Origin of the sequence: Paenibacillus lautus NBRC 15380 (assembly GCF_004000945.1) — a bacterium.
Taxonomy (GTDB): domain Bacteria; phylum Bacillota; class Bacilli; order Paenibacillales; family Paenibacillaceae; genus Paenibacillus_AQ; species Paenibacillus_AQ lautus.
On the sequence record NZ_BIMF01000006.1, the window covers coordinates 115,344 to 346,029 of the forward strand.

The window sequence follows — 230,686 nt, forward strand, 5'->3', positions numbered from 1 at the left end:
CATCTTCCTCCAAATCCGCCAGATAATCGTCTTCCACAATATAGACATCGTACTGCCGGGCAAGCTCCGCGATACGCATCTTCTGCTCCAGCGAATACGAGGTGCCTAGCGGGTTGAGGAACCTCGGCACCGTATAGAAGAATTTGATCTGTCCACTGCAAAAATGAGACTCCAACACCTCCATGTCGATACCATGCTCATCGCGCCGGATTCCGATCACCGGACAGCCTGCAACGCGCGCCGCCGCCAAGAAACCGAAATACGTCGGCTGTTCTACCAGCACCGCCTGCCTCTTACCCGGAAAAGGCAAACGCGTCAGGATCGAGAAGGCCTGCTGCGCTCCAGTGACCACAACGATTTGATCGGGTTTCGCAAAGATCTGCTGCCCATAGAAGTACCTACTCAGCTCGTTCCTTAAAGAGAAGATCCCCTGTGGATCGGTGTAACCAAACAGCTCCTCCTTGTACACGGAAATCGCCTTACGCAGGCAATGCTCCATCTCCTGGAACGGCAAAAAATCGCCCCGGGGTGTCGTTGAGGCGAAATCAATCGGCTCGCTTTCCGTTCGCGTCGAGGTGCGGTTCTTCCCTTCTACAAGGTAGTATCCGCTCTTGGCTACCGGGTAGATGACATCGTCACGCTCCAAGGTCTGATATGCACGTACGACCGTGTTGGGACTGCAGGAGAACATTTTGGCCACCGCCCGGACCGAAGGCAGTTTATGACCTGACCGGATATGCCCCCCTTCCACTTCCCGGATCATATACGCAACAATTTGCTCGTGCTTCGTGTCCATCCGCTCATCCCCCTGTATTGATACAGTTGATATAAATTGTCCTGTTCATTTCCTGCCCCATGATTAGAATTAGCTTATTCCATGACATAGCGGAAGTAAAGACACAGGAAAGGAGCTGACGGCGCAGCGATGAAAAAAGACCGGGGTTATGCGTGGATCATACTACTGTTTCTATGGACACTTGGTTTTGCAGCGGCAATCAGCCGGTTTGTCATGTCTTATTACCAGCACGAAATGGCACGGGATTTGGGCGTGGACCTGACCTTTATCAGCTTCACATGGTCCTTCAACATTGCGGTTGCCGCTATCTGTTCTCCCCTCGGCGGATGGTTAACCGATAAATACGGCCCCAAAAAAATGATGCTCCTGAACGCTCTGTTTGGCGTACTGTCCATGCTGACCGTGCTTACGCTTCATCATCCAGCGGGATTTTTCATAGGGCTCGGACTGCTCTCCGGCCTCTCCGGCATGGCCGCAAGTACCGGATATGTCGTAGTTACAAGCTGGTTCAGCCGGCATAAAGCGAAGGCACTCATGATCATGACCAGTGCAAGCTCCCTCGGACTGGCCATACTGACGCCTCTATTTGTTAGCAACCGGGATTGGCTCGACTGGACAACGGCATTCACCATCACCTTATGGATTACGCTCATATCCATACCGCTCACTTTTCTTATCATGAAAGAACACCAATCAGGTCAGCACAAAGAGAAATCCTCTGTTTCGGATTCGCCCCCAACAACTGGACGGCTGCCGTTCCTCTCGATCGCCAGGGAGATGGTAAGCAACCGTACGGTACTCTTGGTGATCTTCGCCTTGTTCACTTGCGGCTTCAGCATGGGAACGGTTGAAATGCATCTGATGGCCATCCACCGGCATGATCATGTCGGCTCGGTGATGTTCACATCCTCACTGAGCATTCTCGGCCTGCTTGAGTTGGCAGGCGGGCTGCTGTTTGCCTTGCTCCTGGACCGGATGTCGAGAAGTTTGGCACTGTCCTTCCTGTACTTATTCCGAATTCTGGCTTTTACGATGCTGTTTCTGCACTTCAGTGTCTCTCCGATCGTCTTCTCGATCATCTTCGGAGCCAGCTATTTAGGGGCCATCCCCGGTGGCATGTTGGTAGCTAGCGAAGCTATGGGCAATCGCTCCGTTGGATTGCAGACAGGAACGCTGCTTATTTTCCATCAGGCGGGAGCCGTTCTCGGTTCCTTCGCCGGCGGATTCCTGTTTGACCTCACGAACAGCTACCAATGGTTGATCGGCCTCAACCTGATGTTCAGCGCTTTGTCGGCTATGGGCTACTATCAAATTCATCGTTCGTCGAATCGAAGACGTTCCGTCCCGAGTCCGTCGGCGGCCGAGGCTTAATAAAATCCCTATTGGCAGGTGCTCTTAATGAAAATGGCTTTTATTTTGTTCCATGGGATGACATCCCTGGACCTTATCGGCTTCACCGAAGTGATGACCAGGCTTTCCCGCATCCGTCCCGACTCGGAAATCTCCTGGGATTACTGCGCGATGAGCCCGCAAATTACGGATGATCGCGGACTGGAGTATGTCATATCCAAGGTGAGACCCAATCTGTCGGAATATGACCTGGTCTTCGTGCCTGGTGGCTTTACTACGAGGGAATTGAGATTCGACCCCAATGTACTGGCTTGGCTGCGGACAGCCCGGGAAGCAAAATATCTCGCATCCGTGTGCACCGGATCACTGCTTCTTGGGGCGGCCGGGTTGCTGGAGGGTAAACGGGCTACCTCCAATGGTTCAGCTTACGAGCTTTTGGCACCCTACTGCAAGGAAGTCGTTCATGCACGCATTGTACAGGATGGCCACCTCTTTACGGGCAGCGGGGTTTCCTCGTCCATCGATCTGGGCCTGTACGTACTGGAGAGGTTAACCGATGCAGCCGCTGCGGAACGGGTGCAGTCGGATATGAGCTACCCGTATTACCAGACGGGAACTTCATCCTCGGTCTATCATGCCAAGACGGGCGTGTAGATTCCGGAATTTAGGGACCGCTCCATTGCCCCCATTATCGAAGAAGCCAATAAGTTCTTAGACAGTGATAATCTCCATTAAGCATATACACGCAGCCGATCATCGATTAGACCCAGCAGCCATGCTCTTTCTCCAGGGACATCCTCTCTCAGCCTGGCTGCCGCTACCGGCAGCATCCAGCGGTCGATCTCCTCCATCTTTGCATGAGATAATCGACGATATTCATTCAGGTATATTTTATTCCACAGGATTCGGGCCATCCGAAGCGGAATCACCATAAGGCTCGACTGTTCGAGCGGATGAAAAGGAGATTGAAACATCAGGGATGTCCTGGCGACGTCGCATAGAGGGTCACCAATCGTGGCGTTATTCCAATCGATCGCCCGGTATCCGCTCTCCGCCACGATCACATTGTCCGGGTGGAAGTCGCCATGACAGATGGAATCCCCCTCAGGAAAAGAGTCCAGTACCTTGCATATGGCCTGCGCCTTTCCCTGCAGGATGCCGCTTGCATCAAGAATTGCATGCTCCAGCCTTTCTTTTTGCGGCGGCAGCAAGGTTGTCGTGCAGCCATGCATCGCATGTTGGAGCCGTGCCATCTCACGGGCGCACTTCGTAAGCTTGCGCGGTGACGATTGAACCTGATGCAGCATCGACGGTCCTGTCACCCGTTCATACACCAGTCCCGTTCGTCCCTCGATATCCACCATGTCAAAGACGGCAGGGGTAGGCACGCCCGCTTCCGCAACGATGCGGCCCATCTCCGCCTCATAAGTCACCCATTCCGGGGGGTGCCCTTCATAATACAGCTTTAAAGCCTGAGACTCTCCCCATTCATACACCTCTGCGCTCCTGCCTCTTCCAATCTGTATACCCTTCTTCAAAGCATTTCCTCCGCTTCCTACGTCAGCTGGATTTTGATTTCGAACGCATCATCAACCGCTGAATCCAGCCTGGCCTCTGAATCCGGCAGTTGTGAAATGCCGATATTTTCCATTCTCCGCTCTGTTTAATAAGCACGTTGGTATTCATCGAGAACCGACTGGTGGGCGGCTTCTTATGAAATCTTAGCTGAACTGCTCCTGTAGCGTGGGCTATCGCAAGCTCCGGGGTGAGGAAACGCAGTTCCGTTGGGGCGGGTCCCGCTACCAGCTGTGAATCGCGCAGCACCCCATTCCATAGCTCCTGGTGAACCTCATCTATCTCCTTACGGCCTTTCAAATGCTGTCCGCTAAATGTCACGTAATCCGCATCTTCCGTAAAGCATTCCGCATAAGCCCGACCGTTCCCTTCTCCCCATGCCTTGGACAGCGAAGCCAACAATGTTAGGATCGCTTGGCGATCCTCGTGCGTACCGTTCATCATCCTTATCTCCTTTCTCGCTCTTAAGCGGGATCACTGAACCTTCTTTAAACACATTGTACGATAATCCGGCCGAATTGAATTCCCGCCACGGGATGAAAACCGACTCGGTCTTGGGACCGAGTTGTTCCTTCAGATACGGCGCGTCAAGTTCTTTACGTAAGCAGGAGCGCAAGATATGATATCGTTATCCACGCAGACCGAATCGTAAAGGAGGTTGCAATCGGCATGATGAAGATCAGCGCTTTTGCCAAGGTCAGCGGCATTTCCATCAAAACATTGCGATATTATGATGAGCTGGGCCTATTGAAGCCAGCCCATGTTGATGAACAAAGCGGATACCGTTACTATTCCGAAGAGCAGCTTCTGACCGTTAAGCGGATTGCCGCTTATAAGGAACAGGGGTTTACCTTGGAACAGCTCAAACCTTTTTTTGAAGAGGATATAGGAACCGATGTCGTCAAGAACAAACTTGCGGATAAAATGACGGAGCTTCAGCATGCGATGCGGAGCCTCCAGCTGCAGTTGGATGAAGTGAACAGCAGGATGACGCGCTTGGAACGATCCGAAGCAGGGAATCCGGGTGGCCCCATTATCCGGGAAGTCCCATCCCAGCGCGCCGCTTCGATTCGCGACCAAGTCCCTCGCAGCCAACTATGTCTCTTGCTTGATGAGATTACGAAATACACGACCTCCTACGGAGAAGAGGAAGCTAGGCAGCTAACCATCCTTTGGCATGACCACGGCAGCGAGAATGCCGACATCGCGGACATCGAAGTCGCAGTCCCCATAACCAGGGACATACCTGCTAATGGCCGCGTCCGTGTGGACTTCCTGCCGGAGCTGAAATCTGCCGCATCTCTTGTACATCGTTGTGATCCATGCGTCTATAGCTGCCCCGTTATACCCGAGCTCAAGGCATGGATTTCGTCCCAAGGCCTCGTTCAGTCGGAATTGGAGCCGATCCGCGAGATCTATCTCACCTCGGATAAAGATATCTACGGCAAGAAGCGCCCTGCGGAATTGCTTATCCCCTTGCAAGGTAACGCGGAGTAACTCTTCCTTGCCGTGATAGGCTACCGAAACGAACCTCGACCCAGTCTTCATCCGTACTTGCAGAGGCAGTAATCCGAGATCTTTTTTTGTTATTGAAAAACTCTTCCCGCCCTCTTGACTCTCCCCTTAACAGGAGAGTGTACAGTAGCGTTAAATCGAACAAGAGGAGTGGGATTTCATGAAACGATTGGAAGACAAAATCGCATTGGTTACAGGCGGAAGCCGAGGAATCGGCAAAGGAATCGCGCTTCGGTTAGCGGAAGAAGGGGCTCTGGTCGTTGTGCATTACGGAACCCGCCGGGATGCTGCGGATCAGGTTGTCCAGATCATACAAGATCAGGGTGGGCGAGCTATCGCGCTAGGCGCCAAACTGGAATCGGTAGACGGTGCAAAAGGGCTGATTCATTCGCTGAAGGAGGAACTTCTTCGCGTAACGGGGGACAACCGTTTCGATATTCTGGTGAATAACGCAGGCATCGGAACCTCCAACACCTTTGAAGAGACGACCGAGGAAAGCTTCGATGAGCTGCTTGCCGTCAATGTAAAAGCACCGTTCTTCCTGGTCCAACAGGCGCTGCCGCTCCTTCGTGACGGCGGACGCATCGTCAACATCTCCTCCGGTGTTACGCGTATCGCCTATCCGCATATTATGGCTTACAACATAACCAAGGGTGCCATCAATACGTTCACGTTGCATCTCGCCAAGCTGCTTGGTCCACGCGGGATTACGGTGAATGCGGTTCTTCCAGGCATCGTGGATACGGATGTGAATGCTTCATGGCTGCATACGCCGGAAGGGCAGCAGCATGCCGCGGAGATGTCCGCGCTTGGCCGAATCGGTCAGCCGTCGGATATTGCGGATGTCGTAGCGTTTCTGGCATCAAGCGACGGGCGCTGGGTGACGGGACAAATGGTTGACGCAACCGGCGGCTCTCATCTGTAACTATAAGAACAACGTCAATCGACGTACTCTCAAAGAAGACAGACCGCGTTTAGCGGTAGTTTTCTTGCGATATCAGGCAGCAGATCCTCCGAAGTTTATACTTTCTGATATCTTAAAAAGAGGCGATCCTTGCCTGGCATCAACGCCAAGCAAGGATCGCCCTTTTTCTTGTTTCAGTTGTTTAATCGGTTTCGGCCATCCGCACAACCGACTTCCGCTCCGGGTTCCAGCGCCATGACGGCGCCTTACCCCGCACATCCAGGCCACCCACCCATTTATCGATGGTTCCGGTGTAGGCATAGTCGGCCTTCCCGGCTAGCACCTCCCGCCCCAGACTCGTCACTTGCAGCACCCGATCTTGGAAATGGGGTACAGCCAGCTTAAAGTCGGGAAACGGTGCTGTACCATCGATAACCAGCAAGGAATCCGGCCCCTCCGTCATCTTCGCCAGGTAATACCAGAACTCCAGATCTCCCATTCCGAGTGTATGGAGCTTATCACCTACCTTTCGGAATAACTCATAAGGCTTATGGATTCCGCCCGCTACAGCCTCTAACGTCGTCTGCTCGATGATCCCGAGTCCATGGCTCACAGAGGGCAGCCGTGCCAGATGAGCCTCGAATGCATCGCTTGCAAAAGGCAGTGCCGAGGAATCAACCTCCAGCATGCGCTGATGTTTCTCCGGCTGATCCGAGGTATAGGCTTCCCACACCATGCTGCCCAGCATAAGCTCTTCTTCTCCAATCGTGTGCCATGTGCCCGATAACGTCTCGAGCTGCTCCGTGCTAAGCTGCCCCAGCCCGCGAAAAAGCTCGATGCCTGGGTATGCGCCAATGCACAGCAGGCTAAGCCTCGTATTTCCGAGTGGCCGATCCTTAAACCAATGCAGCAAATAAGACAGCATCGTCTGGTCAAACAGATCATGCTCAAACCAGAGCACGACTTCATCATATTTTTTAAAATCCTGAAGCTTCCTCTCCTGCGACTCGCAGGTCTTTACATATTCCTTCTGCGGAATTCCCAGCGTTTGCTCCAGATACTGAGCTCTTGTGCTCCGATGATCCGGCTCGTCCATCTTCGTGAAGACCGGACCAAACGAATAAAGCTCCCTCCACACCAGGATATCTCCTTGAACGTTCCCTTGCTTCAGCTTATCCCCTACTGAATCCCCGTTAACGATATGCAGCATACGCCTGCCTCCCTCATACAGATCGGTGAACACCGATACAAAGTCGGCTACATGAAGCGTGTTCTTCAGCTTCCGCCGGGCATCAAAGAGTCTCTTCTTCAAAGCCGGCAAGGATATATCCAAATATTGCGAGATCTCCCGCAGGCGGTAGCCTTGAAAATAATAGAGCTGGACCGCAATCCGCATGCCGGGTGGCAAATCCGCGATCGTGGCATGCAGCTGACCGATCATCTCTCTCTTTTCCACGATCGACTCTAAGCTTCGCTGATCTCCAGCCGGCAGCTCAACCTCATGCAGCGGTAACGTCTGAAATTGCTTGCGGCGCAAGTCCCTGTAACACTGCCGCTCAACGATCACTTTGAGCCATCCGGGAAAACGCTGGGGATCCTGCAGCTTATGCAGATTCGCAAAAGCCTCCGTAAATGCCTCCTGCACGGCATCTTCCGCTAAATGGGGATCACGCAATTTATCGTAGGCCACAGCCAGCGCCATGCCGGTAAAATGCCGGACCAAGCTTTCCTGGGCCTCCGCACTGCCCCGCCGGGCTTCCTCAATCCACTGGAACACGTTCACTTAAACCTCCCTTCCCGGTGTCTCTAACACTTAAGTGCCGATTCGTATAAAAAAGGTTACCTCTCTTCAGGAAATGACCGTCTGCACCGGATGGATAATATATCGGAAATTCTCCATTGCCTTCGCCGGCGCTTCCGAAACACGGTTCCAATGATGATAAAAAACTGGCACCGTTCCCGGCTGCAAATACTTGCCGATCATCCCCCGGTTCTCCGCTGCCACAGCCTCTTCGACCTCCCCGGACAAATGGTTTTCTTTTATAAAAAAATAATCCGCGATCGCTGCCGCTCCGTAATGGGCTTGCCAAATATCCCCTGTTTGCCGTCTACTCTGCGACAGTATGGATAATCCGTCAACGAGAGTCGCCGTATTCTTATCTCTCATCATGAATCCTCCCCACACCCTCTTGACATTCACTTAACACCTATGTAATGATACTCTTCAACTCATCTTGTTCTCTCTTCAGATTCGAAAAGAGCTGCGCAGATGAATTTAAGAACAACATACCACACGGCGATGAGAAGAAATAGTAGCTTATCTCTCGGGGTCCAAGCGAACCGGCGAATGGTGCGAGGCCCGGTACCCCGGAATAAAGTGAATGGCTCTTCTCGCTTCAACCCGAACCTCCGGCTGTCCCGGGGCAGTAGGCCTTGACGGCGCTCCACCGTTATTTTGGGAGATATGGCAGGAATCATGGTGCATTTTCCCCATTTCCACGTCATGCTAAAGAGCGACCGTACAGTCGAATTCGGGTGGTACCGCGGAGTTACACTTCGTCCCATAGAGGGATGAGGTGTTTTTGTGTTGTTCACAAACAATCAGGAGGTGTGTTATGCAGCGATTATTGTCAGGTATCAAGCCGAGCGGAGATTTGAATATCGGCGGTTATGGTGGTGCTCTCCGTCAGTATGTGAACATGCAGCATGAGTACGAGTCCTATTTCTTCGTTCCGGATCTGCATGCGGTAACGGTCTATCAGGATCCAAAGGAGCTGCACCAGCGCACGCGGGACATTGCCGCTCTGTACATCGCGTCGGGCATCGACCCCGATAAAGCGACGATCTTTCTGCAATCCCAGGTTCCCGCACATGTAGAGCTCGGATGGTTGCTGGAGACGCAAGCGCATTTCGGGGAATTGAAGCGTATGACCCAATTCAAGGAGAAATCGGACGGAAAAGATACCGTGAGCTCCGCGTTGTTCACGTATCCGGTCCTGATGGCTGCCGATGTGCTGCTCTATCAGGCAACGCATGTGCCTGTCGGGGACGACCAGAAGCAGCATTTGGAACTGACTCGTGATGTGGCCGAGCGCTTCAATAACCGGTATGGCCGCACATTCACGCTTCCCGAGCCGATCATTCAGGATATTGGCTCCCGCGTCATGGGGCTTGACGATCCATCCAAGAAGATGAGCAAAAGCAACCCGAACAAAAACAGCTGCGTCCACATGATGGATACGCCGGAGGATATCCGCAAGAAGTTCTCCAAGGCCGTTACCGACTCCGATGGCCAGGTCCGACACGACTGGGAGCAGAAGCCGGCAGTCAGCAATCTGATCGAGATTTATTCCGTATTCTCCGAGGAAGCCATCTCCGTCATAGAGAAACGGTATGAGGGGCAAGGATACGGCACGTTCAAGAAGGAATTAGCCGAGGTGGTGATCCAGAAACTTCAACCGATCCAAGAGAAGTTCCATCAAATCGTGAATTCCTCCGAGCTTGATCGCATCTTGATGGACGGGGCAAAGCGGGCTGCCGAAACCGCCAGCACAACGCTTCTTGCCGCCAAGAAAGCGATGGGATTCGTCACGTTCTGAAAGAACCGCAGGGCGTCCCCTTGATATCTTCATCCTGCTTAGGAATCAGATCAAGGGGCGCCCTGCTTATTTTTTATACATAACTCTGAGTATCCCGATTCCGCCCAAACTTGTAGGTAGCAACCAGCGATAAGGCCAAGGCAAAAGCCAGCAGAATCGCCACATTTAGCATAATGTCGCTTAGCTCGCCTCCTTGCTGAAGCTTGCCGAACGTATCGAGCAGCCAATACTGCGGCAGGAAATCGGCGATTCGCTGAACCGCTTCGGGCATCACGGAGATCGGGAATAAACACCCTGCCAGCAGCGAAGTTGGCATAATCACCATCGTCTGGATTCCGTTCGCCATCATGGTGCTGTCCGAGAATGCAACAATGACCTGCGATAAACTGACCGCGACCAGAGCGAACAGCGACAGAATCAGAAACATCTGCCATAACGGAATGCCTGGCTCGATATGAAAGAACCGGGTCAAAACAAACAAGGTGGCCGCAATCTGAATCATCATCAGAACGATGTTCACGATGGCATTCGAGAAGACGTAGCTGCGGGCCGTAATAGGTGACGATAATAGCCTATAGTACGTACGATTCTCGCGATCCCGGATCGTCAATGCCGATAGATTCACGGCGGAGAATAACATGAACACAACCAAGTAACCGATCGTCCGGTTGGTGACATCATGATTGGCCGATTGATCCGCAACCTTAGCCGTAGACAAATGAAACGTTGAATTCTGGTAACCGCTGTATAGGTCGTTAAACGCGGCGGCATCGCCACCCGCTATCCTCCCCATGGATGAAATATTCTGGACGTATGCGTTCAGATATGACTTTACATACCCCGTAACCTGAGCTCCCTTAATCGATTCGATCCGAACCGGCTTGGGTGTCCCTAGCATTGCGCCTCGCGTAAACCCCTCCGGGAAGACCAGCACCGCGTCGAGCTCACCCGACAGAATCAAGTCATCCGCTTCCGATTCCCTAATGATCGAAGTCTCGGTATGTTCTAATTGAGCCATAAAATCGATCGTATCTTGCGTGACCTTCTGTTCGACATCGTGATTCACGATGCCAATGGTGACAGAAATCTCTCCGGAACCCTTGTAGATTAAAGTGGATAGCAGAATGCCGACAATAGGAAGCGCGATCACAAGCAGCAGATTTTTATAATCCTTCGACGAGGTCAATATCGTCTTACGAATGAGCCAGAGCATATCCTTCATCATTACAGCCCCTCCCTTCTTCGCATTGAAATCATGGCTACAGCTAATAGCAGGATGGAAAAACCGACGTTTAGCATCATCGCATTCATGGCTGCCGACCCGTTACCCGAATAAATCAGCTGCAGCAGAGCTTCATTGGACCAATGCAGGGGAGAATACGTTGCGGCCTCCCTCATGAACCCCGTTGTGCTCGCAACCGGCGTATACCCTCCGCCAAAGAACGCAGCCAGTTGAATAATGACCATGATGACAGCCCCGGCGGCATTTCCCTTCAGCACGTAACTGATCCCGAGCCCGAGACTGAGCGCAAACAGAATCTCGGTCAACAATACCAGGAATACCATGACCGGGTTCTCACCCCAATACGCATTGAACATATACTTGCTGATCAGCACAACGATGATGACAAATACGGCATTGATCAAGAGCGTGCCCAATATTTTTCCGGCAAAAATCTCGGCTTTCGTTACCGGTGAGGCCAATAGGCGATGCGCGGTATTTCGCTTTCGCTCACTATCGATTAATCCGCCTGCCGTCAAGGCGCTATACAGAATGATCATCGTAGTCACCGCAATCGCAAAATAATCAAGTGAACCCGGCTGCCTCGCTCCCTGAATGGAAGACTCAACCACATAGCTCTCTCCATCATTAACAAGCAGCTTGTTCTCATATTCCGGATCCATCTTTGCGGCTTCGGCTGACAGCCGATACCGATCGGTGAATGCAGACAGCATCCCCTGCACAATCCCGTTCTCAATGCTGCTCCGGCTGTTTCCCTCGTAGCTAATACCGTTAGCGCCAATCTCCACGTAACCGGTATACCGGTTGTTTCTTACTTCCTGCCCTCCGTCCATGCCTTCCTTGGCCTGCTCAAACATCATGCCTGATGAACGCTCCGACTCCTGCATGAATGTCTCCCATTGCTCCATAAGCGCGGGCTCTGCTCCGCTGTTATGGTATAACACTCGAATGTCTCCAATCGCAGTACTCCCGTTAAAAGCATTCGAAAGCGCCGTTCCCAGGATCAGAATGAGCAGCACCGGCGTTGCCAGCATGAATACCAGCATCCGTACTTCCCGGACGATCTTCATCTCCTTCAGCGCGATTCTCAGTACATTCATATCCTTCCACCTCCCTCTTCCCTGGTCTGTTAATCCCGGAGGCTCCGGCCGGTCAACGTCAGGAATACCGTTTCCAAATTCGGCTCGGAGGCTTGAACGGAACGAATTTCAATGCCTTGCGCCGTGAATTGTTGAATGATTTTATTCAGGTTATTCACCTCTGCATCGGAGCTGATGTGCACGATACTTTCCTTCACTTCAACCGCTTTGACGCCTGCAATCTCCTCCAACTTGCTCACTTCGAGATGGGCGGCCGATTGCACTTCAATTCCGATATCCTTCTGGTCCGTGATGATAGCCTTCAGCTGTGCCTTCGTGCCCTCCGCTATGATCTTGCCGTGATCGATAATGGCAATCCGGGTGCAGAGCTCCTCCACTTCCTCCATATAATGGCTCGTGTACAGGATCGTGCTGCCCATCTCGTTCAGCTTCCTGACCGAGTTCAGAATATAGTTCCTTGATTGAGGATCAATGCCTACGGTCGGCTCATCCATGATGATCAGCTTCGGTCTGTGGGCAATTGCGCAGGCGATGTTCAGTCTTCTCTTCATGCCCCCGGAGAAACTCTTCGGGTACATCTTATGTTTGTCACTAAGTCCGACGAACGCGAGCGCTTCTTCTGCCCTGCTCCTAAGCTCCGATCCTCTCAATCCATACAATCCGGCAAAAAAATGAACATTCTCATAGGCGGTCAGATCCTCATAAATCGCGACCTCTTGCGGAACCATGCCGATCTGCTGCTTCGCGAACTTTCGATGCTTCACCAGATTCTTGCCCAGGATATGAACCTCTCCCTTGGTCATGGGCATGAGCGACGATATGATATTGATGGTTGTGCTCTTGCCAGCTCCGTTCGCGCCCAGGAAGCCGAAGATCTCGCCTTCCCGTATGTTTAGCGACAACTGATCTACCGCAATGAAATCCCCAAACTTCTTCGTGAGCCCTTTGATCTCCAGCACGTTCATACGCGTTTCGCCTCCATATTCCATCCACGCATCAACCGGTGGACTTGATCTGCATTTATCGTACGAAAAAAGGATGCCCTTGCGATAGTGCACAAGTTCATCCTTACCCATGAGAATCTTCATGTTATTGAGGGCTCAAATCTTCACCCTTTGGGGGAAAGGAAGTCCCCTCGACCCGATGCCCCTCTTCCGCCAAATCAGGCTTACCAGTTGTTAGCTGTAAGGAATCAAAGTGGTCACTGAGAAGCCGTTGGAGCCATCCACGATCACGGTTCCATTCACGACCGCGGCGCGCTCCTCCATGCCTACGATCCCAAGACCCTTGATGACCTTCTGCATGCCCTTGCCATTGTCGCTGACCTTGGCCTTGATCATGGTGCCCAGAACCTCAATATGTAACGAGACTGCCGTTGCATGAGCATATTTCATCGTGTTGGTTAACGCTTCCTGGGTGTTATCCTGAATGATTTTCCACTGCAGTGGCGAGATTCGATCGACATTACCCTCATGCGTCAATACGGTCTTGATCGAATGCTGAGCGGAGAACTCCTCCAGAAATAAACGCATCCGGTTGATGCCGAGCTGTTCCGTAGGCGGCTTCACATTCTTCAGAACCAGCCTGATGCTCTCAATGCCTTCTTTGGAGATCGAGATGGCATTCTGCAGCAGCTCGGCGGACTTGTCCGGATTCGCTGCCATCAAGCGCTTGGCCGCTTCCATCTGAATCAATGCACCCGTCATGGAATGCCCGATTTTATCATGAATCTCCTGAGACAGCCGGTTTCGCTCTTCCAGCTTGAACATATATTCAAACTGCCGGATGTACTCATTATTTTCGCTTAGCCGCTCGGTCAGCCGATCCAGTTCAAGATGCATGTGCTCATTCTGCTCCTGATAGGATGCGACTCGGCTTACAAAAGTTCTTAGCATCGTGAGATAGATATAGGATAGAACGGATATAAAGACATAGGTAATGACAAGTTCGTGAGGCACCATAAGCGCTGGAACCAACAGGGGAACCAGGATCATCCAGCTCCTGCGAAGGTATAAAGACAGCAGCTCATACAGGTTCGCGGGAAGCAGCATGAACAACAGCGGATGGATGTAGAATGAGGAAGCCGCGACAACAAGAACAGCCAGTACCATGAAGAACGGCTGTGCATTCCGGCTCTTGAAAATATAGACGGATACATTCACGGACAGGTAGAGAAGCATGACCAGTATATACCATGGCGTAATCTCAAGATCAGAGGCATACGACTGGCTGATCACATACAGGAACAGAATCGTTTTAAAGCCGATGATCCACGATTCGGCATAATTTCGGCGTTCGCTCACTTATTCACTTCCCCCGTCAGATAAAAAATCGCAATCTGGGTTCGATGCTCAAGACCTGTCTTGCTGAGAATCGAAGTGATGTGATTGGCAATGGTGCCTTCGGAAATAAACAGCTTCTTCGAGATTTCCTTGTTGGCCAGCCCTTTGGCGATAAGCGCCATAATATCCAGTTCCCGTTCGGTGAACAGACTCCGGTCGAACTTGGTACCGCTGTCTTCCTTGTCCGGCTTCAGCCCGGATTTGATTTTATCCAGCACGACGTCCTGCAGCACATGATGGCCGTGGTACACGGTTTTGATCGCATCGCGAATCCGTTCCGGATCGTTATTCTTCAGCAGATAACCCTTGGCGCCGTTCAGGATCGCGTCGGTAATGTATTCATCGTCGTCGAAGGTCGTCAAGATCAGCGTTTTGGTCTTGGTATGCTCCGTGAGCTGTTTCGTGGCCTCAACGCCGTTTAGATTCGGCATCCGGACATCCATCAGCGCCACATCCACTTCATGCGCTTCGCAATAGGTGACCGCTTCCTGGCCGTCTTCAACCGTTGCTACCACGTCGAACTCATCAAACGTGGCCAGAATGATTTTCATGCCTTCCCTGATAAACGAATTATCGTCCGCTATGATCACTTTAATCTTCAACTTACGCTCACACTCCCTTATTCAGGATTATACAGGCTGTCATCTTGAAGAACGATAGTATTTTATTCACTTAAATAAAAGGGGGACCGTCACGATGCTAACCTTTGCCATGTCATGTTCCCGGCTAACATGTACCAACCTGCTTGAGCAAAGCAAAAAAGCAGTGCGGGTACATACCCCACACTGCCCATCACCAGCCTATTTTATTAAGAAGCGGTCATCGACTTTCTTTTATCGGAAAAGCTCCCCTTCTTCAGCACCGAGGCAAGCAGCAGAACAAGGAAACCTCCGGCAATAGACCATAGTACAGCAGCATTCGCGGAAGATGCGGAAACTCCATCAAAATACATCACATCTCTTAGTGCCGAAGCAGCAAAGCGGAGCGGCGTCCACGAGTACAGCCAATCCTGCGTTGCCTGCGGCAGAAACTCCGGCGCCATATTGAGAAGCGGCATCGAGAAGAACATCAGGAGCACCAGAATCCCCATTGCCGGGATTCCCATCCAGTTGAGCAAGGTCGACTGAAGGAGGAAAAAAGCGGAACCGGCCAGCCACAGCATCAACCATACACCGCCCCCGTCCGCGAGCTCCATGCCATACCAGGAGGATGCCATCCACACCAGAAAACCGGAAGCCAGACCGGCCAGCAGCAAACCTGCAGCGCCCTGCAACACGATCGTGGTTCCCCTGCTGCTGCCATCGGCCACTGCCTTCTGCAGCGCCTGGAACAAGAATACGCTAATGATCAGACACCCGATCCACAAAATCTGTACCAGCATGCCCGGCGCATTGCCGCTTGCATGGTTAACCCCGACAGGGTGAACAACCTCCTCATGCACCTCAAACGGGGTAAGGAGAGCCTGTGCTGTTGTTACCGGCAGCATATCCGTCTGCACGCTGATCATGGTCAGTGCCTGCTCGGAGAGCTGCGCTCCTGCCATCTTCATCGCTTGCCCGACCATCTGTTTCACCGCCGCGGATGCCTGCGTGCTCATCCCCTCGTTCACCAGCACTTGAACCACAGCGTGCTTCGGAGAAGGCGACTGCAGCGACAAGATGCCCGCGCTTAAGTCCTCAGGCAGCACGAGGGCTCCATAGTACTTCTGGCTGTCGAGCCCTTCCCGTGCCTCCGCTTCCGAATTCACGATCTCCCACTGAATGGGCATCTGCGAGTTTCCCTGCAGCATCCCCTTTATCATGTCGCCAACAGCAAGGGGTTCGCCGTTCGGTAACTCCGCCGGTTGATCCAAGACGACCAGTGCAACGGGCAGGGACTTCGGCTTCGCTCCCGCGATCGATCCCATCATGGCTACGCCGAAGATCGACAGCACCAGAATGACAACCAATGCGCCGATCCACAGCATGTTTTGTCTTAAGAAACCCATATCTACCACTCCTCGTTGTTAATGAACAAACTGTTGATTAATGATCACAGCGTTAATTATAATGAAGAGAGAAATATGTTCAATCATCAGCTTTCAGCGGAGTGTTCATTACTCATCAGTGTACGAGCATTCTGTTGATTAAGTGTTCAAATTGTACTGGAGGGGAATTCCTTGGCCAAAAAGACGGATCGCCGGCAAATCCGGACGAATCAGCTGTTGCGGCAAACTCTGTTTGAGCTCATGGACGAAAAATGCATTAGCGCGATTACCGTCACCGATATCGCCAATCGTGCAAATATCAACCGCGGTACCTTCTATCTGCATTATCGGGATGTGCCGGATATGCTGGATAAGCTCAAAGAAGAGGTGCTTCAGAAGATTAAGAACATCGTGGTCCATATCGATCCCAGGGATTCCAGGGACTATGCGGACAAGGGAGAGCCTTATCCGGCGTCAGAACAAATATTCGAGGAGCTCATGCGTCATGCCGACTTCATCAAGGCCATTGTCGGACCTAATGGGGACATGTCCTTCGTTCGACAATTCAGGGAGTTCATGAAGGAGCATATGTTTGCTAAGCATGCGTTCAGAATTCCCTCGGACGAGAATCAGATCATTCCGAGCGATTACCTGATTGCATATATGACCTCCGCCAATATTGGCTTAGTTATACACTGGATCGAGTCCGGCATGAATAAATCCGCAAGGGAAATGGCGATCATGATGACGCAACTGATCAACTACGGCCCGTTGATTACCTCAGGGATTATAAAAAAACAATAAGAACGCAAAAAAGAGAAGCGGGGATTCCCTTGCTTCTCTTCTATAGTTAAATAGCATATACACGCATGCACGCGTACGCTAATTGATCAATTGCTTCACTAATTCGCGATTGCGCTCCTTGAACATCTCGTTATGCGAAGAGACCATCGCGTATTTTTTGGCATCCGGTTCGATGAACTGCTTCGCGCTGTTCACCGCGTTCGCGGCATCCTGGAAGGCGCCTGCAATCAGGTGCAGCTTCCCGTCAAAATGCAGGATATCGCCAGCAGCATACAGTCCCGGTATGGAAGAATTGCAGCTTGCGTTGCCCGCGATATAGTAGTCATCCACGCGGTGAATATCAAGCTCGCTGTTCTCCAGCAGCGACATATCCCGTTCATAGCCATGGTTAATAATGACTTCGTCAACCGCCAGATAGGAAATTTCCCCTGTCGCATTATTGGTCAATTCTACCCGCTCAATTACCTCATGATTATCCGAAGCAATGAGCTTCGTAATCGATGTATTAAGTTGGCACGTAGCCGTGCTGTTCATCAGCTGCTCGACTTGGGCTTCATGGCCTGACAATTCGTCCTTGCGGTAGGCCAAGTACACCTTCTTCGCTACAGGCTCCAGCTCATTCGCCCAATCCACGGCTGAATTCCCTCCACCGGACACAATGACGGTTTTGCCTTTAAAATGCTGCAGGGACTTCACCGTATAGTTCAGGTTCGAAACCTCAAACCGCTCGGCTCCTTCAATCTCCAGCTTCTGCGGATTCAGGATGCCTCCTCCAACCGCCACGATAACCGTTTTAGACAAATGCACGCCGGAGTTCGCCGTATGTAATTCGAACAGCCCTTCCTCATTGCGGGCGATCGATTCAACCTTCTCGTTCAACAGCACTTCGGGATTAAACGTCAGACCTTGCTGAACCATCTGTTCGATCAGCTTCGCGCCCGGAACGGGCGTCAGTCCGCCGACATCCCATATCATTTTCTCCGGATAGACGTGAACCTTCCCGCCAAGCATGGGTTGATATTCTATAATCTTGGTCTTCATGCCGCGCAGTCCACTATAAAAAGCAGAATATAATCCTGCTGGTCCTCCACCAATAACCGTTACATCAAATATCTCTTTCCCACTCATGCATTTCACTCCCGGTCTATAGATTAAAAGGCTGCTTGTGATCACCTTGTAACGTAAATGATTATCATTATCAATTAGTATACGTTGCCTTCAACCTTTTTACAATCAAACATTTAGAAAAAATTCATATTGTCACAATTTCGCCTATATATAGGCATGTAACACCCAGCCAATCTATATATGGATATAATTCGGTTGAAACATGAATATTATTTAAAATTTCCATTAAGATATTTATTGACAATGACGCGGCCCCCCATTATATTTATGGATGAAATTGAGAATCATTATCGTTTGATAGCTAACTACTCTGGAGGTGAAATGATGATTCGCCTAAGTACAGATCGAATAAGCGTCGGTTACGGCGAGAATCTGATATTGAATCGTCTTAACGTAGATATTCCCGATAAAAGAATCACAACCATTATTGGGCCTAACGGCTGCGGCAAATCCACTCTTTTGAAGGCTGTTACCCGCATTATTCCTTACCAGTCCGGCGCTGCCATTCTGGATGGAGAAGAAATCGCCAAGATGAATACCAAGCTGCTGGCGAAAAAGCTGGCCATTCTGCCCCAGACTCCGGAAGGACCGGGCGGATTGACGGTTGGCGAGCTTGTCTCCTATGGCCGATATCCTCATCAACGCGGTTTTGGCCGCTTGACCAAGCAGGATATGGAAGTAATTGACTGGGCGCTGGAGGTTACCGGGACCCAGGATTACAAATATCGCTCGGTGGATGCTCTGTCCGGCGGACAGAGACAGCGGGTATGGATTGCGATGGCACTGGCTCAGGAGACTGAAATGATCTTCCTTGACGAACCGACCACGTATCTGGACATGGCGCATCAGCTTGAGATCCTGGAACTGCTGGAGAGGCTTAACATCGAGCAGGAGCGTACCATTGTTATGGTTCTGCATGATTTAAACCAAGCCGCGAGATTCGCTGATTACATTATCGCGATGAAGGATGGAGATATCATCCAGGCCGGAGATCCGGAAGCCGTCATCTCACATGACGTATTAAAGAAAGTATTCCATATCGATGCCGAGATCGGCCGCGATCCACGCACGGCAAAACCGATCTGTATAACATACAATCTTTTAAAAGGGGAAAAAGAGGATGTACTCAAAACACAGCAAAACGACACCTACGAAGAAACTACTCATCCCGTTTATAGCGCTGCTGCTCATTCTTAGTGCTTGCAGCAGCAAGCCTGCGGAAACGAGCAGCAGCAATACAGGAACCACCGAAACACCTAAAACGGAACAAAGCGAAACCCCATCCGGGACCATTACATACGAGTCCGAGAACGGACCCGTTGAGGTGCCTGCCAATCCGCAGCGCGTCATTGTGTTGTCCTCCTACGTAGGCGACCTGCTTGCACTCGGCGTCAACATGGTGGGCGTTGATTCCTGGTCCAAGGCCAATCCCGCATTTGCGGACAAAATCAAGGATGCCGAAGAAGTGACGGATGAAAGCCTGGAAAAAATCATCGAACTGGATCCCGACCTCATCATCGGCCTGTCCAATATCAAGAACGTGGATAAGCTGAAAGAGATTGCCCCAACCGTTACCTTCACCTACGGAAAAGTCGATTATCTGACGCAGCATCTTGAAATCGGCAAGCTGGTGAACAAAGAAAAAGAAGCCCAGGCCTGGATCGACGATTTCAAACAGCGGGCGCAAAAAGCCGGCGATGAAATTCGCGCGAAGATCGGGGAAGACGCCACCGTGTCCGTGATCGAGAGCTTTGATAAGCAGCTTTATGTATACGGCGATAACTGGGGCCGCGGTACGGAAATCCTGTATCAGGAAATGAAGCTGAACATGCCGGAAAAAGTGAAAGAAATGGCATTGAAGGACGGCTATTATGCCCTTTCTGCTGAAGTGCTGCCGGAGTATGCCGGCGACTATGTCATACTCAGCAAATTTGCGGATGCCGATACGTCTTTCCAGCAAACCGAGACGTATAAGCAAATCCCGGCGGTGAAGAATGGCCGCGTGTTCGAAGCAGACGGAAACCGGATTTATTTTAATGATGCAACCACGCTGGAGTACCAGCTCGAGTTCATTACGGAACACTTTTTGGGCAGCTAGGACATAGGCTGCTGCCATTGCTCCGATTTATTTAGTTTGAATACTCCAACTTTAAGATGAAAAGATGATTCCATGACAATGCCTACGAAACGGTCCATTCCTTTTTCCGTCAAATTGATTGCGGGCATCATCGTATTTATGAGCATGTTTGTCGTTGCGATGGTGTTCGGCGCAGCTGAAACCAGCATCCAGGATGTATGGCTTGCCCTTACCACCTCGATGGAGGGCGAGAAATTATCCGTCCTTCGCGAAATTCGCCTGCCCCGCGAGGTTGCCGCCATTTTGGTCGGAGCCGCGCTCGCGGTCTCCGGTGCTATCATGCAGGGTATTACCCGCAATCCGCTAGCGGATCCCGGCCTGCTCGGACTTACCAGCGGGGCGAATGCAGCGCTTGCCTTCACGCTGGCTTTCCTGCCGGCTGCCAATTATTTTGGCATTATGGTGGCCTGCTTCATCGGAGCAGCGGTCGGTGCCGTGATGGTCTTCGGCATCGGAGCCATGCGAAAAGGCGGCTTCTCTCCCTTGCAGATGGTGCTGGCTGGCTCAGCCGTATCCGCATTCCTGTATGCCATCGCCGAAGGAATCGGCATCTATTTTAAAATATCCAAGGATGTGTCCATGTGGACAGCAGGCGGTGTGATCGGCACATCATGGGGACAGCTGCAGACGATATTTCCGTTTATTCTTATTGGAATTATGATTGCCATTGTGTTATCAAGACAGCTGACCATCCTTAGCCTGAGTGAAGAAGTCGCCGTCGGTTTGGGACAGAACATTGCTGCTATCAAGGGCATCCTGTTTGTCGTGATTGTCCTCCTGGCAGGAACTTCTGTGGCCTTGGTGGGGAATTTGGCCTTCCTCGGCCTGATGATTCCCCATATCGTCCGTGGTATCGTCGGAACCGACTACCGCCATGTCATTCCGATGTCCGCTCTGGTGGGCGCCATCTTCATGCTGTTTGCCGACACGGTCGGACGAACGCTGCATGCTCCTTACGAAACGCCCGTAGCCGCTCTGATCGCCATCATGGGATTGCCCTTCTTCCTGTTTATCGTACGCAAAGGAGGGCGGGGACTGTCATGATTCATCCGTCGTTATTAAGAAAACAACGCATTACGTTTCTGGTCTTGTTGATCCTTACAGTGGTTACGGTCCTCGTTGGTCTGGGTCTCGGTTATTCGTCCGTTAGCTATGACCGGATTATTCCAACCCTGCTGGGCCAAGGCAGCTTCAAAGAGAAATTCATTATCTTCGATGTGCGCCTGCCGCGCATGCTCATTACTTTGCTGGCCGGAATGGCACTCGCCTTATCAGGTGCCATTCTGCAGAGCATTACCCGAAATGATCTCGCGGATCCCGGTATTATCGGAATAAACTCGGGAGCCGGGGTCGGCGTGGCCGTATTTTTCCTGTTCTTCCCGATCGAAGCAGGCTCCTTTATCTACATGCTGCCCTTGGCGGCATTTATCGGGGCTGTGCTGACGGCCGTGGGCATCTACCTGTTCTCTTTCCGGAAAGGCGAAGGCCTGCAGCCCGTTAAATTGGTGCTGACCGGTGTCGGGTTCTCCATGGCACTCTCGGGCGTCATGATTGTGCTCACATCATCTGCCGAGCGGACCAAGGTCGATTTTATCGCCAAGTGGCTGGCGGGCGGGATATGGGGCACCGATTGGCCCTTCATTGTGGCGCTGCTGCCCTGGCTGATCATCCTGATTCCGTTCACCCTGTACAAAGCGCAGCGCATGAATCTGCTGGGGTTAAGCGATCCTGTAGGGATCGGTGTCGGCGTCTCGATTGAGAAGGAACGCATTGTGCTGCTTCTGGCCGCCGTCGCGCTTGCAGCATCCGCGGTGTCGGTTACGGGCGGCATTACGTTCATCGGGCTCATGGGCCCACACATTGCCAAAGCGCTGGTTGGTCCGCGGAATCAGATGTACATTCCGATTGCCATATTAATCGGGGGCTGGCTGCTGCTGCTCGCAGATACGATCGGACGCAACATTGTGGATCCCGACGGTATCGCAGCAGGCATTATGGTTGCTATCATCGGCGCGCCATATTTTATGTATTTGCTGCTTAAGAAAAAATAATGGTTATTCTCTTTTCAACTGAACGCTTAAAGCCCCTATTGCACTCTTTCAGGTGCAATAAGGGCTTTTTTATATACAGTGAATCACTTCATCTCATACATAGAGTTCATAAATAAGGTAATATAAGGATAATTAACTCGGTAAGCAAAAGGGAGGTATTATGGCAAAATTAAAGGAAGTGATCGATTCAGCTGCAAAGCGATGGATGTTAACATTTCCTCTATGGATCATCGTGACGATCAGTTTACTATGCATATTCTGGATATTCGGCCTCTTGATCGACCTCGGGCTGCCTCGACAGACTGCAGGCTGGATCAACTTCGCCATCGTAGGAACGTACCTCACAGGTTACCTTGCCGGCGAGCTGTATGTCGATCTGGATCGAACATATGTAGATGGAGAGCAATCCTACACCCCGGGTGACAACATAAAGTCCGGATCCTTAAAGAAACGAATCCTCCTTCAGTTCCCCATATATCTCTTTGTGATCCTGAACATCCTATGTTTCCATTGGATACACGGATTATTTAAATCCCTTGGGCTATGCTCATGGTATGCCTATTACCTGCACATGTCCTTCTTGTGCTTGTACTGGTTTGGCTATGGTTGCCGTCTTTTCCGAGCCTATCTCCTTAAAAAATAAAAGGGCACCGCATGGATGCCCTCTATGTCACGCAGGTAATAAAAAACCTCGTTCCGCCTCGCGCTTATCTTCACTTCCTGCCCCGGTTGGCCGCTTCCTCCAGACGGCGGAACCGCTTCAGATCAGCCTTCCGAATCGGAATCGGCTCCCGGCTCAGCAGCCTCACTACCGCAACAATCATCAACAGCAGCAGTACCGTGAACGGGAAGGCCGCAATCAACGAAGCTGTCTGCAACGCTTCCAGTCCGCCCGCATACAGCAGGACGCCGGCAATGGCTGCCATGAGCGTGCCCCACACGATTTTTGCCATTTGAGGAGGGTTCAGGCTGCCGTAGGTGGTCATACTGGCCAATATATAGGTTGCTGAGTCGGCCGATGTCACCAGGAACGTCAGAATGAGTATAATCGCCAGCACGTTCATGATTGAAGAAAACGGCAATTGGTTGAACAATTGGAACAGTGCCGACGTGACATCTGCATTAACGGCTGCCGCAATCCCGGTGTTCTCATGAAGATCAAACCAGATGGCGGTCCCGCCAAACACAGCGATCCACAGACAAGCAATGACCGGCGGCACGACCATCACGCCCACAATGAATTCGCGAACCGTTCTTCCCTTGGATACCCGCGCCACGAAAGCTCCTACATACGGCGACCAAGCAATCGCCCAGGCCCAATAAAAGATCGTCCATTCCCGTACCCATGTGCCTTCGGCGTAGGGTTGGAGCCGCAGGCTGTACGATACGAAGTTTGTAATGTAATCGCCCAGTGCCAGTGTAAAAGTCTCCAGAATAAAAACGGAGGGGCCGCTAACAAACACAAACAATAAAAAAATGAGCGCCATAGCGAGGTTCAGGTTGCTTAAGTATTTAATCCCTTTATCCAGCCCCGTTGTCGACGAAATCATATAAGCCACAAAAATAATCCCCAGCATCAATAACTGCAACCCAACGCCATTGTTAACTCCCATGATGGTATTCAACCCACCGCTCATCTGCAGAACGCCAAGTCCAATAGAAGTAGCGATACCCATGACCGTTGCAATTACCGCGAGGATATCAATCGTATTCTTCACGCCGCGCTTCGAGCCGGTGACAGGCTCAAGCGCTGTAGACACCAGCCCATCCTTCTGCTTACGGAACTGAAGAAACGCGATCACAAGTCCGACAAGGGCAAACACGGACCACTGACTAATGCCCCAATGAAAAAAAGAATAGCCCATAGCCACACGTGCAGCGTCTACACCTTGTGCTTCGATGCCGCCGAAGGGTGTCTTAAAAAAATGGCTCATGGGTTCAGCCACACCCCAAAACACCAGCCCTACACCAAACCCCGCAGAGAACAGCATTCCGATCCAGGTGAAGAACGGATACTCTGGCTTCTCCTTATCTCCGCCAAGACGAATCGTGCCGTATTTACTGGCTGCCACCCAGATCAGAAAGATAATAATCACAAAGATCGAGAGCAGATAGAACCAGCCGAACGTATTCGTCGTGAACCTATACAAGTATCCTGCCACTTCACCGAAAGCTCCGGGCATAGCAGCCCCTAGAATAGCAAGAATGGTAATGATGACGGCCGAAACCGTAAACACGATGTTCTTGAATAAACTCCCTTTCATATGCTCCACCTCAGGCTATTAAGTCATCCATTCCTATACAGTATTTGTATTTAAACCAGAATTGATGTACTTAATCGCTAAATGTGTGCAGCATGGGGTTATTCTTCTGATCGAGGCTAACATGAAGTACTATTCGTTAGGAATCTGCTGAGAATCGATATACAGTTCGCCCAGAATGACCATTTGCTCAAGCACTGCTTTAAAAAGGGTACCGAACTCCGTTATGGAGTATTCCACCTTGGGAGGTACCTCTTGATACACCGTCCGTTTCACGATGCCGCTCTCCTCTAACTCCCGCAATTGCACGGTAAGCACATGCCTTGATACTTCAGGTATTCTCCGATGCAGCTCACCAAAACGCAGGGTTTCCCGAAACAGCTCATACAGTACTCGGGGCTTCCACTTCCCACTAATCATGTGCAAGCCCACTTCAGCCGGGCACCCATACCTCTCATCCTGATATGGCATATGTATTGCTCAACCCCCTTGGTTTGGTGATTGGTCATAAATAGATGACTATGTCATAAAATTGTGCGTACTTATCACAGCTTTCATTTTCAGATAGGCTATTGCTATCATCATACAGAAAGAGGAGATTCAATGAAACCATCCATTCCCGCAATCCGAGTCTGGAAGCCCGAGAATATGAATGCTGCATTTGCTGACGCGTATAACTCAGGGGACATCGATCAGGTGCTGGCGTTGTATGAACCGAACAGTATTCATGTCCACAGCAATGGAAGCTTGGAGATCGGAATTCATTCCTTCCGTCATACTTTAGAGGAACTGCTGCTGCTCAAAGGTACGATGATCTCCACCAATTTATACTGTATCCCGTTTGAAAATATCGCTATGATGCGTGCTCGGTTCACCCTGCAGACGACAGACCCGCATGGCCAACCGCTGGTGCTTCAAGGACATACCTCCGAGATCGTGAGACAGCAGCCTGACGGAAGCTGGCTGTACATCGTGGATCATCCGTTTGGTTCGGATGAAGTGGAATGAATAGTAAAGTCCATTATTTCGGCGATACAAAAAAAGCAATCCGCCCTTGTCGTAAACAAGCGGATTGCTTCTTGATATTCATTACTTTATTCCTTCACGAATTCCTTCGTGCTGCGAACGGTATCGATCGGACGAACCATACGCTCGATCTGCTCGCGCTTTGGCTCCAGGAACGGAGGCAGGGACAACTTCTCGCCCAGCGTTTCATATGGCTCGTCACCCATGAAGCCCGGACCGTCGGTTGCGAACTCAAACAGAATTTGCGGTGCAACTCGCGCATACAGGGACTGGAAGAAATAGCGGTCTACAAAGCCTGACGTATGGAACTGGAAGTCGTCCAGACGCTTGATCCAATGTTCCAGCACCGAGCGGTCCTCGACCCGGAAGGCCGCGTGATGTACGGTGCCGAAGCCCTGCTGAGCTCTGGGAAGCACGGCGTTGTACTCGACAACCACCTGTGCGCCATTGCCCCCTTCACCCACCTCAAACAGATGAAGCGAACCTTCCTTGCCGATTTCAGTAAATTGGAGTACTTTCTCCATCATTTCCTTGAAATTATCGAAGTTGGACACCCGTACAAACACCGGGCCGAGTCCTGTAATCGCATGTTCCAGCGGAATCGGTCCTTTCTGCCAAGGAGTTCCTGAAGCCACACCCTCGTTGTTCTCATCGGAGATGAGCTGATACTGCTGATCGTCAAAATCAACAAAGGCGAGTGTCTTTTTGCCAAACAACTCTTGAATGCCTTGATGCTTCACATCCATCCGGTCAAATCGCTTGACCCAATATTCGAGTGCTGCATCGTTAGGGACACGGAACGAGGTTTTGTAAATCTCGTCTGTACCATGTCTGCCCTGCGGGATCCCCGGAAAATCGAAGAAGGTCATATCTGTGCCGGCACTGCCCTTGTCATCTGCAAAGAACAGGTGGTATGTCTGAATATCGTCCTGATTAACCGTCTTCTTCACGAGCCGCATGCCAAGCACATAGGTGAAAAACTCGTAGTTCTTCTCGGCACTGCTCGTAATGGCTGTTACGTGGTGAATTCCTTTTAATCCGTTCATAATTAAATTCCTCCGTCTCTTCTATTTAGAAAGTGTTTGCCCAACCTTCATGAATTATTATTTCGATTTAAAACATCTTTAATTTAAGATAATAATATCACGACAATTCTGTTCCGTCAACCTTCTAAATTTATTACCCCAGTATAGCCGTGCATGATATACAAAAACGGCCGGACATAAAAACATCCGGCCGTTCTATTTTTTCTCATAAGAGACTCTTCATATCTGTCCGTTATGCCCCTGTATTGGATAACCCAATGATAGGAAACAGCTCGATGCGTTGATGCGTCTCCTCATGATACAACCACCCATCCCGTACATGGTCCACAAACAATATGCCGTTCAGGTGATCAATCTCATGCTGCATACATCTGGCCAGATAATCTTCGCCTTCTAGAATCACCGTCTCGCCTTGACGATTCAATGTCTTTACCTTAACCTTATTGGCTCTCTTCACATATCCATAATACCCTGGATAAGAGAGACAAGCTTCGGGGCCTATCTGTTCCCCGTCCATCTCTACGATTTCTGGATTAATCAGCTCGATCAATCCTTCTCCGCAGTCCATGACAATAAGTCTTCGTAATATACCGACTTGTGGTGCGGCAAGACCAGCACGCCCTTCGCTGTCATACAGCGTCTCAGCCATATCATCCAGAATCTTCAATGCTCTGGCATTTACGGTATCGACTGGCCGGGCGATCTTTCGCAAGATCGGATCACCGAATGGCACAATAGCTTTTACCGTCATTTCCTTAAGCCCCCTTAGTTCTAGAAGGAGGTGTATGCACCCATAAGTCACCTGGAGTACACTCTAAGGTTGTGCAAAGGGCATCTAACGTCTCTGCCTTCATCTGCCTGGGCTGGTTCGTCAGCAAGGCACTAATGGAAGCAGCTGACAGGCTGTAATTCGCCTTCTTTTTCATCAGCCGCGCCAAAGCCGCTCCCGACCATATCCCTCTCTCCGCCATCACATTACGTAGCATCCATTCGAGCAAAGGGTCCCCCTCCCGTTCCATTCAAATATTAGCTCACACCTTATTTTATTAGGTACTCCCTAATATCTCAAGCCTATTTTTTAGGGGTCTAACGAAAGTAGTTCTCTACAAATCTTGATGACCCTTCGGGACACTTAAGCAGGTTTGGATTCGTTCCGTTCGAGCGATTTCCGCCTAGCGCTCTTGGATCTCCCTGCAAGGCTTGTTCCGATCACGCCGATAATGACGAGCGCTGCCCCGATGACATGATAATAAGCCAGCTCTTCATTCAAGAAGGCGACACCTCCAAAGATCGTGACCACGGTGGCCAGATTGTTAAAGATGCCCATCCGGGATGCCTCCATCTGGGATAATGCGTAATTGGACAGTAGCGATGTTCCAAGGGAGGACAACACGCCAAGATACAGAACGGCCCATACGAAGGACGGATGCAAAAACGGGTCAAAATAATGTACGAGCGTCCCCTGCGCAGCATGTTGAGCAGCCGACATCAGGTTAAACAGCACGAATCCGATCAGTGACATGATGAACGTAATATCCAGTACCGACTGCTTCTGCGTCAACTTGCGGGCCATCACGCTGTATATCGCGTTGGAAAGCGCCGACAGCAGAATTAATACAATTCCGAGCGTACTTGATGTCTCGAAGGAAACGCCCTTCAGCACGAATATAGAGATGATCCCTGTCACTGACAACACGGTAAACAGCTTTTGTGCCCAACTGGAGCGTTCCTTCAAAAACAGTGACGCCAAGAGCAACGTAAAGATCGGTACGGTAGCGTGTATGATCCCGGCCTCGGCCGAAGAGGTGTAAACCAAACCGAAGGTTTGCAGCGTAAAGAACAGGAACGGATAGAATATGGCCAGCGGCACGATGGTCAGCAGCCGTTTCAGATCCAGCTTGACCTTTCTACGGGCCATGAGGAGCGCAATCGATGCAACAATGAACGAAATGGTGAACCGGTGTGCCAGCGTATCCAGCGGGTTAGCAACGATCAGAGCCAACTTCACAAACATAAACGAAAAACCAATGATGGCCGTATATCCTATCGCAGCGGCATAGGCACGGCTTGTATGCGATGTATTCATGATATGTGATCTCCTTCATCTTCTCTTTTGCATGACAACCAAAAGGTTGATGCATTTGCTACTTATCTTACGGCAGGAAGAACTCCGTTACGATTTGAAATAACACCAACTGTACCGGTACAGTTAAATGCGATGAAGGAAGTAATGACAAAAAGGCTGTTTCCATCATCCCAAGATGATAGGAAACAGCCCCCTACTTTAACTTGTATACGTGTCGTATCAGGCATACCTAGGCATGCCCGTTACCAATAACCATAATCATTAATCACGTTGAACCGAAATCCAGCCGTCGCCCTCCAGATGAAGCGTTGCACCGAGCGCTTCTGCCATAAACCGGAGCGGAACGTAGGTAGATCCATTGCTATGAACGAATGGAGCTTCCTGCAGCGTCACATTTTTACCGCCGACGCTGGCTGTTTTGGAGCCTACGGTCAATACGATTTCTTCCCCTGTCAGATCATTGATGACTGTAATTTTCTTCGAGCCTTTGGCCCACTTCACTTCGGCATCCAACTGATCTGCCAGGTAACGAAGCGGAACGAAGCTCTGATTGTTCTTCTTGATGACACCATATCCATAATCATCGCTCGAGGGGCTGAGGAACATCATTTTTTGCGTAATCTTCAGATCATCCTTCAACACATTATAGATGAGGGAATCCTTCTCAAAGTTCCGTAGCACTTGACCCGGCGTCACCGATTCATTCAGGACGTCCAGCACGCCTTTGGACGTGTCTACCTGATTGGCTTTTACCGCACCGCCGATGTTCCATGCTTCACTCTCGGAATAAACCTTGAAGGACTTCAATGGCAGTTCCTCGGAAGCCGGAAGTGCGATGTTCAGCTCCAGCGCACTCTTGCGTGTGTTCAGCTGGTCATCGAAGAAATAGTCCAGCTTGAGGATCGTACCCTTGCCGAAGACCGTTTCGGATCCCGGAAGCTCCTCCAATAGCTGTTCCTTCTGTTCATCATAGTTCTCCGTGAATTCGGTCAGTCCGCCATGCACGATATCGTAGAGCGACGCAACGACCTCTTCCTTGGATTCCTGCGGCAGGAGTTCTACGTCTTCGCCGTAGGCCTCGCCGATGCTGGTGATCATCGGATAAATGGCATCATAAGCATCGCCGATCACCTGCTTCAAGCCGGCTTCGTCTTTAAGCAGACTTTCGGCGAAAGGCTTAACCATGTTCAAGATCTCTTCGCCCGTCAGCTCCATATGGAGATGCGTCAGGTTCAAGCTTTCCCCGTTCACCTTCTCCTGAGCGGACTTCACCGTGATTGTCGATGGATTCGGGAAATGCTTCAGCACAAGCCCTGCCGCCTTCTTCACGACATCTTGAATCGCCTGCTCATACTGACTGGTATCAGGCAGCCCGGGAACGGTCGTATCCATCGATAGATAGAACGGCTGCTTGGCGCCTTCCAATTGAATCGCCATTCCTTTGGAATCCATGGATATATGAAGTGGAATCTTCTTGTCCGAATATTGGACACTGCCCTGAATGGACACCGTTTTGCTATCCTGTACGATGGCATGATCCATATTCAGGGATAACGAATTAATGAGATCAATCGCTTCTTTATCTTCAGTCGATAGGGCCTTGTCTGATGGCACCACCTCGAATCGAATACTTGCCTTGGATTCACTGGATTTAACATCAAGACTTGTAAGCAACGCCTTGTTGATATCCAGTCCCCCGACTGCCTGACATCCTGTCATGACAACCAGCACAGCTGCAACGAGTACAGTCAACCATTTGAACTTCTTATACATAACGATATTTGTCCCCTCCCAGGTCATAGGCTCATTTCTATTATGGGAAGGGAGGAAATGTTTGTAAATAGGTATTTAAGCCTCGTCCTATGCGCACTCGCGGAAGGGTGCCCACTGATAGCACATATCGACATTTTGCTATACACTGGGAATGAAATGCTGATCGTAAAGTGCAAGTTCAACAGTCAACTTTTCAGCCGGGAAGGTTTGCAAAGGGGCTTTGAACAACCTGAACAACCTTATAAAGCGTGGTGAATCTCTTGTTTAAAATTATGTTAATCGAAGACGACGTGACCCTATTCCATGAAGTGCAGGAGCGCCTGTCGCAATGGTCGTATAACGTTTATGGCGTCCGGGATTTCAGCGCCGTACTTCAGGAATTTACAGCGGTTCAGCCCGATCTGGTCATTATCGACATCCAGCTGCCGAAGTTTGACGGGTTCCATTGGTGCCGAATGATTCGTTCCCACTCGAACGTGCCGATTATCTTCTTGTCTTCCCGGGATCATCCCACTGATATGGTGATGTCCATGCAGCTTGGCGCGGACGATTTCATTCAGAAGCCGTTTCACTTCGAGGTCCTGATAGCCAAAATCCAGGCCACCCTGCGCCGAGTATACAATTACAACACCGAGCGGACCGAGCTCAGAACATGGCGCGGAGCCACCGTTGAATTCGGCAAAAATACGATTAGCAGCCCCCAGGGCACCGCTGAACTGACTAAGAATGAAATGTTCATTCTGAAAATCCTCATGGAGCGAAAGAATCAAATCGTCAGCCGGGAGGATCTGATCAAGAGCTTATGGGACAACGAGCATTTTGTCAGCGATAATACCTTAACGGTCAACATCAATCGGCTGCGCAAGAAGCTGGAGCCCCTCGGTCTTGATCCTTACATCGAAACCAAGGTGGGACAAGGTTATATCGCCACGGAAGAGGCCCATGCATGATGATGGCCTACATCCGGGAACGACTAAGCTGGATTCTGTTCTTCCTGTTTCTGCAGCTGCTGTTCCTGTTTATAGCCGCAGTGGATTCCCAGATCCCGTTTCTGTCCATCCTCTATATCGTTTTTTTGTCGACATTGTTCTTCATCATATTTCTGGTCGTAAGATACAACCGGGAAACCAAATTTTACAAAAGCCTGCAGGCGTGGGATGACACCTACGATTTAGCCGCCATCAGCGAGCCGGAGCACCCCTTTGAGGCGGTTGCCATGGATATTCTCTCCCTTCAGACCGAGCGTTTCAAGAAGGAATCCTCCATGCGTCTGACGGAGATACAAGGGGAGAAGGACGAGCTGTTATCCTGGATTCACGAAGTGAAAACGCCGCTCACCACCATGCAGCTGATGATCGAGCGCATGGAAGATGAGACGTTAAAAGCGCAGCTCCAGTATGAGTGGCTCCGCATCCACCTGCTGCTTGACCAGCAGCTGCACCAGAAGCGCATCCCCTTTATCCGGAATGATCTGTTGATCGAGGTAGCCGCCCTTGAGCCGATCATCTTCCAGGAAATACGTGCGCTCAAGTCCTGGTGCATGCAGAAAGGCATCGGATTTGACGTTTCCCTTGAGGTAACGGAAGTGCTCAGCGATGCCAAGTGGCTGGGCTTTATAGTCCGCCAGCTGTTGACCAACGCGGTCAAATACAGCAACGCTTCGGACATCATCATCGAGAGCGATCTCAAGGATGATCATGTCAGGCTTACCATCCAGGATTCCGGACGCGGCATTGATCCGAAGGACATGCCCCGGATTTTCGACAAAGGCTTCACGTCAACCACCTCGCATCAGGACCATGCCGCAACCGGCATGGGGCTCTATCTGGCGCAAAAAGTAGCCGATGCCCTGCTGATTCGCATTCAGGTGGAATCGAAGCCGGGGATCGGCACCACCTTCACCTTGATCTTTCCGAAACGGAATGATGTCGTAAGCATTACCGGCATGTGACAACAATGTCACATGCTTTTGCGCTTTGTTCGGCGAATCGAAGGAAAAGGCCCCTCGACTCCTTTATGATAAGGACAGATAACAAAGGAGTGAGTGAAATTGGCAATTCTTGAAGCAAACCAAATTCATAAAAGCTACGGCAACAAATTCAATAAACAGGAAGTGCTGAAGGGCATCGATATCCGCGTGGATAAAGGCGAGTTCGTCAGCATCATGGGCGCATCGGGCTCAGGGAAAACCACGCTTCTGAACGTGCTCTCCTCGATCGATAAAGTAAGCCTCGGCAGTATCAAAATTGAGGGCAAAGAGTTTACGGGCCTCAAGGAGAAGGAGCTGGCGGAGTTCCGGAAGCACCATCTGGGATTTATTTTTCAGGAGTACAACCTGCTGGATACACTAACCGTCAAGGAAAATGTACTGCTGCCGCTCTCCATTAAGAAGGTATCCAAAAAGGAAGCCGATCAGAAGTTCCAAAGAATCGCGACCGAGCTTGGCATCTATGAGCTCAAGGATAAATATCCGAACCAGATCTCCGGGGGACAGAAGCAGCGGACCTCCGCGGCCCGTGCATTCATCCATGATCCGAGCATTATTTTTGCGGATGAGCCGACGGGAGCGCTGGACTCGAAGTCCGCATCCGATCTGTTGAATAAGCTTAGCGAATTAAATCAGAAGATCGACTCCACGATCATCATGGTTACCCATGATCCCGTGGCCGCCAGCTATTGCACTAGGGTGGTCTTCATTAAGGATGGACAGATCTATACCCAGCTGAACAAGGGCGACCAGTCCCGTCAGGCCTTCTTCAATGACATCATCAAGACTCAAGGCGTGCTAGGCGGTGTTCAGAATGAACATTAATTATCTGATCTACCGGAATTTGAAGAAAAATATCAAGAATTATTATCTGTATGTATTTGCGCTCATCTTCAGCGTGGGTCTGTACTTCGCGTTTGTCACGCTGCAATATGATCCGGCGATGGATGAAGCGAAGGGTTCTGTGAAGGGAGCGGCAGCGCTTGGCGCCGCCTCCGTGCTGCTCGTGGCAATCGTAGCGATATTCCTGCTGTATGCCAACACGATTTTCATTAAACGGCGCAGCAAAGAGATCGGGCTATTTCAGCTCATCGGACTGACCAAGGGCAAGATATTCCGGATCCTCAGCGCAGAGAACCTGATTCTGTATTTCGGCTCGATGGTCATCGGCATCTTTGCCGGGTTCGCGGGTTCGCGCTTGATCTTGATGATTCTGTTCAAGGTCACCGGCGTTGATACCAAGGCGGCTCTAACCTTCTCCACCGAAGCGATGATCCAGACCGTGATTGTGTTTGCCGTCATCTATGTGCTGATTATGATCATGAATTATACATTCATCAAAAGACAGAGCATTCTGTCCCTCTTCCGCGCGGTATCGACAACCGAGAACCAAATTAAGAAAATGTCCTTCGCCGAAATGTTGTTCGGATTGCTCGGCATCGGACTCATACTTCTCGGTTATTATGTGTCGACCAAGCTGTTCAGCGGTGATTTCACCACCATGAACGAGCTGTTCATGGCTATGATCCTGATCTTGGGATCGGTTATCATCGGGACTTATCTGTTCTATAAAGGGTCGGTCAGCTTTCTATTCAACGCAATTCGAAAGAGCAAGGGCGGTTACTTGTCCCTGAACGATGTGCTGTCCCTCTCCTCCATCATGTTCCGCATGAAATCGAATGCGCTGCTGCTGACCATCATTACGACCGTATCCGCACTCGCGATCGGACTACTGTCGCTCAGCTATATTTCTTACTATTCTGCGGAGAAATCGGCCGAGCAAAGCGTGCCCAACCATTTTGCGGTAGCGGACCAGAAGGATTTTGCCGCCTTTATCCAGGCACTTACGGATGAAGATATCGAATTTAAGAAGACCGAACGGGACGTAATCCAGGTAAATGCGGACCTATCCGACATTATCGGGGCCAGCCTGGAGATATCTGGGCAAGTGGATTCCAGTTCCATGATCATCCCGGTAATCAGTGATGCCAGCGTGAAGGGCAAGGATGTTTCCCCCGGAGAGACGCTGTTCACGGGATACAGTGACGCGATCCAGCAATTTATGGCGATCCAGACCACAGGAGAAATTGAACTCATAAGCCCTAAACAAAGCTTTAAGCAGAAGCTTATCGGCTTGGACAAGGAAGCCTACGTATCCTATTATTATGCAAGCGGCGGGCTGCCGACAGCGATTGTGGATCAGACCGTATTTGATAAGCTGGCTCAGGATTTGGATCCGAAGATCCAGAAGAAGACCAATGTCTATCTCGGCATTGATATTGTGGATCCAAACGCTGTAGATCAGGCCAATCAGATCTTTAAGAGCCTCGGCATTAGCGAGGAAACAGGGAACCTCTCTCAGACGGAAATGGCCTTCAACCAGAAGAGCAATATGGGCTTGATGATGTTCATCGTGGGATTCCTGGGACTTACCTTCCTGATTACTTCAGGATGCATCCTGTACTTTAAGCAGATGGATGAAGGTGAAGAGGAGAAGCCGAATTATACCATTCTCCGGAAACTGGGCTTTACTCAAGGAAACCTGCTGAAGGGGATTCAGATCAAGCAGCTGTTCAATTTCGGCATTCCGCTGGTCGTCGGGTTGTCCCACAGTTACTTTGCCGTTAAATCCGGCTGGTTCTTCTTCGGAACCGAGCTGTGGCTGCCCATGGTCATGGTTATGCTGCTGTATACGGCGCTGTATTCCATATTCGGGTTGTTATCGGTCATGTTCTATAAACGGGTAATTAAAGAAGCGTTGTAAGCGAGGTGCATGGTTGGGCCCAGGGATGATTCGGGTTCCATCCATGCATTTTTTTTCGTGTGCAGGCGTGAAAAACTGCGGATTACCATTCCAACTCTCTGCAGCTCTTCTGCAGCTTCCGGATATATACAATCTGACCGATATGATAGGCATTGTGCATGGCGGCATTGCTTATGATCTCCCACCACTTGGCCGGCTCCGGAAATCCGTTCACTACCTGCTCCAGCTTGCTCTCTGTCAGCAGCTCCTGCCACTGTAATAAGACCGCTATCAACCGGTCTCTCAACTCTGTAAAGGTTGCGTTATCCGGAATGATAAAGCTTTGATGATTGTCTCCAATCGAGGGCACGGCATCGATCCGCGATTTGCGGTACCGGGCCTGCCACGTTTCATTCCAATACAGCAGATGCTGTATGATCTCGACAATGCTGTGACTATCGTTGGCAGGTGTCCAGAACGCTTCATCCTCGGTCAGATGTTCCACGGATTGCTGGAATGGGATATGCCAGCTGGGATCATTCGCATTCGCTAACAGTTGATTCAATAGAACATCATTTGCATGCGCCATGGGTCATTCACTCCTTCATAGCCTCGTAATAAGCAGCATCACAAATCATGACTAATTTTACTATAGGATGAAGCCCTGTGATTCGCAGAAAATGATTAAAATCATTCTTTCTGGACCAGTCATGTCAGCAGAAGGAGTCTACCTTACATGGAACAAGTCCAAATAATACTGCGCCGTTGGCGTATCATTCTTGAAACGCAGCTCGATCTTCTCCCCGCTTCCCTTGCATAGGCCCACCGTAATCTCAAAATAGCTAGCCCCGTGCATCGCATCAACAGGACTTGCATGATGGTCATCCTCGGTCACCGTTGTCCGCTCGTTGATGGATAGAATCCGTTCGCAGCCAAAAGAAGGATAGGTCTCGTGCAATATATCCTGAAGTGATGATCGGATAACCGGGTATAACTGCTGCAGCATGGCCTTCTCGAGCTGCTCCTCTCTAGGCTTTCCTTCTGGTCGTGCATGCGCTGGGCTTTCCGAGGCTGAGATGAGGAGGACGCATAGAAGGAGCAAACAGAAGATTAATCTTGGATTCACGTGCATTCACCTTTTTCGTTTTCCACTTAGGATTTCCTTCCTCATCTTATTTAGCCCACCTTGCCTATTTGTTCATGACTATACAAAAAAAGACTGCCTTTGGGGCAGTCTTTCCTCCGTTTATATGGTGGATGATTGCACGACAGCATGCCCATCGTTCCCGTCTTTTTCTTTTTTTCCAACTAAGAAGTGATACAGTACAATACCCGCAGCGAGTAGGATCGCCATCGCGATGTACATGCCCCGGAAACCGACAAGCGGCGTCAGGAAGCCGAGAATAAAGGGACCGAACCCGATGCCCACATCTACGAAAATATAAAAGGTCGACGTCGCAAGTCCGATCCGGTGAGCCGGTGAACGCTTGATGGCCAGGGCCTGAGCGCTGGACTGCGTCGTACCGTAGCCCAGACCGACGAATACGGCCGAGAGCAGCAAGGTCGGACCATGATGGGCTTGACTAAGCAGCACCATGCCAATCGCAAAGGAAAGAATCGCGGGGTACATCACCACGTTGGCCCCTCTCTGGTCAAACCACCGGCCCGTAAACGGTCTCGACAGAATAACCACAATAGCGTAGACGATAAAGAAATAACTGGCTACTTGAGCCAAACTGATCTGCCCGGCAAAGATCATGAGGTACGTTAAAATGCTGGAATATCCGAAACCCATGACGAAGCTGACCAGCGAAATCGGTAGTGCTTTCGGTTCAATAAAGTTGGATAGCTTCAAGCCTTGCAGATCCTTCTTTTGTTCAGCGGTCAGCATCAGTTTCGGTACATTCATAAAGAATGCGGACAGCAAAGAAAGAACACCCAGTACCGCGCACAGCGTGAAGTTAGCCGTCATCGAAGCATGTTCGTTAATCATCAGGCCAATAAAAGGGCCTATGGCCGATGCGATAATGATACTCACCCCATAATAACCCGTACCTTCCCCCCTTCTGGAGTTCGGAATCAAGCTGGCGGCAATCGTGCCTGTAGCCGTTGAAGCGAGTGCAAAGGCCATACCGTGAAAGAACCGGACAATGAGCAGCACGCTTAGGCTGTTTACGATGAAATATAACCCGATAAGAACGCTGAAGGCGATCAGACCGGTAAAGAGAAGTCTTTTGCGCCCGACCCTCTCAATGATGCTGCCCCCGATCAACCGTCCAATCAATGCGCCCACGACAAAAATGCTGGAAGCCAGACCAGCCATTCCTGTTGATGCGTGAAACTCATTCTTCGCATACGAGGACATAATCACCACTAATAAATAAAAACATAAAAAGAGCAGGAAGTTGACGCCAAACACAATCAAAAAATCCTTGCTCCACAATCGATCTTGCGAGTCTGTTTGCTCCAAGTTAATCACCTTTTCTAATAATGTTGTCTCTGACCGTCTCCATCACACGGATAACCATCGCCTGATCCTCGTTAGAGACGCCTTCCATAATCTCCTGTTCATATTGGTCGAACACCTTGCGGACTTGCTGGACAACGCCAACTCCCGTCTTGGATAACTGCATGCGCTTCTCCCGTTTATCACGCACCGGAATTTGCTCCACATAGTCGAGTTTGATCAGCGCGTTCACGGTTCTGGTAACCGTGGGCTTCTCCACGTACAGCATTTTGGATAGCTCCACCAAAGTCATCGACTGGTAAACATCCAGATAGTACATAATGGACCACTGGGCATAATACAGGTTAAAGTCTTCAAGCTTACGGTTCAGCTCATTGACGAAAGGGCGATACAGCGTAAAGTATTTATGGAAAAAATGTCTGTGGGCGTCCATACGAGACCTCCGTTCAAAATGGTTACCTTGGGTAACTATTTATTGATTATAAAGAAGATCTTCTGCCTTGTCCATCCCAATTGATTTCCAATTACAAGTGCTAGCTGCTTGCGAATCAGCATAACTACACTTATTCTCCCTGTTTCAGAGGTGATCTATTCGCTTCTTGCCGCCTTTCGGGAGCGAACATCGAACAACAAAAAAATCGCCCTTGGGCGATGGGAAAACAGCCAGCCATCTAAGGGCGATTTTATGTAAGTTGATGAATAAGACATTGAATTAAGGATAGGGTTGAGCTATAGTAATGCGTTGATTACAGTCTCCAACTGTAGACCTCTTGAGCCTTTGAACAGGATTGCATCGCCTGGCTTCAACCTAAGCCGCAATGTGTGGAGCAGTTTTTCCTTATCCAAAAATGCTTGCACGTGCCCTTCTGGAAACCTATGTTCTGCCTCAGCAGCAATGTGCTGGCCAAGCGCTCCAACCGTATAAACATACTCTATTTTAGCAGGGTTAATATTCTTTCCTACGGCCTTATGATACTCCACTTCATACTCACCCAATTCCAACATGTCGCCCAAGACAGCATACTTGTGTGTATAACCCGATAAGTTCTCGAACGTTTGAATGGCAGCATTCATTGAGACCGGACTCGCATTCCACGCATCATTAATGATGGTAACTCCATTAGGTGTCAGTATCTTCTCCATTCTCATGCCTGTTAGTTGTAAGGCTCGGAAGCCATCGTTTATGGTACCGGGGTCTAACCCTACATTTTCTGCGGCAGCCATCGTGGCCAGTGCATTGGTGATGTTATGAGCCCCGATGAGAGGAATGTAGAACTTGTAATCATGAACTGTAAAAAAAGCACCTTCGGAACTGCTACCTTCAATAGAAGCTGCATAATAATCATTCGTTTTGCCTTCCCCAAAACTGATCGTTGTTATCGACTTTAACGATGATAGTTCCTTTAATTTGGCTGTTAGAAGCGGTTCGTCTCCGTTATAAACGAGCGTCCCACCATCGGGTATACCGCTTATGATTTCGAGTTTGGCTTCAGCAATGGCCTCACGGGATCCCAAGCTCGACATATGAGACACGCCAATCATCGTAATGATCGCGATGTCCGGCTTGGCTATATGAGATAAACGCTCGATCTGGCCGCGTTCACTCATCCCCATCTCAATCACCGCAATTTCCGTACTCTCATCCATATCCAATATAGTCAAAGGGACACCAATCTGACTATTCAAATTCCCGAATGTCTTATGGACCTGATACGTGGTGCCCAGGACAGCATTTAACATGTCTTTGGTCGTCGTCTTCCCATTACTGCCTGTAACCCCGATAACTTTAACAGCGAGCTCGCTTCGATAGGCAGATGCAAGATTTTGCAAAGCCAGCAGGCAATCATCCACATAGATGATTGGAACATCGTCAGGCGGATGGGGGTGATCCTTTTGCCATAGTGCTGCAGACGCACCCTTGGCAAAGGCCTCATCAACATAATAGTGGCCATCCAGGTTACGAATGATCGGAACAAACAGATTCCCTGATTGTATGGTTCTCGAATCAATGGACACGCCTTCCATTTCACGTTCCTCAAACCGAGCCTCTAGCCCGCTTCCTCCCGTCATTCGCTCGATATTTCTTAACAGCCTACAAATCATCATCTCACCTCACTTCGATCCCAATCTTATCCTCTAGCCAATATCACTGATCGAATCGGAGACAGGCCCGGATACATCGAACAGCCTGCCCATATAATCACTCAGCAGGATACCATCCGGGTCCAGCTCTTCCCGAACCGCACGGAATGCTTCCCACATCGGATACAGCTCCTTCAATTGAGCAGCCTCGAGACTGTGCATTTTCCCCCAATGCGGGCGGCCGCCATTCCGGAGGAATATACGCTCCATCGCATTGAAGTAGTCTTCATACGGCATGCCTTTGTACATATGATATCACCCACGCCGGCTATCTGTGCCTCGTAACCCATGATGCCGTCCAGACGAAGCCAAGGGGAGCGGATAATCCGTTCTACAATGGGATACATGCTCTCCCACGAATGGACGGGCGATCGCCATACACCGAAGTGGAGGCCGGGATAATGAACCGACATATCCAGATCGATGCATAGCGGAGTAACGGTTCTCTGTTGGTTGGCGAACTGTTCGATGTGCTCAACATGCTCCACACTGTCCACCATGAAGGTAATCGAGCGGCCTGCGCAATCGCCTGTGCATTGTCATCCAGCATGTCCAGATCCACCAAGGCGAACGGCCTCGGGATTTCCGCGAATATCTTTTTATAATACTCGTATGTCGACATCCCTCTATCAACACCTTCCCGTTTCCCCTCACGCCTATGCCACATGATATTCTCGAATGTTGCGGATTATCCTTCTGCGTACAACCATCCACACAAATAAAAAAGAGTCCAGCCAGTGGTTGGCTGAACTCCCCTTCTAATCTACTGCACCCTATCTCAAAATCCTTGAGCTGCTTCTGCCGCTTGCCGCAGTCCCTGCTCGATAATCTCCTCACTCCGGTCGCGGAATTGATTATGCCCTTCAATCACAAGGGTCGTCACGTTCGTAATGCCGAATACATTCAGGTGATTCTTAACGAAGCTTACCGCCATCTCGGATGTGTCTCCTTCCGCATATACGCCGCCTCTAGCATTCAACAATGCCGCCTTTTTATCGGATAAGAGCCCCACCAAGCCTTGTTCCGTATACTTGAAGGTTTTGCGCGGATGGTGCATGTAGTCCAAGTACGAATGCAGAACGGCAGGAACGGTCAGATTCCATAGCGGAAATGCAAACACGACCTTGTCTGCGGCTATGAACTGCTCCAGATGTTTTGTGACAATATCACTCATCGCCTTTTCTTCAGGTGTAAGGTCCATTCCCATAGCAGATTTGAAATTCCCGTTTATCATCACATCATCCAAGTACGGGATATGCTCTTTATACAGATCCACTTCAATTACCGTATCCTTCGGATGGGCCGCCTGATAGCTCTCCAGGAATGCGTCGTATAGTCTCCCCGTTACGGACCCTTGGCGGTTATTGGCTTTGATAAATAAGGTCGTTGTCATGTAAATCTCCTCCATAATGTATGATAATGTTGCATGAAATGCTTAATTTGGACTTTCTAACCCAATCCCCTTGGACTCTCTTTGACCGAACTGAACATAATAGAACAGCATGATGGCTATCAGCAGCACAGCCAAAGCGAGGTAGATGTTGCTATAGAGGTTCCCCTCCGTGTAGAGATGGACGGGATTCCAGTGGATGCCGGACTTGATATCCAGCATCTTGCCGTATACGCCTGAGGCCATGCCTGCCGATATAAAATTCAGCATCTGCATCAGTCCCATCCCGACTCCCGCTTGTTCCTTGTGCAGGCTGAGGGAAACGGAATTGGATAACGCAATCATCACAAACGTCTGCCCCACATGTCCGAAGATTAAGAAGATCGCGATCAGAACAGGCGATATGCCAATGAAGGTAGACAGCAGCGCAAAGCATGCCAGCAATAATCCGACGGCCATAAGGAAGAGATACGTGTTCCCCCGCCCATCCGCAAGTCTTCCGCCTGCTTTACCCAGCAAGGCTGACGCGATTGCAGCCGGTACCATGACAAATCCAATCCACCCCGGTGAAAGACCCTGCACCTCCGACAATAACAACGGACTTAGAAAATGCTGAGAAAACCCGATGCCGCTGACGATAAACATCACGATTAAGCGGATGGTATAGCTTTTGTTCCGGAATAAGCCCGGATCTACAAACGGTGCGGCAGCCGTGCGAATGCGTATGATCAACAGCCCCATAGCCATCAGCCCAAGAAGAGGCTGCCACCAGGATCCGTTCGTGACACCGAGCAGGAGAAAGGTGACCGCCGCCGCTAACAGCCCGCCTCCCAACCAATCGAATGGGCCGGAGGACTGAAGTTCTTCCTCCTTCAAATATTTTCGATATAAAGGAATCGTAATTAAGATCAGCAGCGGAATACTGAATAACCAGCGCCAGTCCGCAATACTGGCTACAAGCGAAGACACAATAGGACCCAGCGCACTGCCGATGGACAATCCCACGAATGCCGTCGCCATAGCCGCGCCCCTTCGCTCGGGTGCGATGTAGCGTACCGGAATTAACATCGCCGTTGCGGGAATCGCCGCAGCTCCGACGGCCTGCAGACATCTGCTGACCAGCACCATCCAGAACACCTGCGAGAACAGGCCGACCAGCGATCCGACCGCGAACAGGGGCAGTCCGATCGTAATCAGATTTCTAAGTTGAATCCGTTCCGTGAGCTTCCCATAGAGGACCGTTCCGACGCCATAGATCAAGGAGTATGAAGAACTGACCCAGCTGACTTGAGCCGTCGTCAGGCCGAATTCCTCCCGCATGTCCGGGAGCACGAAGTTAAACATCAATCCGCTCATGGCGGACAGACATAATGTGAACATCACGACGCGCATTAATCTCTGTGTTTCCATCTCCTGAACCACCTCTCATTACCTTCTTATGAATTCGATATGCAACCATATTGACTGTCAGCACTTACTGACATAGTGTTTGAAAAAAATACTAGGGGGTTAACGCCCTAGCAAAAATCCGTACACTTTCCTCGATAAAGGCATCCAGCGTCACGGAGGAGAAGAGTTCATCCGAGTCGAGCTCATTCATAAACGCCCCGAAGTTCATCATCATGAACGAAATGGCCCGCAGCTCCGGATCGCCTGGGATCACTTTGCCCTTCTCCGTCATCACGGTAAAATACTTCGTCAATACATCCATGTATTGCTTGGGATGTTTGCTGGTAATCTCCCGCAGGCCCGGTAAATTATCGTTCTCCTTCACGCTGATCGTGATCAGCTTCCGATTCCGAATCATCAGCTCATGGTACGTGCGGCTAATAAGCAGCAGGTCTTCGCTTAAGTCTCCTACCAGCTTCTCTTCAAACAGCTTTGTCATTTCTTGACCATAATGATAGCGTTCAAAAGCCGTTTCCAGGAGGTTCTGCTTGCTGCCGAATTTACGAAACAAGGTTTTCTCGCTTAAGCCGGCTGCCGTAGCGATTTCCATCGTGGTTACCCCGTTATAGCCCTTCCGAGAGATGAGGTCGATCGCGGCCAGCAGCAGCTTATCATCCGTGGTCAGGTTGTCACCATGCTTCATGAAGGCCCTCCCTCTTTCTACAGGAATGTCAGTACTTACTGTCATTTGATGAACTCATCATATTCCTCTTGGGGATGCTCTGTCAAGCTTTTAACAAAAAATAGCCCCATCTCCTCCTGCATCTTCTTCTCGTTGCTCTTATCATAGCAGTTGATCGTATAATGAGAAGGACATATGTCCAGAAGAGAAAGGGAGCAACCCAAAGATCCATGAAACGGACAGACCCTCTCAGACCCTCCGCATTCTGGACTGGAACGCCATGGAGGCGGCGTCGAATGGTATCCGCTATTAGTAGATCGCCCGGCTAAAACTTTTTTCTCAAGTTCTTGTAACGAATCGGCCACGGCCCGGTCATATAGGCAAGGAGGTGAACAGGTGGCGGATTTGCACCAGATATACCATCAACACTTTCAAGATGTGTATCTGTTCCTGCTGTCGCTTAGCAGAGATGAACATGTTGCGGAAGAACTCACACAGGAGACGTTTTTCAAAGCGCTGAAGCATATCGATTCGTTTCAAGGTACGTGCAAACTAAGCGTTTGGCTCTGCCAAATCGCTAAAAATACATACTTCTCCTATCTTGATAAGCAAAAGCGATATGAGCCGGCCCCGCAGGTCGAGCACAGCAGCGATCTGGATATCGCATGGCAAACCGTCGATAAAGCAGAGGCTTTCCGAATCCACCAGATTCTGCACTTGATGGACGAGCCGTATAAAGAGGTGTTCACGCTGCGGGTATTCGGGGAGTTGTCTTTTGGCGAAATCAGTCAGCTGTTCGAAAAAACCGAGAGCTGGGCAAGAGTCACCTTCTTTCGAGCCAAGCAAAAAATTCAAAGCCTGTACAAGGAGGAGAACCGAGCGTGAGCCGAGTTTCGTGTGATATTATTCAGGATTTGCTGCCCTTGTACTATGATGATGTGTGCAGCGCGGACACCAAGGCCCTGGTAGAAGGTCATCTAGCGGATTGCCCGGATTGCCGTGAGGTGCTGAGCCATATGAGTTCCCCTATGCCCTTGCCGGCCCAGACAATCGAGCAAAACAAACAGGAGGGAGCCGGTTTGCAGCAAGTTGCCGCCCAGTGGTCGCGCACCAAGTGGATCTCGTTTACCAAGGGTTTATTGATCACTTGCCTAGCGGTTGGACTCCTGTTCCTGGTGTATGTGGGCCTGTTCAAATGGAACATTACCAACGTGCCTACCCGCGTTATGCAGGTATCCGATATCAGCCAGCTGAAGGATGGACGTATTGCCTATCATGTAAAGATAACCGACGGCTACTATGTCAACCAAGCCAGCTACGACACGGATGAGGAAGGAAACTTCTATGTGACACCCAAGCGCCCCATCATCAAATCCAAGAGATTTGCGGGTATGGGGCTATCCAACATGTACTATACCAACGATATTAAAGAGCGGAATGCCTATGAGAAGAGCTTTGGCGACGGCGTTCAGATCAAAGCCCTTTATCTGGGGACGCCGGATGACCGGATTCTCATCTGGGAACAAGGCATGGCGCTGCCTGCGGCAAGCAAGTCCGTCGAGATGCAGTTTAATAGCGAGTAGATTGACAACAAGAGACCGCCAGGGTAGCCCTTTGGGCCCCGAAGCGGTCTCTTGTTGAACCTCAAACCGTCGTAACGGATCTATGCAATAATCTCCACTCGATCCAAGCGTAGACCGAGCCGACCACCCCGAACAGAATAATCGCGGTGCCGACATGGAGCTCATATTCCTGTATGAATCGAACCTCATAGAATTCGTAGAACAGGAAAGCTCCTGCCCCGGCCCACAGAACGGCATACAGCAGAGCGTACAGGTTGAGGGAACCTCTAACCCATCGAATCATGCCGATGAGCCACGATAACGGGAGCACGATCACCGGATATAGGATCGATGATAAGAAGATGGGGATGATCACCAACACCAAACCCATATTACGAAGGCCGTAATATTCCGTCGTTGCAATCTTATATCCTTCGATATACTCCAAGCCTACGATCGCACCGGTAAACATCAGTATAAATACAAACCACAGCACAAAATATCTGGCAACCCGCAAGATGTACACCACCTTGTCCGTTTAAGTCATAGAACGGTAGGGTCCGAAAAAAAGTTACGTTTATTTCCGTTTCATCGCAATAAAAGTGCTGCCAGCTTACTCCGCAGGTTCACCAGCCGCTTCCCAGCGGTCGATTTCCTTGCGCACCCGAGGGGCGACTTCGGTTCCCAGCAGTTCAATGGCTCGCATGACTTCATCATGAGGCATCGTTCCCACGGGCACGTGCAGCATGAAGCGGGTGATGCCCACATGCTTGCGCAAGTGAATGATTTTTTGGGCGACCGTCTCCGGGTCCCCCACATAGAGCGCACCTTCGAAGCTTCGTGCCGCATCGAATCTTGCGCGGTCATAGTATCCCCAGCCCCGCTCCCGTCCCAATACATTCATGCTGGCTTGGGTGGATGGGAAGAACTTGTCCGCTGCCAGCTCGGTTTCTTCCGCAATGAATCCATGGGAATGCGAGCCGATCGGCAGCTTCGATACATCATGTCCCGCATGCGCAGCCGCTTCTTTATACAGCTTGACCAGCGGCGCAAACTGCAGGGGACTGCCGCCGATAATCGCCAGCACCAGCGGCAAACCGAGCAGGCCTGCCCTTACGACCGATTCCGAATTGCCTCCGCTGCCAATCCACACCGGCAGCGGATTCTGAACCGGGCGCGGGTAGACGCCTAGGTTATGAATCGCAGGGCGATGCCCGCCCTGCCAGGTCACTTTTTCCGACTCGCGGATTTTGAGCAGCAGCTCCAGTTTCTCCTCGAACAGCTCATCATAATGGCTCAGATCATAGCCGAATAACGGGAACGATTCGATGAACGAACCTCTGCCCGCCATAATCTCGGCACGGCCGTTCGAGATGGCATCCAAGGTGGCGAAATCCTGAAACACCCGCACCGGATCAGCGGAGGACAGCACCGTCACCGCACTGGTCAGCCGAATCCACTTCGTCTGCGACGCAGCCGCAGCAAGCACAACCGCTGGCGAAGATGCCGCATAATCCTTACGGTGATGCTCCCCTACCCCATACACATCCAATCCCACCTGATCAGCCAGCACGATTTCCTCAACAACCTCGCGCAGCCGCTGCGCATGGCTCATCACTTCGCCTGTCGTCACATCCGGCCAAGTCTCTACGAACGAGCTAACTCCAATCTCCATCATGATTTCCTCCTATTATGCTTTGCCGCAGGGCAGAACCGCAGGCAAAAGGTTGTCGATGTTTCATGCCTTAGGGCAGTCAACATCGTTATCTATCATTCAATTATCTTTATATTGAACTTTTAGTTTGGATTTTTCAAGTTACAAGTTAACTGATAAATTAAAATCTGTGGATTCGATGCATAAGAAATTCAAAAATGGCCGGGATCCATGCGGATTCCGGCCATTTCATTTTACCTTTTAACCCTGTATTTGAGCTCGGCTTATTGCTTTGCTGCCAAGTATTCCTCCAGGCGATCCCAGGTTTGGGTAACGCCTTCTTCCATTCCCATATCCAGCACGGTTTTGAGAGCCTCCGGAGAATCGTACACTGCCCGGTTGATCAGCTTGGTCTTCCCATCCTGCTCCACAAAGGTGATCGTAGAGATAGGGGCAGGCATTCCCTCAGCAATGGTGCCTTCCGCATCGGAGAAATAATCGATAAGAACAATTTTCTCCGGCTCTTCAATCTCCTGGTACACCGATTTACCCCAGGATTCCATGCCGTAGAAATCCCCCTGATTCTTATCCAAACACTTCATGCAGTAATGCCACGAGCCGCCTGGACGGAAATCCATGTTGGATACGGTAACCTCCCATCCTCGAGGCCCCCACCACTGCTTCAGATGCTCTCCATCCGTAAATACCTTGTATACCAGCTCCCTTGGTGCATTAAACACACGTTCCAATACAAGTACTTCCCCTTCAACCCGCGTAATCATTTGGTTTGTCATGATCAATTCCTCCTCATATTAGGTGTTAATCCTGTTTCTTACCTGTTCCTTCCGATTGCAGTTTCTCTAAGTAGTTATCCAAGTTGTCAAAGCGCTCGTTCCATATGCTTCGGTAATTATGGAGCCAATGGTCCAGTTCTACAAAAGGCTCCGACCGCAGCATGTAGTTCCGCCGGTTCGCCTCCGCCCTTACCTCCACCAGCCCGGCTTCCAGCAGCACCTTCAGATGTTTGGAGGCTTGTGGCTGCCGAATATCAAGACGTTCAGCGATTTCTCCAACCGTTAAAGGCCCCTTCAGCAGGAGATCCACAATACGAAAACGGTTCGGTTCGGCTAAAGCGTTAAATGTTGTTAGTTCCATCTTGTTGTGATGACTGGTACAGACCCGCTGCTATAGCGTTTACGGTGATGGTCTGTTCTCTCTGTCCATGCCACCATCATCACCTCTTTTTTTTTGCTGATTTAATGGTGCCGTACTTCCTGATAACAATATACCACGATAGGAATATTCCTGTAAAGGAATATTTAAATTTTTCTTTGATTTTTTTTATCACAAATGCAAAAAAAGCAATAAACGCGGGACTTTACTTGGGCCACGTCTATTGCTTCTTGTTTTTTATCCTTCGTATTCCTTACTTAAAGAACACCTTGTCTACATTATATTTGGCCTTGAATTCATTAATGATATAGGTTTCATAGATCTCTCGATGAACGGCGTCTTCAATGACGCAGACCTCGATTCTTGTCACTTCATCCCGATGCTCCTTGATCGGAGAGACGTTATCTTCAAAATGCTTCTTGATCCGCGGTCTTAGCTTTCTTGCTTTGCCAACAAACAGGAGTTCCTCCTTGCTGTTATAGAACATGAAGATCCCGCCCCGATCTCTTGGAATCAGGTGAAAATCCGTAAATCCGTAAATGTGGCTCAACTCCGGAGCAGCCTGCTTGGTAATGGTAATGTCCACCTTGGGAATGGTTATATTGATCACGACTAACGCTCACTTCCTCAATTCATATATTGATCTAAATCGTATCACTAATCTGCTTATTTGCCCATGCGGGAAATTCAAGAGCACCCCTCTCTAGGCATCCGCATAGGATGGAAACTAGGTATGACTAATAATGATGGGGGTCTTTTTCAATATGAGCATTCAATATCCCGGACACCAGGAACAAACCTTGTATCAAGCTGAACCCAACATGATGCACAACATCAAATCGGTTCGCGATCATATTCACCGTCTTTGCAAGCAGCATGCGAATCAGCTGGTTCGCGTCGAAACGCTCGACGGTGATGTTTTTGAAGGGACGATCATGCATTGCGAGAAGGGGATTCTGTATTTGAGTCTGTCCGGATACGAACACCAGCGCGGCTTCGGCCCCAGTTACTATAATAATGTCATCCTTCCCCTTGTCCTCTTCGAATTGCTTGTCATCACGCTGCTGTACACCTAAACCCATATAATAATCCGATTAAGGAGTGAACCCAATATGTCATTTATGCCGCCGCAAGGACCTCAGGGACCATTGCAAGGGCCCTTATCCCCGCCTCCAACCACGATCCCCCAACAACCTATGGCCAGTACCTTTGCTGTTGACCCGGGAGCGATCACAGGATGTTTGTTTCGCATCACCTATATTTGGCCGAGATTCGGGCCTGGCTTCTGGTTTTTTCCGACCTTCGTCGGCCGCACCTCGGTCGCCGGCTTTCGATGGACAGGAAGAAGATGGGTCTACTCGGGGTTCGATTTAAGAAGAATCGAGTCGTTCACCTGTTACTAACCCTGATATTCAAGGGACGGAGTCGGGGTACGATCCATGGCCCTGGTCATCCGCCGCTCATCAAGAGAGTGCCCCTGCGGCGCTCTCGAGCTCTTGCATAATGGACAAGCTTTCCTTAGCAGAGGCTTCCTTTTCAGGATATCCATTTTCCCAAAAAAATAAAGTTCTTGATTATCCTCCGACAACATTAAATAATATGTAACAGTCCCTCTATAAAACCGATAATGGAGATTGGGATTATGACTTTAACAAACACAGCAGAAAGGTTGACTTGAACACCATGGATCTATCGCAACACGCTACTGGGAAAAAAGGCGCCAAAGAGCCCTTTCCCATCTCTATACTGTCTCTCACCGTTGGCGCTTTTGCCATTGGCATGACGGAGTTCGTCATCATGGGAATACTCCCTAATGTCGCGGATGATCTGAATGTCAGCATTGCATCGGCTGGGCAGCTGATTACGATGTACGCCCTCGGGGTAGCCGTAGGGGCCCCTATTCTAACGGTTCTAACCCACCAAATACCGCAGAAAAAGCTGCTCCTGCTGCTCATGGGCCTGTTTATTCTGGGTAACGGTATTTCGGTCTTCGCTCCGAGCTATGCCGTTCTGATGGGTGCCCGAATGCTGACCGCGCTGACGCACGGTACTTTCTTCGGTGTGGGAGCCGTCATCGCTTCGAACTTGGTGCGGCCGGACAAGCGTGCCGGGGCGGTGTCCATCATGATGGCCGGATTAACGATAGCCAATATCATCGGGGTTCCGATCGGCACCTTCATCGGCCAGACGATGGGCTGGCGCGCTTCATTCGGCGCAATTGCCGTTATGGGGGTGTTGGCATTGATCGGCATCCTGATCTTCATTCCGAAGCTACGGCAGGAACAAGCTTCAAGCATCGCTCAGCAAATCACAGCCCTTATCAGACCGCAACTCCTTCTCTTCCTGCTGATCGGCGCGCTTGGCAACGCCGGCCTGTTCGCCGTCTTCACTTATATCGCACCGCTGCTGATTGAGATCACCGGCTTTGCCGAACCCAGCGTCACCTGGATTCTGATCCTGTTTGGTATCGGCGTAACCGTCGGTAATATCGTGGGCGGAAGGCTGGCCGACTGGAAGCTGCTGCCTTCCATTCTGGGCGTATACTTTGCGACAGCCGTCATTCTGACCATCCTCACCGTGACGATCCATAACCCGGTCACGGCCGTGCTGACCATCGTCTTGTGGGGAGCTGCCTCTTTCGCCGTTATGCCGGGAATGCAGGTGCGCGTCATGAGTCTGGCCCAGTCCGCTCCTGCTCTTGCCTCCACGGCAACCCACTCTGCGGGCAATCTCGGAAATGCAGCGGGAGCTTTTATCGGAGGGTTGGTCATTACCCATCTGAGCTTAACAGCCCTGCCTTGGGTGGGCGCTGGTTTGGTGGGACTCGCCTTCATTCTTGGAGCAGCCTGCTATATGTACGAGCGCAAAGTCGTAACGGCTAATGCTTAATCTGTTCCAATAGCTGCAAAACTTTCGATGCCATACGGGGCACGAACCATGTTCAAAAGGCGTAACCGGATATTGCACCCCGGTTACGCCTTTTATTTATATATTCTTTGATCCCTCTGCGATTACAGAGCTTTGATCTCCAGCAGGTCGTACTTTACGATACCCATCGGCGCTTCCACGTTCACTTGATCGCCTACCGCTTTGCCCATTAGTGCTTTGCCAAGCGGACTTTCATAGGAGACTTTGTTGTTCAATACGTCTGCTTCGGCGGGTCCTACGACCTGATATTCAAGCTTCTCTGCAAACTCAATGTCGTTCAGGACGACATTCGAACCAACATTCACCGTTTTCGAGCTTACATGCTTGGCGTCGACAATCCGGGCGCTGTTGAGTGTTTTTTCTAGGATGATGATGCGCGTTTCCATAAACGCTTGGTCGTTCTTGGCCGAGTGGTACTCGCTGTTCTCCTTCAAGTCACCATAGCTGATCGCGAGCTTGATCCGTTCCGCTAACTCTTTGCGTTTTACATACTTGAGGTCATCAAGTTCTTCCTGGAGTTTATCATAGCCCTCCTGGGTCAAGATCAGTTCTTCTGCCATGTTCATCACATCCACTTTTTAATTTCTTACTTCTAGTGTACTCTTTATTTCGAAAATAAGCGAAAACTTTCTGAAAATCGATGGATGGAATATTTGGAATTTACCGCCAATGGCGGGATTGCCGCTGCCCAGATTGAACCACTTGGACAGCTATATATGAAGGATTATTTTGAACAAATCAGGATCGTTGTATACCCTGAGTTAGAACCATAATAGCCCCTGATTTCTCCGCAAGGAGAACCAGGGGCTACATAAGATAGATAGAATGCCGTGGCCTATCGGCACATGGCATCGGCCTGCTATGATATTCACCGCCAATACCTTACGAACCCGCTTCGATATCAGCCTTCAACGCATCATACTGCTCCATCAGCTCGCCCATGATCGGATGCTCACCGGCAATGCCGGTATATTGGGAAGCCGTGTCGCTTGCACCGATATCCCGGACCGATGCTTGCAGCTCCACGCTTTCCGGATCTTCCGGAACATCGAACATCAGAGCCGCTGCCATGGATTTCGCCAAGCTCTTGTACGCAAGCCCGCTTTCGAATGCCAGCATGGCTGGCGACACCAGACGGTCGCCCGGGGACAACTTCCGGATCGGGGAGCGGCCAACTCGAGACACCTCATCGGTCAGCGCCGGATTGCGGAACCGCTCCAGGATGGTATCGATATAGGCTCCATGCTCGGAAGGGTTGAAGCCGTGTTTATGCACGAGCGCAGCTCCCGTCTCCTCCAGCACAGCGCGGACATGACTCGCTACCTCTTCATCCTTCATGGCGTCCTGGATGGTCTCGTAGCCTTTTAGAAAACCTACATACGCGGCCGAGCAGTGTCCGGTATTTACCGTAAACAGCTTGCGCTCGATGTACGGCTCCAGGCGGTCCACGTAGTGAATGCCTTCCACAGGGACATAATCCTCAAACATCTGCGAGCGATCCACCGCCCACTCATAGAACGGCTCCACCACGACCTTCAGACGGTCCTCATGCTGCTGCAGCGGCACAATCCGGTCAACGGCCGCATCGGGGAAAGCCACGCGCTGGTCGGCCTTCTGCTTCGTCTCGTCATCAAGCTTCCCGTATACGTGCTCTTTCAGCTGCGTACTGCCGCCGATGGCATTCTCGCATGCAATAATATGAAGGGGGGCAGCAGACTCCGCTTGCAGCCGAAGCTTCAGCCCCTCGGCAATGGTGCCTGCGATAAACTTCAGAATGTTCACGCCTACCGCTGTCGTCACGAGATCCGCTTCCGCTACTGCACGTGCGGCAGCTTCGGGCTCCGAGGCGCTGTTGAGTGCCGTGATGCCTTTAACGATCGTGGTCTCCTGCCCTTCGCTGGCCAAGGTGACGGGATACTCCCCGCGTGCTTTCAACTCCGATACCAGCTCTTCGTTCACATCGATAAAACAAACCTCATAACCGGCTTGTGACAGCAAGAGCCCTATAAAACCGCGCCCGATGTTGCCTGCTCCGAAATGGACTGCTTTCATGCGCCCATTCCTCCTTCGAAGATCGCCAAAATCTCCTCTTCGCTGGAAGCGTTCATCACCTTCTCAATGCTTTCGTCATCCGTGAAGATCATGGCCACATTCGTCAGAATCTCCATGTGATCACCGCCGGCAGCCGCAATACCAATAACAATAAACGCCGGCTCATCCCCTCCGAAATCTACGCCTTCTGGGAAGCGGACGATCGACAATCCCGTGGAGATGACCATGCCTTTCGCCTCTTTCGTGCCATGGGGAATCGCGAGTCCTCCGCCCATATAAGTGGACGCAATCTCTTCGCGTTCCAGCATTTTATCCACGTAATCCTCGGATACATGGCCTGCCTGTACAAGCAGATTTCCCGCCATGCGGATGGCCTCGCTCTTGCTGTCAGCCTTTGCGTTCAGTATGACTTTATCTTTGGACAGTATGTTATTCATGTTGATCTCCCTCTTTCTATGGTCTGTGATTGAAAAAATGCTGAAGCTCTTCCGCCAAATAGGATCGGATTTCTTCCTCGCTGCCCCGCTCCATGAGCTCAATCAGCTCGGAGTGAAGCAGCATGGCGCTGATTTCACTGAGCACCTCCAAGCTCTCCTTCGGAAGCTGCTTCGGTGCCAGCATCAGCAGAATGACACCCGCCTCCGCCCCGTCCTCCAGCGGCGCTCGGTGCGCCAGCCGGAACAAGGTTAGAGACGGCCAGGTAATATAGCGGCTGCGCGTATGGAACAAGGCCAGCGTCGTATCCGGAATGAGCTGGGTGCCCATCCGTTCGCGCTCAAGCAAACGCTCCTTCACCTTCTCCGCATCACGGACAGCCCCGCGTTCAACCACCTTAGCCAAGGCTTCGTTCAATGTGCCCTGCAAATCATCCTGCCGATTATCCAGGTGGTACACATGGAAGCCACCCAAAAGCGTTACGATCTCGTTCATCAGGGCAGCCTGCATGCGTAGACGCTCGAATGATGCGACCTTACGTTCTTCCTCGATTCGCTTATCGGCAGCCATGCCTCCGGCCGGTTCTAAGGATGTGCTCTGGATGAATTGCAGCAGTGCCTCTTTATCATCCGCCGTGAGCAGCGGACTTAATCTCACATACCGATCCTTCGGCAGCGGAAGATCAATGGTCGATATAATGAGATCATATTGCTCCTTCGGTATCCGGGCCGCTTCATACCACGAGACGTTGCCGAGCACCTCAATCTGCGGCATCTCCTTATTCAGTCGTGTCCCGAGAAGCCTTGAGGAGCTAAGGCCGCTGGAACATACCAGAATGGCCTTCAAATGGTGCCCCAGTTGGTTCAGCCGTTCGCTGGAAGCACCGAAGTGCATAACCAGAAACCCGATTTCTTCATCCGGGATGGTCAAACCCAGCTTCAGCTCGTCAACCGAACGACGGACGATTCCGAACAGCTCCTCATAATCCTTCCGAATCGGGCTCAGCAAGGGATTCCGGATCCGGGTCCCTTCCCGAATCCGTTTCATGGCAGCCCCGATGTGTTCCACCAGACCTGCCCGCAGCGTACGGTCCTCCTGATACGGAATGCCGGTGCGCCCCTGAACCCGTTCGATAAGACGTTGGGCGATCTCCACCATCTCCACATCCGTGTGAGCTAGTTCGCTGACCTCGGACATGTCCTTCGCAGATTCGAACAAATGAGCGATATATTTCATTTCAGGATCGTGAAAATCAATCTTCAAGGTTTGGCCAAGGCGACTCGCGAAAGCCTTTGCCTCCTCCACTGAAGCGGAGGATTTGCCATATCCCGCAATATCCGTTGTCTCTATGCTCCGACCCTGCTTGATCCTGTTTACGGAAACCGATAACGCTATGAGCATCGCGGTATAAGCACCTTCGCTAAGCCCCTCCGTCCAATCCCAGTTCATATCCCATAAACATTTCTCTACATCCAGCAGCACCGGTTTATCAATCATGGAGAGCAGACGAGCGGTCACCGGCTGGCTTTGATCACGATATCCATCCCCGACCAGATCGGAATAATCCAGATATTCCTCGACAAGCCGACAAATCGCCGATCGCCTTACACCTTCCGAACCTTCAATCTCGATACCATAGCCTCTGCGGCGAATAAGGTTAAGGTTAAACCGCTTCATCCATGGCTCCAGTTCATCCAGGTCGTTACTGATGGTCGGCACGGTTACCTTTAAACTGTGGGCCAAAGCAAACAATTTGATGGGTTCATTCGCCTCAAGCAGGGCGCACAGCATGAGGATTTTGCGCTCTTCCACGGAATAATCGGCCGGCTTCCCTGCGAGCAGTCGCTTTCGCAGATGAGCCATGTCCTCTGGCGTTTCCTCTTCCAGCCGGATGCCCGTTCCCGACTTTTTATGAAGCAGAACGCCCGTACCCTGCAGTCCCTTCTCGATCTCCTCCATTTCCCGGTGAACCGTCCTGACGCTGACCCCGACCTCATCGGCTATTTCTGCAGCCGTCATGCCCTCGTTCCTGCTCATCAGGAGCAGAAGGATTTGTCGCTGGCGGGCAGTGATGTGTCCCAGACGCATGGCCCCCTTCTTCATGAAATGAAAGACAACGCCGGCGTTACTACGCCAGCGTGTCATATGGTTTTAGGCTTATGTTAGTCTTTGAGTCGTTCCACCAGCTCATCATATCTCGGACTCTTCAAGAAGTTGTCGATGGAGATATGCTCCGCATTCGGATTCTTCGCGATGGCCCGCTCGGTGAGTGTCTTCTGGGTAATGACGATATCCGCGTCATCCGGTATTTCGCTTACCGCCGAGTTCACAACCGTAATGTCGACGCCCGCTTGCTGCAGTTTCTTTCGTAATACCGAGGCGCCCATCGCGCTGGAGCCCATGCCGGCATCGCAAGCAAACACGATTTTATTCACATTCTCTTTGTCCAGATTAGCTACAGCCGCCGAAGCAGGGGCGACTTGGTCGTTCATGCCGCCGGTTTTCATTTCTCTCATCTTGGCGGATGCTTCTTCCAAATTCGGCTCTTCTTCGGTCTGTTTGCCTGTTCTGAGCAGCAATGCCGCTACAGCAAAGGAGACAACCGTTGCAACAAGAACACCAGCCAGGACCGAAATCAGGCCGCCTTTAGGCGCCATGGCGAAGTAAGCAAGGATACTGCCCGGCGACGCAGGACCCACCAATCCGGCTCCAAGAATCTGGAAGGTAAAGGTTCCGGCAACACCGCCTGCAATAGCAGCCAGGATCAGAACCGGCTTCATCAGAATATACGGGAAGTAAATCTCATGAATACCGCCCAGGAAGTGAATGACAACCGCCCCCGGCGCGGAAGACTTGGCAGATCCGCGTCCGAAGAACCAATAGGCAAGAAGAATGCCCAGCCCCGGACCGGGATTCGATTCCAGCATATACAGAACCGATTGGCCGATACGTGCTGATTCCTCTGTGGCGATCGGACTGAAGATCCCGTGGTTGATCGCATTGTTGAGGAACAATACTTTCGCAGGCTCAACGATAATGTTGACCAGCGGAAGCAGGTTGGCATTGACCAATACGTCAACACCGGCAGACAGCGCTTGGGTAATGCCCTGTACAAGCGGCCCGATTCCGGTGTACGCCACCAATGTCAGCGCGCCGCCAATAATGCCGAGCGAGAAGTTATTCACCAGCATTTCGAAGCCGGATTTGATTTTGCCTTCAATCAGCTTATCGAACTGCTTCAATACCCATGCAGCCAGCGGACCGACAATCATGGCCCCGAGGAACATCGGAATCTCCGCTCCGACGATAACCCCGACCGTGGCAACCGCGCCAATAACCGCACCGCGTTTGCCGTGGATCATCTGTCCGCCCGTGTAACCGATCAAGAGCGGGAGCAGGTACTTGATCATCGGATCAACCAGCGCGCCCAGATTCTCATTCGGGAACCAGCCGGTCGGGATGAACAGAGCCGTAATCAGCCCCCAAGCAATAAACGCGCCGATATTCGGCATCACCATACCGCTAAGGAGACGGCCGAGCTGCTGTACCCTTACGCGAATGCCTTTGGAAGCGTTTGTATTTGTCTCGTTGGACATCGTATAGACCTCCTAGTCATATTTGAAAATAAATCGGAATGTTGTTGTGTCGCTATCATCTGACATCTCTATGTTAAGTCAGCCCGGCAAAAGGCTCAACGAAAGGAAAAGCGGGTTTCGTCAAGAATATTGTTGACAACTTTTAAAAGGATCATGTCGTTTTTTTGAAAATACCGCTGCACCGCGGTTTCATTCGCTTCCCTTGATTCTGTATTTTCCAAGCTTTCACGCCTAAGCCACGTAATTTCACGGATTGCGTACATCCCCGTCATAAGTTCACAACATTCCTTCGGTAAACTGAACCTCATAACGGATAACAGCGTGAATCCGAACTTTCAACGATGGAGGTTTTCCCGCAAAATGAACACACCAGCAAGAAATCACATCGGCCTATCGATGTTTACTATCATTCTGTTGGCTTTGCTCGGTATGCCCCGCGTGATTGCCCATGATTTGCAATGGGTCGATCCCCATGGGTTCATCAACCGGCTGCTTGTCTTTATTCCCCCGATCATCTGGATTCTTTATGTACTCGAGAAGCGGCATAGCGTTAAACATCCTTTTGTCCCCTTAATGGCCATCGGCGCAGTCTATGGATTGTTCTTGGGCATTACCCATCAGCTATTGTGGAATATGGCATTCGAAACGCCGCCGGCCCTAGGCGGCAACCTGGCTGATCTACCGGCAGCAGCTAACAGCTTTCTGACCAGAGCCTTTGCCTTTATCAGCAGCATGGTGACAGGTACGGTGGTCGGCATCGTCTCAGGCATGGTGGCCACGGTGCTTCATCCGCTGGTGAAGGGGCGATCAAGACGCTAGCCTTGAACGGGTAGATACAAAAAAAGAAGCGTCGAGAGTCTCTCGGCGTTTCTTTTTCTTTAGCATGCTTTATGCTTCTACACAAAATGAGATAACACGAACACAGCCGGCGAATTCCAATAGATGGCTACCTCGTTGGTAGAATAGCTCTCCATCACATCGGCAAAGGAGGCTGCGGACGCCTTGCCGGCCAACTGCTCACGCGCGTAATCATCATGAAGTCCCTTGTTCGGTCCGCCAGAGAGTAGACCCGGGACTGGATCTTCCACGCCATCGCCTTCGGAAGGACGATGATGCGGGTGCAGGATTGGCTTAGCCCCATACCCTGTTACGTAGCTCATCCCCACCACGTTAGCCCCGAACACATAGTGTATGTGCTCGTGCACATGACGCTCATAGTCTTCAGAGCCAGACAGTCTTCCCGCCACCAGCAGGAGCATTGCATGATTCAATACCACCATATTGCTGCCCCAAATATATTGATCCGGCAGCAGCGAGATCCCATAACCGTCCCGAGCACTGACAGCGGCAAGCTCATCCGCACGCTGAAGCAGGCCCGTCATCAGTTCTTTCGCGAGCTCCGGCTCTTCTTCCCGCTCCGACATCAAATAGGCGAAGGTTCCATAGCCGCCCATGTCCGCCCATCCCAATTCGTATTTTTCGAAGGAGTCCTGCTTGGCTAAAGCTTGAAAAGCCTCATGATACCTCGCCTCCCCCGTTGTACGGTATAACTCTGCCGCGGCCCAGTACCGTTCATCCGCATCCTGGGCGTCACCGTACTCACCTGTAGCGATATCAGCCGGATTGCGGAAGCCCGGCGCGTCCGGATGTTCCTCCAGCCATGCCCAAGCGCGCTCCGCTGCTCTCAGACAGCTCGCGGCGAAGGTTTCATCATAGTGAGAATATACCCGCGCCGACATCGCCATGGCTCCGGCAAAACAACCGGTTGCCGTTGCGGAGATTGGCGACAGGTACAGCGGGGCCGTATCGTCCTCCGGCATCACGTCTCCCGCCGGAAACCGCAAGGTCGTGAGTTTATGGAACACGCCTCCCGATGCCTCATCCTGCATGCGCTGCATCCATTCCAGCTCATACCGGCATTCATGAAGCACGTCCGGCATGCAGCTGTCGCTTTCCGGCAGTGGCAGCGGCTGAGCAAACGCCTCCGGGTAAAACTCGAAAGCCAGCAGCAGGTCGGCTACCGCTTTGGCACCAGGCACGACATACTTGCCATAGTCGCCGGCATCATGCCATCCTCCCCAGGCATCCACCTGCGGCGATTCGTCTCCATGGACGATGGCAGGCGTAAGATGACATGCTCCGTGCTGCCAGGGTCCGGCATGCAGCTCATCAAGTATCGTCCCGCAGCGGAAATAATAAAACGCTTTCAATAATGCACGGTGCGCATCCTCGTATACCTCCTCGGCTATGACAAAAGGAACCGACGCTTGCCCATTCTCCGTCTCGATCCGATAAGTGCCGGGCATTGCCCATGCGGTGAAATCGCCCCGGCTTACGGTCTGCCCGCTGGCAGCATCCTCGATGGCCGGAGAGGTTTGCCCCTGCCAAACCACCTCGCCATTCAGCGAATCGACGACGTGAAACCGACCGCCCTGACCGGCAATAACGGCAATCTTAGCGTCCCGGCTCCGATAACCCAACTGGTTAACGGCAATGCCGTTTTGCTGTACGTGCTCCTTGTTCATCTCCTCTGCTCATCCCTTCCGATTGTCGATTCGAAATTTCCATGCTTTACAACTTCGATAGCTATGGTCATTTCCCTCTTATCCGCTGATAAATAGAACTGGAATGAAAGCAAGCCCTTCCTGCCGGTGAGGAAGAGCTTGTCTCTCATGTTTTCATCTTGAGTTCATCGTGTACTTGCGATCACGTTTGTCCATCCGCTTGTGTTTGCAAAATATAACCCTTTCCCCGGATGCTTTCAATGTCCAGAATGCCTCGCGTCTTCTTACGCACCCGATAGATCAGCGCATTCAGCTCCTCGGAGCTGACATCGGGCACTTCATCCGTTCCGCAGCTTCGCTCGGGCCAAATGTATACCTTAAGCTGATCCTTGGACACGAACTGCCCCTGGTGGTGAACCAGCAGCTCTATGCATTTGTACTCTTTTTCCGAAAAAGTATACACATCCTCGCCGTATAGCAGCTCCTGCTTGAAAGGATTCAGCCTAAGCCCGCCGGAGGCCTCAACCGCCGCCAGCTGCTTGATCAGCGGGGTAATGTCCATCGTCTCATCCATGCTGAGGATGGAGAAGGACAACACGATCAGATCTCCAGCGAGTACAATGGTATCTCCATGCTGAAGGGGAATTTCATCATGGGGATCCAGCCGTTTCTGATTGACGAAGGTACCATGCTTGCTGTTCAGATCCTTGATGCTGAACTTCCCGTTTCGATACAGCAGCGCTGCATGCCGCCGGGATACAAAAATGTTATCAAACGCGATATCCGGATCAAAGTGTTGGCCCTTGCGGCCAAGCACCGTTATGGGTTTGGTCAAAGCTATGACGTCTCCACGCTCATAGGGGTTCCCCCGCTCCACCATCAAAAAGGAGGATTTGTCCATCATGCTCCCTCCCGTTCTTATTATAACTGCTCATTGTGTTTATCAGTTCGCTATTATGCAATTGTTATGGTTCAGCTATTGAGTATGCGCCCAAAATCACTAAGATTTAGGAAAGAAGGATTTAAATAGAGAACTTAATTAGAGATAGAGATAAATATAATCTACTACTGCATATTGTATACGATTTTGGGGGATTGGATCATGCGAAAACTAAAAAGATGGAAGAAGATCATACTGTTTGCTCTTGTGCTGTTTGTATTTCTGTTTGTAAATAATACATCCCTGTTCACCAAAGACCGTGACGCCCAGCCACTGCTGCTGGCGCACCGCGGGCTTGGCCAGACCTTCTCGATGGAAGGCATTCAAGCTGACACTTGCACCGCCTCCCGCATCTATGTGCCGGAGCATGCTTACCTGGAGAATACCATTCCGTCCATGGAAGCCGCATTCGAAGCAGGCGCCGATATCGTGGAACTGGACATCAAACCAACCAAGGACGGCCAGTTCGCCGTGTTCCATGATTGGACCCTGGAATGCCGCACCAACGTGGAGGGCTCGGTCAAGGATTATACCATGGAGCAGCTAAAAAACATAGACATCGGGTATGGCTACACGGCCGATCAGGGAGCAACTTATCCTTTTCGGGGAAAGGGATTCGGGCTGATTCCGTCGTTAGACGAGGTATTAGAGGCATTCCCTGACGGCTCATTCCTGATCCATATCAAAAGCACTGACCCCGAAGAGGGAAAACTCCTGGCAGAGTATCTCTCCGGACTGCCGGTGAAGCGTCTCAGCCAGCTGACCGTTTACGGAGACGATGAGCCGATACGTGCATTAAAATCGCAGCTTCCCTCCCTGCGCGTCATGTCGATGGGTACGCTGAAGAGCTGTCTCGTATCCTACGCCGGAGCCGGCTGGAGCGGCTACCTTCCATCGGTTTGCCGAAACACCCAGCTGCATATACCGGAAAAATACGCCCGTTACTTGTGGGGATGGCCGGATAAATTCCTGAACCGGATGGACAGCATCAATACACGCGTCATCCTCGTCGCCGGGGACGGCGGCTGGTCGGAAGGCTTTGACTCCGCAGCGGATTTGGAGCGACTGCCGGAAGACTACAGCGGCGGGATTTGGACGAATCGGGTCGACGTGATCGCCCCGGAGCTGACCTTGAAGAAGAATGAATGAGTTGAAGCATCATGTTCGTTTCAATTCATGAATATGAGCGAGTTGCAAACCCGCATAAACCGGAAAATTAGCCCATTAAAAAGCTCCTGCCCCGCTGCGGGGCTTTTTTTATTTTCACGGGGTGAAGGGCAAAGTTTTTGGGACGTTTTTACCGATTACTATTAATAGGGGTCTTTTAGCCTAATTACATACTAGAATCATTGAATATATAGGAGTTGATATTTTGGCCAGGGAAACAGAGAAAAAAGGAATGGCGTGGTTTAAGAGTGCCCGCTCGAATCAGAACCAGCCCGAGAAGAACAGTACCGAACAAGAGGATATTGCCGTAGCGGCAGAAGAAGAGGCGGCTTATTCCGCGGAGCCTGAACTGCCCGCTGCAGAAGGAAACAAACAGCTATTCTCCAAGGATAACCAGGACAAGATCGGCCTCGATGTCATTGTTTCGATCGAGAACATGCTGAAGGAACGGCAACTGCTGACCTATAAAAATAGAGGCCTGGAGGATCAGCTCTTTACCGCGAACGAAACGATCAACCGGTATAAGCATGAGCAGATCAAGAGAGATCAGCTGGTTCAGGAGAAAAACAAGGAAATCCGCGAACTCGAGAACGTGCTGACTAACAAACAGATGACTTACGACCAGCTGCTGGAGGATTACAAGGAATACCAGCTAACGTCGAACCTGGCGTATGAGAAGCTCTCCAACCAGTTGGAAACCGAGACCGCCAAGTACAACAAGCTCTATGAGGAGTCTAACAATACGCAATATCAGAGCATGCTCAAGATCAACTCCCTTGAAGAGAAGGTCCGGGAGCTGGAGATTGCCAACCAGAAGTACGCGGAGCAATACCAGAACATTCTGGATGATAAAGCCAAGCTGATGCAGACCATCAATGATTTTACCGAGAAGATGTCCTTCTCCTTCTCACCGAAAACCACGGCTTCCAATACACCATCGGAATAATCATACCCGCATGAACAGCTAGAGAAAGGGGGGCCATCATGTCAGAATCCTATGGCAAAATCATAGAGCTGCTGGCGATCCAGAGGGATACCGAAGCATTCGGTCTACGAATCAACCTATCCCTTATAGAATCGGCGGAGCTATTATGGTTAACCGATAACGAAACCATAGCGAATATAACAGCCGTGTCGGAGTTCGACGGGGTTCATAAATACCGATTATCCTTGCATACCGCATGGGATGCAAACAAACAGCAGTACATAGGTTCCATTACACGTACATATCGTGATCATAGTGAGCGGTTTTCATTTGCCTGCTCCGTTCATTTCAGGAATCAATTAGAGTCCATCAAGAAGATCCGACATGAAGATGACTTGCACACGCTGCCCTTCCTGTCCACGCATCGATCCAAAGCGGATCAGCCCGAGGAGATGCAAGCCGAAGAGCACATAAAGGCCTCTCGTTTCGCAAGGAAACGGCGCCATCTTCCGCTTAAGCTGGTAAGCGCCGTCATGATGAGCTTGATTTTTGTTGTATTATTAAGTTCATTTAACTACTCATATCCCGGTGACATACGTCCTCACCCTGCAGTAACGGCCACTGCGGAAGCAGAGACCGTCATCCAATTGCTTGCCGAGAACCGGAGCGCCCTCATCGCGAAACCCGTGGCAGCCTTAAAGGCGGAAGAAGCGGAGAGCAAACCGAAGGATATCAACCCCTCTGCCTCCATTCAGCAGCTGGAGCTGGAGGATTTCATCTCGTTCGGCCTTCCCAAAGGCTATGTAGCCCTTACTTTCGATGATGGGCCATCCAAGCACTCCATCGATATCATGAATGTCTTAAAAAAACACAAGGTTGGCGGAACGTTCTTCTTCGTTGGCACCAACGTGAAAAAGCATCCCGACTATGTCAGGGCCATCCATGCGAACGGATACTCCGTCGGCAGTCATTCCATGACCCATAGCCAGATGCCAAGCCTTACCTATGAACAGCAGCAGGCAGAGTTGACCCGCGCGGCCAACCTCATCGAGCATATTACCGACGAGAAGCTGGTACTCTTCCGCCCGCCCTACGGGGCCTTTGACGATCGGACCGAGGCGTTAAGCCGGCAGCAAGGCAGTAAAATGGTGCTCTGGAACCGGGACCCCGAGGATTGGCTGACCCGCGACGAGGATAAAATCCTCGATTATGTCCAGCATATCGAGGCTTCCGGCTCCATCATACTCCTGCATGAATCGCAGGCTGTTGTGGACGCCTTGCCGAAGATTATTAAGCACCTGCAGGATCAGGGGCTCACTATCGTCAGTTTGCAATAGCCTACCTATACCTTAAGGAAAACGTCTATCGGCGAACTTCCTCAGCAGACAGACCGCATCTAGCGGAAGTTTTTCTTGCGAGATAAGAATGGTTAGCCTCTGAAGTTTAAGAAAGGGCCGTACCCGTTGTTCTGTAAACATCGGGTACGGCCTTTTTTTGGATAAACAAACGATGGTCCGAGAAGCTATAATTATTCGTCCCCCGGCCTTCTTAAAGGCTTTAGGAACGTAGCGTAGAATAAGTATGTTCGAGGTGAACCTATGACAACCTGGATTTCTGCCCGCAAGAAAGCCATTCTTGCTATCATCGCCGTTCTAGCTCTAACCGGCATCGTCTTCATAGCCTACTCTATCATCCACAGCAAGGAGAATCCTGACGTGACAGCAGCGTTCATTGAAGAGCATATGACCAACGATAATGGTACCATTGCCACCTATCTCAAGCCCGCTTTATCTCCGGGGAATATTACGGATTAATTCTGGTTCTTATCCTAGCTATCGTCTGCGTGCAGCTGACGACCCAGCTTATGGCCAAATTGGTCGATCAGGGCTCGATGGCCTATTTGCTGTCCGCCCCGACGGCAAGAGGGAAAGTGGCCCTCACGCAAGCCATGGTTATGACGAGCGGGCTCTTCCTTATCCTGGCTGTCACAACGTTGGCCGGATTCGCCGGAAGCGCTTGGCTGCTGGGGGATTCCTACGAATTTAATACCGCCCGATTCATCCAGATGAACGTAGCGGCGTTCCTTCCCTTTTTTGCCATCTCCAGCATCTGTTTTCTCGTGTCCTCGCTGTGTAATGACGAGAAGAAGGCACGAAGCATTTCCGGGTTGATTACGTTTGGGTTCTTCAGTCTGGATGTGATCAGTAAATTCAGCGAGAAGATCGAATGGATGCGCAACCTTACCCTCTTCTCTCTCTATCAGCCTGGTGATATCGTAAACGGGACGGGGGATTTCACGGTAACCTCCCTCGTGTTAGCCGCCATCGGCCTCATCGCATTCGGTTTGGCCGTCGTGTTATTTCGAAAACGTGATCTGCCGCTGTAATCCAGCCTATGTATTTGTACTGAAAGACAAGAAGGGCACCCTAATTGGGTGCCCTCTCTATATTTATTCTGCAATTCTGCTAGTATTCTGTTATTCACTTACCCCGTAATGATGGACTTCGCCTGCTCCAATGCCGAAACGACCTTATCGCACCATAGATCAAACTCTTCGTCTTCCCTCTGATGCTCCGGATGCGCTAATATATAGCCCACCGTCTGCTTGATTCCTTGATCGGCGCGAGTGGTTGCCACGAAATCGGGAACCAGCCGTTTCAGCTTGCTGTTATCGAACACAACGGTATTCGCTTTGTCTCCCAATAACGAGCCGCGGAAGTCCTGTGTGCTCGTGGCATCCAGGAACTCGGAAGACACATGGACCGCGTTCATCTGTACGCCTAGGGCATCCGCAATGATTTGGTAGATTTGATTCCAGGTTAGTGACTCATCCGATGTGATCTGCACCGACTCCCCAATGGCATGGATATTGCCCATTAGACCAATGAAGCCTTTTGCAAAATCCGTGTTGTGCGTCAACGTCCACAGCGACGTTCCATCCCCATGAATGAGGACGGGTTTATTCTCCAGCATCCGCTTCACGACCTGCCAGCTTCCTTGGCTGCCGTGCACGCCGAGTGGAATGGACCGCTCATCATACGTATGGCTAGGCCTTACGATGGTTACCGGGAAGCCATGTTCCCGATACTGCTTCATCAGATAGTCTTCGCAAGCGATTTTATTCCTGGAATAGGCCCAGTATGGATTGGATAAAGGCGTGCCTTCCGTAATGCGATAATCGGATAGTGGCGTCTGATAGGCGGAAGCGGAGCTGATAAAGATGAATTGCTTGGTTTTGTCCGCAAACAGACGGTAATCTCTTTCCAGATCGGCCGGTTCAAAGGCAATGAAATCAGCCACCACATCAAATTCAAGATCCTGAATCAGCTGTGCTACACGATCCTCGTCATGGATATCGGCTTGCAAAATATGTGCACCTTCCGGCAGAACGTCATTTCGATTTCCCCGATTCAACAGGTAAAGCTCGCACCCCTGTTCAAGCAATTTCCTCGTAATCGCCGAGCTGATCGTTCCCGTTCCTCCAATAAACAGCGCTTTCATAACCTGCACCTCCACTAGCATGATTGAGAAGACATTGCCTTGGTTCTTCCAAACTTAACGATAGCATGAGTGCAGTTCCATGACAATTGACGGAGGATGAATCCTTGATATTACTTGCCGGCGGATAAGGCAGCCTGTAGGCGGCTCATATGAATTAAATACGGTTTACGGGTTCCCTCTTTACGCAATATGCCTTCGGACACCAGTTGATGGATGATCGGCGTTACGGTTTCCCGGATACTCCCTGCCATGGAATACAGCCCCTTAGGCTTCTGTACATACGCCGACAAAAAGAGGCCCCCCATCTGTTGTTACAGACAATGAGCCTCTTGAGTTTCTTCTAATCGCTATCCTTATGTTATTTCGCCCATTTATGCAGAAGCGGCCCTTCCTCCCCGAAGACAGGGTCCGTATCCGGAACTGGCACGCTTCGGATTTCGTTGATCGCCTGCGCCCGATCCGTCGGGTTCCGCTCCCTCATATTCGGCGTATTCCCTTCGGGATAGGCGCCGATCACTTCAAAGTCAGGGGTGCTGGTGAGCTTCATATGGGCAGTACCTGCCGGCAAAACAATCACATCACCGGTGGCAAGCTCCAGCCGTTCTCCTGCATCGCCGCCCACAAGAACGGTCGCGCTTCCGGACCGTACACCCAGGACCTCGTGCGTGTTGCTGTGATAATGATGGTAATCGTATACGCCGCCTGCCCAGCTTCCGCTCCAGTGATGCCGGTTGAAGGCAGCCTCCAAGCCGCCCGGGTCATCTGCGAATACACCATTGTATACAATGACTGGCAGATCGGGATTATTGGGAACCTCTCCATCATCTCTCACGAAAAATGATCTGACATGTACCTCCACAGTTATCCGCTCCTTTCAACTCATTGATGCACTCGTAGTACCAGTACCCGGGGCGAGCCGTTTTCAAACCGAGTGTTCAAAAATAGTATTATGAAAGAAGGTCAAAGCGCTTTGACCGATCTTTGTTGTATAATGTCCGAGCCGCCCAGCATAGCCTCCGCAATCACCAGAAAATCCCCTCGTTTGATCTCAAAATGCCCATAACGAAAGGCATATCCCCAATTTCGATTCCCTCGCGTGAAGCTAAGCCGGTCCAATAGACGGGCTATTTTTACTTCCTGACTGGGAACATACCGGATATCCCGGCGGAAGGGGACAAATGATGCCGTCATGTGATATTCGTAGACATGATCATTCACAACCTGGCCCATGGCAGTAAAAGCCTGGAGTGCCTCTCCAGACTTCAAATTGGTGCGCGGGGAATAATAGATCAGCCAATCACCTTCGCGCATACGCCGCAGTGGTGCCGATTTACCGTGACATAGCTGGGCAAATCCCCCTTCCACCCCCAATTTCACATGGGATTCGGATACCACTCCAATCCAATAACGGGTCCGCTCTTCTAATCGATCAAGCATATCTTGATAGTCCATGTCCTGACGTCTCATCCTACACGCTGCTGCTCTAAAGTCTGTTTTAACCGATTCAGCTGCCGAAAATGATGACGGTAGTGCATCTCGATGAGCAAAAACCACTCTTGGGCATGCAATCCTCCGAACCTCGGATGGGGGACGGTATGCTGCAGGGATGCTTCACCAAGCTTCGGCTCGGTTTGTCTCATTCGTTGGATGACGGTATCCAAATCGTGCATCAACTGCTCTTTGGTAGCAGGCTGCTCCGGCGTATATTGAGGAGACGGCGGAACCTGAATGCGGATGGGTGGGAAACTGCCCTGTTCGAATATCGCCATACCTTGTTCCGTTTTTCCCGTTGGAGAGGCGGGTGCATCTCCGGTCGGGTTTAAACATAACTCAATATTTCGCAGATGCATGGATAGCGCAGATTGAATCAAGTGCTGATACATTTGCCCGATTGACCACTCGTCCGCTGCCTGTCTGTACTTTAGCTCCTCCATGCTGAAGCCATCCAGCTCCTGCAGATAAACCTGCACCGTCTCTTCAAACCGCTGTAATACGTCCGTTGTATTCATATCAACCACTCCCTTAATCGTCTTTGCACCCAATATATAAAAACGCTACTGACAACGTCATGTCAGTAGCGTTTTAACATATTTTCCGCTTCGTTGCGGATCCGGTCACGGAAGGATTCCGGCTCAAGGACAACGACATTCGATCCCCAGCCGAGCACCCACTGCATGATCTCCTCCGGCCGGCGAACGCGAAAGCTCACAAGCAGCCCGTCCTCGCATTCTTCCACTGTCTCCATGTAATAATTGCCTGCTTCCTTAACTCGATCCGATATCTGGGGATTTACCAGAATCCGAACCCGCAGGTTACGGTCATCTGGAGGTCGATAGTCCTCCAAGTTAAAATGCGGCGGCATCTCAAAACGCTCCTCAAGGACCCTTAGTTCCTTCATGCGGGACAGCCGAAAATGACGAATGCCTTGCCGGAGGTCACACCAGGCAACTAATGTCCATGAACCTTGAAGAAATGCCAGCCCATAAGGAGCTGCCGACCGAAAGCTCTTTCGGTCGCCTTTGGAATCGGGCATTTTCTTCACATAATGGAATTCTACCTTACGCTCTTCCAGTATGGCTCGGCGAACCATTCCAACATAATCCTTCTCTTCCCCTGAAGTTGCCTTGTTACCGGGAGTAATCAGCCGCATGGTCTTCCGAACCCTGGTAGCATCTGCACGGACAGGCTCCGGCAGAATAGACTCTATCTTTTTGCGGGAAGCCTGAGCTTTCAAACCATATCCTGCGTCAAAGCGTTGTTCGATGAAATCCGTTCCGATGAGCAGTGCCACCGCTTCCTCCGCCGTGAACATAACCGGCGGCAGAAAATACCCCGCCATTAACGAGTATCCTTGCCCGGGAGCTCCCATCACGGGTACACCCGCTTCGCTCAGGGCCTGAATATCCCGGTAGATGGTCCGGACGCTCGTCTCGAATATGGATGCCAAATCTTCAGCCCGCACAACCTTACGCTGCTGCAGCTCAAGCACGATAGCCAGCATCCGATCTGTTTTGTTCATGCCGCTGCACCTCCCGTTCCATGATGAAAGCCTGTAGTCTAGTTCGTTTCCGTTCCGGCGGAAGTTCTGCCAGAATAGAAGGTGTGGCTTAAACCTTTCCCCAGTACACCTTCGTCTCGTAATCAAAAAACACGCAGCCATCCTGCTCATTCCGTTCAAATATGGTGCGCAGTTCGTTCATCATCGGATCGTAGCTCGGATGCCCCGGCAGCGGAGCGTAAGAGGACGAGTGCAAACGGCCGCATAACCCCTCATAATCAAACGTCTGCCGATTGAAGAATTTTGCCTCCTTCATGTCCCCTGCCCGGAAAAAAGCAGCCAGCGTTTCGTGCGCAATGTTCTTCTGATCCACTTCTTTATAATCGGTACCATAGGTTAGGAGCAGCTGCTCATACGCTTCCAGGAACGGCGTTCCCTGTGTGAGCCTGGAATTCCATATCAGGGCAACCTTCCCGCCCGGTCTCAGGATCCGCCGGAACTCCGATTGGGCGGCGTCACGGTCAAACCAATGAAAAGCCTGGGCGCTCACGATATGATCCACCGATTGATCAGGCAGTCCCGTCGCTTCGGCTGAACCCGAGACCATTCGAAAGCCGGGCTTGCCTCCAAGGTCCGATTCGGCTTCCCGCATCGCCTGATTGGGCTCCACGGCCGTAACACGGCTCCCCCGCTTCAGCAGCAGCTTCGTGAATATCCCCGTCCCGGCGCCCATATCGGCAATCTCGCCGTCCAATCCTACCGTATCGTACAAATAATCCATGACCTCTTGCGGATAACTCGGGCGATACTTCGTGTACGAATCGACGCGATTCGAAAACCGTTCCTTGCTGTTCATCCTAAACCACGCTCCCATCCAAGTTATAAGCGAAATCCAGACAACAACGATCATGGTTTCACTAGATGAAATCTGATTTCATTTTCAACTCCATTTTATAGCAACACTCGCTTATTAGCCAGCTTTTGTTGCTGGGCAAGTTTCTCGCCTCTTCATGTCATCCTCCACTAGCAACAAAAAGTCCGACTTCATCTGGTTACAGACTAAGCGGACTTTACTTTGGTTCGTGATTGGATAGAATAAGCTGACTCTGCCGAGGGTAAATGGATATCGTATGAAGTTGAATGTCTTAGTAAAAACCCCACAGCTTAAACCCGCCTGCCGGACCTGTACGCCCAGTGGAATCTAGGGCTCATACTCGCTCAGCTTCCCTTCATAGATCAGCTGCAGGCGCTCGCTTTGGCGGAAATCGTCCGGTGTCACCAAGGCGGGCAGCTTATCCCATAGTCTGACTCCGGACCGCTGCAGAATCTCCGCCACGAATTGCGAACAGAAGTAGGAATTGCTGAATTCGATCGGTTCCTTTAGCGCGATGCCCAGGACGCCCAATATATTATAAAAATACTTTTTGTCTTTCCGGATAAAAGCCTGCAGGACCCGCTTCATTTTCGCGATGTCGCGTTCCGATACCTGAAGCTCATAGATGACGCACGTCGTGTTGGGATATTTGCTGAACGTTCCCGTCTTCAAATCCTCCTTCACAAACCCGCCGTTCAGAGGGTTGTTCGGATTCTTTCTCCCGAAGCTATATAACTCTGACAGCTCCCGGTTAAAGGATATCGAAGCGTGGTTGTAAGGTGCTCTCGTGTAGCCCTGAATGACTTTCGTAAAGAGCGTTCCGGTATTGGTAAGCAGTATAAAGACCGATTGATCGTCTACCATTTACGAAATTTCCCCTTATCCGTATTGAATTATTCCTTCATAATAACATATGATTCCTTTAGTAGAACAAGAATGATACCCGTGACAAGTTGGTGATGATAGGCATATGGACAGCTCGCTTTTAACCTTAATCCTGATATTCTCCGTCTTATCGGTCATCCAGCTCCTGTATTACGTGATGAGCAAGACGCAGCCGAATATCGACTATACCGAAGTCGGATTTCGCATTAAAACCTGGTGGGGCATGCTGGTCATCTTCTGCTTGGCGACGCTGCTGAATCCGGTGGTTTCCCTGCTATCCCTTATGGTGCTGACCTTCTTTACCCTCAAAGAATATTTCTCGATGATCAAAACACGAAAAGCCGATCGTCGCTTATTTCTGTGGGCGTATTTAACCATACCGGTCCAATTCTATTGGATCTACATCGAATGGTACGGGATGTTTATCGTGTTTATTCCGATCTATGTATTCCTGGTGCTGCCGCTTCCGCGATTGATCAATAAAGGCACTGTGGGATTTATGCGCAGCGTCAGCTCAACCCAATGGGGACTGATGCTCATGGTGTTCGGTCTCAGCCACCTGGCCTATTTCCAGTTTGCCACGCCCCAGTATGGAGCAGGGCTGGTGCTGTTTCTCGTCGTCTTAACGCAGCTGAACGATGTGGTGCACACGATCGCCTCCCTTTATTTCGGCAAACGAAGAATCGTGCCGACCTCGAACCCGAATCTGACTTGGGAAGGCTTTGCCTGCGCGTTTATCGCAACCACCGCAAGCTCCTATCTCATCTATCCCTATCTGACGCCGCTCAGCCCGACATTTGGCCTTCTGTCCGGCATGCTGATCAGCCTCGGCGGCTTCTTCGGCAGCTTGACGGTTTCGGTGCTGAAGCGCGATTTGTTAATCGGGGATGACGGACGGTTCGATGCCTTGAAAAAAAGCTATTTGAGCCGGGTCGACAGCCTGACCTATACCTCACCGATCTTTTTTCATTTCATCCGTTACTTTTACGACTTTATGTAGTTACGTGCCAGACAACCTCTCAGGTACAGCACGGCGCGCTGCAACCTTTAGAAGCCATAACCATGCGAGCTTAGGCTCAACTTGGTTATGGCTTTTTTCAATGCATGAAATCCTATTAGTACGATACCCTTGAATCCTTGTTCTCCATGGGCTACCATGCCAAATCGCTTTAGCCTCCTAAAATATAGAAAGTCGAACCAAAACAGAGACTGCTCTCGAAAAGCATCTATGTATTCGTTTTCTTGCTCCATTGAGCGGTTTTACATTTATGAGCCAATTACGATAGTTTATTACATAGAGTGTCATATGGATTTATATGTAATTAGAGGTTTTAAATGGATGATATTATCCCTTTAAACCTGAATTTTATCCCTTGACATTGCTTGCTATAGAAACAGCGCATACCTAATCCAAGTCCAATAGAGTAGGCGCACCATACTGGTCTTCATTACAAAGAGAGACAAAGAAGAGAGGAGTGAGGAGTTTGCAGTACTTTTTTTATGGATTAGCCGGCGTATTTCTCGTGTTTCAAACCCTGTATACGTTCATCCCGTTGTTATGCAGCAAGGTGAAGAAGCTGAATCCCGATCTCGCCGAAAAATCAATCTCTGTGCTCGTCCCCGCTTACAACGAGGAGCTGACGATTCGGAATTGCATCGATGCCATGGCCGGCTTGCATTACAGCAACTATGAAATCATGATCATCAACGACGGCTCCAAGGACGGGACGTTATCCGCGCTTGACGAACTCCTGGATTTGGAGCCGGATGCCAGGATGGCAGACCGTAAACTGACTTACAAGCCCATAAAAGGATTCTATCGCTCGAGTCGATACCGCCATATTTACGTTATCGATAAGGTCAATGGCGGGAAAGCGGACTCGCTGAATGCGGGCATCGATTATGCCGCCTCCGATATCGTGATCACCTTGGATGCGGACAGCATGCTGGAAGCCGATTCGCTCATGTATGTGAATCAATATTTTCACGATGACGACATCATTGCGCTGGGCGGTACCGTCAAAATTGTACAAGGTGCCGTACGGGACAAGAACGGTGCCATCGTTGAAAAGTTTCGCGGAAGAGGGCTCATTAAGAGCCAGATCATCAATTATACGCACGGCTTCTACGTTCGCAAGCTCACGCAATCGTATTTTAATTCCATCGTGGTGATTTCAGGCGCCTTTGGCGCCTTTTATAAAGACGTTCTCGTTCTTGTTAACGGCTTCCGCAGCACGGTAGGGGAGGATATCGACATTACGCTGAAAATTCACGAGTACATCAAAGCCAATCAGTTGAAGAAAAAACTCGTCTACGCCCCCGAAGCGGTATGCTATACCGAATGTCCGGAGAATCTTCAGAATTTCTATAAGCAGCGCATTCGCTGGCAGAAGGCGTTCATTGACTGCATTCTCATCTATTGGTCCAGGCTGTCCCGGAAATTCAGCGTCAGCGTGAGCCTGTTCTTTGCGATTGACGGATTTATGCTGGGGACGCTCTCGGCGTTTACCACGATATTTTATCTGGGGCAGACACTGATCGTTGGCGGGAACATCCTGCATGCGATCATCTTCCTGCTGATGAGCGTGCTGCTGAATGCGGCACAGATCATCATCGCCTTGTACTTATGCCGTAAATATGGCAGCACCTATACATTCTCCGATTATGTGAAGATGTTCTTGTTCAGCCAAGTGGAGCTGTTAACCTATCGAAATTTGCTGCTGTACATTAACATTGCGGGAACGTTCAAATATTTTGACAATGATGAGGGCTGGGGCTTCGTGGAGCGCAAAGGCGTAGCTGCTATCAGCCAGAACATTGCCGCAGGATCGAATTAACTTATGGTGAAGGAGGCTGTCTGAAACAGCATGGTTCCCAATAAAAGAATTATCTATGTCGATATTCTAAGAATTCTATCCATTGTTGCTGTCATTATCCTGCACTACACAGCGGAGGTGCTCACCAGCACGAATGATTTCCATTCCTCCTCCTGGTGGATCAGCAACGGGTTCAACTCCATATCCCGCTTTGCCGTTCCGGTCTTCTTCATGATTAGCGGAGCGATGATCCTGCGCACAAAGATTACATCCTACGGGGAGTTCTATACAAAACGCGTTGTACCGCTGCTCATTCCCCTTCTGACCTGGTCGCTCATTTATGGCTTGTACAATCAATACTATCTGATGCGAAGCAAGCTGAATGCCTATGAGTTCGTTGTTGACTTCGGCTATCGGCTGCTGACCGACCGGAATTATGTGCATTTGTGGTTCCTGTACGCCATTATTGCCATTTATATGACGGTGCCTCTGATGAGCAAATTCATTAAATCCTGCAGCGAAAAGGATTTGCGATATTATCTGCTCCTCTGGTTCATCGTCAGTATCGCCTATCGCTTCATCTCGGATGCCGTATTCCGTGCAACGGATCAATACATCAACATTCCGATCATGAACATCCCGTTCTTCATGGGTTTCCTCGGCTATTTTATCCTGGGATACTATCTCTTCCATTTTGAGCTGCCGCTCAAAGCCAAAAACATCCTATACAATCTGGGCATCATCTCGTTTTTTATCACGCCGGTGGCCACCTATTTTGTCTCGCTGCGCAGCGGTGTCCTGGACGAGATGTTCTACGGGAACTATTCTGTCACCACTTTCTTCATGGCTGTCGGGTTGTTTATCTTCTTCAAGGAGAAGGAAGCGGCGATCAGCGATCACGTGAACCATAAAATCCAGAAATTGATCAGCTCGGTCTCCCGGGCCAGCTTCAGCATCTATCTGATTCACCTGCTGGTCGAGATGATGTTATCCGGCCGAACCGAGGTCGAGGCCACGTTTCTGGAAGCCTCCCTCAGTCTGATCGTGAATATCTCCATTATCTTCGCCATCAGCTACATCACCGTCAAGGTGCTGAACCTAAGCAAAACGGCAACCTACATTCTATTCGGCGGGCGGGGTTAAAGGACGATGCGAGTAACGATATATACGAAAATATTCATTGTGGTGCTGCTTGCAGGCATGAGTCTCTATTTCTATCAGATCTCCGCGGCGGAAGACCGGAAAATCACGGCAGTATATGTGGAGGCCTGGCAGGATTACCGAAACATCAAACTATCGGAGAAAGGCGTGGATATCGCGTTTATCGCTTTTGCCAAGATCAAAGGAACGGATCTCTACTTCCATGAAGACAGTACAACCAACAACCAGATCAAAGATAACGTCAAGCAGTTGAAAGCTTCGAATCCGAAGACCCAGATGGTGCTGGCCGTAGGCGGTTACGGGGCAGATGGCTTCTCCGACGCTTCGCTGGACGGCAACCGGTACCTCTTCACCGAGAGCATTATCAACCTGGTCAAGGAACTGGACCTGGACGGCGTGGATATCGACTGGGAGTATCCGGCGTTCCATGCCTGGAATACGCAGAAAGCGCGCCCGGAGGATACGAAGAATTTCACCAGTCTGATGAAGGAACTGCGGGAGAAGCTCTACAGGCTGCCTCACAAGAACAAGAAATATCTGCTGACCTTTGCTTCCGGAACGCAGGACTGGTACTTCCAGAACGTCGAGGTCAAAAAAGTGGAGAAATACGTGGATTACATCAACGTCATGACCTACGACCTGACAGGCAAGTGGTCCGACACCACAGGCTTTAACTCCAATCTGTATGTGGACAGTCAGGGGAAATCCAAACACTCCATTGATGGCATCATCTCGATGTATCTGGCCCATGATATCGACAGCAAGAAGCTGCTGCTCGGCGTCCCTGCTTATTCGTACGGCTGGAAAAACGTAAAAGAGGCCAAGGGTACCAAAGACGGACTCTTCGCACCCGGAACGCCCATCGACATCGACAAGGTGAACCTCAATTATAAGCAGATCGAGAAAGCCTACCTGAACAAAAACGGCTTCACGCGTTATTTCGACAACAAAGCCAAAGCCGCCTACCTCTATGACGGCCATACCTTCATCAGCTACGAGGATAAAGAAGCCTTGAAGGAGAAGGTGGCGTACATCCAGAGTAAGAATCTCGGAGGCGCGATGGTCTGGCAGTACGCCCAGGACGCGGAGGACGGCATCGTGAAGTATCTGGCAGAGCATTTGAACGAGAGGCAGCAAGCCGCCAAACGGTAACATACGGTGCCTTCCATTAAGCTAGGCCGCCCCCGTTGGAGGAGTGTAAACCTGCAGGAACCCCTTCATACGTGAAAAAAGCCGATGATCATCGCAGTCGAGTGCGGATCATCGGCTTTTTATATTTTGTCAGCCCCTGCATGCTTATTACGGCCGTTTAGAGCGCTTGCCTGCTCACATTTCACCAGTGATTCTTACAGCCTCTATGTGACTATATCGATTAAAATAAAGAACTTTGTCCTTTTTGATCCATCTGATCACGATATGACAGAAGATAAAGAACCATAACAGACCTGTAAGAAAAACCACTCCAATTATAAAGAGGTTAGCTAGAAGATCTTCACCCATTTGATTAGAAAATATCTTCGACAATGCCGAACATAATAAAGGCATATAAACCATGATGTAACGTCGGCTGAAGCTTCCTAACCAGTTCCCCTTTTTCGGAAGCAATCTCATGCGAACGATCTTAGAACCCACCGTATTTCCTTTCCAAATTACAGGGATAACGACCATAAACACAAAGAAAACAATGGCAAAGATGATCTCGCTAACAAGTACTCCTGGTCTCTTCAGCAACCCGAATATAAAACTGGTTATCATTCTGGCAAAAATAATATTTAAAAGAACCTCCATGAGTTGGGCACCAAAAGTTGCTTTTCTCTGATTGTTAAAGAAATGGCTTTGCTCACTAAGGGTTTCCCTCGATGGAATTAACGCCAACAACATGGGAGCGAGTATAAAGCCAACGACAGTCCCCACCGTATTCGTCAACAAATCATCTACATCAAATATACGATAGGGGCATTCAAAATAGCCAAACAAAGCGGTTCGTTGAGTTATTTCAAAGAAAAGTGAAACACCAAATCCAATAAGAGCAGCATGAAACCATTTCGCTTTCCCCTTAAAAAAATACCTCAGAAAGACACCTAAAGGAAACAAGAGCAAAACATTAAAAAACATTTGATAAAAGGCCCGCGTCGTTAACAAGTCGATATAACTTGAAGGGACCGTCCAATGAAATCCACTTTCACGTTGAATATCCCGTATAAATTGAAAAGGACGATTTTGAATGAAAATCGTGCCGGGATCGATCGAAGTACAATTACTCCGAGCACTGGGTATTGGAAAAATCACTAAGAAGAAAGCACTTAATCCATAAAAGATAAAACTTAAGATAAGTAATGTTCTCCAAAAGCTAAAGTACCCATGTTTACGATATTGATAAACAGCCCAAGGGAGCGTCAGAAAGAACGCTAATAAAAAACATATGGAGAGTGCAATGAAAACAGGCAATACATAGGCTTGCATTTCTTTCTCCCTCTCTAAAAGCAACTCTTCTCTTGTTATAAGTATTTCCAAAAGATTGAGCTGGCAATACCTTACGATCTATTTCACCAATGGGCAACGAGAGCGTAAAAATCGATATTGACTTGGTGTTTACACCAAGTTGTACGATATTATGGCAACGGATTCCCTGTTGCAGAAAAGAGGTGAACGTATGGGAGACACTTTCTCCATCAAACAAGTGTCTGAACGAACCGGATTGACCGAGGATGCCATTCGCTATTACGAGAAAATCGGGCTCCTCCCCTCTCCTAAAAGGAAAGATAACGGCCATCGTGTCTATCACATAGAGGATGCCGAAATGATGGAGTTGATCACGTGCCTGAAGAAGACCGGCATGTCGCTGGAGGATATGAAAGCCTATGTGCATCTTCCCTTTAAGGAAAATATTCAATCCGTTCCGGAACTGAACGCGATGCTCCAGAGTTACCGTCAGAAAATTACCGATCAGATTTCGGACCTGCAGCGCATTCTGCAGTTCATCGACGACAAGTTGAACCATAATCAGTCCCTGCTTAATCCCGATAGGGCAACCAGCGAAGAATCTTAAGTATAGGAGATATACACATGACACCTAAAAGAAATAATAGCGTCGCCCTAATCACGGGCGCAAGCTCCGGCATTGGCTTGGAGCTAACCAAGCGATTGTTATCCGAAGGCTGGCAGGTCCTCGCTTTGATCCGTTCTGCCTTTCCATCCGACGATTCCCTTGTACAAGAGAGCCTTAGATCACAGCAGCTGAGAGTATACACGGCCGATTTGTCGGATTTCACGGATCTCCAAGCCTCGCTGGATCAGATCAAGAAACACGAGGAGCATATCGACCTGCTGTTTAATAACGCAGGTGTCTCCTTTGGCGAATTATCCTACTCTAAACAAGGGCGCGAGATGCATTTTGAAGTAAACTCCGTGGTGCCATATGTCATCTTGATGGAAATGAAAGAGCTTCTAGAGAAGGGCAGCCTCAAGACGGTAATCAATACATCCTCCAATGCTTTGTTGTTTCTCAAACAGTTCGATTACCATACCTTGGCTTCCCCTACCGTATTCAAGAAGCTGGTTGGACCTTATGCCGCGAGTAAATTAGCCCTATCGTTGTGGACTCAGGAGATCGCCACTGCCATACAGAAGGATGGCATTATGATCCGGAGTGTCTGTCCGGGAGTGAATAAAACAACCATGACCAAGAACGCCGGGATGCCCAGATTAATGATCCCGATCCGTAACCTGTTCTTCTCCCATCCCAGTCAAGGAGCTTCACGGCTGTATGAAGCAGCGCTGGGCAGCTCCCAGCAATCGACGGGAGTTTTCCTCAACAAGGGTAAAGCAACGCCTTTGAAATTCTCGAGCCAAGGTTCGGAGCTGCTTAGCACGATAGAGCTAATCTATAAGCAGGAGTTTGCAGCCATATCTTAAACCCATGCAGCAGAGTTAATGATGTTTTCAGCCCATCTCATGAAGGCCTGTTATCGGGTTTGCTGCCATTCCTCCATGAATCGCAGCGTGTTGCGTGCGTGATAATCGGCTAAATTTCGAACAAATGCCTGATCCGGGAATCCACGGTGAAGCAGCTTCAGGCCGCCCGAGGTTAATGAGATATAGTGATGCAGACGGTAAAATAACATCCGATTCGGATCAAGCCCACCATGTCGCAAATACCGGTAGTGCTCCCCGAATCGAAGCTTAAGAAATGTATGCTCATGCTCAATGTCGAAGAACTGCGCACCTTCAATATCAATCAAATAGGGCTCTAAACGGTCTGTAACCAGGATATGATCGGGTCCCAGCTCGCCGTGGATAAAGCCATATCGCTTGCGGGAATCTATCCTGGATTCCAGCTCATGCAATACAGCGAGCAGCCTGTCGTGATTCTTCCGGATACTCTCGTTATGCAGGACGATGTAGGACAGCTGTTCCTTCGCATTTTTCAACTGCACATGATGGCATCGTTCCCGTTGATTCCCGCTTTGATCGGGTTTTCCATAGTTCTGTCTGTGGTTTGCATGCATGCGTTCGATCATGTGACCCAACCGTTCGAAGACCTCATCCTGAACCCGTTGATCCGGATGCTGAAAGTAAGCTTCCGCCTTCTGTCCTTCTATATATTCAACAAGAGCATAGTCAAACGGGTACCGCTCCTGTTCCGTGTGAAGATCAAATAGAGCAGGCGTAGAAATACCATGATCCCTTAACCATCTGTTATTGCTTTCGAACGAATGGCCCCCAAAGGACCGTTCCTGCACACTCTCGTTCGCTATTTCTTCCTGAAAATAATTCTTTGTCAAATCCCACACATACAACACGCATGGGAATCCATTTTGACATTGGATCTTATAGACAACCTTTTGCGCCCCGCCATGCATCTTCGTTACATCCGCCACCACATAACCGGTACCCAAAACCTTCCCGACATACTCCTGTACATCTGTTTCATCGAGGTGACAAGTCCAACTCATGAAACCACGCTCCATTCCATTTGTTTTTGCCGGCTCCCCCACTCTATGGCATTTCCGGGCAAAAATATAGACTGTTTCTTTCGGGTCTGCTATGATGTTGAATAAGGTCTCGAAAAAAATAGCCATACGATTTAGATTTATAGCCCTTGGACACCGGTCCAGGGGCTTTTTTGATGCATCTCGACTCATGAATGATGAAAGGCCAAGCAAGGTAATTCTTGCTTGGCCTCGTTGAGATTCTTGGAGCATTCCTGTACCCTTACGTCCCGCAAAAGGTTCGGTAAGGACGGGACAGCTCAGGCACGATAGCATATTCCGTCTGTTCCGGGGAATGCGCATATGGATCGGACAGCGCGTGGAGCAGCTGCTCCATCACACTGTAGTCCCCTTCCTGCTCCGCTGCTTCCAGCGCTTCCTCCACCCGATGGTTCCGCGGAATGACCGCTGGATTGCTGCTGCGCATTAATTGATGGGATTGTTCCTTTGATTCCTGCTGGCTGCCAAGTCTCGCCTGCCAGCGCTCATACCAGGAAGCCAATTCGGGTGTGCCGTTTAGAGGTGTATCCTCCAGCTTGTCAAACGTTAACGCGCGGAAGGTATTGGTATAGTCCGCCTGATGATCTTTCATCATCGTAAGGAGATCTTCGATTAGAGATTCGTCATCCTCCTCTTCATGGAAGATTCCCAGCTTGGCTCTCATGCCTGCAAGCCATTGTTCGTGATACAGATCGGTAAAGGTTCCGATCGCACCCTCGGCCAGCTTGACGGCCTGCTCCTCTTCTTCATGCAGCAGAGGCAGCAGGGATTCGGCCAATCTTGCGAGATTCCAAGCCGCAATATACGGCTGGTTGCCATAAGCATAGCGGCCTTGTGAATCGATGGAGCTGAATACCGTATTCGGGTCAAAGGTATCCATGAAGGCACAGGGGCCATAATCAATCGTTTCGCCGCTGAGGGTCATATTATCGGTGTTCATCACACCATGGATAAAACCAACGAGCTGCCACTTGGCGATTAGAGCGGCCTGACGCTTGATGACCTCCTGAAGCAAGACCAGATAACGGTTGGCGCCGTCACTAAAGTCAGCCTCCGGGTAATGCCGCTGCAGAGTGTAGTCCGCCAGAATCCGCAAATCCTCGGTTGTGCCCGCTCCCCTTACATATTGAAACGTCCCCACTCTCACATGACTTGAGGCCACGCGGGTCAGAATCGCACCCGGCAGCTCTCTCTCACGAGTGACAGGCTGGCCGGTGGATACCACCGCCAGGCTGCGGGTGGTCGGAATCCCCAGCGCATGCATAGCCTCGCTGATGATATATTCGCGCAGCATCGGACCCAGAACCGCTCGACCATCGCCTCCACGGGAGTACGGCGTCCGGCCTGAGCCCTTAAGCTGAATATCCATACGCTCACCCTGCGGCGTGATTTGTTCACCCAACAGAACCGCACGGCCGTCGCCCAGCATCGTAAAATACCCGAATTGGTGCCCGGCATATGCCTGGGCGAGCGGCTCGGCCCCCTCGGGTATCTCGTTGCCCCCGAGCATCGCTGCACCCTCTGGGCTCTTCAGCCCCTCGGCGTTTAAACCTAAAGATGCCGCCAGCGGCTCATTAAGGATTACCAACTCCGGTGAGCGCACAGGCGTGGGATCTTGTTTGGTAAAAAAGGACTCCGGCAGCTCGGCATAACTGTTGTCAAAATTCCATCCTATATCGATCATGGCTTTCTTATGGGTCATGGGATCTCCTTCTTCATGCAGGTTGATGATGACAGTATCTACTTATTATTTAAACACAAGTCGCTCTTTGTAGGGTTTACTGAAGGAAATTTATTATTCTGCTGGTTCAAATCTACGTTCCAAACCATAAACTTAAAAAAATCGCTGTCGAGAATGCCTCGACAGCGATGTTAATCATACCAATCCGGATATTAATCCCGATTCGCCAGCTTCGCCAGCAACCGGATAATTTCGATATATAACCATACGAGCGTAACCAGCAAACCGAAAGAGCCGTACCACTCCATATATTTGGGTGCACCTTGCTGTGCTCCCTCTTCGATAAAGTTAAAATCGAGTATGAAATTCAGGGCAGCAATAATGATGATTACAACCGAAATCCCGATGCCGATCGGGGTACTGTCATGCAGGTAAGGCACCGCCACACCGAAAAGGCCGAGAACCATACTAAACAGATATACAAGCGCAATGCCGATCGTTGCTGCAATGATCCCCTTTTTGAAGCCTGCGGTTGCACGAATCAGACCTGTTTTATAAGCAAGCAGCATTCCGAGGAATATGCACATCGTCAGTAAAGCCGCTTGCAATGTGATTCCGTAATACAGATATTCGTAATGAGCGGATAATGCCCCGAGGAAGAATCCCTCCACAATCGCATAGATAGGCGCCAAGTAAGGTGCTGCCTTCGGCACAAAGCTGATGATCAGTGCCAGAACAAAGCCGCCTATTGCTCCCCCGATCATGAACGGGAATACATCATACCCGTTAAAATACATAACCCATGAAATGACCGCTGCCCCGATCAGCAGCGCGAGCAGCATGAACGATTTATTCACCGTTCCGCCAATCGTCATCGTTTCCTGGCCGTTGTAATACCCACTCTTCTCAAATGTTTCTTCGTTTAGTGTCGGATTTCCACTGCGCCCTATCAATTAAATGCCTCCCTAACTTTCTTTTTTGTATCCATTTTAGCACAGGTTGGAATATTTTAGGATACGAAAAATATTGCATTACGAATGAATTGGATATGGGACCAAACCAATGGGGGACTCTATGGATGAAGCCGATAAAATCCGTAGATCTGAAAGTCATGACGATCTTCTTCTGCAACCCACACCATTAGTCTTTTTTGTGCAACACCTCGAACTTGCCTTTTGTTCCCGCAAACATCCATAAATGCAAGGATGGCTTCGTCCACTAGGTAATTTACTTTAACGATAAACAAATTGATGTAAAGGCTCCCAACGATGTTATTCATCAGACAATAAATCTCTTCACGAAGCTTTTTATTGACCTCTTCAGCTTCACGCTGAATAGATGTAAGCAATACATAATCGATTACTAAGCGCTCCCCATAGAAGTATGCTTGATTCTCATCATCCAAAGGTTCTAACAACACATTCAGATATTGCATTCTTTGTGCACCTTATCCTTTAGCTAAAGTTAAAATTGGAGATACTTGGATGTATAAGATCATTTTAGTGTATATAAGCACTGTTTACAATGAAATATCGAATATTATATTCTGTTTGTTCCCATACTACTTCTTTAATCTGGAATAGAGGTGGTAAAAGATGCTCCTGAAAATGATAGGCGAACGAATCAAGCAGCTTAGAAAAAAACAGGGAATGACACAGGAGGAACTAGCAGAGAAGGCTGGGATTAATGCCTCTTACATAGGAACGGTAGAACGCGGGGAACGAAATATATCCATTGAAACACTGGAAAAGATCATCGAGGGACTGGGAGTATCGTCAGCAGCTATGTTCCAGTTCCATGAGATAGAGAGTCTGGATACCGCAAGTGAGAAGGCAGCGGTCCTAGAATCCATCAGCTCGCTGCTTTATTCTCGTACATTGGCAGAAAATAAGCTGCTCTTTCGTGTACTTAAAGATATCGTGGATACGATGGATCATCGGGAGAACTAATATAAGCCCCATCTTTACATATAATAGAATGAAGCATCTCCTACTCAGGAGATGCTTCATTCTTTTTACGAATCCATTAGAAGTGTGATAAGTGGAAAACCCTTGCTTATGTTATTTTTCCAATCCGCCAATGAAAGCCTCAAAGTTCGAAGCAAGTCGGGTTATTTTGTAATCATTAGCCTTGTCCACATGGATAACCTCGGGCTCCCCATCATTTCCGGATGAACGGTAATCGAGCATTACAACCTCGGACTGGGAAGGACAATCGCAAATGACCACGCCAATCTCAGGGTATCCGCCATTCTCGATCATATAGCGGCTGCCCAAGCTTCCGCACAATGACTTTTTCTTCTCTCGTCCAATGCCCAAAATGCCTGTGATTTCAATATAATCCTGCGCTCCATCCCCGATAGGAAACTTCCGGTTCCGGGGAATCCCGCCATTATGTAATTTCATTGCGTGAATATAAGATGCTGGCAGCTTGAAGACCAGTGCTTCCTCCACGGATTCAATCAATTCATCCGTAGGCGGAGCCAACACGTATTGGTCTGCCTCAAGCGCGCTATCATCCCAGAAATTCAGTACGTCAGGATCTGTATAGGACACGGCAGTGGACTCCTTAACAGGTTTCGGAGCGGTTTTGTTCCGAATCCATTCCAGAAACTCCAGCGTATCCTCATCTCCCGGATCTAAATGATCGGCCACTTCAAACGCTTTCCGAGCATCTTCATACCGCTCCAAATAGTAATAAGCAAGGCCAATGCGGTAATGCCACAAGGGATCATCCTTGCCCTCTTCTTGAATGGATAGGAATTGCTCAACCGCCTCTTCATAACGTTCGAGATTGTTCAACGCTCTGCCCAAGTGACTGATCAGCTCATAATCCCGCTCTTCCTCAGGAATCTCCGTAATCGCATCTACGATCTCTTCAAACTCGTCCTCTTCGTGCCACTCTTCCAGCTGCTCCAAAAGCTCCTCACTCATCGTTCATGCCTCCCACTCTAATCATCCTTTCTGAGATTATACCATTCCAGCATGGCCCTCTCCAGCATGGAAGACTGGAGCACTTGCAATACAGATAAACTTAATGATGTTTAGGGATTTGTTCAATGGCAGTGTTACGGGAAGAGCAGCGTTATAATAGTTCAGCCCATATTAACCGCCAGCATGAAGTCGTGAAATAATCTATGTAGATGCGTTACCTCTTAAAATTTCTCTCAGCACATTTTTGGCCAAACGCAGCTTCTCATCATTGGCTTCATGAAGTAATCCAACAATATCTTGAATATCACTCTCCGTAGAGGTAACCAAGAACTCTTCATCCACATATGCAAATAGCTGAATCAAACTGACATCAAGAGCCCCAGCAATCTTATACAAATTTAATAACGATACATTCTTTTCCCCACGTTCAATCTGTCCTATATATGAAAAATGAAATCCACCCTTCTCACCAAGTGCTTCTTGCGACAAGCCTTTCTCCTTGCGTAGAGCACGTATCCGGGTTCCTACAAGCTTTAATATTTCCTTATCTATCACGGCATTCACCTCTTCATGTCAAAAGTGTAGACAAGTTTCATCGAGGCAAACACCAAACAATAAATATTATTATTTAAATTAATATCTATAAGTATTAAAATGTATATAACACTTCCCTTTTTCCGTTAGGAGGCAGCCGCTATGGAGAATAGTTTACATCATATAATAAAAGATTATTGTCAACTTGCTAAATATCATATGAAATTAGCTCATATCATGAGAAATCACAATCGATTCATGACATCCCTCATCCTTTGTCATTCTGCTCTCATGCCCATGATCCGAGCTCTATTTATTAATAAGAACAAAACACTACCCAGCTCAGAGCTGACACTAGTTGATCTTTTGCAACTATTACATACGGACTATAACCCCGGGCTTGAAATCGTGGTATTTGTTAGCAAGTTAAATTTTATAATTTATGAGGATCAGCAGAGTTTAGAAGTCATGAAGGAAGAAGATATAGATCGGCTGATAAAAAGAACAGAAGAGGTTTTAAGGGAATTATGTAGGAGAATAAAAGAAAAACCAAAACACTGACATAACGCCGTCAGTCATCGCAGCTCATAATAGCTATAAAACCAACCATAACGGGTTATAGGAGGAAAATAAATGATGAGCACACACCCAACATTGCGAGGATTTGCGACCATCAGTTACTGGGCGGACGATATGGAAGCGGCAAAGGCTTGGTATTCGAATCTGCTGGGTATAACACCTTATTTCGAACGTTCGGGACCCGGTGGTCAACTGGCCTATGCCGAATTTCGGATTGGAGACTACCAGCACGAGCTGGGTCTCATCGATCGCCGTTTTGCCCCTGCACAACCAACGTCCGGCCCCGGCGGAGCGATCATGTACTGGCATGTCGACGATATAGAAGCCACCCTCAGTCAATTAAAATCCATGGGTGCCGTAGAGTACGAACCTCTCGTACACCGGGGAGAAGGATTCATCACGGCATCCGTCACGGATCCATTCGGCAACGTGCTGGGAATTATGTACAATGCTCATTATTTAGAGATAGTGAATTCACGAAGCCGGGGGTGACCCAAAACATGGAAATCGATAAGACGGTACACGTGCAGACTCGGCAGGATTGGCGGAAGTGGTTAAGCGATCATCACCGTAAGCTGAAGATTATTGTTGGTTGATCATAACGAATCCTTTCGTAAATTATCTGGATTTGGTTAAAGAAGCCTTATGTTTTGGCTGGATGGACAGCACACGCAAAAAAATGGATGCCACGCATACAGCACAACGATTCTCGCCCAGGAAGGCAACTGGTCAGAGCTCAATAAAGAGCGTGTCCGACGGTTAGATCGATTAGGCTTCATGACGGAAGCAGGAAAGAAAGGATTGCCTGATATAAGGACCGAATCTTTTATACGTTGTGTATTCATCAACCGATTTGCGGTTATAGTTATCTAAGGGCTTTTTCGTTCATGAATGTACCGATCCATATCATTGGATTCAGATTATAATGGATGAGTATATGATAGATGTACGGTGGAAGTCTGTATATATAGATATTCGAATATAACGTAGAAGAGGTTAAAGATGAGTGAGAAGCATTTTACAGATTATCCTTTAAGTGAAGAGATTGTGAGAGCGCTCCATAGTTTGGGCTATGAGACACCAACAGAGGTTCAGACAAAAGTCATTCCTGTTGTGCTTAAGAAGAAGGATCTTGTTGTTAAATCGCAAACCGGCAGCGGCAAAACAGCTGCCTATGGAATTCCGCTCTGCGAGCTAGTGGATTGGAACGAGAATAAGCCGCAGGCATTAATATTAGCGCCAACCCGCGAACTTGCGTTACAAGTCAACGAAGACATTACGAATATTGGGCGCTTTAAGCGGATTAAGGCGACCCCTCTTTTTGGGAAGCATCCTTTTCATATCCAAAAGGCCGAGTTAAAACAAAGAACGCATATCGTTGTAGGTACACCTGGGCGTGTGCTGGACCATATTGAACGCGGCACGCTATCGCTAGAGCGGATGGCCTATCTCGTTATTGATGAAGCCGATGAGATGCTGAATATGGGCTTTATTGAGCAAGTTCAGTCGATCATTCAAGCCCTGCCTCGTAACAGGGTTACCCTGTTATTCTCCGCTACGTTTCCTGAGGATGTGGCCAAGCTGGCACGCAAATATATGGACAATCCTGCCCAAATAGAGATCGAGGCGAGCGGCATTACGACGGCAACGATTGAACACGCTCTTATTCAGGTGAAGGAGGCGGACAAGCTGGCATTGCTTCAGGATCTACTCATTGTTGAGAGTCCTGATAGCTGCATTGTTTTCTGCCGTACACAGGAGCATGTGGACAACCTATTCAGAGAAATGGCTAATCTCGGTTACTCATGTGATCGTATTCACGGTGGGATGGAGCAGGAAGAGCGATTCGAGGTCATGCATGCGTTCAGAAGGGGACAATTCCGTTACTTGATTGCGACCGATGTAGCCGCCAGGGGTATCGATATCTCGAATATTACCCATGTTATCAATTACGATATTCCACTTGAAAAAGAAAGCTATGTTCATCGGACGGGACGTACAGGTCGTGCAGGCAAGACGGGTAAAGCGATTACCCTCGTCACGCCGAAGGATCTCAAACGATTAGCCGAGATTGAGACGTATATTGGATTCGCGATTCCGAAAATAAAAGCTCCCTCCGAACAGGAAGTGGATCGCCATAGAGAAGATTTTGAACAGAAACTAAAATTTAAGCCTGAACCGAAAAAAGATAAGCGCGAGCAATTAAACAAGCAAATTATGAAGCTTAACTTCAATGGCGGCAAGAAGAAAAAGCTAAGAGCCGTAGACTTTGTCGGGACGATTGCCAAGCTTGACGGGGTAACTGCAGACGATATTGGGATTATTACGATCCACGATTTTGTGACGGATGTAGAGATTCTGAATGGCAAGGGACCTCTTGTGCTTGAAATGATGAAAAACACGACGGTAAAAGGCAAACTGTTAAAGGTGCGCCAAGGGAATAAATAAAAAGTTGAATTTGTCATAACAAGGGTGATCTTAACATTGTGCTGAGGTCACCCTTCTGTATTGCACCCGTGTAATCATTTATTTTAACAAATTTTTACAATTGATAGTCATATAGGATTAACAGAAAAATTTAGATACTGCTCAACTCTCCTACGTAATTTTGATCATCAGACAGCGGCTTTGGTTCAGATACGACGTACATGACCACTCCTCCTATTTTCAAGCAGATTTTCTTCCGCCAATGAACCTCGATTGGCATGGTCCTAAGCTGATTGGGTGCGGCAGCAACGGCTTCTCCCATTATTCCATAATTTTCAAATGGTGACGATATCCCCTTTTCCGCTCGCCCGATTCCCTTCCCATATTTATGACACGTGTCATAAGGATCTCTTTACAGGTGTGAATGTTGCGTCAAACGGATCGATTCTACAATGAAACTACAAGAGAACCTAAGATGAAAGAGGGATACGGAGATGGAACAACGAAAGGACAGAATTCGCCTGCTGGACATTTTGCGAGGCTTTGCGATCCTCGGAACGCTCGGGACGAATATTTGGATCTTCGCGCATGCGGGGGACCTTCGCTACATTACCACCTTTGATCAATCTGGCTGGTGGGGAGCGGACGAACTTCTCCGGATGGTCGTCTTGTTCCTGGTGAATGGGAAGCTGCTCGGACTGCTGACCATCATGTTCGGCGTCGGCCTGGAAATGAAGTATCGGCAGGCCAAGCGCAAGGGAAAACCGTGGCCGGGCGTTTATTTGTGGGCGGTCCTGTTTTTGATCCTTGAAGGCCTGCTGCATTTTATATTGGTCATGGAGTATGACATCTTAATGAGTTATGGAGTTACCGCCATCATTGCGGCCTTTATCGTAAGGGGCGGCGACCGGCTCATTGCCCGCACGATGAACGTGATCGGCAGCGTCTTCGTCATCGCGATCCTCGCCCTTGCGGGGCTGATGCTGGCGAGCGGCGCAAAGGTATCGCTGGGCAGTTTTTATGATGTCGCTGTTCTTTATCAGGAAGGCACTTGGTTGGAGCAAGTTGGGTACCGGCTGGCGAATTTTCTCCCGCTGCGAGCGGAGGCCATCCTCGTCATCCCGACGAACGTGTTTCTGTTCCTGCTGGGCGTTCGCTTCATGCGCGCAGGCGTATTCACTCCGGACGAGAACGGCAAAAGGCTGCGGAAAAGGCTATTCAAGCTGGGCATATATGTCGGCGTGCCGCTCAACCTGCTCATATTCGTTCCCGGCGGCGCTTTCGATTTACCGGTGCGCTATTTATTCGCCCCGCTGATGTCCATGGGGTATATAGCAATCATCGCGAGAATGATACAATATGCGAAATGGGAATGGCTGTGGCTCCGTCTGGAAAACGTCGGAAAAATGTCGCTGAGCTGCTACGTGCTCCAGAACATCATCGCATCAGCCGTCTTCTACGGCTGGGGCTTAGGGCTTGCCGGCAAGCTGAATTCGGCCGAGGTCATCGCCGTCTGGCTGCTGATCTCCGCACTTCAGCTCGGCGTGGCGTCCCTTTGGCTTCGCGGCTTCAAGCTGGGGCCTATGGAGACCGTCCGCAAACAGGCAGTAGGCTTATTCGAATCAAAATAGCCGGATTGGGGGCTAGATATGTTCTATAAGTTGTACCCGAGGGACCAGATCAAAAATTATTTGCTCATCGATATCGTACTGACCGTATTTTTATGCTACCGTGTGCTTCGTTCAGATGCCGCGCTGGGACTGTGGGGCAGCCTCTTGCTGCTCCTGCTGTACTTCGTTTCGTTTTATGTCGCGCTGTGGCGCCGCGGCGGCTTGCTGCTGGCAGCCGTGCTGTCCGGTCTGTCGGCGATTGCCGTGTTTGGGGTGTATATCGGGCCGAGCGTCCTGATGTTCGGGATCGTTTTTGCTGACTTGCTGGGCCGGTCCAAGTCCAAGGTACACATCGCCATCGGCAGTGGGGCCATTGCTCTTTCTTATCTGCTTGTGTCCGTCATTCGACAGGAACCACTGCACGAAACGTCCAATGCTATTTACCTTCCGGTTATGATCATTCAGACGGTATACCCCATCGTTATCTACATCAAGGAGAAAGCGAAAAGCCTGCAGGGCGAGCTGGACGAAGCTAACGAGCAGATCGCAAAGTATATCCAGCAGGAGGAGCGGCAGCGGATCGCAAGGGATCTTCACGATACCTTGGGACAGACCCTCATGATGATCAAAATGAAGAGCGAGCTGGCGACGAAATGGGTGGATAAGGATTCTGCCCAAGCCAAGCGAGAGCTAAGCGAGATTCTAGATACCACCAGAACCGCCCTGAAGCAAGTGAGGGAGCTGGTATCCGATATGAAGTTCGTCTCACTGCCAAGCGAGCTGGAGCATTCGGCCAAGCTGCTGCATACAGCGGGCATTACCCTGAGTATCGAGGATCTGGAGAAGCCCCCGCTGTTATCCAGCGTGGAAGAAACGATGCTTGCGCTCTGTATCCGGGAAGCCATGACCAATATTATCAAGCATAGCCGGGCTAAGCGGTGCACCATCAGGCTGGAAACGAAGGACCATGTCTACGGAATCCATATCGCGGATGACGGCATTGGGTTTACGGGGCAAGGCGACGGAAACGGTATTCCGTCGATCATGGAGCGGATGAAGACGCTGGGCGGGTCCTCCGCCATCGACCCGTCACCTGAGGGGGGCACCAGGGTGTCCCTGAAACTCCCGCTTCGCCGGCATGAAAAGGAGGACGCTTCATGATTCGAATCGTCATTGCGGAAGATCAGAAAATGCTTCGCGGCGCATTCGCCTCATTGCTTAATTTCGAAGATGACATCGAGGTCGTGGCCGAGGTGCCCGACGGGCAGCAAGCCTGGGACGCGATCCGGCAGCATCAGCCGGACGTGTGCCTGCTCGACATCGAGATGCCTCATATCAGCGGCCTGGAATTGGCCGAGTCCATACGTCAAGCGGGTCTGCCCTGCAAAATCATGATCGTCACGACCTTCGCCCGCCCGGGTTATTTGCAAAAAGCGATGGATGCGCAGGTAGAAGGCTACCTGTTAAAGGACGAGCCGATCGATTTCTTAATCGAAGCCATCCGGCGGGTCATGAAGGGCGAGCGGGTTGTGAGCACCGATCTGGCGGCTGCGCTCTTCATAAAGGAAGAGAACCCGCTCAGCGAACGGGAAATTGAAATGCTTCGCTTAACCAAAGAAGGCATGACCACCGGCGAGATCAGCAAAGCCCTGTTCCTGACGAGAGGAACCGTCCGTAACTACCTTTCTTCAGCCATACAGAAGCTGGAAGCCGAATCCCGGCAGCAGGCCGTGGCGATCGCGGAGGATAAAGGATGGCTGTGAACTCCTCGGACACAGCGCCCCTTGTTTATGACTTGAAGGAGGAGACACCGCTTGGCTATAAGTCGGAGGTCTTTATCACCTATTATTACTTCAGTCTTTAGATGCTAAAACAACGCAGCCTCATAAGCTGCGTTGTTTTTCAAGGGGAGTCATCAGTCTGTGTCCCAATCTATCCATGATCACCAACCGGGTAAGCATAGAAAATATAACGCTCTGGCGCATTTCCCAAATAACGAAACGGATAACAGGTCGAAACAACTAATACCTCGGTTCCCATTGAACGAATAACCGTTGTATCGTCTTTATCTACGATATCCGTGCTTCTAATCTCATATTCAAATGTACCATAAGGCAGTTTTACGATAAAATGATCCCCTACCGACAACTTGTCGAAATCTCGAAACACCGTGTCCCGATGTCCAGACAGCAGGATTTGCTCATCTTCCATGGGAAATGCGGTGCCGCTGTAATGTCCGACTCCTCTCTCAAGCATCTCTTCCTCCGTGCCTTCAATGATCGGAAGTTCTGCTTCCAGCTTGGGAATCTCGAGCATTCCAATTACATCGTTCGGTTTCGGATCAAACTTGGATTTGTCGATTAGGTGATCACGATAGGATACAGGATCCGCACGTTGTTCATTCGAATTAACCGTTGTATCTGGCTGACGGATCAGATCGTTTGCTTCCGCCATAGCTTCCTTCAAGTTTGACTGATGTTCGACATATTGAATGACAGCGAAAGTCAGGATAGCTGCACCTACGAGCAGAAAGAATGTCCCTATTATTCTCCGCATATTCTCTCCTTCCCATTCGCCCAAATATATCAATCAGTGATTATTAGATTAAAAGAATAGAAAACAAAGGTCTTTTGGTTAACTAAATTTCACACTCATATCTTACTGTTTCTTATTCTTAAAATCCAGCATAAGACCATAATTCTCTTCCACAATAAGCCAAAAGTAATATATCCTTTCAGTACGAATAGCCCCTCTATGCTATATTTTTTCACTTCTCTTAAGCCAATGCCAGGTTTGCGATAAGCCTAATAGCGATCCCATATTTAAACCATTTTTAAACGGAACTATCCGTTCGTTTTAACCTTGATCCGTTACGATAGAAGAAATTGGGGGAATCAAGGGAGAGAACGTATGAGAGTATTGGAAATATTGTTGGTGGCATCCTCCGTTTTAGTGCTGATGGTCTTACTGTTCCGTAACACAATCAACCGGAAGGTTGGTGCTATAGCCAGCATTGCTTGCGGTTTACTGTTGGGCGCGCAGCTGCTGTTTGAGGGGTATAGGTGGCAGATGATTCCGGCCTATATCGTCGCTGCTTTGCTCCTCGCCTTTGTTTTATTCAGGCGCAGAAATGTCGGGAAACCGCTGCGTTACACGATATTGGCCCTATCCGTTGTTTTGCTGGGCGTATCCGTTGCCTTATCGATATTGCTGCCGGTCTTTCATTTACCAAAGCCTTCAGGCGAGTTCAGTGTGGGAACGGAAACGTTCCATTTTATCGATGCCGACCGGGAAGAAACGTTCACCGAGCAGAAAGGCGACAAGCGAGAGCTTGTCGTTCAGGTATGGTACCCCGCTGCGGAATCTGGCGGGAGCGCCGAGAAAAATGCGGTGTTCCCTAAGGACAGAGGGCTCTTCCAAGCCTATATGCAAGCTTATTCCGGATATCTGGGCCTTCCCGCTCCTGCCCTCGACTACTGGAAATACAGCCGGGCCAATGCATCTACCAATGCCGATCTGCATCCCGCGGACAATCCATATCCGGTGGTGCTGCTGTCACACGGCATGGGGGTCGGCAGAATTTTGCATACGTCGCAGGCTGAACATCTTGCCAGCCACGGCTATATCGTATTCGCCGTCGATCATACTTACAGTACCGTTATGACCGCATTTCCGGCCGGGCGCGTGACCGGTTTCCTTACGGAGCAGTCTCAAGAGCGATTATTTGAGGACAGCCGCGCCATTTTAGATGTGTGGAACAAGGATACAGCATTTATTGTGGATCAATTAGAGAAGCTGCATTCAGGCGTTGTCGCCAGTAAATTCAAGGGAAAGCTGGACATGGACAACATCGGCATGTTGGGTCATTCCTTCGGTGGAGCAGCAGCTTTTGAAGCCGTTTATTCCAACCCGCGAATCAAAGCCGGCGTGAATATGGATGGCACGTTGTTCACCACGAAGGATCGGGTCGACATGAAGAAACCGTTTATGTTCATGGAATCCGAAGATTTTATGAATGTGAACGAGCAGCAGGCGAAGTACCGCAAAACCCCAGCCACAGATGCTGAGCTCAAGGAGCTCCGTTTAACGCGAGAACAATTCGACACCATTCTGGCGAATCGGGAATTGGAGCTGAAGCTGATGGACCGTTTATCGCAGCAAGGGTATGGAAGGACCATTTATATTGAAGGAGCCGGACATTATAACTTCACTGATCTCCAGTTGTACTCTCCGCTTATCGGACTGACTGGCATGACCGGAAGCATGAATGGAGAAAGGGGCGCAGAAATCGTCAATCGCTATCTTTTGGAGTTTTTCAACCAGCATTTACGCGGAATCGAGAGTAAGCTTCTGGACGGTCCCACTAAGGACTATCCGGAAGTGAAATATCCGAGCTCGGTTTTTCAAGGTGAATAGATTAAAAGAGAAACGCTCTTCGATCAACGGAGGGCGTTTCTTTATGGGTTTAGCTTTTAACAACTATCTTTCCCTCCCATCATTCGTCCGTATTTTCATTAATATGAGCCATTCATGCAAAATACAACAGGCGATGTAGAGTTCTTGTAGAGATTTGCGTGATACAATTCCATCAAATTCAACCTACCATATAGAGGGAAAATAACAACCGAGTAAAGACTATTAATTCCTTTAATAGGTTAGAGATCAGAAAAGAGAGGATGGGAAATTTGATCAAGCTTTTCAAGAAAAAACAGGCAGCGTTATTCCTGAGCAGTATCCTGATCATTGGCGGTTTACCGGCAGGACTGGCACCGAATGTAGTGAGCGCGGCTGAACCGCAGGAGGCTTTAATCACCACATCTAACGGTAACACCAGTTATGATCTGATTGACGGCACAACTCCCAAGATTGTTGTAGATTCAGAAGTTACCGTTCAAGAGTCCGTTTATACGAAAAATTTGAATGCTGCTACGGTGGTTATCGAAAATTTCGTAGCTGGGGATAAATTGGAGGTTCCTGCAGCAAGCGGAATAACAGGAATTTATAATCCTGCTAATGGTATCCTGACATTAACCGGTGCTGCTTCGGTTGAGGACTATAAGAAGGTATTGTCTAGCGTTACCTTTTCGACAACCTCCAGCGTAACAACAGAAAGAACGATTCAGTTTACGCTCGGTGATGCTCTTCCTTATGAAGCTAACGGACATTTTTATAAATATGTTAATAAAAATGCGTCAACAACTTGGGATGCGGCAAAAGCCGAGGCCGAGAAGAGTGAATATTTTGGACGTAAAGGGTACCTTGTTACGATTACAAGTCCAGAAGAAAATACCTTTGTACAGGAAAAGACATTAGGTATCGGTTGGCTTGGTGCACAAGATATTGAGCGGGATGAGAGTACTCCTAAAAAAACAGGTGACTGGCGCTGGGTTACGGGGCCGGAGGGCTTGGAGAATGGCGGGCAAGGTAAGAAATTCTACCAAGGTTATGGAAACGGAGTAGATCTTTTATATAACAACTGGGAAACTGGCGAGCCAAATGACTACGGTGGAACAGAATTCGTTGCCCATATCTTCGGACCCGGAACTCAAGCTGGGAAATGGAACGATTACTCCCCAACAAATAATACGGTAACTGGATACATTGTTGAATACGGCGGCATGCCAGGCGACAACAATGTTGTAATCAGCGCCGAGAAGACCCTTTCTTTTGTGAATGTTACCGAGCTTACAAAAGCAAAAACGGTAGCCGATCAACTAAAAGAAGAGGACTATGCTGAGACCGAATGGCTTGAATTTGAAAAAGCTTTGGAAGCTGCCAATACGGTCCTTCAAAATCAAAGCAAAACCCAAGACGAAGTAGACACAGCCCTGAAAGCGCTGAAAGATGCGCAAGAGCAGCTGAAACCTCGTGTTACCATCACGGATCCGAGCGGCGATACCGTTTATGTGGCCAAGCCTGAATTCAAGGGTGAAGTCGTTAAAGGTGCAACAGTCACCGCAGCTGTTTATGATAAAGACGGCAACCTTATCGGTACTCCTCAGGTCCATGTGAATCCGGACGGTACATGGAGCTTTGCACCTGACCAAGAGCTGCCTGATGGCGACTATGTCGTTGAAGTGACTGCTGAAAAGGACGGCAAGAAAAGCGCGGAAAAGAAAAATGTGACAGTCGATACGACAAAACCGAATGTACAAATTACTGAACCAAGCGGCGAAAAAGTTAACGTGTCCAAACCGGAGTTCAAAGGTGTCGCTGACAAGGATGCAAAGGTCATCGTTGTATTGACAGATGAGAGCGGTAAGGTAGTTGAGACCCGCGAAGTGGACGTAGACAGCAATGGAAATTGGAGCTTCACTCCGTCCGAGGACTTAAAGGACGGAAAATATACAGTCAATGTAACGGCAGAGAAAAATGGCAAGGTGTCCAAAGACTCCAAGGTCGTTACGGTAGATGCAACAGACGAATCACAGCTATCGGGTCTCGAACTAAAACGTGGGGATGGAACACCGATTGCGATCTCTCCAACCTTTAACGGGGGAGTGACCCATTACCAGGCTTCGGTGACCCATGATGTTTACAATACAACCGTAACGCTGGCAACTTATGACCCGAATGCCACGATCGAAATCTCACTTAATGGCGGGGCATGGCAAGGAATTCCTAACGGCTCTGCAAGTGATGAATTGCCGTTAGCATTCGGCACCAATACGATTGTTGTGAAGGTAACGGATTCCCAAGGAAATGTAACGGAATATACGCTGACCATCACCAGAGGCTCCAATGACAATAACAATAATAATGGAGGTAACAGCGGAGGCAGCACAACGCCTTCTACGCCGCCTACGACTACACCACCTCCAACGGATCCTGGCGTGAATACGTCCGTAAACGGTAACGACGGTGGGTTTGCCACAGGGAAGACAACCACTTCTGAAGGTAACAAGCAAACTTCTGTACAGGTAAACAGAGAGAAGCTCGGCGATATTTTATCGAATGGGACAGGTCAGAAGCTGTCCATTCAATCTCCGAATGAGGGAAATATGCAGGTTGATGGTTTAACGGCTGCGGACATTCGTTTGTTAGCTGATAAGGGAGCAAGCCTTGACATCGGGAATCCGTTAGCTATCTTCCCGGTACCTAGCAAGCAATTGGACTTGAATTCAGTGTCCGGGCAGCTGGGAAATGCGGCACTCAACGATATCGCTGTTCATATCGATATTAAGCGCTCCTCGGAGACTTTGAGAAACAATGCCAAGAACAAAGCAACATCGGCAGGCTACCAGCTGCTGGTTGATCCGGTCGACCTGGAAATGACTTTTAGCCAAAATGGTAAAACCGTAAAATCCGGACAATTGAGCGGATACGCTCCGAAATATATCGCTCTCCCGGAAGGTATCGACCCGAATCGAATTACAACAGGCGTTGTGGTCAATCCGGATGGCTCAGTATATCATCTGCCAACTGTAGTTACTAAGATCGGGGATCGTTACTACGCGCAGATTCATGATTTGCGCAGCAGTGGTTCGTACTCGGTTATCTGGAATCCGCAGGATTTCGATGATGTGAGAACGCACTGGGCTCAAACGGAAGTGAACAATATCTCTGCTCGCCTTGACCTGCAGGGAAATGGTGGCAATACGTTCGCTCCAAATCGAAATGTGACTCGGGCTGAGTTTGCAGAAATCGTTGTACTGGGTCTTGGGCTGATGCGTCAGGAAGAGCCAAAAACAACATTTGACGACGTTACGGCAACCGCCTGGTACCGCAATGCGATCTCGATTGCCAGTGAATTTGGAATCGTACTCGGTTATAACGACGGCGCGTTCCGTGGTAACCAGACGATTACAAGAGAAGAAGGAATGGCGATGATCGCTCGAGGCTATCAATTGATCAAGCCAGGCCATGCAATTAGCGAAACAGAAATTGGCAAACTGCTCGCAGGGTACGAAGATGCGTCCCAAGTTGCAAAATGGGCTAAGCCTTCCGTAGCAACCCTGCTGTCTGTAGGAGTTGTAGAAGGAAGCGGGGATAAGGGACTGACTCCGAAATCCACGATGACGCGTGCCGAAACGGTAGCCTTGATGGAGCGTCTGCTGAAAGTTACCCATTTAATCGATTAAATCCATAAGGATGAATCAATGACCCGTTAAGAAGCACTTTGAAAAAAGTGATCTCTTGCGGGTCATTTTTGTTCGATAATTTGACATCTGAATTCGATCTCACAGATTGAGTGCAATTCTGAATGGTTTGGATAATGATCTCCGGTTCGGTCATTCTCGGAAAATGTCCACTCCGCGAAGCTCTATGTTCAGTTTTTGTCTATTTGCCTCATTTATAATGAGAATCGATTTTAAATTATTTAAGAGGTAGATTATGCATACCCCAATTCCATGAATAGACTGCAACACGACAAGAAAGCCGGCATCGGCCCTCGAATAAAGGGTGCGATGTCGGCTTTAAATTTAGCGTCCAAACTCCTTATCGAATATTTTATTGTGAGCCTCTGCGACTTCCGGGGCTACCGAGTTGATGGCTGTTACCAAAATATGCTTTCCTCCTACAGGTCCGAAGGCTCTCGTCTCAAATCCGAAAGTTCCGCCGGCATGCCCCCAATAGGATTGCCCGTCCGATGTTTTTCCTTCATAAATCCCTAGGCCGAATTTACCTATAGGTGAATCTGCTGCCGTGAGCATCTGGTCCATCATCTCTTGATTCAGAAGCTCTCCGCCTAACAGCGCACTGAAAAAGGTGGTCAGATCCTTGACTGTTGAAACCATGTCACCGGCAGCATTTGCCCATGATTGATTCATTTCAGTCAAATCATACATATGGCCTGATCGGTCCATATTATATCCTCTGGCATGCTTACCTGGAATATAGGAGCTGTTTTCCATGACGAATGTCTCCGTCAGCCCGAGCGGCTCGATGAACCGTTTCCTGATCTGCTCCGCATACGTATCCCCGGTGACCTTTTGAATAATTTGAGCAGCTAGCAATGTATTGGTGTTGGAATAGTTCCAGCCTTTCCCTGGCGCATATACAGGCGTCTTTGCAAGTGCCAAGTGGAGGAGTTCGTCAACGGAATAATAACGGAATGGATTTTGAGGCAAGGTCACGTCTCGCATATCATCATCTGTATAACTCGCAATCCCGCTTGTATGGTTCAACAACTGACGAATCGTAATTTGGCTGCCGTCATACCCGTTACCCTTTACGACCCCCGGCAGCCATTGTTCGACCGAATCATCCAGGTTTAATTGTTTCTCCTCAGCCAACTGCAATACAACGGCAGCGGTGAACGTCTTCGTTATGCTCCCAATCCGGAATGAAAAATCCGGCTCTACTGGGCCTGGTACCTCGTAGCTGGCTGTACCGGTGGCATAAGACCAACGTTTCCCGTCTTTTAACCCACCTCCCACCACACTTGGGACTTGTTTATTCGTTACGGCCTGATCCATGACGCGCTTGACTTCTTCCCTTCGCTTGCTTTGCTTTTCCTCCTCGGTAAGTTCCTCTTTGGCTTCTACTGCGAATTCCGACGCTAAAATATCAGGGATATATTTATCCGCATCACCCAGTACATTGATATTGATCGAAATGGTATGTTGACCGCCTTCGGTTCCACCTGCAAAGTTGGTAAATCCAGGAATGCCGCCACCATGTCCCCATACAATGGTTCCGTCCGGCAGCTTTGTTTGGTGTATGCCAAGCCCATACTTTCCAAGAGGGGAGTCTGCTGTGCTGGTCAACATTTCCTTCAGCATCTCCGGTGTCAACAGCTTGCCGCCCAATAAGGCGCGAAAAAACGTGGTCATATCTTCCCCGGTCGAGATCATTTCTCCGGCGGCATTCGTAAACGATGGGTTCAGCGTGGTAATATCCACTAATTGATCCCCTGTGTTCAGGTAGCCGCGAGCATTTTTTTTCGGAATATCCGCCGAACTGCCGGGGAGGAACGTTTCTTTAAGTTGAAGCGGTTCAATAATTCTTTTCTTAATCTGCTCCGTATACGTTTCCCCGGTGACCTTCTGGATAATGAGCCCCATAATAACCGTATTCGTGTTTGAATACGACCAGCCTGTTACGGGCTTTAGCTCCAAGGCGCGGGCAATCAACTGTTCGGCTGTATAAGTATCGCCTGGATTTGCGAGTAATTGAGTCCTGAGCTCGGGAGTCAAATAGTCTGGAAGCCCGCTTGTATGATTCAACAATTGGCGAATCTTAATCTTACTTCCATCAAATCCATTACCGTGCACAAGCCCCGGAAGCCATTTCTCCACCGTATCATCGAGGCTTAGCTTTTTTTCGCCGGCAAGCTGCAAGGCAACCGTAGCGACAAACGTCTTCGTTGTACTTCCGATCCGAAAAGCGGAGTCGGCATCCACCTTATGGTTCCTTTCGATATTCGCTTCACCGGAGGCATATGACCAGCTCGCCGTTCCTTTCTTTACAGTAACAATAACGCCCGGAATATGGTCGGCATTGGCAGCTTTATCGATTGCTTGTTGGGTTGGTGTCTTAACTGCCGCATGTACGGTTCCATAAGCGGGGAATACCAGTGTACCTGCCAACATGGCTGTTAGAGTAAGCGCAGCTCCTTTTTGAATGGTGAATGATTTCATAATGCATCGCTCCTATGATTTTGGAATGTTGTGTTCTTCACTCCTTCACCCTACCCCCGAAGTTGTTAAATCGGACAGTGATAAAACCGCCAAGCTTTGGATGACATCGTGTTTGGACCTGTCACATATCCCGTATGACAAAGTGTCAACGGTTCATGTGACGTGCCGGCTGCAGCCAAGTTCTAACAACCTCCTCCATTGCTTGACGGATCGAGAAGTTATGGTGCATGATAGGTCTGAATTATTTGGAAATTGGTTTGCAAATAAATACAAGCAGGTGTACATAATTCGTGTTCTCCCTAATGAAAAAATGGTTCTGGTATGATGGGTTACTTGTAGCCATACGAACACTTTGGCTGGTTATTATCGTAAGTACTGCTTTTATCAATCCGTCATTGATCGATGCGCCGGTTGGAGCTTTACTTTCGCTTGCTTTGGCTGTTTACCTCATTCCGCTAACGGTACGCTACAAAAAAGAAGAACGGTATCTTGCAGTCGAAGTCGCAACAGCGGGCTTATTCCATCTCTATTTAGCCTACGCAGCGCCGGAATTGTTATGGTCTTTCGTTCTATTCGTGATGATTATCAGCTTGACGAGCAGTCGAAGAAGCTATGTGTGGACAGGAATCCTCTGTGGAATCATATTCCCGATCTTGAACGGTTGGATGGCTAGTCGCCTCCCCTATGAGTATATCGTTAACTGCAGCCTTGGTTTTGCCATCGGCTTCGCGTTTAATATATTAATTCAGTCCCATAAGCAATCCCGAATTATCCAAGAGCAGAAGCTGCTGCTGGAGCAGCATATTAAGCGGATCGAGGAGCTTACGCTGATGGAGGAGCGCAGCCGGCTGTCACATGAGCTGCATGACACGATTGGCCATTCGCTTACCTCGCTCATCGTCGGCGTCGAATCACTGCGAACGTCTGTGCCGGATTCGCAAACCGGGAGGATCGATTCGCTTGTCGGTATCGCACAGCACAGTCTGGATGATATCCGAAGGCATCTGCACAAGCTCTCTCATACTACGTTAAGCCATTCGTTAAGCGAATCGCTGTGGCAGTTAAGCGAGGCGTTTATGAAGTCGACAGGCATAACCGTCCATTTCCGTGTGATCGGCAGTGAGACTCTCGTTATGCAAAAAATAAACTTTAGTCTATATCGCTGCCTTCAGGAGTCCCTAACCAACGCCGTTCGGCACGGCCAGGCGAGCGTGATAACCGTTCAGCTGCATTTCGATAGTCAGTTGCTTCGATTACAGATCGAAGATAACGGCATTGGAATGGATAACATCCAATTCGGATTTGGGCTCCATGGGATGAAGGAACGACTTGAACTATTTAACGGCACGCTGTCCGTCCACTCCGGGTCTGGGCAAGGAACTATCGTCATATGTAACATTCCGCTGCAGACAGAGACTGTACATGACGCGATCCGCCTGCTGATCGTTGATGACCAGGCGATCATCACGGACAGCTTAAAGCATAATTTGGAACAGCATGCTGAGTTTATCGTCGTGGGTAAAGCCGGGGACGGGCGCGAAGCATTGGAGCTTTGTGAGCGGTCCGAACCGGATATCGTGCTAATGGATATTCGAATGCAGGGAATGGGCGGGCTTGAAGCTTTGCTTGAGATGAAACAGCGATGGCCTAATATGAAGGTTGTACTCATGACAACGTTTGAGGATTCCTTGCAGGCAGCAACTGCATTGGAGCGCGGGGCGGAGGGCTACATCCTGAAGTCGATTCATCTGCGGGAAATGAAGGAAGCCTTGAAACTTATTTATAATGGAGGAACCTGGATCGACCAATCAGTCGCCGCACAAGTCTTCGAAGAGATGAAGCGTCAACGTGAGCAGCTGGAACGAATTGGCTCAAGTCAGGAAAACTACCCGTACGGGCTTACGAGACGCGAGATGGAGATTCTGGAGAATCTATCGAGCGGACTGCGCTACAAGTCGATCGCCGCCAAGCTATTTTTATCGGAGGGTACGATCCGCAATTACTGCTCGATTCTCTACTCCAAGCTTGGCGTCAACAACCGGGAAGAAGCCATACAAATGGCGCGATCCGAGAATATCGTGTAGGTGCCATTGACGACTTCAATGCCATCAATGGTTGTTTCCATTGCTTTATTATTTTGATCAAGTTGGTCATTCTTGCCATCAGTGCAGTTACCTCGGTACGCGTCATTTGTGCAGCATCTAAAAAATTCGTACATCAGATTAACAGCCCTATCTATACAAAATCTATACATGCTGGCCTCGGGCCTTGACGGCGATTCTATGACGGGTCCTGATAATTGGGCAATCAAAAAAAGAGCGTTCCCCATTTAAGGGAAACGCTCTTTCTAGTCATCGGAATTATTTCAAGCCCAGCACTTCAAAATCATAAATCCGCGCTGCAGTATCCCCGCCTTGTGTCGCCTTCTCTACTTGAAGACGCACATACTGTGCGGAGGTCAGTTCGATGGCATGGCTGCTGATCGCTTTCGTATTGTCCTTGACCGATACCGCGTCCTTCCATTCCTTGCCGTCCGAGCTTACCTGAATGGAGAATGCCCGCGTATTGAACGCGGCCGGCTCCCCTCCGGCTTCGGCATGCTTGATCACGAATTCGCTGATCTTGTGCTCGGCTCCCAGGTCCACCGTCAGCGAGTGAGGTCCGTCTCCGACAGCACACCACTTGGTAGCGGCGTTACCGTCCACCGCAAATGCAGGTGCTTCCTTCTCATTCACGAAGCTGGATGCTGACGTCTTCTTGCCAAGGGCAAGGTTACCCACGCCATTCTCCGCTTCCCGTGTAACCGTGATGAGCTTCTTCCGAACCAGGTCCTCGCCAACGCTATTTTTAGCGGTTAGCGTCACTTCGTACGTACCTTCCTCTGGATATGTCACTTTAGGATTCTGCTCCGTGCTGGACGCTGGCTGTCCACCCGGGAAGCTCCAGCTCCAGGACTCCGCCACTTCCGAGGAAAGATCCGTGAATTGTACCGCTTCTCCTGGGGCGATCAGCGTTTTATCCGCCTCGAAGGCTGCAACCGGCTTCGGATATTCCGGCCAGTCAAAGCTTATCGACGATGCTTTTCCTTGTTCGTAATGACGGTTTACCGGAATCACGACCATTTGGGTTGCCTGCTCTTTAAGCTGCCGTTTCATTTCCGGCACATAATATACGGTATTCCCCGTCATACCCATCAACTCGTACTTGCCGTCCGGATGAACACGGTATACCTGGTAATACATGACGTCCTCATCCTGTTTCGGTACCTTCCAAGACAAGCGCGCATCACCATAGATCCCGTCGCGGAAATCGTTGTCGATGACCTTCAAATCGGTCACCGCGTGCGGTCTCTTCGCCTTGTCGTTCACCTGCGTAACCGCCAGACGGCCGATGTTGGCCCGATAATCCGCCTGATCCGCCGCGGACTCGAATTGAAGCGAGATTCCGGCGATCGTACGGCCTTTATACTTGTTCAGCTTGAAGCTTCCCTGCTTCCAATCCTGATCCGCGCCCGTGGCAGTCCACTTGTCAGGCTCGAAAAATTCGTACCGATCCGGCGCATCGGAGAATGCCAAACCAATCTTCACCTTGGCGTCCTTCGCATTGTCCGCATAGACGAGCGATACTTCCGTCGTCGCTTCTACCGGGATATTCGCCTTATACAGCTTGACATGGGTAGAAGAGCCTTTGCTTACCGCACCCGCCACCTGAAGCGAGCTGCCTCCGTAATAGGATTTGCTAAAGTCAAATCCAGGCTTAAGGGCTTCACCCTTGCCGATTGTTTCCGTGATCCAGCGCCAGGTTGGCAAAATATCCTGCAGGCTCCGATTGCTCCAATCTCTGCTCCGCATCACTTTGCCGTCCACCGCAAACATATGGCCGTTACCCGTATTGAAATGGGTAACAAATTCGGAATCGGTGAGCACGGTTTTGGCAACCACATCATTCGCAATCCCTCTCCAAGCGAGCGGATCGGTCCCTTCAGGCTGCGAGGTATTGGCCGGGTTCATTCCGGGTCCCACCCAGAAAATCTGCTCCTTTTTCAAATACTCCTCATGGGTTTCGGAGCTGTTGAACGCCCAATCGGGGCGGTAAATGCCGAGGGATGTCGTCGCTTTCTTGCCATCCGGGAACACAACCGGCCAATTGAACTTGCCTTCGTAGCCGTTCGCCTCCACATCGATGCCAGCGTAAAGATCATACGGACTGCGGCCAAGCTCCGCCGCTTTGGCTGGGGAGTTCAAGAACGGCGTGATGTAATCGTATTTGCCGTTCTTCTCGTCTTTGAACTGCCAGCGGAAATCGATAAACATATTGTCGGAAACCCGCTGATTTCCCGCCTGGAAGAACATCTCGTTCTTATCCGTCAAGGCCCCCTGCCACTTTACCGGTCCCTCCTTGATCATCGAATCGTACCAGATCACTTCCATGCCCGGTGATTTTTTCTGCTGGAGATACGTTAAAAACTGGGCCATCTTGGCGGCATCTTCCGGCGTTCCGCCCTGAGTTTCCTGATTGATAAACCAGCCGTCAAATCCGTAATACGTAGCAACCTCAATCAGTTTGTCTGCAACCGGGAACGATCCGTCCTCCCGCTGCTTTAACAGATCATGCATCCATTGGATCTTGCCCCCATGCTCGGTTTGCGGCAAGAAAACGGTTCCAAAAACAGGTACGCCATTCTTGTGGGCCGCGTCGATCACGTCTGCGCTTGGCGGAACGATCAATCCTTCGCCTGCCGAGCCGCCCCACATCACCAGCTTGTCGATATACTGCCAATTGCTGAACGTATAGGTGTGGAACTTCTCCGAGCCTTGGGATGGAGCTCCGCTTGTGCTTGGATACATGGAAGCAATCGATAGAACCTTCACTTCCTCCTTGGCATTGCTGTTTACCTTATTGCCCTGGATACGCTGATCTTCCAGCTTCACCGTTCCCCGGTTAAAAAGTGCATCCTTATCCGTGGACGGCGACCATTCCAGCAGCGTGTTCGGATACCAATATGATGAGTAAGGCTGTGCTGCTTCGGCTTCTCCAGCAAAACCTGCCAGGGACGCTGCCAGCACTGCTGTGCTCATCCATACCGTCATTCTCCGTTTCCACTGGGCTTTCGTTAAATAATCCGGTTTGATTCGTTTCAATAGAATAACCTCCTATATTTAAAGTTTCAAGGAATGACAGAGAGAAACGGCTGTGAAGACCAGCCGTTTCTACCCCTCAAACCTTTTTTACGGATTACTTGTTTTGAGCTTTCCACTCATCAAACTGCTTTTGAGCTTCAGCGATAACTTTGTCAATGCCAGCATCCTGGAACTTTTGTTTTGCTTTTGGCAAGTATTCTTCAGGATCGATGGAGCCGGTATACAGGGCAGGAATAAATTCCTTCGCTACGTTCGTGATAGCCGCAACCTCCGTTTTTACCGGAGCCGTGTCGAAGTTAAAGCCGAACGTAGGAGCTACCACAGCCGAGCTGTTAAACTTCTCGAATGCTTCCCACTTGTCTTTAGGCTCGCCCTCATGAAGGTACGTCAGGAACATATTGCCGAGCGCAAATCCAGGCATGGCATAGCTTTCCTGCATAGCAGGCATATCCTCGATGTACGGCTCCTCAAGCTTCTTGTAGTGCGTACCTTCCAAACCGTATTGAATCATATTCCGGAGCTTCACATCGGTGTTAAGCAGGTTCAAGAACATCATCGCCCGCTCCGGATTTTTGGAGTAAGAAGAAATGGCCATCATCGAGCCCGCTGCGGAGCTGGTGTAAATGACTGGATCATGCATCGGTCTCGTCACAATGTCATATCCCGCGTTTCTGGACCAGCCCAGCTCGGCGTATGGCTGCGTAATTTCGCGGTCCACGAGCCATTTGCCGGTTTTGATGTTATCGATACCGTCCAGCGTCGCTACGTCCTCGCGCACATAACCCGCTTTATAGTATTTGCGCATCGTGGTCAGCGCCGATTTCAGTTCAGGTGAATCCAGCAAATTCACAAATTTAAAGTCTTTGGTGTCCAGGTACATACCGATCGGAATTTCATCGCCAAGCGGGAAGTCGACCGGCAAGTACGGCTTAAAGCCTTTCGGTACGGCAAGCGGCGTAATATCCGCAGGCTCGTTCTCTTTAATCGTTTTCAGAAGCGGTTCGAGATCCTCAAGCGTCGTTACATTGGAAATGTCCAAATTGTACTTATCCAGATACTTCTTATTGAAGCGCCATACAAACTGCTGTGCCAATTCCTTGTTGGCCGGGATGCCATAGTTCACGCCGTTGACCTTCGTTCCTTCCAAGAAACGGGGATCCAATGTTTCCTTAATGCCTTTTCCATACTGATCAAGCAGGTCATTCAGCGGCTTAAATGCGCCCTTTGCGGCATTTGGAAGATAATCGAACGCCCATGAGCTAGTAAAGGCAATATCATAATTCTCGCCGGAGCTTGTAATCACCTGCATCCGCTGGCTGTAATCGCCCCAGTCGATCATACTGATCTCGATCGTTGCATTGATTTTTTCCGTCAAATATTTATTGATCTCCTCTTGAACCACGGGAAGATCCTTCTGGTTAGGCCCGATCATGTACATTTTTAGTTTGACCGGATCCAGCTTGGATACATCGACCGTGCCGTCGCTTTGAACGGCTGCCCCTTCCTTCGCAGGCTCGCTCGACTTAGTGCCTTCCTTGCTGCCGCAAGCCGACAATACGACCGTCAGCAGAAGCACAAGAGCAAGGGACAGTATAGAAATCTTTTTCTTAAACATGTGTTTTTCCCCCTGTATCACTTAATGGTTAATGCTATATTGGCACCGCTTACACACCTGGGACATGAAAGCCGGATTTCTCCGGCCGTGTGCGATGCGGGTACAACCTTATGAAATTAGCCTTTGACTGAGCCTACCGTCAGGCCTTGGACAAAATACCGCTGGAAGAACGGATACGCCATAACAATCGGCAGCGTCGCCAAAACGACCATCGCCATCCTTACCGTCTCTGTCGGCAGGCCGGCTGCTGCATCGAATGAACCGATATTCTGCGCATTCTGTGTCAGAAAGTCCATATTCTTCTCAATCTTCATGAGCATGAACTGCAGCGGTGGCGTCGCCTGTGGATTGTTATAATACAGCAAGGCGTTAAACCAGTCGTTCCAGTACCCCAAAGAGCTGAACAAACCAATCGTTGCAATCCCCGGCAGCGAGACCGGCAGCACAATTCGGATAAAGGTCAGAAACTCGCCGGCGCCATCGATTTTGGCGGACTCGATAATTTCATCCGGAATCGTCGTTTGGAAAAAGGTCCTCATGACAATGATGGAGAACGCGCTCAAGGATAAAGGAAATATCAACGCCCAGATCGTGTTTTGCAGATGCAGGAACTGGGTCATCACGATATAACCAGGTACCATACCACCCGAGAACAGCATGGTAAAGAATGCGAGGAAGCTGAAAAACCCTCTAAATTCAAAGTTTCGACGGGACAATGCATAAGCATAAGTCGTAACCAGCGCCAGACTCACCAGCGTCCCCAGTACCGTGACCAGGAGCGTTAAGCTGAATGAGGACAGCAACTCGCCTCCCGTTTCGAAAATATATTCATACGCTGCCGTACTGAACTGACTCGGCAGCAGCCTAAAACCTTCCAAGACCAGCGTCTGTTCGTCCGTCAGGGAAATAATAATAACAAATAGAAACGGAAAGATACAGGAAAACGAGAAAATGCCGATCACGATATTGAAAATCGTATTCCACAATGGGGAGATGGCGTTGTAGTCTCTCTTCTTTGAACGCTTTGCCGGCTGACTGGCGGTTTGTGTTGATAGCTGCGGCAGCATTATAGGTACACCTCCCTCGGATTAGAAGATCGCATGATCTTTTTCAATTTTACGAACGATATAGTTAGCGACCAGAATCAGAATCAATCCTACAAGCGATTGGTACAAGCCCGCCGCCGTACTCATTCCGATATCTCCCATATTGATGAGTCCACGGTAAACGAAGGTATCGATAACATTCGTAACCGGATACAAGGCGCCCGAATCCTTCGGAAGCTGATAGAACAATCCGAAATCGGAACGGAAGATGCCCCCGATTGCCAATATGGTCAGTATGATCATCAGCGGTTTCAACAGCGGAATCGTTATGTATCGCACCTGCTTCCACTTGGTGGCTCCGTCGATGACAGCCGCTTCATAATAAGACTTGTCGATCCCTGTAATAGCGGCCAGGTAAATCACGCTGTTGTAGCCCACGCCTTTCCAGATGCCGACAAAAACGAGAATGAAGGGCCAATACTTCGCTTCCGAATACCAACTGATCGGATCTCCTCCGAAATAGGTAATGATTTGATTCAACGTCCCTTTGTCTACGCTCAGAAAGGTGAACGCAAAATAACTGATGATAACCCACGACAAAAAATGCGGCAAAAACATGCCGGTCTGATATACCTTGGCCGTCCGCTTGTTGACAAGCTCGCTTAGCATGATCGCAAAGCCCACTGCAATGATCAGGCCCAGGATGATAAAAGCCAGGTTGTACAGAATCGTATTTCTTGTAATGATATAGGCATCGTTGGTTGTAAACAGATACTCGAAGTTTTTGAACCCTACCCATTCGCTGTTGAACACGCTGGCGAAAAATCCGTCCGGGCTTATACGGAAGTCCTTAAAAGCAAGAACGGTGCCGAACATGGGCAAGTAAGCAAAGATAAGAAACCATATGGTTCCGGGCAGTATCATCAACAGCATAAACCGGTTGCGTATGACCTTTTTGATGAACCCCGACATGAACACTCCTCCTCTTCCCTGTTAAATACAAGTGATGCGACTGTTGTAGAAGATCCCCCATGATCTTTGTCGATGCGGCTATTCTATCACTCGCCCTTTAACTACTATCATTGTGCCAAGTAAGCGCTATCGCGCTCAAGTTGAAAAATACTAGAACGGGATGGATAAATTAAAGAATCCCCCAAAAACAGCAAAGAACAGGCCAAAAGGTTATGCACCCTAAGCCTGTCGCTAATGGTTTACTGTTCATTTAGATCCGATACATGGACCTCATTTCGGTTGGAGATACGCCCGTATATTTTTTGAACTGCCTGTAAAAGTACGAGCTGTCCGTATAACCTACGCTGAACGCAATATCCGCCGTCTTCTGATCCGTATGTAAGAGGAGCTGCGTTGCTTTCTCGATGCGGTACTGATTCAAATAATCCGAGAAGCTTGCGCCGACCTCCTGTTGAAAAAGCTGCCCCAAATAATTCGGATGCATCTGCAGCCGCTGACTGAGCGTCTTCAAAGAAAGCTCTTCCGGATAATGATGCTGCACCTGTTCCACAAGAAACGAGACATGCAGGCTATAGCCCTGATCCGCTTCTTGCAGGCGCGCGAGACTGCGCTCGACGATACGCCATACATGATTTCGGAGACCCTGGAGCGTATTAATCCGGTGCATTGGGGTAAATATCTCGCTGTAATCGGGGTTTTTCTCCATATCCTTCGCCGCGATCATCAGTTGGACTGCCGCATTCAAGCAGGTTCCCCGGGGTACCGTCTGCTCCCCACTGCCATCGCCGAGAACGGACTCGATATAAGCCTGCAAGGAGGGAACGTCTCCTTCGATCAGCAGCTTTGCGAACGTGTCGGGACGAGCGGACGGCGAAGAAGCCTGAACGGTCTCCGGTTCCGCAGGCGGACTGTAGAGGGTCATGTCATCTCCGGCAATCAGGCAGGCGTTGAAATGGCCCTTCGCCATCCTGTAGCTCTCCTGAATATCTTTGAAATCATTGAAGCCCGCATTTCCTTCGGAGCACCACATGCGCAAGCCGGTCAGCTCCCGCAGCTTGGCCATGGCATTGCTCATGCCCTCCCGCGCCTCATCCTTCCGTTCTTTCATCGCAACCGACATCACAACGATGTCGTCATCCGCATCAGGGAAGCAGATCACCTCATGATCTCCCCCAAGCTCTTCCGAAAAAGCCCGGCAAAATTCATCGGCCAGGCTGGTCAAGCGATAGAGCTGGGATACCGGGCGTTCGTCGGATATGAGCCGCAGAACGTAAACCTGGTATGAGACATAATTCAGCGGAATTCCGAGAAGTTCGGCTCTTTGCTTTAACTCCGAGCTTTTGATTTCGCCGTTGACCCATCGCTGCAAAATATTGCTGCGCAGGATCTTCCAATCCTCCTCGGAGCGAAACCGTTTCAATTCCTCGCGCTCCCAGTCCCCTCGGATATGCTTAATGGTCGCTTCCAGCTCCTCGATGTTGATCGGCTTCAAAATGTAATTCTGAATACCGAGCGTGATCCCCACCTTCACATATTCAAATTCTTCGTACCCGCTCAGCACAATGAATTTGGTGCGGGGATGCATTTCCTTTACCTTCTTGATAAGCTCGAGCCCGTTCATTCTTGGCATCATAATGTCCGTGATCAGCAGATCCACGGGCTCTTCCCTCAACCGCTCAAGCGCCTGCAACCCATCGTTGGCCGAACCTGACACATGCAGGTCGTAATTCTGCCAATCCACAATAGTGGCTAACCCCTGAGCTATCAAAGGCTCGTCATCAACAAAAAATACCTTCCTCATGTCGTCTCCCCCTTGCGAAGCATCGGTATTTCCATGCGGACCTCGGTTCCCTGTCCCTCCGTGCTGTTTATGGTCACTCCGTAATCATTTCCGTAATTCAGCACGATTCGTTCATGCACATTCATGAGCCCGATCGAACGGTAACCCTTATCGGGAGGCTGCAGAACCTTGTCCAGCGTGCCACGGATTTGTGTAAGCTTTTCCTCCGGTATGCCCGTTCCATTGTCCGATACGATGATCACAACCCGGTCCCCTGCCCGGCGGGCACGGACTGAAATTTTATTGTTATCTTCCAGCGGGCGAAACCCGTGAACGATATAGTTTTCCACGATCGGCTGGACCAGCAGCTTGATAATGCTGACACTTTGAATTTCCGGATCCACCTCGATTTCCGTCTCCAGCCGTCCGTCATAGCGAATGCGGAACAAGTCGAGATAAACGGAACACATGTCCATTTCCTCTTCAACGGTAACCACCGTGCTTTTTTTCACCATGTTCTTGAACATGACCGACAAGCTGTATATCATTTGCCCCACTTCCTTAGCCCCTTCGAAATACGCCTTCATGCGAATGGATTCGAGCGTATTATATAGAAAATGAGGGTTGATCTGGGATTGCAGGGCAACCAGCTCCGCATTTTTTTGCTTGATTTCTGAGGTATACATTTTATCGATATATTGCTCCAATCGGTCGCCCATGTCGTTAAACCGGCGGGAAATCTGCTGGAGCTCATCTTCGCCGGACATCTGAATGCGCGTCGACAGATCGCCTTCGCCGATCCGGTTCATCGAGCGGATAATCCTTTGCACTTTTTTCGAGAACTTTCGAATGATCGTAAACGTAATCGCAAAACTGGCCGCCATAAACACAAGCGTGACCAGGATCAGTCCGGTTCTTAAACTCTCCGTGCTCTCTTTGATCAGGGATTGCGACACAATCCCCACCACCGACAGGCCCGCGTTGCCGACATTCAATATGTTCACTTTAGAGGGTTCATCCAGCTCCACCCAGTCCCCGGCTTTTTCCTGCTCCAAGTGGTAGGGATAGGTTTGACCGTAGTACTCATCCTCCGAATCGTAAATAACGGTTCCCTGTGCGTTCAACACCAAAATCCGGCCTTTTACCGAAGCTCGGTTCTCCAGCCAGGATGAAATTTGCCGGGCGTCGAACTCCACATTCATCATCCCCACCCGATTCAGGGTCCACGGGTCCTTCAGCTCTCTCGAATAGGAATATGATCTAGGACCGGAGCCTCCGGATGAACCCGAGGACTCGTTTTGAGGCATGGTATCCCAGCTGTGCTGCTCCCGGCGGGCAAACCAGGTCTCCCACTTGTTCTTGGAGCCCGCTTCATTATTCAACTGCTGATTGGTCCGGCTGATATGCATGTAAAAATTGTTCGGATAGCTGTAGATCGACACGCTTCTGGCGCTTGACTCCTGCTCCAGGTAGTTTTTCAGCAAGGTATTAAAAGACCGTAAACGCTGCTCTCCCGTCCTGGTGTATAAATCCAGCCGATATTTCAGGTAACTCTCATATTCGTTGTTTAAAAAATAGATCAGCTCATCGCTCAGCGTGGCATCTGCATATATCTGCTGAAATATATTCTGTATGCCCTCGTACTGCCGGCTCAAATAAATATTCAGAACATGCGCGGATTTGAGATTCGCATCGGTCTGCTCGCGGAGTATGCGCTGCGTCTGGTATTGATAAACCAGGGTTGCCGCAATCGCGAACAGCACGATCATGACGGTCGAATACAGCACGACGATTTTGTTGAACATTTTTCGCTTTAGATGATTTAAATAGAATTGGCGCAGTCTGAAAATATGAAACACACCCTGTTCTATAATGGTCACTTCGGCACCCAGTGTACACCCTTTCCGTAAACCCGGCAATTGAAATTTGCATCTTTATGAACAAGCGCCGTTTGACTAGAACAGTATTAACGGACTGCGAAGGTTACGTGGGATGGCATTGCGTTCGTTCTGACCGAACGCGGCAAGGAACCCCTATGCTGCGAATTGCATTGAACGTGCCAGGCCAGCTTATCCGCATGGATAGGCACGGGATCGCTGCTTTGAAGTATCGTCTTCTATCATGGACTAGAGGAATGCCCCGCTATATGTTGAATATCTATAAGGAAAAGAGTAGGAGAATCTGCGCCAAAACGTTAATTACGAGTTAAATCAAACAAGAGCCGAGGATAGACGAATGAAACTTCAATTCCTATATAATGAATATCTTAATATTAAATTCAATAGAGGATTACCGTCCGTTCAAACGGACGGCTTTGAATATGGTCGGCCAAGCTGGAGATGCCCCCTGAAGAAGGTCTAGAGGCTGTATTGCGGCTGATCAATGACGTGAACGGTTTAATACACATGCATTCGGTGAATAAAAAGGCGCTATTCGGTATGATGAGAGACTTTCTCTCGGACAATCGCTCAAACCCCTATCGCGATCATTGTTTCCGTATGCTGCTTCAGAATTATGTCTGTTATATCCTTTATTTTAAGTTTGATGAAATTCATCATTTGGTGGATTATTTTAAAGACACGCCGGTATGGTGCGAGAGAATGATGAATTCCCTTTTTACGGATGCTATCTTTATCCAAAAGATCATGCGGCAACAGCAGATCGATATTACGGATTATACGAATGTGATTGCGTTCTTTAATGAGGAGGCGCGGAGGATTTATTTGTAATCCAAAAGCAGGGGGAGAACAGACGCATGGAAAAGGAATTTATACTGACACATAAGCTGTTGACCCTGCTCGATTCCGAGTATCGCTGGTTCACCCTTGCCGAGATTGAAGAGCAGATTGGCGTATCGGACAAAACGATCCGTAAAATTATCGATGAAGCCAAGCAGGAGCTTCCTCCTTCGATTCATTTTGAGATTTCGCGTGGAAAAGGCGTCATTCTCCACTATGATAAACGGAATGTTGCGATTGGCGAGGTCATCTCTTCCATGTACAGGCAGAGAACCTTCTACCAACTGCTCGATGTGCTATTCGCCGAGGGAGGGCGCTACTCGCTGGAAGAGCTGGCCGACAAGCTGTATATGAGCTCTTCTTCGCTGAAAAAGCTGATTATCCGGCTGAACAACCATGAATTGAAGCGATACCATTTGCGTATCGCGTATTCAATGCCTGAGGTCAAAGGCAGTGAAATCAGTATCCGTTATTTTTACTGGAAATTATATTACGATGCCTATGAATTCTCCGGCTGGCCATTTGCTGACATAGACCAAGCCCAGATCCATGAGTACATTACGGCGATCGAGTCGGAGAATGATATCGTGTATTTTCTTAACGCTAAGCGGAGCTTGTCTTTTCTGGCGGCAATCATGATTACCCGAGTGCTGCAGGGCAAATATGCGGATGTTCCCAACAGGCACTATGACTGGGAGAGCAGCATGCTTCACTCCTCTGTTGCCGCATTGGCCAGAGCGCTGGAGCAGCGGTACGCCATTCATCTGTCGCTGGACGAAATCCGGTTTCTGCAAGCCATGTTCAGCTTGGGCCAATACAATTATTATGATGATGCGAAAGTCAGCGCGATGATATCGAGGGAGAAAGCGAAACTCGTGCAAGTCGAAGAGGAAAAATATCAAATCATCAATCATTTTCTCATGCTGGCGCTTGCTGCGTTCCCTGCCATTGATATGAACGACCGGTTCATCTGGGAAATCGGGGATTTCTTCGAGAAGCTGCGGCTGGAAAATGCGCTTCCCGATCTGATCGCCATCTCGGCAAGCAGCTTGACGGAATATGTCCAAAGGGATTGCCGGCCCATGTACCAGAGCGTAAAAAGCTGCATGCTGGAATGGAGCCAGCGCTACCCGGGCATTCAGTATAACGACTATCATCTGACGAAGCTGACGCTGTTGATCAGCTCCAGCCTGCGCTATAACAGCAAAAAGGCTTTCCTGCTGATCGGCGAGGAATTCTCCATCCGCCATTACGTCGCCAAGCTCATCAAGAATGAAATCGGTGACGAGCTGATCATCAACACCTCCATTATGGAGGGGCTTACCGATGAAATGATTCGAAAACACGGCATCGATTTTGTGATCAGCACGTTTCCTGTCGTGCTGAATGCGGTACCCGTGGTCATCATTTCAACGATACCGACCAAACGGGATTTGGAAAATATCCGCAAGGAATTAATGCAACCATGAGACCTCATGGTTGCATTTTTCCGTTAGGCTCCGTAACTTTCTGGTCTTGGTTATCCCCCCGATTCTGACTATGATGAAGGCAGATCAATAATAAAGCGCTTTCTTAAGAGGGAGGCCAGTAAGCAGGAGGAGTAAGATGAGCATACATTTGGGAGCAAAGCAGGGAGAAATCGCTGAACGTGTGCTGCTGCCCGGCGATCCGCTGCGGGCGAAGTTTGTGGCAGAGCACTTTTTGGAGGAGGTATATTGTTACAACGAAGTGAGGGGCATGTACGGGTACACCGGCCTTTATAAAGGAGTTCCCGTTTCGGTCCAAGGTACAGGAATGGGCAACCCGACCATGAGCATTTATGCGACGGAGCTGATTCAGGATTACGGTGTCAAACAGCTGATCCGCATCGGTACGTGCGGCGCCATGCAAAAAGAGCTTCAGGTCCGCGACATCGTACTGGCCCAAGCCGTATCCTCGGACAGCAATCTGATGGAAAAAATATTTTATGGCTGCAATTACGCGCCGACCGCTGATTATGACATGTTAAGCAAAGCCCATCGACTGGCTCAGGAGAAGCAGGTGAATGTCTTTGTCGGCAATATCTATAACTCCGATGAATTCTATAGAGAAACGTTGGACCGTCTTCATAAATTTATGGACTTCGGCGTGCTCGCGGTTGAGATGGAAAGCGCTGCCCTGTACACGCTGGCTGCGAAATACGGCGTCAGGGCCCTGTCCATATTGACGGTAGGCAGCCATCTGCTGACCAATGAACGTTCGTCCCATCAAGACAGCGAGAAATCCTTCCACGACATGGTCGAGGTCGCGCTTCATACCATCTTAGCGGACGAATAGGGATTGCTTGAAAACAAACTATGCTCTAGGGGGAAAAATCAATGGGAATCAAACGCGGATTTAAATATGATTTTTCGTTGTTGGCCATTTTGTTGATCCCGATTGGGATCGCAATCAACTTTGTCGGCGCGCAAATTATACTGCTGCTCAAGCTGCCGATCTACCTGAACACCATTGGAACGATTCTCACGGCCATGATCGCCGGTCCTTGGGTCGGTATGATTACGGGGGCCAGCACCAATCTGGTTGTCGGCATAACGAACCCGGTCTCGTTCGCATTTACGCCTGTACAAATGGCCGTCGGTCTGGTGGTCGGCCTGCTCTCCATGAGAGGCATGTATACGAAGCTGTGGAAAGTCATCTTGTCCTCATTCGCTGTCGTACTGACCGTTCTGATCGTGGCTTCTCCGATCCAGGTGCTGATGTTCGGCGGAGCGACAGGCAACTCTTCGGATGCCGTGGTTGCTACATTCCTGGCCTCCGGTCAGCAGATCTGGACAGCGGTATTCTCAACCAAAATCCTGGTGGAAAGCGTCGACAAAATCATCAGCAACGTCATTGCCTTTGTCATCGTGATGAAGATGTCCCCAAGATACTTGTCCAAGCTCAATTACGGTGCAGCTTTTATCAAAAAGAAATGACGTGTAGTCCGTAATGGATACGCTTTCATAAAGGAGGGGTTCTTGTGAATAACGAACGGTCCTTATTGAGCCGTCTTTATCCAACAACCAAGTTTATGATTACCATCGCTTTATGCATGGCAGCATTTATCGTGCCCGGCTACGGGTTCAGTTACGCCGTTCTGCCGATTTGCATGGTGCTGGCCTACTTCGCCGGCAGCTTTAAGGAGTTTTCCAATCTGGCGATCAAGGCTCTGCTGATGATTGTTGTGTTCATCTTTATCCTGCAGAGTTTCTTCTATCCCGGCAACGACATTCTGTGGAGCTGGAGCATCTTCTCCATCAAACGGGAAGGACTGGAATTCGCCCTGTTCCTGACATCCAAAATCGTGGCGGTGGCATCGGCCTTCATTCTGTTCTTCCGCATCACGAAGGTCAAGGATCTGGTCCATTCCCTGGAACAGATCGGCCTGCCGTCCAAAGTAACCTATGTCATCTTGTCCACCTTGCAGCTCATTCCGGAGATGAAAAAGCTGACCCACGTCATCATGGATGCCCAAAAAACAAGAGGCGTTGAAACCGAAGGCAAGCTGCTTGTCCGCATGAAGGCCTTCCTGCCGACCCTTAGTCCGCTCATTCTCGGATCCGTGGCGAGCACGGAGGAACGGGTACTGACACTGGAGTCGAGAGCCTTCTCGGCCAATGTCAAAAAAAGCAGCATCTACAAACTGGAGAAAACAAAGCATGACCGGCTGGTTCGAATGCTGCTGGTCGTCCTGCTTGCTATCTTAATCGTCTGGAGAGTTGCGCTATGAGTATCATTACGATCAAGAATCTATCCTACCAATATCCGATCAGCGAGTCCGATGCACTTAAGAACGTGAATGTAACGATCGAAAGAGGCAAGCTGTATGCGCTGATCGGGGCCAACGGAGGCGGAAAAACGACCCTGTGCAACGTCATTCGCGGGTTTATCCCCCACTTCTATAAGGGAGATCTGCGCGGCGAGGTGCTGATCGAAGGCAAGGATATCCGCGAATGGGAAATGGGCGAGCTCTCCCAAAAAATCGGCTATGTGTTCCAGAATCCTTTTACACAGATCAGCGGCGTGAAGGATAACGTGTTTGAAGAGATTGCATTTGGCCTTGAAAATCTAGGCATGGAGCCCGGACTTATCCGGGAGAAGGTGGATCAGGTCATCCAAATGCTGGAGATCGATTATTTGCGGGACAAAAACCCGTTCGAGCTCTCCGGCGGCCAGAAGCAGCGGGTTGCGCTCGCCTCCATCATCGTCATGGAGCCGGATGTGCTGGTCATTGACGAGCCGACCTCGCAGCTTGATCCGAAGGGGACGGAAGAAGTGTTCAAGATTATCGAGCTGATGAAGAAAAAGGGGAAAACCATCATTCTCGTCGAACATAAAATTGAGCTGATTGCTGAATATGCCGACAATGTCATTCTGCTGAGCGAGGGTGAAGTGGCGATGCAAGGCAGCTCGCAGAAGATTCTTACCGATGAGCGCGCACTAGCATTCGGAGCCGCGCTTCCCCAATATTCGCTGTTCGGCCTGGACATGCGCAAACGGGGGATGGATCTCGGTAGTATCCCCTTAACGGAAAAAGAAGCCCTCGAGGCCGTGAAGACATGGATGAAGAAGGGGGTTAACGCATGAGCTTTCTGACTTTGACGAATGTTTCCTATGCCTATCCGAACGGCTACAAAGCGGTGGATAGCGTCAACATGTCCTTCCGAAAGGGCGAATCCGTTGCTATTGTCGGCCAGAACGGAGCGGGTAAAACGACCACCGTCAAGATGATGAACGGGCTCCTCAAGCCTTCCGAGGGAGATGTCGTCATCGACGGCTGGAATACGCGGGATTATACCACCGCTCAAATATCGAGAAAGGTCGGCTATGTATTCCAGAATCCGGACGACCAGATCTTTCATAACGATGTGTACAGCGAGATTGAATTCGGCCCCCGCAAGCTCGGCCTTCCGGAGGAACAGGTCAAAGCGAATGTCATGAAAGCGGCGGAGCTGGCTGGCATCGTCCCGTTTCTTAAGGACAATCCGTATAATTTGCCCTATTCCATGCGTAAATTCGTAACGATTGCCTCCGTCATTGCGATGGATTCCAGTGTCATCATTCTGGATGAGCCGACGGCAGGTCAGGATCTTCCGGCCATGGCACGGCTCGCCCATCTGATCGAGGCTTTAAACCAGGAAGGAAAAACCATCATCACGATCACGCATGATATGGAATTTGTCGTGAACAACTTCCATCGGGTCATCGTCATGGCGAACCGCCAGGTCATTGCGGATGACGACAAGCGGGCCATCTTCTGGAATCTGGAAGTACTGGAGCAGGCGATGCTCAAGCAGCCGCATATCAGCAGGCTCAGCCACTCCCTGAATATCGGCCGCAACATCCTGGCGATACCGGAGCTTGCGGACGAGCTTACCAAGCATAAGTGATGGATAAGGGAGTGACAACGATATGGAGCAGGAGCAGGTAAAGCACATCTTGTTGGATGTGGATACCGGCGTGGATGATGCCCTGGCGCTCATCTATGCCGTAAAATCCAATAAGCTGCATATAGAAGGCGTTACAACGGTATTTGGCAACGTGGACGTGAAGCAGGCAACGGAGAATACGCTCCGTGTGCTGGAATTGGCGCAGCCCCGCTACAAGATTCCGGTTGCCATGGGGGCGGACGCCCCTTTGTTTCGCCCCCGCCGCGAGAACGTAACCGCCATTCATGGAGCCAACGGCCTGGCCGGATATGAACTGCCGGAGGCGCGCCAATCGCCGGTGAACGAGAGGGCATCTGATTTCATCGTGCGGAAGGTGCGGGAACAGGCACATGACATTACCCTGGTATTCACGGGCAGACTGACCAATCTGGCGGTGGCGCTCGCCAAAGACCCGTCGATCGCGCAGAAAGCCAAGCTGGTGCTGATGGGAGGCGCCATCAAGGTGCCGGGCAATATAACGCCCGTATCCGAAGCCAACATCCACGGCGATCCTGAAGCGGCGCACCGGGTGTTCGAGTCCGGGATTCCGATTACGATGGTAGGCCTGGACGTGACCGGAAAGGCCAAGTTCGGCGAGGCTCATTTTCAACAGCTCATGAACGGTTTCACGGATGAACAGGCAGAATTAAGAGCATTCATGCAGCATATATTCACCTTCAGCTTTGAGGCAAGCGACCGATTGAACGAGGGCAGATATCGGCTGATGCATGATCCGCTGGCGCTGGCTGTCGTCGAGGACGCTTCCCTTGTGGAGATGGAGGATTATTACGTCTATATCGAGACAAAGGGACAGGTATCTTCCGGTGCAACGCTGGTCGACTTCAGGCGTCCGCAGTCACGGACCAATGCCTCTGTCTGCATGCAGGTCCGTGAAGAGGCATTCCTACAGCATTACATTCGCACGGTGCTGTCATAACCGTCAGAGGAAGGAGCATGATTAATGCATCGAATCGTATTGGATGTGGATACGGGAGTGGACGATGCGCTGGCGATTGCCTATGCCGTCCGCTCTTCGGCTCTTGATATCCTGGGAATAACGACCTGTTTCGGAAACGTTCCGGTAGAGAACGCCACTCACAACACGCTTCATGTGCTGGAGCGACTTGGCGCAGCCGGAATCCCTGTCGCCATGGGGGAAGCCGCCCCCTTGTTCCATCCCTCGATGAAGTCGTATCCCGTCCAGTTTCATGGCGAGAATGGACTCGGCAACCTGGCATTCCCCGATCCGGCAGCCAAGCCGGTCTCCACGTCCGCCGCGGCGTTTATGGTGGATCAGGTCCGGCGATATCCAAAGCAGGTAACACTCATCTGCGTCGGCCCATTGACCAATCTGGCTGCGGCCATTCTGCAGGCGCCGGAGCTATCTTCGCTGGTCCGTCAGATTATCATAATGGGCGGAGCCGTGGGCGTGCCGGGCAACCGCCGGATGCATGCGGAAGCGAATGTATACTCCGACCCGGAAGCGGCCCAACTCATCTTCCAATCCGGAGCTCCGATTACGCTGGTCGGCCTGGACGTGACCATGCAGACCGAGCTCAGTCTGGAGGATATTCAGCGCTGGAGAGACCTGGATTCGGACCTGACCCGCTTCTTGGCCGACATGACTTCCTACTATATCGGAGGCTACCGGGAAGCCTATGGCGACCGGACCGGCTGTGCCCTGCATGACCCGCTGGCGGTAGCCGTCGCGATCGACCCGAGCCTGGTTGAGGTTCAGCCGATGGTGCTGCAGGTGGATCTGGAAGGCATTCACTCCTATGGCAGAACTATTGCCGATCTGCGTCCGCGTTGTACCGCTCGGCCGAACGTCAACGTCTGCACCGGTGTCGACGCCAAGCGGTTCCAAGAGCATTTTATGAAGACCTTGATGAAATAGCTGCAGCATAAGGAGTGAACGCCGGGTGCGTTTCACTCCTTTTTGATGAATGATCTATCCCCGCCTAAAACCCGAAATAATGGGACACAACCAAAAAAATGGTACCTATCCTTCTGATTATGAAATTCGATAGAATAAAGATGTTCTTAGGTGTAAGCGTTTTCCATTGCGCGCATAGTCTGGGAGAATCCATAATGGATTAAGGGAGGGTATTTATGAGGCGATCTTACATTACGGAAAGGCGGTTTAGGCAAAAGGGATTGAGTTTGTTCTTGGCGGTCCTGATGCTGGCTGGCATCGGCCTATGGCCGACTTCGAAGGTTCAGGCAGCTGAGGCTGCCGGGACTACCATTACCTCGATGTCTTACTTTTCGGCAGCAGACGGGCCTGTCATCACAAAATCAGGGGTTGGTCAGGCCAGCTACGGTTTTGTCATGCCGATCTTCAACGGAGGCTCCGCCACCTGGAATGATGTTGCCCAGGACCTGGGAGTAAAGGTGAAAGTAAATGGCAGCTGGGTTGATATCGACAGTGTCAGCAGCTTTGTCTATAACCAGAATTGGGGTCACTGGAACGACGGCGGCTTTACCGGCTATTGGTTCACGCTCTCCGCAACGACCGAAATTCAGCTGCACTCCAAAGCCAATGGGGTCACGCTTGAATATTCACTTGTCTTTCAAAACATCAACAAAACAACCATCACGGCGATGACCCCGACGCAAGGCCCGCAAATTACGGCAGGTTTTACGGGTGGTGCCGGCTTTACCTATCCGACTTTCAACAATGATCCCGCCATAACCTATGCGGCCGTAGCGGATGATTTAAAGGTGTATGTGAAGCCTGTAAACAGCAGCCAATGGATCGATATCGACAACAATGCAGCCAGCGGCTGGATCTATGATCAGAACTTCGGCCAATTCACCGACGGAGGCGGCGGCTACTGGTTTAACGTAACGGAATCGATTAACGTCAAATTAGAATCAAAGTCCTCTTCGGCTAACATCGTATATACCATCACCTTTAATGAGCCCGTAAGAAATTCTTATGTCCTTACGCCTTATGAAGGAACGACCTTTACAGCCGATGCGAGCGGCGCTATCGGCATCCCACTGCCTAAAATTGATGGGGGTGCGCCAATCGGCACCGAGCTTGGCAATTTCGTATACCAGATCAATATCAACGGGCAATGGGTGGATTTGGACAATTCGAGTCAGAGCGGATTTGTATATGCCGCTAATGGCTACAACAACATGTCCGATGCCAATCAGTGGGGATATTGGGCCGACCATATCTATGGCCTGTGGTTCCAGCCGATCCAGGAGGACATGCAGATCCGTATCGGCTATCCGCTAAATGGGCAGGCAGGTGGAAGTGTGGGCAGCAATTTCGTCAACTATACCTTGATTGGCAACCCGGATGCTCCCCGTCCGGATGTAACCGATCAGGAGGATATTCCGATCGGAACGCCAAGCGACTCGGCCATCGAGGGCATGAATCTCATCTGGCAGGATGAATTTAACGGAACTGCGCTCGATCTCAGCAAATGGAATTATGAAACAGGCTATTATCTCAGCGACGATCCCAATACCTGGGGTTGGGGAAATTCGGAGCTGCAGCATTATACCGATCATGCACAAAATGTTTATGTACAGGACGGAAAGCTTAATATCAAGGCCTTAAACGAGCCAAAATCCTTCCCACAGGATCCAAGTCGGTATGCACAATACTCCTCCGGCAAGATTAACACCAAAGATCATTTCTCCCTTAAGTATGGCCGAGTGGACTTCCGTGCAAAGCTTCCTACAGGCAACGGCATCTGGCCTGCGCTCTGGATGCTTCCGCAGGATAATGTGTATGGGACATGGGCATCCTCCGGTGAAATCGATGTTATGGAAGCAAGAGGACGCCTGCCTGGGGCAACGAGCGGCGCCGTACACTTTGGGGGACAATGGCCGACGAACCGGCATCTTTCCGGTGAATATCACTTCCCTGAGGGGCAAACCTTTGCCAATGACTATCATGTCTACTCGGTCGTCTGGGAAGAGGACAGCATTAAATGGTATGTGGATGGCAAGTTCTTCTTTAAAGTAACCCGGGATCAATGGTATTCCGCAGCGGCGCCGAACAATCCGAATGCTCCTTTCGATCAGCCGTTCTACCTCATTATGAATCTGGCGATCGGCGGGACCTTTGACGGCGGCCGGACCCCGGATCCGTCCGATATTCCTGCAACGATGCAGGTGGACTATGTGCGTGTGTATAAAGAAGGAGAAGGCGGCGGCCAGAATCCGGGAAACGTGCCCGTTACCGGCGTAACGGTGAATCCAGCCACAGCACAGGTGGAAATCGGGCAGAATGTTCAATTAAACGCCAGCGTGGCACCGTCCAATGCAACGAATAAGCAGGTCACCTGGTCCGTTTCGGGTTCCAGCATCGCATCCGTGAGTCCGAGCGGTCTCGTGACCGGGCTCGCTCCGGGTACGACAACCGTCAAGGCGACGACCGCTGACGGCAATAAAACAACCAGCGCTACCATTACCGTTGTGCAGGCACCATCCACCGTGATTGTCATCGGCGATGAGGTGAAGGGCCTGAAGAAAATCGGCGATGACTTGCTGTTCTATGTCAATGGCGCAACCTTTGCCGATTTACACTATAAGGTCAATCATGGCGGGCAGCTGAACGTAGCCATGGCCCCAACGGGGAACGGCAGCTATACCTACCCTGTCAATAACTTGAAGCATGGGGATACCGTCGAGTACTTCTTTACCTATAACCCGGGGCAAGGAGCACTGGACACCCCTTGGCAGACGTATGTTCATGGGGTAACGCAAGGAACGCCGGAGTAACCCGGTAAGTCCGGGCGAACATGTAAGTGGTTGAAAAACCGGTGTCTGCTCCGGGTTGCAAGTGCGCAATATCCAATAAATCAGGGCTCTCTCATTCATAAGAGGGCCCTGATTTATTGGAAATGGATTCAATACGACAATTGCTTGCCCTATAACCCCTTTTATTTTGAAATTGAATTTTCTGCATACCACTTTCTTAATAGATTAATATGCGCTTGATGGTATCGGTTGTGGTCAGCCATATGCCATAATCCCCAGCGAATGGTGGCTTGCTTTTCATTCTCATGGCCAAATGTGACAACTCGGTCTAGATCAGCATCTTGTAATTGGGTGCAGGTGTCTTTCAACATGTTTAACACATCTTCATACTCCGATATCAGGGTGTTGAGAGCCTTGCCTTTGACCATCGGAAGTCGGTTACTCGCATCAATCATGGGGCCATATTGTTCTTGTAAAGATTGAGGAAGAGGCTCGCCTTTCATTCGGTACACCCAATTCAAATCAACATACAGGATATGTCTTATTAATTGGGCGGTACTATTAAAGCTGCCATTGAGCCCCCTGTAATCGACTTCTTCCTGCGACATCCCCTTCGTGATCAGTTGAAGTCGCTGGCTATTTTCTTTCACAGCCGAAAACAGCATTCCCACGATCGGTGACATATTCGCTTCCCCTTGTAAATCGCACAACATCTGGCTTTTCCTCCTTCAATATGGGTCTACATATAAATATACTCGCTCTCCTTCATCCGCCATAAATATTCATCTATCGTTGGTTCTCCGTTAGCTGAATCACCTATATTTTTTGCATATAGCTTCAAAATTACGAATGTGCACTCGCCGCTTTACCCGCCTGTCTTGAATGTAAAACTTTCATAACGAATCTTGCTATAGGCTGTGCGATCAACAGTTCAATCCAGAACGCTACGCCAAAGTTTCGAGGCCAAGTATGGAGGAAATTTTTAAACGGGTCCAGACTTATTTGTTTGGTACCAACCATAGGGCCTATGATGGAGAGCAAAAGAGATAATACCGTTACATTTAGTACGATATTTAGTAATACTCTTGCATTAAATCCATCGGTCTGTCCCACAAATTTCGGCATCACCTTACCAACGAGAGGGCCCGCAACTAGCTTTACGCATAACACGACGATGATCCACATCATAGGAATCACTTTTAGACTATCCATGTAAACTTCTTTACTGAAGCCGCGTTCCAATCCAATAATAATCGGCGCGATCGTGTTTACTGAAATAATCGATATGATCAATAAAAATAATATACCCTCTTTTCCGTTTCTAGGCAGTCTTGTCTCTACGTACTTCTGGTATGCCTATTTTCTGAATTTCTTCGTCGAGGAGGCCCGAAGGTTCTATTGGTAACGTAGCAGCTCTCTTTTCATAGAATTCGTTGATTTATGTTTCCCTTGCTGCCCTGTCCTCCCACTTCTCCCTCAAAGCTTTCAAGTCCTCAACAAAGAACCTTAGCAAATTGGGCCTTCTTCTTACTGCCAGCGGGTGATAGGTAAAGCCGATCGGTACCCCTTGGAACTCTTGCCAGCTTCCTCGAAGCTCCTTGACGGTGGCATTCTCCTTCTGCGGGAATAATCCTTCGGCCACGGCATTCCCAAAGCCAAATAGTACTAGCGGCTGCTTCTGAAGGATCTGCGACTGTAGATGCGGAAGACAGGCCGCTCGGGTTGCAGGTTTATCGTAAGCACGGATTGGCCGGCGTTTCAGCAAATAGGTGACATAAACCGTATGTATATCCATACCCGCTTCCCTCATGCCGAGTTGGAGGGTTTCCCGGGTACCGCATAAGAACTCATTTCCTTCCCGGTCCTCCCGGGCTCCCGGATTATCCAGGATCATCATCAGCGAGCCTTGCGGATTGCCTTCCCCCCAGATGACGCGATTCCGCTGTTTGAACAGTTCGCAGCGTTCACAATCCTGAATACCTTCGGGCGCTTGCTCTTCAGGCAAGATGACACAGGGGTGATCCATTTCCGTAGACATGCCAATCCTTCCTTTCTGTCGCATGCAATGGTTCCATTATGCCCACCTAAAGCAAAAACTTGCCTTCGCCCCATTCCCTAATCCGGCAAGTTTCCAGACCGTGTCCCTACTTCATAAGAAGGAAGCACATGATCGTACATGAGATGCAGCGTCATGCCGGTAGCCGCATGATCCAGGTTATGGCAGTGGTCCATCCACATCCCCGAGTTATCCGCGATAAAAGCGACCTCATACGATTCGCCCGGCAAGACGTTTAACGTATCCGTCAGCCATGGCGTCGCTACTTTCTTGCCGTTCTTCTTCAACACGGTCATATGATGCCCGTGCAGATGCATCGGATGCTCGCCCAAGCTTTTATTCACGAATGTCGTTTTGACCCTGTCGCCTTCTTGGACGACGAAGGTCGGAACCCGGGGATACACCTCCCCGTTGATCGTCCATAGAAAATGAAACCTGCCGTTGTAAAATCCCATTTCATTGCCGAGGATCATGTGGAATTCCCTATCGAATTGGCTCGCTGCCTTAACATCGTTCACGACAGGTTTCCCGTAATCCGATGGGTCAAACTCAGCCGATTCAGCCTGGAAGACCGGCCTCTCCGGAGCGCTCCCGGCATAAAAAACCATTCCCGGATTGCTCTCGTTCTTGGCATCGCCGAGCTTAAAGAAGACCGGACGGTCCGGCATCGTGAAGACTACGTCGTATCGGCCGCCCGCCCCCAGCCGAAATGCCGTTTCGTCGGACAGGGGCTGCGGGTCTTGAATCCGTACGCCGTCGATGCTGGCGATTCGGAAATCGGCTCCTTGCAGCAGATATTTCTCCGAAAGATTATGGGCATTGATGATTCGCAGCTTCACGATTTTCCCCGGCTTCACCTGCTTCCACTGGAACTCGTCGTGGTTTCCGAATGCTTTTTGATATCCTTGATCGGTCTCCCATCGATGGTTAATCATTGTGACCTCTTCATCGTAAACTTCGGTTTCCTGTTTCGGCTCGACGATCAGGGTGCCAAACAGCCCTTTCACCACTTGCTCCGCCGCTTGCTGATGCGAGTGAAACCAATAGGTCCCTTCCTGCTCGGCCCGAAACTTGTATGTGAACGATTGTCCGGATTTAACGACGTTTTGCGTCATCCCCGGGACGCCGTCCATGGCATTCGGTACGTTATAGCCATGCCAATGGATAGTGACGCCGCGATCAATATCCTGATTGACCAGCTTCACTTCAATCATTTCACCTTGCTTTACTCTAAGCTCGGGAGCGATCTCACCGTTATACGTCCAGGCATCGACGACGGCCCCGGAATCGAGCGTCAACTCCTTCCGTTGCGCCACCAGCTCGAATGTCCGATCGGCGGGCTGCGAAATGTCGCCTGTCAGAGAAGCTACTTCGACTTGGCTTGAGTCGGCCGAATCGGGTGGATGATGAACGTGATGCTGATGATTGGAGCCTCCCGACATCCGGGTAGCCGTGCCGCCTCCCTCATCCATCCAGTCGTGATTCATCATATCGGAGGTTTCCGGCAGCTTGGAGACCTGGACACCCACCAGTACATTACCTACCAGCAGGGCTATAGCTACCATGGCCGTAAGAATGCCTGCAAACGCGAATTTTAATAGCCTGGCAACAAGCCCGCGCCGAAGCGTTTTCCCCCTCTTCACCTTCATGTACCTTCGATTTGCAAAAATCGCCGGTACAAGCAATAAGAGCACAACCAGCAAGAAGCGATAACCGACCTGAGACAGGCCGGGCAGAACCGGTTGGGCAAAGACGGTACTGAAGGCGGAGATGCCGGATGCGAGCGCAGCCGCGAAAAAGGACAGCAATATGGAGGGCTGGGCCGCGGCTTCCCGTGATGACGGTGTGGGCGATTCTTCGCCGGAATTCCGTAAGCTTTTTAACCGGGGAAGAATTGCTCCCACGATATACAACTGAGGAAGCAGTGTCAGCGGGACAAGCATCTTGACCGTCCCTTCAACAAACAACCAGCCATCCTTGATAAGCTGGAGGGTGATCGCACCGTACCAAGCGGCGCTCAGTACAAGGGCGGTGCCAGTCACCCAGAGCAGGAATGTGCTTCTCTGGTTTAAGCTTCGGCTGGTCTTGGCGTAGGGAAGGCCTGCAGCCGTTATGCCGGCGATTCCCCACAACAGGGTCATAGCGATCGTAAGCATGATGCTGAATATGGTTTCGAACATGGTGTCCACTCCTTGTCACCGGATGCTTCGCCAAGCTGAACTCTCGGTATCATTTTCTTGATGGATGATCGCAGCTCATGTCTCCATCTGTCAAACGTTATCTTTGATGGCTATATTACCAGCGAAATGTTGCGAACTTATGGTGAAGGTATTTACAGATTGTGGAGGCAGCCCCTATTCTTTATGTAGTAATCAAAATGGTTAGGTCTGGGAGTGTGGGAATGGGAACCAAGGTGCTGATCGTTGAGGATGAAACGAAACTTGCGTCGCTCATGGAATCGTATCTTCAAACCGAAGGGTATGATTGTCTGACCGCGATGGACGGCAAAACGGCCCTGCAGCTGTATACGCAACATAAACCGGATATCGTGATATTGGACTGGATGCTTCCGCAAATGAACGGGCTGGACACCTGCCGGCAGCTCAGACAGTCAGGGTCTCCCGGCATCATCATGGTTACAGCCAAATCGGAGGAAGCCGACAAAATCATAGGGCTCGAGATGGGGGCGGACGATTATCTGACGAAGCCCTTCAGCTTAAGGGAGCTTTCTGCACGCATCCGCTCCTTATTGCGACGCATGAACCATCATGGGAATGACGGGGCCGGCAGTGTGCTACGAAGAGGAGATCTGAAGATTGACGAGGACAGCCTGCAGGTGTTTAAAGGAGGGCAAGAGCTGCATCTTACACCAACCGAATTTAAGCTCTTGCACCTGCTAGCGTCTAAGCCTGGGCGGGTGTACAGCCGCATGCAGCTGCTGCGGCATGCTTTTGAGGAGGAGTTTATCGTTGACGAACGGACGGTGGACTCCCATATCAGCAAGCTTCGAAAGAAGATTGACAAGGGCTCCCCGTCCTCAGACTACATTCAAACGGTGTACGGCTTCGGCTACCGTTTCGGAGCGGCACATGAAAATTAAAACCAGGCTGACTCTGTCGATGGGCGTTTTGATCGTATTTATTATGCTTGTTCTGCTTGCGGTCACGCATGTGCAGTTTTATATCACCCGCGATTTGGCCTATCTTGAGGAGAAGGAAGCTTTTGAATCCTTGAGGAAGGAGTTTGAACAATATTACCGAAGTAACGGGAATTCTTGGGAAAATATTCGGAGCGCAAGATTTGAATCTGCCGCACCCTTCGTCGAGATCGTGTTATCCGCGGAGGGACAAATCTTGTATCAGCAAGGAGAACTAAGCGCAGATGAGCTTCGCAGTGACGGCTACATGCTGGCGCTTGATCAGGGGGACCAGAGGATCGGCAGATTGTACGTGATGAACGAGCAGCAGTACAAGATCCACGAGTTCAAAACCATGTGGTACGGGATGCTGCCCAATATCGGCATCGCTTCGCTGCTGTTCACCGGCATTGCCGCGCTGCTGACAATCTTGTTGTTGTCGTGGAGGCTGACAAGCCCGATCCGCAAAATCATCAACGGCATCAAGACTATCAAACAAGGAGGCACCCCCGCAGTCTTTCCCGAGCACAGGAAGGATGAATTCGGCGCGATTTCCAGGGCTCTCCGCGAGATGAACGATTCGCTGGCTGAGGCGGAGCGCACCCGAAAGCAGCTGATGTCCGACGTCACCCATGAATTGAAAACGCCGCTGATGATTATCCAAGGGGAATTGGAGCTGGCTCACGAGACGGGGGCGCCCATGACTGCCGACAAGCAAGCCTCGATTCTCGATGAAGTATTGCGGCTATCGCGTTTGGTTCATGATGTGCTGGACTTGTCCAGGCTTGAAGCCGGCATGACAGAGCTGCAACCTAAAGAGGAGAACCTGGTTGCGCTGCTGGAAGACTTGCTGGCGAAAACCCGGTTTATGGCCGAGGATAAAGAAATCCAGCTGTCCCTGCATGCCGAAGATGAGGTTATCCTCGTCTCGGTGGAGAAATTCCGCATTCTTCAGGCACTGTACAACATTCTAACGAATGCCGTGTACTATACGAATACCGGCGGGCAAATCCGCATCCATGCGGAAACGGTACACCTGCCCGATCGACAGCAGCAATATGCCCGAATCCGAATTGAGGACAATGGAGCTGGCATCTCCGAGGAGGATCTGCCCCATATCTTCGACCGATTCTATCGGGCGGACCATTCCAGAGCTCGTCCCGGCGGCGGAACCGGGCTGGGGCTTGCGATTGCACAACATAACATCCTTGCTCATCAGGGCTTAGTTGAGGTGGAAAGCGGGGTCGGCGAGGGTTCGGTGTTCACGATCTACTTGCCTGTGTGATGTATGGAGTCAAGAGGGCCGGTTCCCCGGCCCTCAATGATGATTTTGTAGGCTCGCTGCAGTCTCTAGCGTTCCGCTTAAGTTAACGGATACCTATCGGCAAAAAAAGCGAAAGGAGCTAGCGGTAACCAGCCCCTTTCGCTTGTTGCACTTATGTATGAAGCCCTTATACCCTACACTTGGCCACTCAGTCCCTGCCGTCTTTTCGATCAATCGCTGTTGACTGAATGACCCAAGGGATGATTATCCGAGAACAAATCCCGATTGTGCTTGAGCATTTCCGTTATGACATCCGCCACCGCGGCTGCATCGCATACGCGGACAACGGCATCGCCAAGATGCCCCTTATGCATCGCGCCCCGACTTTCCAGGACCTCATCGACTTTCCAAAAATGCTCCGACCACGACAACCCGCAATGTCTGCGTGAAGGTACGGGGATTTCCGTCCCATCCGGTAACACCGTGTACAGCTTCTCATGGCCATCCGTTAACCTGCCCGGTATGTCCACCCACTCCTCGACGCCATGAATAAAGGTGTTGCGCTTTAAATCGACACCCACTAACAAAATCGTCGCCTTGCGGTCAAGCAGCTTGCCCCAAGCGGAGCCCCTAGCGCATGGCGTATCAAAACGATGATCGTCACTTGTGAACTCTTTGGAATCCCGACCTAATGCTGCCACGGAATGCGTGGGGTGCAGCGAACGCACCACATCCGGGCGTTTTCGAAAAAGCTCCGGCAGGACTCCGACACAGGATGGGGATTGGTCCACGTAAAATCTTGGATTATCCGCATTGATATAAGACCACGTGTGGGTGGGCAGCACCAGCAGCCCCTCTTTCATATACGCTGTCAGCGCATCGAGGACCGTGTCCGCGCCGCCTTCGACCAGCCCCATACTCTTCATGGAAGAATGGACCAACAGCGTCCCTTTGCCGTCAATGCCCAGCTGCTCTAATTGCTTCATTAAGCTTTCCCATGTGTGCATATTCTTCTCCTCCTGGGCCAGGATATCAAAACTGGCTGTCAATATTATTTTTCGATGATTTCCCAGTGCAGTTCGGCGGATGTATCGGTTAATAATTGCTGAAGCGCAGATTCAACAAGCTCAAGGCTTACGATGTACTGCTGAGGAAACTCACAGGCTTGGCCGCCTACTGTTATCTCAACAAAGTCGTCTTCTTCCTTCTGCGAACCGAGAAGGTTGTGAATGGCCGTGCTTGTCTCCACTGTCACAATGAACTCGTGACTGCCGCCGCCGATCATGATCATGTTATCTATATGCTGAATGCTGACCTGACTGCGTGTGGAGCCATCCATCTGTCGGATGACGTCCAGGCACTTCTCCAGCGATGCTTGAGCATGTTCGACCGTGTTCGCCACAGCTCCTTGCCGCTGTTCCTCGTAAATGGTGATCACCGATCAACACTCCTTTAATTAGGCTTTTATTGAAGATACGTCCATGATATAGAGTGCTGGGAATACTTGCAATGTTCCTATGTCTAACCGATTACAGATACCTTCTTCTATACATCAAGGTAATTTGATCCGCTATGTATTCAGCGCTGTATTCGGTACCATCCTTAATCCACCACATAATTATCCCCAGAAGGGATGATGCAACAATATCAACGGAGGCAACAACACTTGTGGAATTTAGGTTTCTTGCCTCTCTACGTTTTTCAATTGTGTTTTTCAACAGGGCAGCAAAAAAGAGAAAGCCATAGTGGCCCACTCTATAAACCAAAAAAAACTCTTCGAAGCCCGCCCGTATTCGAGAATCGAAGAGTTTTTCTTAGTGGCTTCTCAAAGCGTGCTCGATTCGCTTATCCGGCATGAACCAGATTACGGCAACAAGTACAAAAAAGAAACCGGATATCCAAACACTCACATAAGCGGTCAAGGCCGCAGTCAAGTAGAGTAAAGGAGATAGTTTCCCCTTCCAGTCTTTTCCTATCGCTCCGACGAATGAGGAATCGCCGGAATGCTGGTTCATAATCATGCGCTGAAGCAGCCAATACGAGAACGCCGCTAGCAATAGAATAATCCCGTACAGCGCCGTTGGAGTAGGTGCAAAATGGCTTTCCCCCATCCAAGCTGTCGTGAACGGCACAAGGGATAGCCAGAATAAGAGCAGCAAGTTGAGCCACATCAACCGTCCATTCATCGTTCGAACCATATGCAGCAGATGATGATGATTGTTCCAGTAGATGCCGACATATACGAAACTGAAAATATAACTAATAATTTTTGGTCCAAGTTCAACTAGCGCATGCCAGTCATGGCCTTCCGGCACTTTGAATTCCAGCACCATGATCGTAATAATAATGGCCAAAACGCCATCGCTGAATGCTTCCATCCGATTTGCTTTCAAAGCGTCTCACCTTTTCCCCTCGCATCATATGTCTCTTATTCCATTATAGAGATCGTTTGTCCTGAGTCTACCTACTTTTCACCTGAATTTTGGGTTTGACCTTGCAAGGTTAGAAATGTGTAAAATTTTTCTCGTTAGCATCTGTAACACCTCTATTTCGCTTTTAGTTTTTCAAGGTTTTGCTGGTGAAACCCCTTCGCACTATCGACGAAAAATGCGAAAGGAGCTGCTGCGGCAGCTCCTTCGTTATTTTCATAGAAATATTTATACTACCATGAGGGCAAGTAGGCATTGTCGTGGCTGTCGGGTCGTTACCGCCCGTCAGACCCTTACTTGGACTCAATACGCCCCAACGGGATGGCGCTCTCTTCCAGAGCCGCACGAGATGCCGGCCAGCTGGAATCGTCGAGGTCGAGCGCGTTGCGAAGGTAGGCCAACGTGAGTCGCTGGATCAGGGCAACTCGTTCGGGGCTCTCGTCCGTCGTCTCCGCGACGCTGTAACCGGAGATCCCGCCGAGCGAGTGCTCTGCCCCGAAGAGGGTGAGCAGGCTCTTGCTGCCCGGGCTCAGGAAGTACGGGTCGGTGAACCAGTCGGGCCCCCGAGTGGACAGTTGAGAGTGATCATGGTCCCCTGCTACCACGAGGGTCGGCGTGCTCATCTCCGCGAAGCTCGGGTTCATGAAGGGGAAGTGCTCTGCCGCGAACGGACTCAAGTCAGCTCCACCCTTGCCAGTCGTGGCAAACAGCACGCCCGCCTTGATCCGCGAGTCGGACATGTCCTCTCCCGGCTCGCCGTGGTTATCGAGGACTCGCGCGCCGAGCAGCATGCTCACCGTTTGGCCTCCCCAGGAGTGTCCGGCCGCGGCGATGCGACTCCGATCGAGGCGCCCACTGAGACCGGGAACGGAAGCTTCAATAAGATCAAGCTGGTCGAGGATGCGCTTCAGGTCCTCGACTCGGAAACGCCAGATCCGTGGCGTACGGGGATCGTCAGAAGGAAGGTTCAGCGTCCTCGAGTCGAGATGAGTGGGTTGAATGACCACGAAGCCGTGAGCAGCCCAGTAGTCGACTAACGGGCCGTAGCCGTCCAACGACCAGCCATAGCCGTGCGAGAAAACTATAATAGGCAATTCACTCCCAACCGCGGGCGCGGACACTCGCACTTGCAGATTCTCACCACGATCTGGGGCTGGTAGCACTACCGGCTTCACCGAGACGACTGGACTAGGCGAACTAATGTTGATTTTCATAATAAATGTTCCTTTCTTGAAGAAAGATTAGCCAAACCGTTTCTGGAAGGAAGCGGTCAAGCAGGTTCCCTGAAATAAACCGGGACCATAGGTTGACGCGTCAACTAGAATCAACTGTAGCATATTGTGGTTGACACGTCAACCGTGCTATGATGTTCCTATGGATAAGAACGAGCTAAACGAAGAGGAAATGCGAATATGGCATATGTGGAAAGGCTCCTTTCAGAGCATTTTCGGTCGCGTAATCAAAGAGATGTCCGAGCACACAGGACTATCAGAGGGTGATTATGGGGTATTGGATCGGTTAGTCCTTTTGGGGAATGGTAGCCTTCGCCAACAGGAATTGGCCGACTCGATGGACTGGGATAAGAGTCGATTATCACATCATCTGACGCGGATGGAAAAACGCAAACTTGTGATGAGGAAACCATTAGACACAGATCGCGGTGTTCAAGTCATCATCACTTCGGCTGGAAAATCGGCATTGGATGATGCCCGTCCCATAGTCTCTAAGGCAATTCGCAAACATTTCCTTGATCAATTAACGGATCAAGACATTGAGTCCATTACTAAACTTGCAGAAAGGACTAAAACAGGGTCTTCAGCGTCTTGTGAAGCCCCGCCGACATGACTGCGTTTTTGATGTTATTCATGAAGTGAATAAGTGGATCGGTACTCAATGTAAAGAACTCTCCAGACTCGGAGAGTTCTTTCATTTTTATGCATATATTTTCCGGCAGCTCCTTCTTCTTCATTTACGTTCGCTATGCATCAAATTCCACTCCGTATTTATGGAAAATGGACTTGTACTTATTTTCGAATATGGTCCATCGATTTCTACTCGGTATCCATATAAAGCCTTCATGCTTTTGTTCAAAGGGCTTATTTTACTCCGCCGCTTCCGCCAGCCATGCTTGCATAGCCGGAGATTCTGCCCGATTCAGGCGCAGGGCGATTTCGGTATTGATCTCATCCGGTGGCATGACTTCGACAAGGATGCAAACCGACTCTCGCGGTTGATTCAGGGCAAACACGGAGGTACATCCTCTGCCAACTTCCCCCTCATCAACGCATTCACTATTCGGGCATGCAACACGGGCAATGTCCCGCTATTGAACGTGTTGCTGACCGACCCGCTGCTCGGCATACAAGTGCGAATTGTGCGATTCGAGGTCGGAGCCTGCGAGACGCTGCAAGTACCGTTCGTGTTTCCGGATGTGGAGGAAGACACCCTCATCGTTAATTCAGTGAAGCTAACATCGGATAACGGACCAACTCGCGAAGCAAGCGCGTCGGTCACGGTTATCACGGAGGAAGAGGAGTAAAAAAATCGCCCTCTCACCGATGGTGAACGGGCGATTTTTTATGAATTTTCCAGCTATGTCCTCGAACTTGCTTATTCTCTCCACGCCCCTATTTACGTCTCTCCAATCACCCGCAATGCGAGTGATCAGCGTAAGCATGACTTGTACGATATCAGCCGGAGGAGCGTCGGGCCGATCAATCTCGCATCATGGAGAATCCTTCCTTCAGCACGAAGAGCTGCCTTGATAGAACTTCTTGCGATCACATATTTGCTTGTCGACCAATACCAATGATTTAAGGTACGGAGAGCTAATCAGCGTGGCTTCCGCATCCATGCCTTGGTTGACCCCCTCCATATCGACCTGCTTCGGAGTCAAGATTGTTAGCTCATAGGATGAAGTCAAGCCATCATACTCTGCCGTGATGAGTACGGTTCCTTCCGACTTCGCCGTTACTACACCGCTAGCGCTGATCTCCGCTATACTCGGATCACTGCTTGTATAGGTGACGTTTATCTCTACCTTTTCACGGCTTCCATCGCTGTATACAGCGGTAGTCACCGTTTGATCACTCTCCCCAACGGCCAGCGCAAGCAGCCCCTCGAGCTCAAGCCCAATCAGGCTAACCGGCTCGCCTTCGTTGCCTTCGGATACCGATTGTAAAACAGGCCGCTTACCAATACCGTCCCATCTCCAAACAGCGTTAAAGTCCCAACCTAATCTGTCCGTATAAGTGGATGGAGTCTCTATTTCAGTTGCAGATAGTCCTAATCCTTTCAGGCTTGTTAAGGATCCTTCAGCAACACCTTCCCGATCCACCATCATGCCATCAAATGCATAATTATTTTCAAGCGTTGCCGTGTGCCCCGCAAGAACTCGCCCCATCACCCGATTCGCCATCGTTGGCGTCGTAACCGAAGGGCCCAGGGCAATGACGTTTCTGACGACCGTATCATTGTATCCGTATCCAGTCACTCCGCCCGCATTGCTCGTCATCGCCCGAACGGTTCCAGACGCATACACGTTTTCTGTTAAGCTGCCCGAGTTCGTAATTCCGATTAGGCCGCCGGCCTGACTTACCTGAGCGGTTACATCCGCGGTAGAATAGCTGTTTCTTACGATACCATTGGAATAGCCTACTAGACCGCCGACTGTGCTGGAGCCTGTAATGGAGCCTGTTGAAAGACTATTCTCTAACTCGCCATTGTTCGTGTTGACGAGTATGCCTATTCTGCTCCCGCCAGTGACGCTGGCATCGATCATGGCTATATTTTTAATCACTCCGCCATTGAGATGGAATAAGCCGCCGCTTGAAGAATTAAAGTTAACTATTTTCTTCCCATCGCCATCCAAAACACCGGTGAACGAAACCACTTTAAATAGTGACTCAGCCGGTTGTCCGGCGTAATCCAAATCATTGTCCAAAATATACTTTTCTGCCGGGAAGCTTTCCATGACGTTCAAATCAGCAATGGACTTGATTTTGTAATAACCAGCTTCATTTCTTTCCAAAGGCACGACAGGCTCGCTTGCCTCTTCAGGATTACTGTTCAATACCGGACGCTTTAAAGCATCATTCCACATCCAAACCGACTCAAAATCCCATTTCAATATATTGATATACGTATTGGAATCTTCAACCTGTTGCTTTGATAGCCCTAAACCTTTTCTGTTGTCAGCAGCGGCAATACTTTCGCCTTCTACATCCACAATCATGCCATCGAACGCATAATTATTCTCAAGCGTTGCGGTATGCCCGGCAAGGACTCGCCCCACCACACGGTTCGCCATCGTCGGCGTCACGACTGAAGGACCCAGAGCAATAACGTTTCTAACAACCGTCTCATTATAGGCGTAGCCAGTCACTCCGCCTGCATTGCTTCTAAGCGCCTGAACAGCTCCAGATGCATACACGTTTTCCGTTAAACTGCCTGAGTTTGTAATTCCGATCAGGCCGCCAGCTTGGTTCAGCTGGGCCGTTACATCTGCAGTAGAATAGCTGTTTCTTACGATGCCATTGGAATAGCCCGCTAGACCGCCCACCGTGCTGGAGCCTTCGATTGTGCCCGTTACATAACTATTCTCTACCGTTCCGTTGTTCGTGTTAACGAGTATGCCTATATTACTCCCGCCAGTGACGCTTGCATCGACCATAGCTAGGTTTTTAATCGTTCCGCCATTAAGATGGAATAAGCCGCCGTTTTCTGATTTAACATTGTTTAACGATTTATTATTTCCATCAAATGTGCCGAGGAAAGGCGTCCCCTTAAATAGGGGTTCAAATAGCTGCCCTTCAAAATCAAGATCGTTTTCCAATATATAATTTTCATTTGGAAATTCTGAAATGGTCTTTAATTCGCTAATCGAACGGATGATGTAGTATCCATTTTCGTTCTGATCAAGCTTCGGCTTTGGAATATGATCTTCGTTAATTTGCTCCAAATTACTTTGCAGTAATGGACGTTTGGCATCTTCATTCCAGATCCAGATCGAATCAAAATCCCAACCGAGGGTCTCCATGAAAAAAGATGGCTTCGTGAATGCTTCTGCACCCACTCCCTGTCCTTTCTCATTGTTCGGATCATTCACTGTAACATTCTCACTGCTAACAAACATATTTTCATCGGCGTAATTATTGACTAAAGTTGCCGTCTCCCCAGCTAAAACTCTGCCGACAATTCGATTCGATGCCGTACCTGTAACAATAGATGGATTTAATGCCATACTATTTTGAATGACCGTATGGTTATATCCGTATCCGCTGATGCCGCCGGCATTGGATTCTTCTGCTATCACGGCTCCCATGGCATAGACCTGTTCGGTTATACTCCCCCGATTCGTAATTCCGATCATGCCGCCGGCTTGCTTGCCCCGTGCATTAACTCGAGCTGTTGAATAACTGTCTCTAACGATACCGTTCGAGTAGCCCACAAGACCGCCAACCGTAGAATTGCCTCTAATAGATCCGGTACTGTAGGCATATTCTACGATTCCATCATTCTGATCAACCAGGATTCCAACATTGCTTCGGCGTACATCAATGTCAGCATGGATGATTCCTACATTACGAATCGTCCCTTCATTAACAGCAAAGAGACCCGCGCCCCCTGAGGAGACCATAACACCTGAAATCGTATGTCCTTGCCCATCAAACGTACCCGTAAATGGAGTGCCATTCGCGCCAATTGCCTCGAAAAACACGCCATTCCCATCAATGTCCCGATCTAAAACAAAATGTTTGTCCGGGAATTCATGCATTTTATAAAGTCCACTGGCACTTTTGATTTGATAGGGGTTGCCTTCCGAACCATCGCCCAGCATTCCTTCTTTAGCTATGAACGGGTCCGTTAACGGCTCTTGATCGATTGGATTATTAACCAATCTTACGACGATCGTATGTTCATCGCCAAATGGAAGAGGGTTATCAAATAAGATGATTTGTTCACGTCCGAGATGTTCTAGCGTTGCTTCTTGAATCACCGTTTCCAACAGCTGTTCACCTGTATGATCACGCTTTTCCCCGATAACGGTGACGCGTTCAAGCGAGCTCGGATAATTCAAAACCCCAACGCCCTTCAAGACGTTATTTTCTACAATTGCGCTCGTTAAGTTCATATAATGTTCAGGTTGGTTCATCGTAAATGAATCAATTTCAACACCGTCGCTGTTGTAAGCTTTCAACGTGAGAGATTGATCGTTTGATTCTAAAATAACACCCGTCTGCTTATTTTCATCATACACGATATGATCCCAGTCAAATGATTTATTATCATAGAACGTTGGACCTGATGAACCAACGGTCACAAAAGTTGTTCCTAAATTCATCGCTTCTTCCGATATATCTTTTACACCGTTTCGTATGGTTGTCCGTTTATACACATGATCATGACCGCCAATATACATACTAACGCCAAGCCGTTCAAATGCTTGAGACAATTTCACTCTCATCATGTCCATACCGGTCTCATCGCCAGATTGACCGCCATAATAAGGATAATGCCCCATCACGATTTTCCACTTCTTGTCGGTTGCCCGCAAATCTTTTTCCAGCCATGACAGCTGCTTGTCGAAATCCAGCACAGAATTCAGAACAGCAATGTGCATATCGCCATAATCAAACGAATAATTCGTTTCCCGGTAACTGCCTTCACCATTCTTCGGCAGGTTGAAAAACCCGGAGAACGGCCCGATTTTCCGCTCCGTCGCACGTTCACGGTCCCCGACAATGTGAGCAGAAACGAGACCCATATCATTGTTGTAAATGTTGCTAAACACATCATCCCATGCATACATACTGCCGCCGTTCTCGACCAAGTCTCCGACTTGAATCACAGTCTGTCCGTTTGAATTTTTCTCCTGCAGAACGTCCAGCATATTTTTAAAGAGCTGGAAGCTTTCCGGATTTCGATCCGGAACTTCAAGATCTCCCATCACATACAATACGTCTTCCTCTGAAGCCAGCGCGGCCCTAAAGCTATAACTGTCGCTCCAAGGTCCAGTCGGTGACATTCCATACCGATAGTCATACGTAGTCCCTAAGTCGAGACCTGTTATATTCGCTTCATGAGCTGCAAGCACGCGATAATTACTCTTCGCAAACGTATCGCCATACGCGACTTGAAAATAAGAGACTCCCGCTTGTACCACTTCCGCATGGTCCCACGTCGCCTCTGACTCCGGTTTATACTGAACATATGACGTTTCTAACGCCTTATCCGTCACCAAATTTATTCCTACTTCACGTTCATTCCCACCTACATTAACAATGGGTTGAAATTCATTTAAAATTTTATCGGCATCCAGATTTTGTTGATCAACAAGTAATCGGATAAGTTCAACACGCGTATTTCCTTGAGCGTCGGTTGCTACATACTTAATGAAATATTCTCCATACATGTCGACCTTAAAATGCTGATTAGCTACGGCTACTTCTCCTTTATCGTTTAAAACGATGGCTTCCACCGATAAAGATTGACCGCGGTTATCTGTCGCCGAAGCGCCCAGCACCTCCACTTGATCCCCAAGCTTAATCGTGTCCGGATATTGTCCAAGAACCGTAATTTCAGGCGCGTGCACCGTGCCCCTCGTTTCATCACCAATCCAAATTGGAGCACTTATCGCTTCTTCACCGTCTGCTTGGAATGCTCTAACGAGGAAATAATCCCCATCTTTTGTTGCTAAGGTTACTTCCTTTTCAAATTTATTACTGGCAATATTGCGATACTCCTTGAGAATTTCACCGCTGTTTTTGTAAATAACAACTTTATCCAAAATATCGCTAGCATCAGGGTCATTTATCCGTACTTTAAGCTCTATTTCTTTTGTTTTGGCTGGAAGGATCGCCCCCATCATCTGACCTTTTGCTGAAACCGCCATTTCTAAGTTCCGGTCAAATGATACATAGGTGCGTTGGTTTCGCATCGCCTCGTAAAGACCTTCTCTTGTAAGGTTATCTCCCCACATACCGGTCACATGGGGCTGGACCATTCCCCAATTTCCTTTGTGCTCGTCTCCGCCAAACACAGGTGAAACATGCCAGCCTTGATCTAACGCCTTGGTATAGATTGCAAAATCATTGGAGGATTTGTATTCGATCAGATTAAGGTTTTTGTCAACGTCTCGGTTATAATGTTTAAATTCATTGAAACTCCAATTACCTGACAAGCGTGGATGATTAAACTGAGCAATCGCATTAGGATCTTGAGCAAGTCTTGCGTAAAAGGTTGGCAAATCATATTTGATGTCGCTCCAGCCCCAAGTGCCATCCGCACCTACTCCATGTGTTCTTGCAAACCATGGGGCATTAAATAGGTTGATATGACCCGATTCATCATACCAAGTCACTTCCGTACCAGGCAGCGTAATAAATTCGTGATCACGATTGTGAGCATCGGATTGCTCATGCAGCAGCTTGTATTCTTCTGAATAAGAGTCTTGAACATTCGTAATGAAATCACTGCCCGTACTGATATCATAAGTGACGTCGTGTTCCGTCACTGCAAAAAAATCAAAATCTGTATTACTTTTCACAAAATTATAAGCATCATTAGGCAGCAATATCCCGTCACTGAGAGAAGTATGGGAATGCATGTGACCTTTGAACAGTGAAGCTCCTAAATACTTAGCTCTATCTTTTTTAGAAACACCCTCTTCTTTATCTGAGGACGCGAATATATTAATTCCGTAACACAGACTAACAACCCCCGCAATAAAACAAGCCATCACAATAAAAGGCAGACTTCTTCTTTGGGACTTCAATTAACATCCTCTCCTTTTTCGGCTTAAATGTAATACAGGTATCTGATAAACAAACAGCCCCTAAACCAAAAAATGCAGTCTGAAGGCTGTTCATATCATCTGTCTTGTTCATCACAGTCGCAACAATCGCTTAATGATAGGTGCAAGCGACTGTGCCATGCGCAAAAATCCGAGGTCCGTTGGATGCGTTCCGTCAACCGTACAATCATTGACGAAATCATCGCCTAGCAGCTTAAAGCCGTCAACGAAATGGATATTACGGTCTCCTTCTGTCCGCCTCTGTTCCACATTCTCAATTTGGATCAGCCTGCGGCGATCATTAAGCTCCCTCCTCTCCATATAGAACTGGTCTTCGGCAGTGCTAATCCTTGAGACTACTAGTATAGGAACTTCGGGATGCCGATCTCTCAAAATTTGGATGAAGGCAGGCAGCGTTCGTGCGATGTTTCCGGCCTGGCCCGTATTCCCTTCATAATCAAGAATGAATAGCGCCGGATCATCGATTTCCGACATGATATGCGCGAGCTCCGGCTCGCCCTTTCCATTCCCCGAGAAGCCAAGATTTACGAACTCCACCGGAATCCTACGGCTGAGAATATTAGAATAAGCCATACCCGGCCGGGAGGCACATCCCCCTTGCGTAATCGAAGTTCCATATATAATAACGGGTCTACTGCTTGCATAGGCAGGTGCATCGCTTATGACAGCATCCTTATCTACACCGATCCACACCTCTTCTACCCCTTGGTAGAGCGGCAAGTTTAAGGTGACGGCCACATCTTTTTTTGTATCCCACTGATAAAGCTGTGATTCATATTCACTTTCCGTTGGTTTGAATTTAGCCGTCGTGATAAAGCTCTGCTCTCCCGGCTCTCCAAGATAGCAGTCAACCCCGCACTGCCCTGTAGGCGGCATATGATACATATTGGCCGGTCCGGCAAGACGCACCCTTATGACCAGCCTTGAAGAATTGGTGCGAAAGCGAATTTGCCCACCTGCCGTACAATAAGCAAGCGTATCAACCGCAGGCGGCAAGACAGCTTTAGAAGCTATAGGCAGGCGTCTGTATACCCCATCCTGCTTGAGCCATGGGAAGCCTGCGATGTGAAAGGGCGCTTCAAGCGGAGAATGCCATCTTAACTGCTCGCCATTTTTTGTCTCCGGGTATATAGTTCCGCCCAGTTGATCCAGGTTTATCTCTTTCGATTGTACGGCCATCTATATCCACTCCCTCACTATATTTACTAGAATACGTTTGCTGCGTTTACTCCATTTGGAATACATATTTCCGAATCGCCTGAGCAACGCCGTCCTCGTTGTTGGTAGCCGTGATGACGTCCGCTATGGATTTGATATGCTCTTCACCGTTGGCCATCGCCACACCGAGACCTGCCGCCTTCAGCAACTTCGCGTCATTATCACTGTCTCCCATAGCAATGACATCGGACATAGAGAATCCCAGCATCTTACAAACCTCGATCACTCCGCTTTCCTTTGTAATGCCTTTAACTGAAATCTCCATATTAGTAGGGGCCGAACGGGTAACCTCAAGCGTACCCCAACTAAGCAGCTCTTCCTTAATTTCCGCGAGCCTCTGTTGATCATGGCTGCCGATGCCGAATTTCATCCAATCCCGTTCAAACATCTCAGGCGTCCAGTCCTTGGCGCCTGTCAGGCTTTCCACACTGTAGCCCCAATACCACTCGCCCCGCTCGGCAGCAATGGCGTGCATATCGCGGACCGTGTCCCGAGGGAGGAAGACCCGCTTCTTAAGCCTGCCAGGTCCCTCCCAAACTTCTGCGCCATTGAGCAGCACCATCGGGGAATCGAGCCCCAGCTCATCCCAGAAGCCCTGTGCAGTTTGCAAGCCTCTTCCGGTGGAGAACATTACTTGAACACCCTGATCTACTGCAAATTGAAGCCACTTTTTGGTCTCTTCCGTAATGTGCTTTTCATCCGTCAGAAGAGTCCCGTCCAGATCCAATGCAATCAGCTTATATTTCGCTTTCACTTGCTGCACCGTATTCATCCCTTCACCGCTCCCATCGTCGCGCCTTCCATAAGAAGCTTTTGGAATAAAATATAAATAATAATGGACGGTACCATTGCAATGGTTACACCGGCAAACAAAGTTACCCAATCCGCAGTAAACTCCATTTGCTTATTTGCAGAATACATTTGCACCGCAATGGGATATTTCTTTGGATCGCTCAAATAGATGAACGGCGCTAAGAAATTGTTATAGAACCCTAGAAACTTGAATACGCCAACGGTTACAATTCCCGGTGTAGACAAAGGAACAATAACACGCCAAAACTTTTGGAATAATGTAGCACCATCCATCGTTGCGCTCTCCTCAAGCTCCATCGGCAGAGAGCTCATAAACCCTCCAAGCAGCATAAGGTAGAACACGCTTTCCCCCAGACTGGACAGGAGAATTAATCCGGTCAAGCTGTTGGTTAAATTCAGTTCCCTCATAACTACATACTGGGGTACAAGCGCATTGATGCCAGGCAGGAACAGGGATAACATGATCAAACCCCAAATCAATTTTCTACCTTTGAACTGCATTCGAGTAAGCGCATAGGCGTTAAGTGTCGTGAAGAACAGTCCAAGCACCAGACTTCCGCCAACATAATAAAGGGTATTCAAGAGTGATTGCCCAAAACCGTATTGATTCCAAGCCTTCGAATAATTCTGCCATCTTAGTTCCGAAGGCAGCGCCCATATATCTTTAAAAAACTCAGGATTGCTTTTTAACGATTCATAAATAACCCAGATTAAAGGAAATAATATAGTCAGCGACCAGGCATACAGCACCCCGCGCCACACAATGTCCATTAACGTTCGTTTTTCCTTCAACTATATCCCTCCGAACCTTCATATGGAAACTAATACTCGTAGCCTTTGTTCGGCACAAATTTATCGATTAACAGCTTGGCTGTTACTAAGATAACGAACAGAATCATACCGACTGCGGAAGCGTAGCCGTAATTCCGATATTCTATGCCAAACGCTAAGTTAAACATGTAGAGGCCGATGACATCCGTCGACCCGAATGGCCCCCCATTCGTCATAATGAGGATGATTTCGAAGCCCTTCATTGTGCCGACGACGAGGAACAAAGCGCTGACGCGGATAATGGGCGTAACGAGCGGCATTGTAATTTTAAACAAGCGTGTCATATGTCCGGCTCCTTCAAGAATCGCCGCCTCGTACAATGACTTTGGAATCCCCAGCATCGCATTGGCAAAAATGATGACGTACAAGCCGACGCCACCCCAAACCCATGCCGGGATAATAGATGCAAGCGCCGTGCTTTCATTACCCAACCAATAGAAATTCCCCATATCAATTCCGACGAACTTTAGAATCCCATTCAGCAAACCGTACGATCCGTCATAAATGAAAGCCCAGAGAAGAGCGACTACGACCGTAGATAAAACGTTCGGGAAGAAAAACAATACCTTCAAAAATTTATTTTCTTTATACGTTTTATTGGTAATTAAATAGGCAAGGAGCAAGGAGATGATAATAACAAAGAAAGGCACTGTTATCATAAAAATCAAGTTGTGAACAAGCGCGCGCCACACGTATTTATCTTGGAATGCGGTGACGAAATTGGACAGCCCGACAAACGTGGCATCCGTAAACCCATCCCAATTGAGCATCGCATAATAAACGGATAAAATGTTCGGAAACAACGTAAAAAGCAAATAGCCGCCAAAGGGAGGCACGATGGCTATGAACAGAAATATCCACTTCTGCGTATTCGCTTTATCTAGACCCATAAGCTTGCGCATAGGGGTCTTTGGTGTCTTCACAATGGTTGAATCAGACACAAGAGGTCAACTCCTATCTTACTGGACATTTATAAGTCTTTTTCAGTGCGAAGCCTATAGGATCTCAGAAGTTAAAACGGAAGAGCGGAGATGAATCCTCCCCGCCCCAACACGTCTTATTATTTCTTTTCTGCCTCTAGAGCTTTCTTCAGCAGTTCTTCAGCTTGCTCCAGAATCGGTTTCGGATCCTGCATACCCATAGCAAATTTCACAATATTCTCATTCATTAATTTTTCTGCTTGAGCAAGATTCGGATCGGAAATGTTGATAGACCGGCTTGCTTTAAAAGTCTGAGCGTTATTATCTGCAATGTACTTCAGAACAGATTGAGCTGAGCTGGAAAGGTTAGCCGCTCTGGCAGGATCCTCCATCAAATCCTTGCGCATTGGCAAAGCACCTGCTTTTTCGGCAGCAAATTGTTGATTTTCAAGCGTAACCAGCCATGCGATCAATTCTTTGGCCCACTTTTTGTTCAGTTCCGGCTTAGCTGCCCAGATATAATTGAAGTTTGAAGTTCCGCTTCGAATCCAAAGCGTTTGATTCGTGTTATCTCTGAAAGGAACAGCCATGAAGCCCCAATCGAAATCCGCAGGCGTTGCTTCCTTCATCTCATTCTCGACATGTGTCCCTGTCGATACCATCGCAGCTTGCCCCTGAATAACCTGCATTTGCGATTGCGTATGGTTCAATGCCGGAAGTCCTTCTGCAAAATATCCTAGCTTGCCAAGCTCGTAGAAGCGCGTCCAGGTTTCAACCGTCTCTGGATTTGTGTATTGCGGCAGACCATAAGTTCTATAATTTTCGATAAATTCATCGACATGGCCATTGATATCAGCCAGCTCAAAATTTTTGGCTGTTCCGAACGCCCAGTTATGGTAGCTTGGATGAATGCCCGGGAACGTAATTGGAGCAATGCCGTCCGCTTTAATGTCTGCTAGAAGTGCTGTAAATTCGTCCCATGTGTTCGGGTTTTGGTTCCAGCCATGCTCTTCGAATAGCTTTTTGTTAAAAAACAACCCGCCAAAGCTGCTCGCCGTAGTAAATTCATATCTTTTCCCATTGATCAGCGGTGTTGACTCGTACATGCCAGGCATCATAAGATCCTTGACCTTTTTGTCCGGTACGTCTGAAAGAGGGAATTCCCAAATGTCATCCATGGGTTCAAGCTTGCCGGCTTCAGCGAGCCCTATAATACCTCCAGACGGCTCTGTATTGAATAGATCAAACATGTCATTATCATTGCCTGCAGATATTTTTGTAGAAAGAATCGTCTTCATATCAGCTGAAGCCGTGATGTCTATTTTGACATTTGGATACTTGGCTGTGAACGATTCAACTGCATAATCGAACCACTCCCGGCCATATCCTCCTACAAAGAAGCCTACCTTTAACGTTACTTCCTCATTTTTCGGCAATCCATTCTCATAAACTTCTACTTCTGCAGATACACCCGGCTTATCCGAACCAGCAGGAGTTGTACTTGGGCTAGCCTCGTTCTTACCGCTGTTTCCACCGCAACCAGCCAGCATGGTTAAAGATAAAACCGCTGCAACACCCGTGCTCATGAATCGTTTCATTTTTCCATTAAACATTATTCCGCTCCCCCGTTAATTAATAAATAAATTGGATTAACTATTTAAGCATAACTATGGTTTGTTAATCAGCAATCAAATCAGGGTAAATAATTTGTAAATAGATACCGGCTATAGCCACTTGAGCCTCACCCCCTATATTCTCTGTAAACGCTTACATCTTAATTGCTAATTGGCTAGTTGTCAACCTTTTTATCAATTGTTTTGATCATTAATTACCATCTTAATAATGGGGAGAGTTAATCGAAATGCCCGAATTTCCAAAAATGTTAATTTCAACTGGAATCCCACAATGCTTCTAAGGCTTCGATTAGCGTAGAAACCGCCTTTAATCCCAAGACGATCCATAATATATTTCGTGCGGCGGATATGAAATAAATTGGTTATGATCATAAAAGATTTTAACTGGTATTGCTCCATCAATTGCTTGCTAAAGATTAAATTCTGAACGGTGTTGTATGACTTATCTTCCTCTAACACTCTTCTTGCCGGAACGCCCTTCTCAACCAGATACTTCTTCATCAGCTCCGCTTCCGAACGACGTGAACCAACCGCTCCCCCCGATACAATGATATATTTGTGCCCATATTGCCGAAATAGTTTGTAAGCCTCATCCAGTCTTTCCTTAAGCAAAGGGTGTATTCGGCCGTCTTTAGATACATAGCCAAGTACAATAAGTGCATCTGCCTTACCAGGTTTTAACATAACTGCATGCAGCCAGCATATGTAAGTCAGCACCGTCATCGCTGCAATCGCAATTATCCATCCAGTCCATTCCATTACTTGCTCCTCTTGGCGTCAATTTGTTGTGTTTAATCAAATCAGTTTACAAATATAATATCTTTTTTTATCACAATGTCAATACAATCCGTTGCGTTTTTTTTAGTATTTTTGGATTAAGAGTTTTCGTATAGACTGTATCATGCTGCATAAAACCGCCATCTATCGTCGTTTTTTAGAAATTTATAATGAATGTTTAGTTGAATTAACCGAACTTGCAACTTTTATTCGCCTCGTATTAATGCTACACTTGAAGCAAAGTATGTTCCTAATTTGTCAAATGTTTTGAATCTATATTATATAAAACGTTGTTGGAAAGAGGATGCATATCGTGAGTAATTCGATCAAACCAACTAGTCATATGTTATTAAAATCGATTAATCAGCAGAAGGTTCTTTTTCTCATTTATTCAGAAGGGCCGATCTCTCGCGTAGAACTTGCGGAAAAGACTGGACTAAGCAGACAAACGGTAACCAATATCGTTAATCGCCTGTTGAAGGAAAAAATAATCGTGACAGGAGAGCTTATCGACTTGGAGGCAGGCAGCGGAAGGAAAAGAGTCGGCCTTCATATCAACAGCGGCCACTTTTATGCCATCGGGCTTGAGCTCGCCGGCAAATACATTCGCGGAAAAGTGTACAACCTGCGTCAAGAGGCTGTCGCATCAGCAGAACGCACGAGCAACAAATATGGTTCTATAGATGTGCTGATGCAGCTGTTACATGAAGTTATCGATGAGCTGCTCACCCAGGTGCCCAACACCTCCAAAGTAAAAGGGATCGGAATCAGTATGCAGGGCCTGGTAGATTCTCAGCATGGCATCGTTCTGCGGACACCCGGCATAGGCGTTCATCGCCTGCCACTCAAACAGCTGCTTGAAGACCAATATAACATCCCCGTGTATATCGAGAACGATGTCAATCTTCTCTCTGTCAACGAGAATATGAACGGCTCCTTGAAGGAATCCAATAACAATATCACCATTAAGTTCGATTATGGTACAGGCGGCGCAATCGTCCATAATAAACAAATTATAGCAGGATCAAGCTTTGTTGCCGGTGAATTCGGGCATTATAAAGGCTTCTATGGAGAAGATGCCTATCCATGCCATTGCGGCAGATCCGGATGCTTAACGACGCTGGCTTCCAGCAGCGGACTCAGTGTTTCCATCAAATGCACACTAGAGGAGTTCGCAGAAGGCATAAGAACTGGAGATCCTAAGTTCCTCAGTTTATACGAAAAAATTGTCGATGGCATCGCGATCGCTGTTACCAATATCATTACATTTATAAATCCAGACAGTCTGCTTATGACTGGCCGAGTCATTCCTACCATCAGTCCCGAAATGTTCAACGAGATTAAAGCTAGAGTAATGCACCAGTTGCCTGTGACAGTAAATAACGTACAATTGATCCACCTTCATGACAAACCGGATGAAACTAAGCTTGCTGCCGGGTTAGTTATTAAACGTGCATTTGAAATACCGCTGGATACTTTATCTCTTTAATTGCCCCCGTTTTTGATGTCATTCCTAAAATGGATAAGTCGATCGTACTCAATATACAGAACTCTCCAGACTCGGAGAGTTCTTTCTTTTTTATTCATAAACTTCGCCCATATTCGAAAGTACACGGGTATTACCCCTAGTAGACGCTATTGTGCGCTAGTGCGTCGATTCCGTTTTCGCATCAACTCGGCAAGTTAGATTAGCCAATCGCCGTATCTCATCGCTTAACCTTCGATTGACTGGATACACTTCTTCTATGAAATTTAAAATGCGAAGTGCCGATTCGGGAACATGATCGTATCCCTGTATCATGTCTCCTATGATTTCCGCAAAACGAGGATATCTCCTCTCTAACCGCCTCTCATTGCCGAATGGGTCGGGAAAGTAGTCCACCTCTTGCTCCAGCAGATGGAGCACGGATAGAATCCTGTCCACTGCGTATCCTTGAACAAACCTCGTCGCGGATAGACGCTCTCCCCTAGCATAGCGACCGAGCCCCACGTATAGATTTGTTAAGGCTTCATTCAAAGGAAAGTCCAAGGAATCCACTTTTAGGCTGGGGACCGGGTTGGAAGGTTTGGCGATTGCCGTATTGGCATACATGGGGTCTTTCCAAATGACCCGGCCTTCCGTATAGGTGGCGTTCGCCAGCTCCCACTCCTCGAACACAGCATATTCCCCGAAAATACCGTCCTCGAACAGTACTTTGTAGCCAACATCCGAATTCTTAAATGAATAGGCAAGAGGGTGTACGTCCTCGAGCCAATCCAACCGGTCTATATATCTGTTTTTCTCCCCTGGCTTTACAATGACAAAGAAATCTAAATCCGAATATTCATCCAACCGTTCTGTCTCGACCCCAACGGAACCAACTCCTAATAATAAAAGAGCTCCCCCCTTGCGTTCGAGCGACTTACCGATCTCGCCCAACCGCTGTAACAGTGATTCTGTTCTCAACATTAAGAATCCTCCCCTAGTTTTGGAATGCAAAAAGGGTCCAACCCACTTCTCAGCGAGGTTGAACCCGAAGGTTGCATTGCCTTTATTATCCTGCCGTGAAATTATCACGTATACTTATTGCTGTCAATCGAAAAACTTGCCGTCACTTACGGTACGGTTCAGCTTAACGTCAGCAACTCGTCCCGCGCTTCGGTCAGCGCGAACCCCAGCAGGTTTTGGCCCCGCCATTTCACGGGATTCTCCGCATCTGGATTGGACTGGCCCATACCGATCCCCCAAATGCGGTCCTGCGGGCTAGATTCGACGAGGATGCGGTTCTTCGTCGACCTGAGATAATCGCCAAGCTCTAGATTCTGCGAAAACTTGGCCAAGCTGGCTCTTTTGACGATGCCGTAGCATTCCTCATCCCAAGTATCCTTGTCAAAGTTTCGGACCGCGCGCCCATAAGCCTTCATCTCCTTGGGATGCTTAGCTGTAAGGATCGACTCCAGCATTTCGTTGTCGCCGAACAGCCTTGCCTTCTCGGCCATCATAAATTGCTCGGCACAGGAATACTCCGTCCCCTCTACCGTGAACGGGCACATCCACCACTGGCTGAAGCAGCTTTTGTCGACGCTCCCGTCCTTAGGCGGCGTATGGCCCCAAAAGAATACAAACTTGAACGTTTTCCCTTCGTTATATGCTTTTCTTAGCTCATCAAGATTGTAAATCATCGTTATTCCTCCAATTTCCTCCGATACAAGCGGGATGGCCTATGTCCCGCATTTTCGGTGTAATGATCGGTCTCTGCCACGAGATCGGCCACTTTGCGCCGGAAGGCCGCCTTCAATAGCTCTTTATCCATAATGACCTCATAAACCTGCTGCAGTTCCGTCAAGGTAAAAAGCCTTGGCATTAAGTGCAGCGCAATATCGGTATAATTCACTTTTCCACGCAGCCGCTCGATAGCGCATGCTATAATTTTCGCATGGTCGAAGGCCAACCCGTTATTCGATACGATCTTATAATCCGTGCTAGTCGATGTAGTCTTCACGGTCAACGTCCTCGCCACGATCGCCGAAAGCTCCTCTTCACCGCTTAGCTTGAGTTCATACTCCAGCGTCTTGACGTATCCGTCCTCCATCAGCTCTTTCTGCTCTCGCAGCAGCCGATAGGAGACCTTGAACCAGGCGGCGTGGGCCGCATCGTCTCCCGCCTTAAGCTCCAACTTGTCGCTGTTGATCAGAGCCATGTAGCTGCAGCTCATCACCCAGGTTCGGGGATCTCGCCCGATATCACTGAACGTATACAACTGCTCCAAATAAACGTCGTCCACGCCAGTTTCCTCGCGCAGTTCCCTTGCCGCAGCCTGCTCAGTCGTCTCGCTCGGCTGGACAAAGCCGCCCGGCAGCGCCCATTTACCCAGGAAGGGGTGACCTCCCCGGCGGATGAGCAGGATGCGGAGCTCTTTTTCGGGTAGTTTCCGATAGCTGTCAGCCGCCTCATCCGTAACCGTGAAGATCACCATATCGGCTGCCACCGAAGGCCGCTCGTAATCTTCTGCCCGGTACTTCTCCAAAAATTCGCGTTCCGTAAGTCCGTCCCGATCCAACATATCCAATGGGGCGCCTCCTTTTTTTTTGATTCTACATTAGCTCCATGCCTACATAATATTCTAACCGTTCAGCGTCCCGAAATAGTTTCGATAGGGCTCGAACCTCGCCAGCACCTCGTCTACCTTGCGCATGCGTTCCTCCAGGCTCCCCCGCAGCGTAATATAGGGAATGCGCCGCTCTTTCAAATCCGCAATGATCTGTTTATGAAAAACATGCCGCTTCTGATCCCCGCTCCGATCCCACGTATCGTCGTAAGGAATATCGTCGTCGCACAAGAAGAACAGATCGTAGCGCTGCGCGTTCTTCAGGGCAATCCGCGTTAATCGCTCCGGCGCCCGGCCGTGGTAATCCATGGCGAACATATACGTCGTAATCGCATTAGTATCGACGAACAGGAATCGGTTCGCCGTAAGCAAAGCCTGCTCTTCACGCTCGATATGGCCCACAGCGATTTCATCGAACGCTTCAAGGCTGATTCTGCGGTCCACCTGATGCTCGGTCCAATAATCGCGCCCGTATTCGCTCGCGTAGGTCGTGTTATACCGCCGTGCCAGCGCTTCTGTGATGGTCGACTTACCCGTCGACATCGCCCCAACAAATACCACTTTCGTGATTAAGTCCCGGTACACGATATCACTTATGAACTCCCTGTACTTATATGGGTCGGAACGGATCATCGTTGCAGAAATCGGAACCCGCTCGCGGGCTTCATCGACCCGCCGGTCTACCGAGCCCAAAGCGAGACTCATATGCCTGCCGTAAAACTCGCTCGAGTAAAAGTGCGTGACTTGCTCGCCGTTCAGTAAACGGAGGATATACTGTTCTTCCCGAATCTCATGCTCTCTGTCATCCGAATACCCGTCCGGTCCGTCCCAAGCTTCGATGACCCGGACTGCCGGGTATAGTCGTCGTATCCAATTCGCCCGGATATGGAGCGGGATCGGAGTGACCGTCGTCTCGTAAATGGCCACGATTAATTCATCGACCTCTTGCAGCGCCGTTTCGATCATGAACTGATGCCCTTTATGCAGCGGGGCAAACTTCCCCAGCGTTAAACCGAGCGTTTTCATGCCGCCACCTCCTTGGCCCCTTTGTTCCAATTGTAATAGCCGTATACCGCATTGACCAAATACGCGCTCCACATGACGATCATCAGCATGCCTTCGCTGCTGCCCTCCAGCAATCGAATCGCCCACAGCAGCACCGTAAACAAATTCAACACAATATAGACCAGCCATTGTTCCTTGAATCTGCGGACCATTAAGAAGGTGGCCACAACGGACAGCACCGTCGTCGTAGCATCGATGTAAGGCGAGTTCTGTCCCGGGATGAACGAAAGCCCATATCCCAGCAGCAAACAGCCTAATACACAGACCACCCCCACGAGAAGCAGACCTCTAAGCTCCATTTGACGCATGATCAGCTTGCCGTCTTGGCGGTTATTTTTCCACATGTAGAAGCCAATGACGTTCATCGGAACGAAGAATAGCAGATTCAGCATGACCTCTCCAAACAACCCGTTAATATAGGCCAGATAAGCGTAACCGACGGTATTGTACATGCCAAAAACATAGCTCATCAGGTTGCCCTTCGCCGCAAGCACCACGCATAACACCCCAGTAATAAAAACGGTAAATCCGAATAAAGAGTCCTTGGAAATCACCGTAAACCCGACAGCGATCGAGGTAAACAGCGCTAACCACGATATTTCGAACAGGCTCCAGCCACTCGCAACCTTCTTCACATTGCATCCCCTCCGCTTTCTCCACTGATTTATAGAACGAAAACACATCATTACACTTAGTATCATTTTGTTAATAACACTTTGTTACTATCAAAAATAACAGAAAAGCCTGCGTAGGGCAAGTGAAATCTCCCCATTTATCGCAGGCTTGATCCTTTACCTTCCGTAGCCCCGTCAACAAATAGCGAAAATCATGGGAGACGACGAACACCACTTGTTACAACGCGGAATATACAAATGAATAGGCACTTATCCCAATCATGCTTATTCTGTAAACTTTGCGAATCGGAATAAGGCACAAAGGAGTGTTTAGGTTGGTAGTAAAATCATCTCACTATTTTGCCCACGGCAACACTGCGCGCGGGGCTCATTTCTTGTATGAATCCGCATTTGATGGGTTGAACAAGATATTTGTCCTTACGGGGCCCCAAGGCACGGGGAAATCGACGGTCATGCAAAGCTTGGCGGATAGCCTGCTGGATCAAGGGTTGCATGTGCAATGCTTCCACTCCCCTCTCCGTCCGGACGAACTGGATGGCATCATTTTAACGGAATTGAAGGTTGGTATTGTCGACGGGCGAGTCTGTAAGGGGATTTCGGATAGCGGGGCCGGTGAAATCGTCTTTATCCATTTCGAGGAAGCGTTTGATAGCAACCTTATTTTACCAGGACACTTCCTAACGATAGAAGATCTTAGAGGCAAGCTTAAGAGAGCCTATTCAAAAGCATATGAAACGTTCGCGTCTGCATTGCGGATTCATGACGAGTGGGAAAAATATTATATCGACAATATGGATTTCACGAAGGCCGACCAGATTGCGCAGGAATTGATTCAAGAATTATACGCCGGTCATGAAAGCGATACGCCAACCGCTCCGCGTCACTTATTTTTCGGAGCTGCGACTCCGAGGGGGGCATTCGATTTTATTCAAAGCTTGACCGCTCAGCTGGAAAGACGGATTTTCATCAAAGGAAGGGCGGGATCCGGCAAATCTACTCTGCTGAAAAAGCTTGCCTCCGCTGCTGAACAGAAAGGAATCGAAGTTCAAGTGTTTCGTTGCGGCTTTGATCCGAACAGTTTGGATATGTTGATATTCCCGGAGCTTCGAACAGCGATCTTCGACAGTACCGCTCCGCATGAATACTTTCCAGATCGGGACGGGGATGAGATCCTAGATATGTATACACGGACTATAGCTCCTGGAACAGATGAAGCCCATGCTGCCGAACTAGCCGGGATCAAAGCACGCTATTCGGCAAAAATGAAAGAGGCCACCTCCCATCTAGCGGAAGCCGAAGCCATCGATTCTCAGATTAAGGCCTACTATGTTGCGGCCACCAATTTTTCGATCGTAGAGAAACTCCATCTGCAATTACAGTCCGAATTGAATGAACTGATCGGCTCCATTCAGCTTTCAAAATAAGATACTACCCAAAGCGTTCTATTCCAGGCGGGGCCCAGCAGTCTAATGCAAGCTGAGCCCCATTTTGAAATTGAATCTCCTCCACTTTTCCTATGGCCTTCTCCAAAACGACTGTGCGTATGGGGCTGCAACGGAGTTCTCTCCCTTTGTTCATGAATACATCTCTATTATATGCGTGTACATTCGCCGTTACTTATGGTATGGTTCCCCCCGATTAATCTTCACCGCCCGGTAAATCTGTTCCACCAGCACCAGGCGCATCAGCTGGTGCGGCAGGGTCATCCGTCCGAAGCTGAGCTTCGTCTGGGCGCGCTTCAGCACGTCCTCGGAGAGGCCGTTAGAGCCGCCGATGACAAAAGCCACGTTGCTTGTCCCGTACGTGCCAAGCTTGTCCATATGGGCCGCCAGGTCCTCGCTGGACCACAGCTGGCCGCCGATCGCCAGGGCGATGACGTGGGTGTCCGGCTTGATATGGCTGAGAATGCCGACGCCCTCCTTCTCCTGCACTTGGCGCATCTCCGCTTCGCTCATGTTCTCCGGGGCCTTCTCATCCGGCACCTCGTGCACGGACAGGCGCACGTAAGGCGCAAGACGCTTACTGTATTCGGCAATGCCCTGCACCAGGTACTTCTCCTTCAACTTGCCTACGCATACGATCTGTATATTCATAGCGTTTTTTCGCTCCTTAAACTCTGCAGTTATGTCGTTCATTCTAACATTGTACCGCAACCAATTAAAGGACATACACAGACCCCGACCCGCCTTCCTACAGCAAGCTCCCTCATTTCATTTTCAATACAGAATCAATCCAGCAGAGCATTAGAGTTTTGAGAATCGCTAACTCGTTTACTTCTAGGCTTGCTCGACCGAGTTTGACCAACTTACATCCGATTATCGAAAAAAACCACTCTCCCTAAGAGTGGCTCTTCTCTTCCTATCTACTTTAAAATGATCGGCAGCTCTTTCAGCGCGAACATCATCGTGCTGTCCATCCGTGCCAGCTCTGCGGAGCGGTCGCGGCGGTATTCGGGAAAACGGTCCAGCAAGGTCTGCAGAGCGATCCGGGACTCCATACGGGCTAACTGAGAGCCCATACAGTAGTGGATGCCGCTTCCTAGGCCCAGATGCGGGTTCGGGTTGCGGTGGATGTTGAATACATCCGGCTGATCGAACACATCCTCATCATGGTTCGCGGAGGCCATCCAGATATAAACGAACTGTCCCTGCTTCATCTCCTGCCCCCTCAGCACCGTGTCCTGCTTCACGCTGCGGAACATTACCTGAACAGGCGAGAAGTAACGGAATACTTCCTCCAATGCGCCTGGAAGCAGCGAGGGATCCTGAAGCACCTCCGCCCGGACTTCTGGCAGGCTGTCAAAGGCAAGCACCGCCGATGAGATCAGATTGGTTGTCGTTTCATTGCCCGCTACGAGAAGGAGAATACAGAACCCGATAATCTCCAGTTCGGTGAGGTGTTCATTGTCGATACGCGCCTCCACCAGCTTCGTAATCAGATCCTCCTGCGGATGGCGACGGCGATCTTCCGCGATCTCAGAGAAGTATTCGCTCATCTCCCGCTGACACTGATAATAAGCCTCCCCATTGTCACCCACCAACGCGTCCGACCACGCCTTGAATCGTTCCCGATCCTCCATCGATACGCCGAGCATCTCCGCGATCACCGTAATCGGAAGCGAGCTTGCCAGATCGGCAACGATATCCATCTTTCCCTTCTTCTCCGCTTCGTCCAGCAGAGATGACGTGATCTCCTGGATCTTGGGGGCAAGCGATTCGATCATGCGAGGCGTAAAAGCATGGGATACCAGCTTGCGCAGCTGACGGTGCTTCGGCGGATCCTGCCGCAGTACACTGGACTCGATGGGATCAGCGGTTGAAGAGCCCCCTTGGGAAGAGAACACTTCGTAATTCGTGAAGACAGCTTTGACATCCTCGTATTTAAAAACATTCCAGGCGCCGTTACCATCCATTGCCGTCACCGGAGATTCCGTCCGCATCTGGCGGAACCACTCCAACGGGAGTAAACCGTTCTTATTCCATTCCATGCTTAACACCTTCGCTTTCCATCGCTAATTTTGAACTGACTGGTCAGTTATACACGCTTAAAAAAAGAAGGCCCTGCTTATTCAAGCGATATAAACAGGCCTTGAGTAATCATCGTGAAGGCAAACCGCTCCAGATCCTCACGCGAATACGTATCCTGATGATTCAGGTAATAATTACAGGTACTCTCCAGCGTTCCGACAATGCTGGCAGCGGCAAGATTAGGATCAACGGCACGGCACAGGTTCTCTTCGCACTGTCCTTCCTCGATGATGCTGGCCAGGAAGCTTAAATACTTCCGTTTCAGTTCCTTCAACTCATCCAAAACATCCTGCTCGATGCCGTTCGAGATCTCATTAAATACGATGTGCGAGAAATGTCGGGATTCGAGAAACAGATCCAGATGATGGCGAATCGTCCGCTCAATCTTCTCCTTCATCGGCAGGGAGGAATTCAGATCCGCCTCCGTCCGCTGCATGATATCTTCGAAGCCCTGCTTCACAACCGTCTTGAAGAGCTGGGATTTGCCCGGGAAGTTATAGTACAGAGTCCCCTTGGCAACCTGTGCGCGGGCGGCAATCTCGTCCATGCTTGCGCGGTGATATCCATTCTCGGAGAATACTTCTATAGCTGCTTGGATAATTTTATCTTTGCTCACAATCCGATCGGCCCTTTCATAACAAAATTTCAGTTCACCGTTCTTATTCTGACTGGTCAGTTCAAAAATAAGATATCACGCTGGGAAAAATTAGTCAACCGAAAGACATGCCTATACCGATACCGGAATTCATGCCCATATATTTCGATTCTTATGCTGATTTCCGTGGTATCCTATACATATGGCCCAATACAGTGTATATTTCAACAGTGCTGGTAAACAATCAGCATATAGGGACAAGAATTTACCGTAACGGAGTGATTGATTGAGTAAATCCAAGGGCAAGGGCGGAACAGGCAGAGGCACGGGCAAGAAGGGCTGGAGCCGCTGGGATGCAAGTGCGAGAAGAGCAAAGAGCAAACCCAAACCTTATACCAGTAAAGGGGCCAAGCAGGCAGACGGTACATCGGAAGCCGAGAAACATAAAGGAACCCCATAATGAACATATGGTACAGATTGACCTGATACATCATTTTGAAGGAGATGAACGGATTGGATAATCAAGAATTGATAACGGATACGCCCGAGAATTATGAGGAGCTTAAAAGCTCAGCCAACCGGAACGCCAATTGGAGAGAACGGTTAGACGCGGTAGAAGCTTTGGGAAATTGGAAAAATCAGAAATCCATTGATATTTTGCTGCATAGACTGAATACGGATGCGGTTTATCAAGTGCGAGAGGCAGCCTATCGTAAACTCCTGGCCTTTGGCGAGGACGTCCAGATGCCGGAAAGACCTAAAGGCGAGCTGATGAAGGATGTTTCGAAGGTACTGCTGCGTATCAAAAAAAGCCTTCCCCGTGACCACACGTATGAAGACTTCAAAGAGAAATTAAAAAAGATGAGAATCGACATCTACGATACGTACGAAGGTGACAAAGGCGCTGACTTTGATCACTGGCTGGAGCAAACTTGGTCTTCGTTATTAAGAAGATAACAGCACGCCAAGCTTTCCGGATGCTGTCATGTATATGAGAAATCCGGTTATGTTATACTGAACACAAATATTAGTTATAGGAGTGGTACTCTGAGAAAGCAAAAGCCCATGTCGTTTGATGATCTGTTGAAGGAATTACAAGGCCAAAAATCGGTACAGGAGGATCCGGATAACATCTCTCTGGAAAAGCTGTTCAATGAATCGTTTATGCGTAAACATTCATCGCACAACAGTTTTGGGGATTTTGTGGTAAAAGGTAACTTCCAAGTGGAAACGCACGAAGATATCGATAACATTCCGGATGAACTGTTTGACCGTCATGTCTCTAGAGAAACCGATTTCCCGGATTGGAAATCGATGCTGGAGCAGGCAAAAGCCGATCACGCTGCTGCCATTAAGTAAATCATGATAATATCGCTGCTATGACGCAGCTATGATCAGGGGCCGATGGCCCCTTTTTCTATTCCATCGGTCATCCGTGCTAGTATATGACATTATTCTCATGCTCACTCGGACTTGGATTCCGTATCCGTCTCCGCCTTATCCCTGAACTTCTTGTAGAGTTTCGTAATATTCGCCGTATTGATCTCAATGTTGTGCTCGTAAGCGTATTTCACCGCATAACCAAGCGCCAGGGTGGTGGCACCCGCTACCGTCGCTCCGGCGACCGATCCCGCTCCAGGGAAGACTTTCACGATCTGCCGAAAAAGGCTCTTGCCGATATTCCCAAATATCGTGGCAATGACCAGTTCCTTCGCCGTCTCCTTGCTGATCGGCTTATTGTACAGCACCGCAAGCCTGGTGAGCAGACTTACCTGAATGCCGGTAATCGGAATGATGTCCGATCCCGGAATGGGTGATGCGCCTACCGCTCCTGCCGAGATCGAGGCTCCGATGATCCACCCGTTGGCGGTCGCCGACTTTTCCTTAATGCTTTTGGCAAAAAGGATGTCTTTAGACTTTTTTTTAAGCATCTCCAGAATGCTGCTCCGCAGCCGGTCGATGTTCTCGCCCGTCCGCGAGGATACCGGCGCAACCTCATAGCGCCCTCCGGTCTCCTTCTTGATCCGTTCCACCAGGGTGTCGATTTCATCCGCGGCGTCGATTTTGTTCAGCACGATCAAGATGTTCGGGTTCACGCCCTGAATCTTCTCCAAAGACTTCTTCTCCGCCTCGGAGAAGACCGTGCCTGCAGCGTTAAGGAAGAACAGAACGATATCTGCTTGTTTAAAGTATTTCAAGGTTATCTCCGAGTTCGCGATGTTCACATCATTCAACCCGGGTGTATCTATGAAGTATATATGTTCCTTGTACTTATGCGGTTTAATTTCCGTCGTTTCTCCAGGCTCTGCCCCGACGCCAGCGACCTCTTCACCCACGATCCGGTTCATGGTGGAGGACTTACCTGTGTTCACATCACCAATTAGAGCGATGAGAATTTCCTGCTTCAACTGACGGTTGATTTCATCCATTTCCTTCTCATAGGCCTCATCCGCTGCCCGCTTGATCTCCTCTTCCCATGATCTTCCGTAGTCACCCATTTCTTATCGTCTCCATTCACGATAGGTTATCGCGCCTCGTTTCATCTATATATCCATCATACACTACGAAGGTCTGTACAACGAAGCCGGTTGCTCATTCCAGAGACAACGATCGGAATGTCGGCCGTACTTATTATTTACCTCTTCGCCCACTCCATGAAAAGGCGGTTCATGAAGGATAGGATGAGTTTATTTAAATTTTTTTATAAAGTTTTTCTGATTCGTATGATGAATAAGGGTCTCGATCTTCTCTTTTACTTTGTCTTCCGAAAATGTACGCAAAAAAAAGCGTGAATTCATCACGCTTTCTCATCCGCATTATCTATTTAATTAAAATATTCACGTTACACAATTAAAAATTCAGCATGCTTCTCGCACTCCGCGCACTTCACCGGTGGGTCCCAGTCCGAAAACTCGGTCTCCTTCAGATCAACAATATCCGGGGCATCCTCATATTCATCCACGAAATTTTCGATCGCTAGTTCCACATGTTCCTTGCATACGACGTACATTCTATGCATCCTTTCTATCTTTCGCCTCATGTTGTGTTTATCTTCAACCCAGTATAGCCACTCTTCTGTTCTACCACACTCTACGAGAAAAAGAAATGCTTTTAACCTATTTGCTCATCCCGGCCATATTTCAATCCACAAAAGCTTCCTATCCATCCATGGATTTCACATTAACAGTCCTTACACCCAACCCAATATCATTTCGATGCGAACAGCAAAAAAGAGCGTAATCCACGCTCTTCTTCGCGGCCGCTTCACGGCTCGTATCTAACCTTTTTCAAATCTCTCTATATTGGATACTATTCAACGCTAATGGTAATATATACCCATGAACGGCTGCATTAAACAATGGACAAGCACATGAATTTGAAAAAATCCACATTTTGACTTGGGCCAACCAATTCAGCCGATCCAGCCTGTATTACTCTCCAGGCTTCTCTTCCAGCTTTACCTTCAGGGACTGCAGCTTGCCGTCACGGTAGAAGGTCACGTCCAAGTCTTTGCCCACCTTCGTGTTGTAATAAAGGTGCTTGCGCAGCTCCAGCGTCGTCGTGATCGGCTTGCCATCCAGCTTCACGATGACGTCGTTCAGCTGCAGACCGGCATCGAGAGCAGGTCCAAGCGCATCCAGCACGACTACGCCTTCGGTTACCGTCTTCGGCAGCTTGAGGCCCTCCTTCTCCTTCTTACTCAACGGAGCATACGGATTACTCAAGTCTACGGTGTATACGCCAAGATAAGGGCGGGCAATATGCCCCTTCAGCATCAGCTCGGTTACAACCTCCGTAATTTCATTGACCGGAATCGCAAACCCAAGTCCTTCGACGCCGGTGTCTGCAATTTTCATTGTGTTAATACCGATAACTTTACCGTTCAAATCCACCAAAGCGCCCCCGCTATTCCCCTCATTAATGGCAGCATCGGTCTGAATGACCTCCTGCTCCCAATCGTAGATGCCATCCTGGTTCAGGGATACGGGTATCACACGGTTCGTGTAGCTGACAATCCCGGATGTGAGTGTGTCGCCCAGGCCCAGCGGGTTGCCGATGGCGATGACGGTTTCGCCGAGGCGAAGCTTGGAGGAATCTCCAAACTCTGCAACCTCTCCGATGCCTTTACTGTCAATTGACAGAACGGCAATATCGCTGACGTTGTCCGTGCCGACCAAGGTCGCTTTTTTCTTCTCGCCGCCTACCAGCACAACCTCCAGGGAGTCGGCGCCTTCCACCACATGGTTATTCGTAATCACGAAGGCTTTGCCTTCGAGTTTCTTGAAGATAACGCCAGAGCCCAGGGCGTCTTCCTGTGAACCGCCGAAATCTTCGCCGAAATCAAAATCTTCGCCGAAGTCGAACCCTTCCGGAAGCTCGAAGTCCCCTTCATCCTCAGGCAGCATGCCGGATTCCTCCTCCAGACCTTCACCCTCGATACCTTCCTCTTCAGGCAGCACGGTCTCTTTATGCGTCAGCACGCTAACAACGGCCGGACGCACCTTCTGGGCAGCGCTAATAATCCGTTCATAGGGATCCCCATCAGACGTGGACAGCTGATGGCTGCCATTAATCATGGTAATCGGTGAAGAGGTCGCTGGATGGCCCGTTATGAAGCTGAACAGCATCACCGCAATCAGAGCACTGCACACAGAACTGATCGCGGAAATCTGGAATGTAGATAAGCCCTTTTTACGGCGGGTCGTCCGCCACTTTGTTCGCTCAGGTCGGTCCTCGCTGGTATTTTTGCTCCGTCTGGAAATTTTAGTTGAATAGAAATCATCGTCAAATAATCCCATTGCGATCCCTCTCTCCCCTTGGTTGCTACGCGTCAAGATACTTTACCAGCTTCAGACTCTCCGCCATTACCGACTGACCTATTACATCATCTTGTCGTCATAACAACCTGCCCTGCACCGAGTGTATCTAGCTTCCTATGAAATCGGCAGCGTGCCACCTGTTAAATATCTCTCTATTGTAATGACTCTTCAGCGGCTCAAAAAGTTGCATTTTTGAGCATTCTATTTGAACTTTTATCGAAATATCGCTCTACATCGAATATTTCAATCCATCGCCTGAAATCTAGTTCCATAAAAGGTATGTATTGCCACCCGACAGTTCAAAAAAAACCCTGTATTCTTCTATTACCACAAACAGGGCGACTTAAGCGCGAAACATCTGTTTTTTCTAAAAAAAAAATGGGAAAACCTGGGCCAACCTCATTTTAAAAGTGCAAATGACCTGTGCCTTGTTCGATGCAAGTGCTTAACAGAAGCATTCAGACCTTCCGGTGCTCCTATTGTACCACACGAACAGAGGTTCACGTCAGCATTCTTTAATAAAAACAAATGCCAAATTGATGGCAATTTTAAGAGTCTGTACAATGCGAGATTCTTCATTCGATAACAACGAATAGCCCGGATGAACATATTAACCTTGTATACGTGACAGACAACCAAATGGTTCCACTCTGCAGGGATTTTCTTCAATCCAAACGCTCCTCTTCCGGCGTATCCGCTATTCCTAACAGCCTGCAACCTTCATTCGCGCATTCCCCCTTAAAACAGAATACCGGACAATTGTGTAAAGAAAATGGCAATATCGTCAGTCTCTCATGACCAAACAATCCCGTTTGGAACGTAACGTTGAAAGGGGCTCCGGCGACCCACACATCATTCCTATTTGGCTTCCCCGCAACTTATTCTTCCTTAGCTACCCATTGGAAAAATACTTTCTGTTCCCTTCCGCTTCGCCCCTGCAGACAAGGTCAGCCTATCCTGTTTCCCTCATTCGATATTGCCTCGGCTCCATTCTCTTCAGCTCTCCCCTAGGATTTGAACTGGTTAGGTTATCCATTCATCTGTAGGTGATCCGCAGGGAATGTTATGAAGGGGAAACCATTCTGCAAGGAGGGTTATGGGATGGCAAGAAGATCAAGGCGGCGCCGGAGTCCCGAAATGCAGCAGTTCATGACCGACGTCATGCGGGACGAAGGCTATCAAGTGGACCCGCAGAGACAGCAGGACGTCAAATATGAGGTGGCCAAGTCACTTGGTGTACCCCTTAAACCGGGCGACAACCGAGATCTGACCACCGAGCAGGCCGGTAAAGTCGGCGGTGCGATTGGCGGTTCCATGGTCCGGGAGATGGTTCGTATGGCGCAAGAGAGCCTCAGCAAGCAATAGAACGAGCCCCGTTTCTCGGAAATACGGTATGCCTTAAACAGCAAAACAGCTCCATGTCATAGATCCCTATGATCGTGGGGCTGTTTGTGTTATGCCTATATAATGATAACTAATATACAATGGCTTCAAAAAGTGAATGCGTCTGTAGTAAACCTGTCGTTGCCTAAACCTATTTATTCGCCCACCTTATCCCAAGGGGTCGGGCGGTCATAATACGTATCACACAATCTAAACTCGCTGTCCTTGAAGAAGCAACCGCGGTCCTCCATCGTATCGCGTACGGTCATTCTCGCCAGTTCCATCATGTTATGATCCAGGCTGAGATGGGCGAGATACGTTCGTTTGGTATCTCCCGTCAACAGCTCGCTTAAAGCATCGCCTGCCGAATTATTCGACAAATGCCCCATATCGCCGAGAATCCGACGTTTGGTATTCCACGGATAGCGTCCCATCCGGAGCATCTCGATATCATGATTGGCTTCCAGAACCAGGACATCCGATCCATCCAGTGCTTTCTTCACCTTATCGCTGACATAACCGAGGTCCGTGGCAACGCCCAGCTTCTCGTCACCGTCATAGAAGCAATAACCGACCGGTGCCGCAGCGTCATGGGATATTTCAAAAGGCTCCACCCGCAGCGTGCCAAAATCCTTGACCTCATGACTCTCCAGCACAATCCGGTTCTCTTCCGCAATCTTGCCCAGCGACTTGCTCATCGCATCCCACGTCTTCTCATTCGCATAGATCGGGAGATTGTATTTGCGTGCCACCGCGCCAAGCCCCCGGATATGATCCGAATGCTCATGCGTAACCAGGATCCCCTCGATTTCTTCCCCCATCATTTCGCGTTCCTTCAACAGCTCATCGATGCGCTTTGCACTTAAGCCCGCATCAATCAGCAGTGTCGTATCCTCATTGCGGACAATGGTTGCATTGCCCGTTGAGCCGCTCGACAGCACGGAAAATGAAATCCCCATAGTCTTGTTACTCCTTTGTCGTATCGCTTTTTGGCGTCAGCACGTCCCCGCTAATGCCTTGTACATAGATCATCTCGCCATGATCCAATGTAAACCGCCAGGTTGGCGCTGCTAACTGATCCTCCGTATTAAACAACTGTCCATAATAGCCAAGTTGAATATCTCTGACCGCCGAATCAGGCGGGATGAAGTTACGTTCAATGAGCGTTTCCAAAGCCTTGGACGCTGGCAGAACCTTTTGTTCCTCTGTATCGTCGGTTGGCATAATCTCAAACACTGGCTCCCGGTACGCATGGATCTTCTGGGATTCGTAAATAAACTCCAGTTCCACATTGAACAGCGGCCATTCCTTCTTCACCAGCGGCCGGAATACGATGATGTTCTCTTTATCCGACTGCGGATCATGGCGATAATTCCCGAGATCCGTGATCTTGCCTTCCAGCGCATTCCGCAATTCCTTCTCATCGGCATAAATCAGCTCCGTATCAATCGGCTGCTCCAAACCTACCGACTCTTCCTGCGCTTCCGCGCTGTAGATATAATTAATCTTGGGCAGCTGTGGCGTTTCCGTCGGAATCGGACTCAGCAATTGAATCCGATTCTCCTCAATCACCTGCTGAGTGCTCTCGGAAAGCGAGGTGAAATCCAGATTGGAGCCGACCTGCTCGCGGTAATCCATCCAGAGCTGATAGCCCAGCACCAGATTTAACAGCAAAAACGCGTAAATCAATACATTTTTGGCACGGCCCCAATCCATGATTTTCCCTCCCTGTCATTCAATTGCCATCTTCCTCATTTATTCGAGTGTGATAACCGACCCGTTCTGGAGCTTTAAGGCCCATACAGGCTTCAGCAGCAGCCCTTCTCCGGTCAACACCGGTAAATAGGCGGGATCCAGACCCATGACCACGTTCTTCTCCTCGATATAAGGCTTCAGCTTCGCTTTCAAGGCCTCGCCCCCTGTCAGCTTCACCATCTGTTTCTTCAAGGCAGCAGACTCAAGATATAACAGCGAGCGCTCATACGAGGTTACCGTTCCCTGCTGTAAATCCAATTCCATGACGCCATACTGGAAGCCTGGCGTATTCAGGATCGGGAATCCGCCATAGTACTGCTGGAATTTCACCAGCGTCCGATCCTCGGATTCACTCGCCTTAGCCAGCCTGTACGTGCCATTCCAGCCCCCATGCTGATTCACGAAATCGATGGCGGACAGCACATCCTTGCCGGGGCTGCTCTCACCGGATGGCGGCGCAGCCGGATCGGTATAACTGATCCATTTCTCCCCCTGGTCCACCTGCAGGCTCCGCTTACTGTCCGTATAAATCTCGGAGCCGTCTTTTTCCCGGATGTTGCGGGTGATGCTAGGGTCAAAGAACAGGCTTCGCTGCATTTGCTCTACCGTATATTCGCCAATCGGCAGTTCAATGCTGACCATATTCAGTTCCTTCTCCGGGGTATAATACCGACCATCCACCATCTTATACGGCGTCCAGCTCAGCCCGAAGTCCACCAGTTGATCCACGTCCTGTACGGTCAAATCCGCCTGCGCGGCTTCGTAGACGACGTCGCCCTCCGTACTGAAAAACATGACATGGATCTTCGCTTCGCCTTCCACGCTGTACAGCCATATTTTATTGATGCTTTCCCCTTCAAACAGGGTGTCCGGGACGATCTGCATCACTCTCTGGAGCAGGGTAACCGGAATGCCGGAATCAAAGCTCAGCTCAATGCCTCGATTCTCGGAGCGAACCTTGGCCCAGTCGATGTTGTTGACCATCCGCCGCTGGAAATTATCAAAGGTCCGTCCTTTAAGCCGGTTATACACAAGATTGTAGAACGTATCGTTCGGATAGAACACCGTATGTTTGTCTTCGCCTTGATGAATGATCATCTTGTCGGGAAAAAGCAGATTTTCGGGTTTTTCCTCCGGCCCCATTTCCTCGGTTCGGATATAGGCGTCCTTGGATTGCACAACCGAATCACTGCCCGGAAAACGGAAAATCAAAACGTAACTTTGCAGCAAACTGCCAACGACCAACACGACCAGCAGAACGGTCTTCAATCGTTCCTTCACGTTAACGCCCTCCCCTCATTGTCCAGGGGCAAGGTGAAGGTCACCGTGGTGCCTTTCTCCAGCTCGGATTGAAGCGTGATAAAACCTCCATGTGCCCTGACAATTTCCCGGGCAATGGACAGGCCGAGGCCCGTTCCGCCTAAATTGCGAGTCCGGGCCTTATCTACCCGGTAGAAGCGCTCGAAGATCCGGTCCAGGTCCTTCTTCGGAATGCCGATCCCGGTATCCTTTACCGATAAGGACAGCATGCCTTCCTCGGTTATGCTTGCATCCATGGTGATAGTGCCTCCGTCTGGCGTATATTTAAGGGCATTGGAGATCAGGTTATCGAGAACCTGATCAATGCCATCCCGGTCCAGCATAGCTGTCGATACGCCCGGTTTCACCTCAATAATGGTGCGGATATGCTTTTGCTTCATTTGGAAAGAGAATCGGTCCTCTACGTCCTCCAGCATCTCCACAATGTCCGTCGGTTCCTTATGCAGCGCAGCCTCCTTGGAATCAAGCCGTGACAGATGCAGCAGGTCCGTTACCAGCCGGATCATCCGGCCGGTCTCATTCTGGATGACACCGACAAATCGCGGCCCCATCTGTTTATCCTCCAGCGCCCCATCCTCCAGCGCCTCGGTATAACTCTTGATGGTTGTCAGCGGCGTGCGCAGCTCATGGGATACATTCGCCACGAACTCCCGCCGGGATGCTTCCAGCTTCTCCTGCTCCGTAACGTCTTGCAGGACCGCAATCGTACCGGTGATGCCAATCTCCCGCCGGTGAATCGGAGTAAAGGTCACACGCATCATGAACGGATCGCCGTCCTCCCGCGGGATTATTTCCAGCAGCTTGGAGTCATGGCCTTCACTGCGCGCCAGCGCCTCCGATTCCGACTCCTCAAGCCCCAGCAGGGACACGATATCGTGTCCTGCCAGCTCTTCCCCCTCCACGCCCAGCATCTCACTGGCGCGCCGATTCATCAGGATGACACGTCCTGCTTCATCGGTTGCGATGACGCCGTCGCTCATATTGGTCAGAATCGATGCAAGCTTCTCTTTCTCTTCTTCGTTCTGCGAGAGGGCTTCGCGCAGACGGCTGGTCATATAGTTGAACGCCTGGCTGAGCTGGCCGATCTCATCGCTGCCGAACACTGGCGTTTTCTCGGTAAACCGGCCGTCCGCGACGGCCCGGGCATGCTTCGTCAGCTCCTTGATCGGATGGGTGATCGTATGCGACAGAATGACGCCGAGCACCGCAGTCAAGCCGAGTGCGAGCAGAATGCCCGATATAAAAATATTGTTGATCCTCTGCATCGTGCTGTACAGCTCGCTCATGCTGGCTACAATGTAGATGGCACCAACGATTTTCTCGTTATACATGACGGGCTTGGCCACCACTTTTTTGCGGATATTATCATCATCAATAATGTATTCTTCATTATCCTGTATTCCCTGCAAGGCCCGGCTGACAACCGTCTGTGTATTCTTGGTGTTCACGTAGTCCGCTTGGGAGGGCAGCGAAGTCGTGAGAACCCGCCCCGTGGAATCCAGCACCTGAATCTCGGCTCCGTTCAGATTGAACAGATTGTTCACCATGACGCGCAGGCTCTCAATCGGGTCCTCCTCCGTATCATTCTCGCCGCCAAGGGTCTTGGCCGCCAGAACCGACATCAACTCTGCGCGCTCCTGCAAGTCCTTCGTGAAATTGCTGGTCAGCGAGTTCTTCATCGCACTCACAAAATACACCCCGATCAGCTGCATCGCGATCAGAATGAGAAGGACATAGATGATGATGACCTTCGCCTGAATGGTGCGGAAGAAGGACAGCCACTTCATTACAGGCCTCCGTTTTTAGCGCTGCGCATCAGGTAGCCCAGACCGCGCCGAGTCAGGATATATTCCGGCTTGCTCGGATTCTCTTCAATCTTCTCGCGAAGTCGGCGAATGGTAACATCCACGGTCCGCACATCGCCAAAGTATTCAAACCCCCATACCGCCTGCAGCAAATGTTCACGAGTCATCACTTTACCTGCATTACGGGCCAAATAATACACCAATTCATATTCGCGGTGCGTCAGGTCGAGCGCTTCTCCGCTTTTGTATACCATGTACATGTCGGTATCAATAAACAGCTCAAACAGCCGCAGGCCTTGTCCGCCTGCACTTGTGCCGCCTGTGTTATCCGCTGAGTTGTCGGGCTTTTGCTGACGGCGCAGATGCGCCTTCACGCGTGCCAGTATTTCTCTGGTGCTGAACGGCTTCGTCACGTAATCATCCGCGCCAAGCTCAAGTCCCAGCACCTTGTCAATCTCCCCGTCCTTTGCCGTCAGCATGATGATCGGGATCTGCAGGTTCGCGGCACGTACCTCGCGGCACACATCCATTCCGTCTTTTCCGGGCAGCATCAAATCAAGCAGCATTAAATCCGGCCGCTTCGTGAGTGCAATCTCTACCGCGCTAATGCCATCAAAAGCGCAGATGACCTCATAGCCCTCTTTTTCCAAGTTAAACTTTAAAATATCGGCGATGGGTTGTTCGTCATCCACCACCAGAATGGTTCCCTGCATCTTCCTGTTCACCTCATACCTTCACTTAAAGAGGATGTTCAAAAAGTCCCTCTTTGATCACGAAGTAGCACCGGTAGCCATTCGACATCGAATCTTGAATTCAGCCGGGCTTTCCGGTGCTCACGTACCCAAAACGTACGCTCCGCTCCTCAATCCCTAGCTTCATCCAACCTTCTCGGTGCTGAAAGTTTGACTTTTTGAACTCACACTTAAACGGTCTTCTTCCCATTTTACCACACCTGCCGCCGCTACACACCCACAGGTCCTAACAGATGACCCTATTCAGGGGGTGCCACATTGACGTTAATATGAATGAATAAGAGATTAGGCGTAAGAGAAAGAACTCCCTTCGCTTTAATGTGTGCGATAAGAGCGTGCTCTTTTAAAACCTTGCACACTGGTTGAAATTCATAACTTTTCTGGATTATGATGGAATGGGGTTGCCCTTTTAAAGGGAGTTTCGTCCGTTTTATTTACGTTACGATCAAGAGCTTAATCAAATAATTAACAGGGAGGGGTTATATGGAAAGTACAAATATCTTTATTAACTTTAGACCCATATATATTCTGTTTATCATCGTTCTAATCATCTCATTGCTCCTCATGATTCTTCGGAAGAATCGTCATACAATGATCAATGGTTTTACAATCGCAATAATTGCACTTATCAGTTTGGCAGTATCCGCTTATCTGACCTATCAAATAGGTATTCTTTCGGATGAATTAGGAATCGGTGGTGACGCTGTTTCCTTTATGATGTTTATTGTAGTAGCAGTACTGTCGTTGGTTAATCTTCTAGTCTACGCCTCCAAAAGAGAATAATACTTCTTGATGCCCCACCCACACCGCCTCCAACGGCCGCCCCGATTCAGGGGGCGGCCACTCCCTGCGCGGCTTAGCTGGAGTGCCGGGGATGGAATCGACAGATAAGGGAATACCTTCGTCTGCAGCAAGTGGTGTCATTCGGAGAGCGGCAGCGATCGCCTTTGAATTCGGAAAATCTCATCTTAAGCTACATTCCAATTTTCCGAATTCAACAGCGACGGAGAAGGACAGCACTTGCGCCTCCACTGCAGACTATTTCCCGTTCTGCCCCACCCACACCACCGCCTCCTCAACGGCCGCCCCGATTCAGGGGGCGGCCACCCGCTTCGCTGCTTGGCCAAAATACAGGGATGGAATCGACAGATAAGGGAAAATATCTTGGAAGACGCCTTTGGGAGCCCTTTGTTCCCTCATTAAATTCAATTCAGACAAAGGGCGGACAACAGCGGCTGGAAAGATATTTCCCGTTCTGTCCCACATCCCCATCGCCAAGACGCAAAGATGGCCGCCCCCGTTAAGGAGCGGCCATCTTCACTATTATGATATATGAACCAATAATGGCTTATGTCGCATTGGTTTACCTAGTATAACACAGAACTACAGATAATTCATCGGATTTTGGGCAACTCCATTTTTTTGCACTTCGAAATGGAGATGAGTTCCAGTAGAACGGCCCGTATTGCCCATGACGCCCAGCTTGGAGCCTTGTCCAACCGATTGTCCGTTGCTCACGGAAATCTTGCTCATATGCCCATACAGGGTGCGATATCCATTGCCATGATCGACAATGACGACGTTGCCGTAACCGCTCTGCTGACCGGCGAAGACCACTCTTCCCGAGGCCGCTGCCATAATCGTGCTGCCGCCAACCAGATCGACGCCCTCATGGCTTCTTCCCCAGCGATGACCGTAGGGGCTCGTAATCCGCGCGCCGCTGACCGGCCATGCGAACATGCTGCCGCCGGATTTCTGGGTCACCGTTACTGCTTTTTTCTTAGGCGTTACCTTGGTGCCTTTGTACACCACTTCCGGCAGCGATTCCTGAACCACCTGTTGGCCCGTCCATTGCTTGGAGATAACCTGCCCGTTCTCTTTGGTTACGATATAATCCACGGTTTTGACGCCATCCCGTCCGGGACGAACGACCTTTCGTTTCCCAAGTGGAAGCTCGCTGCTCTTGCGGACAATCGTTTCCGGCTTGCTTGGCTGCTTCTCCGACACCGTCTCTACCGTTCTTACCGTCAGCGGCGCTTCCGGCTTCGTTACTTGCAGCTCGGCCCCGATCTGAACGTATTTCTCCTCCAGCCCGGGATTCAGCGCCATAACGTCAGCAGACTTCATACCGAAATGCTGTGCGATGGAAGAGATCGTATCCCCCTCTTTCACCGTGTACACCACCGGCTTGTCCTTCGTGCCCGTAAGCACCTTCACCGCTTCCTCCACGTCCAGCACCTTGTTCGGGTCAGCCTTCGTGTTGGCCAGCGAGATGTTCTCTTTAATGTCCACGGACTGGAGCCCGCTTCCGTCACCGCTCTTCTTGCTCGATGCCGATGCCGACGTCTTCGTGAAAGCGACCCTCTGCGTCTTCTCCTTCTGGGCAGCCGCCGGAGCGAACTTCAGCTTGGCTGCTTCGACGGCAGCCTTGGCCGTCTGCTGATCTTTCACGATCGCCACCGTCTTGCCGTTCACCTTCAGCTCCACGCCGCGGGCATATGCCTTCAGCAGGTTATCCAGCTTATGGAGTGTCTCCTCGCTGTTCACCTCCGGTTTATAGGAACGGTCAGCTTTGGTTGTAATGCCGTCGGTATTGAGCACCATAAGTACATCTGGGTACTCTTTTTGATATTCCTTCTGCTTCTCTTTAAGCAGCTGATCAAGCTGGGCATCATCTTGAATGGTGCCAATCGCTTTTCCATCTACATACACATGATAGAACGGAATCGTATTTGCGTTCACATACGCTTTTCCGCCCGTATATATCGATCCTGCTATGAGCAATGCCCCTGCCGAAATCCAAATCCACCTGCGCGGCGAAGTCCATCCCCGTTTTTGTGGATTCGACGGCTCCGAGGGCTCACGATTCGAGTTGTTGTTGTGGGCAGAATGATCGGCTGCTTGCTTACGCAAGATGCTATCCATCCACCGTTTCCCCTTAGAACCTTTCATGTCTCTCTCCTTTAAGCCTTGTTCATATGTAAGAATCTGTTCATTTGAACTTGCTGACTTAGCATTGAATATGACACAACCTGTCAAAAGGTATCAAAATTTTAACCTTTTCGATCTTCGTATACTTTAACATAGCCTTTACAATCATTTCAAGTTTACGAAAACAGCGAAAAACCCGCGTCCAGCGCGGGTTTCCTCATTTTTCCCAATATATAACCATAGCAAGTCAGTGACAAAACAGTGACAGAACAGGCCTGAACGCCATCATACCGTTATTCTTTGAGCATGGTGATCAGTTTATCGAATTCCTCTGCATTCAAATATTTGGATATGCCCTGCTCGATGTCCGCAAGTTCCGCTGCGGTCAGTCCGTCCTCCATCGCCTCGGAGATCTTCTGCATTTCCGATTGGGGCAGCTTATTCATCAGCATGGTAAAAATCTCTTCCTTCTCCTGTGTTGGCAAACTGTCCTTCCGATCGACAATTTCTCCTGGTGTCATGACAATCTCTTGATCTTCCAGGGAGGACTCGTCAGGCAACTCTGTCGTGTTCGTGCCCATCACCGGCAAGGAATTATCCGGTGCCTCTTCATCTGCTGGTGACTCATCCGTCGTTCCCGCCGGGTTCGAATTCGCCTCGTTGTCCTCTTGTGCCCCTCCATTACCATCCGAGCCGGCCCCCGGTGCCTCTTCATCGGACGCGGCATCCTTATCTTCTGCTTGGTTGTTATCCTTTGCGGCGTTCACGCTGTCGACATCCGACTTTGTACCGGAGCCCATACCGAACATCGACTTCACAATACCTCCAACCCCCATCGGCTCCGTCTCCAGCTGAATGTTAAAACTGGACAACACCGATTGAATATAGGCATTGACCACGATGCCTGTTGTCACAATCGTGAGCGTGCTCACCAGGATGGCGGTCAGGCTGATTTTCAGCAGCCATTTCGTCCACTTCATACGAATTTCCTCCTATCTCATGCATGGTGAAATGACATGACAATAATTTCTTTCTTTTTCCAGTATTGACGGTTCGAAATCGCTTCAATCCCTTTTCCCTCTTTTTTTCTACTTCCATCTGATATATTTCATGATTCGGTTGGTTTTAGGCCACACTACTCCCGTGCTATAGAGAGTACAATCGACCGCATACGGGAATTTATGATACATATATAGTCAATCGGAACTGCATATGAAGGAGGTCAATCTAGCAATGATTCATATATTAATCGCGGATGACGACGCGCATATTCGGGAACTGCTGCAATATCATCTTCAAACCGAAGGATACACGGTGTTTACTGCTGCTGATGGGGAAGAAGCTTCTGCTCGCTTGGCAGAGGAACAAGTTCATCTGGCTGTCGTGGATGTTATGATGCCGAACAAGGACGGTTATCAGCTCTGCGACGAAATCCGGCGTTACTATGATGTTCCCGTCATTCTGCTGACGGCCAAGGATCAGCTCGTGGATAAGGAAAAGGGATATGCCGTTGGCACGGATGACTACTTAACCAAACCATTTGAACCAAGAGAGCTGCTGTTTCGAATCAAGGCGCTTTTGCGGCGGTATCAGATGGTCAGCGCGGACAAGATCCGTCTGAACGAAACCACCATTGACCGCAAAAGCTACGAAGTCCAAGGACACGGGAAGGTACTGATGCTGCCGATGAAGGAATTTGAGCTGCTCTCCCAGCTTGCGAGTTATCCGGACCGGACGTTCTCCCGCGAGGAGCTGATTCAGCTCATCTGGGGAACGGATTTTGACGGAGATGACCGGACCGTTGACGTCCATATCAAACGGCTGCGGGAACGCTTCGCGGACCGAAGTGGCGATTTCCAGATACGAACCATCCGGGGCATAGGGTATAAATTGGAGGCGGCGCCGCAGTGAGAACCCTCTATTCGCGCATCGTCCTCACCACCATCGCCATCATGGTGATCAGCAGCTTGATTGCTTTTGTGCTGTCTAATCTGTACTACCAATACAATCTCAAGCCCTTTAATGACCAGAAGGTCACCACCATGGCCAAGGATATCGGAGACTTCTATGACAGCCACCCGGAGATGGACATCCACGATTATCTCCATCACATCGGACAGCTCGGTTACCAATTCTATTTGGTGAACGATCAAGGCAGGGAGTGGTTCTATGGCGGCATGTTCCGTGAACGGGACCTCTTGCCCGAAACGGTGCGGCAAGTGCTGAACGGGAAGGTGTACCATGGCATCGCGGAGTTTCCGTCGGAGCTGTTCATTACCGGCTTTTTCGACAATGTGCTAAGCAACTCCATTGGCATTCCCTTACAGGTCGACGGCAGCCCGCACGCACTCTTCATCAGGCCCGATATTACCGTCCAGTTCGGGGAGATGCGCATCTTCTTCTCGATCATCATGGCCATTGCCATCCTGCTGAGCATCCTGCTTGTTGGCATCATTACGCGTTATATCGTGAAACCGATTGTAAAGTTAACCGAGGCTACCCAGAGCGTAGCGCAGGGTCAATATAACATTGAGCTGAATGTCACCCGGCGGGATGAGCTGGGACAGCTCGCGGAACATTTTTCCCAGATGGCCAAAGGACTAGCGCAATTGGAACAGATGCGCCAGGAGTTTGTATCCAATGTGTCGCATGAAATCCAGTCACCGCTTGCCTCCATTCAGGGCTTCTCGCAGACGCTGCAAACCAAGCGCTTGTCCGAGGAACAGCAGCAGCATTACTTATCGATCATTGAGGCGGAGAGCCGCCGGATGTCCCAGCTCAGCAAACAGCTGCTTATGCTGGCGTCCCTGGATAAGGAAGAGAACCTTCTGGATAAGTCCACTTTCGATGTGGCCGAGCAAATCAAGCAGGTGCTGTTCCACACCGAATGGAGCTGGCGCAGCAAAGATTTGACCATCGATATGTCGCTTCCGTCAACCTATGTCTACGGTGATCAGCAGCTGCTGCATCAGGTATGGACGAATCTTATCACCAACAGCATTAAATTCACCGCGCCTGAGGGTGTCATCTCGTTACGCGTTATCGAACAAAACAATAATCAATGCAGCGTCGAAATCTCCGATACGGGCATTGGCATCCCACAAGAGCATCTCCCCCACATCTTCAACCGGTTTTACCGTGTGGATGAGGCTCGTGACCGCTCCGAGGGCAGCAGCGGATTGGGTTTATCCATTACCCGGAGGATTGTGGAGCTGCATGGCGGACGTATTGAAGTCACGAGTCAGCCTGGAAAAGGAACGACCTTCAAGGTTATCCTCCCCATCGTGTAATAAAGTCTTATCTCAAGTTCATGCTCTGTTCATATTCCATTCCTATACTTGGGGCATATCCCGCAAAGATATATACAAGGGATACTACGCTGCTTTATTACTTGAATGGAGATGAAAAAATATGTTTCTTGCACTGCGCGAACTTCGACATGCGAAGCTGCGCTATCTGCTGATTGGCTTCATTATGGTACTGGTTGCCTGGCTCGTCCTGTTCGTAACGGGATTGGCCCAGGGACTCTCGTCCGATAACGCCTCTTCCATACAAAATATGAAGGCGGACTATCTGGTGCTTCAAGAAGAATCCGATCACCGGATCAATCGTTCCATTCTTACCGAGGAGATCCGGACTGAAGTGCAGAGCCACCCAGGTGGGAACAAGTCTACCCCGCTGGGGGTACACATGAACACGTTGACCAAAGAAGGCTCCACGGCGAAATTCGATGCGGCTTTTTTTGCCATCGATGTGGAGAGCATGTTGGCTCCCAAGGTTGTTGAAGGTACCATGATTAACAATACGGATTCGGACCATGTCATGGCCGACCGCTCCCTGAAGGACGACGGGTACCGGCTGGGCGACCGGATCGTGGATCAGGCTACAGGCGCCACGTTTACGATTGCTGCATTTACGGAGGGACAATCCTTCAGTCATGCGCCGGTTATTCATATGAATTTTGAAGGGTGGAAAGCTCTTCAGCCAAGGAGTGCGAAGCAAGAGCCCATCTATAGTGCAATTGCTTTGAATGGCAATCCGGAACAAAAAGAAGCCTTGGCCCGGGACGTATCCGGCATCGAGATTATCACGAAAGACGAAGCCCTGCAGGGGATTCCCGGTTTTCAAGAGGAACAGGGTTCTCTCGTCATGATGATTGTGTTCTTGTTTGTGATCGCGGCCTTCGTGCTCGCCGTGTTCTTCTACGTCATCACGATTCAAAAAATAAATCAGTTCGGCGTCCTGAAGGCCATTGGAGCTGGAACCGGCTATTTGGTGAGGAATCTGATCTTTCAAGTCCTTACCCTTACCATCGTCAGTCTTGCAATCAGCATTGGCCTGACTTATGGAGTATCGCTCCTGTTGTCCGGTATCGTGCCGTTTTCATTACCCCCTTCGGTTGTCATGCTCTGTTCATTGATATTCCTGGCGGTATCCCTGATGGGATCGCTATTGTCGCTTTATCGCGTCATCAAGATCGATGCAATCGAAGCTATCGGGAGGGCTGTATAATGAAATCATCCAAGCTGTTATTGGATCAGGTAAGCAAAGAATTCGGCGATGGGGATACAACAGTTAACGTGCTCGACAACATATCACTGGATATTAAAAGCGGGGAATTTGTCGCGGTTGTCGGACCTTCCGGCTCCGGCAAAAGCACCTTTCTCTCCATTGCAGGGGCACTTCTATCCCCTACCCGCGGAAGAATATGGATGGGTGATCAGGAGGTTACAAGGCTATCCGCCAAAAAATTGAATGCACTGCGGCTGAACCATATCGGATTTGTCTTTCAATCCTCCAATCTGATTCCTTATCTGGCTGTCCGCGATCAGCTCCTCTTGATTGCCAAGCTGGCAGGACAGCACGGCCAGGAGCCGCAGCAGCGAGCGGATGATCTGCTTCATCGGCTGGGCTTATCGCACCGCAGGTTTCATTACCCTGAGAGCTTATCAGGCGGCGAACGGCAGCGTGTTGCCATTGCCCGGGCATGGATGAACAATCCGGAGCTCATTCTGGCAGACGAGCCAACCGCAAGTCTGGATTCGGAGCGCGGCCGAACCGTTGTTCAAATGCTCGCCGATGAGGTTAAGCTGCGCCAGAAAGCCGCCGTCATGGTCACGCATGACAAGCGCATGCTCGATCTATGTGATCGGATCATCTATATCGAGGATGGCAAGTTATCCGAACAGCGATCTCCCACTCTGCTATAGAATGAAAAAACCGGATTCATCCTAGCAACCTGTAGATGAATCCGGTTTTTATTATGCTGGATCGTGTACCTCTCCAGCTCTCAAGAAGGCCATACGCCTCATTGGATTCGTATGGCTTCTGTCCCCCCTACGTTGATCTGACTGCATATACCCGCTGCCTTTAGCCCCAATTCCAAAATATCAGCGTGCTGTCCTCTATGTCTCTCTCCATTATAGGGTGGATGGGCCATCGACTAAGGGATAATATTCTTCAAATGGAGGGACAAATTCTTCCACCTTTAGGGTATCAATGTTATCTCATGATACGTTCTGATCTCCACCTTCTTTTTCTTTATCAAAAAGAAAACCTGCCGACAATATCATCGGCAGGTTCATAGACTTATCTAATCGTTGAACTTCTAGTCTCTCTATTCTTGGTCCAACTCTGATTTATTTCTCGTAAATCGGAAGCACTTGATTCGTCTGCTCCCGGTTGCGGCCAACAGAGAAGATGGCAATCGGAATGCCGGTCAGCTCGGATACGCGCTCGACATAGCGACGGGTGTTCTCCGGCAGATCCTCCAGCGTTTTTGCTCCGGTAATGTCTTCGTTCCAGCCTGGCAGCTCTTCATAGATTGCTTCGCATTCAGCAAGCATTTTCAAGCTGGCCGGGTAGTGCGTAATCTCCTCACCGCGGAATTTATATGCGGTACAGATTTTAACGGTCTCAAGACCGCTCAGCACATCCAGCGAGTTCAGGGACAAGCCGGTAATTCCGCTTACGCGGCGGGCATGGCGTACAACTACGCTATCGAACCAGCCTACGCGGCGAGCACGTCCGGTTACCGTGCCGTACTCATGTCCTTTTTCGCGAATGTACTCACCGATTTCATTGTCCAGCTCCGTCGGGAAAGGTCCATCCCCTACACGCGTCGTGTAGGATTTAGCCACACCGATCACCTGCTGAATCTTCGATGGTCCTACACCGGAACCGATACATACACCGCCGGCAGAAGGATTCGAGGAGGTTACGAACGGATACGTACCTTGGTCGATGTCCAGCATGACGCCCTGCGCGCCTTCGAACAATACTTTTTGATTCTCATCAATCGCATCGTTCAGGACGACGGAAGTGTCACGCACATATTTACGAATAATTTCGGCATACTCCAGGTATTGCGTCAGAATCTCTTCAACATCGAGCGCTTCCCCGCCATATACCTGGGTAATCACTTGGTTCTTCTCCTTCACCATATGGCGAAGCCTCAGCTCGAACTCATCCGCATCCATCAGATCTGCGATCCGGATGCCGTTACGTGCCGCTTTATCCATGTAGCAAGGGCCAATTCCCTTGCGGGTCGTACCGATTTTGTTCGGACCTTTGCGGTCCTCTTCCAGAGCATCCAATACCATATGATAAGGCATGATAACATGAGCACGATCACTGATTACCAGATTATCCGTGCTGAACCCGTTATCATGAATATAATTAATCTCTTCAATAAGTGCAGCCGGGTTAACGACCATACCGTTTCCGATCACACAGGTTTTATTTTTATAGAATACTCCGGATGGAATCAAGCTAAGCTTGAATTTTTTACCGTCAATCAGAATGGTGTGGCCGGCATTGTTGCCGCCTTGGTAACGGGCTACCACGTCAGCGCTTTCCGCCAAATAATCCGTGATTTTCCCTTTCCCTTCATCTCCCCATTGTGTTCCCACAACGACTACCGTTGACATATTCATTCCTCCGCCCGGGCTGTTACACCCTTAATATTTCGCGAAACACTGATGAAATAACCTCTACATGATGATTAAAATTCAACCCCACTGCACTAAAGCAGCAATACCAGTGTAACAGTCCCCATTTTTAAAGTCAAATACAAAAACGAACAATCGCACATCAGTGTGTACGATTGTTCGGAATTAGGACGAGATTATCGAATGATTGTTGCATTATTCGGGGAACCGCCATAAGAAATGCCCTTAACTTACAGCCAGCGGCAGGTATCTGCCTGATCTTTCGAACTTTGTTAAAGAAGCCTCGTATTTCGTTAAGACACCATAGAATCGCGGCTAATCTGTATCGTCGTCATCCAGCAGCGAAGGCGTCGGCATGCGTTCGCTCGTAATTGACGAATTTATTAAAGTTCTTCAAGAAGACCAGTTCCACCGTACCTACAGGACCATTACGCTGTTTGGCAATGATGATCTCGATGATGTTCTTCTTCTCGGTTTCCTGATTGTAATAATCATCCCGGTATAAGAACGCAACGATATCGGCATCCTGCTCGATCGAACCGGATTCCCGAAGGTCACTCATCATCGGACGCTTATCCTGACGCTGCTCCACGCCCCGGCTGAGCTGTGACAGCGCAATAACCGGCACTTCGAGCTCACGGGCGATTTGTTTAAGCGTACGCGAGATCTCGGATACCTCCTGCTGCCGGTTCTCCCCGGCCTTGCCGCGTCCATGAATGAGCTGGAGGTAATCGATCAGGATCATCCCGAGCCCCTTCTCCTTCTTCAGCCGACGACACTTCGCACGAATATCGGCAACCGTTACGCCCGGTGTATCATCAATGTAGATCTCGGCTTCCGACAGAGCGGCAATGCCCATCGTAAGCTTGGACCAATCCTCATCACCTTTGAAATCCCCGTTACGCATGACGCCGGCATCCAGGTTAGCCTCAGCACAGATCATACGCTGTACGAGCTGCGGCGCCGACATCTCCAGACTGAAGATAGCTACGGTTTCCTTGGCACGAATCGCCACGTTCTGGGCAATATTCAAGGCAAATGCGGTTTTACCTACGGAAGGACGGGCAGCTACGATGATCAAGTCGTTGCGCTGGAATCCGCTTGTCATTTTGTCCAAGTCCACAAAACCCGATGGAATTCCCGTTGTATTCCCCCGGTTCTGATGGAGAACCTCCACCTTCTCGAACACTTCCATCAGCACATCGCGGATCGCAATAAATCCGCTGCCTGTGCGTCGATTGGAAATTTCGAGAATGCGGCGCTCCGCCTCGCTGAGCATACCGGATACATCTTCCCCTCCGGTATATCCTTCACTGACAATTTGTGTTGCGGTTCGAATCAACCGCCGCAGCATCGATTTCTCTTCGATGATCTGGGCGTAATAATCCACGTTCGCAGCCGTCGGGACCGCATGAGCCAGCTTGGCTAAATAGCTGACGCCTCCGACCTCTTCCAGCTGCCCTTTATCTTGCAGGAGAGATGTAAGGGTCACCAGATCGATCGGTTGATTGCCTTCCCCGAGCTGCACCATAACTTCATAGATCATCTGATGCGTTTTGTCGTAGAAGTCCTCGGCCTGCACCCGCTCCATCGCTGTAATCAGCGCTTCACTTTGCAGCAGAATGGCACCCAGCACCGCCTGCTCTGCCTCAAGGTTCTGCGGGGGGACCCGATCGAAATAGAGTTCTCCTCCCATATTACTCCTCCGTAATTTGAACCTTGAGCGTCGCCTTGACGTCAGGGTGCAGCTTCACCGGAATCTGGGTAACACCCAGACTGCGGATCGGATCGCTAAGTTCAATTTTGCGTTTGTCGATTTTGATCTTCTGTCCTGCCAGAGCTTCAGCAATTTGTTTGCTGGTGATGGCCCCGAACAAACGGCCGCCCTCTCCAGCTTTAGCTTTCAGGACAACCGTCATCTCTTCCAGCTTTTTGCCGAGCGCCTGCGCCTCTTCCTTCTCCTGAGCCTTGCGCTTCTCCTCGGAAGCCTGCTGCTGCTCCAGCGTCTTCATGTTGCCGTCTGTTGCCGGACGAGCGACTCCCCGCGGAATCAGGAAGTTCGTTGCGTATCCTTCCGAAACTTCCTTCACTTCGCCTTTCTTGCCTTGACCCTTCATATCTTTTATGAAAATGACTTTCATTCAAATAACCCCTCTTTCGCTTCGATGTCCTTCAGCACTTCCATCAACTTCTCCTCGGCTTTCTCAGGCGTCGTATCCAGTTGTACTGCGGCGTTCGTTAAATGTCCGCCTCCCCCGAGACGTTCCATAATCATCTGAACATTCATCTTGCCCATAGAGCGGGCGCTAATGCCAATCTTGCCGTCTGTGCGTTCGCTAATAACAAACGATGCCTGCACATCCGTCATATTCAGCAGCATATCCGCTACTTGAGCGATCAATAGCTGCGGCATAGGCTCCCCGCTCTTCGATACCGCAATGGCGATATGGTCATATACCATTTTAGCATGTTTCACGATTTCTGCCTTCGCTATAAATTCTGTCAGATCTTCCTTGAGCACCCGCTGAATCATCATCGTATCGGCTCCGTGACGCCGCAGGAAACCGGCAGCCTCAAACGTTCTCGATCCCGTGTGGAGGGCAAAATGCTTGGTGTCCACCGTGATCCCCGCCAATAAGGCCGTCGCCTCAACCGGCGTAAGGGATACCCGTTCGTGAATATACTGCAGCACCTCCGTAACCAGCTCGCAGGTTGAAGAGGCATAAGGTTCAAGATAGATCAGCACTGCATCGTTAATAAACTCTTCCCCGCGCCGATGATGATCCATCACAACGACCCGGCTTGCACGATGAACCAGCCGCGGCTCCATCGTCATGGAGGCTTTATGCGTATCAACAACAACGAGCAGTGTATGCTCTGTCATCATCTGCATCGCTTGTTCGGTGGAGATGAATCGGTTCATCAAGGCTTCGTCCTTCCGGACCTCTTCCATAAGCCTCGAAATGGACGGATTCATTCCCTCCATCACGATATAAGCCTCCACTTTATACATCTGGGCTGCTTTCAGCACGCCGATTGCAGCGCCGACCACGTCCATATCCGGCAGCTTATGGCCCATAATGATCACTTTGTCGCTCTCCTGCATCAAATCACGCAGCGCATGGGAGATGACGCGTGCTCTTACGCGCGTTCGTTTCTCCACGGCATTGGATTTACCGCCATAGAAGGAGAGCCTCTGACCTGCTTTGACAGCCGCCTGATCTCCGCCGCGGCCCAGCGCCATATCCAAACTGGATTGGGCCAGCTGCCCCAGCTCCGTGATGTCGTCTGAACCGAAGGCAAGACCAACGCTTAGCGTTAACGGTACCTTCAGATCCGCCGTCATCTCCCGGACCTCATCCAAGATGAGAAAACGGCTGTTCTCCAGCGCATCGAGCGACCTGTGGTTCAGCATCATCAAATAGCGGTCTGAGGAAAGTCTCCGCAAATAGACGTTAAATTCACGCGCCCAATCGGTGATCTCACTGGTTACCTTTGCAATCAATGCCGTCCGCTGTTGATCATCCATCCCCTGCGAGGCCTCATCGATGTTATCCATCATGATAATGCCCAAGGCCAATCGCTCATCCTCATACCGCTGCCTCAGCACGGCCAGCTCGGTAATCTCATCCAGATAGATCAGACGCTCATCCGGAATGACCGTTGCTCCATAGAACTTATCCTCGTGGGAGATCTCCAGACGAATTTCTTTCGGCAGCTTCTCCTTGTTATCCTTCTTCTCTTGAGCTTCCCTTATCGCGACAACCAATTGGGGAAACAACTCCTGTAAGGATACGCCGACCAACGACTGATGCGGAAACATATTGACCACGAATTGGTTATGCCACTCCACTGTCTTGTCCTCGCTGTACAGCACAATGCCAAATGGCAGCACGCTGACCGCTTCGCCCTCGACCCGCTGAATTCGAAATGACAGATCTCCAATGTAATCCACCAGTTCGCGGCGGAATTTCATCTCCGTCTTCAGCATCGCATAGCCGCCTACCACCGCAAGCAGCAGCCCGACCAGCCCCAGAATGGTATTGTAGAACGACAGAAAAATAACAAGCAGAAGCACCAGCGCAAACGCCCAGACGGTATGATAGCCGTGCCAGCGCTTCTGCAGAAATTTAGGCATGACTCATCACCCTATCTTTTGGTTTTACTAAACGCCTGACGAAGTGGGAACGCCAAGTCCAGGATTCCGATAATCATAGCCGGCGGGAACAGCACAATCGGTATAGCCGTCAGAAGCGGTACAATCGGATGCCACTTCCGTTCGTGAGCGAGATAGTAGAAGAACCCCAGCGCTTGGATCATGAAGCAGATCTGCAGCAAAGGCGTGGCGTTTGCCACAATCATCTTCAAGAAGGTATTGTCCGAATTGACGGTTGCCATGTTGATGAAGAAAATGAGCAAGTAGTACCAGATCAGGGAACGCGGCAGCATCCATTCTCTAGCCGGCTTCAGCCGCGGCACGGACAAGCCCATGCTGTAGAGTGTAGGACGAGCCAAAGCATGGGTTACCACCGTCATAAGGAACGAGCTGATAATCATCGCAAATGGAACCAGGCGCATCGTTTGATCTTTAATGAACTGTGTATCGAGTTCGGTGCCAAGGAACTGCCCTCCCAGACCTCCTTCTACACCCATCTCAGTGAGCGGAGCGGTCGTCATCTTCACAATCTCATCCACATACTCCGACAAATTTAATTGGAAGAAGGCTGTGCTGATCATGAGCAGAAGGAGCATTTCCACCAGCATGACAGCCATGCCGTACTTCAATACCTGCATGGCTGCCTTCCGCTTCCGGTACAAATACCCCATGACAATTCCCGGAACGGCAAAATAGATCGCAAATAACACATAAATGGGATGAATCAGAAGCGCGATCAGCCATACCGGCACCACATGCATGATAAATGATTTTGTATTCAAAGCCGTAAACAGAATCGCAACCGGCAGAACTAACAAGAAAGCCGTTACGATCGAAAAGGGTGTGAGTAGTGATAGCAGCAGAAGCAAATAAATAACGCTCCATACCGCCGTAGTCCAGCGCAGTTTCAATATGTTCACCTCTTACGCAAATGTTCTTCGAGCGCGGAAATATCCTGGTACCAATCTTCCAGCTGATGTCCTTCCTGCTTATGCTTTTTCAATTTCTCTAACAAGAGATCATCCAAATCCCGATAGGTCAAGCCGAGCCTTCGGCCCAGTATGTATGAGCTCATCATCAGGCTTACCAAACTGTCTCCAACCTTTGTAGTGCTGCCTTCCCATAGAGCTTTGAATAACCGGGATACATTGTCAATTACTTCGGTTTTGAGCCATTCAATCACTTTGGCGCGTTTAGCTACATCCAAGTCCTTCGGCATATTTGGCATATCCATCTCTCCCTGAAAACAGCTTTATTCTCCATTATAGCATAAAAAAAAGCCGCCCACACAAAGGCCCAGTGTACCCTGTCATCCTTAGTCCCAGTAGGCAAACGATAACCCACCTTCTCTTTGTACTCCAATCGGACCCCGGTTATTCCTCCCTGCGCTTTCGCTGCTGCCTCGCTTCTATAAAAATAGGGCGTGTTATCCACATTGTGATCGTGGTCCCACGCCCTTGATTATTTTACAAGCCTACTTGATTATGATGCACCGTGGGACTCCACCGTCTCCTTGGAGACAAATCGTTCACAGTACTCAATAATGAGGCTTCTGCGTACAATGCCGATAAAGCGGTTCATATCGTCCACCACAGGCACAAAGTTCTGCACCTTGGCCAGATTAATCAGATCCTCCATCCGGGCGTCAATCGACACCGGCTTGATGTCCATACGAAAAGGAACATCCTTCAACAAAAATTTCGAAGCGTTCTCAAAAGTGATTTTGCCTTCTGAATTCTTCATGTGCCACAACAGATCACCTTCCGTGACAGTCCCTGCGTACTGGCCGTTCTTATCCAGTACGGGCACAGCTGTATATCGGTGAAACTCCATCCGTTCCAGCGTCTGCCTGAGCGTAGAATCCAGTGTTAAACAGATCACTTCCTGCTTCGGTAATAGAAAAAAAGCGATATTCATAATGCATTATCCTCCTTATGACTCCAACTTCTGAAGTCATGTTAAGTAACCTTCCTGATTTAAAGCCTAGGTATGCAGGTTACTCCTTCCCCTATCCATACTCATACATACGTTAACTTCGTCGTTCTGATTCCTTGTATAGGGCACAAAATCAGCAGCCATCCGACTGCTGATTGAGATGAAGCAACGTACTATGACATCATCCGGGTGTACCGGTGTTTATTTATTTCAACTTTTGCTTCTCAGCATCTTTGGGCTGCAGCAGCTGGTCAGCCGGTGTATCCGGGTTCATCCAGCTGTCAATTAAATCCCGGGCTTCCTGCACGTCTTCCATGTCAGGTTCGTTGTAATAGACGCCGCCAATTTTCATGCCTTCCCCCATGATCGTATAGCTGGTCATATCCACTTTGCCCCCGGTTAGCATCTGCTTTGCCAGGTCAATAATGAACTTAGGCTGCATATCGGTCTGGAAATTATCTCCCATGATCTCAATCAATTCAGGCACTTTGCCGATCTGATCAAGCTTCATCACCCGCTTGGCCGCTACGTCCAAAAACACTTGCTGTCTCTTCGCACGATTAAAGTCGCTATCCTCCCGATAACGGACATAATTCAAAGCTTCCTCCCCGTTATAAATCGGTTTGTTGGCTTCAATCGTGAATTTCTCATGGTCTCTGCCTTTATTGACGATATCCTTGCCGATCGGCAGCTCAACGCCCCCAATGGCGTCAACAACATCCTTCAAGCCCTGAAAATTAATGGAAGCATAATAATCAAGCTCTTCTTCGAAAAATGCCTCCATCGTATCTTTGGCCATTTGATGACCGCCAAATGCAAACGCGTGGTTAATCTTGTCTTTCTTATCCTTACCGATAATATCGACATACGTGTCCCTTGGAACCGAAATTAAGAGCACTTTGGACTCCATGGGGCGTACAACCGCATAGATCAGTGTGTCCGAACGCGCAGGTTCATCCTCCCGCTGGTCACTCCCGAGCAGCATAACCGAGAACGGTTCGCTCTGGAGTACGACAGGTTCGGGTGTCTTGTCGCTCTGGAGCGGTTTATACGATTTCTGTAATGATTCCTCTACATCCTTTGCCATGAACAGATCAAATGCTACAACCGCAAGCTGCGTTCTGAACAGAAACGCGGTTGAGCCAAGCAGTATGACCAAAGCGAGAGTAATATATATTGATTTCCTCTTCATGAGTTCAATTCCTTCTTTATTATAAAATAAATTAATGGATAAGTCAGATCGTTAAAGGTCCTTGCTTGCACCCCAAGCTACTTGGCTCACCCTCCTTCCTTATTAAACGGGAACTCCTCCCGTTGACTCACTTCATATCAGCAGGCCAGTTTCACACATCATCTATTGTAAACCAGATTATTGTCAAATGTGAACCCTTCACGGGCAGTTCTATAAATCTACCAAATCTTCATCGATCCGCGAAACAGGTCTCTTATCACGCGTAACAGCGGCTGAGACTCCCGAATATTGAAACCAGTCATCCAGCCGCTCTCTCCATGTTAACGTTTTAGCGAATCCGTAGTCAAACAACTTGCGTGTCTCTTCAAATCTTGCTTCTTTGGACTCGGTACCCATGACTACGGCAACAAGCCGACTGCCTTGTTTCTCCGCGGTACCCGTGAAACAGTATCCTGCATTCACCGTGTACCCTGCCTTTAATCCATCGGTGCCTTCATAGGAATAAGGGCCCCCTAGCGAGGGCAGCATCCAATTGGTGTTGCTTAAATATAAATTCCGTCCACTTATCTTCGTTTGAGTCTTGCTGGAGGTGCTTAGAATATCGGGGTGGCTTCGAATCAAATGCGCAGCCAGTTTGGCCGTATCCTCTGCGGTCATCACCGTTTCTTCATCTATTGACCAGGCTTGATCGTTGGCTGTGTCTCGCTCGACTCCCGACGCGTTTACGAATCGTGTCGCGCTGGATAAACCAATCTCTTTGGCCTTGGCATTCATCTTCCGGACAAACGCTTCCTCGGAGCCCGCAAAATGCTCGGCAAGTGCTACGGCAGCATCATTCGCCGAATACACCGTTATGCTCTGGAACAATTCGCGCACCGTCAAAATTTCACCCGATTTCAGGGCAATCTTAACCCCTCTGACGTCCGCTGCGAGATCGCTTATTATGACTTCATCGTCCCAGGTTCTCTTCCCGGTTTTGATATCATCCAGAATAACCAACTCGGTCATCAATTTGGACATGCTTGCAGGCGGTAAGGGGATATCGCCATTTTTGCTAAGCAAAATACGCCCGGTGTTTAAATCCATTAAGACAACCGCTCGCGCGTCCACCTTCGGTTTAAACCCCGCTCGTTCTATATTTCCTATGACAACCGCCCCAATCGGGACGATCATTAACAACAACATGACCAACCAAAGCCACCGTTTTTTCATAGAATTAGCCCTCCATAGTTATAGACGGTTGAAAGGGGCATTTGGTCTGCTTTTTTTTGAATTTCCTATCTAGAAATTTTTGTAAACAAAACGAATGTGCCCGGAAAACGAAAAAGACCTCCAACCGTCCGCAGACGATAGGAAGTCCTTCTATGAATCTGTAAATCTTCTAATTATCACGCTAATCGCTGTCAGAAAACCTAGATTTGAAGAGTCTTATTAAGCGTAGTGACAAGCAACAAAGTGATTATTGCCCACATCGCGGTATTCCGGCACTTGCTGTTTGCACAGGTCTGAAGCCAGCGGACAGCGAGTATGGAACTTGCACCCGGATGGCGGGTTCGCCGGGCTTGGGATGTCGCCTTTCAGTACGATCCGATCGCGCTTCAGCGTTGGGTCCGGTACCGGCACGGCAGACAGCAATGCTTTCGTATAAGGATGCAGCGGGTTGCGGAACAGTTCTTCCTTGCTTGCCAATTCTACCATCGATCCCAGATACATTACCCCAATTCGGTTGCACAAATGCTCTACAACACTGAGATCATGAGAAATGAACAAGTAAGTCAGCTGCTTCTCGCGCTGCAAATCACTCAGCAGGTTAATGATTTGCGCTTGAATCGATACGTCCAATGCAGATACCGGCTCATCCGCTACAATAAAGTCGGGATTCAGAATCAACGCGCGGGCAATCCCGATCCGTTGACGCTATCCACCGGAAAATTCATGCGGATACCGATCGTAATGATAGGCGGCAAGGCCGCAAATCTCCAGTGTTTCAATCACGCGGTCTTTCAATTCTCTACGATTAACTAACCCATGGTCAATGAGCGCTTCGCCGATGGCTTCGCCCACTTTGATTCTTGGGTTCAGTGAGCTGAATGGATCCTGGAATACGATCTGCATCTTCGGACGCAGGGCACGCATTTTCTCTTTGGATAATGTATGGATATCCTGACCATTAAAGATAACTTTACCTTCCGTTTTCTCCAACAAACGGAGAATGGTACGACCTATAGTGCTTTTGCCGCAGCCGGATTCGCCTACAAGCCCGAAGGATTCCCCTTTATTGATGGTAAAGCTGACTCCGTCAACGGCTCTTACATTACCCACCGTCCGCTGCAATATGCCGCCGGTGATGGGAAAGTATTTTTTCAAACCATCAATTTCAATCAATGCTTGACTCATTATGCTTTCCCCTCCTCTTCATACAACCAGCAGGCGACCTTGTGGCCGTTAGGATCCGTGCCGAGCGGAGGCGTCTTCTCTCTACAAATCTGCATGCATGATTCACAGCGATCATGGAAATGACAGTTGTCTCCAAGATCTACCGGATTGGGTACCTGTCCCGGAATCGAATATAGACGTTCCTGGGTCTGGTTAATGACGGGCTTAGCTTTCAAAAGTCCCTTGGTATATGGATGCTTCGGCTGCTTGAAGAGCTCAATTACCGGGGCTTCCTCAATAACTTTTCCTGCATACATAACAACAACATAATCCGCCATCTCGGCCACGACACCCAGGTCATGCGTAATCAGCATAATGGATGTATTCATTTTCCCTTTGATGTCGCGCATCAGATCCAAAATCTGGGCCTGAATCGTAACATCAAGCGCTGTTGTTGGCTCGTCAGCAATCAGAAGCTTGGGATTACAGCTAAGCGCAATCGCGATCATAATCCGCTGGCGCATACCACCGCTGAGCTCATGCGGATAGGAGTCGAAAATCTTCTCCGCACGCGGTATTCCTACCAGATTGATGAGTTCAATCGCGCGTTTCTTCGCTTCCTTGCGGTCCACGAGCTGGTGCAGCAGTATCGGCTCTACAATCTGTTCCCCGATCGTTAATACCGGGTTCAGTGAGGTCATCGGTTCCTGGAAGATCATGGCGATATCGTTACCGCGAATCAAACTCATCTCGCGCTTGCTCATCTTCAGCAGGTCCTTACCTTCATACAGAATTTCTCCTCCTACTGGAGGTGTATCGATTAAACGCATAAGAGACATGGCTGTTACGCTTTTACCACAGCCCGACTCACCCACCACGCACAGTGTTTCACCTTCACGGATTTTGAAGCTTACATCGTCGACGGCTTTCACGGTACCTGCGGAGGTTTGAAAATGCGTTTTTAAATTGCGGAATTCAACTAATTCTTTTGCCATATTCGCATCTCCTACTTCTTCATTTTCGGGTCAAGTGCGTCGCGAAGCCCGTCACCGATCAAGTTGATTGCAACTACGGTAACCAAAATACACATACCTGGCGGAATCCATAGCCATGGTCTCTTCCGGAAATCAATCAAGTTGTTTGCCGCAGAAATCATATTTCCCCAGGATGGTGTTGGTGGAACAACCCCGATTCCTAGGAAACTCAGCGCCGATTCATACAGGATAGCCCCTGCTACACCAAGTGTTGCAGATACAATTATGATTGGAATCGTATTCGGAAGCAGATGGCGGAAGATTTTTCGGCGATCTTTAAGTCCCAAGGCTTCCGTTGCTTGCATAAATTCCTGTTCGCGAAGCGTTAAGATTTGACCACGTACGAGACGTGAAATACCGCTCCAACCCAATATACCGATGATGAGCATCAAGAAATAAATGCGGTCAGAAGGCTCTACCTTCAAGTCAGACAATACTGCACCCAAGATGATTAGAATGGGAAGGGCTGGCAAGGCCATGAAAACGTCAGCAATACGCATAATCAGTGTATCTACCCATTTGCGATAAAAACCAGCCAATGCGCCAAGCGTCGCTCCGATAATAACGGAAATACCTGTCGCTACTAGTCCTACTGTGAGGGAAATCCTGCCTGCAAGCATCATGCGCAGGAGAATATCGCGCCCCAGTTTATCCGTTCCTAACCAATACTTTGAGCTTGGAGGCAAATTCTTATCAGCTACACTGTAATCAAATAGGGAATATGGTGAAAAGACCGGGCCAATAAAACATAGCAAAAACATAAATACAATTATGATAAGTCCGATGACAGCGAGACGGTTTCTGGAAAAACGGCGAATGGCCATTCTCCATGGAGAATCCGGCTGCTTCTTCGGTACTGGTAGATTCGTTTTTAATGGTGCAGCCTCTGCGGACAAATGAATCTCCTCCTACTTTAAGCGAATTCTTGGGTCAGCGGCGCCATACAGGACATCAGATAACAAGTTACCCAGCAATGTCAATACGGAGATAAATATCGTGAAGCCGAGCATAAACGGATAATCCCGCATACTGATCGATTCCAGATATACCTGACCAACCCCAGGCCAAATGAATATCTTTTCCAAGATGATGGCTCCGCCAAATAAGCCTGGCAATTCGAAGCCCATCAAAGTGATCGCAGGAAGCATTGCATTACGCAAAGCATGTTTGAAAATAACCGTACGTTCTTTTAAGCCCTTTGCACGTGCTGTCCGGATGTAATCCTGACGGATAACCTCCAGCATGCTTGTACGGAAATACCGCGTCAAGCTGCCCGTGCTGAGCATTGTAAGTACAGTTACTGGCAAGAACATATGCCATGCGATGTCAGTCAGTTGCTGCCATGTGTTTCCATTCAAGCCTGAAGTTTTCATACTACCAACCGGGAACCATCCTAAATCCAAGGCAAAAATCTTGATGAGAAGGAGTCCGATAAAGAAAGAAGGCAGTGACATACACAAAAAGATAAATAAGGTTACGATCTTATCAAACAATGAATACTGAAATTTAGCCGAGAATACCCCAGCAAAGATAGCGATTATCCAGCTTAATATCAAAGAAAAAATAGCAATAAAAAAAGAGTTCCATACATAGTTACCCATAACGGTGGTAACCGGTTGTTTGTGCTGAAGGGAATCTCCGAGATTACCCTTTAACATATTGCCAGCCCATGTAAAGTAACGCTCTACCGGCGGCTTATCCAAACCATAAATTTCCCGAAGCTGAGCTGCTTTCTCAGCAGTCATCGTCGGGTTATCCATTGCAGTGATGTAATCACCTGGCACCATTGCTGATATTGCAAATATGAGAATCGAGATCCCGATCATTGTCGGGATAATCTGCAGCAGCCTCCGGATAATGTACTGCTTCATAATATTCCTCCCGGCTTATAAGTGGATATGCCCAGCTCTTGCGAGCTGAGCATATGTTTCCTGCTGTTATTGTTCAAGTTCGACTTTGTAAAGATCGATTACGAAGTCTTTATATGGAGTAATTTCCATACCATTAACTCTGCTGTTGATGCCCCACATATCACGTCTTTGGTAAATCGGGAGATCCGGAACGTCTTGATTCAGCACTTGATATGCTTCTGCATATGCTGCTTTACGCTCTTCAAGATCGAATGCTTTCAGACCTTTATCCATTGCTGCATCATAAGCAGGATTGGAGTATCCAATATCATTTTGCTGTCCATCCGTACGGTATACAGTGGATTCTGGATCTGGAGTCAAGCCCCATGCAGCAAAGAACATTTCGAAATCGCCTTTATCCTTCTTATCCATGATCGCATTGAAGTCTAATGTTTCTGCAACGATCTTAATGCCAAGCTCTTGGTAGTTCTGATTCATTACCGGAATCAAAGCATCTACAACCGGGTTATCAGCTGTTGCAGAGAAGTGAATCTCAAATTTCTGGCCGTCTTTTTCACGGATGCCATCAGCACCTGGAACCCAGCCTGCTTCATCAAGAAGCTGCTTCGCTTTCTCGATGTCGAATTCATGTGTGTCGATACCTTCAGTAGTATATGCCCACGATACATTCGACTGTGGAATGTTGATTACGTTAGCATAAGGACCATAGATAATTTCAACGATTTCTGCACGGTTCAAACCGTATAATAATGCTTGACGAACTTTCGCATCTTGGAACTTAGGATTTTTATGGTTCATGGCAACATAACCGTACCCATTGGTTGGGAAGATGTTGATATCCAAGAAGCCCATGGATTTCAACTCTTCTACGGTATCTTCGTTAACGGTAACCATATCCATATCGATTTCACCGGATTGGAACATGGCCAATTTAGTTTCATCAGTAGTTGTTTTGTAGATTACGTTTTTGATTTTCGGAGCCCCCAGGAAGTAGTTCGGGTTAGCTTCCAATACAACCTCTTGACCAGGAGCGAAGCTCTTCAGTACATACTGACCGCTACCGATTGGTTTAGTATGCAGGTTCTTCATGTACTCCAGGTTGCCTTGTTTGTAATCTTTACCGTAGTATGCTTCTGGTACGAAAGAAATGTCTCCTAGAGAATCCTTCGTCATAGCGTTTGCTTCTGTTACTTCAATCTCAATGGTGTGGTCATCGATAACTTTAACACCAGAGATGTCCGTTGCTTTACCATCATGATACTCTTGACCACCTTTTACATGTGTCGAGAAGATATCAGATTGACCGTCATAGCTAGCATCATGAAGAACTTTCATCGCAAATGCATAATCTTTTACTGTTACAGGTGTGCCATCAGAATAAGTTACACCCTGTTTCAATTTAAACGTATACTTTAATTTATCCTCGGAAACTTCAACGCTTTCTGCCAAACGGTTCGAATACGTTCCATCACCGTTCAACGTGAAGAAAGAATCGAAAATTGCTTCTACAACATATTTATCATATGCTGTTTGCCAGAAGAACGGGTTGAAAACACCTTTTGGTGAAGTCATACCAACGATCAGTGTATCTTTACGATTTTTAGCAGCTGTTGGATTCTTAGATGGATCAGTTGCTTCGAAATAACCTTGGCTTTCGTCTCCAGTTTCAGCAGGCGGTTCTGTAGTATCTTTGTCGCCTTCAGCTGGTGGTGTTTGTTCCGTTTGCTCCCCTTGACTTGGCTGTTCTGCTGTTCCTCCGCCTCCACATGCTGCCAATACCGTCATGGCCAAAAGCATGATTGCAAGCAGGAGTGACATTCTTTTCTTCATGCGAATCCTCCTCTTAAAAAATGTTGTTGCAATATAAATTATCAGGACGAATATTGAAATCATCCTTAAATAATTTCGGTATTGAAGTTCTCTAGGATGTCATTGCATGATGTGAAATAAATTGAAAGTTTTACAGAAAATATACCATTGGTCAATTAGTGCCAAAGTCTCTAGCAAAATCTTCTTGCCTATAAAATTAATGTTATGATACGTGTAAATTTAGGTAACGTCAATTACTTTTTTTCATTTTTCTCAAAAATCATGTTTTTAACGTCATTTTTGAGGTTAATAATTAAGTTTATCTCCGTTGGTTATCCTTAGTTTACTGAAAATGTATGTAATATCAAGATTTATTTACAATTTATAACTATATTCGTTCATGGTTTTGCAGGGTTTGTGTAATATTAAATTACATTTACTTCGGGATTCAATTTTTTTTATTAATTTTTTTATCTATTAGGTGATGTATATGTTATTTAATTTAACATAATTTGAGTTGGTCTACCCTGAATACAACCAGAAACCATTTTTATGTAATATATTATCCTTGCGATATGCTTCAATTCGTTATTAGATGACGCAGATTTATGGTTCTACTTTTTCATAGTTTAGGCTCCTACAGCGTTAAAGCTTAAAAAAGCAATCCTGGACTGTGATCCGGATTGCTTTTGCGTTAAATTTCATGTCAGATAAATCAACCTTGCTCTTTCATACTTGCGAACTATAGATTCTTTACCCAAGCGAGTTTTAAATCCATCTCTTCAATGCACTGCTGGTGATCATGTGTATCATCAGCCACTAACGGCGTGACCGGATACATTCGCATCTGTCCGTGGTACGTATGAAGCAGCGGATGAACCGCATGTCTTCCTTGGATTTCCGGATCCAGCCACTTTACCATATTTTCCTCAGACAAAATCGCCGGCATTCGGGTTTCGAACTCTCGAATCGCTTCATTGGCCTCTGTCATTAGAACCGTACATGTTCTCATTTCATTTCCTCTTGCATCTCGCCATGTCTCGTATAGACCGGCCATACCAAATATTTCATGATCTCCGATAACGGTTCGTACCGCATAACTCCGTTTGCCAACCGTTCTCCAGTAATATAAACCGTTACAAGGGATCACACAGCGTCTTGTGTCAATCGCTCTACGGTAAGTGGGATTTTGATCAACCGTTGTAATATCAGCATTGACCGCATCTTTACCCCAATAGGGCACCAGCCCCCACCGATACTCGTCGAGCACCCGCTCTCCCTGTTCCTGTACAATGACCGGCATGGTTTGAGTAGGGCTAATGTTGTACCGGCTTTTGTAGTAATACATTACCCGATTGATGCCAAAGCGTTGATTCACTTCATCGATCCCAGCGGACAGCGAGAATCGTCTGCACATACAACTACCTCCTTTTTCCTTTATCGTTTGGATAATGGAGGTGGAATATGCATAATAAGACTAACAACATGGAGCTTCCACTACTTGTACGCTTGTATCTCTGGAGTGGACATCATAAAATTGAAAGATTTCTGCAATTTTTATGTAATCACATTATTAAATTTTCTTTAGCGCTCTGTCGTAGCCATCTTCTTATATTCTGTTTGTATACGATAGACATCTTCTTCGATCAGGTAAGCTTGAGATCTGCCTATAATCCTCTCTTTGGTGAGGCACCGTTTTGATGGTGCTTTATTTTCAATTTGGTGATCATCCCAGCTCTCATTTAATGAGCCGATACGTACCTATATATAATAGAAGGAATTTTTTTCGGATGGCTTCTTTTCGTCTTCATCATCGTATTTCTTACAGGAGTAACTCCATTATGCTTAAAATTGTATTGCTTACAATAGACACTGTCCGTTTGAAGCAGACATGATTTCAGGGCTTTAAAACTGGAAAGCTTTACACCAGGCTTGTGTTTGTCGGTAGCTACTTTTCTTTCTCAGTGTACACTCAGGGGAGACATGATTCTTCTGTGGAGACATTATATATCCCAACATTTGGATAAGCGCAAGTCATCCCGAAATGAATAATTTCCACATCAAGAGTGCTGAGCTTTATACCTGTGAGGTGCTCTTGAATTGTTACACTTGTAAGACTCTCGTCACTAAGAACTCATCCCTAACACCCTACCCTCCTCATAACTAGGCTAGACTCTTCCATAATAAAAAAGCGGTCCAGCCTAATTGTAGGCTGGACCGCTCTGACACAAATGATTACTCAGTTGTGTATGGAAGCAATGCAATTTGACGGGAGCGTTTGATCGCAATCGTCAGGGCACGCTGATATTTAGCGCTAGTACCTGTTACACGACGAGGCAAGATTTTTCCGCGCTCGCTAATGAATTTCTTGAGCAGGTCTGTATCTTTATAGTCAATGTGAGTAATTTTGTTCACAGTGAAGAAACATACTTTACGACGCTTGTTGCGGCCGCCGCGGCGTGCCGGTCTTTTGTCGTTGTCTCCGCCTTCTCTTTGTTTAAAAGCCATGTGTTGTCAGTCCTTTCCGTATTAAAATGGCAAATCATCATCCGAAATATCGATCGGTTTTCCTTCATCGGAAAAAGGATCCTGATTGTTGTTTCGCGAGTAGTTATTGTTTCCACGGTTTCCGCCACTGCTATTGCCGTTGCTTCCTCCGCTAAACGATGATTCCTCACGATTTCCTCCGCCACCGCTTGTTTCACGGTTTGACTCCAAGAAGCGAACATTATCGGCAATGACTTCGGTGACGTATACACGCTTACCTTCGTTATTCTCGTAATTCCGCACTTGAATGCGCCCTTCTACAGCCGTCAGACGGCCTTTACGCAGATAGTTTGCACATGTCTCCGCAAGCTGTCTCCAGGTCACGACCGGAATGAAATCCGCTTCGCGCTCCCCGCCTTGTCCAGTAAACGGACGATCGACAGCAAGTGTAAATTGCGTTACAGCAACACCTGAAGGAGTATATCGCAGCTCGGGATCCTTAGTCAGTCGGCCAATCAAAATGACACGGTTCAACAATCCAATCCCCTCCTTAGAACGAAATCAATTACAAAGTTTTTTTACGTATTAAGCAACGTCGTTCGTGATGAGATAACGAATAACTTCGTCAGAAATCTTCATGAGACGCTCAAGTTCAGCTACAACTTCAGGTGTTGCGTTGAAGTTTACCAGAACGTAGACGCCATCACGGAATTTCTTGATCTCATACGCAAGACGGCGTTTACCCATTACGTCATGCTTTGTAATTTCTCCGCCGTTGGAGATGATGCCTTGGAATTTATCGACTGCAGCTTGAACAGCTTCTTGTTCAATGTCAGGACGAATAATGTACATCACTTCATATTTGCGCATATGTTTCACCTCCTTATGGACTTCGGCCCTCAATCTCTGTTGAGAGCAAGGAGCGAGTCTAACTCGCACCATAATACTATATCAGAACGGGTGATCGGATGCAAGTTTCTTTTCGATGCTGAATATGCCCTCTTCCCTTTATTACCGCGCTTTTCTCACTTTCCCTGCGATGATTTGGTGTCCAATGGCGCATGATAATACATGCAGTCCATCCATCATAATGAGGAGGAATTCCACAATGGGAGAACAGTCCGAATTTCGTGCAGGTGACAAAGCTCCGAACAACGGCATTTATATGGAAGTGGGCGTCAGAGACCATATCATGGGCATCGAAAACCCGCGTCAAATTAAAATGAGCAAGGGTGATACCTTTCCTGAAACCCAAAATGACGATCGTGTATGGTTAAACAAGCGCCGAGTGCAGCCTAAGTAATCGCCTGAGTGATTAGCCCCAGGAGCTTTGTAGATCGTGCCTACTGCGTCCTATGCGAACGGTACGTAGTCAGGGTATTGCTTGAATTGCTGTCGACCAAGCCATGAATACTAAATGTTTAATATTGGAGTTTTCCTCAGTGAAATTAGCATGTATACAAATGCACATTTAGGCGCACATTATAATCAGGCGGTGCATGAGAGAGGTGTGGTTCCGTTGAACGTTGCAGCAGAACGACGCATGAGGTTTCTGATCGTCACACGGATTGCAAGCTGAGGAAATGAGCCGAATGCTTGACCTCTTGGACAAGTGAAGCTATTGACAAGGTTCGCAGAAGTGCTGATAAAATGATTCCAATTCACAAGCACCGCCTACCCAGAAGGAAGGGCCCAACCGGGCCCTTCTTTTTCGTTTGAATGCTCAGGACGAACTAATCCTGTTACAACGAAAAACACCCTCTGCAGGTCGTCTGCATAAGGGTGTTTTATTCAAAGGCGCTGTATAGCTGCCTAACTTATGTATCTACATCGTTTATATCCATAACAGCGGAACTTTAACGATTGGTGGCGGAAAGGGTGGGATTCGAACCCACGCACGCCTTGCGACGCCTAGCTGATTTCGAGTCAGCCCCCTTGGGCCTCTTGGGTACCTTTCCACAGCAGAATTGATTATATCATGGAAACGTTATCTGGTCAATAGCTTGCCTTAACGCTTAGGGAGAGGAGATATTACGGTGTATCCCCTGCCCCTTCCGTCTCCTGAGCCGAACGCAATACCTTCTTCATATTCTTCTCAAACTTTACACGGGGGATCAACACGCTATGCTGACACTTGGTACATTTGATCCGAATATCCATCCCCATGCGAATAATCTCCATCTCATTATTTCCACAAGGATGAGGCTTCTTCATCTGAACGATATCCCCTAACTGAAATACCTTGCGCTCCATGGCTATCGCTCCCTTTTACTTCTATCACTTCTTCTATCTATTATATATCATTGGATAACCAATTAGATCAACCCTGAACGCGTTCTTGTCCCATTTCCCGTGCTTCAATAGCCTGTTTGATATCCGTAAAAATCTGGCGCTCCACGTGTTCCCTTGCATTCGGATTACATTCCGCCACAATACGAACAACATATTCGGAAGTACTCAATGACTGGATTCCTAACACATCCGGAGTACGCTGTACCTCTGGGCAACGGTCCATGATTCCCGTTAGGGCTGCTTGAATTAGCGTTATCGTATCCTTCACCTGCTGATCGTTCTTTACCGGTAGATCTACAATGGCTAATGAGTTGGAAAGGGAATAATTTGTGACGCTGGTTATCATCCCGTTCGGAATAATATAGGTCTCCCCATTCAATCCCTTTACACGCGATGTGCGAAGCCCGATCATTTCGACTGTTCCCCGGTACTCACCACTCTTGATTACATCACCTACCGCAAACTGATCCTCAAATATAATGAAGAATCCGGTAATAACGTCCTTCACTAAACTCTGTGCACCAAAACCTATTGCAAGCCCAAGTACCCCGGCACCGGCTAACAGCGGCCCTAACTTGAAGTTGAACTCTGAAAGAATGATCAATATCATAACAAAGTTGCACACAACGGAGGTTACATTTTTTAACAACTCCCCTACCGTGACAAAACGTCTTGAGTTCACTTGAATTCGGCTCTTCTCCTGCCTAAGGAGAAACTGATCAATCATTTTATACACAACCCGTATCACGAGACGCGTCAGAATAAAAATGATGATAACCCGAATGCCGGATGACAGGATATTCATCCACATCTCTTCATTCGTTAACCATCCCCAGACTGTATCTTTCAAGCCCTCAGCCTCCTTAGCCAATCCCACTAAATCTACATCATCTGCATCCCCTGATAAGTAACCAAAGCCCCTCATCCTGATGTCCTCCCATTACTCTTCGATGTTGATATACCTCTCGTTGTTGTCCAGCGCAAAGATGCCCCGAATTTCCACATGCTCCAGCCGGATAATCTTTTGAACATCTTTTAACGCATCAGGTGGGAATTGAATCGATAATGCACAGCCAGCCGTAATCTCTTTTGGTGTAGGAAAAAGATCAATTTCGATATCCGCGTACTCCAGCAGCATTTCCGCACGCAGCGCCTGCTGGGTGGAATCGAATGCAATCAACATTGCGCCTTCCACTTCCCCGTCCCCCTCCATCGTGCCTATCATTTCTATTTATGTTCTACTCCTCATCATTCCCAATGATTGAGAGTTTTATATAAACCTTTTCATAGATCAACCTATTCATATACCTCATGCACCCTAGTCACATATGCTATTCCAAAGAACATCCTTCTGTGTTGAGTTAAATATAAATCACATTTTTAGCAAATCCCAAAGTATAAAAACAGTCTTTCATCCATATACTGATACTACCAAATGCAGACGAAAGGAAGATTCTATGAACCGTCTATCTAAAATCACGTCTCGCCCGGAGGCTTCCAGCTTAAAAATACCACACACGGACCCTAATATCCATTCTGCTATTATACATCGCTTGCTCTTCCATCTTTCTGACGCTCGTATTCAGCACCGTCCGCTGGTTATTGTCTGCATCGGTACCGATCGGTCCACCGGTGATTGCTTGGGGCCACTGGTCGGCACTTCGCTAGCCCGCTACAACAGTCCGCTGTTTCATCTCTACGGCACGCTGGACGAGCCTGTCCACGCCATGAATCTGAAGGATACGCTGACCTCCATATACGAGAAATTCGATAACCCTTTTGTGATCGGGATTGACGCCTGCCTGGGGCAATCATCAAGTGTAGGTTCTATTCAGATATCCGATGGTCCTCTAAAGCCTGGAGCCGGCGTACACAAAGAATTACCGCCGGTCGGCGATATCCACGTAACGGGTATCGTCAATGTCGGCGGCTTTATGGAATACTTCGTATTGCAGAACACTCGCTTAAGCTTGGTCATGCGGTTGTCTGATATCATTGCAACCTGCCTGTTTGCAGGTATCAAAGAGTGGAACCGTTCTTCCCTTCTTGCAGCGCAAGAGTGACGGCCTCTTTTTCTTCCGGAGACAATGGATATTTGGATTGCCCATCCTTCAATGGCTTGGCGTACACAAAGGAGCTCTCCCGGTTATGCAGACCGGTCAGCACGATCCCTTCCTCCTCTTCACTGAGAATAGCCAGGGAGAAGCTCATTTCGTTCCCCCGCTCGCCAAACGCATTATATCGTACGATGCCAACCTTGGATTTCATCCCTTTCAAGCTGCCGCTGATCGTATCCAGCATCTTTTGATGACTGGCATGCCCTTCTTCAATTTCATCCATTTGGATTTTCAGCTGGACCAGCAGCGATTCGAGATCCTCTACCCCGCTGCCTGCCATTATCGCATCGTATCTGCGTCTCATTTTACGCAATTTTGCCCCTTGAACAATTAAGGTTATCCATAAGATCAAGATGATCATGACCATTCCGACGACAAACCAATGAAGCTGCTCCATGATCAATTCATTTAATTCAGACATGCTTTCTTCCTTCCTCTTCTCCATCTTGATCTGTTTATTTAATTGTGAATTTCCTTGATCGCTTTTCGCATGAATTCGATTTCGTCACGGCTCGTAGATATCCCCACGCTTGCTCTGATTGCACCCGTCTGTTCCGTGCCTGATGCCATATGGGCGAGCGGTGTACAATGATAACCGGCACGCACGGCAATCCCATATTCGCGGTCCAGTCGAAAAGCCAATTCAGACGCGCTGTATCGCTCCGACACAAAAGCAACAATGCCAGTCCTCGCCCGTCCAAGAGTAGGACCTAGTATACGAAGGCCTCCTACCTCTTGCAGACCCTCCATCATATACTGTGTTAACTCCCATTCATGCCGGTAAATATGCTGCGGTGTCCATTCAAGCACCTTCCTCACACCCGCTTGCAGTCCCGCATACCCAATTGTGTTAGGCGTCCCTGCCTCATATCGATCCGGACGTACCGTTGGCTGTTCAATAGCCTCCGATTGACTCCCTGTGCCTCCATGCAGTAATGGTTCCAGATCAATATCAGGCGAGATATACAACCCGCCTGTTCCCTGCGGCCCCAGAAGCCCTTTATGCCCCGGAAAAGCCAACATGCCTATATGCATCTCCTCCACGTGAATATCCAGCATACCGGCACTCTGGGCAGCATCTACGAGCAGCACAGCCCCTTTCCTCTTCACCAGCTCTCCTATTTCAATGAGAGGAATAATCGAACCAAGAAGATTGGAACTTTGACTACATACAACAAGCCTAGTATTAGAACGAAAGGCGCCCTCCATTAGTTGCATATCAAGCTGACCTTCTTCATCAACAGGAATATAGTCTACTTGTATCCCTCGGGTGCGTTTCAAATACTCTAACGGTCTTCGCACTGAATTATGCTCAATCATGGTGGCAATGACATGATCGCCTTCACGCAAATACCCTTTGATCGCTAAGTTCAACGCTTCTGTTGTATTCGATGTCAATGCAATATCATTAGGGTTTTTTACCCCAAACAAATCTGCGAGCGTCTTCCGTGTTCCATAGAGTACACGAGAAGCCTTCACCGCCATCCGATGACTCCCACGCCCCGGATTTGCAGCAGCCTCCTCCATCGCCTTTCTCATTGCCTCAAATACTTCAGGCGGCTTCGGCCACGAAGTGGCTGCATGATCCAGATAAACGATCGGGTCCATGATGTTTCCCCTTCATTTTTTTGCCGTATTGGTGTCTCTTAACAGAATATGTCCGAACATCTTTAAATTTCATCATTAGGGCTATGGGTTTATGTTTACGTTTAGTTAAATAAAGACATATCTCATTCCCTTACAGGAACGTCGACATGTCTTTGGTTTTTAATCGCACACATTTGCTTTCAATCCGTCACGCATAAAAGCATCTTCTTTAACAAACCCAGAACCTTTTATTGAAGAAGTTCCAACAACCGCTCCAGGTCCTGTCTACTATAGTAATTAAGCTCAATCTTCCCTTTATCTTTATTGTGCTTAATTTTGACAGTTGTTTTAAACCGTTCTCTCAGATCCTCTTCCAGATGATCGATATAAGGATCTCTATTCTTAGCCTTAGGCTTCGCTTTGTCAGCTGGTTTACGATCCAGGTTCTTAACAGCTTCCTCTAGTTCACGAACACTCCACTCTTGCTCCACACACTGTTTTGCCAACTGTTTAACTAGAATCGGATCCTTGATTCCAACAATCGCTCGGGCATGTCCCATAGATAATGTTCCACGTGAAACATTGTCCTTCACTTCTTCTGGTAGAGAAAGCAACCGCAAAAAGTTAGCGATGTGGGAACGAGACTTGCCCACCTTCAAGGAGAGCTCTTCTTGGGTTAAGGAAAATTGTTCCATCAAACCTTGGTAAGCTACAGCAATCTCCATGGCATTCAGATTCTCCCGCTGCAGGTTCTCAATCAAGGCAATTTCCATCACTTGTTGATCGCTAAAAGATCGAACCACCGCCGGAATGGTAGCTTTGCCGCAATATTGAGATGCCCGGAATCTGCGCTCCCCAGCAATAATCTCATACCCTTTCAGCACACTGCGGACGATAATCGGTTGTATAACACCATGTTGACGGATCGACTCTGCCAATTCCTGGATTGCCTCATCGTTAAATGTCTTGCGCGGCTGATACGGATTCGCTCGCAATTGACTAAGCGGAATTTCCACTACCTTGTCATCATCATGAATAGACAAAGATGGAATAAGCGCATCCAGCCCTTTTCCCAATCGTTTACTCATACGAGATCACTTCCTTTGCCAGCTCCAAGTATACTTCCGCTCCCTTAGATCGAGGATCATAAGTAATGATCGACTGTCCATGAGATGGTGCCTCACTTAAACGAATATTTCTAGGAATAATCGTTCTGTACACTTTTTCCTGAAAATACTTTTTCACTTCTTCAATCACCTGAATGCCCAGGTTTGTGCGCGCATCCAGCATCGTCAACAATACGCCTTCAATCTTGAGAGATGTATTCAGATGTTTCTGAACAAGGCGAACCGTATTCAGCAGCTGACTCAGACCCTCCAGTGCGTAATATTCGCATTGGATCGGGATGATCACGGAATCGGCCGCGGTCAATGAATTGATCGTTAAAATGCCAAGCGATGGAGGACAATCAATCAAAATATAATCATACTGAGGCTTGATTAATTGGAGCGATTTCTTCAATCGTACTTCACGGGAAATCGTAGGGACAAGCTCAATCTCAGCACCAGCCAATTGAATGGTTGCCGGAATGATGTCCAATCCTTCTATGTTAGTCCCACAGATGGCGTCCTTCGGGTGTACTTCATTGATGATAATATCATATATGCAATTTGCAACATCGGCTTTATTAATGCCAACCCCACTCGTTGTGTTTCCTTGGGGGTCTATATCCACCAAAAGCACCCGTTTGCCTAGCGAAGCCAATCCAGCTCCCAGATTGACGGAAGTCGTCGTTTTGCCGACACCGCCCTTTTGATTTGCTATGGCAATTATCTTTGACACTCATTTCACCTCAATGTAGGAAGACTCTTCTAAGTAGTCGCAATAGATGATATACAGCGATAGGCTGTATATGTATTAAGTGAACGATCCCGGAACTTCCGGAACGCCCAGGATAAGCGGCGATGAAAATGAGTAATAATAAATTACATGTTTCTCATCTGTAACATCAAACCAAACCTCTTCGTTATACGAAATAGCCTGCTGCAAAGCATTATCTCTTGATCAACAGAAAAAGCGGTACGATGCATACCGCTTCACACCATATCTTAACGTTTAGGTATTTTTATAACGATTTCATAGTGATCTTCATGATCATTCTCTGTTGTTTTGATAGCCATCCCGGAACCGGAGACCATATCGATCGATTGGCGAATCGTGTTCAGAGCCAGGCGAACATCCTTACTATACGATATACGCTTGGACTTCTTCATCGTTGTTACTTCTTTATAAAAGGCGATTCGTGCTTCCGTCTGCTTCACATTCAGTTCCTTGGTAATGATCTCATCCAGCACCTTGAGCTGGGTCTCTTCATTATCCAATGAAAGCAGCGCACGGGCATGGCGTTCCGTCACTTTACGTTCCATCAATGCCACTTTAACTGCTTCCGGTAGCTGCAGCAAGCGAATCTTGTTTGCAATCGTGGACTGGCTTTTTCCTAACCGCTGTGCCAAGCTCTCTTGTGTCAGTTGATGAAGATCAATCAGCTTCTGATAAGCAACAGCTTCTTCAATGGATGTCAGTCCTTCACGCTGCAAATTTTCGATTAACGCAATCGATGCCGCCTGTGAATCGTTGAACTCCCGAACAATGGCCGGAATCGTGTCCAGACCCAGCTTCTTAACCGCACGCCAGCGGCGTTCCCCTGCAATGATCTCATACATGCCATTACGGACACGAACAACGATAGGTTGAATGACTCCATGCGTTTTAATCGTCTGGAGCAGTTCATCAATCTTCTCATCATCAAAAATCGTCCGTGGCTGGTATGGGCTGCTGACAATCTCGTTTACCGGGATTTGTTTCACTTCATCCCCTTGGTTCCGCTCTGCCGCTAAGCCAAACAATCTCGAAAATTGTTCCTTCATTCCGTATATTACCACCTAATTTCATGATAGCACGGATAAGCCTCCGAAGATCCCGGAATCGGTTAAACGATTGGACAACCAACATATGGAGTCATACACGGATGCTTCCACCATCCATTGGCGCTAGAATCCATTGTGGTGCCAGGCATTTCCCTGCAAAAACAGATTTCATGCTGATCAGAGAAAAGACGCCTGTGGTGATCATAGCCGTATTACTCTGAACCAAACCGCTGCATGAAGCGGTTGCTTCTTGAGAGATATAACAGGAGGTTTTATCATGATGCTTACTATCAATCGATATCTCACAAGTGGTATATATGTCTTCTACTTCGTATAAGGCCATGATCCCCTTGGGATCGAACGGCACTTTCCAAAAAACAGCAGCCACAACGATCAAAGTTGTTGACTGCACGAAGCAAGGATGGAAAAGTGACCAAACCAGGATTTATACTCTTTCATCCTATTAAAGAACGGGCAAACCGGCCCTTCTGTCCAAATGGATACTACGATTCTATTCTACCACTTTTTGTCCTATAACTCTATTCTCCAATATCACCTTTTTTCCTTCATTTCTCGCATTCTTTATACATGATTTGTACACAGTTCCAAAGTTTTTGCGTCGATATCATGTTATGAAGCCACATCATCCATCCTTCAGCCTTTCTTGCGATCCTAACATTCAGAATAATTGTGGGATTTGCCAATAAATTAAATCTTTCCAACAACCAATATAATCCAAGCGTACGACACGATACGAATCTCCAAATCCAATAGATGTATCCGAACTATGCACAGCGTGCATCAATTCTCCCTGTGTTCATATTGCATTGTCCATCGCATGATTACGATAGCTGCAGACTTCCTCTCCTTGGGGGGAATCTTTCATTATGGAAGTTAGATGGCGTAGTTGATGTCAAATTAATTGACAAGAAACATAATGTTTCCAAATAGGTGTTTGCTTATATCTGACGACATGCTTCAAATGTTTCACGTGAAACATTTGAAGTTTATATAAATACATCCACACAGTTGATTCCATTCTTATTCAAAAAATCACATCCCTCTCCCTTTTAGAGGTGAGCCTTGGATCTGTTTAATAAATTCCGCTTAAAAGGTGAGCGCGCGATCTAGTCGTAAAAATACTTTTAATGGGTATCCTCCCACTCGTTAATCCCAGTTAAATCTATTTTCTTATTCCACCCCACACCCCCAATTTAAAGAATTAGATAAACGTGCTGATGGACTTAACCAATGAAATTTAAAAAACTATTTCTATTTCAATATATTTCATATGTAAAAAGAAAAGGGTTGCTAAAGACTACCTTCCCGCTCAAAGTAAATCTACACAACCAATAAAAAAAGAGAAGGACTTCATAGAGTCCCTCTCTTTGAATCGTTTGCATATCTTTCCCCGATGCGCAAGAACCTTACACAATCGGCGTTTTGCTGGCCGTACCCGCCTTGCGGGGATACTTGGAAGGCGTGGCTCCCTTTTTATCGATCACCACGATATGCCGGCCAGATTCCTCTACGGGTAGGGAGAACGAATGAACCTTGTTCAAGGCCCCTCTCAGCTCTTTCAAGCTGCGAGCTGCCTCCTTCACCTCTTCCGTAGGATCACTGCCCTTCATCGCGGCGAATCGACCCCCTACCTTGGTGAAAGGTAGGCAGAACTCGTTCAACACAGCCATGCGAGCTACCGCTCTTGCAGTGACCAAGTCGAACCCGTCACGGTATCCTTGCTTACGAGCTACCTCTTCCGCACGCCCGTGAATCAGTTCAACCCCAGTTAGGCCAATCGTATCCACGACATGCTTCAGAAAGTTAATCCGTTTGTTGAGCGAATCTACAATCGTCAACTTCACATGCGGGAAACATATTTTCAGAGGAATACCAGGGAAGCCTGCGCCTGACCCGATATCCGCCAGATTGCCGATTTGGGTCATATCCACGTAAAAGGCGAGCGTAATCGAGTCGTAAAAATGCTTCGTATAGACTTGCTCCCGTTCCGTAATCCCGGTTAAATTCATTTTCTCGTTCCACTCTACCAGTATTTCGTAATACATCTCGAACTGGTGCAGCTGTTTCTCATCAATCGTAATCCCGTGCTCCCCGAGCCGGTCAACAAAAGCCTTCTGAATGTCGTCCATTCCTTATCCTTTCGCTGCGGTTACCCGGTTATAATGCTCCAGGTAAACGAGAAGTATCGAAATATCCGCTGGCGTTACACCTGCAATGCGTGATGCTTGACCGATAGAGATCGGACGGATCTTGTTCAGCTTCTGCCGAGCTTCCATGGCCAGTCCGTTGATTTCGTCATAAACGATATCCTCCGGAATGCGTTTTTTCTCCATCTTCTGCAGCTTTTCCACATGACCCAGCTGTTTCTCAATATAACCCGCATATTTGATTTGAATTTCGACCTGCTCCTTCATTTCCTCATCCAGTTCGTAAGGAGACGGCGAGAGCGACTCAATCATGGCAAAGGTAATTTCCGGACGACGAAGAATCGTCAGCATATTGCTTCCGTCCACAATCGGTGCTGATCCGGCGGCTTCCAGCATCGCATTCACTTCAACCGGCTTCACCTTCGTTTGGCGAAGACGTTCGATCTCCTGCTCAACGAGCTGCTTCTTCTGTACGAATTTGGCATAACGCTCTTCCGAGATCAGTCCGATGTCATGGCCGATTTCAGTAAGACGCAGATCGGCATTATCATGACGAAGCAGCAGACGGTATTCTGCACGGGAGGTGAGCAAACGATAAGGCTCATTCGTCCCTTTGGTCACCAGGTCATCGATCAGTACTCCAATATAACCCTGGGAGCGATCCAGGATAACCGGTTCTTTGCCCTGCACTTTACGCGCCGCATTGATTCCCGCCATAATGCCTTGACCTGCTGCCTCTTCATATCCCGAGGTTCCATTGATTTGTCCGGCCGTGAACAGACCCGGCAGTTTTTTCGTTTCCAGAGACGGCCATAGCTGCGTTGGCACCATGGCGTCATACTCGATAGCATATCCGTTACGCATCATTTCTACCTTCTCCATTCCCGGAATGGAACGAAGCACCGCAAGCTGAACATCCTCAGGCATGCTGGTGGATAACCCTTGTACGTAGTATTCTTTAGTATTTTTACCTTCAGGCTCCAGGAAAATCTGATGTTTCGGCTTGTCGGCAAAACGAACGATCTTGTCCTCGATGGACGGGCAATAACGTGGACCCGTACCTTCTATAACGCCAGAAAACATCGGTGCTCGATGAAGGTTGTCATTGATGATCTGATGCGTATCCACCGACGTATACGTCAACCAGCAGGGAAGCTGCTCATTGTCGGAGGATTTCGTTTCGTAAGAGAAGAACTTAGGCTTCTCATCCCCAGGCTGGATTTCGGTCTTGGAAAAATCAATCGTATCCTTATGCACACGTGGTGGTGTACCTGTCTTGAAGCGAACAAGGTCGAATCCAAGCTCGCGCAGGTTATGCGCAAGTTTTACCGAAGGCTGTTGATTGTTCGGACCGCTCTCATACATCAATTCACCCATAATAACTTTACCGCGCAAATACGTACCGGTTGTCAGCACAACGGCTTTCGCACGATATTCCGTGCCCGTCTGCGTCACGATCCCCACGCACACGCCATCTTCTACGATGAGCTGATCCACCATACCCTGACGAAGGGTAAGCTTCTCTTCCTTCTCCATCGTCTCTTTCATGGTATGCTGATAAGAAAACTTATCCGCTTGAGCACGCAGCGCGTGAACAGCCGGACCTTTACCTGTATTCAACATTCTCATTTGAATGAAGGTTTTATCGATATTGCGTCCCATTTCTCCGCCCAGTGCGTCGATTTCGCGAACGACATGGCCTTTTGCAGGCCCTCCAATGGACGGGTTACAAGGCATAAAAGCAACCATATCCAAGTTGATGGTAACCATCAACGTTTCAGCACCCATTCGTGCAGATGCAAGTGCAGCTTCACAGCCGGCATGTCCTGCACCGACTACAATCACGTCATAAGTGCCACCCATATAGCTCATAGCTCACCCTCCTGTTCTTATTGTGTTATATACGTAATCAAAGGGCATCCACCTCGGATATCCCTGAAATTGCTGAGCAGTTCCTACTATATATAGTAATCGTTGGAGCTTATTTACCTAAGCAAAACTGTGAAAAAATCTGATCAATGAGCGAATCGCCAACCGCTTCGCCCAATATCTCACTTAACTGCTCCCAGGCCATTCTCACATCGATTTGGATCATATCGATCGGAATGAGCTGTTCAGCCGCATCGTAAGCATCCTGCAGCGACTGCTTGGATTTCTTCAGCAAAGCGATATGTCGCACATTGCTCACATACGTTAAATCTCCGCCTTCAATCCGGCCGCTGAAGAACAAGTTGGATATGGCCCCTTCCAGCCGGTCAATACCCTCTTGTGCCTTCACTGACATCGGAACAATCAATTCATCGGGGTAGTACCGATGCAGAATGTCCAGATCGAGATTAGACGGTAAGTCCATTTTATTCATAATGACAATACATTGTCTACCGCGTATTTGTTCCATCAATTCCAATTCGTCCTGATGCAGCGGTTCGTTGGCATTCAGCACGAGCAGAATGAGATCCGCTTCGTTTACTGCATGCTTGGATCGTTCAACGCCGATCTGCTCGACCACATCCATCGTTTCCCGGATGCCCGCGGTATCGAGCAGCTTCAACGGAATGTTGTTAATGGTGACAAATTCCTCAATCACATCGCGAGTCGTTCCTGGTATATCCGTGACAATCGCCCGATTATCCTGGGCCAGCGTGTTCAGAAGCGAAGATTTGCCCACATTGGGGCGACCGATAATCGCTGTCGTAATCCCTTCACGCAGGATCTTCCCTTCTTGCGCGGTCTTTAGCAGCTTATCAATTTCCCCCATAACAAGCTGGCTTTTCTCTTTAATGAATTCCGAAGTAAGCGACTCCACGTCATGCTCAGGATAATCGATATTCACTTCGATATGGGCCAGCGTTTCGACCAAGGTATGCCGCAGCTCGTTGATCTTACGGGATAACGTTCCTTCAACCTGCTTGAGGGCAACGGAAAAGGCGCGATCGGATTTCGAACGAATCAGGTCCATAACGGCTTCCGCCTGGGACAGATCAATCCGGCCATTTAAGAAAGCCCGCTTCGTAAATTCACCGGGTTCCGCCAAACGGATGTTTAATTGAAGCAGCAGATCCATGACCCGCTTGACGGAGATGACGCCGCCATGAGCGCTGATCTCGACAACATCCTCGGTCGTGAACGAACGAGGGGCACGCATCACGGTCACGAGCACCTCTTCGAGGTTTTCCCCCGTTTTCGGATCCACAATATGACCGTAATGAACGGTATGGGATTCCACTTGCGTTAACTTGTTTTTGCTTTTGAATATACGCTCCACTTCCTGAACGGAGTCCGGCCCGCTGACGCGAATAATCGCGATGCCGCCTTCACCGACTGCCGTAGAAATGGCTGCAATCGTATCGCTAAACATCGTTTCCTTCACCTCTTTCTATTTAAAAAACCTCGGGATTACACCCAAACGGTGTACTACCCCGCTGCTTGATCTATTTACTTAAGAAAACCATCCTGCGGAACTCTTTCCGTATAGGTCTCTTTAAAAAACAATGACTCCCTCTTGAAGCTTAAGGAGTCATTGTTTATATATACTCTTCAACTCATTTAGGACGACTTGGGTGTGATGACAACCCGCCGGTTCGGCTCTTCGCCTTTGCTGTACGTCTTCACGGCTCCATGCGACTGGAGTTTGGCGTGAATCACCTTCCGCTCAGCAGCAGGCATAGGCTCAAGCACAATCTCTTTACGGGTCTTCAGAACCCGTCCTGCTAACCGATCCGCCAGATCCTCCAGCGTCTTCTTGCGACGGTCACGGAAGTTCTCAGCATCCAGTACGATGCGAAGATAGCTGTCGGAGTAACGGTTAGCTACGATATTCGCCAGATACTGAAGGGCATCCAGAGTCTGACCTCTGCGCCCGATCATCAGTCCAAGGCCGGGGCCGGAAATTTGAAGCGTGGTAAAGTCTTTCCCCTTCTCAACCTCAACCGAAATATCTAGCCCCATGGCTTGTCCGGTTTCAATCAGAAAGATGATGGCTTCCTGGTAAGGATCCTTGCCTTCAAACGAAGCTGTGCCAGGATTCTCTATTTCCGTCCTGACAGCAGCAGGTTCCTGCGTCATTACCGAGGCATTCGAGACCTGAACCACTTTGGCCGGAATAGCTTGCGCGTTCGTAGGAGGTACTTCCTTCACAGATGAATCGCCGCCGGCACCGTCAGGCAGGAGCGTTAGTTCGACTTTCGCTTCCTTGACCCCGAACAGGCCCAGGAATCCTCTTGATGGCTGACTCAATACTTGAACCGATACACGGTCTTGACTTACACCCCATCGGGCCAGCCCTTGTGCGACAGCATCTTCAATGGTTTTTCCTGTTGCGACGATTTTACTCATCTCGACTTCTTGGCTCCCTTCGAACCTTTTTTCCCGCCTTTGCTGCCACTCTTTTTCCCGCCCTTGTTACCGCTCTTATTGCTCTTCTGACCGTCGGTTGCGCTGGCAACGCTTGCCACGACAGCAGCCTTGTCATTGTTGCGGTACAAGAAGTAGTTCTGCACGATCGTGTAGAGGTTACTGTAGAACCAGTACAACGGAAGCGCTGAAGGGAACTGGAAGGACATTACAAAGATCAGAATCGGATAAACGAACAGCATGAACTGCATCATCCCCATTTGCGGAGACGGGTTCATCTTCATCATCATTTTCGTTTGGAAATAAGTGGTTGCAGCGGCAAGCACCGGCAAAATAAACAGCTTGTCCGGTTGGCCTAATTGCAGCCACAGGAATTCGTGATCACGAAGGAGATTGTTATAGTAAATCGAATGATAGAGTGCGATAAATATCGGCATTTGTACGATCAGCGGCAAACATCCCGCCATCGGATTAACCTTATTCTCCTGGAAGAGCTTCATCGTTTCCATTTGAACTTTTTCAGGTTGATCTTTATATTTCTCGCGAATTTTCTGAATTTCAGGCTGAATGGCCTGCATTGCCTTCGAGCTTCTGACCTGTTTCAGAGTCAGCGGTAAAATCAAGGTACGGACGATAAGCACCATCACGAGTACGGACAATCCGTATTCACCGTTAAACCATGTAGCAAACGTATCAAGTGCCCATGTAAAGTAATAAACAACGTTGCTCTGCCAAAAGCCTCCATTTTTCAAATCTTCAATGGTACGCGTTTGGTCAGCTCCACCAGGCGCACAACCTGATATAACGGCCACTGCAAGTATTACAGCGGTGAGGAGGAACCATTTTCCTCGTCTTGTCTTCATGAACGACACTTCAAAACCCCTCTCTTCGCCATTCCATTCCACGGTAAATCATAACATATTTATATGGACAAATAAACACATGGTTCAGCCCCTCTTCGCTTTCAAAAGGGACGATTTCCTCAATACATGAAGCACGCTTTTCTCCAGCTCCTGATAAGACTTATCGAGCGCTCCCTTTCGAACGATGAAGATCAGATCAATATGCTCGATAATCTGATGCTGATGGTGCCTGACAATCTCTTTAACCAGCCGTCTCATCCGGTTGCGGACAACCGCATTGCCGATCTTTTTGCTGCATGAAACGCCAACGCGAAACTGCTCTACCTCTTTTTTGCGTGACCAATATACAACAAATTGATGATTGGCGAAGGACTTTCCGTGTCGATATACCCGGCTGAAATCAGCGCGGTTCCGTAAACGAAGTTTTCTATGCACAAGTTCTCCCGCCCTGCCGTTAATCAAGTTCATTACATCCTGCGCTGCATTGGCATATCTTCTATTATAATAGTATAGGCATGCCAAAACCGCGCTAAACACCTCAATTGCAATACGTTGCCACTCAATGTAGCTTATATTCTGCCGGTTTCAAAGGAAACTCCTCACACTGCAGGAGATATTACGAAAAAAAGACCACCTCGGTGGTCTTCGTGGCACAATATTACGCGCTCAGCACTTTTCTGCCTTTTTGACGGCGGTTAGCCAATACTTTGCGTCCGTTCTTCGTGCTCATTCTTTTACGGAAGCCATGTACCTTTTTACGTTTGCTTACATTCGGTTTGAAAGTCGGTCTCATGAATTAATGCACCCCCTTACAGGAATCTGTCTTACCCATATTTTAAGATCATAACGTCAATCGACGCACTTTCACGGAAGAATAGACCGCGATTTGTTGAACCGACGTCTATGGACGTATCTCTTGTAAACAGACCGCTAAATGGTAGCGGATAATGTTCTCATCTTCACAGAAAATGCCTTTATACATTTAATCACGTTCAGGCCCAAAAGTCAAATCTATCTTGACTTCAGCAAGCACTTAAGTTTTCCACAAGTAGTCATTATTGCTAGTTTTGAATTATCCACATGGGGATAACCTATTTAAACAGGTTGTGGATGTCATTTTTCGATCCATATAACGCCTTTCATCCCTCAAATGCCCCTTATTTACACAAGAGCTATAAAGGAGTAGTATAAATAATTGAATTTAAGTTGTATACAAGTATACATCTAAGAAGGAGCTGCATTGTTTTATGAAAATAGGCATGATCGGTCTGGGGAAAATGGGCCTCAATCTGGTTCAAAATCTGATTCATCATCAGCATCAGGTCGTAGCTTACGACTTAAATACGGAATTGGTCGATCAAGCTGCCCAGAGCGGTGCTGAAGCGGCGGCGTCAACTGAATTGCTCGTTGCCAAACTGGAAAAACCCCGCATCGTATGGATGATGGTGCCTGCCGGAAATATCGTGGATTCCGTCATCGATTCCCTCACTCCGCTCCTCGAGTCCGGTGATATTCTGATTGACGGCGGCAACTCGCATTATAAAGATTCCAAAGCTCGTGCAGCGCGGCTGGCGGATCAAGGCATTCATTATTTTGATGCCGGCACTTCCGGTGGTATGGAAGGCGCTCATCATGGCGGCTGCTTTATGATTGGGGGCAATCGCGACGTATTCAACAGCATTGAGCCCCTATTTAAGGATATGGCTGTCGAGAACGGTTACTTATATGCCGGTGAAAGCGGCAGCGGCCATTTTCTGAAGATGGTCCATAACGGAATCGAATACGGCATGATGCAATCCATTGCGGAAGGCTTTGAAGTATTGGAAAAAAGCGCGTTCGATTTCAACTATGAGGATGTCGCGCGGGTATGGTCCAATGGATCCGTCATTCGCAGCTGGCTCATGGAGCTGACGCAAAACGCATTTTCCAAGGATCCGAAGCTGGATGGCATCAAAGGCGTAATGAAATCGTCCGGCGAAGGAAAGTGGACCGTAGAAACGGCACTTGAGGTACAAGCCAGTGCACCGGTTATTGCCATGTCGCTGTTTATGCGCTATCGTTCCCTTGACCAAGATACGTTCCACGGCAAAGTCGTTGCAGCGCTGCGTAATGAATTCGGCGGCCATGCGGTTGAGAAGTCGGAATAACGTTGATTCTCTTCTATAAACCTGCTGCTTCTTAAGGGCATCATGTCATAGCCTTATCATGGTCCCTTCTCCTTTCGATGTGGTATCATTACCACTAGAGAAAATTAGAATCAGTACGGATTGGAGAATTATGCTATGAAATTTCCCTCAACATGGCTTCAGGGAGCCTCTCTCGGAGAGGCCATCGCCAGTGAACTGAGATTGCAGATTATTAGCGGTACCATCAAGCGCGGAGAAATCCTGTCCGAGAACCGGATTGCAGGTGAATTCGGCACCAGCCGATCTCCTGTGCGGGAAGCAATGAAAACGCTGTCCAGCGAAGGATTGATACAATTGGAGCGCATGGGCGCCGTTGTCATGGGCTTATCGCTTAAGGAAGTAGAGGAATTATACGATGTCCGTTTTCTTATCGAGAGCTTTGTTCAAGGCCAGGTGTTTGCGAATCCCCAGCCGGAATTAATCCAACATTTAAAACAAATCGTTGATCGGATGGAGCTTGCCGCCAAACATCAGGACCCGGTTGAATTCTCCTATCAGGATTTGGCTTTTCATGAACGGATCATTACGGAAGCGAACCATAAACGGATTCTTCATCTGTGGAAGAGCATTCGCCCTATCGTGATCACGGTCATGTTAATTACGACCCGTCAGGTGTTCGGTGGCGGAGGCACCAAGATTCGGTATGTCATGGACAAGCATCTTCAGCTTATTGCAGAGATGGAATCCCTGGATCCGGTACGGATTCAAAGGGCGGTTCAGCATTACTTCGATGATTCCCGTCAGACGCTTCATCTTAGTTTTCCGGAGGGTTAGCTTAATCCTCCCTTCCTCCGACCTGACATTGAATGTGCACGCTCTAACTTGTCGACAAGTATACAATAGAATTCGCTTTTGTTTTGGGTATACTACCGCAGAACAGCCCGATATTAACCATTTCCCAATTCAAATGGGTAATCTATAGGAGGAAGCAAGATATGAATTCACTATTCGGTCTCAGTCATAATGCTACCTTAATGATCTGGACACTGCTGACGATCGTCTTCCTGATCGTGCTGATTTCCAAATATAAATGGAATCCTTTCGTGACCCTACTGATCTCCGCACTGATCCTTGGTCTATTGACGGGCATGCAGCCTGCGGATGTTATTACTTCAATAACCGGCGGGCTGGGGGGAACGCTTGGAACGATTGCCATCGTAATCGCCCTTGGTACCATGCTCGGAAAAATGATGGCCGAATCCGGAGGCGCCGAGCAAATCGCGACCACCCTCGTTGATCGCTTCGGCGAAAAGCGGGTCCATTGGGCCATGATGATTGTCGGTTTTATCGTCGGTATTCCCGTATTTTTCGAGGTGGGCGTCATCCTGTTGATTCCTATTGTCTTCACGGTTGCACGCAAAACGAAAATGTCTCTGCTGCACATCGGCATTCCCATTTTGGCCGGACTGTCCACCGTTCATGGTTTGGTGCCTCCGCATCCCGCTCCAATGATTGCTATTGAGGCTTATGATGCAGACCTTGGCATGACGATTCTTTATTCGTTCCTGGTTGGGATCCCTGCAGCGATACTGGCCGGCCCGGTGTTCGGCAAATTCATCGGCAAACGAATCCGAACCGAGCCGCCCGAGGAGCTTGCCGAACAGTTTTCAAGCAAAGCTGAACGTGGATTACCCGGCTTCGGCATCACTTTGTTTACAATCTTGCTGCCGGTCATTCTGATGCTTATCGGTTCCGCAGCTGATATTATCGATCCGGAATCTACCAGCTGGTTATCCGTGTTCTGCAAATTTATCGGACATGAGATTATTGCACTACTTATAGCTGCAGTCTTCTCCTTCTTCTCGCTGGGATTCGCACGCGGCTTTAATAAACATGATCTATCCCGCTTCACCAGCGAATGTCTTGCTCCGATCGCTACGATCATTCTGATCATTGGTGCGGGCGGTGCATTCAAACAGGTTCTGATCAACAGCGGCGTCGGTAATGCCATTGCCGAAATTGCAACTGGTGCAAATATCAATGTCATCCTGTTCGCGTGGCTTGTGGCCGCACTCATTCGGGTTGCAACCGGTTCCGCTACCGTAGCCATGACGACCGCCGCAGGGATTGTCGCTCCTGTGCTTGCCATGACGCCTGGCGCCAACGTAGAGCTTGTCGTGCTCGCTACCGGGGCAGGCTCCATCGTACTGTCACACGTAAACGATGCCGGCTTCTGGATGGTAAAAGAATTCTTTAACATGACGGTAGCCCAGACGCTGAAATCCTGGACCGTGATGGAGACGATCCTGTCCCTGACCGGACTGGTGTTGGCTCTGGTTCTCAATGTAATTGTATAATGAAGCAATAAGACACATGGGGGCTCCCGGAATGCTGATATTTTAAACAGCGAACCGGGTGCCCTTACGTAGAAAGAAGGTATGTCTCATGAGTACTCAGAACTATATGATCGGTGTCGATATCGGAACAACCAGCACCAAGGCCGTGCTATTCAAGGAGAATGGTGAGGTTGTTGCTAAAGCCGGTGGTGAATATCCACTGCTCACCCCTACTCCCTCTACGGCGGAGCAAGATCCGGAGCAAATCTTTCAGACCGTCATTTCCTCTGTCCAAGGGGTTATGACGCAGAGCGGGATTGATCCGGCTCAAGTACTATTCGTTTCTTTCAGCGCGGCCATGCACAGCGTCATTGCCGTAGATAGCCAAGGTACCCCTTTGACTCGCTGCATTACTTGGGCTGACAACCGCAGTGCTGCCTGGTCTGCAAAGCTCAAAAAAGAACTCGGCGGCATGGAGCTGTATCTTAGAACCGGAACTCCGATTCATCCGATGTCACCTGTGACCAAGCTGATGTGGATGCGCCATGAGCTGCCCTCCCTCTTTCATCAAGCAGCCAAATTCATTTCGATTAAAGAATATGTTTATTTCAAACTATTTGGCCAGTATATTGTAGACCACTCCATTGCCTCCAGTACCGGGATGATGAACCTCGAGGCATTGGCATGGGACCAGCAGGCCCTGGAGCTCGCTGGCATCACGGAGGACCATTTATCTACGATCGTACCAACTACACATATCATGGAAGGCCTAAAAAGCGAGTATGCCGGAGCCATGGGGCTCTCCACTTCCACCCCCTTCGTGCTTGGAGCTGCCGACGGCGTGCTGTCGAACCTCGGCGTGAATGCCATCAAGCCGGGAGTCGTTGCCGCTACCATCGGTACGAGCGGTGCCATCCGTACGGTTGTTGACAAGCCGATGACCGATCCGAAGGGACGTATTTTCTGCTACGCATTAACGGAGAAGCACTGGGTCATCGGGGGCGCGGTCAACAACGGCGGCATGATTTTCCGCTGGGTTCGCGATGAATTTGCCGCCTCCGAGGTTGAAACGGCCAAGCGGCTCGGCATCAATTCGTATGATGTACTCACCAAAATCGCGGACCGTATTCCGCCAGGCTCGAACGGACTGCTATTCCACCCGTACCTGACAGGAGAACGCGCGCCGTTGTGGGATCCGAATGCCCGTGGATCGTTCTTTGGTTTAACCCTGAATCATAAAAAAGAGCATATGATCCGCTCCGTACTGGAGGGCGTGATCTTTAATATGTATACCGTTTTGCTGGCGATGGAGGAACAAATCGGCCGGCCGGCCAAAATCCATGCTACCGGCGGTTTCGCCCGTTCGCCGATCTGGCGTCAGATGATGGCGGATATTTTTGACCAGCAGGTGATCGTGCCGGAGAGCTACGAGAGCTCTTGCCTTGGCGCAGTAGTCCTTGGTCTGTATGCTACAGGAAGAGCGGATTCACTCGACATAGTAGAGACGATGGTCGGCGGCACCCATGAACACCAGCCTGTGAAGGAAAGTTCGGATGTTTATAAGTCTCTGCTGCCGATCTTTATCCGCATTTCGCGGAAGCTGGAGGAAGATTATGAAGCCATTACCGAATTCCAGCGCCGATTCGAGCAATCGTAAGCTTACTATAGTAAGAAAAACGTCTATCGACGAACATTCCAGAGAAGACAGACAACGTGTAAATGTTGTTTTTCTTGCGATATCAGATAGGTCATGCTTCAAAATTTATACTTTCTGATACCTTAAGTATAAAGCCCGTTTTCGATGGATCCGATCCATGGCGAAAACGGGCTCTTTTTGTCATAATGCCTGCGCAAAAAATATCCACAACGCGAATCCCATACCGAAAATTCCCCCTGCCTTACACATAAAGAAGTAGAAGTCGCTGGGCTCCGGATTATCAATCATCAGATTCGAGGGCGACATATGAAACATGAACCGCTGGAAAGGCTCATATCTGAAGAAGCACCAGTTCATGATTCCGATCCCGAGCGCCAATATGAAGAATCCTACGCTGCCATTAGGGTCATGAAACTGCTCGTCGGCAGCCTTTGCAAGCTCCGTGGGGAAGTAGCGTGGCTCTTCCGGATCGGAACGGTGAACTTGGCTGCCGACCATGAACCTGATGCCGGGCACCACCATCTCCCCCTTCTCGTTGTAAGCAAGAAAGCTCCGGTCTCCAAAAGGCTTCACGAGGTAGGTCTTACCGTCAGGATAACTCACTTCATATGACGCAGAATGGCCGGATTCCTTTCCATATTTCCGGATTTCATATACCTCGCCCGCAATCTCAACCCGTTTATCTTCTGCATAAGTATGAACATAAATCGGCTCGCCCCGGCCAAATGATGTCCTATATTCGATGCTCCCGCTTCCCGAATCGGCATATTTGGCATACTTTAGTCCCTCCATATGAAACACTTTCTTCGAATAATAGCCTTGGGCCCACACGGTAATAAGAACCAATGTAGCGGTTAGAGCGAGTAGTCCCCCTATTCTTCTCCAATTCAAGACCTTCACTTTCGTCTGCATCCGTGGTTCCCCCGTCCCGATTTTTCTAATCATACGGTCCCAGCGCAAAAAGGTTGCAAAGCGAACGTGTTGTCTGTCTATTTCCAACTTGAGTCCCTCAGATTAACCGCCGTTATACGACACCCATCGTGCTTCAAACCTTAGATAAGAGGCTTTTCGAAGGCTCATGGTTACAGATTAAGCACGATGTTTCTATAAAAAAAACGTCTATCGACGTACTTTCTCAGTAGACAGACCGCATTTAGCTGAAGTTTTTCTTGCGAGATAAGGATGCTAAGCCTCGGATGTTCATACTTTCTTATCTCTTCAAAAAAAGCCCTCAAATGGAATCTATCGATTCCATTTGAAGACTATCCACAGTCATTTTTCACCTTTGGTCGATTTATTGGCTGCTAGAACATTCAACCATAAGTTATGAACAGATGGTGAGAGAAGAAAATTCTGCTTGCGAATCGGACAACCTGTGAATATTTTTTTGCGTTTTGAGGCCAATGATGTCGAAGGCTAAACAAATTATAAACAATATATAGTGGTGTGAATAAAAATTATGCACAACGTATTGAATTTGTGGATAAATTAGCGACATACATTGAAAATAAGGCCTTCTTTTGCTATGATGATATTACTTTTGGTTGTGAATATGTGAATGAAGATATAATATTATCAACAGGCTGTGGATAAAGTTGTGAACAATTTCAATTTATCCATATTTTTTTGTTTCCACAGGAGTTAGTTCTGGGGATAATTAGACATCATTCATTTTCTTTCGACAATTCCACACATGGCTCTAGCCACATTTGGAAGATTTAAAGGAGTGACAGTTTTGGAAAGCCATACTTCCGAATTATGGCAAGAAATATTATCGATCATACAAACCAAGCTAAGTAAACCGAGTTTTGACACTTGGTTTAAAGCGACCAAGGCATTGACCATTAACGATCACTCCGTCGTCATTTCTGCACCGACAACGTTTGCTGTGGAATGGCTGGAGAGCCGATACACCAAGCTGGTTAGTGCAACCGTATTGGAGGTGGTGGGCAAGCAGGTGGATGTCCGCTTCGTTATTGAAGAGGCTAAAGGACATGAACCTGTTCCGCAGCAGCCCTCGCCGCCGCTTGAAATATCCGGGGAAGAAATTCAGTCCCATATGCTGAATCCGAAGTATACGTTTGATACCTTTGTCATCGGTTCGGGCAACCGGTTCGCGCATGCTGCCTCGCTCGCTGTTGCCGAAGCTCCGGCTAAGGCGTATAACCCATTATTCCTATATGGTGGAGTTGGACTTGGAAAGACGCACTTGATGCATGCCATCGGCCATTATATTTTGGAGCACAATCCCAGCAGTAGAGTCGTGTATATTTCCTCCGAGAAATTCACCAACGAGTTCATCAACTCCATTCGGGACAACCGCGCTGAAAGCTTCCGCAACAAGTACCGTAGCGTCGATATTCTGCTCATTGACGATATTCAGTTCTTGGCAGGCAAAGAATCGACGCAGGAGGAATTTTTCCATACGTTTAACGCCCTGCACGAAGAGCGGAAGCAGATTATCATATCCAGTGACCGTCCGCCCAAGGAGATACCGACGCTGGAAGAACGGCTCCGTTCCCGGTTCGAATGGGGATTGATCACCGATATTCAACCACCGGATCTGGAGACGCGGATCGCTATCCTTCGCAAAAAAGCGAAGGCCGAGAATCTGGATATTCCGAACGAAGCCATGATGTATATCGCCAATCAGATCGATACGAACATTCGTGAGCTCGAAGGTGCCCTGATCCGTGTCGTTGCCTATTCCTCCCTGACCAATCAGGACGTAACAACGCATCTGGCAGCCGAAGCCCTGAAGGATATTATTCCGTCCAGCCGGCCGAGAATGATTACGATTCAGGACATCCAGCAAAAGGTCGGCGAGTATTACAACCTGAGGCTGGAAGACTTTAAAGCCCGCAAGCGGACCAAAGCCGTCGCGTTTCCGCGGCAAATTGCCATGTACCTATCCCGCGAATTAACCGACTATTCCCTTCCCAAGATTGGAGAAGCATTCGGAGGCCGGGATCATACCACTGTCATCCATGCCCATGAGAAGATTACCCAATCTCTGAAAAATGACCAAGAGCTGTTCAAAGTGGTCAATAATATTACGGAGAAAATCAAAAATCCAACCTGAACAAGTTCAAAGCCTATGCACAATCTATACACATGTGGATAGGCTTAATTTTATGCCTTTTCTGGGGCTTATCCACATATTCAGTGCCCCTATTACTATTACTAATAATAATTAATAAATAATTTAACCATAAAGAGGGGGATCCTCTTGGCCTTCGCCAAGTGAAAAAACCCCTCTCATTTTTCCGTAAGGAGTGAAATTGATGAAAATCAGCATATTAAAAAATGTATTAAACGAATCCATTCAACACGTATCCAAGGCGATTTCCAGCCGAACCACGATTCCGATCCTCAGCGGCATTAAACTGGATGTCACGTATTCGGGTGTTACACTAACGGCTAGCGATACTGATATTTCCATTCAATCGTTTATTCCTGCGGAAGATGAGAAGCATACCATCGTCCAGGTAGAGCAGCCTGGTAGCGTTGTGCTGCCAGCCAAATTTTTTGTTGAAATCATCAAGAAACTCCCTTCCCAAGAAATCCAGATGGAGGTAAAAGAGAACTTCCATACCTTTATTTCTTCGGGAGCTACGGAAATTCAGATGGTCGGCTTGGACCCGGAAGAATTCCCGGTATTGCCTAACATTGAAGACAGCCAAACGGTTTCTTTGCCTGGAGATCTGCTGAAAAATATGATCAAGCAAACGGTATTCTCCATTTCCACCCATGAAACAACGCCTATTCTGACTGGGGTATTATGGAGTCTGAACGACAATGAGCTGAAATTTACCGCTACAGACCGTCACAGATTGGCAACTCGCTCCGCACAGCTGGACAATGCGCAGGACATTTCGTTCAACAATGTCGTCATTGCGGGTAAAACGCTGAATGAGCTGAGCAAAATCATTCCGGATCAAAATACGCTGGTGGATATCGTTGTGGCCGATAATCAGGTATTATTTAAAATTGACCGTGTTCTGTTCTATTCCCGTATACTGGACGGCATTTATCCCGATACTTCTAGAATTATTCCAACATCGCATAAAACAGAACTCGTTTTGGACACAAAAAAATTAAGCGAGTCGATCGACCGCGCCTACCTGCTCTCCAAAGAGGAGAAAACGAACATTGTTCTCCTGCAAACGATGGAACATGGCGGCATCGAGATCTCTTCCAGCTCCTCCGAGCTTGGTAAAGTGCGTGAAGAATTGGATCTGATCGATTTCAAAGGGGATCCGCTGCGCATCTCGTTCAACTCGAAATATATGCTGGACGTGCTAAAGGTGGTTGAAAGCGAACAGCTGATGATCGCTTTCATGGGGGTTATGAGCCCGATCATTCTTAAACCGCTCGACGACAGCAAGAGCCAATATATTATTCTGCCGTACCGCACGGCCAATTAAAGTTATCCCCATGTTGATAGGGATGAAAGGACGAAGTCATGAAACAAATATTTATCCACAGTGAATATATCAAGCTGGATCAGTTCTTGAAGCTTTCAGATTGCGTATCCACAGGTGGGATGGCGAAGGCCCTGCTGCAGGAAGGAGCAGTTCTGGTCAACGACGAAAAGGAAGAGCGGCGCGGACGCAAACTGGTTCCTGGCGACATCGTTAAGGTGGAGGACTGCGGAACGTTTCAGGTGGCAGCACAATAGACAGCCTCCCGCAGCCGCTTTGGCGCTAAGCGCGGAAGACGAGGGAGAGGATAAGCTTGTTTGTCAAAAATGTCAGCCTGCAGCACTATCGAAACTACGAGAAGCTGCAGCTTGAGGCGTTTGGTGACGTTAATTTGATTATCGGACGCAACGCTCAGGGAAAGACGAATTTGATGGAGGCGCTCTTCGTGCTTGCTTTAACGAAGAGCCACCGTACCTCCAAGGATCGCGAATTGATTGGATTCGAGCAATCCAGTGCCCATATATCGGCCGAGATTGACCGCAAGTACGGAGCTTTGAAGCTGGAGCTGAGCTTGTCCCAGCAGGGGAAGAAAGCAAAAATCAACGGACTTGAGCAGCGGAAGCTTAGCGATTTCATCGGCTCGCTCAATGTCGTGATGTTTGCACCCGAGGATCTGGAGATTGTCAAAGGCACGCCGGGGGTTCGCCGCCGGTTTCTTGACATGGAGATCGGGCAGGTGGCACCAAGCTACCTGTTTCATCTGCAGCAATACCAGAAGGTGCTTGTGCAGCGCAACAATCTGCTGAAGCAATTATGGGGGAAGGGCAGCGCCGAACAAGCGATGCTGGAAATTTGGAACAGCCAATTGGCAGAACATGGTGTTAAAATCGTCAAGAAGAGGAAACAATTTATAAAAAAGCTGCAAAAGTGGGCTGAAAGCATCCATCAGGGAATCACAAACGGCCTGGAAGAGCTCTCTTTACACTACCTTCCGTCCTTTGCTGACGCGGAGGAAGAAGATGAAGCTGTCTTATTTGAGACATTTATGATAAAATTATCACAAATGAAAGAGCAAGAAATACGGCGTGGTATGACATTGGCAGGTCCTCATCGAGATGATCTGGCTTTTTATATTAATGGCAAAGAAGTCCAAACGTATGGATCTCAAGGTCAGCAGCGGACGACGGCGCTATCTTTGAAACTGGCTGAAATCGAGCTGATACAGGAAGAGATCGGTGAATATCCGGTGCTGCTTCTGGATGATGTGCTTTCTGAATTGGATCCGTACCGGCAGACACAATTGATCGAGACATTCCAGAGCAAAGTGCAGACATTCATCACGGCGACGGGCATTGAGAGTTTGAATACCGACAAATTGAAGGGTGCCAGCATTTTTCATGTCCATGACGGACAGGTGGGCTCTTAAGGAGTGATTCCATATGTATATTCATTTGGGCGGAGAGAAGATCATCCGTTCGTCGGAGCTGGTTGGGATTTTTGATATCTCGATAGAGAAATCTTCAAAAATCTCCAAGCAGTTCGTCACGCATGCCCAGCAGCATAAAGTCGTGGAGATGATTGGCGAAGAAGATCCGAAATCCATTGTGGTGACGAAATCGATCGTCTATTACTCTCCGATCTCCTCTGCAACGCTTAAGAAGAGAGCAAATCATTTTGTAGCTCAGGCATAACAGAATCTGTAGAAGTAGGTGAAGGCATGTCTATGAATCAACCGACATATGATGAGAATCAGATTCAGGTACTGGAAGGATTGGAAGCCGTTCGTAAACGTCCGGGGATGTATATCGGATCTACCAGTGCCAAGGGTTTGCATCATTTGGTATGGGAAGTTGTGGACAATAGTATTGACGAAGCGATGGCGGGAATATGCGACCATATCGAAATTATTGTCCATGAGGATAACAGTGTTACCGTTGTCGATAACGGGCGCGGAATTCCGGTCGGCGAGAACGCCAAACTGAAGAAGTCGACGCTGGAAGTCGTTATGACCGTTCTTCATGCCGGCGGTAAATTTGGCGGCGGCGGATATAAAGTATCCGGCGGTCTGCATGGTGTTGGTGTCTCGGTTGTGAATGCACTGTCTTCGAAAGTCGTGGTTCAGGTCAAACGTGACGGGCATATCTATCAACAGGAGTATCATCGCGGCGTACCTCAATATGATATCAAGGTCATCGGGGATTCCGATGATACCGGTACAACCGTAACCTTCCTGCCGGATCCGGAGATTTTCACGGAAACAACGGAATATGATTACAACACGCTGCTGACACGGATTCGTGAGCTGGCGTTCCTGAACAAGGGCATTGCGCTTACGCTGACGGACGAACGTACGGGTGCCTCCGACTATTTCAAATACGAGGGCGGAATCATTGAATACGTCAAGTTCCTGAATGAGAAGAAGGAAGCGCTGCACGAAGACCCTATCTATGTTGAGGGTTCACGGGATAATATTCAGGTCGAAGTATCGCTTCAGTATAACGACAGCTATACCGAGAATATTTATTCGTTTGCAAATAATATCAACACGCATGAAGGCGGAACGCATGAATCCGGTTTTAAGAGTGCGCTCACTCGAATCATCAATGACTATGCCCGCAAAACGGGACTGATCAAAGATAACACCAACAACCTGTCGGGTGACGATGTCCGTGAAGGATTGACGGCAATCATCTCGGTCAAAGTGCCGGAGCCGCAGTTTGAAGGGCAAACCAAAACCAAACTCGGCAACAGTGAAGTGCGCGGGATTGTGGAATCCTTGTTCGCTGAGAAGCTGCAGGAGTTCCTCCAGGAGAATCCGTCGGTTTCCCGTCGGATCTTGGAGAAGGCGCTCCAGGCATCACGTGCTCGTGAAGCGGCGCGTAAAGCCCGTGAGATGACACGCCGGAAGAGTGCGCTTGAAGTTAGCGCATTGCCGGGTAAACTGGCAGACTGCTCTTCCAAGGATGCCTCCATCAGTGAGCTGTACATCGTCGAAGGTGACTCTGCCGGTGGATCTGCCAAGCAGGGCCGCGATCGACATTTCCAGGCCATTTTGCCGCTTCGGGGTAAAATTCTCAACGTGGAAAAGGCGCGGCTAGACCGCATCCTCTCCAATGCGGAGATCCGGGCAATCATTACGGCACTGGGCACGGGGATTGCGGAAGATTTCGATCTGTCCAAGGCCCGTTACCACAAAATCATTATTATGACCGATGCCGACGTCGACGGTGCGCATATTCGTACCTTGCTGCTGACGTTCTTCTACCGTTACATGCGTAAGCTGGTAGAAGCGGGATATATCTATATCGCCCAACCGCCGCTCTTCAAGGTCGAGCGCAATAAGGTGATCCGTTATGCCGGCAGTGAGAAAGAACGCGACGAGATCATAAAGGAATTCGGTGAGAACGTCAAAATTAACGTACAGCGCTACAAAGGTCTCGGCGAGATGAACGCCGGGCAGCTGTGGGAAACGACAATGGATCCGGAGAGCCGCACCATGCTTCAGGTGACAATCGAAGATGCGATCCTGGCCGATACGTTGTTTGATACCCTGATGGGCGATAACGTGGAGCCGCGACGGGATTTCATTCAAGAGCATGCGAAGTCGGTCCGTAATCTGGACGTGTAAAATGTGCAAGCCAAAAAGGGCATCCCAAGGTCTGTTGAAGGCCTCAGGGTTGCCCTTTTTTAGTATGGCACCATAGAGGGCCGAGGTCGTTCACATAAACGGGTCTCAATGGATCTAAAGGCTGGCTAACCCGTCTTTTTGGCTTTTTTCTTGCTGGATAAATTACGCCCGTAAGCATTGGCGTATTTTTTCACCTGCTTGTAGATGCTGGGATCCTTGAAGAATTTCTTGAACGGAAACAGGGCAGGTTTGGTGTTAACCTCCAGGATCCAGATGTTCCATCGTTCGTCAATAGCTACGTCCAGTCCGATTTCTTTCAGGTTCGGATAGGATTTTTGCAGCTGTCCAGCGGCGTTCACTCCAAGCGTGTTCAGTTCTTTACGGATGTTCTCTGCCTCTTCTGCCGTCATATGCTCGGTCATCAGCGGCTTATAGTGCTGGACAACACCGCCGCTGTGGTGGTTGGTAATGATTTTATTCTTGGCCGCTACCCGGCCGATTATTCCTGTACTCACCCACTGGCCAGAAGGACTCTTCTGTGTAAGTACACGTAGATCAAAGGGGCAGCCTTTATGCTGAAGCAGATGGATGCCTTGCTGAATGAGATACTCCTTCCCCTGAAACAAATCGCTCAGTGTTTTATCGAGACTCTCCAGGGAGGTAAATATTTCGGTTTTCTGTTCATAACGAAGTTTGTAGGAAGTAGTCGGGGTTTCGTCGGCATCAGCGCTTTGAGAATGGAGCTGCTCGACTGACACGACGCCGATGCCGTAGGTCCCACGGTCAGGCTTGATATACACAAGCGTATGTGTGTCCAGCATGTCGCCAAGCGTCTCCAAAGAATATTGGCGGGTAGCGGGAACATAAGAGGCGAGACCTTTATTTTTCAAGAGTATTTTCGTTTTCGCCCATTTGCTTGCAACGCGTTGGATAGTCAACCATCTTCATCCTTTCCAGCTGTATGATTGGAGTGACAGGATTTGGCCTGTCTCGTAATACAAACTCGTGTCGATCCGGTTGATTTGAAAGAATCGGGTCAGCTCCAGCAAGAGAGCTTATACCCGGAAAACATAGGACAAGTATGACAAACAGTGGTATAATATAAAGATGTGATGATACGAAAAGTCCTGTGCAATGCATTGTATGTGAAAAGGGGCACGGAGGACAGGGCGTATATCCCGGTTTCCGGGCAAAAATCATTCTTTCACTTGATCCATCCCGTGTTTAATTGTGCGCGGTTTGTGAAAGTAATATAATAAAGGTTAGTGCGTTTTTAGGTTTCTGATCACTATTCTGCTTTTTTCACATAGATCAAGGCATGGTTGATAGGAAAATGAAGGAGGTCCAGCATGGCGGAAGAAAATTTCTCCCAAATCAAAGATCGTGACATTGGTACCGAGATGCGCGAGTCCTTTATGGACTACGCAATGAGCATCATTGTCAGCCGGGCTTTGCCGGATGTACGGGACGGAATGAAGCCAGTACACCGTCGTATTTTATATGCGATGTCTGAACTTGGAATGGCCCCGGATAAACCGCATAAGAAATCGGCAAGAATTGTTGGCGAGGTTATCGGTAAGTACCATCCTCATGGTGATTCCGCAGTTTATGAATCCATGGTTCGGATGGCGCAGGACTTCTCCATGCGTTATATGCTTGTTGATGGACACGGAAACTTCGGTTCCATTGACGGCGATATGGCAGCGGCTATGCGTTATACCGAGGCTCGCTTATCGAAGATTGCTATGGAAATGCTGCGTGATATTAATAAAGAGACTGTAGACTTTGCTCCTAACTATGACGGTGAGGAACAGGAACCGGTCGTTCTTCCTGCCCGTTATCCTAACTTGCTGGTCAACGGCGTATCCGGGATTGCAGTAGGTATGGCTACTAATATTCCGCCTCATAATCTCGGAGAAGTTATCGATGGCGTTCAGGCAATGATTCGAAACCCCGATATCACACCGATGGAGCTGATGGACTATATTCAAGGACCGGATTTCCCGACAGCGGGATATATTCTGGGACGTGAAGGGATTCGTCAAGCCTACCGCACGGGGCGAGGGTCCGTTACGATGCGGGCAAAGGCCACCATTGAAGAGAATAACAACAAGGCGCGCATTGTCGTTCACGAGATTCCGTATCAGGTGAACAAGGCTCGTCTGGTTGAGAAGATCGCGGAACTGGTTCGCGATAAGCGGATTGATGGCATTACGGATCTCCGCGACGAGTCGGACCGTAACGGTATGCGGATTGTTATTGAGCTGCGCCGGGACGTCAATCCGAATGTCGTTCTGAATAACCTGTACAAACATACGGCCATGCAGTCTAATTTCGGTATTAACATGCTGGCCATCGTAAACAATGAGCCGAAAATTTTGAACCTGCGTGACGTACTGTTCCACTATTTGGAGCATCAGGTCGTCGTTATCCGTCGCCGGACCGAGTTTGAACTGAAGAAGGCGGAAGCTCGGGCTCATATTCTCGAAGGTTTGCGGATTGCGCTGGATCATCTCGATGAGGTTATTGCCCTCATTCGTGCGTCACAGACCACAGAGGCTGCTCGCGAAGGCTTGATGGAGCGTTTCGGTCTCAGTCATGAGCAGGCGCAGGCCATTCTGGATATGCGTTTGCAGCGCCTGACCGGACTTGAACGTGAGAAGATTGAGAACGAGTACCAGGAATTGCTTGCCAGAATCGCGGAACTGCGCGAGATCTTGGCTAATGAGCATCTTGTGCTTCAGATTATCAATGATGAGCTCCAAGAGATTAAGGAGCGCTTCTCTGATGAACGCCGTACTGAAATTACGGTCGGGGAAGACAGCATCCTGGACGAGGATCTGATTCCACGGGAAGAAGTGATCATCACCATTACGCATACCGGTTACATCAAGCGTCTGCCTGCGAACACCTATCGCAGCCAGAAGCGAGGCGGCCGCGGCGTTGTGGGGATGGATACGAAGAGCGAGGACTTTGTCGAGCATCTCTTCGTCACGAATTCCCACCACTACCTGATGTTCTTCACGGACAAAGGGAAGGCGTACCGGTTGAAAGCTTATGAGATTCCAGAGCTTAGCCGTACCGCCCGCGGAACGCCGATCATCAACCTGATTCAGATTGAACAGGGCGAGTCGATCAATGCCGTGATTCCGGTGGAGAGCTTTGACAGCGATAATTTCCTGTTCTTTGCAACGCGCCAGGGTGTCGTTAAGAAAACCCCGCTTGAGGATTATGTCAATATCCGCAAGGGCGGTCTGATTGCGATTAACCTGCGCGAGGATGATTCCCTGATCGAGGTTAAGCTGACAGATGGTCAGCAGGAGATCATTATGGGAACGGCACAGGGAATGTCCATCCGCTTCAAGGAGAGCGATGTTCGCTCGATGGGAAGAAGCGCAACGGGGGTTAAAGGGATTACGCTGGATGACCATGATGAAGTCATTGGCATGGATGTGGTGGACCAGGAACTTGATATCCTCATTGTAACGACCAAAGGTTACGGCAAGCGGACGCCTGCAAGCGACTATCGCAGCCAGACCCGTGGCGGTAAAGGGATCAAGACCATCAATATTACGGAGAAAAATGGACCGGTTGTGGCGCTTAAGGTCGTGAAATCGGAAGAGGATCTCATGATCATTACGGCTAGCGGCACCATCATCCGTACGAGCATGGAGGGCATCTCTACCATGGGCCGTTATGCTCAGGGCGTGAAGCTGATCAACATCCGTGAGGATGATTCCGTAGGTACCGTGTGCCGTGCGGATAAGAGCGATGAGCCTGAAGCGGGCGAAGAGGAAGAAGAAGGTCAAGACGGCATGGAGCCGCTTGAGCCGACGGAAGACTAAACGATAATAGCGGGCATGGATGCAGATTTGCATTCATGCTCTTTTTTTGTCTTACCGGATTACAAATTCAGGGAATTGGTATTGTACAGGCCGCGAAAGACGAACTATAATATGTATAATATAAGGTGAAGTTTGCTGCGATGACGCAGCTTAATAGATGGAGAGGGTTGATCATGACGATCAAAGCCGTGAATGAAGTGGTGGCTGGAGTAAAGCTGGCCAAGGATGTGCATACGCCTCTGGGAGGCCTTTTGCTTCAAAAAGGGAAGGTTTTACTTCCCCGGGATCTAGAGGTACTGAAAGCTTTCATGGTGGACCATGTTACTGTAGAATCCGTTGAAGCAGACAGCACTAGAATACCGACCGTAAAATCTGCCGGACAGAAGCCGTCGCTGATCTTTACGGGGAATCAACAGGGGAGTGGGAACGAAGAGGCACCTGTCCGAAAAGACTTGGCCTTGCATGAGGAATACGACAAGACCATGACCCTGATCAAAAACTGTTAC

The 230,686-nt window shown here is 49.1% G+C and carries 218 protein-coding genes, 1 tRNA gene and 3 pseudogenes (2 of these 222 only partly in view); 84 read left to right on the forward strand and 138 right to left on the reverse strand.

The genetic code is table 11. The features are described from left to right. Positions 1-796 carry the 5' portion of an aminotransferase-like domain-containing protein gene (locus tag PLA01S_RS13295; RefSeq protein WP_127592629.1) on the reverse strand. The gene continues 557 nt to the left of window position 1, outside the view, so the window shows 796 of its 1,353 coding nt (coding positions 1-796); its start codon is at positions 794-796; its stop codon lies off the left edge, out of view. Between the two features lie 129 nt (positions 797-925). Here PLA01S_RS13295 and PLA01S_RS13300 point away from each other — a divergent pair, with 129 nt between their 5' ends. Further along, a complete protein-coding gene (locus PLA01S_RS13300) occupies positions 926-2,167 on the forward strand; it encodes an MFS transporter (protein WP_127592630.1) in 1,242 nt (413 codons plus the stop codon). Between the two features lie 27 nt (positions 2,168-2,194). Next, entirely contained in the window at positions 2,195-2,800 is a 606-nt protein-coding gene (locus tag PLA01S_RS13305; protein WP_127592631.1) for a DJ-1/PfpI family protein, read from the forward strand. A 77-nt stretch (positions 2,801-2,877) separates the two neighbouring features. Here PLA01S_RS13305 and PLA01S_RS13310 read toward each other — a convergent pair whose 3' ends face one another. Together PLA01S_RS13310 and PLA01S_RS13315 are read right to left on the reverse strand one after the other, a co-directional pair. Next, on the reverse strand, positions 2,878-3,684 hold the full coding sequence (locus PLA01S_RS13310; protein WP_127592632.1) for a phosphotransferase family protein: 807 nt from the start codon (positions 3,682-3,684) through the stop codon (positions 2,878-2,880). 22 nt (positions 3,685-3,706) lie between these two features. Then, positions 3,707-4,162 carry an SgcJ/EcaC family oxidoreductase gene (locus PLA01S_RS13315; RefSeq protein ID WP_127592797.1) on the reverse strand — a complete coding sequence of 152 codons (456 nt, stop codon included), beginning with the start codon at positions 4,160-4,162 and terminating at the stop codon, positions 3,707-3,709. 228 nt (positions 4,163-4,390) lie between these two features. Here PLA01S_RS13315 and PLA01S_RS13320 point away from each other — a divergent pair, with 228 nt between their 5' ends. Both PLA01S_RS13320 and PLA01S_RS13325 read left to right on the forward strand, forming a co-directional pair. Then, on the forward strand, positions 4,391-5,218 hold the full coding sequence (locus PLA01S_RS13320; RefSeq protein ID WP_127592633.1) for a MerR family transcriptional regulator: 828 nt from the start codon (positions 4,391-4,393) through the stop codon (positions 5,216-5,218). A gap of 178 nt (positions 5,219-5,396) precedes the next feature. Continuing rightward, positions 5,397-6,161 carry an SDR family oxidoreductase gene (locus tag PLA01S_RS13325; protein WP_127592634.1) on the forward strand — a complete coding sequence of 255 codons (765 nt, stop codon included), beginning with the start codon at positions 5,397-5,399 and terminating at the stop codon, positions 6,159-6,161. 181 nt (positions 6,162-6,342) lie between these two features. Here PLA01S_RS13325 and PLA01S_RS13330 read toward each other — a convergent pair whose 3' ends face one another. After that, positions 6,343-7,923 (reverse strand): sigma-70 family RNA polymerase sigma factor, encoded by a 1,581-nt coding sequence (locus PLA01S_RS13330; RefSeq protein ID WP_371860415.1) that lies wholly within the window; start codon positions 7,921-7,923, stop codon positions 6,343-6,345. A gap of 66 nt (positions 7,924-7,989) precedes the next feature. Further along, positions 7,990-8,307 carry a hypothetical protein gene (locus PLA01S_RS13335; protein ID WP_246059477.1) on the reverse strand — a complete coding sequence of 106 codons (318 nt, stop codon included), beginning with the start codon at positions 8,305-8,307 and terminating at the stop codon, positions 7,990-7,992. 448 nt (positions 8,308-8,755) lie between these two features. Here PLA01S_RS13335 and trpS point away from each other — a divergent pair, with 448 nt between their 5' ends. Beyond that, positions 8,756-9,739 (forward strand): tryptophan--tRNA ligase, encoded by a 984-nt coding sequence (gene trpS / locus PLA01S_RS13340; protein ID WP_127592636.1) that lies wholly within the window; start codon positions 8,756-8,758, stop codon positions 9,737-9,739. 73 nt (positions 9,740-9,812) lie between these two features. Here trpS and PLA01S_RS13345 read toward each other — a convergent pair whose 3' ends face one another. From PLA01S_RS13345 to PLA01S_RS13370, 6 genes are all read right to left on the reverse strand, one after another. Beyond that, the gene (locus PLA01S_RS13345) at positions 9,813-10,964 is read right to left on the reverse strand and encodes an ABC transporter permease (protein ID WP_127592637.1); all 1,152 of its coding nucleotides are present in this window, start codon (positions 10,962-10,964) and stop codon (positions 9,813-9,815) included. After that, entirely contained in the window at positions 10,964-12,082 is a 1,119-nt protein-coding gene (locus tag PLA01S_RS13350; RefSeq protein WP_127592638.1) for an ABC transporter permease, read from the reverse strand. The genes PLA01S_RS13345 and PLA01S_RS13350 overlap by 1 nt, the downstream gene beginning before the upstream one ends. Positions 12,083-12,111: 29 nt before the next feature. Beyond that, positions 12,112-13,047, reverse strand: coding sequence for an ABC transporter ATP-binding protein (locus PLA01S_RS13355; RefSeq protein WP_127592639.1), 936 nt, complete (start codon positions 13,045-13,047; stop codon positions 12,112-12,114). A gap of 213 nt (positions 13,048-13,260) precedes the next feature. Next, on the reverse strand, positions 13,261-14,385 hold the full coding sequence (locus PLA01S_RS13360) for a sensor histidine kinase (RefSeq protein ID WP_127592640.1): 1,125 nt from the start codon (positions 14,383-14,385) through the stop codon (positions 13,261-13,263). Beyond that, a complete protein-coding gene (locus PLA01S_RS13365; protein WP_127592641.1) occupies positions 14,382-15,026 on the reverse strand; it encodes a response regulator in 645 nt (214 codons plus the stop codon). Before PLA01S_RS13365 ends, PLA01S_RS13360 begins: the two co-directional genes overlap by 4 nt. A 206-nt stretch (positions 15,027-15,232) precedes the next feature. Continuing rightward, positions 15,233-16,411 (reverse strand): YhgE/Pip domain-containing protein, encoded by a 1,179-nt coding sequence (locus PLA01S_RS13370; protein WP_127592642.1) that lies wholly within the window; start codon positions 16,409-16,411, stop codon positions 15,233-15,235. Between the two features lie 171 nt (positions 16,412-16,582). Between PLA01S_RS13370 and PLA01S_RS13375 the strand changes: the two genes are divergently transcribed. Next, the gene (locus PLA01S_RS13375) at positions 16,583-17,194 is read left to right on the forward strand and encodes a TetR/AcrR family transcriptional regulator (RefSeq protein ID WP_127592643.1); all 612 of its coding nucleotides are present in this window, start codon (positions 16,583-16,585) and stop codon (positions 17,192-17,194) included. Between the two features lie 78 nt (positions 17,195-17,272). Here PLA01S_RS13375 and PLA01S_RS13380 read toward each other — a convergent pair whose 3' ends face one another. Further along, positions 17,273-18,322: an NAD(P)/FAD-dependent oxidoreductase gene (locus PLA01S_RS13380; RefSeq protein ID WP_127592644.1), complete on the reverse strand. Its 1,050-nt coding sequence runs from the start codon at positions 18,320-18,322 to the stop codon at positions 17,273-17,275. A gap of 324 nt (positions 18,323-18,646) precedes the next feature. On the opposite strand from PLA01S_RS13380, the gene PLA01S_RS13385 reads away from it, so the two are divergent. The 5 genes from PLA01S_RS13385 (at position 18,647) to PLA01S_RS13405 (ending at position 23,153) form a co-directional block, all read left to right on the forward strand. Beyond that, positions 18,647-19,519: an ABC transporter ATP-binding protein gene (locus tag PLA01S_RS13385; RefSeq protein WP_127592798.1), complete on the forward strand. Its 873-nt coding sequence runs from the start codon at positions 18,647-18,649 to the stop codon at positions 19,517-19,519. Then, positions 19,443-20,420 carry an iron-hydroxamate ABC transporter substrate-binding protein gene (locus PLA01S_RS13390; protein WP_127592645.1) on the forward strand — a complete coding sequence of 326 codons (978 nt, stop codon included), beginning with the start codon at positions 19,443-19,445 and terminating at the stop codon, positions 20,418-20,420. The genes PLA01S_RS13385 and PLA01S_RS13390 overlap by 77 nt, the downstream gene beginning before the upstream one ends. A gap of 72 nt (positions 20,421-20,492) precedes the next feature. Continuing rightward, on the forward strand, positions 20,493-21,503 hold the full coding sequence (locus tag PLA01S_RS13395; RefSeq protein ID WP_127592646.1) for a FecCD family ABC transporter permease: 1,011 nt from the start codon (positions 20,493-20,495) through the stop codon (positions 21,501-21,503). Continuing rightward, a complete protein-coding gene (locus PLA01S_RS13400) occupies positions 21,500-22,510 on the forward strand; it encodes a FecCD family ABC transporter permease (RefSeq protein WP_127592647.1) in 1,011 nt (336 codons plus the stop codon). Before PLA01S_RS13395 ends, PLA01S_RS13400 begins: the two co-directional genes overlap by 4 nt. A gap of 160 nt (positions 22,511-22,670) precedes the next feature. Then, the gene (locus PLA01S_RS13405) at positions 22,671-23,153 is read left to right on the forward strand and encodes a hypothetical protein (protein WP_127592648.1); all 483 of its coding nucleotides are present in this window, start codon (positions 22,671-22,673) and stop codon (positions 23,151-23,153) included. A 70-nt stretch (positions 23,154-23,223) separates the two neighbouring features. Here the strand turns inward: PLA01S_RS13405 and PLA01S_RS13410 are convergent, their stop codons facing one another. Further along, on the reverse strand, positions 23,224-24,774 hold the full coding sequence (locus tag PLA01S_RS13410; protein ID WP_127592649.1) for a BCCT family transporter: 1,551 nt from the start codon (positions 24,772-24,774) through the stop codon (positions 23,224-23,226). A 129-nt stretch (positions 24,775-24,903) separates the two neighbouring features. Further along, on the reverse strand, positions 24,904-25,242 hold the full coding sequence (locus tag PLA01S_RS13415) for a winged helix-turn-helix transcriptional regulator (protein WP_127592650.1): 339 nt from the start codon (positions 25,240-25,242) through the stop codon (positions 24,904-24,906). A gap of 132 nt (positions 25,243-25,374) precedes the next feature. Here PLA01S_RS13415 and PLA01S_RS13420 point away from each other — a divergent pair, with 132 nt between their 5' ends. Beyond that, positions 25,375-25,779, forward strand: coding sequence for a YybH family protein (locus PLA01S_RS13420; protein ID WP_127592651.1), 405 nt, complete (start codon positions 25,375-25,377; stop codon positions 25,777-25,779). Positions 25,780-25,865: 86 nt separating this feature from the next. Here PLA01S_RS13420 and PLA01S_RS13425 read toward each other — a convergent pair whose 3' ends face one another. The 5 genes from PLA01S_RS13425 to PLA01S_RS13445 form a co-directional block, all read right to left on the reverse strand. Continuing rightward, positions 25,866-26,843 carry a ring-cleaving dioxygenase gene (locus PLA01S_RS13425; protein ID WP_127592652.1) on the reverse strand — a complete coding sequence of 326 codons (978 nt, stop codon included), beginning with the start codon at positions 26,841-26,843 and terminating at the stop codon, positions 25,866-25,868. 232 nt (positions 26,844-27,075) lie between these two features. After that, on the reverse strand, positions 27,076-27,594 hold the full coding sequence (gene def, locus PLA01S_RS13430; RefSeq protein WP_127592653.1) for a peptide deformylase: 519 nt from the start codon (positions 27,592-27,594) through the stop codon (positions 27,076-27,078). 4 nt (positions 27,595-27,598) lie between these two features. Continuing rightward, positions 27,599-27,841, reverse strand: coding sequence for a helix-turn-helix domain-containing protein (locus PLA01S_RS13435; protein WP_127592654.1), 243 nt, complete (start codon positions 27,839-27,841; stop codon positions 27,599-27,601). A 134-nt stretch (positions 27,842-27,975) separates the two neighbouring features. Next, a complete protein-coding gene (locus PLA01S_RS13440) occupies positions 27,976-28,929 on the reverse strand; it encodes a DMT family transporter (protein WP_127592655.1) in 954 nt (317 codons plus the stop codon). 261 nt (positions 28,930-29,190) lie between these two features. Next, positions 29,191-30,702 (reverse strand): copper amine oxidase N-terminal domain-containing protein, encoded by a 1,512-nt coding sequence (locus PLA01S_RS13445; protein ID WP_246059478.1) that lies wholly within the window; start codon positions 30,700-30,702, stop codon positions 29,191-29,193. 260 nt (positions 30,703-30,962) lie between these two features. On the opposite strand from PLA01S_RS13445, the gene PLA01S_RS13450 reads away from it, so the two are divergent. The 4 genes from PLA01S_RS13450 (at position 30,963) to PLA01S_RS13465 (ending at position 35,453) form a co-directional block, all read left to right on the forward strand. After that, entirely contained in the window at positions 30,963-31,652 is a 690-nt protein-coding gene (locus tag PLA01S_RS13450) for a response regulator transcription factor (protein ID WP_127592657.1), read from the forward strand. Beyond that, positions 31,649-32,653, forward strand: coding sequence for a sensor histidine kinase (locus tag PLA01S_RS13455; protein WP_127592658.1), 1,005 nt, complete (start codon positions 31,649-31,651; stop codon positions 32,651-32,653). The genes PLA01S_RS13450 and PLA01S_RS13455 overlap by 4 nt, the downstream gene beginning before the upstream one ends. Before the next feature lie 99 nt (positions 32,654-32,752). Beyond that, on the forward strand, positions 32,753-33,514 hold the full coding sequence (locus PLA01S_RS13460; RefSeq protein WP_127592659.1) for an ABC transporter ATP-binding protein: 762 nt from the start codon (positions 32,753-32,755) through the stop codon (positions 33,512-33,514). Continuing rightward, complete coding sequence (locus tag PLA01S_RS13465; protein ID WP_127592660.1) at positions 33,504-35,453, forward strand: FtsX-like permease family protein; 1,950 nt, start codon at positions 33,504-33,506, stop codon at positions 35,451-35,453. The genes PLA01S_RS13460 and PLA01S_RS13465 overlap by 11 nt, the downstream gene beginning before the upstream one ends. 82 nt (positions 35,454-35,535) lie before the next feature. On the opposite strand, the gene PLA01S_RS13470 is transcribed toward PLA01S_RS13465, so the two are convergent. From PLA01S_RS13470 to PLA01S_RS13515, 10 genes and pseudogenes are all read right to left on the reverse strand, one after another. Then, complete coding sequence (locus PLA01S_RS13470; protein WP_127592661.1) at positions 35,536-36,021, reverse strand: DinB family protein; 486 nt, start codon at positions 36,019-36,021, stop codon at positions 35,536-35,538. 138 nt (positions 36,022-36,159) lie between these two features. After that, a complete protein-coding gene (locus PLA01S_RS13475) occupies positions 36,160-36,558 on the reverse strand; it encodes a hypothetical protein (RefSeq protein WP_246059479.1) in 399 nt (132 codons plus the stop codon). Positions 36,559-36,678: 120 nt separating this feature from the next. Beyond that, positions 36,679-37,911 (reverse strand): MFS transporter, encoded by a 1,233-nt coding sequence (locus PLA01S_RS13480; RefSeq protein WP_127592663.1) that lies wholly within the window; start codon positions 37,909-37,911, stop codon positions 36,679-36,681. After that, positions 37,904-38,332, reverse strand: coding sequence for a MarR family winged helix-turn-helix transcriptional regulator (locus PLA01S_RS13485; RefSeq protein WP_127592664.1), 429 nt, complete (start codon positions 38,330-38,332; stop codon positions 37,904-37,906). Before PLA01S_RS13485 ends, PLA01S_RS13480 begins: the two co-directional genes overlap by 8 nt. A gap of 296 nt (positions 38,333-38,628) precedes the next feature. Further along, complete coding sequence (locus tag PLA01S_RS13490; RefSeq protein ID WP_127592799.1) at positions 38,629-40,002, reverse strand: UDP-N-acetylmuramoyl-tripeptide--D-alanyl-D-alanine ligase; 1,374 nt, start codon at positions 40,000-40,002, stop codon at positions 38,629-38,631. A 33-nt stretch (positions 40,003-40,035) separates the two neighbouring features. Further along, positions 40,036-40,293: pseudogene (locus PLA01S_RS13495) on the reverse strand (D-arabinono-1,4-lactone oxidase); the annotation flags it as partial. A gap of 79 nt (positions 40,294-40,372) precedes the next feature. Next, the gene (locus tag PLA01S_RS13500) at positions 40,373-40,663 is read right to left on the reverse strand and encodes a hypothetical protein (protein WP_246059482.1); all 291 of its coding nucleotides are present in this window, start codon (positions 40,661-40,663) and stop codon (positions 40,373-40,375) included. Positions 40,664-40,819: 156 nt separating this feature from the next. Then, positions 40,820-41,434, reverse strand: a complete 615-nt coding sequence (locus PLA01S_RS13505) for an FMN-dependent NADH-azoreductase (protein WP_100541192.1) — start codon at positions 41,432-41,434, stop codon at positions 40,820-40,822. A gap of 42 nt (positions 41,435-41,476) precedes the next feature. Continuing rightward, entirely contained in the window at positions 41,477-42,841 is a 1,365-nt protein-coding gene (locus PLA01S_RS13510; protein WP_127592665.1) for an MFS transporter, read from the reverse strand. 91 nt (positions 42,842-42,932) lie between these two features. Further along, positions 42,933-43,523: a TetR/AcrR family transcriptional regulator gene (locus PLA01S_RS13515; RefSeq protein WP_127592666.1), complete on the reverse strand. Its 591-nt coding sequence runs from the start codon at positions 43,521-43,523 to the stop codon at positions 42,933-42,935. A gap of 375 nt (positions 43,524-43,898) precedes the next feature. On the opposite strand from PLA01S_RS13515, the gene PLA01S_RS13520 reads away from it, so the two are divergent. After that, entirely contained in the window at positions 43,899-44,387 is a 489-nt protein-coding gene (locus PLA01S_RS13520) for an RNA polymerase sigma factor (protein WP_127592667.1), read from the forward strand. After that, complete coding sequence (locus PLA01S_RS13525; protein ID WP_127592668.1) at positions 44,384-45,085, forward strand: zf-HC2 domain-containing protein; 702 nt, start codon at positions 44,384-44,386, stop codon at positions 45,083-45,085. The genes PLA01S_RS13520 and PLA01S_RS13525 overlap by 4 nt, the downstream gene beginning before the upstream one ends. A 61-nt stretch (positions 45,086-45,146) precedes the next feature. Here the strand turns inward: PLA01S_RS13525 and PLA01S_RS13530 are convergent, their stop codons facing one another. From PLA01S_RS13530 to PLA01S_RS13550, 5 genes are all read right to left on the reverse strand, one after another. Further along, entirely contained in the window at positions 45,147-45,581 is a 435-nt protein-coding gene (locus PLA01S_RS13530; RefSeq protein WP_127592669.1) for a hypothetical protein, read from the reverse strand. Between the two features lie 96 nt (positions 45,582-45,677). After that, the gene (locus PLA01S_RS13535; protein WP_127592800.1) at positions 45,678-46,739 is read right to left on the reverse strand and encodes an LLM class flavin-dependent oxidoreductase; all 1,062 of its coding nucleotides are present in this window, start codon (positions 46,737-46,739) and stop codon (positions 45,678-45,680) included. 263 nt (positions 46,740-47,002) lie between these two features. Then, on the reverse strand, positions 47,003-47,512 hold the full coding sequence (locus PLA01S_RS13540; RefSeq protein ID WP_127592670.1) for an SRPBCC domain-containing protein: 510 nt from the start codon (positions 47,510-47,512) through the stop codon (positions 47,003-47,005). A gap of 25 nt (positions 47,513-47,537) precedes the next feature. Continuing rightward, positions 47,538-47,873 (reverse strand): ArsR/SmtB family transcription factor, encoded by a 336-nt coding sequence (locus PLA01S_RS13545; RefSeq protein WP_100541199.1) that lies wholly within the window; start codon positions 47,871-47,873, stop codon positions 47,538-47,540. Positions 47,874-48,144: 271 nt separating this feature from the next. Beyond that, positions 48,145-48,501, reverse strand: coding sequence for a nucleotide excision repair endonuclease (locus tag PLA01S_RS13550; protein ID WP_127592671.1), 357 nt, complete (start codon positions 48,499-48,501; stop codon positions 48,145-48,147). Between the two features lie 154 nt (positions 48,502-48,655). Between PLA01S_RS13550 and PLA01S_RS13555 the strand changes: the two genes are divergently transcribed. The 3 genes from PLA01S_RS13555 to PLA01S_RS13565 all read left to right on the forward strand — a co-directional run bounded on the left by PLA01S_RS13555 (position 48,656) and on the right by PLA01S_RS13565 (position 50,780). Next, a complete protein-coding gene (locus PLA01S_RS13555; RefSeq protein ID WP_127592672.1) occupies positions 48,656-48,967 on the forward strand; it encodes a hypothetical protein in 312 nt (103 codons plus the stop codon). Between the two features lie 36 nt (positions 48,968-49,003). Continuing rightward, entirely contained in the window at positions 49,004-49,294 is a 291-nt protein-coding gene (locus tag PLA01S_RS13560) for a transporter (RefSeq protein WP_127592673.1), read from the forward strand. A 280-nt stretch (positions 49,295-49,574) separates the two neighbouring features. Further along, positions 49,575-50,780, forward strand: coding sequence for an MFS transporter (locus PLA01S_RS13565; protein WP_127592674.1), 1,206 nt, complete (start codon positions 49,575-49,577; stop codon positions 50,778-50,780). A gap of 122 nt (positions 50,781-50,902) precedes the next feature. Here PLA01S_RS13565 and greA read toward each other — a convergent pair whose 3' ends face one another. The 5 genes from greA to PLA01S_RS13590 form a co-directional block, all read right to left on the reverse strand. Beyond that, complete coding sequence (gene greA, locus PLA01S_RS13570; protein ID WP_127592675.1) at positions 50,903-51,379, reverse strand: transcription elongation factor GreA; 477 nt, start codon at positions 51,377-51,379, stop codon at positions 50,903-50,905. A 322-nt stretch (positions 51,380-51,701) separates the two neighbouring features. Then, entirely contained in the window at positions 51,702-52,871 is a 1,170-nt protein-coding gene (locus PLA01S_RS13575; protein ID WP_127592676.1) for a mannitol-1-phosphate 5-dehydrogenase, read from the reverse strand. Beyond that, the gene (locus PLA01S_RS13580; RefSeq protein ID WP_127592677.1) at positions 52,868-53,308 is read right to left on the reverse strand and encodes a PTS mannitol transporter subunit IIA; all 441 of its coding nucleotides are present in this window, start codon (positions 53,306-53,308) and stop codon (positions 52,868-52,870) included. The genes PLA01S_RS13575 and PLA01S_RS13580 overlap by 4 nt, the downstream gene beginning before the upstream one ends. A 16-nt stretch (positions 53,309-53,324) precedes the next feature. After that, positions 53,325-55,394: a BglG family transcription antiterminator gene (locus PLA01S_RS13585; protein ID WP_127592678.1), complete on the reverse strand. Its 2,070-nt coding sequence runs from the start codon at positions 55,392-55,394 to the stop codon at positions 53,325-53,327. A gap of 74 nt (positions 55,395-55,468) precedes the next feature. Further along, on the reverse strand, positions 55,469-56,902 hold the full coding sequence (locus PLA01S_RS13590; RefSeq protein WP_127592679.1) for a PTS mannitol transporter subunit IIBC: 1,434 nt from the start codon (positions 56,900-56,902) through the stop codon (positions 55,469-55,471). Between the two features lie 360 nt (positions 56,903-57,262). Here PLA01S_RS13590 and PLA01S_RS13595 point away from each other — a divergent pair, with 360 nt between their 5' ends. Next, entirely contained in the window at positions 57,263-57,721 is a 459-nt protein-coding gene (locus PLA01S_RS13595) for a hypothetical protein (RefSeq protein WP_127592680.1), read from the forward strand. A gap of 77 nt (positions 57,722-57,798) precedes the next feature. Here the strand turns inward: PLA01S_RS13595 and PLA01S_RS13600 are convergent, their stop codons facing one another. From PLA01S_RS13600 to PLA01S_RS13605, 3 genes are read right to left on the reverse strand one after another with little or no spacing between them, the layout of a single operon-like run. Continuing rightward, complete coding sequence (locus PLA01S_RS13600) at positions 57,799-59,427, reverse strand: glycoside hydrolase family 9 protein (protein ID WP_127592681.1); 1,629 nt, start codon at positions 59,425-59,427, stop codon at positions 57,799-57,801. After that, positions 59,424-59,576 (reverse strand): hypothetical protein, encoded by a 153-nt coding sequence (locus PLA01S_RS31960; RefSeq protein WP_164817418.1) that lies wholly within the window; start codon positions 59,574-59,576, stop codon positions 59,424-59,426. The genes PLA01S_RS13600 and PLA01S_RS31960 overlap by 4 nt, the downstream gene beginning before the upstream one ends. A gap of 32 nt (positions 59,577-59,608) precedes the next feature. Next, positions 59,609-60,307 (reverse strand): FHA domain-containing protein, encoded by a 699-nt coding sequence (locus PLA01S_RS13605; RefSeq protein WP_127592801.1) that lies wholly within the window; start codon positions 60,305-60,307, stop codon positions 59,609-59,611. Positions 60,308-60,508: 201 nt separating this feature from the next. Between PLA01S_RS13605 and PLA01S_RS13610 the strand changes: the two genes are divergently transcribed. The 5 genes from PLA01S_RS13610 to PLA01S_RS13630 all read left to right on the forward strand — a co-directional run bounded on the left by PLA01S_RS13610 (position 60,509) and on the right by PLA01S_RS13630 (position 64,824). Then, on the forward strand, positions 60,509-61,495 hold the full coding sequence (locus tag PLA01S_RS13610; protein WP_127592682.1) for a glycerophosphodiester phosphodiesterase family protein: 987 nt from the start codon (positions 60,509-60,511) through the stop codon (positions 61,493-61,495). A gap of 223 nt (positions 61,496-61,718) precedes the next feature. After that, on the forward strand, positions 61,719-62,459 hold the full coding sequence (locus tag PLA01S_RS13615; protein ID WP_100541212.1) for a hypothetical protein: 741 nt from the start codon (positions 61,719-61,721) through the stop codon (positions 62,457-62,459). Positions 62,460-62,497: 38 nt separating this feature from the next. Beyond that, positions 62,498-63,775: a polysaccharide deacetylase family protein gene (locus PLA01S_RS13620; RefSeq protein WP_127592683.1), complete on the forward strand. Its 1,278-nt coding sequence runs from the start codon at positions 62,498-62,500 to the stop codon at positions 63,773-63,775. Positions 63,776-64,036: 261 nt separating this feature from the next. Beyond that, complete coding sequence (locus PLA01S_RS13625; RefSeq protein ID WP_246059484.1) at positions 64,037-64,252, forward strand: hypothetical protein; 216 nt, start codon at positions 64,037-64,039, stop codon at positions 64,250-64,252. Positions 64,253-64,281: 29 nt separating this feature from the next. Then, on the forward strand, positions 64,282-64,824 hold the full coding sequence (locus tag PLA01S_RS13630; RefSeq protein WP_246059486.1) for an ABC transporter permease subunit: 543 nt from the start codon (positions 64,282-64,284) through the stop codon (positions 64,822-64,824). Positions 64,825-64,922: 98 nt separating this feature from the next. Here the strand turns inward: PLA01S_RS13630 and PLA01S_RS13635 are convergent, their stop codons facing one another. The 8 genes from PLA01S_RS13635 to PLA01S_RS13670 form a co-directional block, all read right to left on the reverse strand. Further along, on the reverse strand, positions 64,923-65,939 hold the full coding sequence (locus PLA01S_RS13635) for an SDR family oxidoreductase (RefSeq protein ID WP_127592685.1): 1,017 nt from the start codon (positions 65,937-65,939) through the stop codon (positions 64,923-64,925). A gap of 110 nt (positions 65,940-66,049) precedes the next feature. After that, on the reverse strand, positions 66,050-66,229 hold the full coding sequence (locus PLA01S_RS13640; protein WP_174819214.1) for a hypothetical protein: 180 nt from the start codon (positions 66,227-66,229) through the stop codon (positions 66,050-66,052). Between the two features lie 68 nt (positions 66,230-66,297). Beyond that, positions 66,298-66,798 (reverse strand): cupin domain-containing protein, encoded by a 501-nt coding sequence (locus PLA01S_RS13645; protein ID WP_127592686.1) that lies wholly within the window; start codon positions 66,796-66,798, stop codon positions 66,298-66,300. 101 nt (positions 66,799-66,899) lie between these two features. After that, entirely contained in the window at positions 66,900-67,391 is a 492-nt protein-coding gene (locus PLA01S_RS13650; RefSeq protein ID WP_371860416.1) for an EVE domain-containing protein, read from the reverse strand. Positions 67,392-67,402: 11 nt separating this feature from the next. Further along, entirely contained in the window at positions 67,403-67,948 is a 546-nt protein-coding gene (locus PLA01S_RS13655; RefSeq protein WP_127592687.1) for a DinB family protein, read from the reverse strand. A 62-nt stretch (positions 67,949-68,010) separates the two neighbouring features. After that, positions 68,011-68,958 carry a helix-turn-helix transcriptional regulator gene (locus PLA01S_RS13660; RefSeq protein WP_127592688.1) on the reverse strand — a complete coding sequence of 316 codons (948 nt, stop codon included), beginning with the start codon at positions 68,956-68,958 and terminating at the stop codon, positions 68,011-68,013. Between the two features lie 88 nt (positions 68,959-69,046). Further along, complete coding sequence (locus tag PLA01S_RS13665) at positions 69,047-69,793, reverse strand: class I SAM-dependent methyltransferase (RefSeq protein ID WP_127592689.1); 747 nt, start codon at positions 69,791-69,793, stop codon at positions 69,047-69,049. A 345-nt stretch (positions 69,794-70,138) separates the two neighbouring features. Then, positions 70,139-70,675, reverse strand: a complete 537-nt coding sequence (locus PLA01S_RS13670) for a hypothetical protein (protein ID WP_009591201.1) — start codon at positions 70,673-70,675, stop codon at positions 70,139-70,141. A 106-nt stretch (positions 70,676-70,781) separates the two neighbouring features. Here PLA01S_RS13670 and PLA01S_RS13675 point away from each other — a divergent pair, with 106 nt between their 5' ends. From PLA01S_RS13675 to PLA01S_RS13690, 4 genes are all read left to right on the forward strand, one after another. Then, a complete protein-coding gene (locus tag PLA01S_RS13675) occupies positions 70,782-71,696 on the forward strand; it encodes a phosphatidate cytidylyltransferase (protein ID WP_127592690.1) in 915 nt (304 codons plus the stop codon). 484 nt (positions 71,697-72,180) lie between these two features. Then, positions 72,181-73,533, forward strand: a complete 1,353-nt coding sequence (locus PLA01S_RS13680) for a glycosyltransferase family 2 protein (RefSeq protein ID WP_127592691.1) — start codon at positions 72,181-72,183, stop codon at positions 73,531-73,533. A 30-nt stretch (positions 73,534-73,563) separates the two neighbouring features. Next, positions 73,564-74,655, forward strand: a complete 1,092-nt coding sequence (locus PLA01S_RS13685; protein ID WP_127592692.1) for an acyltransferase — start codon at positions 73,564-73,566, stop codon at positions 74,653-74,655. 6 nt (positions 74,656-74,661) lie between these two features. Beyond that, positions 74,662-75,825 (forward strand): glycoside hydrolase family 18 protein, encoded by a 1,164-nt coding sequence (locus tag PLA01S_RS13690; protein ID WP_127592693.1) that lies wholly within the window; start codon positions 74,662-74,664, stop codon positions 75,823-75,825. Positions 75,826-75,999: 174 nt separating this feature from the next. Here the strand turns inward: PLA01S_RS13690 and PLA01S_RS13695 are convergent, their stop codons facing one another. Further along, positions 76,000-77,187, reverse strand: a complete 1,188-nt coding sequence (locus PLA01S_RS13695; RefSeq protein ID WP_246059488.1) for a VanZ family protein — start codon at positions 77,185-77,187, stop codon at positions 76,000-76,002. Positions 77,188-77,326: 139 nt separating this feature from the next. On the opposite strand from PLA01S_RS13695, the gene PLA01S_RS13700 reads away from it, so the two are divergent. Together PLA01S_RS13700 and PLA01S_RS13705 are read left to right on the forward strand one after the other, a co-directional pair. Next, complete coding sequence (locus PLA01S_RS13700) at positions 77,327-77,722, forward strand: MerR family transcriptional regulator (RefSeq protein WP_127592695.1); 396 nt, start codon at positions 77,327-77,329, stop codon at positions 77,720-77,722. 17 nt (positions 77,723-77,739) lie between these two features. Continuing rightward, positions 77,740-78,588, forward strand: a complete 849-nt coding sequence (locus PLA01S_RS13705; RefSeq protein WP_127592696.1) for an SDR family NAD(P)-dependent oxidoreductase — start codon at positions 77,740-77,742, stop codon at positions 78,586-78,588. Between the two features lie 50 nt (positions 78,589-78,638). On the opposite strand, the gene PLA01S_RS13710 is transcribed toward PLA01S_RS13705, so the two are convergent. The 4 genes from PLA01S_RS13710 to PLA01S_RS13725 all read right to left on the reverse strand — a co-directional run bounded on the left by PLA01S_RS13710 (position 78,639) and on the right by PLA01S_RS13725 (position 82,780). Beyond that, the gene (locus PLA01S_RS13710; RefSeq protein ID WP_127592697.1) at positions 78,639-79,628 is read right to left on the reverse strand and encodes a phosphotransferase family protein; all 990 of its coding nucleotides are present in this window, start codon (positions 79,626-79,628) and stop codon (positions 78,639-78,641) included. Between the two features lie 259 nt (positions 79,629-79,887). Beyond that, positions 79,888-81,366: a protein adenylyltransferase SelO gene (locus PLA01S_RS13715; RefSeq protein WP_127592698.1), complete on the reverse strand. Its 1,479-nt coding sequence runs from the start codon at positions 81,364-81,366 to the stop codon at positions 79,888-79,890. A 191-nt stretch (positions 81,367-81,557) separates the two neighbouring features. Continuing rightward, positions 81,558-82,298 carry a Bax inhibitor-1/YccA family protein gene (locus PLA01S_RS13720; protein ID WP_127592699.1) on the reverse strand — a complete coding sequence of 247 codons (741 nt, stop codon included), beginning with the start codon at positions 82,296-82,298 and terminating at the stop codon, positions 81,558-81,560. A gap of 119 nt (positions 82,299-82,417) precedes the next feature. Continuing rightward, on the reverse strand, positions 82,418-82,780 hold the full coding sequence (locus PLA01S_RS13725) for a hypothetical protein (protein ID WP_127592700.1): 363 nt from the start codon (positions 82,778-82,780) through the stop codon (positions 82,418-82,420). A 160-nt stretch (positions 82,781-82,940) separates the two neighbouring features. Here PLA01S_RS13725 and PLA01S_RS13730 point away from each other — a divergent pair, with 160 nt between their 5' ends. Beyond that, on the forward strand, positions 82,941-83,294 hold the full coding sequence (locus tag PLA01S_RS13730; protein ID WP_100541236.1) for a helix-turn-helix domain-containing protein: 354 nt from the start codon (positions 82,941-82,943) through the stop codon (positions 83,292-83,294). 111 nt (positions 83,295-83,405) lie between these two features. On the opposite strand, the gene PLA01S_RS13735 is transcribed toward PLA01S_RS13730, so the two are convergent. Continuing rightward, the gene (locus PLA01S_RS13735) at positions 83,406-84,278 is read right to left on the reverse strand and encodes an SMI1/KNR4 family protein (RefSeq protein ID WP_127592701.1); all 873 of its coding nucleotides are present in this window, start codon (positions 84,276-84,278) and stop codon (positions 83,406-83,408) included. A gap of 201 nt (positions 84,279-84,479) precedes the next feature. Beyond that, positions 84,480-84,833 (reverse strand): helix-turn-helix domain-containing protein, encoded by a 354-nt coding sequence (locus PLA01S_RS13740; protein WP_127592702.1) that lies wholly within the window; start codon positions 84,831-84,833, stop codon positions 84,480-84,482. 141 nt (positions 84,834-84,974) lie between these two features. On the opposite strand from PLA01S_RS13740, the gene PLA01S_RS13745 reads away from it, so the two are divergent. From PLA01S_RS13745 to PLA01S_RS13770, 7 genes are all read left to right on the forward strand, one after another. Continuing rightward, positions 84,975-85,373: a HEPN domain-containing protein gene (locus tag PLA01S_RS13745; RefSeq protein ID WP_127592703.1), complete on the forward strand. Its 399-nt coding sequence runs from the start codon at positions 84,975-84,977 to the stop codon at positions 85,371-85,373. A 75-nt stretch (positions 85,374-85,448) separates the two neighbouring features. After that, on the forward strand, positions 85,449-85,883 hold the full coding sequence (locus tag PLA01S_RS13750) for a VOC family protein (RefSeq protein WP_127592803.1): 435 nt from the start codon (positions 85,449-85,451) through the stop codon (positions 85,881-85,883). Between the two features lie 166 nt (positions 85,884-86,049). After that, positions 86,050-86,154: a hypothetical protein gene (locus tag PLA01S_RS33215; RefSeq protein ID WP_503826091.1), complete on the forward strand. Its 105-nt coding sequence runs from the start codon at positions 86,050-86,052 to the stop codon at positions 86,152-86,154. A 239-nt stretch (positions 86,155-86,393) separates the two neighbouring features. Beyond that, on the forward strand, positions 86,394-87,839 hold the full coding sequence (locus tag PLA01S_RS13755) for a DEAD/DEAH box helicase (RefSeq protein ID WP_127592704.1): 1,446 nt from the start codon (positions 86,394-86,396) through the stop codon (positions 87,837-87,839). Positions 87,840-88,312: 473 nt separating this feature from the next. Beyond that, positions 88,313-89,449, forward strand: coding sequence for a DUF418 domain-containing protein (locus PLA01S_RS13760; RefSeq protein ID WP_127592705.1), 1,137 nt, complete (start codon positions 88,313-88,315; stop codon positions 89,447-89,449). An 18-nt stretch (positions 89,450-89,467) separates the two neighbouring features. Continuing rightward, positions 89,468-90,589, forward strand: coding sequence for a sensor histidine kinase (locus PLA01S_RS13765; protein ID WP_127592706.1), 1,122 nt, complete (start codon positions 89,468-89,470; stop codon positions 90,587-90,589). After that, the gene (locus PLA01S_RS13770) at positions 90,586-91,191 is read left to right on the forward strand and encodes a response regulator transcription factor (RefSeq protein WP_127592707.1); all 606 of its coding nucleotides are present in this window, start codon (positions 90,586-90,588) and stop codon (positions 91,189-91,191) included. The genes PLA01S_RS13765 and PLA01S_RS13770 overlap by 4 nt, the downstream gene beginning before the upstream one ends. Before the next feature lie 169 nt (positions 91,192-91,360). Here the strand turns inward: PLA01S_RS13770 and srtD are convergent, their stop codons facing one another. Continuing rightward, positions 91,361-91,984, reverse strand: coding sequence for a class D sortase, LPxTATN-specific (gene srtD / locus PLA01S_RS13775; protein WP_127592708.1), 624 nt, complete (start codon positions 91,982-91,984; stop codon positions 91,361-91,363). A 354-nt stretch (positions 91,985-92,338) separates the two neighbouring features. Between srtD and PLA01S_RS13780 the strand changes: the two genes are divergently transcribed. Together PLA01S_RS13780 and PLA01S_RS13785 are read left to right on the forward strand one after the other, a co-directional pair. Beyond that, positions 92,339-93,844, forward strand: coding sequence for an alpha/beta hydrolase (locus PLA01S_RS13780; protein WP_127592709.1), 1,506 nt, complete (start codon positions 92,339-92,341; stop codon positions 93,842-93,844). A gap of 269 nt (positions 93,845-94,113) precedes the next feature. After that, on the forward strand, positions 94,114-97,509 hold the full coding sequence (locus PLA01S_RS13785; protein WP_164817419.1) for an S-layer homology domain-containing protein: 3,396 nt from the start codon (positions 94,114-94,116) through the stop codon (positions 97,507-97,509). Positions 97,510-97,851: 342 nt separating this feature from the next. Here the strand turns inward: PLA01S_RS13785 and PLA01S_RS13790 are convergent, their stop codons facing one another. After that, positions 97,852-100,011, reverse strand: coding sequence for a serine hydrolase domain-containing protein (locus PLA01S_RS13790; RefSeq protein ID WP_127592711.1), 2,160 nt, complete (start codon positions 100,009-100,011; stop codon positions 97,852-97,854). Positions 100,012-100,301: 290 nt separating this feature from the next. Here PLA01S_RS13790 and PLA01S_RS13795 point away from each other — a divergent pair, with 290 nt between their 5' ends. Continuing rightward, positions 100,302-102,095 carry a helix-turn-helix transcriptional regulator gene (locus PLA01S_RS13795; protein ID WP_127592712.1) on the forward strand — a complete coding sequence of 598 codons (1,794 nt, stop codon included), beginning with the start codon at positions 100,302-100,304 and terminating at the stop codon, positions 102,093-102,095. Between the two features lie 276 nt (positions 102,096-102,371). On the opposite strand, the gene PLA01S_RS13800 is transcribed toward PLA01S_RS13795, so the two are convergent. From PLA01S_RS13800 to PLA01S_RS13825, 6 genes are all read right to left on the reverse strand, one after another. Continuing rightward, entirely contained in the window at positions 102,372-105,152 is a 2,781-nt protein-coding gene (locus tag PLA01S_RS13800) for an endo-beta-N-acetylglucosaminidase (protein ID WP_127592713.1), read from the reverse strand. A 94-nt stretch (positions 105,153-105,246) separates the two neighbouring features. Further along, positions 105,247-106,767, reverse strand: coding sequence for an ABC transporter substrate-binding protein (locus tag PLA01S_RS13805; RefSeq protein WP_127592714.1), 1,521 nt, complete (start codon positions 106,765-106,767; stop codon positions 105,247-105,249). A 116-nt stretch (positions 106,768-106,883) separates the two neighbouring features. Beyond that, entirely contained in the window at positions 106,884-107,834 is a 951-nt protein-coding gene (locus PLA01S_RS13810; protein ID WP_164817420.1) for a carbohydrate ABC transporter permease, read from the reverse strand. 21 nt (positions 107,835-107,855) lie between these two features. Then, a complete protein-coding gene (locus PLA01S_RS13815) occupies positions 107,856-108,785 on the reverse strand; it encodes an ABC transporter permease (protein ID WP_127592715.1) in 930 nt (309 codons plus the stop codon). Positions 108,786-109,035: 250 nt separating this feature from the next. Then, positions 109,036-110,586: a response regulator transcription factor gene (locus tag PLA01S_RS13820; RefSeq protein WP_127592716.1), complete on the reverse strand. Its 1,551-nt coding sequence runs from the start codon at positions 110,584-110,586 to the stop codon at positions 109,036-109,038. After that, complete coding sequence (locus PLA01S_RS13825; RefSeq protein WP_127592805.1) at positions 110,583-112,445, reverse strand: sensor histidine kinase; 1,863 nt, start codon at positions 112,443-112,445, stop codon at positions 110,583-110,585. Before PLA01S_RS13825 ends, PLA01S_RS13820 begins: the two co-directional genes overlap by 4 nt. A gap of 489 nt (positions 112,446-112,934) precedes the next feature. Here PLA01S_RS13825 and PLA01S_RS13830 point away from each other — a divergent pair, with 489 nt between their 5' ends. The 10 genes from PLA01S_RS13830 to PLA01S_RS13875 all read left to right on the forward strand — a co-directional run bounded on the left by PLA01S_RS13830 (position 112,935) and on the right by PLA01S_RS13875 (position 123,499). Next, positions 112,935-113,294 carry a hypothetical protein gene (locus tag PLA01S_RS13830; protein WP_246059490.1) on the forward strand — a complete coding sequence of 120 codons (360 nt, stop codon included), beginning with the start codon at positions 112,935-112,937 and terminating at the stop codon, positions 113,292-113,294. Between the two features lie 26 nt (positions 113,295-113,320). After that, the gene (locus PLA01S_RS13835) at positions 113,321-114,772 is read left to right on the forward strand and encodes an AcpB/EbpR/MafR family transcriptional regulator (protein WP_127592717.1); all 1,452 of its coding nucleotides are present in this window, start codon (positions 113,321-113,323) and stop codon (positions 114,770-114,772) included. 136 nt (positions 114,773-114,908) lie between these two features. Then, entirely contained in the window at positions 114,909-115,619 is a 711-nt protein-coding gene (deoD, locus tag PLA01S_RS13840) for a purine-nucleoside phosphorylase (protein ID WP_100541255.1), read from the forward strand. 41 nt (positions 115,620-115,660) lie between these two features. Then, positions 115,661-116,260 (forward strand): ECF transporter S component, encoded by a 600-nt coding sequence (locus PLA01S_RS13845; protein WP_015738050.1) that lies wholly within the window; start codon positions 115,661-115,663, stop codon positions 116,258-116,260. Positions 116,261-116,304: 44 nt separating this feature from the next. Next, complete coding sequence (locus tag PLA01S_RS13850) at positions 116,305-117,054, forward strand: energy-coupling factor transporter transmembrane component T (RefSeq protein ID WP_127592718.1); 750 nt, start codon at positions 116,305-116,307, stop codon at positions 117,052-117,054. Beyond that, on the forward strand, positions 117,051-117,911 hold the full coding sequence (locus tag PLA01S_RS13855; RefSeq protein WP_127592719.1) for an energy-coupling factor ABC transporter ATP-binding protein: 861 nt from the start codon (positions 117,051-117,053) through the stop codon (positions 117,909-117,911). The genes PLA01S_RS13850 and PLA01S_RS13855 overlap by 4 nt, the downstream gene beginning before the upstream one ends. Beyond that, a complete protein-coding gene (locus PLA01S_RS13860) occupies positions 117,908-118,714 on the forward strand; it encodes an energy-coupling factor ABC transporter ATP-binding protein (protein ID WP_127592720.1) in 807 nt (268 codons plus the stop codon). The genes PLA01S_RS13855 and PLA01S_RS13860 overlap by 4 nt, the downstream gene beginning before the upstream one ends. A 22-nt stretch (positions 118,715-118,736) precedes the next feature. Further along, complete coding sequence (locus PLA01S_RS13865; RefSeq protein WP_127592721.1) at positions 118,737-119,690, forward strand: nucleoside hydrolase; 954 nt, start codon at positions 118,737-118,739, stop codon at positions 119,688-119,690. A gap of 24 nt (positions 119,691-119,714) precedes the next feature. After that, positions 119,715-120,650 carry a nucleoside hydrolase gene (locus PLA01S_RS13870; protein ID WP_127592722.1) on the forward strand — a complete coding sequence of 312 codons (936 nt, stop codon included), beginning with the start codon at positions 119,715-119,717 and terminating at the stop codon, positions 120,648-120,650. 215 nt (positions 120,651-120,865) lie between these two features. After that, positions 120,866-123,499, forward strand: coding sequence for a family 16 glycosylhydrolase (locus PLA01S_RS13875; protein ID WP_127592723.1), 2,634 nt, complete (start codon positions 120,866-120,868; stop codon positions 123,497-123,499). 161 nt (positions 123,500-123,660) lie between these two features. On the opposite strand, the gene PLA01S_RS13880 is transcribed toward PLA01S_RS13875, so the two are convergent. The 4 genes from PLA01S_RS13880 to PLA01S_RS13895 all read right to left on the reverse strand — a co-directional run bounded on the left by PLA01S_RS13880 (position 123,661) and on the right by PLA01S_RS13895 (position 127,714). Further along, positions 123,661-124,191 carry a DinB family protein gene (locus PLA01S_RS13880; protein ID WP_127592724.1) on the reverse strand — a complete coding sequence of 177 codons (531 nt, stop codon included), beginning with the start codon at positions 124,189-124,191 and terminating at the stop codon, positions 123,661-123,663. A gap of 130 nt (positions 124,192-124,321) precedes the next feature. Continuing rightward, positions 124,322-124,771 carry a DUF2798 domain-containing protein gene (locus tag PLA01S_RS13885; protein ID WP_246059493.1) on the reverse strand — a complete coding sequence of 150 codons (450 nt, stop codon included), beginning with the start codon at positions 124,769-124,771 and terminating at the stop codon, positions 124,322-124,324. 145 nt (positions 124,772-124,916) lie between these two features. Beyond that, on the reverse strand, positions 124,917-125,516 hold the full coding sequence (locus PLA01S_RS13890; protein ID WP_127592726.1) for a uracil-DNA glycosylase: 600 nt from the start codon (positions 125,514-125,516) through the stop codon (positions 124,917-124,919). Between the two features lie 77 nt (positions 125,517-125,593). Next, entirely contained in the window at positions 125,594-127,714 is a 2,121-nt protein-coding gene (locus PLA01S_RS13895) for a multicopper oxidase family protein (protein ID WP_127592727.1), read from the reverse strand. 221 nt (positions 127,715-127,935) lie between these two features. Here PLA01S_RS13895 and PLA01S_RS13900 point away from each other — a divergent pair, with 221 nt between their 5' ends. Together PLA01S_RS13900 and PLA01S_RS13905 are read left to right on the forward strand one after the other, a co-directional pair. Next, positions 127,936-128,634, forward strand: a complete 699-nt coding sequence (locus PLA01S_RS13900; protein WP_127592728.1) for a response regulator — start codon at positions 127,936-127,938, stop codon at positions 128,632-128,634. Then, on the forward strand, positions 128,624-129,955 hold the full coding sequence (locus tag PLA01S_RS13905; RefSeq protein WP_127592729.1) for a sensor histidine kinase: 1,332 nt from the start codon (positions 128,624-128,626) through the stop codon (positions 129,953-129,955). Before PLA01S_RS13900 ends, PLA01S_RS13905 begins: the two co-directional genes overlap by 11 nt. Before the next feature lie 209 nt (positions 129,956-130,164). Here the strand turns inward: PLA01S_RS13905 and PLA01S_RS13910 are convergent, their stop codons facing one another. The 6 genes and pseudogenes from PLA01S_RS13910 to PLA01S_RS33185 form a co-directional block, all read right to left on the reverse strand. Next, positions 130,165-130,941, reverse strand: coding sequence for an AAC(3) family N-acetyltransferase (locus PLA01S_RS13910; RefSeq protein WP_127592730.1), 777 nt, complete (start codon positions 130,939-130,941; stop codon positions 130,165-130,167). A 44-nt stretch (positions 130,942-130,985) separates the two neighbouring features. Then, on the reverse strand, positions 130,986-131,372 hold the full coding sequence (locus PLA01S_RS13915; protein WP_127592731.1) for a hypothetical protein: 387 nt from the start codon (positions 131,370-131,372) through the stop codon (positions 130,986-130,988). 91 nt (positions 131,373-131,463) lie between these two features. Then, positions 131,464-131,688 carry a TetR-like C-terminal domain-containing protein gene (locus tag PLA01S_RS13920; RefSeq protein ID WP_246059495.1) on the reverse strand — a complete coding sequence of 75 codons (225 nt, stop codon included), beginning with the start codon at positions 131,686-131,688 and terminating at the stop codon, positions 131,464-131,466. 60 nt (positions 131,689-131,748) lie between these two features. Beyond that, positions 131,749-132,327, reverse strand: coding sequence for a TMEM175 family protein (locus tag PLA01S_RS13925; RefSeq protein ID WP_127592732.1), 579 nt, complete (start codon positions 132,325-132,327; stop codon positions 131,749-131,751). A gap of 329 nt (positions 132,328-132,656) precedes the next feature. Continuing rightward, positions 132,657-133,160: an alpha/beta hydrolase gene (locus tag PLA01S_RS33180; protein WP_443093760.1), complete on the reverse strand. Its 504-nt coding sequence runs from the start codon at positions 133,158-133,160 to the stop codon at positions 132,657-132,659. A gap of 9 nt (positions 133,161-133,169) precedes the next feature. Further along, a pseudogene (locus tag PLA01S_RS33185) lies at positions 133,170-133,577 on the reverse strand (alpha/beta hydrolase family protein); the annotation flags it as partial. A 160-nt stretch (positions 133,578-133,737) separates the two neighbouring features. On the opposite strand from PLA01S_RS33185, the gene PLA01S_RS13935 reads away from it, so the two are divergent. After that, the gene (locus PLA01S_RS13935) at positions 133,738-134,208 is read left to right on the forward strand and encodes a MarR family winged helix-turn-helix transcriptional regulator (RefSeq protein ID WP_127592734.1); all 471 of its coding nucleotides are present in this window, start codon (positions 133,738-133,740) and stop codon (positions 134,206-134,208) included. Between the two features lie 256 nt (positions 134,209-134,464). Here the strand turns inward: PLA01S_RS13935 and PLA01S_RS13940 are convergent, their stop codons facing one another. Then, entirely contained in the window at positions 134,465-134,611 is a 147-nt protein-coding gene (locus PLA01S_RS13940; RefSeq protein ID WP_246059497.1) for a DUF4303 domain-containing protein, read from the reverse strand. 78 nt (positions 134,612-134,689) lie between these two features. Between PLA01S_RS13940 and PLA01S_RS13945 the strand changes: the two genes are divergently transcribed. Beyond that, positions 134,690-134,902 (forward strand): hypothetical protein, encoded by a 213-nt coding sequence (locus tag PLA01S_RS13945; protein ID WP_127592735.1) that lies wholly within the window; start codon positions 134,690-134,692, stop codon positions 134,900-134,902. A 204-nt stretch (positions 134,903-135,106) separates the two neighbouring features. Here the strand turns inward: PLA01S_RS13945 and PLA01S_RS13950 are convergent, their stop codons facing one another. From PLA01S_RS13950 to PLA01S_RS13980, 7 genes are all read right to left on the reverse strand, one after another. Beyond that, the gene (locus PLA01S_RS13950) at positions 135,107-141,139 is read right to left on the reverse strand and encodes a CehA/McbA family metallohydrolase (RefSeq protein ID WP_246059499.1); all 6,033 of its coding nucleotides are present in this window, start codon (positions 141,137-141,139) and stop codon (positions 135,107-135,109) included. A 111-nt stretch (positions 141,140-141,250) separates the two neighbouring features. Continuing rightward, the gene (locus PLA01S_RS13955) at positions 141,251-142,357 is read right to left on the reverse strand and encodes an SGNH/GDSL hydrolase family protein (RefSeq protein ID WP_127592736.1); all 1,107 of its coding nucleotides are present in this window, start codon (positions 142,355-142,357) and stop codon (positions 141,251-141,253) included. 46 nt (positions 142,358-142,403) lie between these two features. Further along, positions 142,404-143,168, reverse strand: coding sequence for a Cof-type HAD-IIB family hydrolase (locus PLA01S_RS13960; protein ID WP_127592737.1), 765 nt, complete (start codon positions 143,166-143,168; stop codon positions 142,404-142,406). Beyond that, the gene (locus PLA01S_RS13965) at positions 143,165-144,001 is read right to left on the reverse strand and encodes a carbohydrate ABC transporter permease (RefSeq protein ID WP_127592738.1); all 837 of its coding nucleotides are present in this window, start codon (positions 143,999-144,001) and stop codon (positions 143,165-143,167) included. Before PLA01S_RS13965 ends, PLA01S_RS13960 begins: the two co-directional genes overlap by 4 nt. Before the next feature lie 29 nt (positions 144,002-144,030). Continuing rightward, on the reverse strand, positions 144,031-144,981 hold the full coding sequence (locus PLA01S_RS13970; protein ID WP_127592739.1) for a carbohydrate ABC transporter permease: 951 nt from the start codon (positions 144,979-144,981) through the stop codon (positions 144,031-144,033). Positions 144,982-145,100: 119 nt separating this feature from the next. Then, the gene (locus tag PLA01S_RS13975; protein ID WP_127592740.1) at positions 145,101-146,573 is read right to left on the reverse strand and encodes an ABC transporter substrate-binding protein; all 1,473 of its coding nucleotides are present in this window, start codon (positions 146,571-146,573) and stop codon (positions 145,101-145,103) included. Positions 146,574-146,768: 195 nt separating this feature from the next. Next, complete coding sequence (locus PLA01S_RS13980) at positions 146,769-147,353, reverse strand: YdcF family protein (protein WP_127592741.1); 585 nt, start codon at positions 147,351-147,353, stop codon at positions 146,769-146,771. Between the two features lie 322 nt (positions 147,354-147,675). On the opposite strand from PLA01S_RS13980, the gene PLA01S_RS13985 reads away from it, so the two are divergent. Next, entirely contained in the window at positions 147,676-148,860 is a 1,185-nt protein-coding gene (locus tag PLA01S_RS13985) for an ROK family transcriptional regulator (RefSeq protein WP_246059501.1), read from the forward strand. A gap of 156 nt (positions 148,861-149,016) precedes the next feature. On the opposite strand, the gene PLA01S_RS13990 is transcribed toward PLA01S_RS13985, so the two are convergent. The 5 genes from PLA01S_RS13990 to pnuC all read right to left on the reverse strand — a co-directional run bounded on the left by PLA01S_RS13990 (position 149,017) and on the right by pnuC (position 153,159). Further along, positions 149,017-149,820, reverse strand: a complete 804-nt coding sequence (locus tag PLA01S_RS13990) for a hypothetical protein (protein ID WP_127592743.1) — start codon at positions 149,818-149,820, stop codon at positions 149,017-149,019. 158 nt (positions 149,821-149,978) lie between these two features. Then, positions 149,979-150,533, reverse strand: coding sequence for a riboflavin biosynthesis intermediates N-glycosidase (gene ybiA, locus PLA01S_RS13995; protein ID WP_127592744.1), 555 nt, complete (start codon positions 150,531-150,533; stop codon positions 149,979-149,981). A 2-nt stretch (positions 150,534-150,535) separates the two neighbouring features. Continuing rightward, complete coding sequence (locus tag PLA01S_RS14000) at positions 150,536-151,420, reverse strand: NUDIX hydrolase (RefSeq protein WP_127592745.1); 885 nt, start codon at positions 151,418-151,420, stop codon at positions 150,536-150,538. Between the two features lie 54 nt (positions 151,421-151,474). Continuing rightward, positions 151,475-152,485 carry an AAA family ATPase gene (locus tag PLA01S_RS14005; protein ID WP_127592746.1) on the reverse strand — a complete coding sequence of 337 codons (1,011 nt, stop codon included), beginning with the start codon at positions 152,483-152,485 and terminating at the stop codon, positions 151,475-151,477. Beyond that, a complete protein-coding gene (pnuC, locus tag PLA01S_RS14010; RefSeq protein ID WP_127592747.1) occupies positions 152,482-153,159 on the reverse strand; it encodes a nicotinamide riboside transporter PnuC in 678 nt (225 codons plus the stop codon). The genes PLA01S_RS14005 and pnuC overlap by 4 nt, the downstream gene beginning before the upstream one ends. 314 nt (positions 153,160-153,473) lie before the next feature. Here pnuC and PLA01S_RS14015 point away from each other — a divergent pair, with 314 nt between their 5' ends. After that, on the forward strand, positions 153,474-154,583 hold the full coding sequence (locus PLA01S_RS14015; RefSeq protein WP_127592748.1) for a PRK06851 family protein: 1,110 nt from the start codon (positions 153,474-153,476) through the stop codon (positions 154,581-154,583). Positions 154,584-154,772: 189 nt separating this feature from the next. Here PLA01S_RS14015 and rlmH read toward each other — a convergent pair whose 3' ends face one another. From rlmH to PLA01S_RS14030, 3 genes are all read right to left on the reverse strand, one after another. Beyond that, positions 154,773-155,252, reverse strand: a complete 480-nt coding sequence (gene rlmH, locus PLA01S_RS14020; RefSeq protein WP_127592806.1) for a 23S rRNA (pseudouridine(1915)-N(3))-methyltransferase RlmH — start codon at positions 155,250-155,252, stop codon at positions 154,773-154,775. Positions 155,253-155,521: 269 nt separating this feature from the next. Then, entirely contained in the window at positions 155,522-156,646 is a 1,125-nt protein-coding gene (locus PLA01S_RS14025; protein ID WP_246059503.1) for a cytochrome P450, read from the reverse strand. A 77-nt stretch (positions 156,647-156,723) separates the two neighbouring features. Beyond that, a complete protein-coding gene (locus PLA01S_RS14030; protein ID WP_076326611.1) occupies positions 156,724-157,302 on the reverse strand; it encodes a TetR/AcrR family transcriptional regulator in 579 nt (192 codons plus the stop codon). 265 nt (positions 157,303-157,567) lie between these two features. On the opposite strand from PLA01S_RS14030, the gene PLA01S_RS14035 reads away from it, so the two are divergent. The 3 genes from PLA01S_RS14035 to PLA01S_RS14045 all read left to right on the forward strand — a co-directional run bounded on the left by PLA01S_RS14035 (position 157,568) and on the right by PLA01S_RS14045 (position 158,640). Further along, the gene (locus PLA01S_RS14035; protein WP_100541298.1) at positions 157,568-157,741 is read left to right on the forward strand and encodes a DUF3934 family protein; all 174 of its coding nucleotides are present in this window, start codon (positions 157,568-157,570) and stop codon (positions 157,739-157,741) included. A 44-nt stretch (positions 157,742-157,785) separates the two neighbouring features. After that, on the forward strand, positions 157,786-158,238 hold the full coding sequence (locus tag PLA01S_RS14040) for a HEAT repeat domain-containing protein (protein ID WP_164817421.1): 453 nt from the start codon (positions 157,786-157,788) through the stop codon (positions 158,236-158,238). Between the two features lie 108 nt (positions 158,239-158,346). Then, on the forward strand, positions 158,347-158,640 hold the full coding sequence (locus tag PLA01S_RS14045) for a hypothetical protein (protein ID WP_100541300.1): 294 nt from the start codon (positions 158,347-158,349) through the stop codon (positions 158,638-158,640). 104 nt (positions 158,641-158,744) lie between these two features. Here PLA01S_RS14045 and PLA01S_RS14050 read toward each other — a convergent pair whose 3' ends face one another. The 3 genes from PLA01S_RS14050 to PLA01S_RS14060 all read right to left on the reverse strand — a co-directional run bounded on the left by PLA01S_RS14050 (position 158,745) and on the right by PLA01S_RS14060 (position 162,080). Then, positions 158,745-159,779 (reverse strand): GTPase, encoded by a 1,035-nt coding sequence (locus PLA01S_RS14050; RefSeq protein WP_127592750.1) that lies wholly within the window; start codon positions 159,777-159,779, stop codon positions 158,745-158,747. Positions 159,780-160,123: 344 nt separating this feature from the next. Further along, positions 160,124-160,291 carry a CxxH/CxxC protein gene (locus PLA01S_RS14055; protein WP_007129186.1) on the reverse strand — a complete coding sequence of 56 codons (168 nt, stop codon included), beginning with the start codon at positions 160,289-160,291 and terminating at the stop codon, positions 160,124-160,126. 421 nt (positions 160,292-160,712) lie between these two features. Further along, positions 160,713-162,080: a S1C family serine protease gene (locus tag PLA01S_RS14060; RefSeq protein WP_127592751.1), complete on the reverse strand. Its 1,368-nt coding sequence runs from the start codon at positions 162,078-162,080 to the stop codon at positions 160,713-160,715. 1,122 nt (positions 162,081-163,202) lie between these two features. On the opposite strand from PLA01S_RS14060, the gene PLA01S_RS14065 reads away from it, so the two are divergent. Beyond that, positions 163,203-163,466 carry an alpha/beta-type small acid-soluble spore protein gene (locus PLA01S_RS14065; RefSeq protein ID WP_174819215.1) on the forward strand — a complete coding sequence of 88 codons (264 nt, stop codon included), beginning with the start codon at positions 163,203-163,205 and terminating at the stop codon, positions 163,464-163,466. Positions 163,467-163,639: 173 nt separating this feature from the next. On the opposite strand, the gene PLA01S_RS14070 is transcribed toward PLA01S_RS14065, so the two are convergent. Genes PLA01S_RS14070 through yycF form a run of 5 tightly spaced genes read right to left on the reverse strand, consistent with a single transcriptional unit; the run spans position 163,640 to position 169,077 of the window. Then, entirely contained in the window at positions 163,640-164,443 is an 804-nt protein-coding gene (locus PLA01S_RS14070; RefSeq protein ID WP_127592752.1) for an MBL fold metallo-hydrolase, read from the reverse strand. Between the two features lie 7 nt (positions 164,444-164,450). Next, a complete protein-coding gene (gene yycI / locus PLA01S_RS14075; RefSeq protein WP_127592753.1) occupies positions 164,451-165,200 on the reverse strand; it encodes a two-component system regulatory protein YycI in 750 nt (249 codons plus the stop codon). Between the two features lie 39 nt (positions 165,201-165,239). Continuing rightward, positions 165,240-166,520: a YycH family regulatory protein gene (locus tag PLA01S_RS14080; protein WP_127592754.1), complete on the reverse strand. Its 1,281-nt coding sequence runs from the start codon at positions 166,518-166,520 to the stop codon at positions 165,240-165,242. Beyond that, positions 166,517-168,346 (reverse strand): cell wall metabolism sensor histidine kinase WalK, encoded by a 1,830-nt coding sequence (gene walK / locus PLA01S_RS14085; RefSeq protein WP_127592755.1) that lies wholly within the window; start codon positions 168,344-168,346, stop codon positions 166,517-166,519. Before walK ends, PLA01S_RS14080 begins: the two co-directional genes overlap by 4 nt. Continuing rightward, positions 168,346-169,077, reverse strand: a complete 732-nt coding sequence (gene yycF, locus PLA01S_RS14090; RefSeq protein WP_071219355.1) for a response regulator YycF — start codon at positions 169,075-169,077, stop codon at positions 168,346-168,348. Before yycF ends, walK begins: the two co-directional genes overlap by 1 nt. A 522-nt stretch (positions 169,078-169,599) precedes the next feature. Here yycF and PLA01S_RS14095 point away from each other — a divergent pair. Together PLA01S_RS14095 and PLA01S_RS14100 are read left to right on the forward strand one after the other, a co-directional pair. Then, positions 169,600-169,899, forward strand: coding sequence for a hypothetical protein (locus PLA01S_RS14095; RefSeq protein WP_127592756.1), 300 nt, complete (start codon positions 169,600-169,602; stop codon positions 169,897-169,899). A 91-nt stretch (positions 169,900-169,990) separates the two neighbouring features. Further along, positions 169,991-170,269 carry a hypothetical protein gene (locus PLA01S_RS14100; RefSeq protein WP_127592757.1) on the forward strand — a complete coding sequence of 93 codons (279 nt, stop codon included), beginning with the start codon at positions 169,991-169,993 and terminating at the stop codon, positions 170,267-170,269. 230 nt (positions 170,270-170,499) lie between these two features. Here PLA01S_RS14100 and PLA01S_RS14105 read toward each other — a convergent pair whose 3' ends face one another. Beyond that, on the reverse strand, positions 170,500-172,068 hold the full coding sequence (locus tag PLA01S_RS14105; RefSeq protein ID WP_127592758.1) for a peptidoglycan DD-metalloendopeptidase family protein: 1,569 nt from the start codon (positions 172,066-172,068) through the stop codon (positions 170,500-170,502). Positions 172,069-172,340: 272 nt separating this feature from the next. Beyond that, entirely contained in the window at positions 172,341-173,027 is a 687-nt protein-coding gene (locus PLA01S_RS14110; protein WP_127592759.1) for a hypothetical protein, read from the reverse strand. Between the two features lie 253 nt (positions 173,028-173,280). On the opposite strand from PLA01S_RS14110, the gene PLA01S_RS14115 reads away from it, so the two are divergent. From PLA01S_RS14115 to PLA01S_RS14130, 4 genes are all read left to right on the forward strand, one after another. Next, positions 173,281-173,958: a response regulator transcription factor gene (locus tag PLA01S_RS14115; protein WP_127592760.1), complete on the forward strand. Its 678-nt coding sequence runs from the start codon at positions 173,281-173,283 to the stop codon at positions 173,956-173,958. Beyond that, a complete protein-coding gene (locus PLA01S_RS14120) occupies positions 173,955-175,337 on the forward strand; it encodes a sensor histidine kinase (RefSeq protein ID WP_127592761.1) in 1,383 nt (460 codons plus the stop codon). The genes PLA01S_RS14115 and PLA01S_RS14120 overlap by 4 nt, the downstream gene beginning before the upstream one ends. A 121-nt stretch (positions 175,338-175,458) precedes the next feature. Next, complete coding sequence (locus PLA01S_RS14125) at positions 175,459-176,559, forward strand: ABC transporter permease (RefSeq protein WP_127592762.1); 1,101 nt, start codon at positions 175,459-175,461, stop codon at positions 176,557-176,559. Continuing rightward, positions 176,559-177,257: an ABC transporter ATP-binding protein gene (locus tag PLA01S_RS14130; RefSeq protein ID WP_127592763.1), complete on the forward strand. Its 699-nt coding sequence runs from the start codon at positions 176,559-176,561 to the stop codon at positions 177,255-177,257. Before PLA01S_RS14125 ends, PLA01S_RS14130 begins: the two co-directional genes overlap by 1 nt. A 429-nt stretch (positions 177,258-177,686) precedes the next feature. Here PLA01S_RS14130 and PLA01S_RS14135 read toward each other — a convergent pair whose 3' ends face one another. The 18 genes and pseudogenes from PLA01S_RS14135 to rpsF form a co-directional block, all read right to left on the reverse strand. Beyond that, complete coding sequence (locus PLA01S_RS14135; protein WP_127592764.1) at positions 177,687-178,976, reverse strand: adenylosuccinate synthase; 1,290 nt, start codon at positions 178,974-178,976, stop codon at positions 177,687-177,689. Between the two features lie 352 nt (positions 178,977-179,328). Continuing rightward, positions 179,329-180,693, reverse strand: coding sequence for a replicative DNA helicase (gene dnaB, locus PLA01S_RS14140; protein ID WP_071219350.1), 1,365 nt, complete (start codon positions 180,691-180,693; stop codon positions 179,329-179,331). 1 nt (position 180,694) lies between these two features. Next, complete coding sequence (rplI, locus tag PLA01S_RS14145) at positions 180,695-181,138, reverse strand: 50S ribosomal protein L9 (RefSeq protein ID WP_071219349.1); 444 nt, start codon at positions 181,136-181,138, stop codon at positions 180,695-180,697. Next, entirely contained in the window at positions 181,135-183,135 is a 2,001-nt protein-coding gene (locus tag PLA01S_RS14150) for a DHH family phosphoesterase (protein ID WP_100541316.1), read from the reverse strand. Before PLA01S_RS14150 ends, rplI begins: the two co-directional genes overlap by 4 nt. 11 nt (positions 183,136-183,146) lie before the next feature. Beyond that, positions 183,147-184,064 (reverse strand): DUF2232 domain-containing protein, encoded by a 918-nt coding sequence (locus PLA01S_RS14155; RefSeq protein WP_127592765.1) that lies wholly within the window; start codon positions 184,062-184,064, stop codon positions 183,147-183,149. Positions 184,065-184,069: 5 nt separating this feature from the next. Further along, positions 184,070-184,372 (reverse strand): MazG-like family protein, encoded by a 303-nt coding sequence (locus PLA01S_RS14160; protein ID WP_174819218.1) that lies wholly within the window; start codon positions 184,370-184,372, stop codon positions 184,070-184,072. A gap of 263 nt (positions 184,373-184,635) precedes the next feature. Further along, the gene (locus tag PLA01S_RS14165; RefSeq protein WP_100541318.1) at positions 184,636-185,070 is read right to left on the reverse strand and encodes a CBS domain-containing protein; all 435 of its coding nucleotides are present in this window, start codon (positions 185,068-185,070) and stop codon (positions 184,636-184,638) included. 223 nt (positions 185,071-185,293) lie between these two features. Beyond that, complete coding sequence (locus PLA01S_RS14170) at positions 185,294-186,280, reverse strand: LCP family protein (protein ID WP_127592766.1); 987 nt, start codon at positions 186,278-186,280, stop codon at positions 185,294-185,296. 210 nt (positions 186,281-186,490) lie between these two features. After that, positions 186,491-187,492, reverse strand: a complete 1,002-nt coding sequence (locus tag PLA01S_RS14175; RefSeq protein ID WP_127592767.1) for a D-alanyl-D-alanine carboxypeptidase family protein — start codon at positions 187,490-187,492, stop codon at positions 186,491-186,493. A 219-nt stretch (positions 187,493-187,711) separates the two neighbouring features. After that, a pseudogene (locus PLA01S_RS14180) lies at positions 187,712-188,677 on the reverse strand (ABC transporter ATP-binding protein). Next, positions 188,677-189,651: an ABC transporter ATP-binding protein gene (locus tag PLA01S_RS14185; protein ID WP_127592768.1), complete on the reverse strand. Its 975-nt coding sequence runs from the start codon at positions 189,649-189,651 to the stop codon at positions 188,677-188,679. The pseudogene PLA01S_RS14180 and the gene PLA01S_RS14185 overlap by 1 nt, the downstream one beginning before the upstream one ends. Positions 189,652-189,662: 11 nt before the next feature. After that, positions 189,663-190,586, reverse strand: a complete 924-nt coding sequence (gene opp4C / locus PLA01S_RS14190; protein WP_127592769.1) for an oligopeptide ABC transporter permease — start codon at positions 190,584-190,586, stop codon at positions 189,663-189,665. Positions 190,587-190,598: 12 nt separating this feature from the next. Further along, positions 190,599-191,561: an ABC transporter permease gene (locus PLA01S_RS14195; protein WP_127592770.1), complete on the reverse strand. Its 963-nt coding sequence runs from the start codon at positions 191,559-191,561 to the stop codon at positions 190,599-190,601. Between the two features lie 66 nt (positions 191,562-191,627). Then, on the reverse strand, positions 191,628-193,391 hold the full coding sequence (locus PLA01S_RS14200) for an ABC transporter substrate-binding protein (RefSeq protein WP_127592771.1): 1,764 nt from the start codon (positions 193,389-193,391) through the stop codon (positions 191,628-191,630). Positions 193,392-194,112: 721 nt separating this feature from the next. After that, entirely contained in the window at positions 194,113-194,787 is a 675-nt protein-coding gene (locus PLA01S_RS14205; protein ID WP_127592772.1) for an SOS response-associated peptidase, read from the reverse strand. Between the two features lie 818 nt (positions 194,788-195,605). Then, positions 195,606-195,878, reverse strand: coding sequence for a 30S ribosomal protein S18 (gene rpsR, locus PLA01S_RS14210; RefSeq protein WP_006207333.1), 273 nt, complete (start codon positions 195,876-195,878; stop codon positions 195,606-195,608). A gap of 21 nt (positions 195,879-195,899) precedes the next feature. Then, on the reverse strand, positions 195,900-196,394 hold the full coding sequence (gene ssb / locus PLA01S_RS14215; protein ID WP_127592773.1) for a single-stranded DNA-binding protein: 495 nt from the start codon (positions 196,392-196,394) through the stop codon (positions 195,900-195,902). 48 nt (positions 196,395-196,442) lie between these two features. Continuing rightward, a complete protein-coding gene (gene rpsF, locus PLA01S_RS14220) occupies positions 196,443-196,727 on the reverse strand; it encodes a 30S ribosomal protein S6 (RefSeq protein WP_009591503.1) in 285 nt (94 codons plus the stop codon). A 238-nt stretch (positions 196,728-196,965) separates the two neighbouring features. Here rpsF and PLA01S_RS14225 point away from each other — a divergent pair, with 238 nt between their 5' ends. After that, positions 196,966-197,160 carry a YjzC family protein gene (locus PLA01S_RS14225; protein WP_071219336.1) on the forward strand — a complete coding sequence of 65 codons (195 nt, stop codon included), beginning with the start codon at positions 196,966-196,968 and terminating at the stop codon, positions 197,158-197,160. Between the two features lie 564 nt (positions 197,161-197,724). On the opposite strand, the gene PLA01S_RS14230 is transcribed toward PLA01S_RS14225, so the two are convergent. The 4 genes from PLA01S_RS14230 to PLA01S_RS14245 form a co-directional block, all read right to left on the reverse strand. Further along, positions 197,725-197,815 (reverse strand) — tRNA-Ser (locus tag PLA01S_RS14230). Positions 197,816-197,888: 73 nt separating this feature from the next. Continuing rightward, positions 197,889-198,110 carry a DUF951 domain-containing protein gene (locus PLA01S_RS14235; RefSeq protein WP_071219319.1) on the reverse strand — a complete coding sequence of 74 codons (222 nt, stop codon included), beginning with the start codon at positions 198,108-198,110 and terminating at the stop codon, positions 197,889-197,891. 67 nt (positions 198,111-198,177) lie between these two features. Further along, the gene (locus PLA01S_RS14240) at positions 198,178-199,074 is read right to left on the reverse strand and encodes a mechanosensitive ion channel family protein (RefSeq protein ID WP_127592774.1); all 897 of its coding nucleotides are present in this window, start codon (positions 199,072-199,074) and stop codon (positions 198,178-198,180) included. 15 nt (positions 199,075-199,089) lie between these two features. Then, positions 199,090-199,374: a putative Se/S carrier protein gene (locus tag PLA01S_RS14245; RefSeq protein WP_371860417.1), complete on the reverse strand. Its 285-nt coding sequence runs from the start codon at positions 199,372-199,374 to the stop codon at positions 199,090-199,092. A 232-nt stretch (positions 199,375-199,606) separates the two neighbouring features. On the opposite strand from PLA01S_RS14245, the gene yyaC reads away from it, so the two are divergent. Next, positions 199,607-200,212 carry a spore protease YyaC gene (gene yyaC, locus PLA01S_RS14250; RefSeq protein ID WP_127592776.1) on the forward strand — a complete coding sequence of 202 codons (606 nt, stop codon included), beginning with the start codon at positions 199,607-199,609 and terminating at the stop codon, positions 200,210-200,212. Here yyaC and PLA01S_RS14255 read toward each other — a convergent pair. The 13 genes from PLA01S_RS14255 to rpmH all read right to left on the reverse strand — a co-directional run bounded on the left by PLA01S_RS14255 (position 200,169) and on the right by rpmH (position 212,957). Continuing rightward, entirely contained in the window at positions 200,169-200,687 is a 519-nt protein-coding gene (locus PLA01S_RS14255; protein WP_127592777.1) for a DUF4446 family protein, read from the reverse strand. The genes yyaC and PLA01S_RS14255 overlap by 44 nt on opposite strands. A gap of 38 nt (positions 200,688-200,725) precedes the next feature. After that, positions 200,726-201,874, reverse strand: coding sequence for an aminotransferase class V-fold PLP-dependent enzyme (locus PLA01S_RS14260; RefSeq protein WP_127592778.1), 1,149 nt, complete (start codon positions 201,872-201,874; stop codon positions 200,726-200,728). A 227-nt stretch (positions 201,875-202,101) separates the two neighbouring features. Beyond that, positions 202,102-202,941, reverse strand: coding sequence for a ParB/RepB/Spo0J family partition protein (locus tag PLA01S_RS14265; protein WP_100541332.1), 840 nt, complete (start codon positions 202,939-202,941; stop codon positions 202,102-202,104). Next, positions 202,934-203,695, reverse strand: coding sequence for a ParA family protein (locus PLA01S_RS14270; RefSeq protein ID WP_076326292.1), 762 nt, complete (start codon positions 203,693-203,695; stop codon positions 202,934-202,936). The genes PLA01S_RS14265 and PLA01S_RS14270 overlap by 8 nt, the downstream gene beginning before the upstream one ends. 266 nt (positions 203,696-203,961) lie before the next feature. After that, the gene (noc, locus tag PLA01S_RS14275) at positions 203,962-204,780 is read right to left on the reverse strand and encodes a nucleoid occlusion protein (RefSeq protein WP_076326293.1); all 819 of its coding nucleotides are present in this window, start codon (positions 204,778-204,780) and stop codon (positions 203,962-203,964) included. Between the two features lie 91 nt (positions 204,781-204,871). Next, positions 204,872-205,192 (reverse strand): hypothetical protein, encoded by a 321-nt coding sequence (locus tag PLA01S_RS31965; RefSeq protein WP_164817422.1) that lies wholly within the window; start codon positions 205,190-205,192, stop codon positions 204,872-204,874. A 1,015-nt stretch (positions 205,193-206,207) separates the two neighbouring features. After that, positions 206,208-206,930, reverse strand: coding sequence for a 16S rRNA (guanine(527)-N(7))-methyltransferase RsmG (gene rsmG, locus PLA01S_RS14280; RefSeq protein WP_098749600.1), 723 nt, complete (start codon positions 206,928-206,930; stop codon positions 206,208-206,210). A 3-nt stretch (positions 206,931-206,933) separates the two neighbouring features. Further along, positions 206,934-208,820, reverse strand: a complete 1,887-nt coding sequence (gene mnmG / locus PLA01S_RS14285) for a tRNA uridine-5-carboxymethylaminomethyl(34) synthesis enzyme MnmG (protein WP_127592779.1) — start codon at positions 208,818-208,820, stop codon at positions 206,934-206,936. 109 nt (positions 208,821-208,929) lie between these two features. Further along, the gene (gene mnmE / locus PLA01S_RS14290; RefSeq protein ID WP_127592780.1) at positions 208,930-210,306 is read right to left on the reverse strand and encodes a tRNA uridine-5-carboxymethylaminomethyl(34) synthesis GTPase MnmE; all 1,377 of its coding nucleotides are present in this window, start codon (positions 210,304-210,306) and stop codon (positions 208,930-208,932) included. 188 nt (positions 210,307-210,494) lie between these two features. After that, positions 210,495-211,283: an RNA-binding cell elongation regulator Jag/EloR gene (jag, locus tag PLA01S_RS14295; protein WP_127592781.1), complete on the reverse strand. Its 789-nt coding sequence runs from the start codon at positions 211,281-211,283 to the stop codon at positions 210,495-210,497. Continuing rightward, a complete protein-coding gene (locus PLA01S_RS14300) occupies positions 211,280-212,173 on the reverse strand; it encodes a YidC/Oxa1 family membrane protein insertase (protein WP_127592782.1) in 894 nt (297 codons plus the stop codon). Before PLA01S_RS14300 ends, jag begins: the two co-directional genes overlap by 4 nt. Before the next feature lie 75 nt (positions 212,174-212,248). Beyond that, positions 212,249-212,599, reverse strand: a complete 351-nt coding sequence (rnpA, locus tag PLA01S_RS14305; RefSeq protein WP_009591465.1) for a ribonuclease P protein component — start codon at positions 212,597-212,599, stop codon at positions 212,249-212,251. 223 nt (positions 212,600-212,822) lie between these two features. Next, positions 212,823-212,957, reverse strand: coding sequence for a 50S ribosomal protein L34 (gene rpmH, locus PLA01S_RS14310; RefSeq protein WP_006207379.1), 135 nt, complete (start codon positions 212,955-212,957; stop codon positions 212,823-212,825). Between the two features lie 454 nt (positions 212,958-213,411). Here rpmH and gnd point away from each other — a divergent pair, with 454 nt between their 5' ends. The 4 genes from gnd (at position 213,412) to gntK (ending at position 218,283) form a co-directional block, all read left to right on the forward strand. Then, positions 213,412-214,311 carry a phosphogluconate dehydrogenase (NAD(+)-dependent, decarboxylating) gene (gene gnd / locus PLA01S_RS14315; protein WP_127592783.1) on the forward strand — a complete coding sequence of 300 codons (900 nt, stop codon included), beginning with the start codon at positions 213,412-213,414 and terminating at the stop codon, positions 214,309-214,311. 135 nt (positions 214,312-214,446) lie between these two features. Beyond that, entirely contained in the window at positions 214,447-215,124 is a 678-nt protein-coding gene (locus PLA01S_RS14320) for a GntR family transcriptional regulator (protein ID WP_127592784.1), read from the forward strand. Positions 215,125-215,285: 161 nt separating this feature from the next. Next, entirely contained in the window at positions 215,286-216,647 is a 1,362-nt protein-coding gene (locus tag PLA01S_RS14325) for a GntP family permease (protein WP_127592785.1), read from the forward strand. A gap of 88 nt (positions 216,648-216,735) precedes the next feature. Next, on the forward strand, positions 216,736-218,283 hold the full coding sequence (gntK, locus tag PLA01S_RS14330; RefSeq protein WP_127592786.1) for a gluconokinase: 1,548 nt from the start codon (positions 216,736-216,738) through the stop codon (positions 218,281-218,283). A gap of 180 nt (positions 218,284-218,463) precedes the next feature. Here gntK and PLA01S_RS14335 read toward each other — a convergent pair whose 3' ends face one another. Then, positions 218,464-219,195: a DUF6199 family natural product biosynthesis protein gene (locus tag PLA01S_RS14335; RefSeq protein WP_127592787.1), complete on the reverse strand. Its 732-nt coding sequence runs from the start codon at positions 219,193-219,195 to the stop codon at positions 218,464-218,466. A gap of 823 nt (positions 219,196-220,018) precedes the next feature. Here PLA01S_RS14335 and dnaA point away from each other — a divergent pair. The 6 genes from dnaA (at position 220,019) to gyrB (ending at position 226,335) form a co-directional block, all read left to right on the forward strand. Further along, positions 220,019-221,365: a chromosomal replication initiator protein DnaA gene (dnaA, locus tag PLA01S_RS14340; RefSeq protein WP_076326303.1), complete on the forward strand. Its 1,347-nt coding sequence runs from the start codon at positions 220,019-220,021 to the stop codon at positions 221,363-221,365. Between the two features lie 202 nt (positions 221,366-221,567). Further along, positions 221,568-222,710: a DNA polymerase III subunit beta gene (gene dnaN, locus PLA01S_RS14345; RefSeq protein WP_100541342.1), complete on the forward strand. Its 1,143-nt coding sequence runs from the start codon at positions 221,568-221,570 to the stop codon at positions 222,708-222,710. Between the two features lie 38 nt (positions 222,711-222,748). Beyond that, on the forward strand, positions 222,749-222,964 hold the full coding sequence (gene yaaA, locus PLA01S_RS14350) for a S4 domain-containing protein YaaA (protein WP_076326305.1): 216 nt from the start codon (positions 222,749-222,751) through the stop codon (positions 222,962-222,964). Positions 222,965-223,020: 56 nt separating this feature from the next. Continuing rightward, positions 223,021-224,133 (forward strand): DNA replication/repair protein RecF, encoded by a 1,113-nt coding sequence (gene recF, locus PLA01S_RS14355; protein ID WP_100541343.1) that lies wholly within the window; start codon positions 223,021-223,023, stop codon positions 224,131-224,133. 13 nt (positions 224,134-224,146) lie between these two features. Then, positions 224,147-224,398 (forward strand): extracellular matrix regulator RemB, encoded by a 252-nt coding sequence (gene remB, locus PLA01S_RS14360; RefSeq protein ID WP_071219299.1) that lies wholly within the window; start codon positions 224,147-224,149, stop codon positions 224,396-224,398. A gap of 26 nt (positions 224,399-224,424) precedes the next feature. Beyond that, on the forward strand, positions 224,425-226,335 hold the full coding sequence (gyrB, locus tag PLA01S_RS14365; protein ID WP_127592788.1) for a DNA topoisomerase (ATP-hydrolyzing) subunit B: 1,911 nt from the start codon (positions 224,425-224,427) through the stop codon (positions 226,333-226,335). 125 nt (positions 226,336-226,460) lie between these two features. Here gyrB and PLA01S_RS14370 read toward each other — a convergent pair whose 3' ends face one another. Next, positions 226,461-227,273 carry a YheC/YheD family protein gene (locus tag PLA01S_RS14370; RefSeq protein WP_127592789.1) on the reverse strand — a complete coding sequence of 271 codons (813 nt, stop codon included), beginning with the start codon at positions 227,271-227,273 and terminating at the stop codon, positions 226,461-226,463. A gap of 411 nt (positions 227,274-227,684) precedes the next feature. Between PLA01S_RS14370 and gyrA the strand changes: the two genes are divergently transcribed. After that, entirely contained in the window at positions 227,685-230,180 is a 2,496-nt protein-coding gene (gene gyrA / locus PLA01S_RS14375) for a DNA gyrase subunit A (protein ID WP_127592790.1), read from the forward strand. 173 nt (positions 230,181-230,353) lie between these two features. Then, a protein-coding gene (locus PLA01S_RS14380) for an HD-GYP domain-containing protein (RefSeq protein WP_100541347.1) crosses the window boundary here: on the forward strand, positions 230,354-230,686 show its 5' portion. The gene runs 780 nt beyond the window's last position; 333 of the gene's 1,113 nt are visible here — the first part of the coding sequence; its start codon is at positions 230,354-230,356; its stop codon lies beyond the right edge, outside the window.

Bases quoted from the DNA above. Each gene is read 5' to 3' on its own strand.
- PLA01S_RS13300 (WP_127592630.1), top strand. From the start codon at position 926: ATGAAAAAAGACCGGGGTTATGCGTGGATCATACTACTGTTTCTATGG.
- PLA01S_RS13305 (WP_127592631.1), top strand. From the start codon at position 2,195: ATGAAAATGGCTTTTATTTTGTTCCATGGGATGACATCCCTGGACCTT.
- PLA01S_RS13315 (WP_127592797.1), bottom strand. From the start codon at position 4,162: ATGAACGGTACGCACGAGGATCGCCAAGCGATCCTAACATTGTTGGCT.
- PLA01S_RS13320 (WP_127592633.1), top strand. From the start codon at position 4,391: ATGATGAAGATCAGCGCTTTTGCCAAGGTCAGCGGCATTTCCATCAAA.
- PLA01S_RS13325 (WP_127592634.1), top strand. From the start codon at position 5,397: ATGAAACGATTGGAAGACAAAATCGCATTGGTTACAGGCGGAAGCCGA.
- PLA01S_RS13335 (WP_246059477.1), bottom strand. From the start codon at position 8,307: ATGAGAGATAAGAATACGGCGACTCTCGTTGACGGATTATCCATACTG.
- trpS (WP_127592636.1), top strand. From the start codon at position 8,756: ATGCAGCGATTATTGTCAGGTATCAAGCCGAGCGGAGATTTGAATATC.
- PLA01S_RS13345 (WP_127592637.1), bottom strand. From the start codon at position 10,964: ATGATGAAGGATATGCTCTGGCTCATTCGTAAGACGATATTGACCTCG.
- PLA01S_RS13350 (WP_127592638.1), bottom strand. From the start codon at position 12,082: ATGAATGTACTGAGAATCGCGCTGAAGGAGATGAAGATCGTCCGGGAA.
- PLA01S_RS13355 (WP_127592639.1), bottom strand. From the start codon at position 13,047: ATGAACGTGCTGGAGATCAAAGGGCTCACGAAGAAGTTTGGGGATTTC.
- PLA01S_RS13370 (WP_127592642.1), bottom strand. From the start codon at position 16,411: ATGGGTTTCTTAAGACAAAACATGCTGTGGATCGGCGCATTGGTTGTC.
- PLA01S_RS13380 (WP_127592644.1), bottom strand. From the start codon at position 18,322: ATGAGTGGGAAAGAGATATTTGATGTAACGGTTATTGGTGGAGGACCA.
- PLA01S_RS13385 (WP_127592798.1), top strand. From the start codon at position 18,647: ATGATTCGCCTAAGTACAGATCGAATAAGCGTCGGTTACGGCGAGAAT.
- PLA01S_RS13390 (WP_127592645.1), top strand. From the start codon at position 19,443: ATGTACTCAAAACACAGCAAAACGACACCTACGAAGAAACTACTCATC.
- PLA01S_RS13395 (WP_127592646.1), top strand. From the start codon at position 20,493: ATGACAATGCCTACGAAACGGTCCATTCCTTTTTCCGTCAAATTGATT.
- PLA01S_RS13400 (WP_127592647.1), top strand. From the start codon at position 21,500: ATGATTCATCCGTCGTTATTAAGAAAACAACGCATTACGTTTCTGGTC.
- PLA01S_RS13405 (WP_127592648.1), top strand. From the start codon at position 22,671: ATGGCAAAATTAAAGGAAGTGATCGATTCAGCTGCAAAGCGATGGATG.
- PLA01S_RS13410 (WP_127592649.1), bottom strand. From the start codon at position 24,774: ATGAAAGGGAGTTTATTCAAGAACATCGTGTTTACGGTTTCGGCCGTC.
- PLA01S_RS13415 (WP_127592650.1), bottom strand. From the start codon at position 25,242: ATGCCATATCAGGATGAGAGGTATGGGTGCCCGGCTGAAGTGGGCTTG.
- PLA01S_RS13420 (WP_127592651.1), top strand. From the start codon at position 25,375: ATGAAACCATCCATTCCCGCAATCCGAGTCTGGAAGCCCGAGAATATG.
- PLA01S_RS13425 (WP_127592652.1), bottom strand. From the start codon at position 26,843: ATGAACGGATTAAAAGGAATTCACCACGTAACAGCCATTACGAGCAGT.
- def (WP_127592653.1), bottom strand. From the start codon at position 27,594: ATGACGGTAAAAGCTATTGTGCCATTCGGTGATCCGATCTTGCGAAAG.
- PLA01S_RS13440 (WP_127592655.1), bottom strand. From the start codon at position 28,929: ATGAATACATCGCATACAAGCCGTGCCTATGCCGCTGCGATAGGATAT.
- PLA01S_RS13445 (WP_246059478.1), bottom strand. From the start codon at position 30,702: ATGTATAAGAAGTTCAAATGGTTGACTGTACTCGTTGCAGCTGTGCTG.
- PLA01S_RS13455 (WP_127592658.1), top strand. From the start codon at position 31,649: ATGATGATGGCCTACATCCGGGAACGACTAAGCTGGATTCTGTTCTTC.
- PLA01S_RS13465 (WP_127592660.1), top strand. From the start codon at position 33,504: ATGAACATTAATTATCTGATCTACCGGAATTTGAAGAAAAATATCAAG.
- PLA01S_RS13470 (WP_127592661.1), bottom strand. From the start codon at position 36,021: ATGGCGCATGCAAATGATGTTCTATTGAATCAACTGTTAGCGAATGCG.
- PLA01S_RS13485 (WP_127592664.1), bottom strand. From the start codon at position 38,332: ATGGACGCCCACAGACATTTTTTCCATAAATACTTTACGCTGTATCGC.
- PLA01S_RS13490 (WP_127592799.1), bottom strand. From the start codon at position 40,002: ATGATTTGTAGGCTGTTAAGAAATATCGAGCGAATGACGGGAGGAAGC.
- PLA01S_RS13500 (WP_246059482.1), bottom strand. From the start codon at position 40,663: ATGTCGACATACGAGTATTATAAAAAGATATTCGCGGAAATCCCGAGG.
- PLA01S_RS13505 (WP_100541192.1), bottom strand. From the start codon at position 41,434: ATGACAACGACCTTATTTATCAAAGCCAATAACCGCCAAGGGTCCGTA.
- PLA01S_RS13510 (WP_127592665.1), bottom strand. From the start codon at position 42,841: ATGGAAACACAGAGATTAATGCGCGTCGTGATGTTCACATTATGTCTG.
- PLA01S_RS13515 (WP_127592666.1), bottom strand. From the start codon at position 43,523: ATGAAGCATGGTGACAACCTGACCACGGATGATAAGCTGCTGCTGGCC.
- PLA01S_RS13535 (WP_127592800.1), bottom strand. From the start codon at position 46,739: ATGGAGATTGGAGTTAGCTCGTTCGTAGAGACTTGGCCGGATGTGACG.
- PLA01S_RS13540 (WP_127592670.1), bottom strand. From the start codon at position 47,512: ATGACAAACCAAATGATTACGCGGGTTGAAGGGGAAGTACTTGTATTG.
- PLA01S_RS13545 (WP_100541199.1), bottom strand. From the start codon at position 47,873: ATGGAACTAACAACATTTAACGCTTTAGCCGAACCGAACCGTTTTCGT.
- PLA01S_RS13555 (WP_127592672.1), top strand. From the start codon at position 48,656: ATGAGCATTCAATATCCCGGACACCAGGAACAAACCTTGTATCAAGCT.
- PLA01S_RS13560 (WP_127592673.1), top strand. From the start codon at position 49,004: ATGTCATTTATGCCGCCGCAAGGACCTCAGGGACCATTGCAAGGGCCC.
- PLA01S_RS13565 (WP_127592674.1), top strand. From the start codon at position 49,575: ATGGATCTATCGCAACACGCTACTGGGAAAAAAGGCGCCAAAGAGCCC.
- greA (WP_127592675.1), bottom strand. From the start codon at position 51,379: ATGGCAGAAGAACTGATCTTGACCCAGGAGGGCTATGATAAACTCCAG.
- PLA01S_RS13575 (WP_127592676.1), bottom strand. From the start codon at position 52,871: ATGAAAGCAGTCCATTTCGGAGCAGGCAACATCGGGCGCGGTTTTATA.
- PLA01S_RS13580 (WP_127592677.1), bottom strand. From the start codon at position 53,308: ATGAATAACATACTGTCCAAAGATAAAGTCATACTGAACGCAAAGGCT.
- PLA01S_RS13585 (WP_127592678.1), bottom strand. From the start codon at position 55,394: ATGCGTCTGGGACACATCACTGCCCGCCAGCGACAAATCCTTCTGCTC.
- PLA01S_RS13590 (WP_127592679.1), bottom strand. From the start codon at position 56,902: ATGTCCAACGAGACAAATACAAACGCTTCCAAAGGCATTCGCGTAAGG.
- PLA01S_RS13595 (WP_127592680.1), top strand. From the start codon at position 57,263: ATGAACACACCAGCAAGAAATCACATCGGCCTATCGATGTTTACTATC.
- PLA01S_RS13600 (WP_127592681.1), bottom strand. From the start codon at position 59,427: ATGAACAAGGAGCACGTACAGCAAAACGGCATTGCCGTTAACCAGTTG.
- PLA01S_RS31960 (WP_164817418.1), bottom strand. From the start codon at position 59,576: ATGAGAGACAAGCTCTTCCTCACCGGCAGGAAGGGCTTGCTTTCATTC.
- PLA01S_RS13605 (WP_127592801.1), bottom strand. From the start codon at position 60,307: ATGGACAAATCCTCCTTTTTGATGGTGGAGCGGGGGAACCCCTATGAG.
- PLA01S_RS13610 (WP_127592682.1), top strand. From the start codon at position 60,509: ATGCGAAAACTAAAAAGATGGAAGAAGATCATACTGTTTGCTCTTGTG.
- PLA01S_RS13620 (WP_127592683.1), top strand. From the start codon at position 62,498: ATGTCAGAATCCTATGGCAAAATCATAGAGCTGCTGGCGATCCAGAGG.
- PLA01S_RS13625 (WP_246059484.1), top strand. From the start codon at position 64,037: ATGACAACCTGGATTTCTGCCCGCAAGAAAGCCATTCTTGCTATCATC.
- PLA01S_RS13635 (WP_127592685.1), bottom strand. From the start codon at position 65,939: ATGAAAGCGCTGTTTATTGGAGGAACGGGAACGATCAGCTCGGCGATT.
- PLA01S_RS13650 (WP_371860416.1), bottom strand. From the start codon at position 67,391: ATGGACTATCAAGATATGCTTGATCGATTAGAAGAGCGGACCCGTTAT.
- PLA01S_RS13655 (WP_127592687.1), bottom strand. From the start codon at position 67,948: ATGAATACAACGGACGTATTACAGCGGTTTGAAGAGACGGTGCAGGTT.
- PLA01S_RS13660 (WP_127592688.1), bottom strand. From the start codon at position 68,958: ATGAACAAAACAGATCGGATGCTGGCTATCGTGCTTGAGCTGCAGCAG.
- PLA01S_RS13665 (WP_127592689.1), bottom strand. From the start codon at position 69,793: ATGAACAGCAAGGAACGGTTTTCGAATCGCGTCGATTCGTACACGAAG.
- PLA01S_RS13670 (WP_009591201.1), bottom strand. From the start codon at position 70,675: ATGGTAGACGATCAATCGGTCTTTATACTGCTTACCAATACCGGAACG.
- PLA01S_RS13675 (WP_127592690.1), top strand. From the start codon at position 70,782: ATGGACAGCTCGCTTTTAACCTTAATCCTGATATTCTCCGTCTTATCG.
- PLA01S_RS13685 (WP_127592692.1), top strand. From the start codon at position 73,564: ATGGTTCCCAATAAAAGAATTATCTATGTCGATATTCTAAGAATTCTA.
- PLA01S_RS13690 (WP_127592693.1), top strand. From the start codon at position 74,662: ATGCGAGTAACGATATATACGAAAATATTCATTGTGGTGCTGCTTGCA.
- PLA01S_RS13700 (WP_127592695.1), top strand. From the start codon at position 77,327: ATGGGAGACACTTTCTCCATCAAACAAGTGTCTGAACGAACCGGATTG.
- PLA01S_RS13705 (WP_127592696.1), top strand. From the start codon at position 77,740: ATGACACCTAAAAGAAATAATAGCGTCGCCCTAATCACGGGCGCAAGC.
- PLA01S_RS13710 (WP_127592697.1), bottom strand. From the start codon at position 79,628: ATGAGTTGGACTTGTCACCTCGATGAAACAGATGTACAGGAGTATGTC.
- PLA01S_RS13715 (WP_127592698.1), bottom strand. From the start codon at position 81,366: ATGACCCATAAGAAAGCCATGATCGATATAGGATGGAATTTTGACAAC.
- PLA01S_RS13725 (WP_127592700.1), bottom strand. From the start codon at position 82,780: ATGCAATATCTGAATGTGTTGTTAGAACCTTTGGATGATGAGAATCAA.
- PLA01S_RS13730 (WP_100541236.1), top strand. From the start codon at position 82,941: ATGCTCCTGAAAATGATAGGCGAACGAATCAAGCAGCTTAGAAAAAAA.
- PLA01S_RS13735 (WP_127592701.1), bottom strand. From the start codon at position 84,278: ATGAGTGAGGAGCTTTTGGAGCAGCTGGAAGAGTGGCACGAAGAGGAC.
- PLA01S_RS13745 (WP_127592703.1), top strand. From the start codon at position 84,975: ATGGAGAATAGTTTACATCATATAATAAAAGATTATTGTCAACTTGCT.
- PLA01S_RS13750 (WP_127592803.1), top strand. From the start codon at position 85,449: ATGAGCACACACCCAACATTGCGAGGATTTGCGACCATCAGTTACTGG.
- PLA01S_RS33215 (WP_503826091.1), top strand. From the start codon at position 86,050: ATGGACAGCACACGCAAAAAAATGGATGCCACGCATACAGCACAACGA.
- PLA01S_RS13755 (WP_127592704.1), top strand. From the start codon at position 86,394: ATGAGTGAGAAGCATTTTACAGATTATCCTTTAAGTGAAGAGATTGTG.
- PLA01S_RS13760 (WP_127592705.1), top strand. From the start codon at position 88,313: ATGGAACAACGAAAGGACAGAATTCGCCTGCTGGACATTTTGCGAGGC.
- PLA01S_RS13765 (WP_127592706.1), top strand. From the start codon at position 89,468: ATGTTCTATAAGTTGTACCCGAGGGACCAGATCAAAAATTATTTGCTC.
- PLA01S_RS13770 (WP_127592707.1), top strand. From the start codon at position 90,586: ATGATTCGAATCGTCATTGCGGAAGATCAGAAAATGCTTCGCGGCGCA.
- srtD (WP_127592708.1), bottom strand. From the start codon at position 91,984: ATGCGGAGAATAATAGGGACATTCTTTCTGCTCGTAGGTGCAGCTATC.
- PLA01S_RS13780 (WP_127592709.1), top strand. From the start codon at position 92,339: ATGAGAGTATTGGAAATATTGTTGGTGGCATCCTCCGTTTTAGTGCTG.
- PLA01S_RS13790 (WP_127592711.1), bottom strand. From the start codon at position 100,011: ATGAAATCATTCACCATTCAAAAAGGAGCTGCGCTTACTCTAACAGCC.
- PLA01S_RS13805 (WP_127592714.1), bottom strand. From the start codon at position 106,767: ATGTTTAAGAAAAAGATTTCTATACTGTCCCTTGCTCTTGTGCTTCTG.
- PLA01S_RS13810 (WP_164817420.1), bottom strand. From the start codon at position 107,834: ATGCTGCCGCAGCTATCAACACAAACCGCCAGTCAGCCGGCAAAGCGT.
- PLA01S_RS13815 (WP_127592715.1), bottom strand. From the start codon at position 108,785: ATGTCGGGGTTCATCAAAAAGGTCATACGCAACCGGTTTATGCTGTTG.
- PLA01S_RS13820 (WP_127592716.1), bottom strand. From the start codon at position 110,586: ATGAGGAAGGTATTTTTTGTTGATGACGAGCCTTTGATAGCTCAGGGG.
- PLA01S_RS13835 (WP_127592717.1), top strand. From the start codon at position 113,321: ATGGAAAAGGAATTTATACTGACACATAAGCTGTTGACCCTGCTCGAT.
- deoD (WP_100541255.1), top strand. From the start codon at position 114,909: ATGAGCATACATTTGGGAGCAAAGCAGGGAGAAATCGCTGAACGTGTG.
- PLA01S_RS13845 (WP_015738050.1), top strand. From the start codon at position 115,661: ATGGGAATCAAACGCGGATTTAAATATGATTTTTCGTTGTTGGCCATT.
- PLA01S_RS13855 (WP_127592719.1), top strand. From the start codon at position 117,051: ATGAGTATCATTACGATCAAGAATCTATCCTACCAATATCCGATCAGC.
- PLA01S_RS13860 (WP_127592720.1), top strand. From the start codon at position 117,908: ATGAGCTTTCTGACTTTGACGAATGTTTCCTATGCCTATCCGAACGGC.
- PLA01S_RS13865 (WP_127592721.1), top strand. From the start codon at position 118,737: ATGGAGCAGGAGCAGGTAAAGCACATCTTGTTGGATGTGGATACCGGC.
- PLA01S_RS13870 (WP_127592722.1), top strand. From the start codon at position 119,715: ATGCATCGAATCGTATTGGATGTGGATACGGGAGTGGACGATGCGCTG.
- PLA01S_RS13875 (WP_127592723.1), top strand. From the start codon at position 120,866: ATGAGGCGATCTTACATTACGGAAAGGCGGTTTAGGCAAAAGGGATTG.
- PLA01S_RS13880 (WP_127592724.1), bottom strand. From the start codon at position 124,191: ATGTTGTGCGATTTACAAGGGGAAGCGAATATGTCACCGATCGTGGGA.
- PLA01S_RS13890 (WP_127592726.1), bottom strand. From the start codon at position 125,516: ATGTCTACGGAAATGGATCACCCCTGTGTCATCTTGCCTGAAGAGCAA.
- PLA01S_RS13895 (WP_127592727.1), bottom strand. From the start codon at position 127,714: ATGTTCGAAACCATATTCAGCATCATGCTTACGATCGCTATGACCCTG.
- PLA01S_RS13900 (WP_127592728.1), top strand. From the start codon at position 127,936: ATGGGAACCAAGGTGCTGATCGTTGAGGATGAAACGAAACTTGCGTCG.
- PLA01S_RS13905 (WP_127592729.1), top strand. From the start codon at position 128,624: ATGAAAATTAAAACCAGGCTGACTCTGTCGATGGGCGTTTTGATCGTA.
- PLA01S_RS13910 (WP_127592730.1), bottom strand. From the start codon at position 130,941: ATGCACACATGGGAAAGCTTAATGAAGCAATTAGAGCAGCTGGGCATT.
- PLA01S_RS13935 (WP_127592734.1), top strand. From the start codon at position 133,738: ATGGATAAGAACGAGCTAAACGAAGAGGAAATGCGAATATGGCATATG.
- PLA01S_RS13955 (WP_127592736.1), bottom strand. From the start codon at position 142,357: ATGGCCGTACAATCGAAAGAGATAAACCTGGATCAACTGGGCGGAACT.
- PLA01S_RS13960 (WP_127592737.1), bottom strand. From the start codon at position 143,168: ATGAATACGGTGCAGCAAGTGAAAGCGAAATATAAGCTGATTGCATTG.
- PLA01S_RS13975 (WP_127592740.1), bottom strand. From the start codon at position 146,573: ATGTTTAATGGAAAAATGAAACGATTCATGAGCACGGGTGTTGCAGCG.
- PLA01S_RS13980 (WP_127592741.1), bottom strand. From the start codon at position 147,353: ATGGAATGGACTGGATGGATAATTGCGATTGCAGCGATGACGGTGCTG.
- PLA01S_RS13985 (WP_246059501.1), top strand. From the start codon at position 147,676: ATGCATATCGTGAGTAATTCGATCAAACCAACTAGTCATATGTTATTA.
- PLA01S_RS13990 (WP_127592743.1), bottom strand. From the start codon at position 149,820: ATGTTGAGAACAGAATCACTGTTACAGCGGTTGGGCGAGATCGGTAAG.
- ybiA (WP_127592744.1), bottom strand. From the start codon at position 150,533: ATGATTTACAATCTTGATGAGCTAAGAAAAGCATATAACGAAGGGAAA.
- PLA01S_RS14005 (WP_127592746.1), bottom strand. From the start codon at position 152,485: ATGAAAACGCTCGGTTTAACGCTGGGGAAGTTTGCCCCGCTGCATAAA.
- rlmH (WP_127592806.1), bottom strand. From the start codon at position 155,252: ATGAATATACAGATCGTATGCGTAGGCAAGTTGAAGGAGAAGTACCTG.
- PLA01S_RS14025 (WP_246059503.1), bottom strand. From the start codon at position 156,646: ATGGAATGGAATAAGAACGGTTTACTCCCGTTGGAGTGGTTCCGCCAG.
- PLA01S_RS14040 (WP_164817421.1), top strand. From the start codon at position 157,786: ATGAACGGATTGGATAATCAAGAATTGATAACGGATACGCCCGAGAAT.
- PLA01S_RS14045 (WP_100541300.1), top strand. From the start codon at position 158,347: ATGTCGTTTGATGATCTGTTGAAGGAATTACAAGGCCAAAAATCGGTA.
- PLA01S_RS14050 (WP_127592750.1), bottom strand. From the start codon at position 159,779: ATGGGTGACTACGGAAGATCATGGGAAGAGGAGATCAAGCGGGCAGCG.
- PLA01S_RS14055 (WP_007129186.1), bottom strand. From the start codon at position 160,291: ATGTACGTCGTATGCAAGGAACATGTGGAACTAGCGATCGAAAATTTC.
- PLA01S_RS14060 (WP_127592751.1), bottom strand. From the start codon at position 162,080: ATGGGATTATTTGACGATGATTTCTATTCAACTAAAATTTCCAGACGG.
- PLA01S_RS14065 (WP_174819215.1), top strand. From the start codon at position 163,203: ATGGCAAGAAGATCAAGGCGGCGCCGGAGTCCCGAAATGCAGCAGTTC.
- PLA01S_RS14070 (WP_127592752.1), bottom strand. From the start codon at position 164,443: ATGGGGATTTCATTTTCCGTGCTGTCGAGCGGCTCAACGGGCAATGCA.
- yycI (WP_127592753.1), bottom strand. From the start codon at position 165,200: ATGGATTGGGGCCGTGCCAAAAATGTATTGATTTACGCGTTTTTGCTG.
- walK (WP_127592755.1), bottom strand. From the start codon at position 168,346: ATGAAGTGGCTGTCCTTCTTCCGCACCATTCAGGCGAAGGTCATCATC.
- yycF (WP_071219355.1), bottom strand. From the start codon at position 169,077: ATGCAGGGAACCATTCTGGTGGTGGATGACGAACAACCCATCGCCGAT.
- PLA01S_RS14095 (WP_127592756.1), top strand. From the start codon at position 169,600: ATGGAAAGTACAAATATCTTTATTAACTTTAGACCCATATATATTCTG.
- PLA01S_RS14100 (WP_127592757.1), top strand. From the start codon at position 169,991: ATGGAATCGACAGATAAGGGAATACCTTCGTCTGCAGCAAGTGGTGTC.
- PLA01S_RS14105 (WP_127592758.1), bottom strand. From the start codon at position 172,068: ATGAAAGGTTCTAAGGGGAAACGGTGGATGGATAGCATCTTGCGTAAG.
- PLA01S_RS14110 (WP_127592759.1), bottom strand. From the start codon at position 173,027: ATGAAGTGGACGAAATGGCTGCTGAAAATCAGCCTGACCGCCATCCTG.
- PLA01S_RS14115 (WP_127592760.1), top strand. From the start codon at position 173,281: ATGATTCATATATTAATCGCGGATGACGACGCGCATATTCGGGAACTG.
- PLA01S_RS14125 (WP_127592762.1), top strand. From the start codon at position 175,459: ATGTTTCTTGCACTGCGCGAACTTCGACATGCGAAGCTGCGCTATCTG.
- PLA01S_RS14130 (WP_127592763.1), top strand. From the start codon at position 176,559: ATGAAATCATCCAAGCTGTTATTGGATCAGGTAAGCAAAGAATTCGGC.
- PLA01S_RS14135 (WP_127592764.1), bottom strand. From the start codon at position 178,976: ATGTCAACGGTAGTCGTTGTGGGAACACAATGGGGAGATGAAGGGAAA.
- dnaB (WP_071219350.1), bottom strand. From the start codon at position 180,693: ATGGGAGGAGAACTCTATTTCGATCGGGTCCCCCCGCAGAACCTTGAG.
- rplI (WP_071219349.1), bottom strand. From the start codon at position 181,138: ATGAAAGTCATTTTCATAAAAGATATGAAGGGTCAAGGCAAGAAAGGC.
- PLA01S_RS14150 (WP_100541316.1), bottom strand. From the start codon at position 183,135: ATGCCTAAATTTCTGCAGAAGCGCTGGCACGGCTATCATACCGTCTGG.
- PLA01S_RS14160 (WP_174819218.1), bottom strand. From the start codon at position 184,372: ATGCCGAAGGACTTGGATGTAGCTAAACGCGCCAAAGTGATTGAATGG.
- PLA01S_RS14165 (WP_100541318.1), bottom strand. From the start codon at position 185,070: ATGAATATCGCTTTTTTTCTATTACCGAAGCAGGAAGTGATCTGTTTA.
- PLA01S_RS14170 (WP_127592766.1), bottom strand. From the start codon at position 186,280: ATGAAGAGGAAATCAATATATATTACTCTCGCTTTGGTCATACTGCTT.
- PLA01S_RS14175 (WP_127592767.1), bottom strand. From the start codon at position 187,492: ATGAAAAAACGGTGGCTTTGGTTGGTCATGTTGTTGTTAATGATCGTC.
- PLA01S_RS14185 (WP_127592768.1), bottom strand. From the start codon at position 189,651: ATGGCAAAAGAATTAGTTGAATTCCGCAATTTAAAAACGCATTTTCAA.
- PLA01S_RS14195 (WP_127592770.1), bottom strand. From the start codon at position 191,561: ATGAAGCAGTACATTATCCGGAGGCTGCTGCAGATTATCCCGACAATG.
- PLA01S_RS14200 (WP_127592771.1), bottom strand. From the start codon at position 193,391: ATGAAGAAAAGAATGTCACTCCTGCTTGCAATCATGCTTTTGGCCATG.
- PLA01S_RS14205 (WP_127592772.1), bottom strand. From the start codon at position 194,787: ATGTGCAGACGATTCTCGCTGTCCGCTGGGATCGATGAAGTGAATCAA.
- rpsR (WP_006207333.1), bottom strand. From the start codon at position 195,878: ATGGCTTTTAAACAAAGAGAAGGCGGAGACAACGACAAAAGACCGGCA.
- rpsF (WP_009591503.1), bottom strand. From the start codon at position 196,727: ATGCGCAAATATGAAGTGATGTACATTATTCGTCCTGACATTGAACAA.
- PLA01S_RS14225 (WP_071219336.1), top strand. From the start codon at position 196,966: ATGGGAGAACAGTCCGAATTTCGTGCAGGTGACAAAGCTCCGAACAAC.
- PLA01S_RS14235 (WP_071219319.1), bottom strand. From the start codon at position 198,110: ATGGAGCGCAAGGTATTTCAGTTAGGGGATATCGTTCAGATGAAGAAG.
- PLA01S_RS14240 (WP_127592774.1), bottom strand. From the start codon at position 199,074: ATGAGGGGCTTTGGTTACTTATCAGGGGATGCAGATGATGTAGATTTA.
- PLA01S_RS14245 (WP_371860417.1), bottom strand. From the start codon at position 199,374: ATGATAGGCACGATGGAGGGGGACGGGGAAGTGGAAGGCGCAATGTTG.
- yyaC (WP_127592776.1), top strand. From the start codon at position 199,607: ATGAACCGTCTATCTAAAATCACGTCTCGCCCGGAGGCTTCCAGCTTA.
- PLA01S_RS14255 (WP_127592777.1), bottom strand. From the start codon at position 200,687: ATGTCTGAATTAAATGAATTGATCATGGAGCAGCTTCATTGGTTTGTC.
- PLA01S_RS14260 (WP_127592778.1), bottom strand. From the start codon at position 201,874: ATGGACCCGATCGTTTATCTGGATCATGCAGCCACTTCGTGGCCGAAG.
- PLA01S_RS14265 (WP_100541332.1), bottom strand. From the start codon at position 202,941: ATGAGTAAACGATTGGGAAAAGGGCTGGATGCGCTTATTCCATCTTTG.
- noc (WP_076326293.1), bottom strand. From the start codon at position 204,780: ATGAAGGAACAATTTTCGAGATTGTTTGGCTTAGCGGCAGAGCGGAAC.
- rsmG (WP_098749600.1), bottom strand. From the start codon at position 206,930: ATGGACGACATTCAGAAGGCTTTTGTTGACCGGCTCGGGGAGCACGGG.
- mnmG (WP_127592779.1), bottom strand. From the start codon at position 208,820: ATGAGCTATATGGGTGGCACTTATGACGTGATTGTAGTCGGTGCAGGA.
- mnmE (WP_127592780.1), bottom strand. From the start codon at position 210,306: ATGTTTAGCGATACGATTGCAGCCATTTCTACGGCAGTCGGTGAAGGC.
- jag (WP_127592781.1), bottom strand. From the start codon at position 211,283: ATGAGTAAAATCGTCGCAACAGGAAAAACCATTGAAGATGCTGTCGCA.
- rpmH (WP_006207379.1), bottom strand. From the start codon at position 212,957: ATGAGACCGACTTTCAAACCGAATGTAAGCAAACGTAAAAAGGTACAT.
- gnd (WP_127592783.1), top strand. From the start codon at position 213,412: ATGAAAATAGGCATGATCGGTCTGGGGAAAATGGGCCTCAATCTGGTT.
- PLA01S_RS14320 (WP_127592784.1), top strand. From the start codon at position 214,447: ATGAAATTTCCCTCAACATGGCTTCAGGGAGCCTCTCTCGGAGAGGCC.
- PLA01S_RS14325 (WP_127592785.1), top strand. From the start codon at position 215,286: ATGAATTCACTATTCGGTCTCAGTCATAATGCTACCTTAATGATCTGG.
- gntK (WP_127592786.1), top strand. From the start codon at position 216,736: ATGAGTACTCAGAACTATATGATCGGTGTCGATATCGGAACAACCAGC.
- PLA01S_RS14335 (WP_127592787.1), bottom strand. From the start codon at position 219,195: ATGCAGACGAAAGTGAAGGTCTTGAATTGGAGAAGAATAGGGGGACTA.
- dnaN (WP_100541342.1), top strand. From the start codon at position 221,568: ATGAAAATCAGCATATTAAAAAATGTATTAAACGAATCCATTCAACAC.
- yaaA (WP_076326305.1), top strand. From the start codon at position 222,749: ATGAAACAAATATTTATCCACAGTGAATATATCAAGCTGGATCAGTTC.
- remB (WP_071219299.1), top strand. From the start codon at position 224,147: ATGTATATTCATTTGGGCGGAGAGAAGATCATCCGTTCGTCGGAGCTG.
- gyrB (WP_127592788.1), top strand. From the start codon at position 224,425: ATGTCTATGAATCAACCGACATATGATGAGAATCAGATTCAGGTACTG.
- gyrA (WP_127592790.1), top strand. From the start codon at position 227,685: ATGGCGGAAGAAAATTTCTCCCAAATCAAAGATCGTGACATTGGTACC.